Source organism: Salegentibacter holothuriorum (assembly GCF_900168045.1).
In the GTDB taxonomy this organism is placed as follows: Bacteria; Bacteroidota; Bacteroidia; order Flavobacteriales; family Flavobacteriaceae; genus Salegentibacter; species Salegentibacter holothuriorum.
In genome coordinates this window covers 346030-576715 of sequence record NZ_FUYY01000001.1, presented here as the reverse complement: position 1 = coordinate 576715, position 230686 = coordinate 346030, and the positions used below count along the sequence as shown (strand labels likewise).

The 230686-nt window shown below is 35.4% G+C and carries 209 protein-coding genes, 2 tRNA genes, 1 pseudogene and 1 riboswitch (2 of these 213 running past the window's edge); of the genes and pseudogenes, 98 read left to right on the top strand and 114 right to left on the bottom strand.

The window, feature by feature from the left end:
• The 3 genes from B5X51_RS02625 to B5X51_RS02615 all read left to right on the top strand — a co-directional run.
• On the top strand, positions 1 to 2182 hold the 3' portion of the coding sequence (locus B5X51_RS02625; protein ID WP_079719305.1) for an ATP-binding protein. It extends 32 nt beyond the left edge of the window; the window shows 2182 of its 2214 coding nt (coding positions 33-2214); its start codon lies off the left edge, out of view; its stop codon occupies positions 2180 to 2182.
• Positions 2183 to 2346: 164 nt separating this feature from the next.
• The gene (locus B5X51_RS02620; protein WP_079719304.1) at positions 2347 to 2901 is read left to right on the top strand and encodes a response regulator; all 555 of its coding nucleotides are present in this window, start codon (positions 2347 to 2349) and stop codon (positions 2899 to 2901) included.
• Positions 2891 to 3463, top strand: coding sequence for a biliverdin-producing heme oxygenase (locus tag B5X51_RS02615; RefSeq protein WP_079719303.1), 573 nt, complete (start codon positions 2891 to 2893; stop codon positions 3461 to 3463). The genes B5X51_RS02620 and B5X51_RS02615 overlap by 11 nt, the downstream gene beginning before the upstream one ends.
• Positions 3464 to 3526: 63 nt before the next feature.
• Here B5X51_RS02615 and B5X51_RS02610 read toward each other — a convergent pair whose 3' ends face one another.
• The 6 genes from B5X51_RS02610 to recF all read right to left on the bottom strand — a co-directional run bounded on the left by B5X51_RS02610 (position 3527) and on the right by recF (position 7118).
• Positions 3527 to 3910: a DUF3037 domain-containing protein gene (locus tag B5X51_RS02610; RefSeq protein ID WP_079719302.1), complete on the bottom strand. Its 384-nt coding sequence runs from the start codon at positions 3908 to 3910 to the stop codon at positions 3527 to 3529.
• A complete protein-coding gene (locus tag B5X51_RS02605; protein WP_079719301.1) occupies positions 3888 to 4679 on the bottom strand; it encodes a HipA family kinase in 792 nt (263 codons plus the stop codon). The genes B5X51_RS02610 and B5X51_RS02605 overlap by 23 nt, the downstream gene beginning before the upstream one ends.
• Positions 4680 to 4755: 76 nt before the next feature.
• Positions 4756 to 5331 carry a pseudouridine synthase gene (locus B5X51_RS02600; RefSeq protein ID WP_079719300.1) on the bottom strand — a complete coding sequence of 192 codons (576 nt, stop codon included), beginning with the start codon at positions 5329 to 5331 and terminating at the stop codon, positions 4756 to 4758.
• Positions 5331 to 5627 (bottom strand): DciA family protein, encoded by a 297-nt coding sequence (locus tag B5X51_RS02595; protein WP_079719299.1) that lies wholly within the window; start codon positions 5625 to 5627, stop codon positions 5331 to 5333. The genes B5X51_RS02600 and B5X51_RS02595 overlap by 1 nt, the downstream gene beginning before the upstream one ends.
• On the bottom strand, positions 5611 to 6042 hold the full coding sequence (locus tag B5X51_RS02590; RefSeq protein ID WP_079719298.1) for a lipocalin family protein: 432 nt from the start codon (positions 6040 to 6042) through the stop codon (positions 5611 to 5613). The genes B5X51_RS02595 and B5X51_RS02590 overlap by 17 nt, the downstream gene beginning before the upstream one ends.
• Entirely contained in the window at positions 6039 to 7118 is a 1080-nt protein-coding gene (recF, locus tag B5X51_RS02585; RefSeq protein ID WP_079719297.1) for a DNA replication/repair protein RecF, read from the bottom strand. Before recF ends, B5X51_RS02590 begins: the two co-directional genes overlap by 4 nt.
• 146 nt (positions 7119 to 7264) lie before the next feature.
• Between recF and B5X51_RS02580 the strand changes: the two genes are divergently transcribed.
• The 7 genes from B5X51_RS02580 to B5X51_RS02550 all read left to right on the top strand — a co-directional run bounded on the left by B5X51_RS02580 (position 7265) and on the right by B5X51_RS02550 (position 13495).
• Positions 7265 to 8038, top strand: a complete 774-nt coding sequence (locus tag B5X51_RS02580; RefSeq protein ID WP_079719296.1) for a tetratricopeptide repeat protein — start codon at positions 7265 to 7267, stop codon at positions 8036 to 8038.
• A gap of 3 nt (positions 8039 to 8041) precedes the next feature.
• A complete protein-coding gene (gene ribH, locus B5X51_RS02575) occupies positions 8042 to 8539 on the top strand; it encodes a 6,7-dimethyl-8-ribityllumazine synthase (protein WP_079719295.1) in 498 nt (165 codons plus the stop codon).
• Between the two features lie 109 nt (positions 8540 to 8648).
• Positions 8649 to 8942 (top strand): hypothetical protein, encoded by a 294-nt coding sequence (locus B5X51_RS02570; RefSeq protein WP_139374821.1) that lies wholly within the window; start codon positions 8649 to 8651, stop codon positions 8940 to 8942.
• A complete protein-coding gene (gene mutL, locus B5X51_RS02565) occupies positions 8943 to 10811 on the top strand; it encodes a DNA mismatch repair endonuclease MutL (RefSeq protein WP_079719293.1) in 1869 nt (622 codons plus the stop codon).
• Positions 10812 to 11555, top strand: a complete 744-nt coding sequence (locus tag B5X51_RS02560; RefSeq protein ID WP_079719292.1) for a rhomboid family intramembrane serine protease — start codon at positions 10812 to 10814, stop codon at positions 11553 to 11555.
• The gene (locus B5X51_RS02555) at positions 11555 to 12469 is read left to right on the top strand and encodes a rhomboid family intramembrane serine protease (RefSeq protein WP_079719291.1); all 915 of its coding nucleotides are present in this window, start codon (positions 11555 to 11557) and stop codon (positions 12467 to 12469) included. Before B5X51_RS02560 ends, B5X51_RS02555 begins: the two co-directional genes overlap by 1 nt.
• Entirely contained in the window at positions 12470 to 13495 is a 1026-nt protein-coding gene (locus B5X51_RS02550) for an endonuclease/exonuclease/phosphatase family protein (protein WP_079719290.1), read from the top strand.
• Here B5X51_RS02550 and B5X51_RS02545 read toward each other — a convergent pair.
• The 12 genes from B5X51_RS02545 to B5X51_RS02490 all read right to left on the bottom strand — a co-directional run bounded on the left by B5X51_RS02545 (position 13485) and on the right by B5X51_RS02490 (position 26142).
• Complete coding sequence (locus B5X51_RS02545; protein ID WP_079719289.1) at positions 13485 to 14135, bottom strand: WbqC family protein; 651 nt, start codon at positions 14133 to 14135, stop codon at positions 13485 to 13487. The genes B5X51_RS02550 and B5X51_RS02545 overlap by 11 nt on opposite strands.
• An 84-nt stretch (positions 14136 to 14219) precedes the next feature.
• Entirely contained in the window at positions 14220 to 15794 is a 1575-nt protein-coding gene (gene lepB, locus B5X51_RS02540; protein WP_079719288.1) for a signal peptidase I, read from the bottom strand.
• 105 nt (positions 15795 to 15899) lie between these two features.
• The gene (gene dapB / locus B5X51_RS02535; protein WP_079719287.1) at positions 15900 to 16616 is read right to left on the bottom strand and encodes a 4-hydroxy-tetrahydrodipicolinate reductase; all 717 of its coding nucleotides are present in this window, start codon (positions 16614 to 16616) and stop codon (positions 15900 to 15902) included.
• Positions 16617 to 16652: 36 nt separating this feature from the next.
• The gene (locus tag B5X51_RS02530) at positions 16653 to 17231 is read right to left on the bottom strand and encodes a DUF5683 domain-containing protein (RefSeq protein WP_079719286.1); all 579 of its coding nucleotides are present in this window, start codon (positions 17229 to 17231) and stop codon (positions 16653 to 16655) included.
• Positions 17221 to 18126, bottom strand: a complete 906-nt coding sequence (locus B5X51_RS02525) for a ParB/RepB/Spo0J family partition protein (RefSeq protein ID WP_079719285.1) — start codon at positions 18124 to 18126, stop codon at positions 17221 to 17223. Before B5X51_RS02525 ends, B5X51_RS02530 begins: the two co-directional genes overlap by 11 nt.
• A gap of 3 nt (positions 18127 to 18129) precedes the next feature.
• A complete protein-coding gene (locus tag B5X51_RS02520) occupies positions 18130 to 18894 on the bottom strand; it encodes a ParA family protein (RefSeq protein ID WP_079719284.1) in 765 nt (254 codons plus the stop codon).
• Between the two features lie 164 nt (positions 18895 to 19058).
• A complete protein-coding gene (locus B5X51_RS02515) occupies positions 19059 to 19940 on the bottom strand; it encodes an SDR family oxidoreductase (protein ID WP_079719283.1) in 882 nt (293 codons plus the stop codon).
• Positions 19941 to 20286: 346 nt separating this feature from the next.
• Positions 20287 to 22419 (bottom strand): methylmalonyl-CoA mutase, encoded by a 2133-nt coding sequence (gene scpA / locus B5X51_RS02510; protein ID WP_079719282.1) that lies wholly within the window; start codon positions 22417 to 22419, stop codon positions 20287 to 20289.
• A gap of 14 nt (positions 22420 to 22433) precedes the next feature.
• On the bottom strand, positions 22434 to 23816 hold the full coding sequence (locus B5X51_RS02505; RefSeq protein ID WP_079719281.1) for a methylmalonyl-CoA mutase subunit beta: 1383 nt from the start codon (positions 23814 to 23816) through the stop codon (positions 22434 to 22436).
• Positions 23817 to 23846: 30 nt separating this feature from the next.
• Positions 23847 to 24164, bottom strand: a complete 318-nt coding sequence (locus B5X51_RS02500) for an FtsB family cell division protein (RefSeq protein ID WP_079719280.1) — start codon at positions 24162 to 24164, stop codon at positions 23847 to 23849.
• Between the two features lie 79 nt (positions 24165 to 24243).
• A complete protein-coding gene (gene udk, locus B5X51_RS02495; RefSeq protein ID WP_079719279.1) occupies positions 24244 to 24852 on the bottom strand; it encodes a uridine kinase in 609 nt (202 codons plus the stop codon).
• Between the two features lie 93 nt (positions 24853 to 24945).
• Complete coding sequence (locus tag B5X51_RS02490) at positions 24946 to 26142, bottom strand: PQQ-dependent sugar dehydrogenase (RefSeq protein WP_079719278.1); 1197 nt, start codon at positions 26140 to 26142, stop codon at positions 24946 to 24948.
• 181 nt (positions 26143 to 26323) lie between these two features.
• On the opposite strand from B5X51_RS02490, the gene B5X51_RS02485 reads away from it, so the two are divergent.
• Positions 26324 to 26398 (top strand) — tRNA-Pro (locus B5X51_RS02485).
• A gap of 76 nt (positions 26399 to 26474) precedes the next feature.
• Here B5X51_RS02485 and B5X51_RS02480 read toward each other — a convergent pair.
• From B5X51_RS02480 to aroB, 6 genes are all read right to left on the bottom strand, one after another.
• The gene (locus B5X51_RS02480; protein ID WP_079719277.1) at positions 26475 to 27620 is read right to left on the bottom strand and encodes an efflux RND transporter periplasmic adaptor subunit; all 1146 of its coding nucleotides are present in this window, start codon (positions 27618 to 27620) and stop codon (positions 26475 to 26477) included.
• Positions 27621 to 27629: 9 nt separating this feature from the next.
• The gene (locus B5X51_RS02475) at positions 27630 to 31973 is read right to left on the bottom strand and encodes a CusA/CzcA family heavy metal efflux RND transporter (RefSeq protein ID WP_079719276.1); all 4344 of its coding nucleotides are present in this window, start codon (positions 31971 to 31973) and stop codon (positions 27630 to 27632) included.
• Between the two features lie 107 nt (positions 31974 to 32080).
• Positions 32081 to 33466 carry a sensor histidine kinase gene (locus B5X51_RS02470; RefSeq protein ID WP_079719275.1) on the bottom strand — a complete coding sequence of 462 codons (1386 nt, stop codon included), beginning with the start codon at positions 33464 to 33466 and terminating at the stop codon, positions 32081 to 32083.
• Complete coding sequence (locus B5X51_RS02465; protein ID WP_079719274.1) at positions 33463 to 34131, bottom strand: response regulator transcription factor; 669 nt, start codon at positions 34129 to 34131, stop codon at positions 33463 to 33465. Before B5X51_RS02465 ends, B5X51_RS02470 begins: the two co-directional genes overlap by 4 nt.
• Positions 34132 to 34414: 283 nt before the next feature.
• Positions 34415 to 34708: a hypothetical protein gene (locus B5X51_RS02460; RefSeq protein WP_079719273.1), complete on the bottom strand. Its 294-nt coding sequence runs from the start codon at positions 34706 to 34708 to the stop codon at positions 34415 to 34417.
• A gap of 60 nt (positions 34709 to 34768) precedes the next feature.
• Positions 34769 to 35836: a 3-dehydroquinate synthase gene (gene aroB / locus B5X51_RS02455; protein WP_079719272.1), complete on the bottom strand. Its 1068-nt coding sequence runs from the start codon at positions 35834 to 35836 to the stop codon at positions 34769 to 34771.
• A 108-nt stretch (positions 35837 to 35944) separates the two neighbouring features.
• Between aroB and B5X51_RS02450 the strand changes: the two genes are divergently transcribed.
• Entirely contained in the window at positions 35945 to 37147 is a 1203-nt protein-coding gene (locus B5X51_RS02450; RefSeq protein ID WP_079719271.1) for a proline dehydrogenase family protein, read from the top strand.
• 265 nt (positions 37148 to 37412) lie between these two features.
• On the opposite strand, the gene B5X51_RS02445 is transcribed toward B5X51_RS02450, so the two are convergent.
• The 4 genes from B5X51_RS02445 to gcvT all read right to left on the bottom strand — a co-directional run bounded on the left by B5X51_RS02445 (position 37413) and on the right by gcvT (position 40510).
• A complete protein-coding gene (locus B5X51_RS02445) occupies positions 37413 to 38132 on the bottom strand; it encodes a YebC/PmpR family DNA-binding transcriptional regulator (protein ID WP_079719270.1) in 720 nt (239 codons plus the stop codon).
• 97 nt (positions 38133 to 38229) lie between these two features.
• Entirely contained in the window at positions 38230 to 38520 is a 291-nt protein-coding gene (locus B5X51_RS02440) for a 4a-hydroxytetrahydrobiopterin dehydratase (protein ID WP_079719269.1), read from the bottom strand.
• 88 nt (positions 38521 to 38608) lie between these two features.
• Positions 38609 to 39424, bottom strand: coding sequence for a sugar nucleotide-binding protein (locus B5X51_RS02435; protein WP_079719268.1), 816 nt, complete (start codon positions 39422 to 39424; stop codon positions 38609 to 38611).
• A 3-nt stretch (positions 39425 to 39427) separates the two neighbouring features.
• Positions 39428 to 40510 (bottom strand): glycine cleavage system aminomethyltransferase GcvT, encoded by a 1083-nt coding sequence (gcvT, locus tag B5X51_RS02430; RefSeq protein ID WP_079719267.1) that lies wholly within the window; start codon positions 40508 to 40510, stop codon positions 39428 to 39430.
• Between the two features lie 402 nt (positions 40511 to 40912).
• Here gcvT and B5X51_RS02425 point away from each other — a divergent pair, with 402 nt between their 5' ends.
• A complete protein-coding gene (locus B5X51_RS02425) occupies positions 40913 to 42436 on the top strand; it encodes an NAD(P)H-hydrate dehydratase (protein ID WP_079719266.1) in 1524 nt (507 codons plus the stop codon).
• Between the two features lie 246 nt (positions 42437 to 42682).
• The gene (gene hutH / locus B5X51_RS02420; protein WP_079719265.1) at positions 42683 to 44191 is read left to right on the top strand and encodes a histidine ammonia-lyase; all 1509 of its coding nucleotides are present in this window, start codon (positions 42683 to 42685) and stop codon (positions 44189 to 44191) included.
• On the opposite strand, the gene B5X51_RS02415 is transcribed toward hutH, so the two are convergent.
• The gene (locus B5X51_RS02415; RefSeq protein ID WP_079719264.1) at positions 44188 to 44562 is read right to left on the bottom strand and encodes a hypothetical protein; all 375 of its coding nucleotides are present in this window, start codon (positions 44560 to 44562) and stop codon (positions 44188 to 44190) included. The genes hutH and B5X51_RS02415 overlap by 4 nt on opposite strands.
• Positions 44563 to 44679: 117 nt before the next feature.
• On the bottom strand, positions 44680 to 47241 hold the full coding sequence (locus tag B5X51_RS02410; RefSeq protein WP_079719263.1) for an ATP-dependent Clp protease ATP-binding subunit: 2562 nt from the start codon (positions 47239 to 47241) through the stop codon (positions 44680 to 44682).
• A gap of 250 nt (positions 47242 to 47491) precedes the next feature.
• Between B5X51_RS02410 and gyrA the strand changes: the two genes are divergently transcribed.
• From gyrA to B5X51_RS02365, 9 genes are all read left to right on the top strand, one after another.
• On the top strand, positions 47492 to 50023 hold the full coding sequence (gene gyrA, locus B5X51_RS02405) for a DNA gyrase subunit A (RefSeq protein ID WP_079719262.1): 2532 nt from the start codon (positions 47492 to 47494) through the stop codon (positions 50021 to 50023).
• Positions 50024 to 50045: 22 nt separating this feature from the next.
• The gene (locus B5X51_RS02400; protein ID WP_079719261.1) at positions 50046 to 51287 is read left to right on the top strand and encodes a tetratricopeptide repeat protein; all 1242 of its coding nucleotides are present in this window, start codon (positions 50046 to 50048) and stop codon (positions 51285 to 51287) included.
• 479 nt (positions 51288 to 51766) lie between these two features.
• Complete coding sequence (locus B5X51_RS02395) at positions 51767 to 53800, top strand: PAS domain S-box protein (RefSeq protein ID WP_079719260.1); 2034 nt, start codon at positions 51767 to 51769, stop codon at positions 53798 to 53800.
• Positions 53787 to 54206, top strand: coding sequence for a response regulator (locus B5X51_RS02390; protein WP_079719259.1), 420 nt, complete (start codon positions 53787 to 53789; stop codon positions 54204 to 54206). Before B5X51_RS02395 ends, B5X51_RS02390 begins: the two co-directional genes overlap by 14 nt.
• Before the next feature lie 313 nt (positions 54207 to 54519).
• On the top strand, positions 54520 to 55569 hold the full coding sequence (locus B5X51_RS02385) for a M16 family metallopeptidase (protein WP_079719258.1): 1050 nt from the start codon (positions 54520 to 54522) through the stop codon (positions 55567 to 55569).
• 450 nt (positions 55570 to 56019) lie between these two features.
• Positions 56020 to 56229, top strand: a complete 210-nt coding sequence (locus B5X51_RS02380; RefSeq protein WP_079719257.1) for a hypothetical protein — start codon at positions 56020 to 56022, stop codon at positions 56227 to 56229.
• 187 nt (positions 56230 to 56416) lie between these two features.
• Positions 56417 to 57148, top strand: a complete 732-nt coding sequence (locus tag B5X51_RS02375; RefSeq protein ID WP_079719256.1) for a helix-turn-helix domain-containing protein — start codon at positions 56417 to 56419, stop codon at positions 57146 to 57148.
• Between the two features lie 125 nt (positions 57149 to 57273).
• Complete coding sequence (locus B5X51_RS02370) at positions 57274 to 57975, top strand: transglutaminase-like domain-containing protein (protein ID WP_079719255.1); 702 nt, start codon at positions 57274 to 57276, stop codon at positions 57973 to 57975.
• Positions 57976 to 58069: 94 nt separating this feature from the next.
• Complete coding sequence (locus tag B5X51_RS02365; RefSeq protein ID WP_079719254.1) at positions 58070 to 58516, top strand: hypothetical protein; 447 nt, start codon at positions 58070 to 58072, stop codon at positions 58514 to 58516.
• Between the two features lie 310 nt (positions 58517 to 58826).
• Here B5X51_RS02365 and B5X51_RS02360 read toward each other — a convergent pair whose 3' ends face one another.
• From B5X51_RS02360 to B5X51_RS02345, 4 genes are all read right to left on the bottom strand, one after another.
• On the bottom strand, positions 58827 to 59444 hold the full coding sequence (locus B5X51_RS02360; RefSeq protein ID WP_079719253.1) for a nucleoside deaminase: 618 nt from the start codon (positions 59442 to 59444) through the stop codon (positions 58827 to 58829).
• A gap of 74 nt (positions 59445 to 59518) precedes the next feature.
• Complete coding sequence (locus tag B5X51_RS02355) at positions 59519 to 60940, bottom strand: amidohydrolase family protein (RefSeq protein ID WP_079719252.1); 1422 nt, start codon at positions 60938 to 60940, stop codon at positions 59519 to 59521.
• A 7-nt stretch (positions 60941 to 60947) separates the two neighbouring features.
• Complete coding sequence (locus B5X51_RS02350) at positions 60948 to 61640, bottom strand: ankyrin repeat domain-containing protein (RefSeq protein WP_245828689.1); 693 nt, start codon at positions 61638 to 61640, stop codon at positions 60948 to 60950.
• Positions 61641 to 62303: 663 nt separating this feature from the next.
• Positions 62304 to 62672 carry a helix-turn-helix domain-containing protein gene (locus B5X51_RS02345; RefSeq protein ID WP_079719251.1) on the bottom strand — a complete coding sequence of 123 codons (369 nt, stop codon included), beginning with the start codon at positions 62670 to 62672 and terminating at the stop codon, positions 62304 to 62306.
• 49 nt (positions 62673 to 62721) lie between these two features.
• On the opposite strand from B5X51_RS02345, the pseudogene B5X51_RS02340 reads away from it, so the two are divergent.
• The 4 genes and pseudogenes from B5X51_RS02340 to tnpC form a co-directional block, all read left to right on the top strand.
• Positions 62722 to 62959 (top strand): annotated as a pseudogene (locus B5X51_RS02340) (transposase); the annotation flags it as partial.
• Positions 62960 to 63054: 95 nt separating this feature from the next.
• Entirely contained in the window at positions 63055 to 63333 is a 279-nt protein-coding gene (gene tnpA / locus B5X51_RS02335; RefSeq protein WP_079719250.1) for an IS66 family insertion sequence element accessory protein TnpA, read from the top strand.
• Positions 63333 to 63674 (top strand): IS66 family insertion sequence element accessory protein TnpB, encoded by a 342-nt coding sequence (gene tnpB, locus B5X51_RS02330; protein WP_079719249.1) that lies wholly within the window; start codon positions 63333 to 63335, stop codon positions 63672 to 63674. The genes tnpA and tnpB overlap by 1 nt, the downstream gene beginning before the upstream one ends.
• Positions 63675 to 63749: 75 nt before the next feature.
• Positions 63750 to 65300 carry an IS66 family transposase gene (tnpC, locus tag B5X51_RS02325; protein WP_079719248.1) on the top strand — a complete coding sequence of 517 codons (1551 nt, stop codon included), beginning with the start codon at positions 63750 to 63752 and terminating at the stop codon, positions 65298 to 65300.
• A gap of 125 nt (positions 65301 to 65425) precedes the next feature.
• Here the strand turns inward: tnpC and B5X51_RS02320 are convergent, their stop codons facing one another.
• Together B5X51_RS02320 and B5X51_RS02315 are read right to left on the bottom strand one after the other, a co-directional pair.
• Entirely contained in the window at positions 65426 to 65782 is a 357-nt protein-coding gene (locus B5X51_RS02320) for a helix-turn-helix domain-containing protein (protein WP_079719247.1), read from the bottom strand.
• Between the two features lie 4 nt (positions 65783 to 65786).
• A complete protein-coding gene (locus B5X51_RS02315; protein WP_079719246.1) occupies positions 65787 to 66080 on the bottom strand; it encodes a type II toxin-antitoxin system HigB family toxin in 294 nt (97 codons plus the stop codon).
• A 1012-nt stretch (positions 66081 to 67092) separates the two neighbouring features.
• Here B5X51_RS02315 and ltrA point away from each other — a divergent pair.
• On the top strand, positions 67093 to 68289 hold the full coding sequence (ltrA, locus tag B5X51_RS02305; protein ID WP_245828688.1) for a group II intron reverse transcriptase/maturase: 1197 nt from the start codon (positions 67093 to 67095) through the stop codon (positions 68287 to 68289).
• Here ltrA and B5X51_RS02300 read toward each other — a convergent pair.
• From B5X51_RS02300 to B5X51_RS02220, 17 genes are all read right to left on the bottom strand, one after another.
• Positions 68237 to 69052 carry a tetratricopeptide repeat protein gene (locus tag B5X51_RS02300; RefSeq protein ID WP_079719243.1) on the bottom strand — a complete coding sequence of 272 codons (816 nt, stop codon included), beginning with the start codon at positions 69050 to 69052 and terminating at the stop codon, positions 68237 to 68239. The genes ltrA and B5X51_RS02300 overlap by 53 nt on opposite strands.
• Positions 69053 to 69401: 349 nt before the next feature.
• The gene (locus tag B5X51_RS02295) at positions 69402 to 69836 is read right to left on the bottom strand and encodes a hypothetical protein (RefSeq protein ID WP_079719242.1); all 435 of its coding nucleotides are present in this window, start codon (positions 69834 to 69836) and stop codon (positions 69402 to 69404) included.
• 348 nt (positions 69837 to 70184) lie between these two features.
• The gene (locus B5X51_RS02290; protein WP_139374820.1) at positions 70185 to 70607 is read right to left on the bottom strand and encodes a hypothetical protein; all 423 of its coding nucleotides are present in this window, start codon (positions 70605 to 70607) and stop codon (positions 70185 to 70187) included.
• A gap of 173 nt (positions 70608 to 70780) precedes the next feature.
• On the bottom strand, positions 70781 to 71164 hold the full coding sequence (locus B5X51_RS02285; RefSeq protein WP_079719240.1) for a hypothetical protein: 384 nt from the start codon (positions 71162 to 71164) through the stop codon (positions 70781 to 70783).
• Positions 71165 to 71383: 219 nt separating this feature from the next.
• Positions 71384 to 72622 (bottom strand): serine hydrolase domain-containing protein, encoded by a 1239-nt coding sequence (locus tag B5X51_RS02280; protein WP_079719239.1) that lies wholly within the window; start codon positions 72620 to 72622, stop codon positions 71384 to 71386.
• Between the two features lie 242 nt (positions 72623 to 72864).
• Complete coding sequence (locus B5X51_RS02275; RefSeq protein ID WP_079719238.1) at positions 72865 to 74298, bottom strand: hypothetical protein; 1434 nt, start codon at positions 74296 to 74298, stop codon at positions 72865 to 72867.
• A gap of 260 nt (positions 74299 to 74558) precedes the next feature.
• Positions 74559 to 75224: a tetratricopeptide repeat protein gene (locus B5X51_RS02270; RefSeq protein WP_079719237.1), complete on the bottom strand. Its 666-nt coding sequence runs from the start codon at positions 75222 to 75224 to the stop codon at positions 74559 to 74561.
• Positions 75225 to 75331: 107 nt separating this feature from the next.
• Positions 75332 to 76459, bottom strand: coding sequence for a lipoprotein N-acyltransferase Lnb domain-containing protein (locus B5X51_RS02265; protein WP_176132714.1), 1128 nt, complete (start codon positions 76457 to 76459; stop codon positions 75332 to 75334).
• Positions 76460 to 76625: 166 nt separating this feature from the next.
• Positions 76626 to 77723, bottom strand: coding sequence for a TlpA disulfide reductase family protein (locus B5X51_RS02260; protein WP_079719235.1), 1098 nt, complete (start codon positions 77721 to 77723; stop codon positions 76626 to 76628).
• Between the two features lie 179 nt (positions 77724 to 77902).
• On the bottom strand, positions 77903 to 78904 hold the full coding sequence (locus B5X51_RS02255; protein ID WP_139374819.1) for a hypothetical protein: 1002 nt from the start codon (positions 78902 to 78904) through the stop codon (positions 77903 to 77905).
• 155 nt (positions 78905 to 79059) lie between these two features.
• Entirely contained in the window at positions 79060 to 79800 is a 741-nt protein-coding gene (locus B5X51_RS02250) for an RDD family protein (protein ID WP_079719233.1), read from the bottom strand.
• Between the two features lie 158 nt (positions 79801 to 79958).
• Entirely contained in the window at positions 79959 to 80813 is an 855-nt protein-coding gene (locus B5X51_RS02245) for a hypothetical protein (protein ID WP_079719232.1), read from the bottom strand.
• 155 nt (positions 80814 to 80968) lie between these two features.
• Positions 80969 to 81850: a hypothetical protein gene (locus B5X51_RS02240; protein WP_079719231.1), complete on the bottom strand. Its 882-nt coding sequence runs from the start codon at positions 81848 to 81850 to the stop codon at positions 80969 to 80971.
• 232 nt (positions 81851 to 82082) lie between these two features.
• A complete protein-coding gene (locus tag B5X51_RS02235; RefSeq protein ID WP_079719230.1) occupies positions 82083 to 83735 on the bottom strand; it encodes an ATP-dependent nuclease in 1653 nt (550 codons plus the stop codon).
• A 58-nt stretch (positions 83736 to 83793) separates the two neighbouring features.
• Positions 83794 to 84972: a site-specific tyrosine recombinase/integron integrase gene (gene xerA, locus B5X51_RS02230; RefSeq protein ID WP_079719229.1), complete on the bottom strand. Its 1179-nt coding sequence runs from the start codon at positions 84970 to 84972 to the stop codon at positions 83794 to 83796.
• A gap of 74 nt (positions 84973 to 85046) precedes the next feature.
• Positions 85047 to 85472, bottom strand: coding sequence for a DUF4268 domain-containing protein (locus B5X51_RS02225; protein ID WP_079719228.1), 426 nt, complete (start codon positions 85470 to 85472; stop codon positions 85047 to 85049).
• Positions 85473 to 85594: 122 nt separating this feature from the next.
• The gene (locus B5X51_RS02220) at positions 85595 to 86263 is read right to left on the bottom strand and encodes a ZIP family metal transporter (RefSeq protein WP_079719227.1); all 669 of its coding nucleotides are present in this window, start codon (positions 86261 to 86263) and stop codon (positions 85595 to 85597) included.
• Positions 86264 to 86390: 127 nt separating this feature from the next.
• On the opposite strand from B5X51_RS02220, the gene B5X51_RS02215 reads away from it, so the two are divergent.
• Complete coding sequence (locus B5X51_RS02215; protein WP_079719226.1) at positions 86391 to 87548, top strand: THUMP domain-containing class I SAM-dependent RNA methyltransferase; 1158 nt, start codon at positions 86391 to 86393, stop codon at positions 87546 to 87548.
• Between the two features lie 393 nt (positions 87549 to 87941).
• On the opposite strand, the gene B5X51_RS02210 is transcribed toward B5X51_RS02215, so the two are convergent.
• From B5X51_RS02210 to rlmD, 3 genes are read right to left on the bottom strand one after another with little or no spacing between them, the layout of a single operon-like run.
• Positions 87942 to 88646 (bottom strand): DUF6048 family protein, encoded by a 705-nt coding sequence (locus tag B5X51_RS02210; protein WP_079719225.1) that lies wholly within the window; start codon positions 88644 to 88646, stop codon positions 87942 to 87944.
• Positions 88612 to 89136: a DUF6452 family protein gene (locus B5X51_RS02205; RefSeq protein ID WP_079719224.1), complete on the bottom strand. Its 525-nt coding sequence runs from the start codon at positions 89134 to 89136 to the stop codon at positions 88612 to 88614. Before B5X51_RS02205 ends, B5X51_RS02210 begins: the two co-directional genes overlap by 35 nt.
• Entirely contained in the window at positions 89137 to 90546 is a 1410-nt protein-coding gene (gene rlmD / locus B5X51_RS02200; protein ID WP_079719664.1) for a 23S rRNA (uracil(1939)-C(5))-methyltransferase RlmD, read from the bottom strand.
• Positions 90547 to 90725: 179 nt separating this feature from the next.
• On the opposite strand from rlmD, the gene rocD reads away from it, so the two are divergent.
• On the top strand, positions 90726 to 92006 hold the full coding sequence (rocD, locus tag B5X51_RS02195) for an ornithine--oxo-acid transaminase (RefSeq protein ID WP_079719223.1): 1281 nt from the start codon (positions 90726 to 90728) through the stop codon (positions 92004 to 92006).
• Positions 92007 to 92348: 342 nt separating this feature from the next.
• Here rocD and B5X51_RS02185 read toward each other — a convergent pair whose 3' ends face one another.
• Genes B5X51_RS02185 through B5X51_RS02175 form a run of 3 tightly spaced genes read right to left on the bottom strand, consistent with a single transcriptional unit; the run spans position 92349 to position 94730 of the window.
• Positions 92349 to 92681 (bottom strand): CCC motif membrane protein, encoded by a 333-nt coding sequence (locus B5X51_RS02185; protein ID WP_079719221.1) that lies wholly within the window; start codon positions 92679 to 92681, stop codon positions 92349 to 92351.
• 10 nt (positions 92682 to 92691) lie between these two features.
• Positions 92692 to 92985, bottom strand: coding sequence for a DUF2752 domain-containing protein (locus B5X51_RS02180; RefSeq protein ID WP_079719220.1), 294 nt, complete (start codon positions 92983 to 92985; stop codon positions 92692 to 92694).
• A gap of 2 nt (positions 92986 to 92987) precedes the next feature.
• Complete coding sequence (locus B5X51_RS02175; protein WP_079719219.1) at positions 92988 to 94730, bottom strand: T9SS type A sorting domain-containing protein; 1743 nt, start codon at positions 94728 to 94730, stop codon at positions 92988 to 92990.
• Positions 94731 to 94806: 76 nt separating this feature from the next.
• Here B5X51_RS02175 and B5X51_RS02170 point away from each other — a divergent pair, with 76 nt between their 5' ends.
• Positions 94807 to 95004: a hypothetical protein gene (locus tag B5X51_RS02170; protein WP_079719218.1), complete on the top strand. Its 198-nt coding sequence runs from the start codon at positions 94807 to 94809 to the stop codon at positions 95002 to 95004.
• Positions 95004 to 95549: a Smr/MutS family protein gene (locus B5X51_RS02165; RefSeq protein WP_079719217.1), complete on the top strand. Its 546-nt coding sequence runs from the start codon at positions 95004 to 95006 to the stop codon at positions 95547 to 95549. The genes B5X51_RS02170 and B5X51_RS02165 overlap by 1 nt, the downstream gene beginning before the upstream one ends.
• Here B5X51_RS02165 and B5X51_RS02160 read toward each other — a convergent pair.
• A complete protein-coding gene (locus tag B5X51_RS02160; RefSeq protein ID WP_139374818.1) occupies positions 95546 to 96610 on the bottom strand; it encodes a hypothetical protein in 1065 nt (354 codons plus the stop codon). The two genes, B5X51_RS02165 and B5X51_RS02160, sit on opposite strands and share 4 nt — an antisense overlap.
• A gap of 99 nt (positions 96611 to 96709) precedes the next feature.
• Here B5X51_RS02160 and B5X51_RS02155 point away from each other — a divergent pair, with 99 nt between their 5' ends.
• From B5X51_RS02155 to mtaB, 3 genes are all read left to right on the top strand, one after another.
• Positions 96710 to 97858: a cysteine desulfurase family protein gene (locus B5X51_RS02155; RefSeq protein WP_079719215.1), complete on the top strand. Its 1149-nt coding sequence runs from the start codon at positions 96710 to 96712 to the stop codon at positions 97856 to 97858.
• Between the two features lie 90 nt (positions 97859 to 97948).
• Positions 97949 to 98398 (top strand): OsmC family protein, encoded by a 450-nt coding sequence (locus B5X51_RS02150; protein WP_079719214.1) that lies wholly within the window; start codon positions 97949 to 97951, stop codon positions 98396 to 98398.
• A gap of 492 nt (positions 98399 to 98890) precedes the next feature.
• Entirely contained in the window at positions 98891 to 100222 is a 1332-nt protein-coding gene (mtaB, locus tag B5X51_RS02145; RefSeq protein WP_079719213.1) for a tRNA (N(6)-L-threonylcarbamoyladenosine(37)-C(2))-methylthiotransferase MtaB, read from the top strand.
• Here mtaB and B5X51_RS02140 read toward each other — a convergent pair.
• Positions 100219 to 100521 carry a GNAT family N-acetyltransferase gene (locus tag B5X51_RS02140; protein WP_079719212.1) on the bottom strand — a complete coding sequence of 101 codons (303 nt, stop codon included), beginning with the start codon at positions 100519 to 100521 and terminating at the stop codon, positions 100219 to 100221. The two genes, mtaB and B5X51_RS02140, sit on opposite strands and share 4 nt — an antisense overlap.
• Before the next feature lie 278 nt (positions 100522 to 100799).
• On the opposite strand from B5X51_RS02140, the gene B5X51_RS02135 reads away from it, so the two are divergent.
• From B5X51_RS02135 to cls, 3 genes are read left to right on the top strand one after another with little or no spacing between them, the layout of a single operon-like run.
• Positions 100800 to 101489: an alpha/beta fold hydrolase gene (locus B5X51_RS02135; protein WP_079719211.1), complete on the top strand. Its 690-nt coding sequence runs from the start codon at positions 100800 to 100802 to the stop codon at positions 101487 to 101489.
• Positions 101490 to 101505: 16 nt separating this feature from the next.
• Entirely contained in the window at positions 101506 to 102456 is a 951-nt protein-coding gene (locus B5X51_RS02130) for a lytic transglycosylase domain-containing protein (RefSeq protein ID WP_079719210.1), read from the top strand.
• A 4-nt stretch (positions 102457 to 102460) separates the two neighbouring features.
• Entirely contained in the window at positions 102461 to 103930 is a 1470-nt protein-coding gene (gene cls, locus B5X51_RS02125; protein ID WP_079719209.1) for a cardiolipin synthase, read from the top strand.
• 27 nt (positions 103931 to 103957) lie between these two features.
• Here cls and B5X51_RS02120 read toward each other — a convergent pair whose 3' ends face one another.
• Both B5X51_RS02120 and B5X51_RS02115 read right to left on the bottom strand, forming a co-directional pair.
• Positions 103958 to 104671, bottom strand: coding sequence for a TlpA family protein disulfide reductase (locus B5X51_RS02120; protein ID WP_079719208.1), 714 nt, complete (start codon positions 104669 to 104671; stop codon positions 103958 to 103960).
• 235 nt (positions 104672 to 104906) lie between these two features.
• Positions 104907 to 105422 (bottom strand): hypothetical protein, encoded by a 516-nt coding sequence (locus B5X51_RS02115; protein WP_079719207.1) that lies wholly within the window; start codon positions 105420 to 105422, stop codon positions 104907 to 104909.
• 153 nt (positions 105423 to 105575) lie between these two features.
• Between B5X51_RS02115 and rpmH the strand changes: the two genes are divergently transcribed.
• The 3 genes from rpmH to B5X51_RS02100 all read left to right on the top strand — a co-directional run bounded on the left by rpmH (position 105576) and on the right by B5X51_RS02100 (position 109482).
• Complete coding sequence (gene rpmH / locus B5X51_RS02110; protein ID WP_075327124.1) at positions 105576 to 105734, top strand: 50S ribosomal protein L34; 159 nt, start codon at positions 105576 to 105578, stop codon at positions 105732 to 105734.
• Between the two features lie 109 nt (positions 105735 to 105843).
• A complete protein-coding gene (carB, locus tag B5X51_RS02105) occupies positions 105844 to 108696 on the top strand; it encodes a carbamoyl-phosphate synthase large subunit (protein ID WP_079719206.1) in 2853 nt (950 codons plus the stop codon).
• Positions 108697 to 109089: 393 nt separating this feature from the next.
• Positions 109090 to 109482, top strand: coding sequence for a DUF423 domain-containing protein (locus B5X51_RS02100; protein ID WP_079719205.1), 393 nt, complete (start codon positions 109090 to 109092; stop codon positions 109480 to 109482).
• Here B5X51_RS02100 and B5X51_RS02095 read toward each other — a convergent pair.
• The 5 genes from B5X51_RS02095 to B5X51_RS02075 form a co-directional block, all read right to left on the bottom strand.
• The gene (locus B5X51_RS02095) at positions 109477 to 110451 is read right to left on the bottom strand and encodes a bile acid:sodium symporter family protein (RefSeq protein WP_079719204.1); all 975 of its coding nucleotides are present in this window, start codon (positions 110449 to 110451) and stop codon (positions 109477 to 109479) included. The genes B5X51_RS02100 and B5X51_RS02095 overlap by 6 nt on opposite strands.
• Before the next feature lie 8 nt (positions 110452 to 110459).
• A complete protein-coding gene (locus tag B5X51_RS02090; RefSeq protein WP_079719203.1) occupies positions 110460 to 111002 on the bottom strand; it encodes an acyl-CoA thioesterase in 543 nt (180 codons plus the stop codon).
• Positions 111003 to 111005: 3 nt separating this feature from the next.
• On the bottom strand, positions 111006 to 111374 hold the full coding sequence (locus B5X51_RS02085; protein WP_079719202.1) for a 6-phosphogluconate dehydrogenase: 369 nt from the start codon (positions 111372 to 111374) through the stop codon (positions 111006 to 111008).
• 212 nt (positions 111375 to 111586) lie between these two features.
• Positions 111587 to 112987, bottom strand: coding sequence for a DNA recombination protein RmuC (gene rmuC / locus B5X51_RS02080; protein ID WP_079719201.1), 1401 nt, complete (start codon positions 112985 to 112987; stop codon positions 111587 to 111589).
• Positions 112988 to 113212: 225 nt separating this feature from the next.
• Positions 113213 to 114079 (bottom strand): endo alpha-1,4 polygalactosaminidase, encoded by an 867-nt coding sequence (locus B5X51_RS02075; protein WP_176132713.1) that lies wholly within the window; start codon positions 114077 to 114079, stop codon positions 113213 to 113215.
• 315 nt (positions 114080 to 114394) lie between these two features.
• On the opposite strand from B5X51_RS02075, the gene pelF reads away from it, so the two are divergent.
• The 5 genes from pelF to B5X51_RS02045 are packed head-to-tail and all read left to right on the top strand — an operon-like array spanning position 114395 to position 124322.
• Positions 114395 to 115918 (top strand): GT4 family glycosyltransferase PelF, encoded by a 1524-nt coding sequence (gene pelF / locus B5X51_RS02065; RefSeq protein ID WP_079719198.1) that lies wholly within the window; start codon positions 114395 to 114397, stop codon positions 115916 to 115918.
• A 2-nt stretch (positions 115919 to 115920) separates the two neighbouring features.
• Positions 115921 to 117534, top strand: a complete 1614-nt coding sequence (gene pelG, locus B5X51_RS02060; RefSeq protein ID WP_079719197.1) for an exopolysaccharide Pel transporter PelG — start codon at positions 115921 to 115923, stop codon at positions 117532 to 117534.
• Between the two features lie 7 nt (positions 117535 to 117541).
• Positions 117542 to 118333, top strand: a complete 792-nt coding sequence (locus B5X51_RS02055; RefSeq protein WP_176132712.1) for an endo alpha-1,4 polygalactosaminidase — start codon at positions 117542 to 117544, stop codon at positions 118331 to 118333.
• Positions 118334 to 118341: 8 nt separating this feature from the next.
• Positions 118342 to 120333: a hypothetical protein gene (locus tag B5X51_RS02050; RefSeq protein WP_079719195.1), complete on the top strand. Its 1992-nt coding sequence runs from the start codon at positions 118342 to 118344 to the stop codon at positions 120331 to 120333.
• The gene (locus tag B5X51_RS02045) at positions 120333 to 124322 is read left to right on the top strand and encodes a DUF2194 domain-containing protein (RefSeq protein ID WP_079719194.1); all 3990 of its coding nucleotides are present in this window, start codon (positions 120333 to 120335) and stop codon (positions 124320 to 124322) included. The genes B5X51_RS02050 and B5X51_RS02045 overlap by 1 nt, the downstream gene beginning before the upstream one ends.
• Here the strand turns inward: B5X51_RS02045 and B5X51_RS02040 are convergent.
• From B5X51_RS02040 to B5X51_RS02030, 3 genes are all read right to left on the bottom strand, one after another.
• Positions 124319 to 125113, bottom strand: a complete 795-nt coding sequence (locus B5X51_RS02040) for an ABC transporter ATP-binding protein (protein WP_176132711.1) — start codon at positions 125111 to 125113, stop codon at positions 124319 to 124321. The genes B5X51_RS02045 and B5X51_RS02040 overlap by 4 nt on opposite strands.
• 2 nt (positions 125114 to 125115) lie before the next feature.
• On the bottom strand, positions 125116 to 126147 hold the full coding sequence (locus B5X51_RS02035; protein ID WP_079719192.1) for a FecCD family ABC transporter permease: 1032 nt from the start codon (positions 126145 to 126147) through the stop codon (positions 125116 to 125118).
• 217 nt (positions 126148 to 126364) lie between these two features.
• Complete coding sequence (locus B5X51_RS02030; protein WP_079719191.1) at positions 126365 to 127519, bottom strand: ABC transporter substrate-binding protein; 1155 nt, start codon at positions 127517 to 127519, stop codon at positions 126365 to 126367.
• A 258-nt stretch (positions 127520 to 127777) separates the two neighbouring features.
• Positions 127778 to 128079, top strand: a riboswitch (cobalamin riboswitch).
• A gap of 33 nt (positions 128080 to 128112) precedes the next feature.
• Here B5X51_RS02030 and B5X51_RS02025 point away from each other — a divergent pair.
• Together B5X51_RS02025 and B5X51_RS02020 are read left to right on the top strand one after the other, a co-directional pair.
• Positions 128113 to 129954 (top strand): TonB-dependent receptor plug domain-containing protein, encoded by a 1842-nt coding sequence (locus B5X51_RS02025; RefSeq protein WP_079719190.1) that lies wholly within the window; start codon positions 128113 to 128115, stop codon positions 129952 to 129954.
• A gap of 3 nt (positions 129955 to 129957) precedes the next feature.
• A complete protein-coding gene (locus tag B5X51_RS02020; RefSeq protein ID WP_139374817.1) occupies positions 129958 to 131001 on the top strand; it encodes a YncE family protein in 1044 nt (347 codons plus the stop codon).
• A gap of 87 nt (positions 131002 to 131088) precedes the next feature.
• On the opposite strand, the gene B5X51_RS02015 is transcribed toward B5X51_RS02020, so the two are convergent.
• Positions 131089 to 132561 (bottom strand): S41 family peptidase, encoded by a 1473-nt coding sequence (locus B5X51_RS02015; protein WP_079719188.1) that lies wholly within the window; start codon positions 132559 to 132561, stop codon positions 131089 to 131091.
• Positions 132562 to 132683: 122 nt separating this feature from the next.
• On the opposite strand from B5X51_RS02015, the gene B5X51_RS02010 reads away from it, so the two are divergent.
• Genes B5X51_RS02010 through B5X51_RS01995 form a run of 4 tightly spaced genes read left to right on the top strand, consistent with a single transcriptional unit; the run spans position 132684 to position 134731 of the window.
• On the top strand, positions 132684 to 133199 hold the full coding sequence (locus B5X51_RS02010) for an RNA polymerase sigma factor (protein WP_079719187.1): 516 nt from the start codon (positions 132684 to 132686) through the stop codon (positions 133197 to 133199).
• Complete coding sequence (locus tag B5X51_RS02005; RefSeq protein ID WP_139374816.1) at positions 133180 to 133632, top strand: hypothetical protein; 453 nt, start codon at positions 133180 to 133182, stop codon at positions 133630 to 133632. The genes B5X51_RS02010 and B5X51_RS02005 overlap by 20 nt, the downstream gene beginning before the upstream one ends.
• Positions 133633 to 133635: 3 nt before the next feature.
• Complete coding sequence (locus B5X51_RS02000) at positions 133636 to 134163, top strand: DUF4252 domain-containing protein (protein WP_079719185.1); 528 nt, start codon at positions 133636 to 133638, stop codon at positions 134161 to 134163.
• A gap of 22 nt (positions 134164 to 134185) precedes the next feature.
• On the top strand, positions 134186 to 134731 hold the full coding sequence (locus B5X51_RS01995) for a DUF4252 domain-containing protein (RefSeq protein WP_079719184.1): 546 nt from the start codon (positions 134186 to 134188) through the stop codon (positions 134729 to 134731).
• A gap of 141 nt (positions 134732 to 134872) precedes the next feature.
• On the opposite strand, the gene purB is transcribed toward B5X51_RS01995, so the two are convergent.
• Together purB and B5X51_RS01985 are read right to left on the bottom strand one after the other, a co-directional pair.
• Positions 134873 to 136210 carry an adenylosuccinate lyase gene (gene purB / locus B5X51_RS01990; RefSeq protein WP_079719183.1) on the bottom strand — a complete coding sequence of 446 codons (1338 nt, stop codon included), beginning with the start codon at positions 136208 to 136210 and terminating at the stop codon, positions 134873 to 134875.
• Positions 136211 to 136406: 196 nt separating this feature from the next.
• Complete coding sequence (locus B5X51_RS01985) at positions 136407 to 137090, bottom strand: SIR2 family NAD-dependent protein deacylase (protein WP_079719182.1); 684 nt, start codon at positions 137088 to 137090, stop codon at positions 136407 to 136409.
• 206 nt (positions 137091 to 137296) lie between these two features.
• On the opposite strand from B5X51_RS01985, the gene B5X51_RS01980 reads away from it, so the two are divergent.
• The 4 genes from B5X51_RS01980 (at position 137297) to B5X51_RS01965 (ending at position 141803) form a co-directional block, all read left to right on the top strand.
• Complete coding sequence (locus tag B5X51_RS01980; RefSeq protein ID WP_139374815.1) at positions 137297 to 138136, top strand: CHRD domain-containing protein; 840 nt, start codon at positions 137297 to 137299, stop codon at positions 138134 to 138136.
• 306 nt (positions 138137 to 138442) lie between these two features.
• Positions 138443 to 140401 carry a CHRD domain-containing protein gene (locus B5X51_RS15880; RefSeq protein ID WP_176132710.1) on the top strand — a complete coding sequence of 653 codons (1959 nt, stop codon included), beginning with the start codon at positions 138443 to 138445 and terminating at the stop codon, positions 140399 to 140401.
• Between the two features lie 177 nt (positions 140402 to 140578).
• Entirely contained in the window at positions 140579 to 141238 is a 660-nt protein-coding gene (locus B5X51_RS01970; RefSeq protein ID WP_079719180.1) for a TrmH family RNA methyltransferase, read from the top strand.
• 22 nt (positions 141239 to 141260) lie between these two features.
• Complete coding sequence (locus B5X51_RS01965) at positions 141261 to 141803, top strand: SRPBCC family protein (protein WP_079719179.1); 543 nt, start codon at positions 141261 to 141263, stop codon at positions 141801 to 141803.
• Here the strand turns inward: B5X51_RS01965 and B5X51_RS01960 are convergent.
• From B5X51_RS01960 to rlmH, 4 genes are all read right to left on the bottom strand, one after another.
• Positions 141800 to 142555, bottom strand: a complete 756-nt coding sequence (locus B5X51_RS01960; protein ID WP_079719178.1) for a carboxypeptidase-like regulatory domain-containing protein — start codon at positions 142553 to 142555, stop codon at positions 141800 to 141802. The genes B5X51_RS01965 and B5X51_RS01960 overlap by 4 nt on opposite strands.
• A gap of 76 nt (positions 142556 to 142631) precedes the next feature.
• Positions 142632 to 144425, bottom strand: a complete 1794-nt coding sequence (locus tag B5X51_RS01955) for a DEAD/DEAH box helicase (RefSeq protein ID WP_079719177.1) — start codon at positions 144423 to 144425, stop codon at positions 142632 to 142634.
• Between the two features lie 63 nt (positions 144426 to 144488).
• Positions 144489 to 145061: a non-canonical purine NTP diphosphatase gene (locus B5X51_RS01950; protein ID WP_079719176.1), complete on the bottom strand. Its 573-nt coding sequence runs from the start codon at positions 145059 to 145061 to the stop codon at positions 144489 to 144491.
• 10 nt (positions 145062 to 145071) lie between these two features.
• Positions 145072 to 145545, bottom strand: coding sequence for a 23S rRNA (pseudouridine(1915)-N(3))-methyltransferase RlmH (rlmH, locus tag B5X51_RS01945; protein ID WP_079719175.1), 474 nt, complete (start codon positions 145543 to 145545; stop codon positions 145072 to 145074).
• Positions 145546 to 145596: 51 nt separating this feature from the next.
• On the opposite strand from rlmH, the gene nadC reads away from it, so the two are divergent.
• The 5 genes from nadC to priA all read left to right on the top strand — a co-directional run bounded on the left by nadC (position 145597) and on the right by priA (position 151133).
• Positions 145597 to 146454: a carboxylating nicotinate-nucleotide diphosphorylase gene (gene nadC / locus B5X51_RS01940; protein ID WP_079719174.1), complete on the top strand. Its 858-nt coding sequence runs from the start codon at positions 145597 to 145599 to the stop codon at positions 146452 to 146454.
• 4 nt (positions 146455 to 146458) lie between these two features.
• A complete protein-coding gene (locus tag B5X51_RS01935) occupies positions 146459 to 147379 on the top strand; it encodes a YihY/virulence factor BrkB family protein (protein WP_079719173.1) in 921 nt (306 codons plus the stop codon).
• 25 nt (positions 147380 to 147404) lie between these two features.
• Positions 147405 to 147968, top strand: a complete 564-nt coding sequence (locus tag B5X51_RS01930) for a chalcone isomerase family protein (RefSeq protein WP_079719172.1) — start codon at positions 147405 to 147407, stop codon at positions 147966 to 147968.
• Between the two features lie 11 nt (positions 147969 to 147979).
• Positions 147980 to 148417 (top strand): DUF2147 domain-containing protein, encoded by a 438-nt coding sequence (locus tag B5X51_RS01925; protein ID WP_079719171.1) that lies wholly within the window; start codon positions 147980 to 147982, stop codon positions 148415 to 148417.
• Between the two features lie 262 nt (positions 148418 to 148679).
• Positions 148680 to 151133: a replication restart helicase PriA gene (gene priA, locus B5X51_RS01920; protein WP_079719170.1), complete on the top strand. Its 2454-nt coding sequence runs from the start codon at positions 148680 to 148682 to the stop codon at positions 151131 to 151133.
• A gap of 123 nt (positions 151134 to 151256) precedes the next feature.
• Here priA and B5X51_RS01915 read toward each other — a convergent pair whose 3' ends face one another.
• The gene (locus B5X51_RS01915) at positions 151257 to 151970 is read right to left on the bottom strand and encodes a LytR/AlgR family response regulator transcription factor (RefSeq protein ID WP_079719169.1); all 714 of its coding nucleotides are present in this window, start codon (positions 151968 to 151970) and stop codon (positions 151257 to 151259) included.
• 257 nt (positions 151971 to 152227) lie between these two features.
• On the opposite strand from B5X51_RS01915, the gene rpsF reads away from it, so the two are divergent.
• The 4 genes from rpsF (at position 152228) to B5X51_RS01895 (ending at position 153962) form a co-directional block, all read left to right on the top strand.
• Positions 152228 to 152569, top strand: a complete 342-nt coding sequence (gene rpsF, locus B5X51_RS01910) for a 30S ribosomal protein S6 (RefSeq protein WP_079719168.1) — start codon at positions 152228 to 152230, stop codon at positions 152567 to 152569.
• A gap of 2 nt (positions 152570 to 152571) precedes the next feature.
• On the top strand, positions 152572 to 152871 hold the full coding sequence (gene rpsR, locus B5X51_RS01905) for a 30S ribosomal protein S18 (protein ID WP_075327082.1): 300 nt from the start codon (positions 152572 to 152574) through the stop codon (positions 152869 to 152871).
• A gap of 12 nt (positions 152872 to 152883) precedes the next feature.
• Entirely contained in the window at positions 152884 to 153333 is a 450-nt protein-coding gene (rplI, locus tag B5X51_RS01900) for a 50S ribosomal protein L9 (RefSeq protein ID WP_079719167.1), read from the top strand.
• A gap of 152 nt (positions 153334 to 153485) precedes the next feature.
• A complete protein-coding gene (locus B5X51_RS01895) occupies positions 153486 to 153962 on the top strand; it encodes a DUF6495 family protein (RefSeq protein ID WP_079719166.1) in 477 nt (158 codons plus the stop codon).
• A 276-nt stretch (positions 153963 to 154238) separates the two neighbouring features.
• Here the strand turns inward: B5X51_RS01895 and B5X51_RS01890 are convergent, their stop codons facing one another.
• Positions 154239 to 155486, bottom strand: a complete 1248-nt coding sequence (locus B5X51_RS01890) for an ABC transporter permease (protein ID WP_079719663.1) — start codon at positions 155484 to 155486, stop codon at positions 154239 to 154241.
• 170 nt (positions 155487 to 155656) lie between these two features.
• On the opposite strand from B5X51_RS01890, the gene hisS reads away from it, so the two are divergent.
• On the top strand, positions 155657 to 157027 hold the full coding sequence (gene hisS / locus B5X51_RS01885; RefSeq protein WP_079719165.1) for a histidine--tRNA ligase: 1371 nt from the start codon (positions 155657 to 155659) through the stop codon (positions 157025 to 157027).
• A gap of 215 nt (positions 157028 to 157242) precedes the next feature.
• Here hisS and B5X51_RS01880 read toward each other — a convergent pair whose 3' ends face one another.
• The 3 genes from B5X51_RS01880 to B5X51_RS01870 all read right to left on the bottom strand — a co-directional run bounded on the left by B5X51_RS01880 (position 157243) and on the right by B5X51_RS01870 (position 159438).
• Complete coding sequence (locus tag B5X51_RS01880; RefSeq protein ID WP_079719164.1) at positions 157243 to 158193, bottom strand: aldo/keto reductase; 951 nt, start codon at positions 158191 to 158193, stop codon at positions 157243 to 157245.
• Between the two features lie 142 nt (positions 158194 to 158335).
• Positions 158336 to 158530, bottom strand: coding sequence for a hypothetical protein (locus B5X51_RS01875; RefSeq protein WP_079719163.1), 195 nt, complete (start codon positions 158528 to 158530; stop codon positions 158336 to 158338).
• Positions 158531 to 158778: 248 nt separating this feature from the next.
• A complete protein-coding gene (locus tag B5X51_RS01870) occupies positions 158779 to 159438 on the bottom strand; it encodes a haloacid dehalogenase type II (protein WP_079719162.1) in 660 nt (219 codons plus the stop codon).
• A gap of 12 nt (positions 159439 to 159450) precedes the next feature.
• Here B5X51_RS01870 and B5X51_RS15875 point away from each other — a divergent pair, with 12 nt between their 5' ends.
• Entirely contained in the window at positions 159451 to 159606 is a 156-nt protein-coding gene (locus B5X51_RS15875; protein ID WP_176132709.1) for a hypothetical protein, read from the top strand.
• A gap of 98 nt (positions 159607 to 159704) precedes the next feature.
• Here B5X51_RS15875 and nadB read toward each other — a convergent pair whose 3' ends face one another.
• Both nadB and nadA read right to left on the bottom strand, forming a co-directional pair.
• A complete protein-coding gene (gene nadB / locus B5X51_RS01865) occupies positions 159705 to 161288 on the bottom strand; it encodes an L-aspartate oxidase (RefSeq protein WP_079719161.1) in 1584 nt (527 codons plus the stop codon).
• A gap of 5 nt (positions 161289 to 161293) precedes the next feature.
• The gene (nadA, locus tag B5X51_RS01860) at positions 161294 to 162220 is read right to left on the bottom strand and encodes a quinolinate synthase NadA (RefSeq protein WP_079719160.1); all 927 of its coding nucleotides are present in this window, start codon (positions 162218 to 162220) and stop codon (positions 161294 to 161296) included.
• A 710-nt stretch (positions 162221 to 162930) separates the two neighbouring features.
• On the opposite strand from nadA, the gene B5X51_RS01855 reads away from it, so the two are divergent.
• Positions 162931 to 169605, top strand: a complete 6675-nt coding sequence (locus tag B5X51_RS01855) for a malectin domain-containing carbohydrate-binding protein (protein WP_079719159.1) — start codon at positions 162931 to 162933, stop codon at positions 169603 to 169605.
• A 49-nt stretch (positions 169606 to 169654) separates the two neighbouring features.
• Here the strand turns inward: B5X51_RS01855 and B5X51_RS01850 are convergent.
• Positions 169655 to 169728 (bottom strand) — tRNA-Met (locus B5X51_RS01850).
• A gap of 182 nt (positions 169729 to 169910) precedes the next feature.
• Here B5X51_RS01850 and B5X51_RS01845 point away from each other — a divergent pair.
• Together B5X51_RS01845 and B5X51_RS01840 are read left to right on the top strand one after the other, a co-directional pair.
• Positions 169911 to 170300 (top strand): START-like domain-containing protein, encoded by a 390-nt coding sequence (locus B5X51_RS01845; protein ID WP_079719158.1) that lies wholly within the window; start codon positions 169911 to 169913, stop codon positions 170298 to 170300.
• Between the two features lie 51 nt (positions 170301 to 170351).
• Positions 170352 to 171197 carry an aminotransferase class IV gene (locus tag B5X51_RS01840; protein ID WP_079719157.1) on the top strand — a complete coding sequence of 282 codons (846 nt, stop codon included), beginning with the start codon at positions 170352 to 170354 and terminating at the stop codon, positions 171195 to 171197.
• On the opposite strand, the gene B5X51_RS01835 is transcribed toward B5X51_RS01840, so the two are convergent.
• The 5 genes from B5X51_RS01835 to B5X51_RS01815 all read right to left on the bottom strand — a co-directional run bounded on the left by B5X51_RS01835 (position 171194) and on the right by B5X51_RS01815 (position 175725).
• Positions 171194 to 171754 (bottom strand): YqgE/AlgH family protein, encoded by a 561-nt coding sequence (locus B5X51_RS01835; RefSeq protein ID WP_079719156.1) that lies wholly within the window; start codon positions 171752 to 171754, stop codon positions 171194 to 171196. The two genes, B5X51_RS01840 and B5X51_RS01835, sit on opposite strands and share 4 nt — an antisense overlap.
• 122 nt (positions 171755 to 171876) lie before the next feature.
• Positions 171877 to 172149 carry an HU family DNA-binding protein gene (locus B5X51_RS01830; protein ID WP_057483012.1) on the bottom strand — a complete coding sequence of 91 codons (273 nt, stop codon included), beginning with the start codon at positions 172147 to 172149 and terminating at the stop codon, positions 171877 to 171879.
• Between the two features lie 185 nt (positions 172150 to 172334).
• A complete protein-coding gene (fmt, locus tag B5X51_RS01825) occupies positions 172335 to 173282 on the bottom strand; it encodes a methionyl-tRNA formyltransferase (protein WP_079719155.1) in 948 nt (315 codons plus the stop codon).
• Positions 173282 to 175183, bottom strand: a complete 1902-nt coding sequence (locus B5X51_RS01820) for a RecQ family ATP-dependent DNA helicase (protein ID WP_079719154.1) — start codon at positions 175181 to 175183, stop codon at positions 173282 to 173284. The genes fmt and B5X51_RS01820 overlap by 1 nt, the downstream gene beginning before the upstream one ends.
• A 5-nt stretch (positions 175184 to 175188) precedes the next feature.
• Positions 175189 to 175725 (bottom strand): AAA family ATPase, encoded by a 537-nt coding sequence (locus B5X51_RS01815; protein ID WP_079719153.1) that lies wholly within the window; start codon positions 175723 to 175725, stop codon positions 175189 to 175191.
• A gap of 84 nt (positions 175726 to 175809) precedes the next feature.
• Between B5X51_RS01815 and B5X51_RS01810 the strand changes: the two genes are divergently transcribed.
• From B5X51_RS01810 to murA, 3 genes are all read left to right on the top strand, one after another.
• Positions 175810 to 176103, top strand: a complete 294-nt coding sequence (locus B5X51_RS01810; RefSeq protein ID WP_079719152.1) for a DUF493 family protein — start codon at positions 175810 to 175812, stop codon at positions 176101 to 176103.
• A gap of 248 nt (positions 176104 to 176351) precedes the next feature.
• Complete coding sequence (locus B5X51_RS01805; protein ID WP_079719151.1) at positions 176352 to 176999, top strand: DUF4290 domain-containing protein; 648 nt, start codon at positions 176352 to 176354, stop codon at positions 176997 to 176999.
• 17 nt (positions 177000 to 177016) lie between these two features.
• Positions 177017 to 178330, top strand: a complete 1314-nt coding sequence (gene murA / locus B5X51_RS01800) for a UDP-N-acetylglucosamine 1-carboxyvinyltransferase (protein WP_079719150.1) — start codon at positions 177017 to 177019, stop codon at positions 178328 to 178330.
• Between the two features lie 211 nt (positions 178331 to 178541).
• On the opposite strand, the gene B5X51_RS01795 is transcribed toward murA, so the two are convergent.
• On the bottom strand, positions 178542 to 180002 hold the full coding sequence (locus B5X51_RS01795; RefSeq protein ID WP_079719662.1) for a nicotinate-nucleotide adenylyltransferase: 1461 nt from the start codon (positions 180000 to 180002) through the stop codon (positions 178542 to 178544).
• A gap of 106 nt (positions 180003 to 180108) precedes the next feature.
• On the opposite strand from B5X51_RS01795, the gene B5X51_RS01790 reads away from it, so the two are divergent.
• Both B5X51_RS01790 and B5X51_RS01785 read left to right on the top strand, forming a co-directional pair.
• Entirely contained in the window at positions 180109 to 180870 is a 762-nt protein-coding gene (locus B5X51_RS01790; protein WP_079719149.1) for an MBL fold metallo-hydrolase, read from the top strand.
• 1 nt (position 180871) lies between these two features.
• Positions 180872 to 181369: a hypothetical protein gene (locus B5X51_RS01785; RefSeq protein ID WP_079719148.1), complete on the top strand. Its 498-nt coding sequence runs from the start codon at positions 180872 to 180874 to the stop codon at positions 181367 to 181369.
• On the opposite strand, the gene B5X51_RS01780 is transcribed toward B5X51_RS01785, so the two are convergent.
• The 9 genes from B5X51_RS01780 to B5X51_RS01740 form a co-directional block, all read right to left on the bottom strand.
• Positions 181366 to 182025: an alpha/beta hydrolase gene (locus B5X51_RS01780; RefSeq protein ID WP_079719147.1), complete on the bottom strand. Its 660-nt coding sequence runs from the start codon at positions 182023 to 182025 to the stop codon at positions 181366 to 181368. The genes B5X51_RS01785 and B5X51_RS01780 overlap by 4 nt on opposite strands.
• Positions 182026 to 182352 carry a DUF4870 domain-containing protein gene (locus tag B5X51_RS01775; RefSeq protein ID WP_079719146.1) on the bottom strand — a complete coding sequence of 109 codons (327 nt, stop codon included), beginning with the start codon at positions 182350 to 182352 and terminating at the stop codon, positions 182026 to 182028. It abuts the gene before it with no gap.
• Positions 182353 to 182396: 44 nt separating this feature from the next.
• Positions 182397 to 183647: a dihydroorotase gene (locus B5X51_RS01770; RefSeq protein WP_079719145.1), complete on the bottom strand. Its 1251-nt coding sequence runs from the start codon at positions 183645 to 183647 to the stop codon at positions 182397 to 182399.
• Between the two features lie 88 nt (positions 183648 to 183735).
• The gene (locus B5X51_RS01765; protein ID WP_079719144.1) at positions 183736 to 185658 is read right to left on the bottom strand and encodes a vWA domain-containing protein; all 1923 of its coding nucleotides are present in this window, start codon (positions 185656 to 185658) and stop codon (positions 183736 to 183738) included.
• Between the two features lie 43 nt (positions 185659 to 185701).
• Complete coding sequence (locus tag B5X51_RS01760) at positions 185702 to 186904, bottom strand: GAF domain-containing sensor histidine kinase (protein WP_079719143.1); 1203 nt, start codon at positions 186902 to 186904, stop codon at positions 185702 to 185704.
• A gap of 125 nt (positions 186905 to 187029) precedes the next feature.
• Positions 187030 to 188241 (bottom strand): sensor histidine kinase, encoded by a 1212-nt coding sequence (locus tag B5X51_RS01755; RefSeq protein ID WP_079719142.1) that lies wholly within the window; start codon positions 188239 to 188241, stop codon positions 187030 to 187032.
• A gap of 61 nt (positions 188242 to 188302) precedes the next feature.
• On the bottom strand, positions 188303 to 189067 hold the full coding sequence (locus B5X51_RS01750) for a TIGR02757 family protein (protein WP_079719141.1): 765 nt from the start codon (positions 189065 to 189067) through the stop codon (positions 188303 to 188305).
• A gap of 5 nt (positions 189068 to 189072) precedes the next feature.
• Positions 189073 to 189747 carry an ABC transporter ATP-binding protein gene (locus B5X51_RS01745; protein WP_079719140.1) on the bottom strand — a complete coding sequence of 225 codons (675 nt, stop codon included), beginning with the start codon at positions 189745 to 189747 and terminating at the stop codon, positions 189073 to 189075.
• 144 nt (positions 189748 to 189891) lie between these two features.
• Positions 189892 to 192330, bottom strand: coding sequence for a DUF5916 domain-containing protein (locus B5X51_RS01740; RefSeq protein ID WP_079719139.1), 2439 nt, complete (start codon positions 192328 to 192330; stop codon positions 189892 to 189894).
• A gap of 133 nt (positions 192331 to 192463) precedes the next feature.
• Here B5X51_RS01740 and msrA point away from each other — a divergent pair, with 133 nt between their 5' ends.
• From msrA to B5X51_RS01715, 5 genes are all read left to right on the top strand, one after another.
• Positions 192464 to 193006, top strand: a complete 543-nt coding sequence (gene msrA, locus B5X51_RS01735; RefSeq protein WP_079719138.1) for a peptide-methionine (S)-S-oxide reductase MsrA — start codon at positions 192464 to 192466, stop codon at positions 193004 to 193006.
• Positions 193007 to 193011: 5 nt separating this feature from the next.
• On the top strand, positions 193012 to 193608 hold the full coding sequence (gene folE, locus B5X51_RS01730; RefSeq protein WP_079719137.1) for a GTP cyclohydrolase I FolE: 597 nt from the start codon (positions 193012 to 193014) through the stop codon (positions 193606 to 193608).
• 45 nt (positions 193609 to 193653) lie between these two features.
• Positions 193654 to 193962 carry a hypothetical protein gene (locus B5X51_RS01725; protein ID WP_079719136.1) on the top strand — a complete coding sequence of 103 codons (309 nt, stop codon included), beginning with the start codon at positions 193654 to 193656 and terminating at the stop codon, positions 193960 to 193962.
• 201 nt (positions 193963 to 194163) lie between these two features.
• The gene (locus B5X51_RS01720; protein ID WP_079719135.1) at positions 194164 to 195057 is read left to right on the top strand and encodes a YihY/virulence factor BrkB family protein; all 894 of its coding nucleotides are present in this window, start codon (positions 194164 to 194166) and stop codon (positions 195055 to 195057) included.
• 137 nt (positions 195058 to 195194) lie between these two features.
• A complete protein-coding gene (locus tag B5X51_RS01715; protein WP_079719134.1) occupies positions 195195 to 195434 on the top strand; it encodes a hypothetical protein in 240 nt (79 codons plus the stop codon).
• Between the two features lie 151 nt (positions 195435 to 195585).
• Here the strand turns inward: B5X51_RS01715 and B5X51_RS01710 are convergent, their stop codons facing one another.
• The 8 genes from B5X51_RS01710 to B5X51_RS01675 form a co-directional block, all read right to left on the bottom strand.
• Positions 195586 to 197910, bottom strand: coding sequence for a TonB-dependent receptor (locus B5X51_RS01710; RefSeq protein WP_079719133.1), 2325 nt, complete (start codon positions 197908 to 197910; stop codon positions 195586 to 195588).
• A 47-nt stretch (positions 197911 to 197957) separates the two neighbouring features.
• On the bottom strand, positions 197958 to 198275 hold the full coding sequence (locus B5X51_RS01705) for a hypothetical protein (protein ID WP_139374814.1): 318 nt from the start codon (positions 198273 to 198275) through the stop codon (positions 197958 to 197960).
• Between the two features lie 3 nt (positions 198276 to 198278).
• Complete coding sequence (locus B5X51_RS16005; RefSeq protein ID WP_079719131.1) at positions 198279 to 198584, bottom strand: DUF6787 family protein; 306 nt, start codon at positions 198582 to 198584, stop codon at positions 198279 to 198281.
• Positions 198585 to 198628: 44 nt separating this feature from the next.
• Complete coding sequence (locus B5X51_RS01695; RefSeq protein WP_079719130.1) at positions 198629 to 199048, bottom strand: DUF6146 family protein; 420 nt, start codon at positions 199046 to 199048, stop codon at positions 198629 to 198631.
• 190 nt (positions 199049 to 199238) lie between these two features.
• Positions 199239 to 199859: a DUF937 domain-containing protein gene (locus B5X51_RS01690; protein ID WP_079719129.1), complete on the bottom strand. Its 621-nt coding sequence runs from the start codon at positions 199857 to 199859 to the stop codon at positions 199239 to 199241.
• A 69-nt stretch (positions 199860 to 199928) separates the two neighbouring features.
• Positions 199929 to 200882, bottom strand: coding sequence for a D-2-hydroxyacid dehydrogenase (locus tag B5X51_RS01685; RefSeq protein ID WP_079719661.1), 954 nt, complete (start codon positions 200880 to 200882; stop codon positions 199929 to 199931).
• A 148-nt stretch (positions 200883 to 201030) separates the two neighbouring features.
• Positions 201031 to 202110: a 3-phosphoserine/phosphohydroxythreonine transaminase gene (gene serC, locus B5X51_RS01680; protein ID WP_079719128.1), complete on the bottom strand. Its 1080-nt coding sequence runs from the start codon at positions 202108 to 202110 to the stop codon at positions 201031 to 201033.
• Positions 202111 to 202186: 76 nt separating this feature from the next.
• On the bottom strand, positions 202187 to 203236 hold the full coding sequence (locus B5X51_RS01675) for an acyl-CoA reductase (protein ID WP_176132723.1): 1050 nt from the start codon (positions 203234 to 203236) through the stop codon (positions 202187 to 202189).
• A 135-nt stretch (positions 203237 to 203371) separates the two neighbouring features.
• Between B5X51_RS01675 and B5X51_RS01670 the strand changes: the two genes are divergently transcribed.
• The 7 genes from B5X51_RS01670 (at position 203372) to mscL (ending at position 214517) form a co-directional block, all read left to right on the top strand.
• Positions 203372 to 203725: a 4Fe-4S dicluster domain-containing protein gene (locus B5X51_RS01670; protein ID WP_079719126.1), complete on the top strand. Its 354-nt coding sequence runs from the start codon at positions 203372 to 203374 to the stop codon at positions 203723 to 203725.
• A gap of 356 nt (positions 203726 to 204081) precedes the next feature.
• A complete protein-coding gene (locus tag B5X51_RS01665; RefSeq protein WP_079719125.1) occupies positions 204082 to 208419 on the top strand; it encodes a PAS domain-containing sensor histidine kinase in 4338 nt (1445 codons plus the stop codon).
• 101 nt (positions 208420 to 208520) lie between these two features.
• Entirely contained in the window at positions 208521 to 208949 is a 429-nt protein-coding gene (locus B5X51_RS01660; RefSeq protein WP_079719124.1) for a response regulator, read from the top strand.
• Positions 208950 to 209071: 122 nt separating this feature from the next.
• On the top strand, positions 209072 to 210934 hold the full coding sequence (locus B5X51_RS01655; RefSeq protein ID WP_079719123.1) for a DNA topoisomerase IV subunit B: 1863 nt from the start codon (positions 209072 to 209074) through the stop codon (positions 210932 to 210934).
• Complete coding sequence (locus B5X51_RS01650) at positions 210931 to 211413, top strand: hypothetical protein (RefSeq protein ID WP_079719122.1); 483 nt, start codon at positions 210931 to 210933, stop codon at positions 211411 to 211413. The genes B5X51_RS01655 and B5X51_RS01650 overlap by 4 nt, the downstream gene beginning before the upstream one ends.
• A complete protein-coding gene (locus B5X51_RS01645; RefSeq protein WP_079719121.1) occupies positions 211413 to 214061 on the top strand; it encodes a DNA gyrase/topoisomerase IV subunit A in 2649 nt (882 codons plus the stop codon). Before B5X51_RS01650 ends, B5X51_RS01645 begins: the two co-directional genes overlap by 1 nt.
• Positions 214062 to 214517 (top strand): large-conductance mechanosensitive channel protein MscL, encoded by a 456-nt coding sequence (gene mscL, locus B5X51_RS01640; RefSeq protein ID WP_079719120.1) that lies wholly within the window; start codon positions 214062 to 214064, stop codon positions 214515 to 214517. It begins immediately after the preceding gene.
• Position 214518: 1 nt separating this feature from the next.
• On the opposite strand, the gene B5X51_RS01635 is transcribed toward mscL, so the two are convergent.
• Positions 214519 to 214893, bottom strand: a complete 375-nt coding sequence (locus B5X51_RS01635) for a DNA topoisomerase IV (protein ID WP_079719660.1) — start codon at positions 214891 to 214893, stop codon at positions 214519 to 214521.
• A gap of 49 nt (positions 214894 to 214942) precedes the next feature.
• Positions 214943 to 215353 (bottom strand): helix-turn-helix domain-containing protein, encoded by a 411-nt coding sequence (locus B5X51_RS01630; protein WP_079719119.1) that lies wholly within the window; start codon positions 215351 to 215353, stop codon positions 214943 to 214945.
• 248 nt (positions 215354 to 215601) lie between these two features.
• Here B5X51_RS01630 and B5X51_RS01625 point away from each other — a divergent pair, with 248 nt between their 5' ends.
• From B5X51_RS01625 to B5X51_RS01600, 6 genes are all read left to right on the top strand, one after another.
• The gene (locus tag B5X51_RS01625) at positions 215602 to 216795 is read left to right on the top strand and encodes a M14 family metallopeptidase (RefSeq protein WP_245828687.1); all 1194 of its coding nucleotides are present in this window, start codon (positions 215602 to 215604) and stop codon (positions 216793 to 216795) included.
• Between the two features lie 75 nt (positions 216796 to 216870).
• On the top strand, positions 216871 to 217350 hold the full coding sequence (locus tag B5X51_RS01620; protein WP_037314044.1) for an Lrp/AsnC family transcriptional regulator: 480 nt from the start codon (positions 216871 to 216873) through the stop codon (positions 217348 to 217350).
• Between the two features lie 94 nt (positions 217351 to 217444).
• Entirely contained in the window at positions 217445 to 220018 is a 2574-nt protein-coding gene (locus tag B5X51_RS01615) for a phosphoenolpyruvate carboxylase (RefSeq protein WP_079719117.1), read from the top strand.
• A gap of 1 nt (position 220019) precedes the next feature.
• Positions 220020 to 220544: a DinB family protein gene (locus B5X51_RS01610; protein ID WP_079719116.1), complete on the top strand. Its 525-nt coding sequence runs from the start codon at positions 220020 to 220022 to the stop codon at positions 220542 to 220544.
• Entirely contained in the window at positions 220541 to 221551 is a 1011-nt protein-coding gene (locus tag B5X51_RS01605) for a YihY/virulence factor BrkB family protein (protein WP_079719115.1), read from the top strand. Before B5X51_RS01610 ends, B5X51_RS01605 begins: the two co-directional genes overlap by 4 nt.
• A 131-nt stretch (positions 221552 to 221682) precedes the next feature.
• Entirely contained in the window at positions 221683 to 222231 is a 549-nt protein-coding gene (locus tag B5X51_RS01600) for a type 1 glutamine amidotransferase domain-containing protein (protein WP_079719659.1), read from the top strand.
• Between the two features lie 81 nt (positions 222232 to 222312).
• Here the strand turns inward: B5X51_RS01600 and B5X51_RS01595 are convergent, their stop codons facing one another.
• Complete coding sequence (locus tag B5X51_RS01595; protein WP_079719114.1) at positions 222313 to 223599, bottom strand: dipeptidase; 1287 nt, start codon at positions 223597 to 223599, stop codon at positions 222313 to 222315.
• Between the two features lie 170 nt (positions 223600 to 223769).
• On the opposite strand from B5X51_RS01595, the gene B5X51_RS01590 reads away from it, so the two are divergent.
• From B5X51_RS01590 to B5X51_RS01580, 3 genes are read left to right on the top strand one after another with little or no spacing between them, the layout of a single operon-like run.
• On the top strand, positions 223770 to 225221 hold the full coding sequence (locus tag B5X51_RS01590) for a RimK family protein (protein ID WP_079719113.1): 1452 nt from the start codon (positions 223770 to 223772) through the stop codon (positions 225219 to 225221).
• A 3-nt stretch (positions 225222 to 225224) separates the two neighbouring features.
• On the top strand, positions 225225 to 226445 hold the full coding sequence (locus B5X51_RS01585; protein WP_079719112.1) for a carboxylate-amine ligase: 1221 nt from the start codon (positions 225225 to 225227) through the stop codon (positions 226443 to 226445).
• On the top strand, positions 226442 to 227140 hold the full coding sequence (locus B5X51_RS01580; RefSeq protein WP_079719111.1) for an N-formylglutamate amidohydrolase: 699 nt from the start codon (positions 226442 to 226444) through the stop codon (positions 227138 to 227140). Before B5X51_RS01585 ends, B5X51_RS01580 begins: the two co-directional genes overlap by 4 nt.
• Before the next feature lie 158 nt (positions 227141 to 227298).
• On the opposite strand, the gene B5X51_RS01575 is transcribed toward B5X51_RS01580, so the two are convergent.
• Positions 227299 to 227712: an OsmC family protein gene (locus tag B5X51_RS01575; RefSeq protein ID WP_079719110.1), complete on the bottom strand. Its 414-nt coding sequence runs from the start codon at positions 227710 to 227712 to the stop codon at positions 227299 to 227301.
• Positions 227713 to 228054: 342 nt separating this feature from the next.
• Positions 228055 to 228486 (bottom strand): FKBP-type peptidyl-prolyl cis-trans isomerase, encoded by a 432-nt coding sequence (locus tag B5X51_RS01570; RefSeq protein WP_079719109.1) that lies wholly within the window; start codon positions 228484 to 228486, stop codon positions 228055 to 228057.
• A gap of 285 nt (positions 228487 to 228771) precedes the next feature.
• Between B5X51_RS01570 and B5X51_RS01565 the strand changes: the two genes are divergently transcribed.
• Together B5X51_RS01565 and B5X51_RS01560 are read left to right on the top strand one after the other, a co-directional pair.
• Positions 228772 to 230238 (top strand): Gfo/Idh/MocA family protein, encoded by a 1467-nt coding sequence (locus B5X51_RS01565; protein ID WP_079719108.1) that lies wholly within the window; start codon positions 228772 to 228774, stop codon positions 230236 to 230238.
• Between the two features lie 120 nt (positions 230239 to 230358).
• On the top strand, positions 230359 to 230686 hold the 5' portion of the coding sequence (locus B5X51_RS01560; protein WP_079719107.1) for a 3D domain-containing protein. It continues 128 nt past the right edge of the window; only the first 328 of its 456 coding nucleotides appear in the window; the start codon lies at positions 230359 to 230361; its stop codon lies off the right edge, out of view.

Genomic DNA, 230686 nt, shown 5'->3' with positions numbered 1-230686 from the left:
GGTAGATGTTCAAAATTGTGATAAAGAACCCATACATTTAATTGGAAAAGCCCAGGCTCACGGGGTTATTGTGGCTGTAAATCCTCAAACTTTTGTAGTAACTCAGGCTAGTGAAAATACGGCAAAGTTCTTTGGAGTATCTCATGAAGATTTTTTAGGTATTTCCCTGGAAAAATTAATAGGGCGACTTCCAATTGAAAGACTGGAAACCTCTATTTCTGGAAATTTGGATTTTACGGCGGAAGAGTTGGAAATAAATGATAAGAATTTTGTTATGTTGCCTCATCTATCGGGAGATAACCTTATTCTGGATTTTGAAATTCTTGGTGAATCCTGGAATCCCTTTTACTTTCAGGAACACTTAACAAATATTATTAATGGCCTGGATGGAATAGAGAATATTTCGGTGCTATGCGATAAAGCCGCAAAACTAATGAGAAGTATTTTCGGCTACGATCGCGTGATGGTGTACCGATTTGATGAAGAATGGAATGGGGAAGTAGTAGCAGAGGAAAAAAACGAAGATTTAGAAAGTTGGTTAGATTTGCGCTACCCGGCAAGTGATATTCCAGCACAATCACGAAAACTATTTTTAGAGCATAAGGTAAGGATCATCTCAGATGTTAATTATGAACCTGTTCCTATTTTACCAGAGTTATCGCCTGTTTCACAGAAGCCTCTAGATCTTTCAAGGTCTACATTAAGAGGAGTTTCTCCCATTCATATTGAATATTTACAAAATATGAAGGTAGGTGCTTCCTTAACAGCGGCTATCATTGTAAACGGAAACTTGTGGGGTTTGATAGCTTGTCATCATTACTCGGCTAAATTTATCAATTATTCTCAACGTGAAACCTGTAAGTTTTTAGTGCAGGTTTTTTCTAATTGTGTTTCTTCAATACAAACCGGAATTTTTAATCAAAAAATTAAAGAAAATTCTGAGTTAAGGGAGAGACTTTTAGAAGATTTACAGCTAGAGAACTCTTTAATTGAAGGCCTTACCAGTATTTCAATTCCTTTTACTTCATTAATTGAAAGTGGGGGAGGTGCAGTGATTTTAGATGAAAATATTAAATTTTTTGGAAATACACCTAAGGAAACCGAGGTGATGGACTTATGCGGTTTTTTGAACAAAAAAGAGGATCCCCTTTTTTATACTAAGAATCTAAAAACTCTATATCCAAAAGCTATAAATTACAAAAATGTAGCTTCAGGAATTTTAAGTTTTAAATTGGGAAAAGCTGATAATAACTTTATTATTTGGTTTAGGCCAGAGGTTGCTGAAACTGTAAGTTGGGGAGGCAACCCTAATAATAAAGTTTCTTATAACGAGGAGAAGCAGCGCTTAAGCCCCAGGAAGTCTTTTGAGAAATGGACAGAAAAATTAGACGGCATCTCCGATAATTGGAAAGAATATGAAATTGAAACGGCAAAAGTTTTTGGTGAAAATATAAATCAGTTTCTTCTTGCAAAGCAAAAGGAAGAAATTGGCAGGTTAAACCAGAAGCTACAGGAAGCCAATAAAGACCTTGAACTTTTTAGCTACGGAATTTCTCATGATCTTCGTGGTCCGTTACGCGGAATAAATGGATTCGCGCAGATACTGAAAGAGGATTTTAGTAACGATTTACCGGCCGAAGCTATAGAAACTATAAATACTGTTTTAAGCACAGCTAATAAGATGGAAGGTATAATAGACGATATTCTTTCTTTTTCAAAAATCACGGGTGGAGATCTTCAAAAGAAAAGATTCGATACTAATAAATTATTGGATGAACTTTTGTCGAGTTTTAGTATTACTGCTAATTTCCCGGAGACAGAAGTACATATAAAGAAAAATTTACCGGAAACTTATGGGGATAGACGAATGATTTGGCAGCTATGGAGCAACGTTTTGGAGAATGCATTAAAGTATTCTGAACAAACAAAAGATCCACGGGTTGAAATTGGAGCTATTACTCAAAAAAACAGGGATGTTTTCTACATAAAAGATAACGGGATTGGTATAGCTAAAAATGATCAGGATAAAATTTTTAACGTATTTTCCAGGGCTTCAAAAAGTCAATTTAAGGGCACCGGTGTAGGTTTAGCTATAGTAGCCAGAATTTCAGCAAAGCATAGTGGGAAAATCTGGGTAGAAAGTGAGCCTGGAGAAGGCAGTACATTTTACTTTTATTTTTAGCCCAAATTTAAATGCTTCAAGCTTGCCTTGAAATTCCAGTTTTTTACCATTTGACGCCTCGTAAGCTTGCTGCTAGCTAGTTTACTTTTAAAAACAATCTCTAATTTTTGAAACCCTGGTTTTTTGCATTAACTAGTTTAGTATTTTTGTATAAATTTTAAAGAATGATTACCACTCCGTTGCGTATTATATTGGTTGAGGATGAAGAAACCGATGCAGTTTTAATTAAAAGACGAATTACTAAGATTGTAGAAACAGTTGAGGTGAAAGTAGTAAAAGATCTTCCCGGTTTTGAAAACTTGTTTACCAATTTCTTGCCAGATGTAGTCATTTCAGATTATAACCTTCCCAGTGGTACAGGTCTTGATATTATGGAATTGGTGAAATCTATAGATGAAAGTATTCCACTTATTTTTATTACAGGAGCTTTGGATGACGACGAACTTGCTGCAAATACCATTCTTTCTGGAGCTTCAGGGTTTATTCTCAAAAAACATATGAGTAATCTTCATGAAAAATTGGAGCCACTTTTAAAACAAGTGGTGTATAATATGGTGCAACATGAAGAATTGAGAGAGCAAATAAGAAAGAATAAGATAGCAGTGCATCAAATTTATAGCCATCTGGATAGCATGAAGGCTGATGATATTGAGCAGCGTGAGAATATTAAAAAAATAAGAAATAACCTGGATAAATTCAATATAGAAGATGCTGAATAACCTTAGGAATTCCACAAAACAACTTCACGAAGAACTTGAAAAAGAAAATCTTGCTAGCCAAATTATTTCTCACGAAATAAGCCTGGAAGACTACAAACTTTTATTGCTTCAAAACTATATCTCTTATAAAATTACCGAAGCTGAAATTTTAAAATATATCCCTGCCTATAAATCTAATAAAAGCGAAAAGCTAGCACAAGATCTTGACGATTTAGAGGTAGATAAATCAGTTTTTGAGGAATTTCATGGGAAATTTCAGATAAATTCTTATGAAGAAGCTCTTGGAACTGCATACGTGGTTTTAGGCTCTGCTCTTGGCGGAATGTATATTTCTAAAGAACTTCCTAACTGCCCTGCATTAAAGGGAATTCCTAAACCACATTTTTTTAGTGGGGAACGGGATGGGGTGAAGTCCTGGAATAGTTTTGTAAAAGAATTAAAAGCAGAAAATTTTACTGAAATTCAGATAAACCAGGCCTCAAAAAAAGCCATGGAAACTTTTGAGTTTTTCGGATTGGTTTTTAAAGAAGCTTCGTTAAATACGAATTGTAATTTCAACTAAATTATCTTTCCTTTTTATGTCTCTTGCGTTTTCTAGGTTTATATTTAAAAATCAGACTATCTTTCACAAAACAAGTTCGTTAAAAAGTCGATTTAAAGTTATATCAAGATCGTTTGTCATTCCCGGATGTGGGCGCGAAGTTTGAATTATGGAACTCCGCACCGCAGTGAGCCATCTAAAACGAGAAGGCAAATCTAATTGTGCAATTGGGCCTCCATTTTTATTTCCTTCGCATATTTTCTTAAAAGAATCTAGATTTGAGCATATTTCGTCTTTGTCCAGATCTTTGCAAAAAATTCCCAGTCGCTCTTCATCAACTCGAAAAACTGCTTTTAGGAACTTTCCTTTCTTACTAAACAAAATAATGCCAACGTTTAAGAATTCTTCTCGTTCAACTTTAGGTACAAGCCTAATTACAGCATATTCATATAAGTGTTTTTCTTGCATTTTCTGCCTCTTTTATAAAAATTTCTGAATGACTTAACCGTGTGGTTAAAAATTGACTATAAACTTCTTTAATTTCTTCCTCTGTTTCATCGGTATCTTCCCATTGCAACCATTCCGAGGGAATTAGCGATACAATTTCTTTTATTTTTTCGGGAGTAATTAGTTTTTTTGCATATTCATTGGCTTCCTTCATTCTACTGGCCCGCGGCAGTAATACGTGGTCCTTAATAAAAGTAAATGGAGTTTTGGCTTTTTCTTCCACATTAGTCCAGGAGTGGTGAAAATAAAAAGATGCCCCATGGTCTATAAGCCATAATTCTTTATGCCACATAAGCATATTGGTATTTCTATAGGTGCGGTCTACATTGGTTATAAATGCATCAAGCCACACTATTTTTGAAGCCTCAAATTCATCAACTTCGGTAACCACAGGGTCAAAATTAATGGCTCCAGAAAGAAAATGTAGCGCAAGATTTAAGCCTTTACTGGCCTGTAATAAATCTTGAATTTCCTCATCTCCCTCTGTTCTTCCAAAAGCTTCATCTAAATTGGCATAAACGAGTTCAGGTACTTTAAAGCCCAATGCACGGGCAATTTCGCTTCCAAGTAGCTCGGCAATAAGAGCTTTTACGCCGTGGCCTGCGCCTTTAAATTTAAGTACATATTTAAAATCGTCATCGGCTTCAGTTAGGGCAGGTAAGGAGCCGCCTTCTCTTAGCGGAGTAATATACCTGGTAACAGTAACTGTTCTTAATTCTGCGTTTTGCATAGCTTTGTATGAGGCTCCAAAGTTAAGTTTTATAGGCCTAATATGAAATATATGAGGGAGGATTTGGAAATTGTTATTAATAAGAAAACGCGGGTAGTTCAATAACTTCCCCCGCATTCATATTGTTTAAATGCTCATTCCCAATCCTTATGCGCACCAATCTTAAAGTTGGAAACCCAATTGCGGCAGTCATTTTTTTGACCTGTCTAAACTTACCTTCAACCAATGTTACTGAAATCCAACTGGTAGGACCGTGACGTTCATCTCGAATTTTCTTAGCTCTTTCGGGGAATACCGGTCTTTCTTCTAAAATAAATGCTTCACAAGGCAGGGTTTTATAGCTTTTACCGTTAATGCTTATCTCTACGCCAAGTTGTATTTTTTCAATTGCTTCATGGGTGATTTTCCCATCTAGCTGAACATAATATTCCTTCTCAATTTTATTCCCGTTAACTTCGGCACTCGCTTTTCCATCGGTAGTGAGAAATAGCAAACCTTCAGAATCCTGATCAAGGCGACCCACAGACATGGTTTCCTCCGGAAAATCACCTAATTCTCCCAGAAGCTTCTTTTTTTTTCTTGGCCGTTCGTTGGTGATAAACTGACTTAAATAGCCGTAAGGTTTGTAAATTTTAAAATAGCGATGCTGCATTAACGTAAAACCAATTTTTTTATCAGATCTTTTCCTAATTCCCTGTTGAGCATAGTTATTATTTTTCCTTTACCATAACTAAGCTCTTCCCGCAGTACAGAAGAACTTAACTGGACAAAAAGCGTTTCGTTTTGCAATTTAATGGCAGTGGTATACTTTTCAATAGCCGGCCCCATTTCCCGATACCAAACATCTTTAACGCTTACTTTATCCAGGCCTCCCTGGAGTTTATTATGATCAACAAACTCTTTTAAAACTTCGCTTAAACTTTGATTTTCACTATTTCTCTTCTTCATTATCTAATAGGGAGGTAAATTTGGTGTAATAATATATTTTTCCGTCTCGGTTTAAGACGCTAAACTTATCTTCTTCAGCAGAAATTACAGTTTCTTTCCACTCGTCAAAAGGAGTTTTATAATAAAGCCGCAAACTATCATTTTCTATTCGCGCTGAAACTGTTTCTTTATTATCACTTGTTTTGAAACTTCCATCAAATTGTGGCTTTACTTTTTTACGAAATCCTTCCTGGCCATCAAACTCCATATAATCTACCGTTGCGTTTATCTTATAGCTGATTACTGAATCTTCAGAGACCTCCACGCGATCAATTTCCCAATAACCGGTAAGATGTTGAAGCTGTTCTTCAGGATTATTTTGCTGGCATCCTAAAAGTACGATTCCGAATAAGAAAAAAAGAATTTTTTTATTCACAATTTAAAAAGTTTATAAGATTGATTACTGCTTTTCACCACCGCTTCAGTACGGTCTGCGTGCGTGTCACTAATAAAAATTTGACCCAATTGATCTGTGGCCACCAAAGCTACAATATGTGCCACACGTTGCTCGTCTAATTTGTCAAAAATATCATCGAGTAGTAAAATTGGATTTACTTTGCTTATAGCTTTTATAAAATCGAATTGCGCTAATTTTAAGGCAACCAAAAAAGACTTTTGTTGTCCCTGGGAACCAAATTTCTTAATAGGATGGCCTTCTATTTCAAAACTTAGATCGTCTTTATGTGTTCCTACGCTCGTATACTGCAAAGCCATATCTTTTTGAAGATTTGCTTCAAGTAAGGAGGCTAAAGAATTGTCAAACAACTGGCTTTTATAGCTAATATCCACCTGTTCTTCGTTTTTGGTAATATCGGCATAGCGCTTATTGAAAATAGGAATGAATTCTTTTAAAAAAGCTTTTCGTTTTTCAAAGATATATTGACCCAGGTCACTAAGTTGTAGATTATAAACTTCTAAAGTATCACGATCAAAACTATGGTTCGCGGCAAAATATTTCAGTAAAGAATTACGCTGTGCATTTAGCTTTCCATATTGAATAAGTTTATTAAGATAAATGTTATCACTTTGCGAGATCACTCCGTCCATAAACTTACGCCGGGTTTCGCTTCCTTCAATAATAAGGTCACGATCTGCGGGAGAAATTATTACCGTAGGTATAAAGCCTATATGTTCACTAAATTTTTCATAGGGCTTATTATTTCTTTTTATCACTTTTTTTTGTCCGCGTTTAGCGCTAACTAGTATCTGTTCCTCTTTTTGTAGTTTTTCAAATTGCCCTTCTACAACAAAGAAATCGGCCTCATGATTAATATTTTGGCTGGTGATTGGGTTAAAATAACTTTTTCCAAAAGCCAGGTGATAAATACTGTCTAAAACGTTGGTTTTACCAACGCCATTATTGCCTACAAAACAATTTATTTTCGTGTCAAACTCGAAAGAAGCTGAATTAAGGTTTTTGTAATTAACTAAAGAAAGGTTTTTTAAAAACATAAAATGCTGTTATTCAGCTTTTTGATATTTATATAATAGAATTCTGAAAGTAAAGCGAATGACCCGAAAATATTAAAAAAATACAAATAATTTCCCTTTTAATTTTGAATAAAAATCATATTTTTGCCACGCATTAAACAGTTTTTATGGCAACTTACAAGAAAAAGGGATATAAACCTTCTAATAAAGAAGAACAGCAGAAACAGGTAGAAGAAGAATCTACAACTGCTGAAGTATTTAATACGCTAGACGAAGGGGCTGGCAGGACCGAAACCTGGGTAGCAGAAAATCAAAAGTATATCTATATTATTGTGGGAGTAGCAATTGTAGCCGTTTTAGGTTACCTTGGTTACGAACGCTTTGTAAGTGAGCCAAAACAGGAAGAAGCAGCTAATGAAATGGCACAGGCGCAAAACTATTTTGCATCTGCTCTAAACGCTTCTGGAGCTGAACGTGATTCACTTTTTACTATGGCTTTAAATGGCGGTGAAGGGAAATATGGCTTTGTTGACATTATAGATAACTACGGTAGTACAGATGCAGCGAATCTTGCAACCTATAATGCCGGTTTTGCTTATTTAAATACCGGGAACTACCAGGAAGCTATAAATTATCTTGAAGATTTTAATAGTGATGATGAAGTTCTGCCAGCTTTAGCTACCGGAGGAATTGGCGATGCTTTTATGCAATTAGAGCAGCCGGAAGAAGCTTTGGGATATTACGAAAAAGCGGCTTCTATGAGATCTAACGAGTTTACAACACCAAAATTCTTACTAAAAGCAGCAATTACCGCCTTAGAGCTAGGGCAGGCCTCTGATGCTGAAGAACACCTACAGCAGATAAAGGATGAGTATCCCGAAACTCCTGAAGCTGAGCAAGTACCAGTTTATATGGGACAGGCTCGTGCTGCAAAACAATAATTTATGGCAACAGAAGGAAATAACCTTTCAGATTACGATAAAGACAAACTTCCCGATGCGAGTGATTTTCGCATCGGGATTGTTGTTTCTGAATGGAACGATAAGATAACAGAAGGACTTTATGACGGTGCTTACAATGCACTTATAGAAAATAATGTAACCCCTAAAAAAATTGTACGTTGGAATGTTCCCGGCAGTTTTGAGCTTATTTATGGTTGCAAAAAAATGCAGGAAACTTTTGACATGCTTGATGCTATTATTGCAATTGGTAGTGTGATAGAAGGGGAAACAAAACATTTTGACTTTGTTTGCCAGGGTGTTACCCAGGGAATTAAAGACCTTAATATACAAACCGATACCCCAATAATCTTTTGTGTGTTAACAGATCAAAATATGCAGCAGGCAATAGATAGAAGTGGAGGGAAGCATGGTAACAAAGGTACTGAAGCTGCCATTGCGGCTATTAAAATGGCAAAACTACGCCAGGACGCTAAATATTAAGCCACAGGCTTTATCGGCATTATTCTTGTTGATTTCTTTTTAAGCTTGTTGTTTCGGTTTTTTGAAGCAATTTGAGTAAATTTGAACTACCACAGAAAATCAGCATATTTTGAAGATCAAAATTTATAAGCCAAGAAAAAATGCCCGGTACAACTACACCCCACGTTATTATAAGGGGAAGGATACGGGTAATATTTATAGTTTTGATTCAAAATTCAGTAAATATAAAGAAACTACAAATGCCATAGATTTTGGCTCCCAATGGGCTGAAGTACGTAAATCCAGTAGAACACGCGGTAACCGTGAAATCAATAAGCGATTGCTAATCATTATAATGGTGCTTGTTTTTATTTTTCTATGGATAATAGACTTCGATCTGTCCATCTTTTCCAATAATCCTTAAATGACAGATATAATTCAACTTTTACCAGACCATGTGGCGAATCAAATTGCTGCCGGGGAAGTGGTGCAAAGGCCGGCTTCGGTGGTAAAGGAACTCGTTGAAAATGCTATTGATGCAGGTTCGGGAAATATTCAGGTTGTAATTAAAGATGCGGGAAAAACATTAATACAGGTGGTTGATGATGGTAAGGGAATGAGCCTTACCGATGCCAGGATGTGTTTTGAACGCCACGCTACTTCAAAAATTAAAACAGCTGAAGATCTTTTTAGTTTGCAAACCAAAGGCTTTAGGGGAGAAGCATTGGCTTCTATTGCTGCTATTGCCCACGTAGAGTTAAAGACAAAACCTGAGGATGATGAAGTTGGGACTCAAATAAAGGTTGAAGGTAGTAAAGTTACCAATCAGGATGTTTGTGTATGTCCAAAAGGAACTTCGGTAAGTGTAAAAAACCTTTTTTATAATATTCCTGCAAGAAGAAATTTTTTAAAATCTGATGCGGTAGAAACCAGGCATATTATAGATGAATTCCAAAGAGTAGCTTTGGCGCATCCGCAAATTGGTTTTTCTTTATTTCATAATGGAAGTGAACTTTTTCAACTTCCAGAAACCAATCACAGACAGCGAATTACCAATATTTTTGGCGGAAAAACCAACGAAAAACTGGTTCCGGTAACCGAAGAGACCGAGATTGTTGAAATTTCGGGATTTGTAGGTAAACCTGAGTTTGCTAAAAAATCTCGTGGAGAACAATTCTTTTTTGTAAATAATCGGTTTATAAAAAGCCCTTACTTAAATCACGCTGTTGTAGCTGCTTTTGAAGGTTTGTTGAAAGATAAATCTTACCCTAGTTATTTTCTTTTCTTAAATGTTGATCCTAAAAGTATAGATATTAATATTCATCCTACAAAAACTGAAATTAAGTTTGATGATGAACACGCACTTTATGCGATTTTAAGAAGCGCTATAAAACATAGTTTAGGTCAGTTTAATGTAGCTCCGGTCTTAGATTTTGATCGTGATGCAAACCTGGACACGCCTTATGATTATAAAAATAGATCTGCAGAAGTACCGCAGGTAGAAGTAGATCGAAATTTTAATCCATTTCAAGAAGAAAATGCCAGAACCCATAAAACTGGTTCAAGCTCCTTTTCTTCCAACTTTAGGAAAGAACGTGGAGAAAGTTGGGAAAGCTTATATACAGGATTACAAACCGAAGATACCCCGAAACCGGATTCAGATTTTAGGGAAATAGAATTTGAAAGTGAAGAAGTAACAGGGAATTTATTTCAGCCTTCTCAAGATACAGAAGAGAAATCTACCTTTCAGCTTCATAAAAAATATATTGTAAGTACACTTAAAAGCGGAATTTTAGTAATAGATCAACACCGGGCACACACCAGGATTCTATATGAAGAGATGCTTAAAAATATTACAGTTTCAGCCGCAGTAAGTCAGCAATTATTATTTCCGCTTAACCTTCAATTTAATACACACGAAGTAGAAATAATAAAACAATTACAGGACTCACTGGAACAAACAGGATTTGTATTTTCAGAAATAAAAACTGATTCCGTAGAAATTGTTGGAATTCCTACTTTAATTTCAGAAAGTGAAGTAGAGATCTTATTGGAACAACTTATTGCCGATTTTGAGAACGACGTGCCGGATAATGGTTTTTCTCAAACCGATTTACTGGCAAAGTCGCTTGCAAAAGGGATGGCGGTAAAATCTGGAACACTTTTAAACAATACCGAGCAGCAACATATCGTTAACAGGTTGTTTGCTTGTAAAGAACCAGGGTTAAGCCCGTCTAACAGGTCGGTTTTCGTTACTTTAACGGTAGACGAGCTGGATAAAAAATTTATGTAAATGGGAAGAATTACCGAAACTGTAAAAGTACTCTTAATCATCAACATTATTTTCTTTGTTGGAAGCCAGTTTCTGGGCGATTATGCATATCAATTATTTGCGCTCTGGTTCTTTGAGAATGAAAATTTTATGGCCTGGCAAATTATTACGCATATGTTTATGCATGGCAGTTTGATGCATATTATTTTTAATATGTATGCCTTGTGGGCTTTTGGTGGGCCAATAGAACAGATGTTGGGACAAAAACGATTTGTTTTCTTTTATTTTTCGGCAGGACTTGGAGCGGCATTTTTACACACACTGGTGAATTATATAGAATTCAAAACCGGGTATAATGCTTTGTTAGATGCGGGAATGAGTATGGGGAGTATAGAGCAGCTGCTTAACACTGGAGAATACTCTACCGCAATTCTGGATTCTGTACCTAAGGAAACTTTACAAAGCCTGTATCAAAGTGTAAATACGCCGGCCGTTGGAGCTTCTGGAGCTATTTATGGTATTTTGGTAGCTTTTGGGATGATGTTCCCTAATGTTGAACTATTCTTATTATTTGTGCCGGTGCCTATTAAAGCAAAATACTTTATTCCTGTACTTATTTTAATCGATTTGTTTTCAGGATTCACAGGATATTCGTTATTTGGTGGTGGTGTAGCACATTTTGCCCACGTTGGAGGCGCTTTATTTGGATTTATAATGATGTGGTACTGGAAGAAAAACCAGTTTAACCAAAACCGCTGGGATTAATGAAAGGATCTGATAAAATAAGATATAAACTGCAAACCGCTACGGTAGTTGAAAAGCTAATCGCTATAAACGTATTGGTTTTCTTCCTGTTTTTTTTGTTTAAAACCATCGCTTTTTTATTTCAATTACCCTCAGATTTTTTATTGGAATGGTTTGTTTTCCCTAAGGAACCGGGGGAGTTTATCTTTAAACCCTGGTCTATAATTACCTATTCCTTTTTACACGGTGGGATTTGGCATATCCTTTCTAATATGTTGATCTTATATTTTTCCGGCATTTATTTTCTTAATTATTTTTCACCTAAACGCTTGCTTAATTATTTCTTTTTAGGAGTGATTATGGGAGCCTTGGTTTATATGTTGAGTTATAATTTATTTCCTGCGTTTCAAGCTATGGGACGTTCTTATTTAATAGGAGCATCGGCAGGTGTGATGGCGGTTTTAGTGGGGATAGCCACTTATATCCCAAATATGCGGGTTAAACTGCTTTTAATAGGAAGTATTAAATTCTGGTATATTGCTGCTTTTTTAGTGGTATTGGATATCATCCAGATTCCAATGAGCAATGCGGGTGGGCATTTGGCACACCTTGGTGGTGCTGCATTGGGTTATGTGTATACAAAACAGTTGCAAAAAGGCAATGATATTGGTTCCTGGTTTGAGAAAATAATGGATAGTTTCGTGTCTTTATTTAAAGCTAGTGAACGCAAAGCCAAGATGAAAACGGTATACCGAAAAAACACGAATAAAAAATCAGCTACCAAACAATACAAAACTGCTTCTTCCCGAAAATTGAATAAGGATGAAAAACAGAAGCAAATTGATGCTATTTTAGATAAAATAAGCAAAAGCGGCTATGATAGCTTAAGTAAAAGTGAAAAGGATTTTTTATTTAAAGCCGGTAAAGAAGATTAAATGAAAAAGCTCGGGCTCCTGGATAAGTTTATTTTTATCTTTAATTCTTTAGCTGGTACTGCTTTATTGCTTTCTTATCTTTTGGCTTTTATTCCTCCAAAATCTTTTCCCTTACTTTCTGTTTTAAGCCTTGGCGTTCCTGTTTTAATTCTTGTAAACCTTGGTTTTATGGTTTACTGGATTATTAGGTTAAAAAGACAATTCTTACTGTCTTTTATTGTGCTGCTTATTGGATATAATTATGTGTCCAGTCTTTATCAGTTTAGTTCCAATACCCAATCTTCAGAAGAAGAATTAAGTATAATGAGCTACAATGTGCGACTTTTTAATAATTATGGTTGGACTAGTAAAAAAGATATTCCTGAAAAGATCACAGATTTTATAAAGGAAAAAGACCCCGACATCTTACTTACCCAGGAGCATACGGTAGACGAAACCAATTTAAAGGAGATCTATCCGTATCATTTTGTACACAGAAAAGGCCGGAATTCTGAATTTGGTTCGGCAATTTTTTCGAAATATCCCATTGTAGCGCAAAACTCCCTTGATTTTCCTCATAATGGGAATAATAATGCTATTTATACTGATGTGGTGGTAAAAGAAGATACATTGCGCATCTATAATGTTCACTTTCAGTCTTTAAATGTTAAGCCTGAAATTGATGATCTGCGAAAAGAAGATTCTAAAAAGTTACTGGGTAGAATTGGGTACGGCTTTGGGCTTCAGCAAGAACAAGCCGAAATAATGATGAAAAAGGTGAATGAGTCTAAGCTTAAAACCATTATTTCCGGTGATTTTAACAATACTGCCTTTTCTTATATTTATGAAATGATAACTGATGAAGGAAGATTTAAAGATGCTTTTTTGGAATCTGGGGAAGGTTTTGGACAAACCTTTAAACTGAGCTATTTCCCGTTGCGCATAGACTTTATGTTAATTGACACCAACATTCAAATTAACGCATACCAGCGCTTTAAAAATGAATTCTCAGATCACTATCCTATTATAACCCGTATTAAAATTTAAGCTCTTGTGCTTCAAGAAAATTTAAGCTGTTTGGGCCTTCGTTAAAAATGAGGTCTAAGATGCTAAGATTTGGCAAAAAACCATGTTTATCCTGAAATACCTGCGTGTAGTCTTCAAGCTCAAAATTAAACTTTGCTTTTGCATTAATTAAAGGTCTTAAGTCCTTTTTATCTTTAGGATGAAGAATATATTCTGAAGTTTTATGGATATTAAGATCTAACTGAAGTGCTTCGGTCACAAACGCTAAACAGGCATAATTGAAGTCTAACAGATAATCAAATTTCTTATGATAAAGCGGATAAATTTCATCTTCGTAAAATTCGAAAAATGGAGAAGTTTGATAAGATGCTTTTAAGGCACGCCAATGTTGCTTTTGCCATTCAAAGTCATTTTCAATTTGCACTTCTTTATAGCGCTGATGCTTTCCGGCTTCTTTAGGTTCACCCGTTAAAACTGAACGATGTTTTATTGGAATATTGAGCAATAACTTCCCGTTAGAGTCATAGATATACATCCGGTTTCTATAGGTTTGCTTCTGGTAATTGTCTTCATTTTCAAAATAGACTTTATCTGCTTTTACCAGCGTAACAAATTGAGAAACCGGCCCAAAGTAGGCCGGATGTATTAGTATTTCTTTCATCTAATTATAATTCTATTCCAATTTCGGAACTTAACATTAGCGCCAATTTTCATTGTTATACGCGCTAGGTCTTGCTTGCTTAATTTAAGCGTTTTCCCTGCGTTTTTTAAAATAATTGAAGGCAATAATAATAACTACCAGAATAAGGAAGTATGGTAAATAGGAGGTAGGGGGCGCATCACCTTTTACAGTAGTGAAAACACGATCCCACCTAATTTTATTAAAGAATCCCTGGGCGTTGGCATCCCAGCTCATCCAAACAAAAACAGGTTTTCCTACCACATGATTTTCCGGTACAAATCCCCAGGTTCGGCTGTCTTCACTATTATGACGGTTATCACCCATCATCCAATAATAATTCTGTTTAAAAGTATAGGAATTTGTGGGTTGGCCGTTTAATAAAACCTGAGTTCCGTTTAGACTTAATGTATTATTTATGCCCATTTCGCTACCTTCATAAGTTTCTATAACACGCTTATAGAATGGCATCGATTCAGCTGTAAGATCTACTTTAACACCTTCCTTTGGGATATAAATTGGTCCCATATGATCGTTGTTCCAACTAAGTTTTCCATCGTTGGGAAAAATACTTCGGTCTTTGGATCCTAAAGAATCAGAATATCTTTGGATGCTGGTAACGTTTGGATGATTTTTAATTCTGTTGTAAGCCGCTTCGGTTAAAGCATTTATATAAAATTGATTGGTGTTAGGATTGTGATAATAACCATCGGTAATATCATATTCTTCATATAAATACCTGGGATTAAAACCCTGTCCATTGGTTGTTCCATAATAAGTGTACTGCGGCTTGGCACGGCCGGGAAGTTGAAGTGGTTCATTATTAATAAATACCTTTCCTTCGCTTACCTGTAGCGAATCTCCCGGAAGTCCAACTGCACGTTTTACATAGTTAGATTTCTTATCTATTGGTTTGTAATAATATTTACCATCACCATATTGCTGAAAAGCGTTTACCGTATCTACGGGCCAGTTAAAAACTACAATATCATTGCGTTCAATTTCCTCAAAACCCGGTAATCTCAAATAAGGGATTTGTGGTTCGGTTAAGTAAGATTTTACGCCTAAAACAGGAATAGTATCATGCACCATAGGGAAAGCTACCGCGGTTCTTGGTAGCCTTGCTCCGTAATGAAATTTACTAACAAATAAAAAATCTCCAACTAATAAGGTTTTTTCCAAGGAAGAAGTTGGGATGGTAAAGGGTTGCATCACATAGGTATGCACAATTGTAGCTGCAATTACTGCAAAGAGTATAGAGCTTATCCATTCTCCGGCGGCCGTTCTAGGTTTTAGGCTTCGGTCTTCAATATACTTTACGTTGGTTGCGTAGTTTATGTAATAAATATAAAAGCCGAGTGTAAAAATAGCTAAAAGTGTATCGGTAGTACTGTGGCGACCATAACTTCTAATGGTTTCAACCCAAATTACCGGGAACATGATTAGGTTTACAATAGGAATAAAAAGAAGGATTACCCACCACCATGGCCGGTTTATAATCTTCATTAGTATAACTGCATTATAAACGGGAATTGCGGCTTCCCAGGCTTGTCTTCCGGCTTTTTTATAAAGTTTCCAGGTGCCAGCAAAGTGAACAACCTGAACTAGCAGAAAAAACAGAAACCATTGTGTGAACGTCATAATTTTTATTCTTTGCTTATTAGTAACAATACTTAGAAATTGTTACTTACCTCGGGATTAATATTTTCGTAAACTTAATGTCTTGTAATGAGTTCACTTTCCATTTTACTTAATTTGATCTGAAAGTACGTCTTTCATACTGAAAATACCTTTCTTCTCCTTGATCCATTCAGCGGCCACTACAGCACCAAGTGCAAAACCTTCTCTTGATTTGGCGGTATGCATAATTTCTATGGTATCTATTTGAGATTTGTAAGAAACGCTGTGAGTGCCGGGAACATTTTCAATTCTTTTTGCTTTAATGGGAATTTCATCTGCTTCGGCGTGATCCAGTTGCCAGTTATTCTTTTGGTCGTTTTCAGTAATAATTTGCTGAGCAAGGCTTATGGCAGTGCCACTTGGCGCGTCTTGTTTTTGCGTATGATGAATTTCTTCAATTTCTACTGCATAATCTTTCATGCCATTCATGATTTTTGCCAGCTTTCTATTTAGCTCAAAGAAAAGGTTAACACCTACACTAAAATTTGAAGCATAGATAAAGGCAGCGTCTTCTTTTTTACAGATTTCTACGGCTTTTTCATAATCATCTAGCCATCCTGTGGTGCCGCAAACCACCGGAATATTATTTTTGAAACAAGTAGTGATGTTTTTAAAAGCTGCTTTAGGAATACTAAAATCTATAGCAACATCTATATCCATTTTGTCTATCTCGAAAGTGTCAATGTCTTCTTCCAGCTTCAAAACAATTTCGTGTCCACGGTTTATTGCTATTTCCTCAATGGTCTTACCCATTTTTCCGTATCCTAATAGTGCTATTCTCATTTCTATTTTTTAAAGCTATTTGTTATCTATTTTAATCTAAAACCTATAATTCAGTGAGACTCCATATTTAGACTTTCCGGTAAAATTATCAAATTCCATATTAGGTTTTAGGCTTAAGTCTTCACTAACATTAAATTGTTGTAAGTGGGCATCTACATTGGCATCTATAATGTTTAAAACATAGAATCCTGCGATTACCAATATCGATATTTCTTTATTTCTACGGTAAAACTCCTGCGCTCTAATGAGAGCGTCTGTACTAATTCTATCTCCAAATTCATCTTCTTTTCCAGCCAACCTATCTTTGTAGGCATCTCTATACCTATTCCATTCTTTATCGTTGTTGATATAGAAATAAACTCCGGTACCAATTCCTGCATAAACGAGCGGGATTTTCCAGTACCTTCCATTATAGGCCTGACCCAAACCGGGCAGTATAGCTGAATAAAAAGCAGCTTTGGCCGGTGCCAGTGCATTATAAGGCTTGTAATCTTTTTCTTTTGTAATAGTATCAAGTACTTCAGGGTTTTCAATCCTTAAAGAATCTTCCTGAGCTGTAAGTTTGAAAACAAACAACAGAAAAAAGAGAAATGATAAAACCCGATTAGTCTTCACCCTGAATAAGTTTTTTTAGTCGAATAAAATCTTCTTCGGAAGAAAATGGAATACTGAGTTTTCCGCTTCCTTTTTTAGTGACTTTAACATCTACCTTTGTTCCCAGGTATTCTGAAAATTCTTTGATTCCCTTTTTATAAGAAGTAGGAACTGAAGCTGATTTTTTAGTGGTTTTTGAAGCTTTTGTGCCTTCATTTACTTCGCGTACCAATTGCTCGGTTTCTCTTACCGATAATGATTTTTGAAGTATTTTCTCGTAAATCTCCAGTTGTTTTTGCGGGTCGCTAACATTTATAAGCGCACGGCCATGTCCCATACTCATAAATCCATCTCGCATTCCCGTTTGAATAATAGGATCCAGTTTTAGAAGTCGTAAATAATTGGCTATAGTAGAACGGTTTTTACCAATGCGTTCACTTAATTGTTCCTGGGTAAGGTTTATCTCGTCTATTAAACGCTGGTAGGAAAGCGAAATCTCAATTGGATCTAGATCCTGGCGCTGAATATTTTCAACCAAAGCCATTTCTAAAGATTCCTGGTCGTTAGCAATCCTTATATATGCAGGAATTGTTTTTAAACCCACCAATTTTGAAGCGCGATAACGGCGTTCTCCCGAAACCAACTGATATTTATCGAAATCCAGTTTTCTTACTGTAATTGGTTGAATTACACCTAGTTCTTTAATAGAAGAGGCTAGCTCTTTAAGGCTGTCTTCATTAAAACTGGTTCTTGGCTGAAATGGATTTACTTCTACAGAATCTAAATCTAATTCTACAATATGCCCAACCAATTTATCGGCATTTTTATCTTCTGCAGATTGTATATCGTTTTGTGGATCTTTCAATAGAGCCGAGAGTCCACGTCCTAAAGCTTGTTTTTTGGTCGCCTTCGCCATCTTCTACGAGTTTTTCTTTATAATTTCATGTGCCAGGCTCAAATAATTGCTGGCTCCTTTACTGCCCGCGTCATAGTTAATAATACTTTCACCATAACTTGGGGCTTCACTTAAACGTACATTTCTTTGAATGATTGTATCAAAAACCATTTCACCAAAATGCTTCTGTACTTCTTCTACAACCTGGTTAGATAATCTTAAACGGGAATCGTACATAGTGAGTAACAAACCTTCAATATCTAGTTTGTTATTATGAATTTTCTGAACGCTTTTAATAGTATTCAATAATTTCCCTAAACCTTCCAGCGCAAAATATTCACACTGTATTGGGATAACCACAGAATCTGAAGCGGTCAAAGCATTTAATGTTAATAAACCCAGGGAAGGGGCACAGTCAATTAGAATAAAATCGTAAAGCTCTTTTAGCGGAGTAATCGCTTTTTTAAGCATAGACTCCCTTGCATCTTGATCTACCAACTCAATTTCTATAGCTACAAGATCTATATGTGCAGGAATAATATCAAGATTTGGAGAGCTTGTTTTTTGAATACAATCTGCAGGTGCAATAGATTGTTCAAAAAGTTGGTAAGTACCTAACTCAACCTCCTCCACGTCAATTCCGAGTCCGGAAGTGGCGTTTGCCTGTGGGTCTGCATCTATTAACAATACTTTCTTTTCAAGTACTCCAAGCGAAGCGGCCAGGTTTACCGAGGTAGTGGTTTTGCCCACTCCTCCCTTTTGGTTTGCAATAGCAATGATTTTACCCATTAAGTCTTTATGATTTTTGAAGGGTAAAAATACAATTTATTACAGGTTTATAAAATCATTTTGTTAACAGCTTATACATAAAAAACCGATTGTTGCCATATATGCTTAACAATCGGTTTTAATTTAAAAATGTTACTAGCAAAGAATTTAAGTTCTGCCCCTTTTTAACTTCCTTTTTTCGATTTAATCATGGCCTCTAATTGATCCCACATTTCCTCGGGAATTGCTTCCAGTAAATTGAATTGCCCGGCACCTTTAAGCCATTCTCCACCATCTATGGTAATTACTTCGCCATTCACATAAGCTGAAAAATCTGAAACCAAATAAGCGGCAAGATTTGCTAATTCCTGGTGTTCACCAACACGTTTTAGTGGAACTTTTTTGGCAAGATCAAATTTATCTTTTAAATCTCCCGGCAATAATCTATCCCAGGCACCTTTGGTAGGGAAGGGGCCGGGTGCAATTGCATTGAACCTAATACCGTATTTGGCCCATTCTACCGCTAAAGAACGCGTCATAGCTAAAACTCCGGCTTTGGCAGTAGCACTTGGCACTACATAAGCAGAACCTGTCCATGCGTAAGTGGTTACAATATTAAGTACTGTTTTATCTTTTTGTTTTGTGTCTATCCAATGTTTTCCAAGCGCCATTGTACAGTTTTTACTTCCTTTAAGCACAATATCAATAATAGTATCAAAAGCGTTTGTGCTTAATCTTTCAGTTGGAGAAATAAAGTTTCCTGCAGCATTGTTTAATAATACATCCACGCTTCCAAATTCTTTTAGAACTTCATCACGCATGTTTTCTACCTGTTCGTAATGTCTAACATCGCATTGAACCGCAAAACATTTACCTCCGGTTTCATTTTCAAGTTCTTTGGCGGTGTTTTGAAGTTTTTCCAGGTTTCTGGAAGTGATAGCTACATTAGCTCCAAGTTCCATAAAGTATTTGGTCATTGCTTTCCCTAGGCCACTTCCTCCGCCGGTTACGATAATGGTTTTGCCTTTTAAAGCATCGTCCCGAAGCATTTTTTTAGTAAAATCCATAATTTTTTTAGTTATCGGTTTTCAGTAATCTGTTGTCAGTTGTGGTTTTGTACCTGTTTAAATTAGGCTAGCGTATTTTTAGAAATTCGCCAGGTTTCCTTCGTTATTAGTGGTTATTTATTTCGTTAAGTCTAAGTCATGGCAATTGCTTTTACTCGATAATCGAGATTTAATGCTCCGAGGCTTGCCTCGAAATCAAATTATATTTTTCAATATTAATGCTTCGTGAGCTTGCTCCGAAGTAGTTTACTTAAAAATTTAACCACCACGTAAGATACATTATAAAATATTCAATTAAACTAAAGCTTTTGAAAAGCTTACTGCAAACTGCCGTTGCTCAGTTGTTTTACTCTTCTATTAAAATTCCCAAAAGTTGAATAGCAGCATCACTTATTTTTGTTCCCGGTCCAAAAACGGCAACAGCGCCGGCATCAAATAAATATTGATAATCTTGCGACGGAATTACCCCGCCCACAATTACCATAATATCCTCTCTTCCTAATTTCTTTAATTCTTCCAGAACCTGCGGAACCAGAGTTTTGTGTCCTGCTGCTAAAGAGGAAACTCCAAGAATATGTACATCGTTTTCTACAGCTTGTTTTGCTGCTTCTTTGGGCGTTTGAAAAAGTGGTCCAATATCTACATCAAAACCAAGATCGGCATAACCGGTGGCTACTACTTTGGCGCCACGATCGTGACCATCCTGACCCATTTTTGCGATCATAATTCGGGGTCTTCTTCCGTCTTGTTCTGCAAATTTATCGGCCAGTTTCCTGGCTTTTTTAAACGAAGTGTTTTCTTTCATTTCTTTAGAATATACACCGCTAAAGGTTTGTACTTTAGCTTTATGCCTGCCGTAAACTTCTTCCAGTGCATCGCTAATTTCACCTAAAGTTGCGCGATGTCTTGCGGCCTCAACGGCTAAACTAAGCAAATTCCCGTTTTCTTTTTCGGCACAATCTGTAAGATCTTTTAAGGCTTTTTGTACTTTTTCGGTATTTCTTTCGGCTTTTATTTCCTCCAGGCGTTCTACCTGTTGTTTTCTTACGGTCTGGTTATCTACTTCTAAAGTAACCAGCTCATCTTCTTTTTCTAGTCGGTATTTGTTGGTGCCTACAATAATATCGGTTTCACTATCTATCCTGGCCTGTTTTTTAGCTGCCGCTTCTTCAATGCGCATTTTTGGAATTCCTTCTTCAATAGCTTTAGTCATTCCGCCTAATTCTTCAACTTCTTCTATGAGTTTCCAGGCTTTTTCAGCAATTTCGTCGGTAAGTTTTTCTACATAATAACTACCGGCCCACGGATCTACCGTTTTGGTGATCTTTGTTTCCTGTTGAAGGTGCAACTGTGTGTTTCTCGCTATTCTTGCTGAAAAATCTGTAGGTAGCGCAATGGCTTCATCTAAAGCATTGGTATGTAAACTTTGAGTTCCACCAAAGGCTGCCGCTGCTGCTTCGATACAGGTTCTAGCTACATTATTAAAAGGATCCTGTTCGGTTAAACTCCATCCACTGGTTTGCGAATGTGTTCTAAGGGAAAGTGATTTTGCATTTTTTGGGTTGAATTGCTTTACGAGTTTTGCCCATAGCATTCTTGCAGCTCTCATTTTAGCAATTTCCATAAAATGGTTCATTCCAATTCCCCAGAAAAATGAAAGTCGCGGTGCAAAACTATCTATATCCATCCCGGCTTCCAGGCCTTTTCTAATGTATTCCAATCCGTCAGCTAAGGTGTATGCAAGTTCAATATCACAGGTAGCACCGGCTTCCTGCATATGATATCCCGAAATACTTATGCTGTTGAATTTCGGCATTTTTTGCGAAGAATATTCAAAAATATCTGAAATGATCTTCATTGAAGGAGTAGGAGGGTAGATATATGTATTCCTCACCATAAACTCCTTTAAAATATCATTTTGAATCGTACCCGAGAGTTGTTCGGGTTTTACGCCTTGTTCTTCGGCTGCTACAATATAAAAGGCTAAAATTGGTAAAACCGCACCATTCATTGTCATAGAAACCGACATTTTATCAAGCGGAATTTGATCAAAAAGGATCTTCATATCTTCAACCGAATCTATGGCTACACCGGCTTTTCCAACATCGCCAAATACACGTTCGTGATCGCTGTCGTACCCACGGTGGGTAGGAAGATCAAAAGCTACTGAAAGTCCTTTTTGACCTGCAGCGAGGTTTCTTCGGTAAAAGGCATTGCTTTCTTCGGCGGTAGAAAATCCTGCATATTGACGAATTGTCCAGGGGCGGCTAACATACATCGTGCTATAGGGTCCGCGTAAATATGGAGGTATTCCGGCAGCGAAATTTAAATGTTTTAAATCTTTAATATCTTCTTTTGAATAAGAAGGCTGTAAATTTATCTCTTCCGGGGTTTTATAGATGTTATTTTCACCTTTTTTTTGCCGTTTTCCAAGTGCTGGAGCTGTAAGTTTTATATGTTGAAGATCTTTTCTTTGCATTGCTCTTTTTTTAATTAATCGGCCTTCTCCTGGTTAATTCTTTCCTGCTCAATTTGCTCACTTAAACGTCTTTCCAGGATAGGTTCAATTAAAGTTTTACGCGGATTTTGCTTTAAAAATGGATACAATTCCAGTTCATCTTTCATTCTGTCCTGTGGATTTTGGAATTTATTGGTACCAATTAATATCAATTCTCCATTATCAAATTGCTCCTGTTCTTTTTTAGCGCTTTCTTTAATTTTTCGTTGAATTACTCCTTCCTTTAATTGCTTTAAAAAACCATCGCCTCTTTCAATCTCTTTAAAAATATCTAAAGCCATTTCCGCAAATTGTTTGGTGAGGCTTTCAATATAATAAGCACCTTCGGCAGCATTAGCAACCTTGTCCAGGTAAGCCTCGTGTTTCATCACCAATAATTGGTTACGGGCAATCCTGTCTCCAAATTCGTTGTTTTTATGATAGATTGTATCATAAGGCATATTGTAAACGGTATCTGAGCCGCCTAAAACTGCGCTCATACTTTCAGTTGTGGTTCTAAGAAGATTTACATTAAAATCGTAAAGTGTTTTATTTCTTTTAGTGGGTTGCGCGAGGATATGGCAGGTTTCTGAAAGATTATATTCTGAAGCTAAAGTAGCGTAAAGCCACCTTAGGGCTTTAATTTTAGCAATTTCGAAGAAATAGTTTGGCCCGGATGCGATTAAAAATTGCGGTTGAAAATTCTCGAAATTCGGGTTTTTCTGAAAAAGGTTCAGGTATTCGTTAACGTGCGCCAGGGCATAAGCCAACTGCTGCGGAATATTAGCACCGGCGTTTTGATATAAGCTGGTATCTACACTTATTACTGATTTGAAATTTTCGGAATTGGAAAAAATACTTTCAAGGATTTCGTGATCTTTTTGAAGGTTTTGAAACCAGTTTCCGGAACGGGCAAGGTTTCCTATAATATCAAATTGAAGAAAAATCTGATGTTCTTTTCCTTTTAAAAATGCCCGCAAACGTTTGAAATAATCTTCAGAAAAAAAGCTGAAACATAAGTAAATAATAGTTTTTTCCAGTTCTATACCTTTAAGTAAACTTTCAATAGAGATATCTTCATTTGGGATTATAAACCAAAGGCTTTCGGTTCCTTTTTTTAGGATTTCATTAGCGCGTTTGTTGCTTTTTTCAGCAGAAACCACATATAATCTTTCGCAGATGTTCCAGTTTTTTGGCGAAGGTGTTTTTATGCTGTCTTGAATATCTTCAGCATTATAAAAGGGTTTTATATTAATTCCATCAAGGGATTTATACACGAGTTTCTCGTTATAATCGGCTCCCTTTAGATCAAATTGTATTTTTTGTTTCCATTCTTTTGCAGAAACTTCGTCAAATTCCTGAAATAATGAGTTTTTCATTGTGTGATTTTTCTGAAAATTAATACCCGATTATTCCTTAATAGTATCATATTCAATTATGAATATTTCTTCATCGGGACGTTTCATATAATATTGTTGACGCGCAAATTTTTCCATTTCTACTGAATCCTGAAGCTGCTCAATAGTAGCTTTATCTTTAGAAATTTCATTTTTATAATACTGCCGGTTTTCTTCAAGTTCGTCTATCTCCTGATTGAGTTCATTATGAATTAACCAGGAATTACTATCAAGAAAAAGCATCCAACCACCAAAAATAAGTATCAGCAAAACATATTTATTGCTGATAACCTTAAACCATTTTTTGTTTCTTAATTCTTTTAAATTCAAATCTTCTAACTTCAGTAACTAATTAAGACTATTTGGTAAGTTTTAATGCTTTACCGGCTATTGGAATAAAGATACAAAATTAGGCCAAGCGATCCTTGATTATGGTCTGTACAATATCAACAGCTACGGTATTATACCTGTTGGTAGGAATTATAAGATCGGCAAATTCTTTGGTAGGTTCTATAAACTGCTGGTGCATTGGTTTAAGCGTGGTTTGATAACGCCATAAAACTTCATCTAAATCGCGTCCACGTTCAGAAATATCTCTTTTAAGTCGGCGGATTAAACGCTCATCACTATCAGCATGCACAAAGATCTTGATATCAAACATCTCCCTAATATCTGGATGTGCAAAAATCAAGATACCTTCTACAATAACCACTTTCCTGGGTTGAGTTTCCAGTGTTTCTTTAGTACGGTTGTGCTCTGTGAAGGAATAAACAGGCTGCTGAATAGTGTTACCTGCTTTAAGTTCTTTTAAATGTTCTACCAGGAGATCAAAATCTATAGATTTTGGATGGTCAAAATTGGTTTTAACCCGTTCTTCTTTAGCTAAATGACTTAGATCTTTATAGTAGGAATCTTGAGAAATAACATCTACCTCCTCATTCTTTAATTCGTCTATAATTTGTCTTACCACCGTAGTTTTTCCACTTCCGGTTCCACCTGTAATTCCTATAATGAGCATCTAAAAAAATTTGGGGCAAATTTAAACATTTGCCCCAAATTAGAAATAAATATGATGTTTTAATTCTTAAGACTTGATCTTAGGAATTATAAATTATTCTGTTTCTTCAAGCGGTAACACTTTAACTATTCCTGTTCCTTCTGCCGCTACATAAATAAATCCATCCGGGCCTTGTTGAACATCTCTCATTCTTCCTAGACCTTCAAGTAATTTCTCTCTCTTGGTCACTTCGCCACTTTCCATAGCTAAATGTTCCAGGTATTGAAATTTTAGCGACCCCACTAATAGGTTTCCTTTTAGCTCAGGATATTTATCTGAAGTCACTTTTTCAAATCCACTAGGAGCAATAGAAGGAACCCAGTAGGTAAGAGGGTTCTGAAACTCCGGTCCGGTTCGTTCTTCGGTAATCGTGGTGCCATCATAATTTTCACCGTAGGTTACTACCGGCCAACCGTAATTTTTTCCGGCTTTGACGATGTTTATCTCATCACCACCTTTTGGGCCGTGCTCGTTTACCCATACTTCACCGGTTTCTTCGTTGAAAATCATTCCCTGCGGATTTCTGTGTCCGTAAGAATAAATAGCTTCTTTCGCGTTTTCCTCTCCAACAAAAGGATTGTCTGAAGGTACGCTTCCGTCTAAATTAAGTCGGTATACCTTCCCGCCGTCTCTTGTAATATCCTGCGGATTCACATCTCTATTTCCTCTATCTCCAATAGTAAAAAATAAATGACCTTCGCCGTCAAAAACAATTCGTGATCCAAAATGTTGACCTTTTGTTGAGTTGGGTTTTCCTTTATAAAGATCTTCACGATTGGTTAATTCATTATTTTCCAGTTTAGCGCGCATTAAGGCAGTATTTCCACCTTCGCCTTCGCCCTCATCAGATGAGTAGGTAATATAAACCCAGTTGTTGTTTTCAAAATCGGGGTGAAGGGCAATATCCAATAAGCCACCCTGTCCCTGGTTATAGATCTTTGGAGCACCAGAGATCGCTACTTTTTCTCCATTTTTAAAATGATAAATGTCTCCACCTTTTTCAGTAACGAGTATGCTGGCATCAGGTAAGAAATCAAAACCCCAAGGGATACTCATATCTCCAATCACTACCTCGTGTTCATATTCTCTATCTGGAGAAACTGCTTCCGGCTGTTTTTCGGGTACCGGGTTGCTATCTTGATCGCTGGTTTCAGTCTTTTCTTGAACTTCAGCTTTTTCATCTGATTTCTGATTTTCTCCACAAGCGGAAAAAGTAAAAATCAGGCTTAATAATAATAGAATTCGCTTCATAATGTATTTTTTGTGTTTGGCTTAGCCTGTATTATTGGCAAGTTTTCAACTAAGATATAAAAAATCTAAAGTTTTTCTTGTAGAGTGATAAGTTTTCTTATATTTGCACCCGCTTTGCAGGACAATAATGACTGCAGGTTGAAATTTTGAAGTTGAAACGATAGCAATTGCTATTGAATTTCGGGGTGTAGCGTAGCCCGGTTATCGCGCCTGCTTTGGGAGCAGGAGGCCGCAGGTTCGAATCCTGCCACCCCGACGAAATAAAAAGCCTTTCATTTAAAAATGAAAGGCTTTTTTTATGCACTAGATTTTCTTCACTATTTAGAATTCAATTACTCAGTAATTAAATTAAAGGCTCCTTTAGTTAAAAACTGAGTATCCTGATTAAAATCAGCGCTGTTTTTAATGATTGTAAACCCATTAAAAGTATCTTCCGGTAGAACTTCCCGACGTTTAAAAATATAGTTACTATCAGTTTTTGTGTCTAATACTAATACATAACTAGTATTATCCAGGGAAACGATGCTTTCTGCAGGGAGGGCTTTTGCTTTTCTTTTTTCGGTAATGATCTCGGCTTCTACAAACATCCCGGTGGCAAAACTGTTCTTTTTCTGCTCGTCCTTAAAATGTCCATGTACTTTCACTGTTCTTTTTTGTTCATTTATAGAAGTTCCTACCAGGTGTACTTTCCCTTCAATAGTATCGGTATTGGCTTCAGGAATAATAAATTTGATATCCTGTCCTTTTTTCAGTTTCATTATATCTTTTTCAAAGACGTTCAACTCAATATGCATATGGTTACGATCTATGATTTGCATCAGCTCATCGGCGGCAGAAACGTACATTCCATTATTGATCTTCATTTCGGTAATACTACCTGTAATAGGGGCATAAATACGTATTGTTGAAGTTATATTTCCATTTTCAACCGCCTCAGGACTTAAATTGAGCATTTGCAATTTTTTACGAAGTGCCCGGTATTTTGACAGGTTACGTTTGTATTCGCTTTCGGCTTTGAGAAAATTTCTTTCAGAAGTGATTTTTTCTTCAAGAAGTGTTTTCTGTCTTTGGTATTCAGATTTTAAATAATTCATTTGCTCCATTGCATCCAGGTAATCCTGCTGCATTTGCACATAATCTGGGTTTTCCAGGCTTACCAAAAATTGACCTTTCTTAACTTCGTCGCCTATTAGCAAAGGAGTTTTTCTCACGTATCCGTCGGCAAAAGAACTAACCATTGCTTTATTTTCTGGCGGCACGTCTATCATTCCGGTTGTTTCAATGCTTACCGGGAAGCTGTTTTCTTCCATTTTCCCTAATTCCATATCGTTGCCTTCAAATTGCGGAAAGCTTAATTGTATTTCACCATCGCTGGAATTAGTAGCCGATTCCTCACTATTTTCTTTCTCTGAATCTCCGCAAGAAGACATAAAAAGCACGGCAAAAAGTATAAATATGTATTTCAAAATATTGGTCATGAGATCAGCTTATAAGGTTAAGTAATTTATCTGAAGTACGGTTTGGTTATACGCATTCAGGTTTTCGTAATATAAAAGAATGATATTATAGGAGTTTTCAAGACTTTGTATATATTCAAAAAAATCTATCTCCCCATTCTTATAGCTTAAATTTGCTGTTTTAATAATTTCTTCAGAAAGGCCTTTTCCTTCATTTTCATAATAGGAAAGCGCTTGCTGATGCTTATCTAGTTGTTGAAGAAGTTGCTTGTATTCTGAATTCAATCTTACTTCATAATCTGTAGTTTCCTGCTCGGCCGCCTGTCTCGCGATATTTGCGGCTTTTATTTTTGAAGAATTCCCGAAGAATAACAGTGGTATATGAACCCCAACCTGATAGCCTTTTAAGGGAGTATCTATAACATCATTATTAAATTGAAAGTAACTCAAACTGATATCGGGTAGCATTTTTTGTTTTTCCAGTCCAGCCTGGGCCTTAAAATAATCATCGCGGTTTTTGTAGAATTCCAAACCGGGATTACCTTGAATTCCTAAGCTTTTAATCGTTAACTTTTCTATTGGAACCTTTTTAATAATAATTTTCTGTTCAGTATTTATTAATGGTTTCAGTTTTTCATAAGAAATACCAAGCTCATTCTGCGCCTGTTTTAATTCAGTTTCCAGCTGCTTTTGTTTGGAACGTGCGGTAATTTTTTCCAGGTAATTAGTTTCGCCCAGTTCAAACCTTCTTTTAGCGGCATAAGCAAATTTTTGATATAAACTATCCAGATCTTCATAAACAGTAATCCTGGCTTTTTCATACTGAATTTGATAATATACTTGAGCTACTTTCTGTTCCAGGTTCAATTTCTTAAGCCTAAAAGTGCTTTGCTCTTGTCTAAAGCCCGTTTTGTAGACTTTTTTTCGCGCAAAGTATACTGTGGGAAAATTAAAAAACTGACTTACTCCTAAAACATCAAGAGATTGGTCGCCTGCACGGTTACTTTCGTCTTTTCCAAAATAGCCTTCTGTTTTGTCAAAAGTAAAGGCGCTTCCAATAAGTGCATCGGCTTCATCAACCCTAAGAGCAGAGGCCTGGAGTCCAAAATTATTTTCAAATGCTATTTTCTTTAATTCCTCTACATCCTCAATGGCAGTATGTTTAGTTTCCTGAGAAAAACCTGAAAAACTAACCAATAATAAAAGGATAGTTAAAGGCTTAACACGAAGTTGTTCTTTAGTCTTTCCCTTATTCTTTTTCTCTTTATTGAAGATGGAATATATTACCGGTAAGACGATTAATGTAAGCAGGGTAGAGGTGATCAATCCGCCAATTACAACTGTGGCAAGCGGCCGCTGTACTTCGGCACCGGCACCGGTTGATACTGCCATTGGTAAAAAGCCCAGAGCTGCGGCAGATGCCGTTAACAATACGGCACGTAATCTATCCTGGGCTCCATTTATAATGAGGCTGTCGTTATTTTCCATTCCTTTATCCCGTAATTCTTTAAAATGTTCAATAAGCACTATTCCGTTTAATACTGCAATACCAAACAGGGCGATAAACCCAACTCCTGCCGAGATACTAAATGGCATTCCGCGTATCCACAATAATAGAATTCCTCCTACTGCAGCTAAAGGAATAGCCGAAAATATCATTAGGGCTTCTCTAAAAGTTCCAAAAGCAAAATACAACAGTATGAAAATAAGTACCAGTGCGATTGGAACGGCAATTTTTAGGCGTGAGGTGGCGCTTTGCAAATTCTCAAATTGCCCGCCATAGGTAATGCTATATCCCGGAGGTAAGCTAATATTTGTATCTACAATTTGCTTGATCTTATTTACAACGGTTTGTAAATCGCTATCTCTCACATTCACTCCCACAACAATACGTCTTTGTGTATTATCTCTGGAAATTTTGGCCGCTGCTTTTTGATAAGTAATGTCTGCCAGTTCGCTAAGTGGCACTTTTTCTCCTGAAGGCGTATCTACATAAAGATTTTTTAAATTCGAAATATCCTGGCGCCTGTCTTTTTGAAATCTTAGAACCATATCGAAACGTTTTTCACCTTCAAATACACTTCCCATAGTCGCTCCTGAAAAGCCCATGGTGATAATTTTATTCAGTTCTGCTATATTAAGACCATAGCGAGCTATCTTTTCACGTTTATAGTTTACATTCATTTGTGGAAGACCTACAATTTTTTCAACTACAATATCTGAAGCTCCTTCAACGTCTGTGATAAGATTTTTGATCTTTTGTGCCTTGGTATTTAATATTTCCAGGTTTTCCCCAAAGATCTTAACGGCAATATCTGCACGTACCCCGGTAATCAATTCATTAAAACGCATTTCTATGGGTTGGGTAAATTCTATTTCCATTCCCGGGATTATAGCTAATGCTTCTTTAAACCTATCTGCAAGCTCATCTTTTGAATCAGCTGAAACCCATTCACTCTTTGGTTTTAGTGAAACAATCACATCGCTTTCTTCCATAGACATCGGGTCGGTAGGTACTTCTGCAGCGCCAATACGGCTTACTACCTGGTCTACTTCAGGAAAGCTGTCCAGTAGTATTTTTTCGATCCTGGTGGTGGTTTCAATCGTTTTACTCAGGGAAGTACCGGTTTTTAGGACAGGTTGAATTACAAAATCACCTTCATCTAATTGCGGAATGAATTCGCCACCCATCCTACTAAAAATAAAGCCTGAAAAAATAAGTAGAATGACCGCCAGGCCAAGTACTAGTTTTTTGTTGCCCAAGGCCCAGTTTATAGATGGTTTATAAATTCGGTTTAAAAATTTGATAAGCCTAACAGATATGTTTTTTTCTGAAGGTTCTTTTGATTTTAGAAATAATGCCGAAGCTACAGGCACATAAGTAAGGCAGAGAATCATAGCTCCAATTAGTGCAAAACTAAAAGTTAGTGCCATGGGCTGAAACATTTTCCCTTCTACACCGCTAAGGGATAGGATAGGTATAAATACAATAAGGATGATCAATTGCCCAAATATGGCTGAATTCATCATTTGCGAAGAGCTATTAAAGCTAATCCTATCCCTCAGGTTTAATGATTCCTGTTTATTTAGGTCTTTATAATCATTTTGCTTTTGGGTCATTTTAAAGGCGGTAAATTCTACGATAATTACCGCGCCGTCTATTATAATTCCAAAATCTATGGCTCCCAAACTCATTAAATTGGCATCAACCCCAAAGATGTACATTAGTGAAAGAGCAAAGAGCAGACACAAAGGAATAACAGAAGCCACTACTAGTCCAGACCGGAGATTTCCGAGCAATAAAACCACTACAAAAATAACGATGAGGCAGCCTAAAATAAGATTCTCTGCAATGGTAAAAGTGGTTCTTCCTATAAGCTCGCTACGATCTAAAAAAGGTTTGATCACCACACCTTCAGGAAGTGTTTCTGAGATATTGGCTACACGATCTTTTACTGCTTTAATAACTTTATTAGAATTTGCACCCTTCAACATCATCACTTGTCCAAGAACGGTTTCGCCTTTTCCATTAGCGGTAATGGCGCCAAAACGAGTGGCCTGTCCAAAACCAACTTCGGCCACATCCCCAATATAAACCGGGGTTGCATTTTTATTTGTAACCACGATATTTCTGATATCATCGAGAGAAGTAACCCGGCCCTGGCCACGAATAAAATAAGCCTGATTTACCTTTTCAATATACCCACCGCCGGCTACGCTATTATTATTCTGAAGTGCAGTGAATAGTTGTGAAATGCTAATATCCATCGCATTCAGCTTTTTCGTGTTAATCGCGACTTCATATTCCTTTACATAACCGCCCCAGGCATTAATTTCTACAACACCATTAATCCCAGATAATTGCCTTTTTACGATCCAGTCTTGAATAGTTCTAAGGTCTTCAGCCGAATAGCGATCTTCGTATCCTGGTTTAGCATCTAAAGTATACTGGTAAATTTCACCTAAACCGGTAGTAATTGGGCCCATTTCAGGTTTTCCGAATCCGTCTGGTATTTTTTCGGAAGCCGATTTTATTTTCTCTGCGATAAGCTGCCTGGGTAAATAGGTACCAAGGTTTTCTTCGAACACAATGGTAACTACAGACAATCCAAATTTAGATACCGATCTAATTTCCTTAACTCCTGGCAAATTGGCCATCTCTAATTCTACAGGGTAAGTTATGTATTGCTCCATATCCTGTGTAGAAAGATTCCTTGAAGTGGTGATTACCTGTACCTGGTTGTTGGTAACATCTGGAACTGCACCCACTGGAATCTGGGATAGGGAATACAATCCAAAACCAATGATAAAGACCGTAAAAAGAAGAATGATTAATTTATGAGAAATACTAAATTTTATAATACGGTCCAGCATAATTTCTAATGTATTTTTTTAAAGCTAATCTGATCTCTCAGTACTGTGGTGCTTTAATGATGTTGCAAAGCTAGTTTGATCGTTCTAAGTCTTTTCTCAAGCCTTCCTTAAGATTGGCTTAAGAATATGATGTTTACAGTAGTACCGTAGCCAAAATTACTTTCCATCTCTATTTTAGCTCCTATGGCATCTGCGCATTTTTTAGCTATGGAAAGGCCTAGTCCATTACCTGCCATTTTTTTGTGATTAAGCGGATCAGACCGGAAAAAGCTATCGTAAATTCTGTTTAGATCTTCTTCTTTGATTCCAATTCCTTCATCTGTGATCTTACAGATAATTTTATCCTTAAGCGTTTTGATCCCAATATTTATGTTTGAATTAGCATTGGAGTATTTAATAGCGTTACCTAAAACATTGTCTATAATTATTTTACTGTAATAGTATAGTCCGTAGGCTTTATCTGAATAAGTGAAATCGGTGTTTATCTTTAAATTCTTCTCCTTTATAATATCCTTAAATTTGGAAATCGATTCATCAATAAGTTTAGGCAGGGAAGTCCATTCGTCGTGCTTTATGTGGTGGTTTGAATTATCTAAACGGGCCAGGAGCAGCAGTTGCTCTAAGGTGGAAGTCATTCGGTCTATTTCGTTTAAACTGTACCTTATTTTTTCTTCATATTCCGCCTGGTTTCTAGGTCTTCTTATTAATACTTCCAGGGTACCCCTAAGTGTAGCAAGCGGAGTTCTTAGTTCGTGTGAGGCATCAGAGGTGAACTGCTTTTCTCTCTCTATTGCATTTTCTATACGTTCCAGGAGGGCATTAAAATTAGTTGAAAGTTCATGAATTTCGTCCTGATTTTGTGGAGTGCTTACCCGTTCGTTGAGGTTGTTCCTGGTAATTCTTGTAATGGTATTACTAATTTCCCTAACAGGCTTAATACTTCTTCCAGCTAAAAAACGCGAAACAAAATATACGCCAATCAAAACAATAAAATAAGAGACTAATAATACATTTCTTAGCTTTGAAATCACTGAAAGAGCAGACTCATAAGACATAGCCGCCAGCATGTATCCTTTTATTTTTCCTTTCCTCTCAATTGGTAATTGAATCTGCCGAATGTTTTTTTGGTTCAACTTTGTATTAAAATGTCCCTCAAATTCTATAGGTTTAAATGAAAGTTTATCCAGCTTCAGGTTTGGTGATTTATCCATTAGATTACCTTGTTTATCCATCAACTGAATAAATACAGGATTAACTTCGCTTTCCCGATGCTCCCGTTCTTCCCATTCTGCTTTATTGGCAAAATAAATTCGTTCTCCGTTAATCACTATTTCTCCCGTATGTTTAGTTGCTTCATAGGAAAGATCGCTGTCAAGATTTTCTAATACAGTATTTTTTACGGTAAAAAAGATAGCACCAAATACCAGGGCCATTAGAGTTGCCGTGGCTACAATGTAATGGTAAGTGATTCTGTTTTTAAAGTTCAGGTTCATGATTCTTTTGCAATATATCCCACTCCGCGAACTGTTTGTATATAATTTTCATCTTTAGCTAATGCCAGTTTTCTTCTTAAAGCATTAATATACACGTCAATGACTCCGGTATTATATTCAAACTGAATATCCCAAACACTTTCTATAATTCGGGTTCGTCTGCACACTTTACCTTTATTCCGCATTAGATATTCGAGCAGCCCAAATTCTTTTTGTGTTAGATGAATTTCTTCTGCACTTTTATGTACCTCGTGTGTTTCAGTATTTAAAGTAATATTGCCTAAAGTAAACAGCGAATGCTCTCCCGATTTTGGCCTAAGTTGTACCTTGATACGCTCTAAAAGTTCTTCAAAATGAAAAGGTTTTTTAATATAATCGTTTGCCCCAGATTGCAAACCAAAAACAGTTTCATCAAGAGTATCTTTTGCGGTGAGAAAAATGATAGGTGTTTCCTGAAATTCTTTTCTGAATTGCCTGCATATTTCAATACCGCTCAAACCCGGCAACATCCAATCTAGAAGTAATAAATCATACTCGCCAGATAAAGCTAGATGAAGGCCTTGTTTTCCTTCCTCGGCAAGATCTACAGCATAAGATTCTTCCTCCAATCCTTGTTTAAGAAATGATGCAATACCCGCTTCGTCTTCTACAATTAGTATTCTCATTATTCAAATGTTCATTAAACTTGTTTAAGTGTAAATTAAAAGCTTCTTAAGATTTGCTTAAAAGTGTTTATCTTTTCTAAAAACGGCATATAAAGAAAGGCTGACTGCTAAATAATATTTTAGCTGACAGTTCTACTAAATTAAGCATTTTAAGGAGGTTTCTTGAGGCTTGAATAGGTTCTTTTTTCACCCTTTTTTAAATAAAAAAAGGGATCTCTCGTAAAGAAAGATCCCTTCTAAATTTAAATGGGAAGCTTTAAGGTTACAATAAAATAATAAACTATTATTTATCTTCCTCTTCGTCTTCCTTTTCTGGAATTTCAACAATGGGTTCGTTGTAATCTGAATCATCATAATCGTCTTCATCAAACTTGGCCATCGTATTTTCCAGGCGTGTACTTACTTTTACCAGGTAAATAGAATCTTCGGTTTTTACTTCAACCGCTTCAATAGTTTCATTTTTTGCATTTTTAAATGAAATTATATGGTCGTCGTCATAGCCATCTGGATACTTTTCCACTAAAAGGCCAAGTATTTCTGGAGTTAGTTTTTTGTAGTCAACAATAATTCTTTTCATAAATAAGTGTTTATGAGGATGTAGTTAGTATGTTTAAAAATAATGTTTTTAAATTATATATCAAGCTTTTTGATAATATTCGAAAGCATTCCAAATTAGCTCGTTAGGCACTTTACAATCTATCACTGTGTTTCCAATATCTTTTAGAAGAACAAAATTTATATTTCCGTGAGAATTCTTTTTGTCGTATTTCATTAAATCTATAATTTGTTGAATATCTTCTTTCGAAAATTCTACCCTATCATAAATATCCAGAATTTTAATTGTGATCTCTTTTAATTTATCTTCAGGAAACTCCTGAAGTTCTTTGGAGAGATAAGTTGCCAGGATCATTCCAATGGCAATTGCTTCCCCGTGAAGTAAAGTAGTTTTTTCTGGATGGGTTAAAAAATATGATTCTATAGCGTGACCAAGGGTGTGACCATAGTTTAATGTTTTTCGTAATCCGTTTTCGTCCGGATCTTCGATAACAACTTTAGATTTTATTTCTACTGATTCTTTAATAATCTCATCCAGGTCATCTAAAGTTAGCCCACTTAAATTAGTAACTTTATTCCAGTAGTTTTCGTTACTAATTAATGCGTGTTTCAAAATTTCGGCCAGCCCGCTTCGCATTTCTGCTTGTGGTAGGGTACTTAGAAATGCAGGGTCTATAATCACCATTTCTGCGTGATTAATAACCCCAATTTGGTTTTTAAGGTTTCCAAGATCAACACCTGTTTTTCCGCCTACAGAAGCGTCTACCATAGCGAGTAAACTTGTAGGAACATTTACATAGCGTATACCCCGTTTAAAGGTTGAAGCTACAAAGCCACCAAGATCGGTTACCACACCGCCACCTAGATTAATGATAAGGCTCTTACGATCTGCATCCAACTCAGAAAGGGCATTCCATATTCCTGTGCAGGTTTCCAGGTTTTTATTTATTTCTCCCGATTCAATTTCCAGAATCTCAATATTTCCCGGAGATTCTAATTTTTGAGAAAAAACAGCCAGGCAATCGCGGTGCGTATTATTATCTACTAAAAGAAATATTTTAGAAGGATTTCCTTCTTTTAAAAAAGTATTTAACTTAAGAAAGCCGTCTTCCTGGAAGTAAACCGGCCCTTTAACTGCACTATGGGACATAGTTTTTTGATGTTTTTAGCATTTGTAATATGGCTTCGAAAATAAGCAGAAATATTCATAATAAAATCAAACTTCAATAATTATATTTGCTGCCATTAAGATACGCCCATGATCAATAGAAAAATCTTTAACGATACAAAAACAGCTTTTAAATTGAAATCTGATTTAGAGCTGGATCGTGCTATATTTTTGTTTAGCATGATGAATAAGAAGACATTGGTGGATGCAGGTTCCTGGTTAACCAAGTTCTCACTAAAACTTCACTTACCAGTAGAAGGCATAATCAAAAAAACTATCTTTGAGCAATTTTGTGGAGGTATTACCGAAGAAGATTGTAAACCGCTTACCAAAGAAATGTATTCTAAAAAATTGCATAGTATTCTTGATTATTCTGTTGAAGGCAAGGAGACTGAGGAGCAATTTGATGCAGCCCTGGCAAAGAAAATGAAACTAATTAAATTTGCTGCTGAAAGTGAAGAGTTACCTTTTTCGTTATTTAAGCCTACCGGTATTGGAAGATTTGCTATCTGGGAGAAAATTACCGAACGCGTTAATTTAAGTGATGACGAAAAGGAAGAATGGGAGCGAGTTAAGGAAAGAGTAGATGCGCTTTGTAATTGTGCTTACGAAAACGATGTAAGGCTTTATGCTGATGCTGAAGAAAGTTGGATGCAACTTGCGGCAGATGAATTGATGGAAGACATGATGAAGACATATAATAAGGATAAGATCCTTATTTATAATACATTCCAGTGCTACCGTTGGGATAGGTTAGAATATGTGAAAAATCTACATGAAAAGGCTAAAAAAGAAGGCTTTAAAATAGGAGCAAAAATTGTGCGTGGTGCTTATATGGAAAAAGAAAATGCACGTGCTAAAAAATATGATTATACATCACCTATTTGTGAAAACAAAGAGGCTACCGATGTTAATTTTAATAGTGTTATGTCTTATTGTTTAGCTAATCTTGGAGATATTCACCTATTTATAGGAACCCATAACGAGGTTAGTAATTATTTGGCATTACAAAGTATGGAAGACAAAGGCCTGCCTTCTAATGACGACCGTATTTGGTTTAGCCAGTTATATGGAATGAGTGATCATATTAGTTTTAATCTTGCAAAAAAAGGGTATAACTCTGCAAAACTATTGCCATTTGGCCCTGTAAGAGAAGTAGTGCCTTATTTATTGAGAAGAGCTCAGGAAAACACTTCTGTAAAAGGGCAAACCGGGCGAGAACTTTCACTTCTACAAGAAGAAAAGAAACGTAGAAAAGGACAGCCTACAAAACACGATAGGGGAGAGCATTAAAAACTAAAAAAGATGTTTAGAAGTTTTAATTATTATGCACATCACCCTGAACTGGTTTCAGGGTCTAACATATTTTAATTATCCACATATTAGATTTTGAAATAAATTCAGAATGACGGTTTTAGAAATTTATTGTCACCGCCAAAGGGTGTAATACCCCGACGCTTGCTTCAGAATTAAAAATTTGTTTCAACGAATGCCTCGTGGGCTTGCCCCGAGGTAGTTTACTTCCAAACAGCTTTTTTATATCTATTGGTTGAAGTGATTAATCTTCGGTTTCTTCCATGGTGTGATATACATTTTGTACATCATCGTCTTCTTCCAGTTTTTCTAATAATTTTTCTACATCTGCAGCTTCTTCTGAAGAAAGCGGTTTTGTTACCTGCGGAATTCTTTCAAATCCTGATGAAAGTATTTCAATCTCCCTATTTTCTAATTCTTTTTGAATGGCTCCAAAATACTCAAAGGGTGCGTAAATGTGTATGCCATCTTCATCTTCAAAAACTTCTTCGGCACCAAAATCTATAAACTCAAGTTCCAGTTCTTCCACATCCAGTCCTTCCGCATTTAATCGGAAGTTACAGGTATGGTCAAACATAAATTCAACCGATCCTGAAGTTCCCAGGTTGCCGTCACATTTATTAAAATGCGACCTCACATTGGCTACAGTACGGTTATTATTATCGGTTGCGGTTTCCACCAGAACGGCGATTCCGTGGGGTGCATAACCTTCAAAAAGCACAATTTTATAATCGCCCTGATTTTTATCGCTCGCCCTTTTAATGGCTCGTTCAATATTATCTTTGGGCATATTAACGCTTTTCGCGTTTTGGATAACTGCTCTTAATTTAGCGTTGGTATCTGGATCTGGACCCCCTTCTTTAACGGCCATCACAATATCTTTTCCAATGCGGGTAAAGGCTTTGGCCATTGCAGACCAACGTTTCATCTTACGCGCCTTTCTAAATTCAAATGCTCTTCCCATTTATTCTGAATAAAAAATTGAGACAAAAATAGAAAAAAGCTTCCAATTCAATTTAAAAATTGGAAGCTTTAAATTTTAAAGTTCTTTTTTCCTGAATTTAGGCCGATGCTTCTACTATTTCTTCAATAGCTTTTGCCAGTTTAAAATCTTTGTCGGTAACTCCATCGGCATCGTGAGTTGACAGGGAAATTTCCAATTCGTTATACACATTTCCCCAGTTAGGATGGTGTTGTTGGGCTTCAGCTTCAAAAGCTATACGCGTCATTACCGTAAAGGCATCTTTAAAGTTTGCAAATTGAAAAGAAGTATGAATTGCATTGTTTTTATAGATCCAGCCCTCCAGGTTTTTCAGTTTTTTATTGATTTCGTCTTCGCTAAGCTTATTCATAAGAACTGTTTTTGTGATTAGTCCTTTAAATTTAAGCAACTAAAGCCTGAAATCTTAATCTAATTTACTTTTAGTACAAGATTAACAACTATTGCTTTACAGAAGCCTTTGCAACCTGGTGTACCGAGATCTGTAAATTTTTAGGGAGTATATTTTCTTTTGGTAAAACGGCTAAAAACCTGTCGAAATTAGAATCGTAGATATTTTTAAATACTAAATTCTTATAGCCTAATACTTCACAAACCTCTTCTATAAAGTCTTTTTGATGTACAAGGTCTGTGCTGCCAAGATGAAAAACTCCTTGTTTTTTTCTATTGATAATATAATGTATTTGCTGGGTTAGTTTTTCAATTTCAGTCACATTAATAACCACATTTGGAAAAACCTCTATAGCTTCATCAAGATCAATAAGCGTTTTAATTTGTTTCAATCTTGGAGAATTATGGCCAAAAACCATTGGTAAACGTAAAATATTATATTTATGATTTGGCAGTCTTAATAAAGCATTTTCAATCTTTATCTTAAATCTTCCATAAATGCTTTGGGATAAGGTTTTATCATATTCGTAAGAAGGGAAATTGGTAAAGGCATCAAATACGTTGGCCGAGGAGATAAATAGCAGCTTACAGTTATGATTAAGGATGTAGTTTATGATTTCAAAATGGGCGATAATTTGCGCATCAAAATTTCCACGAACAGCAGAAATTATTACCGTAGGTTTTACATTTTGAAGCAGTATTTCAATATTTTCAGTTTCAATATCATATTGGTGAAACTGATGATTTTCTTCAAAAACTGCGTTTGAAGTATGGTAGGTTCCGTGGGTATCAAAAAAGGAGCATAGCTCTTTATATAAGGCATTACCTATAAAGCCGCTTGCTCCTAAAATTAAAATTCGTTCCAAAAATTATCCTTTATAAAAGGGCAATTTCACCTGTATGGCCGGAATAGATTTCTTTCTAACTTTTATAAAAATCTTGTTGCCAAATTTAGCAACTTCAGTTGGTACATAACCTAAACCAATTCCTTTTTCCATAGAGGGAGACATTGTCCCAGATGTTACTTCGCCAATAACCTTGCCATCTTCGTCTTCAATTTCGTAGCCCTGGCGCGGGATTCCACGTTCTTCCAATTCAAACGCAATTAGCTTACGCTTAGGACCTTCTTCTTTTTCCTTTTTTAAAGCTTCAGAATTAATAAAGTCTTTGGTGAATTTAGTAACCCAGCCCAATTTTGCTTCAATTGGGGAAGTAGTTTCATCTATATCATTGCCATAAAGACAAAAGCCCATCTCTAATCTTAGGGTGTCACGCGCTGCAAGCCCAATTGGTTTTATACCAAAATTTTTTCCAGCTTCCATTACACGATCCCAAATTTGCTCGGCATCTTCGTTTTTGAAATAAATTTCAAATCCGCCGCTGCCGGTATAACCCGTAGCTGAAATAATTACCTTGTCAATTCCGGCAAACTCAGCAACTTCAAAAGTGTAGAACTTCATATTAGAAAGATCTATATTGGTTAAAGTTTGCATAGCTTCTGCCGCTTTTGGTCCCTGGATAGCCAATAGGGAATATTCATCAGAAATATCGCGCATTGTCGCATCCATGGTGTTGTGTTGCGCAATCCAATTCCAGTCTTTATCTATATTAGAAGCGTTAACTACCAGTAAATACTTTTCAGAATTAATTCTGTAAATAATTAAGTCGTCTACAATCCCACCGGTTTCATTGGGCATCACTGTGTATTGTGCTTTCCCATCTACCATTTTTGAAGCATCGTTAGTAGTAATTTTTTGAATTAGCTCTAATGCGTGCTCCCCGGTGATGAGGAATTCTCCCATATGGGAAACATCAAAAACTCCTAATTTTTCCCGAACATTATGATGTTCAATATTAACACCTTCATAAGAAACGGGCATATTGTAACCAGCAAAAGGTACCATTTTGGCATTAAGTTCTTTATGTCTGGCGGCTAGGGCAACTTCTTTCATTTTGTTTAAAATTTGCGCAAATTTATTGATTTCGGCTTGAATATAATATTAAAATGAGGTTTTTATAAAGAATGAGGAAATACTGTGTTTTAGAGGTGAAGGCATAGCGAGTATCTATATTATAAAGCCTTTCTTATAGTTGAACAAAACTTGTTTTAGGTTTATTGCTGAATTCAAAGATTTCTATAGGATACTATTTAGATATTATTTGCAGTTAGCCCTAAAATTTAAGTTTAGATTAAACCCATAAACAGAAGCTTTCAAGCTTTAATTTGTAATTTTATGGAAGTAAACTACCTCTAAGAAAACCCACGAGGCATTTATAAAAATAATAGTTTGGGCTAGAGGCAAGCCTCGGATCATTAAACCTCGATTATCGAGTAAATTTCAAGCAAACCAATTATGAAAATATTATCTGCAAAGCAACTAAAAGAAGCCGATGAAATAACAATGGAAACCGAAGGGATTTCAAGCACGCGATTAATGGAGCGTGCCGCAAGCCTGGTTTTTAACGAGATTCACGAAAGGCTGGAAGGTGCAGATATCAATATCAAAATTTTCTGCGGAATTGGAAATAATGGTGGCGACGGACTGGTAGTGGCCCGTTTACTTCATAAATACGGTTATAAAGTTGAAGTTTACGTAGTGAATTATAGTGACAAACGCTCTGATGATTTTTTGGTGAATTATGATAGGTATAAAAAGGAAAGCAATAGCTGGCCTGAGTTGGTAAAAAGAAAGGAGGATTTCCCTGAAATTTCCCCGGGTGATTTTGTGGTAGACGCTATTTTTGGAATTGGTTTAAACCGCCCTGCCGAAGGTTGGCTTGCAGAATTACTGAGACATATTAACCAGTCTGGGGCTTTTTGTTTGGCTGTAGATATGCCTTCCGGCTTATTTCCGGATAAAGTTCCAACAGAAGATGCTGCAGTGATCAAAGCAAATTATACGCTAACATTCCAAACTCCAAAAATTGTTTTTTACCTGCCGGAAACAATGGGTTTTGCCGGGGAAGTGCAAATTTTAGATATTGGCCTGGATCGTAGCTTTTTAAAAGATGTAAAGCCTCTTGCGCAATTAATTGGAAAACGCGAAGCCAGGCAACTTTATAAGCCTCGAAATAAAAATACCCACAAAGGAGACTATGGGCATTGTCTTGTGGTAGGTGGCAGTTTTGGTAAAATAGGGAGCATTTCACTTTCGGCCAGAGCAAGCTTAAGAGCCGGAGCAGGCTTGTGCAGTATTTTTTCACCTAGTTGCGGTTATACTATTTTGCAAACCACGCTGCCGGAAGCGATGGTAATTACCGATGAAGATGCTAACGAACTTACAAATATAGAAACCGATCTGGACCCAGATGTAATATGTTTTGGAATGGGAGCAGGGAGATCGGCCAATACGGTGAAAGCTTTTAAAACTTTGTTGGAGCAAACCAAAAGCTCTATGCTTATTGACGCTGACGGTTTAAATATGCTTTCTGAAAATAAAGAATTGCTAGCATTACTTCCTAAAAACTCGGTTTTAACGCCTCATCCAAAAGAACTTAAACGCTTAATAGGTGGGTGGGAAGATGATTTTGATAAGATGAAAAAGATCGAAACTTTTACAAAAAAGTATAAAGTGATTCTGGTTTTAAAAGGGGCTCATAGCTTTGTTTTTAGCGGAAAGCATATTTATATCAATAACTCCGGAAATCCGGGTATGGCTACCGCTGGAAGTGGCGATGTACTGTCGGGAATTATCGCGGGCTTAATGTCACAAAAATATGAGCCATTGGTGGCGGCTATTTTAGGCGTTTATTTACACGGGCTTTCAGGGGATATTTGTGCTGAAAAGCTTGGTTGTGAAGCTATGCTTTCCGGCGATATTAGCGATGAGCTGGGAGCGGCTTTTTTGGCTTTAATGAAAGATGAGAAAAGGGGATAGGCTATTTTTAGAATTGTTTAAGCCTTATTTTTGATAAATTCTTAAATATTATGCTTTAAATTTGGATTGCATTAGTTTAAATATGAATTTTGACGAAGAAATTGAGAGAATTCTAAGGAACTAAAATTTCTTTATTCTTATTTCCTTTTAAATGAAAAGCAATTATAAAAAAACGGAGTTAGACTTCCTATTATTTTGATTGCAATAGATTAAGATTAAAACCTTCGTTACTAAAAATTATACTTTATGCAATCTCATCATTATATCAGTTCAGCTATTTTAGATTTGGAAACTATTGAAGATATTTTGGTGAATAGAAAAAAGTTAGCGCTTAGTGAGGAAGCTGAATCTAATATCCAGAAATCCAGAAAATACTTAAATAAAAAAATCACTGAAAGCGATGTCCCGGTTTATGGTATAAACACCGGTTTTGGAGCTTTATGTAATGTAAAGATAAGTCCGGGTAAATTAACCGAACTTCAGGAGAATTTGGTTAAATCTCATGCTTGTGGTACGGGTGATAAAGTGAATAAAGAGATTGTGAGGTTAATGCTTTTGCTTAAAATTCAATCTTTAAGCTACGGGAATTCAGGTATAGCATTGGAAACTGTGTTGAGGTTAATAGATTTTTATAATCTTGATATTTTACCGGTAGTTTACGAACAGGGTTCGCTGGGTGCTTCTGGAGATCTTGCTCCTTTAGCGCATTTAGCTTTGCCTTTAATTGGTGAAGGGGAAGTTTACTTTGAAGATAGGATTATAAGTGGAGAAGATTTATTGAGAATTCAGAATTGGGAAGCTTTAAAACTGCAGTCTAAAGAAGGTTTAGCTTTGCTTAACGGTACGCAGTTTATGAGTGCGCACGGGGTTTACGCTTTGCTTAAATCGTTTAAATTATCTTACCTGGCCGATCTTATTGGATCAGTCTCTATAGACGCTTTTGATTGTAATTTATCACCTTTTGATGAATTGGTTCATTTAGCGAGACCACATAGGGGGCAGGTGAAAACGGCTGAACGTATTCGTAGGTTTTTAGCAGATAGCCAAATAGCTAAAAGTGAAAAAGATAATGTACAGGATCCTTATAGTTTTAGGTGTATTCCACAGGTTCATGGGGCGAGTAAAGACACTTTAAGTTTTGTAAGAAAAACAATTAAAACCGAAATCAATTCGGTTACCGATAATCCCAATATTTTTATTGAAGAGGATAAGATTATTTCCGGCGGGAATTTTCACGGCCAGCCATTGGCGTTAGCACTGGATTATTTGGCTATAGCAATGGCAGAGCTTGCTAATATTTCAGAAAGGAGAACTTATCAATTAGTTTCAGGTCTGCGTGGATTACCGGCATTTTTAGTAGAAAATCCGGGGTTGAATAGTGGGTTTATGATTCCGCAGTACACGGCTGCAAGTATTGTAAGCCAGAATAAACAACTTGCCGTTCCTGCCTCGGTAGATTCTATAGTTTCTTCTAATGGGCAGGAAGATCATGTAAGTATGGGTGCAAACGGTGCTACAAAACTTCTAAAAGTAGTGGAGAATTTAAATAGTGTTTTGGCTATAGAACTTTTTAATGCTTCGCAAGCGATGCACTTTAGAGAACCTGCAAAAACCTCAGGGATGTTAAGTGATGTTTTAGCTGAATTTAGAGCCGTAGTACCAATATTGCATACCGATGTTACGATGGCGCCCCATATACAAGCTTCAAAACTATTTCTTAATAATTTTACATTTACCGAAAATATATTCGATTAGATCCTGAATTGAATCCAGTTAATCGCTTCATCTAAGTTATCGAATACCTCAAATGAACCGGAATCTTTGTAGAATTGACGTTCTACGTTATGCGCGTTCAACTTAATCAGCTCGTTTTCGCTTACTACGGCAATAGCTTTTAAATTTTCTGCGAGGGCAGCCTCCCTATAAACAAGAGGATCTACGGCATAAGAGTTTTTTCGTAAAGAAATGTATCCATAAGGTCTGTTCTCAAAAAGCTCGTTAGCAATCCTTAATAATTCTGAGTTTTTGTTTGCATTGAAAAGTACGCCTTCGTTTAATTCGGCGATTAGAATGTTTTGGAAAATGTGCACCTGCCCAAATTCCAATTCCATTGTTTCTGTAGTCATTAATGTAGGGATTAATTCGTTGCAAATTTAATATATTTCAGCAACTTTAATAAAAAAAGGCTATTTGAAATTAAATCCTCAAATAGCCTCTTATAAAATTAAAAACCCTTTAAAAATCTAAGATTTCGTTTCTTCAATTTTTTTATCAATCTTTATGGTTAATTCGTTTTTCTCTTCATCAAGATCCATAAAAATTTTATCACCTTCTTTTAATTTTGCAGTAATAATTTCTTCGGCCAGGGCGTCTTCAATATATTTTTGAATAGCTCTATTTAAAGGCCTTGCGCCATATTGCTTATCAAACCCTTTTTCAGCGATAAAATCTTTTGCCTTATCACTTAAAGTCAGGCTGTAACCAAGGCTTCCAATCCTACTGAATAATTTAACTAATTCAATATCAATAATTTTGTGAATGTCTTCCCGCTCAAGACTGTTGAAGATTACTACATCATCAATTCTATTTAGAAATTCTGGCGCAAATGCTTTTTTAAGTGCGTTTTCGATCACGCCTCTGGCATTTTCATCGGCTTGAGAACGTTGTGAAGAGGTTCCAAATCCAACTCCCTGTCCAAAATCTTTTAATTTCCTTGCTCCAATATTGGAGGTCATGATAATAATAGTATTTCTAAAATCTATTTTTCTCCCCAGGCTATCGGTTAAATACCCGTCATCCAACACCTGAAGCAGCATATTAAATACATCGGGGTGTGCTTTTTCAACCTCGTCAAGCAGGATTACAGCATAAGGCTTTCTACGAACCTTTTCAGTTAGTTGCCCACCTTCCTCGTAACCTACGTATCCGGGAGGTGCTCCAATTAATCTTGATATAGCGAACTTCTCCATATATTCACTCATATCTATTCGAATAAGTGAATCGTCATTGTCAAATAATTCTCTCGCTAAAACTTTTGCTAACTGTGTTTTACCCACACCGGTTTGGCCTAAAAATATAAACGAGCCAATTGGTTTGTTAGGATCTTTAAGCCCTGCACGGTTTCTTTGAATGGCTTTTACCACTTTGCCAACCGCATCATCCTGGCCAATCACTTTTCCTTTTATTTTTTTAGGAAGTTCAACCAATTTATTGCTTTCAGTTTGGGCAATTCGGTTTACAGGAACCCCGGTCATCATAGAAACCACATCTGCAACGCTATCTTCGTCTACGGTTTCTTTATGCTTCTTGGATTCCTCTTCCCATTTTTCTTGTGCTATCTGAAGTTCTTTTTCAAGATTTTTCTCGTCGTCTCTAAGTTTTGCAGCTTCTTCGTATTTCTGCTTTTTAACAACCGAGTTTTTATTTATTCGTACTTCTTCCAGTTTACGCTCCAGGTCCAGAATTTGTTTCGGAACATCTATATTGGTAATATGCACACGAGATCCTGCTTCATCTAAAGCATCTATAGCTTTATCTGGTAAAAACCTATCGGTTAGATATCTGTTGGTTAATTTAACGCAGGCCTCTATCGCTTCATCGGTATAAGAAACGTTGTGGTGCTCTTCGTATTTATCTTTTATGTTATTAAGGATCTCTATAGTTTCCTCTACCGTAGTAGGCTCAACAATAACCTTTTGGAATCTTCTTTCCAGAGCGCCATCTTTTTCAATATATTGGCGGTATTCATCTAAAGTGGTGGCACCAATACATTGAATTTCACCCCTGGCTAATGCAGGTTTAAACATATTGCTCGCATCAAGACTTCCTGTAGCACCGCCGGCACCAACAATGGTGTGAATTTCATCTATAAAAAGAATAATATCATCATTCTTTTCTAGCTCATTCATTACGGCTTTCATACGTTCTTCAAACTGGCCTCGATACTTAGTTCCTGCCACTAAACTGGCTAGGTCTAAAGTGACTACGCGTTTATCAAAGAGTATTCTTGAAACTTTACGCTGTACAATTCTAAGGGCTAAACCTTCAGCTATAGCCGATTTACCAACGCCAGGTTCACCAATTAATAACGGATTGTTTTTCTTTCTCCTACTTAGAATCTGCGAAACTCTTTCAATCTCTTTTTCACGACCAACTACAGGATCGAGCTTATCGTTTTCGGCCATGGCGGTTAGATCCCTTCCAAAATTATCTAAAACAGGTGTTTTAGATTTTTTAGAAGTTTTTCCTGGTCCACTGCCACTTCCGCTAAACGGATTGTCTTTTGTGGCGTCATCTGTACCGCTATCATCATCAGAAAATGACTCTGCCGTTGGGCTATCCTGGAAATCATTTTCATCGCTTGCAGTCATATATTTAAACTGATCTTTAACCCCATCGTAATCTACCTTAAGTTTATTAAGCAGTTTGGTGGTAGGGTCGTTTTCGTTTCTCAAAATGCAAAGCAGTAAATGAGCTGTGTTAATATTGGAACTTTGAAAAAGCTTGGCTTCTAAAAAGGTTGTTTTTAAGGCTCTTTCGGCCTGGCGAGTAAGGTGTAAATTCCTTTTCTCGTTAGAAATCACGGTAGATTCTGGATTGGCTGGACTAAGTATTTCTACTTTACGTCTTAAATGACTTAAATCTATATCTAATGCATTTAAGATATCTATAGCCTTGCCATCTCCGTCTCTAAGCAAACCAAGCATAAGATGTTCAGTACCAATAAAATCGTGGCCTAAACGTAATGCTTCTTCTTTGCTGTACGCGATTACATCTTTTACTCTTGGTGAAAAATTATCATCCATCTTTATCTTCCTTTCTCTCTATGATTTATTCAGTACTAAACTTTCAAAAATTGTACCTAATCCTATGATATTAGCTAATTGACAAAATTACTTTCAATAATCAAAGGGTAAAATAAGGAACTTATTAACGATAGCACACTAATTTTTTGTTAATAAAATCTGGTTAAACAATACGCCAAATAGGGCTTCGGCTTCTATAAAATACGTAAATTGGCACGTTAGATTTTAGAACTAAAATAAACTTTACAATATGGCTGAAGGAGAAAAGCTTATTCCTATAAATATTGAAGATGAAATGAAATCGGCTTACATTGATTATTCAATGTCGGTCATTGTGTCACGTGCTTTACCAGATGTTCGTGACGGCTTAAAGCCGGTGCATCGCCGGGTTTTATATGGAATGTATGAACTTGGGGTACTTTCCAACCGTTCGTATAAAAAATCTGCCAGGATTGTTGGGGAAGTATTAGGTAAGTTTCACCCGCACGGAGATTCTTCGGTTTATGATACCATGGTTAGAATGGCCCAGCATTGGAGTATGAGGTACATGCTTGTTGATGGCCAGGGTAACTTTGGATCTGTAGATGGTGATAGTCCGGCAGCGATGCGTTATACCGAGGCCAGGATGCGTAAAATTAGTGAAGATATGCTTGCTGATATCGACAAGGAGACGGTAGATACTCAGCTAAACTTTGATGATTCCTTAAATGAGCCCGTAGTGCTTCCAACACGTATTCCCAACCTTCTTGTAAATGGTGCCAGTGGTATCGCGGTAGGTATGGCAACTAACATGGCTCCCCATAATATTTCTGAAGTAATTGATGGCACTGTTGCTTATATAGATAATCACGATATCGAGATTGAAGAGCTTATGGAGCATATTAAAGCTCCCGATTTTCCAACCGGAGGAATAATTTACGGTTACGATGGAGTTCGAGAAGCTTTTAAAACAGGAAGAGGCCGTATTGTTATGCGTGCTAAATCATCCTTAGAAGAGATCAACGGAAAAGAGTTTCTCGTGGTTACCGAAATCCCTTACCAGGTGAACAAGGCAGATATGATCAAGAAAACTGCAGATCTTGTTAACGAAAAGAAAATTGAAGGGATTAGTCTTATTAGAGATGAATCTGATAGAAATGGAATGCGTATCGTTTATCAATTGAAACGAGATGCAATTCCGAATATCGTTTTAAATACCCTTTATAAACATACAGCTTTACAAACTTCTTTTAGTGTAAATAATATTGCGCTGGTAAAAGGAAGACCAGAGATGCTTAATTTAAAGGATATCATTTATCATTTTATTGAGCACAGGCACGAAGTTGTAGTAAGGAGAACAGAATATGAGCTTAAAAAGGCTGAAGATCGCGCTCATATCCTGGAAGGTTTAATTATCGCTTCAGATAATATAGATGAAGTTATTGCATTAATTCGTTCTTCAAGTAATGCAGAAGAAGCCCGAAACAAGTTAATAGAACGTTTTGAGCTTACTGAAATTCAGGCAAAGGCCATTGTAGAAATGCGATTACGCCAGCTTACAGGACTTGAGCAGGACAAACTGCGTGCTGAGTATGACGAGATAATGGCAACTATAGAAGATCTTAAAGATATCCTTGCAAGAAAGGAACGAAGAATGCAGGTTATTAAGGATGAACTTCTTGAGATTAAAGAGAAATACGGAGACGAAAGACGTTCTACCATTGAATATTCGGGTGGTGATTTAAGTATAGAAGATATGATTCCAGATGAGCAAGTGGTAATTACCATATCTCACGCTGGTTATATTAAAAGGACTTCACTAAACGAATACAAAACCCAAAATAGAGGAGGAGTTGGTCAAAAAGGTTCCAATACAAGAAATGAAGATTTCCTTGAATACCTTTTTGCGGGAACCAACCATCAGTATATGTTGTTCTTTACTCAAAAAGGGAAATGTTTCTGGATGCGGGTTTACGAAATTCCGGAAGGTAGTAAAGCTTCTAAAGGTAGAGCCATCCAAAACCTTATTAATATAGATCCAGATGATCGCGTAAAAGCATTTATATGTACACAAGATCTTAAAGATGAAGAGTACATTAATAAACATTATGTGATTATGGCCACCAAAAAAGGCCAGGTGAAGAAAACTTCTTTAGAGCAATATTCAAGACCCAGAACTAATGGTATAAATGCTATTACTATTAAGGAAGATGATGAATTACTTGAAGCAAAGTTAACCAACGGTGATAGCCAGGTTATGCTTGCGGTAAGAAGTGGTAAAGCCATTAGGTTTGAAGAAGGAAAAACCAGGCCAATGGGAAGAAACGCTTCAGGTGTAAGAGGGATTACCCTTGCCGATGATAAAGACGAAGTGGTAGGAATGATTTCGGTTGAAGATTTTAATTCTGATATTTTAGTAGTCTCTGAAAATGGATACGGAAAAAGATCAAGTCTTGAAGACTATAGAATCACAAACCGTGGCGGAAAAGGAGTTAAAACAATATCTATTACCGAAAAAACCGGAAGTCTTGTCGCGATTAAAAATGTATCAGATGAGGAAGATATTATGATTATCAACAAATCTGGAATTGTAATAAGAATGGAAGTTTCTAACCTTAGAGTTATGGGGCGTGCAACTCAAGGGGTTAGATTAATTAATCTTAAAGGGAATGATGCCATTGCAGCAGTAGCAAAAGTAATGCATGATGAAGATGATGTAGAGCTCATGGATGCCCCGGAAAAGGTTGAAGATGCTGAGGAAAACCCTAATGGCACAACTATTGTAGACGATAGTGAAGAATAACTAAAATAAAAACCAAAACAAGATGAAAACTAATATTTTTACTGTAGCCTTGTCATTATTATCGATGGCTGCCGTCGCACAAAAAAGTGAAATTAGAGATGCGGGAGATGCCGTAGAAGATGGCAAATACGCAGAAGCTAAAACTCAATTACAAACCGCTGAATCTATGCTTTCTGAAGCTAATGAAAAGTGGACAGAGAGATTCTATCTTTATAAAGGTCAGGCATATCTGGGAAGTGGAGAAAATGCTTCTCTTGAAGACCTGGAAGTCGCTGCTGAAGCTTTTAAGAAAGCCCAAGATTTAGGTAACGAAGATGAAGCTGTGCAGGGATTTGATCAGGTTAGAAATGCATTAGTACAAAGTGCTATTAATGATCAAAACACAGAAGATTATAAAGGCGCATCAGACAAGCTTTACTATAGCTATCAATTAAATAAGCAAGATACACTTTATTTGTATTATGCTGCCGCTAACTCTTTAAATGCACAGGACTATACTACAGCATTAGAATATTATAAAGATCTAAAGGAATTAGGTTTTGATGGTTCTGGTGTAGAATATCTTGCCACCAATGTAGAAACTGGTGAAGAAGAGATAATGAGTACTAAAGAGCAGAGAGAAATAATGCTTAAGACGGGAGAGTATGAAAATCCAGAGGATCGTAAAATTCCTTCTAAGAAAGGAGAGATTGCTAAAAACATTGCTTTAATCTATATCCAGGAAGGTGAAGACAAGAAAGCGATTGATGCGATTAAAGATGCTAAAGATGAAAACCCTGACAATGTAGCATTATTGCAAGCTGAAGCTGATGTTTATTACCGAATGGGTGATAAAGAGAAGTATAATGAGTTGATGCAGGAAATGGTGAAGAAAAACCCTAACGACCCAAATATATATTACAACCTTGGTGTAACTGCAGCTGAATTAGGAGATAATGAAAAAGCTATTGAGTATTATAAGAAAGCCCTTGAAATTGATCCAGAGATGACCAATGCAAGAATGAATATAGTTGTTGCTATCCTCGCAAAAGAGCGTGGTATTATTGATGAAATGAATGGGCTTGGAATGAGTAAGGAAGATAACAAGCGTTATGAAGAACTTGAAGCAGAACGTGAGGAGATTTACAAACAAGCTGTTCCATATCTTGAAAAAGTAATTGAGGCAGATCCAGAAAACGTAAATGTGATAAGAACAGCTATTAATATCTACAACCAATTGGGTGAAGAAGATAAGGCTGCAACACTTAAAGCTAGATTGGAGTAATAAAACTCTAAATAAAATATCTATAAACCACCGGTTCTCCGGTGGTTTTTTTATGCCTTAGTATATATCATTTTTACGCTGTATTAAGCTAGTATTGCTGAAGATTGTTTTTTATTGCCCATAAACCTTGTTGAAAGATAATTTATAGGATAATCGATATTTAACTATTTTGAAGTTTGGGCTAGAAGTAGTTTATTGTTTTTTCAATTTTGAAGCATTAATAAGCTAAAGTCATTCTTTTAATGTGAAGCGTAATAGAATTATTACAGATGATTTTTAGAAGAACAAGTCTATTTAATTAAATTTTAAAAAAGTGGTTAAGCTATTAGATTGATGGCTAAATTGTTATAGTAGAGAAAATCTAAATTGATTATTAAAAAACACTTAAGGTTTATTTATTCTGTTAATAATTAGAAACTGTTTATTTTTAGAACTTATTTTATATTAATATATTATTGCCTCCAAATCCTACAATCTCTATGAGTACAAATATTTTATTTAATTGCGATCCCCAACGTGTTAAAGAAGTAAGCCGATATAATTTATCTACAAATATTAATGAAGAAGATTTAAACTTTCTTAGTTCTATGGCGGCTGAAATTTGTAAAACCAAAAGTGCCCTGGTTTCACTAATAGCCCAAGATACCCAATGGATTAAAGCCTCTCATGGGATGGAGTTGGAGGTACGAGAGTTCCCAAGGGAATTTACTTTTTGTAATCATACAATTGCAAACTTAAATGGAGTAACTATTGTTGAAGATGCCAGAGAGGATGAACGATTTAAGAACAACTCTTTCGTAAAAGGTGAGAATCCCGTAATTTTTTATTCTGGAGTTCCTCTTATTAACGAGAAGGGGTTTGCCGTGGGAACTTTGTGTGCTGTAGATAGCAAACCTGGCAAATTATCAAGTTTACAACAGGAAAGGCTTAAAAAGCTTTCTGAGCAAGTAATGAAATCTTTAGAATTAAAGCGTAAAACAGTAGAGTTGGAGCGATTAAATGATAATTTAATCCAGGAGCGGAAGAAATACCAGTACGTCACCGAAGGCACAGAGACTGCAACTTTTGAATGGAGCATTAAAAAAGATAAACTGGTGTTTAACAATGTATGGCAAAAACTTTCGGGATACGAGCAAGCTTACTTTAAAGGTAAGGGAATAGAATACTGGGAAAGCCTTGTACATCCAGAAGATATAGGAATGGTGCAGCAAAGACTTAAAGATCACTTTAATGGTGATGAAAAGATATTTAGTTGTGAATTCCGATTTAAGCATCAAACCGGCAAATGGATATGGATTTCCAGTCAGGGAAAAGTTTTTACCTGGGGGAGAAAGAATAAGCCCATCAAGATGTATGGCTTACATCAAGATGTTACCATAAAAAAAGAAAAAGAATTTGAAACCTTATATCGCCAAAATTTATTAGATGCATTATATCAACTTTCTCCACTTGGGATTGCTTTAAACGATTATGAAACCGGTAAATTTTTAGAGGTTAATTCAAAATTAGTAGCGCCTACCGGGTATAGTAAAAAAGAGTTTATAAATTTGAGTTATTGGGATCTTACTCCAGAAGAATATGCAAATTCTGAGGCAGAACAAATAAAGCAATTGGACAAAGTTGGATTTTATGGTCCTTATGAAAAAGAATATATTAAAAGTGATGGAACCAGATATCCAGTTTTGTTAAAGGGTGTGCTAACTTATGATGCAACTGGAAAAAAAAGAATTTGGAGCTTCGTAGAAGATATTTCTGAAAGAAAACAAGAAGAAAAGGTAAAGGAGGAAAGACTTGGACGTATTCAAAAGCTTCTTAATATTACGGAAAATCAAAATGAAAGACTTAAAAATTTCGCCCATATTGTTTCACATAATTTAAGATCGCACTCCAGTGGTATTTCTTTATTGTTAGAATTTCTTCTGGATTCACATAAGTCGCTTAATGAAGATGAATCTTTTAAACATTTAAAAAATGCTTCTAGAAATTTAGACACAACTATACAGGATTTAAATGAAATTGTAGAGGTTAATATATCTGGCCAACAAAATTTTCAGTTGGTGAATTTAAAAACCACAGTTTCAAGAATGATTGAGAGTGTTTATGCACAATTGGAGTCAGAAAATGTATGCATTCAAGCAAATATTCCCGAAGATCTTGAGATTTATGGTTTAAGATCTTACATTGAGAGTATTGTTATTAATTTTATCACCAATGGGATTAAATATAAATCGGCAAATAGGGAAAGCTATATTCATATAGAGGCTAAGAAAGACCATATTGCTCAAACAATTAATATTACTTTTGAAGATAATGGCTTAGGAATAGATTTGAATTTGCATGGAGATCGTCTTTTTAAAATGTACAAAACCTTTCATGATCACAAAGATGCACGCGGAATTGGCTTATTTCTTACCAAAAATCAAGTTGAAACTATGGATGGTAAGATTGAAGTGGAAAGTAAAGTAGATGTAGGAACAAAATTTACAGTAAAATTACCTTATGAAAAAAATTAATTTAGCTTGCCTAATTGAGGATGATCCAATTCATATTTTCCTTTCCAAAAAGTATCTGGAAATGACCGGGAGAATTGAAAATATTATGATTTGCCAGAACGGTAAAGAAGCCTACGACAAGCTTAAGGCTATCTTTACAGCTGGAGAAATTCTCCCCGAACTAATTCTTTTAGATTTAAATATGCCTATTTGGGACGGTTGGCAATTTTTAGAAAAATTTAAAGGAATTCCACTTGAATCTAAAATCACTATTTATATTCTTACCAGTAGTATAAGCGAGGTAGATAGAGAGAAAGCCAGGCATTTTAATAATGTGAATAATTACGTGGTTAAGCCTATAAAATTAGAAACTTTGGTAGAATTACTGGATGAAATGGATAAAGAAATAGCAAATAATCAGGACTAACCTAATATTAATAATTTGGGCTCAAATATCTTAGGGTTTGCTTAGCTAAATTTTTATCATAATTGCTTTGAGATTAGGGGTGAGGTTTACTCGATAATCGAGATTTAAATACTCTCAAAGCTGCCCTATATCTATTTTTTTCTCATTTAATGCCTCATGGTCTTATTACGAGGTAATTTATTCGATAATCGAGATTTAATGCCTCGAGGTTTGACTCATCAGTAAAGAAATATAGAGTTCTAAAATGTGTTTCTTCCAAATAATTTTAGGGCTTGGTACAGAGAAGTTTTACTTATAAATAAGAAAGCTGAATATGGGGAAAACCGCCTCAGTTAAAAGTTATATCAATTTTTATGAAGAATTAATCTCTGGAGAGAGCTCAACAAGAGATTTTGAAACGATGTTAAAGATGACACATCTTTCTTTCACCAGTCCTAATAAAGATGAAGCTGCTTTTTCAGTTTTCAAAGACAGAAGGGTTTCAGCATATAAAAACAATGAACTTAATCCATATAGCTATTTCCGTAAAAAAATAGCTGTCAAAATGACTGATAATCATCTTAGGGCTACTCCGGTAGAATCAAAACAAGTTAAGGAGGAATTAGATTTGGATAAAGCTTACGATTTTTATAAAAAACGTTTTGCTTCTGCCAAAGGTTTTACCTTTTTTATTGTTGGAAATTTTGAGCTGGATGCTATAAAACCTTATGTAGAAACCTATCTTGCTAGCTTACCGTCAGGGAATATAAAGCAAAAAAGCAAAGACATTAAATTGCGTTATACCCAGGGAAATAACGAAACATTTTATAAGGGCCAGGAAGATAAGGCAGAAGTACATCTTAGATATACTGGTGAATTTGATTTCTCTATTAGAAAAAAAGATTTACTAAGTGCATTGTCTCACGTGATAAGGCTTAGACTATATGAAGAATTAAGAGAGAATAGGGGAGGCGTTTACGGTGTTAGAGTCCCTTCATATGCCAGTGAAATACCTTATAACTGGTATCGGCATAGTATAGATTTTACAACATCTCCAGATGATGTAGAAGAACTTATTAAAGCGGTACACGCAGAATTAGATAAGATTAAAAAAGAAGGAGTAACTGAAACAGATTTGCATAAGGTTAAAGAAGCCTTGCGCTTAAGTGGAAAAGAAGGTTTAGATTACAATAGTTACTGGTCTATGAAACTTAAAGAAGCTTATAGGTATGACCTTGATCCTTCTAGCATCCCGGATTTTAATGCTTTTGCAGACGAATTAAATTCAGATGAACTTCAGGAACTTGCAAAGGAATATTTAACAGAAGCTAATTATTCTCAATTCATTTTATTACCTGAAAAATACCAGGAAGCAACTGATTAACTTTAAAATCGGTTTGTATTAGCCAAAGGCTATCGGGTAACCGGTAGCCTTTTTGGATTTTGAGAGATTATTTTTATATGGTTTATCTGTCAAAATATGAGTGGGGCATATTTATTGATGTTCTATTATTTTGAACAATTTATATAATTCTTATATTTAGCGTTTAGAAGTATAAATTAAGAGTAGGTTTTAAAGTTTATTTTCCTTATTTTGTCCAACTGGAAATTTATGAGATTAGATCAAGGCTCAAAAACCTGGAAAGTCTGGAATTTTTAAAAATCAAAAACTTTAATTAAGAGAATTTCAACTTATGATATTCTTTAACAATAATTTGGAGAGATTAAATAATAAAAAAACAATTACACTCCTTATTTTTTTGATTTGTCTTGTTAATCTAGACAAATAGAGAAATATTTAGAGAAAACACTATAGTATATTTAAACATTAATTATGGGAAGACCTTCCACGAAACCTAAAGATTTAAGAGATGGATATTATATTGAAGTCCGTAATAAAAACCAACGAACCGGAATAAAAATTCGAAGGGATACTAAAGAGCAATTACTACTGGCAATCGAGGAATATAGAGAGAGCAAAGAAGTTATTGTTTTAGGTAAATCTGAAAACGGAAAAATGAAAGATATTCCAGGTCTCGAATAGAAGCTATAAAATAATCTTCTAATTTTTTAATTCCTCTGGGTCAACCCAGAGGAATCTTATTTTTATATAGAAGCATGATATACTTGATCTTAGCCCTGCGTTGAGTCTGTATTATTACCCAAAGACCTTTTATTTTTTTACCATATTCTGTGTAAAAACACTGCAGATTTAACCAAACACGAATAGCATGTTTCACTTTGATAGAAATTTTGGGCTATTTATTGGGAAACTCCCTGATAATAATTTTCATAAACATTATGCTATGCAAATAAGTGTTTCAGGAAATTCAAACATGAGTCTTTTAATAAAAAATGGAACAGAAATTTCTGGTAATGCATTTTTTTTAAACTCTAAAGTAGCGCACAGATTAAAGAGTGAAAACAACCAACTAACAATTCTTATTAATCCATTGAACTCCACTGGTCACCAATTCTATTTAACTAACCAAAAATTAGACTTTGTAAAACTAGAAAATAGCCTATCGAAAGAATTAATAGCTATACTACTAAAATTTGAATCTTCTAAAGTGACATTTGAAAGCCTATGCACTGTGGTTTCAAACATTTTATATAATTATAAATGTGCTTGTGAATCAGAACGTCATTTTAAAGATAATAGGATACTTACGGCTTTAAAGTATATGGACGATAACTTTGAAAGAGTTTTGAGTTTAGAAGAAGTTTCTGAAAAATGCTTTTTATCGGCCACCCGTTTCTTGCATTTATTCAAAGAAAAAACGAATTTGAGTTTTAGAAGATACCAATTGTGGAATAAAGTAATAAAATCATTACCCTATTTAATGCAGCATTCGGTAACCGAAACAGCTTATACCTTTGGCTTTTCTGATAGTTCACATTATACACGCACTTTTAAAGAAACATTTGGTGAAACACCTAAATTTCTATTTCCAAAACAATAGCCGGTTTATACAATTTTAAGTTTGAGTTGATTCGCAGCTTTGTACAATAATTAAAACAAAGAATGCGCATTATTCGCTATGGCATATTAGTAACATAGTGCGATAATTCACCAAACTAGAACACTATGGACAATTACCTAAAGGCAACGGAAATTTTAAATTACAACCACAGTTCTATTCAATTGTTAATCAAAGACGAAGAGTGGCTGAAGTTGGATGTTATTGAAAGAGTTCAATCTATATATAATTTTGTTAGGGATGAAATTAAATTTGGATATAATATATCTGACAGTATATCTGCAACAAAAATCTTAGAAGATGGTTATGGACAATGTAATACAAAAGCCACATTATTAATGGCTCTTTTAAGGGCTGTAGAGATTCCAAACAGAATTCATGGATTTACAATTGATAAGGCATTGCAAAAAGGTGCCATTAGTGGAATTTGGTATACAATTTCTCCTAAAAATATTTTGCATAGTTGGGTAGAAGTATTTGTAAATGATAGTTGGTATTTTCTTGAAGGTGTAATTCTTGACAAGGAATATTTAAAGAAATTACAAGAAAGAAATAAGGATTGTAAAACTACTTTTTGTGGTTATGGAGCGTATACAGATAAGTTTGAAGATCCACCAATCGAATGGAATTTGAATCACACTTTTATACAAGAAAAGGGAATAAATCAAGATTTTGGAATTTTTGAAACACCAGATGATTTTTATGCAAAACATCAACAAAAACTTGGAATTTTGAAAAACTTCGTATATCAAAAAATCGCACGACATAGTATAAATAAGAATGTACAAAGAATAAGAGAGGGTAAATAGTTATATTCTATAGCTAGTTCAAGTATTTTGTCAAAAAGCTCTTCGGTTTTTTATTAAATTAGGCGCTTATTTAAAATTATTCGAAGAAATATTTATGAAAAATTTATTGATTGGTATTGTTTTAATATTCTTGATTTCCTGTAAAAAAGATGAGAAGCAAATTGAAAACGTATCAGAAATATCACCTATTGTAGGCACCTGGAAACTAGTATATGGTGAGACCCGGGAAGAAGATTCTGTAACAGTAAAAGATCTTTCTAATTCTGAATTTATAAAGATTATTAACGAAACGCATTTCGCCTTTGTGAATCAAAGTAAGTTGGATAATGAAAGCTTTTATTCAGGAGCTGGGACTTATACTTTGGATGGTAATAAATACGTAGAACAATTAGATTATATCAAGTTTTCGGATATTCGTGGACATTCTTTTCCGTTTACCGTAGAATTTAGAGGTGATTCTTTAATTCAATTTGGTTTGGAAGAAATTAAAGATGCTAATATTAAAAGACATATTGTTGAGAAATATATTAGAATTGAATAAGGTAAATTATGATATATAGGATTTCAATGGGAGTAAGTAGCGGTAAGCAATTTGTTTTTTTTGAATCTGCTTAACATTCCTGGGCTAACTAGATTATAAGAGTTGATATATTTTACTGAAATTTGGAATAATATTGGTCTTTTTGAGAATAGATAGACCTTTTATTCTACTCCAATTTTCTAACCAATGAAAAGTTCGCTTTTCGATTTTATGCCAAAAAATAGACAACTTAAAAAGATCTAATAATAATCTGAAGAGGGATTTTTTCAATATGTTTTATTGAAAAAATCCCTTCCTGATTATTTATATTTCAATCTTGATAATAGCTTTTATGCATTTGTTTAATCTCCATTAACATTTCGCCTTTTGTAGGTCCTTTTATAATTGCATTTTTCACTATTTCTTCAGCAGGAATAAATTCAATAGGTGCAGAATCTACACCAAATTCATTTAACCATTTACCCAATTGTTTGGCTGAACTCAAATAATAAAGTCCACCTATCTGCGCCCAGGCATGAGCTCCAGCGCACATTGGACAATGCTCGCCAGTTGTGTACATTTTAGTTTGTTGCCGCTCTTCAAGACTTAAATTTTCTATGGCCCATTCGGCGAGTTCAATTTCTGGATGAGCCAATACATTTTTTTCATTGATTCGGTTTCTGGCTTCTGCTATAATATCATTTTCGGCATTAACAAGAATAGAACCAAATGGTTGATCACCAGCTTCCAAAGCTTCTTCTGCCAGATCCAAACTATATTTTAAAAACTTCAAATCGGTTGGTGTAAATATTGTATCTGAATCTGCACTGCTATGGGACATTAAACTTTGGTTTTGCTGATGCTTCGTTGGCTTCTGGTCAACTTCAGATTGGCTAAATACAATACCACTTGTTAATATTAGTCCTAAAGTGAATGAGAATATTTTCATAGATTTTTTATTTAGAATCAAACATCAAGAGTTCATTTTTTTTCCTTGCATCATAAATGCACAAAGGCTTTTGTTTAATTATAAAGATGTTTTACATCTTGGAGCATTTTGTCTAGTTGACTTTTATTATAAACCTTGTTTTTTTTTATTAACTGGTCAATATCTTTTGTGGCTGTAATATCCTTTATAGGATTGCTGTTTAAGATCAATAAATCAGCTATTTTACCTTCGGATACACTACCGTATTTATCTGAAAGCCCAAAATATTTAGGCCCGTTGATAACTGAAGTTTGTAGAGCTTCCAATGGTGTTAGTCCTGCTTCTTGATAAATTTCCAGTTCTTCGTGTAAGGCAAAGCCAGGGTAAATATAAGAGTTTAAAAAACCAGCATCTGTACCTGCGATAATGGGCATACCAGATTTTTTAATTAAGGGAATTAAACTTATAAGTTTTTGGTATTTTTGATGTCTTGCTTCTATAGCTTCTGGTGATGCATTTTTCACCCTGTTTACTCGCCATTGATACGTTTCTATAATTCCCGGGCCAATATATTGTAACTCTTTATCATCACTATGGTTATCCTCATCCCAATATGAGATTATTCTATTACCAATTAAAGTGGGTACGATGGCCGTACCGTTTTGAGCCAGTTCTTTATACCTATTCAAGGCCGTTGTTTCATTAAAACTTTGGGTTATTTGAGTATTTGCAGTGCTATAATCTATCTCACCATTTTTATATTTTTCAATAGCTTCTAATTCTTTTGCTGCACCTGCCTTTAACATATATCCCATATGCTCTATAGTGGTAAGTCCGGCTTTTGATACTTCATTAATTGATAGTGCAAAAGGGATGTGTCCCGATGTTTTATAACCCCTTTCGGTTGCTTTTTCAACACTTTTTAAAAACAGTTCGGGGGACAAGGTATTGTCAGTTATTTTTACAAAATCTACTTGAAGTTTATCTAAGGAATCTAAAGCTTTGCTCAATTCTTCTTCATTTTCGATTTCTAAATCACCTGGCCATATAGAATTTTTTCCTTCAAGTTTTGGTCCCGCAGTAAAGATTGTTGGCCCGGCAAGTTCTCCATTGTCAATTTGTTTTCTCCATTTTAAGACCGATTGACTTAAATCTGCGGCACAATCCCTTATGGTGGTGACACCATTTGCCAAGTAGAGTGGCAACATATTTTTATTTTCACTTACCAGGGTGTCCGCTCCAAAATGGATATGCATATCCCATAAACCGGGAATTACATATTTATCTTTAGCATTAACTATTTGAGTTCCCTTCCAATTTATGGACTGGTCCAGAGCTGCTATTCTTGCAATGGTGTCAGCTATAATACCTATGTTCTGACTTTTTAGAACTTCGCCTGTAGTAGTATTAACGATATTAGCATCTTTGATAAGAATATCAAATGCTCTGGTTTCTTTTTCCTGTTGGCAGGAAGTGATAAGCAAACTACCGATTAGAAATAAATAAATTGTTTTCATAGTTATATTATATTTTTAATTTGGCGCCGGCTTTTTCTAAAATAACCACAATTTCCTTATATCCGTTTTTTTTGGCGTGCTGAAAAGGAGTGATACCATTCTTGTCTGGAATGTTAACATCACACCCAGCATCTACCAATAGTTGAACAATGAAGGTATGTGTTTTGCCACCGTTACCAAGAACAATAGCTTCCATTAAAGCAGTCCAGGTAAGGTTATTTATATGATCTATGGGGTAATCATCTATTTTTAATAATTCCTGCACAACTTCTATATGACCTCTTTCGCATGCAGGGATAAGCGCAGTGCCACCATAGCGATTCAACAGCATATGATCAACTTTACCAGTAGTGAGACAGGCTTTAAGAATTTCGAGGTAACCTTTAGCTCCAGCGTGAAGAAATGGGCTTTCCAAACGATCATCTTGTGCATTTACATCGGCACCAGCATTTATTAGTAGTTTAGATGATTCTATATTGTTTTCATAAGTTGCCACCATTAAGGCTGTTCTTTTATGAGCGTCTCTGGTATTTATATCAATGCCTTTTTTTAAGAAGTTTTGGAGCTTTCCAGTGTCATTAGTTTTAGCGGCTTTAATGAATTCCATTTCCATTTTATTATTGGTATTTATTGGTTTTTGAGCAAATACATTTAAAAGTCCCAATACGATGAAACAGAAAACAACACAAATATTTTTCATACACCACATATAATTTTTTAGTTGTTCAATTTAAGCACAAATATGACATTGCTGAGCTTAAAAAGCATTGATATAGGTCAACGTTTTGGAATTTGAGTTTTCTAAATATAAATTACAATCCTAAATAGGTCTCTATGTGTATTTTATATTCTTCGTATCTCGAGACTTTAAATTTCAAAAAGACAGTATCTAAACAAGATGAACATTGATATACAATACCAATATTTCTTGGTTTATATCTAGTAAGAAAACTAAAATTAGGGGGTGAGGTTAAAATTAAATTTGTTTTGTCCCCACAATGTAGACAATGAGTTCTAAAAGCTTTATCTGCTATTTTTTTAATAGAATTGTGGTTTAAAATCATAATTATAACATTTTTGCCAACGGTTCAACAACAGTTGGTGTCAAGGTTTTGATTTTAGCTACTCAATTACCAATTGCTTGTTAACCGACTTGAACTAAACCTAAAGGTAACTTCAGAAGATCGCTAAATCACTATTCACTACCTTTGAGTATGTCTAATTATAATATTTAAAGTTATGAATAAAAAGTAGTACCCTCATTGACAAAGCTTGTAATTCTTTACCTGAGTTTGATCAGCTGTACCGTAAATTAAAGCGTTCCGTAGAGCTCGCCGGTAAAAGTCAAAGTACCCTTTGTTTTTTACTTTGACAGCTGATAATTATTCACAAGAACGGAAGCGGAAATATGTAAAATCTGTTCTAATTCTCTAATCATATCTACCGTCAATCTTTTCTTTTTATTTAAAATTTCTGAAACTCTGCTTTTTCCTCCAATTACTCCAACTAAATCTTTTTGTTTAAGATTCATCTCTTCCATTCTTATTTTAATTGCTTCTATAGGATCTGGAGTTTCTATTGGATAATGTTGATTTTCGTAATTATCGATTAAGAGTGATAAAATTTCGGCCTCGTCTCCTTTTTTTGAATTTGAGTCAGCATCAAAAATCACTTCTAATCTCTCTAAAGCTTGTTCGTAATCTTTCTCTGTCTTTATAGGCTTTATTTTCATAGTCTTTTGTTTTAAATCGTGTCAGCATTTATTTTATCATATTCGGCGTGAGTTCCCCCTGGAGATAAGAAAGATCATCTATACCACGAACCTTATCGAGAACCTCAATGGAAAAATCAGAAAGTACACTAAAAATAAACTATCTTTCCCTATCGATGAGGCAGTGATGAAATCTGTATATTTAGCTACAAGGGGAAGCCACGAAGAAGTGGTCGATGCCTATTAGGAACTGGGGCATTATCTTAAATCAGTTCCTTACGATCTATGAAAAAAGGGTCAGACTTTAAAAAAGTCCAACCCCTTTTATTTGTATCCACCCCACCAACTGCATCTTGATTAGCTGACTTTCTACCGATAGCTTTGCTCTAAAATAATATTTATTATGAGCAAACAGGAAGAAATGTACACTTTAGTTAATGAATATCGTAATAGCGGCCTTTCGGCAAAAGCTTTCAGTAAAGAAAAGGGGATTAGTCCTTCCACCTTTTGTTACTGGATCCGTAAGAAGAAAGATGAAGATCAGCCCGGGGGATTTGTAGAAGTTACCAAGGGATTAAACTCGTCATCGGGTGAGCTGGAACTTATTTATCCCAACGGGGTCAAACTCCAGATGAATGCTGCGGACCTGGGGCTTATTGCCCGGTTAGTTAAGTTGTATTAATGTTCTCCTTAGGTTCTTCTCATAATTATCACTTTTATCGTAAGCCTTGTGATATGAGAAAATCATTTAATGGCCTGAGCGGATTGGTGAAAAATGAGCTAAACCGAGAGCCTACCAGCGGTGATGTGTTCGTTTTTCTTAACCGGAACCGGACCCATCTCAAGCTGCTCCACTGGGAACGGGGCGGCTTTGTTTTATACTACAAACGCCTGGAGCGCGGAAGCTTCACCCCGCCTGTAATTAAAGAAGATCAGACCAATTTTACCTGGCCGCAATTGGTGCTGATGATAGAGGGTATTACGGTTGAAAAAAGTGTTCAGAAACTGCGCTATTCTCACTAGAAAATAATCGTGTTTTATCAGTAAAAACAGGGGTTCACGGTAGGTTTAATAGGTTAGTTTTTGTATTTTTACCCCATGCAAGAACCCTTAGAAAACCTTACTAAAGATCAGCTTTTGGCCCTGCTGAAGAAGGAGACGAAAAAGAGGGAGAAAGCTGAAAAAAGTGTTTCTAAAAGGGAACAAGAAGTTGAAAAAGCACAGCATAAGATTGCTGACCTGAAATTCCAGGTAGAATATTACAAACGTCTGGCCTTTGGCCAAAAAAGAGAACGCTTCGAAGGGGATAAAAACCAGATGAGCCTTCCCTTTGAGATGGAACCCCAAAAGGCAGCAGCACAAGAATCCGGGTTAAAAGAAAAGCTCAGTGACCAGCGTCGCAAAAAAACTTCCAACCACAAAGGAAGAATGGCCCTTCCGGAGCATCTTGAGGTAAAAGAGATCGAGATCTATCCTAAGGAAGATCTTACCGATATGGTTTGTATCGGCAAAGAAGTGACCGATGAACTGGAATACGAGCCTGCTAAATACTATATCAAACGCTACATCCGCTATAAGTATGCTCCTAAAAGTAAAGAAGGAGTCATCATCGGGGAACTTCCCGAGCGGGTGATTGAAAAAGGAATCCCAGGAGCCGGACTCCTGGCTTCAATTTTAGTCGATAAGTACCAGGATCACCTTCCACTTTACCGGCAGCTCCAACGCTTTAAACGAGCAGAGATCCCTATAGCATCTTCCACCCTGGAAGGCTGGACCAGGCAAAGCCTTAAAATCATCGATATCCTTTATCAGCACCTGCTGGAGGATATTCGCTCCAAAGGTTATCTCCAAAGTGATGAGACACCCATAAAGGTGATGGATCCCGCTAAAAAAGGAAAAACACATCAAGGCTATTATTGGGTACACCATTGTCCCATAGATGGCACCGTACTCTTTGATTATCAGCCCGGGCGTAGCCGTGAGGCTGCCGATCATGTATTGGCCGGGTTTAAAGGCTACCTTCAAAGTGATGGATATGCCGCGTATGATAAAATCGGTAAACGTGAGGGGGTTACCCACCTGAACTGCTGGGCCCACGCCAGAAGAGAATTTGATAAGGCAAAGGATAATGATAGGGAGCGCGCTGAAAAAGCCTTGAGCTTTATCCAGAAACTCTACGCGGTGGAAGCCCAGGCACGAGAGCAAAACTTAAGCCCGGAGCATCGCAAATCCCTGCGCCTGGAAAAAGCATTGCCTGTTATCAATGAATTTGGAAAATGGATGTTCGATCAGATGAAACATCAACTGATCCTTCCCAAGAGTCCTATCGGAAAAGCCTTCAAGTATTCCATGGATCGTTGGGATCAGCTTAGCGCCTATCTTTTTGATGGTATTCTGGAGATCGATAATAATTTAGTGGAAAATGCCATCAGGCCATTGGCCCTGGGTAGAAAGAATTACCTGTTTGCGGGTTCTCATTCAGCAGCAGAAAGAGCCGCAGGAATCTATTCCTTCTTTGCCATCTGCAAAAAGCACGAGGTAAACCCATATGAGTGGCTCAAATATACCCTGGAGAATATCATGGCCATCAACCATAAGGACATCCGGAATCTCTACCCACAGAACTACAAGAAATTACAGCAAATTTAGATCAAGCTTACCAGAAGGTAGCCAGGTAAATAAAATTATACTAAGTTAGAAGATGTGGTTGGTGGGCCGCATACTTTTATTTTAAATTTACACACTTTGCGGGATAGTGTCATTTTTTGTTCGGATTAATAATCTTGGATCAAAACTTCAGTGGGAATATGTAATGTTGTATTCAACTTTCTTACCATTTCTAAAGTCAGTTTTCTTTTCTTGTTTAAAATTTCGCTAACTCTACTTTTAAACCCAAAAACTTCCGCTAAGTCTTTTTGTTTCATTCCCATTTGTTCCATTCTGAATTTAATAGCTTCTATTGGATCTGGCATTCCAATTGGAAAATGTTCATTTTCATAATTGTCAACGAGAATAATTAAAATTTCTAGTTCGTCACCTTCTTCTGTACCTCTTTTTGCATCAAAAATATCGTCAAGTCTTTGAAGAGCATTTTGATAATCTTCTTCGTTTCTAATTGGTTTTATATTCATTTTTTTAAATATTATTAGCGTCTATTTTATCATATTCCGCGTGAGTTCCAATAAATTTTATATAGCAAACTTGATATTCAAAGTTGAATTTTACAATTAATCTATAGTTGTTTCCTTTAATATTGAATACAAATCTATTGTCTTGTAAAATACTTGCGCTGGGATAGGCTTTTTTTAAATCATTTATATTTTCCCATTCTGTTTTTTCTGTTTCTCGATACCAGGCTTTTAATTGTTGTTCACTATCAGCGTGTTTTGTCCAAAAATCACGTAAGGTTCGTTTTGCAATAATTCTCACATTAAATTATTTTAAAACAAAGATAATTAAAATTACCAAATCGGGAACTTTTTTCTTGATAAAATATTGGAGCTAACGGTCTCCGGTTAAGGCAAGTGGCGTGGAGTAGGGACACGTTCTTGTCGGCTTGAACTCTTGTTTCTTGGTTTCTAAAATTACACTTTTTCGGTAAAACCCGCTATTTGCTATAACCGATGTGTGTGCCCAGCATGGGCATCTTTTTTTTACAGAAAGGTAAAAGATTAATCTAAAGGGTGCAAGTCCCTTATGGACAGGGGTGACGCCTTGAACCATTAGTAAGCCGCAAGGTTGCCAACCGTGAGGTTGGGACTGAAGGAAGCGGGACTACAAACCCTGGTACTGACGAACAGGAACCGGATATGAGGCTAGAAGGTTGGATGAGCAAGCACATCATTGTAACGTCCGAAACACTTTTAGTGAATACCGAAGTAGTAGATCCGGCAGGAATCAGGGGAAAGAAGATGTTCTTACCTGGGGAGGTCTCCATAGCCACGGGATGGTTTGGTGGAGAAGTCAGCGTAGGTAAGTGTGTCACGAACAAAGTGTGAAAATACTTTGGTGCTGTTTAAATGATGAGGGTAGGCCCCTCGGAGTCGATGTTCAGGCGTGGGCTTCAAACTGCCTTTATGTTGCTGGACTTAAAAGGTCTGGTGAGAAGCGATAAAGGAAAAGGCATCCATATAGATGTCAAGTATGTAATAGAGAGACGAACGAAAGTAAACTATTGAAGAAGCGTCGAAAGCTGATTAGATGGTGTTGAAACCAAGGTCTTGACCTTACCTTGGGATAAAAATGGAAGGGGAACCTGACTACTGCTTCCGTGGCATCCGGCGTAAAGATAGCGTGAATCTATTATAGGCATTTAAACGGAACGTGAGAACGTGTCGTCTCGATGTTAAGGGAAACCCTCAAGTGGAAGACCCACAAGAGCAAAAGTACCGATGCGAGGCACGCGGGCGGAACATCTCGTAGTAGTGTTGAAACCTCTGTAATGGAGGCGGAGCGAAGGGGGTGTATTATTCAGTTTTATCACAAAGAAAACTATGGTTACACTATAGGAGGTACCGAAATGATTAAAACAAAACCATTTAGTATTTCGAAGTTTGTCGTACAAAAAGCCTATGAGCGAGTAAAACAAAACCGCGGTAGTGCTGGAGTGGACGGCTTGAGCTTGGAAGATTTCGAAGAGGATCGCAGGAATCATCTATACCGATTATGGAATAGGATGAGTTCCGGCAGTTATATGCCTTCCCCAGTATTACAGGTAGAAATACCAAAGAAAGGAGGAGGTGCACGGCCGCTAGGAATACCCACCATAACTGATCGTATCGCTCAAATGGTAGTCACACTGAATCTGGAGCCAAATATTGATCGTACATTTCATAAGGATTCTTATGGATATCGACCCAATAAAAGCGCAATAGAAGCAGTAGGGGTAACCAGGAAAAGATGCTGGAAGTATGATTGGGTCTTGGATCTCGACATCAAGGGGTTCTTCGACAATATTCCTCACAATCTGCTTATGAAAGCAGTGCGGAAACACACCAATTGTAAATGGGTATTGCTTTACATTGAAAGGTGGCTTAAAACACCAGTAAAGAAATCCGATGGAACTCTTGCAGAAAGAACAAAAGGGACGCCTCAGGGGTCTGTAATTAGTCCGCTGCTTGCCAACCTCTTTTTACATTACTGTATGGACGAATGGTTACGGATAAAATATCCGGACTGTCCATTCGAGAGATATGCCGATGATGGGGTGGTACACTGCAAAACAGAAGCACAGGCGCGGGAATTAAAGGAGAAACTGGAAGAGCGATTGAAAGCCTGCGGGCTAGAACTTCATCCGGAGAAAACAAAGATTGTTTACTGCGGAAAGGAAAGTCGAAACAAGTTCTATCCAGTTATTGCATTCGATTTTCTAGGGTATACGTTTAGAAGACGAAAGGCCAAAACAAAGCGAGGGGATTATTTTACCAGCTTTCAACCGGCCATAAGCAATAAGTCCAAAGTGGCGATACGCGATAAAATGCGTTCATGGAGGTTACACAGAAGAGGGGGCAGTGATTTGAAAAGACTAGCTTCTATAATTAATCCCGTCCTTAGTGCTATAACCGATGTTGGGCTGCGTTTTAGTTCTATCTCATCTGATACGGATATCTTTCATAAATTGCATTATCTTCATTTATAGTGTATCCATTTCTACCATTTTTCTCCGCTAATTTATCATAAATTTTTGCTTCTTCTGGCTTTCCTAATTTTCTTAGACAGACTGCTTTATAAACCTGTACATCTGAAAATTGAGGATATAATTCTAAAGCTAAATCGAAAATTTTTATTGCTTCTTCGTACTTTCTTAGTTCATACTTACTTATTCCAAAGTAGAATAGATCTAATGGGTGCAGCCATTCTTTTCCATTCTCTTTTAATTGATATTGATAATCTTCTTGGAATATTTTTTCTGCTTTTTCGAACTCATTTAATTGTAGGTGAGAAAGTCCTATATAGAAATCATATGTATGATCCATTACGTAACCATATCCGAACCTCTTTTTGTAATCTTCAAAATCTTTTATTGCATCTTTATATGTTTTAGCGAAAATACATTTTGTAAAAGCTCTATAATCTTGCCACTTTTTTCGATCATATTTAACTGCATTGTCAATATAATCTATACCAATCTCGTATTTTCCTTGTTTAATTAATGGCATAGCTTTTTGTTGCCATAAATATGCTATAGTAGAATCTTTTTCTAACCCTTTGTCAATTTCATCTTGCCATTCCTGTGAATAAACTTGATATTTCCAAGCACCATTTTTCAGATATTTGTCAATAATTTCTTCTTGTTTTTCATTATCAATTCTTTTAGTAGAAGTTTCTACGGATTTGTCATTTCTATTACAAGAAAATCCTATTATGAGTATTGAAATCAGTGTTATTATCTTCTTTACCATATTTATGTGAATGCTGCCCAACGGTTACGGTTATCGCAAGTTGCGGGAGTAAGGACGCAAACTTGTCGGATTAGTTCTTTTCTTTCCTGGTTTCTAAAATTACACTTTTTCGATTAAACCCGTTATTTGCGATGAACCAATGTTGGCAACTGGAGCGATATTACTGAACTTTGTTTTGAAATCGCATTCAATCTAAACGAAACTTGTTATAAAATTTGTTTTATATACTCCTACTTTTTTAGAGTTCTTTTTTCTATTTTATGTTAACAGAGGAATAATAAGGAGTAAATTTTTGGTTTAATCCAAATTTCCAATTTTTCATAATTTCTTCCATTAATTAAAATTACAATTATCCAATTTTCCTAAACTTAAAAGCACAACCTTCTGGGCAAACTGGCTCTATAGGTTTTAAAATTAAGTGACCGTTTTTATCAAAAGTATATGAATCAGTACTTTGAAAAGATATTTCAGGATTGATGCATGTAATAGTAATTTCTATAATATTTAATTCGGACTCATTTTCAAGTAGATAAATACTTTCAACCACTTCGTTACAATTAGTTGGATTTATTTCAGATTCATAAGTGAAATCTTCGTTAAAAGTAATTTTGTAGCCATTCTCAACCTGCTCCCAAGCATTTGGTGATCCATCAGTATTATTTGCGGTTCTCTCTATTAGTTGCCAAGTCCCATTAATAGAGTTATCAGTTGGATTATCTTGTTCGCTTTTGCTACATGAAGCTAAGGTTATTATAATGCTAAATATTAAACCTATATTTTTCATAATATTTCCATTTTAGATTTGATAAATTTCGAATTTTCTCTATTTATAAATTTAGATTTTTTCCTCTTTTATATAAGATCCATCAAGATTGATTTGGTTGCTTGAGAATTTATTAAAAATTAGGTTTTTATGATTTTCCGCCTAGTCAAAATATTCTTTTAAAATTGAATCATCAATCGTTCTTGTTGCCAACGTCTCGTATAAAAACAGTGCGAGCTGGCCAGCTTGATTGTCCGCAGGACGATCAGGCGCAGCAAGCGAGCACGAACTTTTGAATCGAAACAGGTTTAAGCATTGTTTTTATATATTGTTACCTGCTGGCTTTTTCTAACCCTCAATTTTTCTTTCCTAACCGCAAGGAAGTCCGCTTTTTTGTAAAAGTTCCATTAGATGGTCAGCATTGTATAACCTTCCCAAAGAATGACTGAAATTGTCAGCTTGATTTTCTTTCAAAAAACTGGCTGTAATACCTTCTTCTTTATGAGACTTAAATACGATTATAATATTACCATTATTATTTTTTAAAATTACTTCACATAACCGATCAGCGCCGTGCAGTCTTTTTCCTTTAATCAGTTCTCTGTTACTGAGATTTTTTAAGTAGCTCTCAATCTCCTTAACCTCTGAACTAGCCTCTAAAGCGTTGTTTTCTTTATTCATTTCTACAGTGGAAATTTCCAGTTCTGAAAAAGGGTATTCAATTACCTCCTCTTGTTCTCCAAAATTGCAAGATGTTATGATCAGCATTAAGAGTAATAGATATCGTTTCATTTATTTAGGTTAGGTGTTTTATTTTTTCAGCTTGCAGGTAACGTCTCGTATAAAAACTGTGCGAGCTGGTGAGCTTGATTGTCCGCAGGACACTCAGTTAAGCAAGTGGACACGGACTTTCGATTCAAGACAGGTTTGAGCATTGTTTTTATATATTGTTGTGCAAAGGTTTTTTACTTGGTTTTTATATAATACACTTCTTTTAATTGTCCGTCATAAATTCCCAAATGTCCGCTGTGACCAGATTGATACAGTCCGATAATTTCAATCTCTTTCCCGTTCATATATTCCCAGATGGTATCCAGATCCGATGCGGGTTTAAATGAATCAATCCAAATTTTGTGTGAATCAAAGGAAATCCCTTTGTTCTCCAAGTCAAGGTGTAATTCCCCCACCAGTCTCACAGTATCATTATCAAAATCAGTTGGATTCTCTTTCAACTCGGAAATGGTAATAGGATTATGTTTTTGCAGTAATTCCGAGTTTCCGAACTCAGTCTGGTTCGAACTGCAAGAAACTATAAGCCCAATTAAAAGTAGAAATCTATATTTATACATCTTTTTTTAACTTTTGCACAACGGTCTCGTATATGAAACGTAGCGTGTAAATAGACGCTGACCTTTCCGTTTATACACAAGCCGAATTTTTATGTTTTGTTTTTATCTTTTATATTTTAAAAGCCAAATTTAAAAATTTGGCGACTTTGCAAATGCACACAAACCTCTCATAAAGCCTATATTAGCTATGTTTTATATACATTGTTGGCAACTGGCTTTTCAGTTTAATTTGTTGCCATAGATGTTCAGTTTACTCCAAATTTCTTTAAATTGGGGAATGACATTGTCGTCAAAATCCGAGTCCGTGTTCAAGATTAGAATTCGTCCAAGTCCTGTTTCGGGATTGAAAAACATTCCCGCAACAACTCCTGGATCGCCACCACTATGTCCAATGGTTTTAAAATCATCTTCCATAAACCCTTTTGAAAAATCCAAGAATATTCCAAAATTAGCATTTGTCCCTTCTGGCATTTGGCTTTCGGATAGTTGGTTTTCAAACAACTTTTTGTAGCTTTCTTTACTTAAAAGTGTTCCTTTTCCAGCATATCCTTTTATAAATTCAGTTAGAAGTTTACTCAAATCACTACTCGTTGTTAAAAGTCCACCATCTGGATAAGAAAGTATAGAGTAATCTGCCAATACACTTTCGTAGTTGCCATATAATTTTGAAATCTTTGTAGAATCCACAGTCTTAATCGACCAACCAGAATTTCCCATTTCTAATGGGTTCAAAATATTTTCCTGTGTAAATTGGTCGTAAGGTGTTTTTGTTGCAGATTCTATTACTAAAGCACAAAGAGTAGCTCCAAGGTTTGAGTAACTGAACTTATCGCCGGGTTTTTCTTTAGAGAAGTTATCTGGAATATATAATTTTCCTTTATTTGTCAATAAACTTTCAAGAAAATTCGCAAGCGATGTTTTGGAATCTGGTGGTTTCATATATCCAAAAACACTTACACTTTTAGGATGGTCTTTTTTCTTGAGAATGTATGTATTTTCCCAAAAATTATCTGAATCCATTATTGTCGATGTATGAGTGGATAAATGTCTAATTGTGATAGGAATATTTGGATGTGATGGATTTACGACTTGAAAAGGCAGATACTTGTTTATTGGGTCATCAAGTTCGAGTTTCCCCATTTCTTGTGCCTTGAATAGCGAAAGTCCAATTAAGGTTTTTGAAATTGAAGCAATATTTTGAATCGTATGTTCTGTGAGTTCTTTTTGGGTTTCAACATTCGAATATCCAAATCCTTTATTGTACAGTATTCCTTTTTCAGTGACAATCGATGCTGAAAATCCTACAATATTTTTTTTGTCCTTGATTTTTTCTAATTCTGTAGTTAAAGAATCCTTTATAGCTGAATTTTCTTTCGTTGGGCTTGTTTTAGAATTTTCTTTTTGTTTGCACGAAAGAGCTAATGCAAAAATTAAAATCAAAGTTATGTAGTTTTTCATTTAGTTCGGTTTTTTTCAGCTTGTTGCCAACGGTTTTGTATATGGCTCGTAGCGTGTAAATTAGCTATTATTTTCGGATTACATACAAGCCAGATTTTTAAATTTTAATATTTATCTTTTTTACTGGAAATCGTCAAATTTAAAAATTTGGCGACTTCGCAAATATGCCTTAACTTCGTTTAGGCAACTAATTAGCTATGAGCTATATACGTTGTTACCTGCAGTGCTTTCATCGGTCATTACTATACTTTGGCTTTTAAAAAGAAATCATCTAATGCTTCCTTTAATTTTTTGTTTTGCATCGACAAAGCTTTATTTCTAATGTCATTTGGTTCAAAATACGATACTTTATATTTTGAAGCTGATTTAGATATATATTCTAGTTTTTCTAGAGCTTCATCTGTAAAACCACCAGTTGACCAAAATTCAAATTCAATATTTTTCTTATTCCAAGTTTCTTGTTTTTCAATCCATTTTTTAAATGCTGGAACTTTTTCGCCTAACCATTTATCTATAGTTTCAAGGTTTATCATTGACCGCTTTGCTTTGCATTCCGCTATAACAATCCTATCATTATAAATAGCTAAAACGTCCATTTCGTGGCGAGAATCATTTTCATAAATTTCACGACCTAAATCAATACTACTGTTACTATCTAGTGAATGAATATGTCCAACAACAAATTCGAAAAGTGCTCCTCTAATATTATTAGCTAAACCTTCATTATATTTTTTTAATTCTTTTATTAAATCTAGATATTTTTCAGGTGAAGATTTTAAACTAGCTCCAGCATTATTCAAAACACTAATTAATTCTTTAAGAGTTTCGGCATATTTTTGTCCAAATAGTTCTTTGATAAAGCCTACAGCAATTCCGTGATATTTTAAAGCAATTAATGCTTCTTTGCTTAAGTCATCTACTATTAGAAAAGGAATTATCCTTGAAGCATTATTAAAGCTTTGAATATGCTTTATTTTTTCAATAAAGAATGATACATCTTTTTCATTAATTGAAGTTCCAATTAAAATATCAGCTAATACAAATCCAGGTTTACTTCCCTGCATTAATCCAGTAATATTTGAAACACCTTTGAAAGCCCACCTGAATTTTCCGAATTCAGCATATTTTTCAGCCGTGTTGTATGAAATAAGACCTATATTTTTATTTAAAGTACCAAAGTCAGTAAGAATATTTTCTTTGATAGCCTCTATTGTTTTATAGGTTAACGAATTGAAGTTGGTTCTTTTTAGTTTAGGGGAAATGTAGTAGTACTCACTATTATAATTCAGGATATCAGATTTTATGAATTTTTGAATTATCTTTTTGAAAGGTAAATGTCCTTTTAATGCTATAATTGGATAGTTGGTATAGCATTCTAAATATTTTTGATTAATAATTCCTCCGTGAAGTTCTAAAGCATTTAAAGTGTACCAATATTTTTTTCCATTTTCGAACATTGCTTTATTCAAAGAATCAAACAAAAGCCCATCATCAATGTGTTTTTCTAAATAACACAAAGATAAATTACTAACAAAATACCCTTTGATTTTTAGTATTTTTTTATTTCTGGCAACTCTTTGACTAGCTGTGTTATAATTAATGTTTTCTGCCTTTTCTATAAAGCTTGATAATTCATTAGACATCAAAGGTCCTTTTTTATTTAATAACTTTTCCATTGATGTCATATCACACTATATATAAATAAACTCTTTAGAGTTTAGTGCCTAGTTAATTTTTTTCGAGTTAGCTCAATGTTTGCGTTGTTTTTTTATAAAAAGTTCATTAAAAAGCTGTCATATCAAAATTTGAAACTGTTTTTTGTGCATTGCAGGTAACGGTTACGGTTATCGCAAGTTGCGGGAGTAGGGACGTGGACTTGTCGGATTAACCAATTTCTTTCCTGGTTTCTAAAATTACACTTTTTCCACTAAACCCGTTATTTGCGATGAACCGATGTTGTGCACAGTTTAGTTATTTGGCCATCTACTTTGTCAATGTAAGCAGCATAATCTCCTAGTTCATTATTTTTGCGTAGATATTCTATTGCTTTTAGATCTTTGTTAATTTCATCGCAATCTTCGAGTTCTACATTTACCATTATTCTATTTAATCTAACAGTAAGTTTTTCTACATTATCACAATTCTGCTTAGTCAGACTATAATCCATAATTTCTAATGCTCTTGCATAATCCATTTGATTATAATAGGTTAAACCAAGATTTGTTGCAGCCATAATACTTGAAGAATCGGAAAATTTTAAGGATCGGTTGAAATATATTATTGCAGTATTATATATACCTCGGTTATAATATGTTAATCCAATATTGTTTAAAATAATAGGATTATTTGGTGCTTCTAATAAAGCTTTCTTCAGCACAATTTCTGCTTCTTGATATTTTTCCTTTAAACCTAAATCGACACCCTTAGAATTAAATACATGTGCCTTACTACCTTCTTTGAATCCATATTTAGTATCTTCCTTTGATGTAATTATATTATTTCCAACTTTTTTATAGTTCTCACCAGAAATATTATCCTTCTTGTTTGAAAACTCACAACTTATAAGGAAAGGAATTAAGAATATTAAGATTTTATATTTCATCTAAAAATTTGCTTCTAAATTGTGCACAACGGTTACGGTTATCGCAAGTTGCGGGAGTAGGGACGCGGACTTGTCGGATTAACTATTTTCTTTCCTGGTTTCTAAATTTACACTTTTTCGACTAAACCCGTTATTTGCGATGAACCGATGTTGTAGCCAGTTTTAATGTGCCTAACATTCATTATAGTTAGAATTAAAAGTACTGGAATTATTCCTACGTCAAATGATTGATAATTAGTAATCCAAATTAAAATACTTATGACGAGAAACGTAATCAATATATAAGCTATAAACTTCTTTAATTGCTCATTATTTTTAATTGGAATATAAAGTAGGTATAATGGATTTGCCCATAAAATGTTCAAATTATTCTTTACTTCTGGATGTTCTGAAAATATCCACATTAGTAGTAATATTAATCCAATAGTACCTATACATAAACTAAAAATTGTTTCAAATGGCTTATAGAACTTGAAAAGATAAATTATTAGTAAAATTGAAAATATTACAATTGGTGAAGTCCATTTATACAATTCACTTCCTTCTTTAGATTTCACGTTGTTCAAAGATTTTCTTGATTTTTCTAGCTTATGACCATTTATTGTAGAATTATTAATTTCTTGTTCTAAATACTTGGGAAGAAACATACTTTGAAATTTATTGCTTTTTTCATCTAATGATTTTCCTAACATCAAATTGGTTCCGAACCGAATCCACGGTTTTGTTATCAGATGAGAATTTATTAAATCTCTGTTGCTTTTTTCTAAGTTCGCTTTGGGAAATTTCACTCCATTTTCTATCAATAGATCACGAATTTCAGTAGAACAATTTTTTTCTATAAAAGAGTATGTGTAATATCTGTTTTCAGGTCTGTAAAGGAAGTTTAGTTTTTCTATTAATTCATTTTTTTGTTGCTTTTGAAGCTTTAATTTTTGTTCTGATACTTTTCTATTCTCATTTGAATAAATTTTGATGAAATTGTCGGTTTCTTGAATGCCTAATTGATATTTTAACCGACCAGTAACAAATTTTAAAGTAAAGTTTGGTGTATCAAAGTCAAACATTCCAAAATTGTATACAATATCTTTATCGTTATCTACAATTCTAATTGCTGAATGTCCAAAAATGGAATAAACTTCTTCGCCAGGAGAACAAGTCAAAATACTAATTTCAGGAGCATTTTGTGAAAAGCAAAATTGAGTTATTAAAAATATAAATATGATTATTTTCCTCAAATTTTCTCGTTTTAAAATTGGCTACAACGGTCTCGGTTATCGCCAGTTGGCGGAGTAGGGGACGCGGATTTGTCGGCTTAATATTAGTTTGTTGGTCAAGATAATTATTTTCTTTCTAACGGTTCCGCTTATTGGCGATTAACCGTTGTTGGCGACTGGCGTTTAGTTATTTTGCCATCAATTCCTCTAATTTTAAAGTAAGATCTTTAAAACTATTGTTATTGTTTGAAGCATTTAAGTAACGATCTATTATTCTACCCTCTTTATCAATTAAAATATAAGCAGGAATTGGTTGTATATCATATTTTTCGCTTAGCGAACCTTCTTTTCTAATATTTTCCATTCCAATATAAACGTGATTCCAGTTCTGTGTCTCATGTTTAATCACGCTCTTTTTCCACTGTTCTTTATTTTGATCAAATGAAACGCCTAATATTTCGAAATCCTTGTCTTTAAATTTTTTGGAAAGAACTTTTAATTCTGGAAGTTGTTTTACACAAGGTATGCACCAACCAGCCCAAAAGTCAATAAGTAAATATTTGCCGCTAAATTTTTCCATACTCAAATTATTCCCTTTTAAATCAGTCAAATTGAAATCTGGAGCCTTATCACTACTTACAATTTTCGCGCTATTTAATAGTTCTTTGATTTGTTGGCCATACACTGAATTTCTATTTTTTTCTGACATCTTATTAAAATATTGTCTAAGAACATCTTGATCTAACTGCCTCATATAAAAACTTACATAGTATGGATTTAGAACGGAAGAAGGATTTCTTGAAGCATAATTCAATTCCAAATTTTTAATTTCTTCAAATTTTTGCATTATAACATCTCTTTCTGCGTTTGCTTTCGAGAGACTGTCAGCTTGAGAAACGAATTTTAAAGATTTTTTATTAATATTTTCAAATTCTAATTGCGTAGGAGAATTAACTACTTTCAAATTTTTGAAATTATCCTCTCGTAATGTGAGTTTCACAGTTTTTGGCTCTAGGAAGAAATATCCTAAATTTGGATCTTCCATACTATTATCTTCAGTATTCCCAATTATAAAAACACGTTGCGTTCCTTTAATTTTTCCATATGCAGTAAACTTACCATCTTGAATTTTTAAAGTATCTCTAACGTATTCACCTTCTTGGTTTATATATTGAAGAAATATACTATCAGTCTTAGTCCCTTCAAAATCACCATTAATTTTGAATTCCTGAGAGTTACTAAGAAATGTAATTGATAAAAAAATAAAAATTAGACTCGTTCTCATATGATGATTTTTAAGTGAATATTAATTTTAAGCTTGTCGCCAACGGTCCCGGTTATCGCCAGTTGGCGGAGTAAGGGACGCGGATTTGTCGGCTTAGTATTGGTTTGTTGGTCAAGTTAATTATTTTCTTTCTAACGCTACCGTCTATTGGCGATGAACCGTTGTTGTGCATAGTTTTGTTAATGCTCTTTGTAATTTAAGTCTTGTAACCGAATTTTTATTTCCTTATCAATTTTAGCTTTTGTAGTATAAAAGGCTAGAACATTTAAAGATTTTGGAAGTGGTTGCTTTATAAAATTATCAAAATCAATATTGGTTTTATAAATTCTTAAATTTTCAAGACATTTTAGATTTATTAGACCAGATAATCTTATAAAAGATTTGCAGTTTATCAATTTGAAGTCTTTCAAATATTCGAAAGGTCTATTAAAATGAAGTTCCTTTAATTTAATTTGGTCTTCAATTAATAAACTTTTGAGTTTTTTAAACTTCGAAATATTTTCAAAACTACTTAATCCTCTTACTCTTATGATTTCTAATTCTTCAATATTATTTTCTTCTATCTCCTTCAAGTTTTCTCGTCCACCTAATATGATTTTTAAGGTTTTTAAGTTTGTCAGAGAATTAATGAAATCTAACTTAACCTTAGAAATAGAGTTCAAGCTTAAATAGGTTAGATTACTTAAGTATTTTACTTTGTCAATATTCTTAGTGTGACCTGAAATAATTAAAAACTTTAACCTTTTATAATCTTGTAAATATTCTAGATTAAACGCTTTTGTTTTAGTATCTCCAATAATTAGGTCGGTTAAATTTTTAAAGTTTTTAGAATCTAGTATTTCTGTTTCTTCAAGTTCATAAATACCCAAACTTAAACTTTCGAGGTTTTTTAGATTTGAAACTTGATTGAGATTTTTGACTTTTATTATGCAATCAATATATAGTGATTTTACGTTCGGTATATTTTTAAGTATATCACAATCAAAAGTTTTTGAATAATGACCATAAAATCGAATGCTGAAGTTTTTATCATATTTCGAACATAATTTATTGAGAGTGCTGAGTAGCTTCCTAGAATAAACTTCATCGGAAAACTGAATAAAGACGTGATTACCTTCTTTTAATTGACTTTCAATTAATTTATGATCAATATTTTTCGGATTATCTATTCTTCTCTGCATTTTCATCAAAATTATGCACAACGGTCCCGGCTATCGCAAGTTGCGGGAGTAAGGACGCGGATTTGTCGGATTAGTTGTTTTAATAATTGATCTCTAAAATAGCGATTTTCAGTAAACTGCCCGTTATTTGCGATGAGCCGTTGTTGGCACCTGTATTAATAGTTGAAACTTGTTATTTCCCAATTACCATCTTTTGGTTTAATCAGTTCTACTTGAACGTTCATTTCTTTTTTTTCTCCAATAACCTTTATGTCATAGGTTGCTATTCCTTCACCATTTTTTATACTAACATTTCCAGTCGGCATCCAACCGTAATCTATAATTTCTCCAACTGTTTGATTTATTTCTTTGTTATTTTCTATCTCCGAAATAGCTAATTTATAAGCATTTGAAGTTTTTAAACTTGAAGCTACAAATGAGAGAATAAATACAAAGAATATTATTCCTAAACCTATAATAGATATTATTCTAGGAAGTTTTTTAGACTTGTTTGGATTTTTATAAACTAAAGTTTTAGCAATTTGATCTCCAAGTCTCTGTTTGTTCTTATTAAATACAATAACTATAAATTCTAATGGCCAGATTATTAGAGTTATATTTCTAATAAAGAGATTTACTAAAGAAGGAGATTCATTTGAGGAATTTTCTTTTCTAACTGTAATACCCATTATCCATTTACCGAAACTAGTTCCGTTAATTGAATCTTTTCCAAAATAAAATATTATGCCAATTGGAATACTTAATATTAATAGAAGAGTTGGAAAACCACCTTCTTTTTCTATAAAATCTGGTCCTAAAATCAGGAAAATAATACTTACTAAAAGAAATGTAATCAGATAATAATCAATTAAAAGAGCTACTAATCTTCTTTTTCGGCTTGCTAAATTTATTTGCATTCTTGGTTATTAATATTGGTGCCAACGGTTACGGTTATCGCAAGTTGCGGGAGTAGAAACGCGGACTTGTCGGCTTAGTAATAATTTAGTTCTTGGTTTCTAAAATTACACTTTTTCTGTAATACCCGTTATTTGCGATGAACCGATGTTGGCTGCAGTTAAATATTATCAATTCCAATTTTAAAAGCATTATCTATTTCATCTTTAAACGGTGTAATGAAATTATATGCGATATGAAAATCATCTAATTTGCTTTCAAATTCACCTTTGTAAAGGGTAATTCCTCTTAGTGTAAGTAAATACTCTTTAAAACTATTATCAGGATTAGTACTGTAATCTTCAACTCCTAAAACCTCAAAATTTCTATTTTTGAATTCACCATATTGCAATCCTCCACCAACTCCCTTTATATCAGGATTATTTACTATTGATCTAAGAATCTTTAACGGTATTAGCTTTTTATCACTTTTAAACATCTTTTCCGCCTCTATTTTCCCAGAACCGGAAAAATCAATTGAACCTTCATCTATCAATATTTCAATAATTTCGGGAGTATAAGGTGAATTAGATAAGTCTAAGTAATATTTAAAAACTTTAATTTTATTTTGTTTAGGGCAATATCCGCCTAAAATTAATTCACAAACACCACCTTTTTGAAGAACTTTAGTTAGATCGGCAGTAGTCTTCTTATAAATTTTGAATACTAGATTTGCTATTTTATCCATTGAGATATCAGACCAAGTTGGAGCATACTGAAGGTTTTGTAAAATTTCATTAATCGATTCTTTTATTAAATAAGCGTTCACTGCACTGCCAATAACAGCAAGACCTATTGTATGATCATAATCTAAAGTCTTTGTTTTTTTATTAGAATCCGTAGGAGAATAAATTTTTACAGGAACTGAGAATATTTTAATTCCAAAATCAATATGACCTTGGTTTCCAAATGATATTCTGGAATCCGATGCAAATGATATTTTCTTATTTTTCTTTTGTGCAATTACTAGAGTCATAGTTTTTTAATTGCTGCCAACGGTTACGGTTATCGCAAGTTGCGGGAGTAGGCACGCGGACTTGTCGGCTTAACCTATTTCTTTCTTGGTTTCTAAAATTACACTTTTTCCACAATACCCGTTATTTGCGATGAACCGATGTTGGCAAATGACTTCTATCTCAAATAATCTTTTTGAAAACTATCTGAATAATACCCAGCTTCTCTTTCTAAAAAATTTGCATAATAGTATTTTGAACGATTCATCTCTATAATGTATGATAGTTGTAATGGTATATAACGAAAATCATAATGGATATATTTATTTATTTCACTGAATAGATTTCCTTTAGAATTAATTTTATTTAGTGGTTTATCTAAAAAGGCTTCAAATTGAGAGAAATCATTACTTTGATAAAGATGTATTATTTCATGAGATAAAGTGCCAAAATTATCTTTATTAGGTTCATATAAAACTATATTTCCTGGAAGTGCAATTCCTACTGAATTTGTTTCAACAAATCTATTTGTGTCACTCGAAAATATAAATTCACCTGTTTTTATAGTTTTTTCTAACTCAAATCTTGTTTGAGAAGCAATACCGATTGTATACACAAACGCAATTGGCATAACTTTATATCTAACTTTGAATTGATTTTCTAAATCAAATTCAATTCTGCTAAAACCTATATTAATATGCCATTTTTTCCAAAAATCTCTATTTAAAGCCGCATTTTCTTTTATAGAAATACCACCTGCATTTATTAATTTAGCAACCCAAAAAAATCTCCAATCTTCTTCTCTTTGAGCAAATCTTATAATTCTTTTACTTTCAAACGTGATATAACCACCTAAAGCTCCTTGTGAAGACCCTTTAATTAAAATTTCACCAATTTTTTGATCAGCCTTTTTATTTATTAATGCACCGATAGCTCCAATTACAGCACCAATACTTATGTTATAGAAAAATTCTTTTGAATCGGATGTTTTGTTTGCTTGAGAATAACTTATTTGGTTAAAAAATAAAATTAATAGAATTAGGAGGTATTTAAATTTCATTAAAAAAATCTCATTTGAAGTTTTTTGCCAACGTCTCCGTATATGAAACGTAGCGTATAAATAAACGCTAACTTTTCGGATTATACACGAGCCGAATTTTTAAATTTTTCTTTTTATCTTTATTTTACTAAAAGCCAAATTTAAAAATTTGGCGGCATAGCAAATAAGCAAAAACCTCTCGGGAAGCCAATAATAGCTATGTTTTATATACATTGTTGGCAACTGGCTTTTCTCAATATGCTAATTCCCAAACTCTTTCTAATGATTGAAATATTATTGGCATTTCCCCTTCGAATTGTTCTTGTGTAATATTTTCTCCGACAAATTTAGCCAATTGTCTTTTCCTTTTTCCTGTAAAGGATTTATTACCTGCTGGATTTACTGCGTCCAATTCAGCCTGCGTCTTTCTCCAATTTCCATAAACTTCGTCAGGTTGATTTGGATAATATTGTTCTAAATCACGATTAGGTATTTGAAAAAATTGATTGTTTGCGTTTAATTTCGGATTTCTTTGAAGAAAATCATTTACTCCTCCTTGTGTTTGTTCGCTTGGTAAATCAATCAAAATTATTTGTTTGTCACTATAAATACTTGAATTTAAAGGTGTAAATGCTTTTTCTATTGCATTTATTGTTCTTTCTGCTTGGTCAATATCTCCGTTTGCTTTAATTATCTGAATTTTTGGTCTGTTGGAATAAAATCTTCTAATTACTCGTGTTAAAAATTCAAATTCACTTAATCCTTCGACGATAAGGAAATTTCTTGGTAATAATAAGTCAGAAGGACTGCCTCCTAAAAGTTCAAACACTATATATGGTTTTGTGAAATCATCTGCGGATTCCATTTCAGTTTCCCCTTCGTTTTTCTCGGCTTTAAAAATTTTTTGATTAGGATAATTGTCTGCAACAAAAACAGATGAATGCGTATTTATAAATACTTGGTCTGTCGATTCTGAAAGTTCATATAATACGTTCTTTAAGTTTCTTTGAGCTGTTGGATGTAGATGTAATTCAGCTTCATCAATGAAGAATAAAAAGGACTTTCCTTGGTCTTCATTTTCTTTTCTAAATTCTGCATAGGTTTGGATAATTGCAAGCATTAAAGCTCTTTGCATTCCATCTCCTTTTTCTTCTGCGGTTGTTTCTATTCCATCATCAATGGTGGTTTCGAAGTTTTTTAATAAGTCATCAAATACTGGTGCAGTAACCTCAAAGTTTACCTTTGAAGTATCTGGGAATTGTTTTTGAAGATTGACTTTTACTTTTCCACCGACTAAATCAAATTGAGTCTTAATTTCCGAATCTTCTCCCTCAAATAATTCAGTAAATTTTTGTTGAAAGTCTTGATATTGCTCGTTCGATTCGAGAATTGCAGATAAAACACCAGAAAGCATAATTCCAATTGGTGTGGTTTTGGTATATTTTGCAACAGAATCATAATACTGTTTTGTATTTATATACTCAAACTTTGGTAAAAAATCGTTTAACGCTGGGTCAAAACCTGTTCCTGGATTTACTTCTTCTCCATTAACGAAAACTTTACGTTTTTTTACATTTTCACTTGAACGAGAAATAGTTACAGTATCGGATTCTCCTAATACATTCAAGATTTTAGTTTTATTGGCTTCATTTCGCATTTTTTCTGCGCCATCTTGCGCACCCGAAAATTCTATTTCTACCAAAATTTCTAAATCCGATTGTCTTTTAAATTTTAAATCGTTAGAAAGTCCACCTCGACCAACTCCATTAAAGAAAAATTCAATTGCTTCAAAAAAGTTAGTCTTTCCGCAATTGTTTTGTCCAACAACGATATTAAAATTATCCGTTGTAAATTCAGTGGATTTAATTGACCTGAAATTCTCAATTTTTATTTTGGATATTTTCATTCGTTCGGTTTTTTTTCAGCTTGTTGCCAACATGTTATATCCGGGGCAATATACCTATTTAATCAGAAATATTTCGGGATAAACGCATGTTTTCATCCTTTTTATCAGAATTTGATAATGCTTTTAAACTAACATCTAACGGACTCGTAATCTTCATCAACTCCTTTTGAGTCACATGAGTATAGATCATTGTAGTTTCTGGTTTCGAGTGGCCTAATAAACTCTGTATATGCCTTAGGTCTATGCCGTTTTCTAACATATGGGTGGCGTAAGAATGGCGCAGTGTATGAGGCGTTACTTTCTTTTTAATATTAGCCAGCTTACAAGCATGATGCAAAGCCGCTCTTATACTAGACGAACTATAAGGACCGCCCTGCGGACTCTCTATAAAATAGTTTTGCGGCCGGTAGGTGCCCAAATAATTTAGAAGCAATGGAATAAAACTTTCTGCCATAATCACTACCCGGTCTTTTCGGCCTTTCCCTGAACGTATCGAAATTTGTCTGCGGTCTATGTCCATATCTTTTTGCTTCAAACTAATGGCTTCTCCAACCCTAAGGCCAGAGGAATACAATAAAGCAAAAATTGCCCGGTGTTTTAAATTTCGCGTGGCTCTTAAAAGGTCTATCACTTCTTCTTTGGAAAGTACTACCGGCAAATATTTGCTTTTTCGTGGACTCTTAATTTGTTCAGCTTCTAATTCTGGAAAGCGATGTAAAGTAGCAAAATGTTTTAATGCGCTTACACATTGGCGGTGTGTGCTAACTGCGTAATTCTTTCCGGCAATTTCTTTTTCAATAAAAAGTTCAATGCTACGGTTGGTTATAGCATCTAAGTTTTCTTTTTGAAATTCTATAAATCGCTGTACAAAAGTAGTATAGGTTTTTAAGGTGCTTTTGCTAAAACGATGGCCTATTAAATAGTTTTTAAACTCCTGTAAAATTTCAATTTGATGCTGGTTTAAATCTGAATTTTGTATTTGAGAGCTTTCTAGCGCCCCTGTCTTAAGATTTTGTAATGCCGAATAATCTATAATAGCTCCTATTTTTCTTAAAATATGATAAATACGCTTTTTATTGTTGTAGGAATATGGCAAATAGAAACAAGAATAGGTACGAGACCAGCGCATTCCCTCCATATTTTTAATGAATTCATTGAGTTCAAAATCAAATTTATAAGTGATTCCAATCTGTAATTCTTCACGGTGGTGAAACGGAAAAAGCCTAATAGTTCTCATAAGTCTATTTTAAACAAATAAGAGACTAAATTAGTTGGGTGAAAACCCTAAAAATATTACCTACTAGAAAAAACTTAGCTAAAAAGGTCTTTATGCTCCACAAAGTAAGCTTCCATTTGTTCCATAGCATCATTGAGAAATTTCATGACTTCAGGCCATTGATTGCGATTATGGATGCTTACATTATCTAGCTGAACATAAACTCGTGAAATGATTTTTCCTTCCGGAAGTTCATATTCTTCCTCGTAAATGGCTTCAGGTAAATATTCAGAAGCCAGGATATTTTTTAAGGAAAGCAGTTTTTCAAAATAATAAGCGCGAATCAGGGGATCTTCATCTAAAACATCTATAGAAACCTGGGCGAATTTGCGGTTAAAAGTAAATTTTAACTGAAGCTCCTTTATTCCGGTATCATAAAGCATCCATTTTCTGCGGAAAACGATACCGAAGCTGGTCCAGAACTGTTGTCTTAATTTCTTGCTTTCAGCTTTGCTAAACATATTATACCAATTTAATTTTGTACAGCCGCACAGAAACCGAAGTTGCTTTTTTGTTCTATGAGCAAGGAAATAGAGCGGAAAATGAACGAGTTTGAATGCGGCATTACATTGTTAATTTGGTATTAAATAAAATAAGCCAGTAAAATGCCACCAACAATTACCGCCAGTTTAGAAATATTGAATTTATGGTTCTTTGAGGCTTCAAAAAGAATAGTGGTAGAAACGTGGAGAAAAATACCAATCACTAAGGCATTGATGTAAATTGAAATCTCCTGCAGTAAACTGAATTGCGATTTAAAAAAGCTTCCCAATGGCGTCATTAAAGCAAAGATTGTTAGAAACAAACCGACTTTAATTCTACTCAAATTAGAATGAATTAGAAAAACCGAGAGTATAGTAGCCACCGGAATTTTATGAATTACTACTCCGTGTAAAATATGATCGCCTTCATCCATAGGGAAACCTTCCAGGAAAGCATGTATACTTAAACTTACCAGTAGTAAGAGGGGAAATTTATCCATTCCTTCTTGTTGATGCAAATGCCCGTGTTCCACTCCTTTTGAAACAAATTCCAGGATAATTTGTAATAATAAGCCCAACATAATAAAAATGCCCACCTCGTTAGTGCCGTTTAAATAAACTTCGGGTAACAATTCAAAGATCGTAACCGCCAAAAGATAAGCACCACTAAAACTAAGCAGTAATTTAAACCCGGTAGAGGAGGAGGGTTTTAAAAAAGTAGCAATAAGATAGCCGGCAAATACAGAAAGAAGGGGTAAAATATAGATCATTATTTACTTGAGAAATATTATTAGAAAACCTAAGTCGTAAAAGCTTTTAGAATATTTCAGCATCTAAACCCGGCAATACCTTTATTCAGCAAAATTACCCTATTTTTGTGGACTGTAAAAAACCGATATGGAAAATAATTTTAAAATGATCGCTAAGACCATGTATGGTTTTGAGCCAGTTTTGGCTAAAGAACTCACGGCACTTGGCGCGATGGATGTAAAAGAAGGAACCAGGAATGTAAGTTTTGTGGGCGATACCGGCTTTATGTATAAAGCTAATCTTTGCTTAAGAACCGCTATTAAGATCCTGAAACCTTACCAGAGTTTTAAAATATTTTCTGAAGAAGATCTTTACAAACAAATCTACGATCTTCCCTGGGAGAATTTTATGGATGTTAACGATACCCTGGCCATTGATGCCACGGTACATTCTGAAACATTCACCCATTCCCAATATATTTCCCTTAAAACCAAAGATGCGATTGTGGACCGGTTTCGGGATAAATTTGATAAGAGACCGAATGTAGATCTCGATTTTCCTACATTGAGAATTAATATTCATATAGAAAAGAATTTCTGTAATGTTTCTTTTGATTCCTCTGGGCAATCTTTACACAAGCGTGGTTATAAAACCGCGACCAATATTGCGCCTATAAACGAGGTTTTAGCTGCAGGAATGTTGCTGCTTTCCGGCTGGGACGGGCAGTGTGATTTTATGGATCCTATGTGCGGAAGTGGTACTATTTTAGTTGAAGCCGCGATGATTGCCTGTAATATCCCTCCCAATTTAAACCGAAAGGAATTCGCTTTTGAACGTTGGAAAGATTGGGATGAAGATTTATTTGAAAAAATAGAAGCTTCTGTGCTGAAGAAAATGCGGGAATTTCACTTTAAGATGAAAGGTTACGACACGTCGCCATCTGCAGTGCATAAAGCCATAGATAATATTGAAAATGCTAATCTATCTGAATTTATTAAAGTAGAAAGACAGGATTTCTTTGCTTCTGAAAAAGAAGGAGAACGGCATTTACACATGTTATTTAATCCGCCTTATGGAGAACGCCTGGAAATTGATATGCCAAAATTCTATAAAGAGATAGGAGATACGCTGAAGCAGGCTTATCCCGGGACTGATGCCTGGTTTATAACTTCTAACCTTGAAGCTTTAAAACACGTTGGCCTAAGACCTTCCCGAAAGATAAAACTCTACAATGGTGCTTTAGAATCTAAATTGGTAAAATACCAGATCTACCAGGGCTCAAAAAAGGCGAAGTTCCAGGATTAGAATTCGGGAATCGGGATTTGTTGATTCGTTGCTATGATGAGGAGATTGCTTCAGCTGCGAAAAAGCAGCTTCGCAATGCCGGCTGGTCTGCTTGCGTCATCCGAGCGGCACCTTAGCACGGCAACCTCCCTCCGTCTTTGCGAGGAGCACAGCGACGCTGCAATCTATGGTTGGTTTGCGATTTGTCGTCGATTCGGGTTTTATTCCTTAGTTGTTTGATAAGAAAGATTGCTTCAGTCGTACCTCTTTCGCAATGACCTTGCCTCAAGAGGATTCGCCATTGGTGGAACAATACGATGGGAGGAGCATTGCGGCGTGGCAATCTGTGGTTAGTTTTCGATTTGTCGATTCAAGTTTGTAAAACCTGTAATTGCAGTTTAATTTTTAATTCCCCTATTTCTTATAAAAAGGAATCAGGTAACTAAGCGTGTATCCATAACCTACACCAATATTACTATCATCATAGGTTCGGTTGAAACCGGGAATAGCCAGGTTGTCAAAATTATCTGGAGCAGATTGGAATAACCTGCGCTTAAGCTGAACATTAACCGACAGGTATAAATTATTCAGTAATTCAACTTTTATTCCGGCTACTAATTCAACCCAACTGGCCGTTAAGCCCGAATATTCAATATTATCTGTCCTAATATCAGGTTCAAAGAAAGGGTTAGTGGTATAGATTTGATATTCTTCAATTTCCTGGGTAAAAGTGGCAAAACCATAACGGGCACCTACAAAAATAAGATTCTGCATTCCCGTCCAGTTTTCATAGGCATTATAATCGGCGCCCAGTTTTATATAGCTTCCGCGAGAAGTAATGCTTATATTATCTTCTTTATAACCCATACTCTCATTACCAAGTTCTGCAGCCGCATAATAATTTTTATAAACCCTATAATCTCCCAGGATCTCAAACCCAGAATAATCATCCTCAAAAGCGGTTCTTGCCAGTTTACTAAGATCTGTGCCTACCCGTAAACCAAATTTCTCACGCGCAGCCAAACTATCCTGTTCTGTGGTTTCCTGGCTTAATAGAGGAGTAGCCAAAAACAGAAAAGCAAGACTAAAAAAATATGCTAATATGTGCTTGTGTTTCATCTTCAATATTTGGTTCTTCAATAATATAAGAATCAATCCATTGGTCGTCTTCACCGCCTTCAATGGTTAACTTTAAACTGTTATATATTACTTTATAGGCACAGGCACGGTTTACGTATATCTCTTCACTACCGTAAGTAAAGGTTAAATTGTCGGTATTTGGAGTGAATTCCTGGTCTTCTTCTTCACTATCTGAATCGAAAATAGTGAAAGTGTAGGAAGTGGCATTTTGATTGGTCCTTAGTGGAATCGCAATACTATCCTGATTTATTCGTTGATATAATGTTTTAGTTGAATCGCTTACCGTAGACCTAATACTTAAATTGGTTGGCCGGGCCGGGTTATCTCGTTCTTCGGCATCATAGAATCGCACAACCAGCATAGGTGTGGTTTGCGTGGCCTCAGGGCAAATATCGTCCCTCTGGCAGCCTAAAAAAAGCATAAAAAGCCCGCTGATAAAAAAGAGGTTTTTAAGATATTTTGTATTCATCTATTTTCTTTCTAAACAAACAACATTTTCTACGTGGTGCGTTTGCGGAAACATATCTACCGGTTGCACTTTGGTTACTTTATAATATTCGTCTAACATAGAGAGATCGCGAGCCTGGGTAGCCGAGTTGCAACTCACGTAAACAATACGTTGTGGCAATATACCAATTATTTGAGCAATTACATCTTTATGCATCCCATCACGAGGGGGATCGGTAATTATAATATCCGGCTGACCGTGAGTAGTGATAAATGATTCAGAAAAAACCTTTTTCATATCGCCTACAAAAAACTCGGCGTTTTCAACCTGGTTGCGTTCAGCATTCTCTTTAGCGTCTATAATAGCTTCGGGAACAACTTCAACTCCAATCACTTTTTTTGCTTTTTTGGCAACAAATTGGGCGATGGTTCCTGTTCCTGTGTATAGATCGTAAACAATTTCGTCTCCTTTAAGATCGGCGAAATCTCTTGTTATTTTATATAATTCGTAAGCCTGGGCAGAGTTGGTTTGGTAAAAAGACTTGGCGTTTATTTTAAACTGAAGTCCTTCCATTTGCTCAAAAATATGATCGCGGCCTTTATAGCAAATTACATCCTGGTCATAAAGGGTGTCATTTCCTTTTTCGTTGATCACGTATTGTAGTGAAGTTATCTCAGGAAACATTTCTGCTACAGCATTTAATAATAATTCCCGCTTTTCTGTGTCTTCATGAAAAAACTGGATTAAAACCATGAGTTCTCCGGTAGAGGAAGTCCTAATCATTAGGGTTCTTAATAAACCTTCCTGTTTTCGGGCATTAAAAAAGCTAAGGTCGTTATCTGTAGCGAATTCTTTTACAAAATTCCTTATGGCATTGCTGGGATCTTCCTGCAGGTGACATTTTTTGATGTCTAGAATTTTGTCCCACATTCCGGGAATATGAAATCCAAGGGCATTTTTATCATCAAAGTCTTCCCCACTGTTTATTTCATCCAGGGTTAGCCAGCGGCTATCACTAAATGAGAACTCCATTTTATTGCGGTAAAAATAGATTTCCTTACTGCCTAAGATTGGGGTAACTTCAGGTAATTCAACTTTTCCTACCCGAATAAGATTATTTAAAACTTCATTCTGTTTGTATTCCAGTTGATACTCGTAACCCATGTTTTGCCATTTGCAACCTCCGCAGGTTCCAAAATGCTGGCAAACAGGCTCTACACGCTTATCTGAATATTGATGAAAATTTATGGCAGTTCCCTGGTAGTAAGATTTTCTCTTTTTCGTGGTTTTAATATCGGCAATATCACCGGGCACAACATTATCTATAAAGATTACACGACCATCTGGAGACTTGCCAATTCCTTTGCCTTTTCCGCCGGCATCAGTTACCTCAACAGCGTCAAATACCTTGTTTTTATTCCTTCTTCCCATAGCGCAAAAATAGGATAATTGTGAAGATTTATTCCCCGAGTTGCTTAAAATTTCGGCAAACATTTAGTAATTTGCGAAATCTTGAATTTTGGATGATTTCTCTCCCTTGCTACTTAGATTTTTAAAGATTTAGGAGCAAAAGAAGGAATTTTGAAAATTAACAGTTAAAAATTAAATGAATGCCATTAGCAGAAATTAAATCCTCAGAAGAAGCTATTAACCTGGAAGATAAACATGGAGCACATAACTACCATCCACTTCCCGCTGTATTAAGTAAAGGGGAAGGAGTTCATGTTTGGGATGTAGAAGGAAAGAAATATTACGATTTCCTTTCTGCTTATTCCGCGGTAAACCAGGGTCATTGTCATCCTAAAATTGTAAATGCTATGTATGAGCAAGCCTCAAAATTAGCACTTACCTCAAGGGCTTTCCATAACGACGTTCTTGGTGCTTATGAAAAATATGCCACAGATTATTTTAAGTTCGATAAACTTTTGCCAATGAACACAGGGGCAGAAGCTGTGGAAACCGCTATAAAGATTGCAAGAAAATGGGCTTACGAAAAGAAAGGAGTTAAAGAGAAAGATGCTCAAATTATTGTTTGTGAAAATAACTTCCACGGAAGAACAACCACAATAATCTCGTTCTCTAACGATGAAGGTGCTCGTAAGAACTTTGGTCCTTATACGCCAGGATTTATAAAAGTAGCTTATGACGATCCTGAAGCTCTAGAAAAAGCAATTACAGAAAACGACAATATAGCCGGCTTTTTAGTAGAACCTATTCAGGGTGAAGCAGGGGTTTATACACCTGCTAACGATTATATGAAAAAGGCTAAAGAAATTTGTAATAAGCATAACGTGCTTTTTATGGCCGATGAGATCCAGACAGGGATAGCCAGAACCGGTTCTTTACTGGCCGTTTGTGGAAATTGTACTTGCGAAGGCCACTGTGAGCGCCAGGAGACTTATACCAGACCAGATATTCTGATCTTAGGAAAAGCACTTTCTGGAGGAAATTATCCTGTTTCTGCGGTATTGGCAGATGATGAGGTAATGAATGTAATTCAACCCGGGCAACACGGTTCTACCTTTGGAGGGAATCCTGTAGCCGCTGCAACAGCAGTAGCTGCATTAGATGTGGTAAAAGATGAAAAGCTAGCCCTAAATGCTCGTAAACTCGGAAATCTTTTTAGAAGATTGATGGACGACTTTATCAAAGATTCTAATATTGTAGAATTGGTAAGAGGTCGCGGATTGTTAAATGCAATTGTTATTAATGATTCTGAAGATAGCTCTACAGCCTGGGATATTTGTATGGCTTTAAAAGAAAACGGACTTTTAGCAAAACCAACCCACGGTAATATTATTCGTTTTGCGCCACCATTGGTGATGAACGAAGAACAGCTTAGAGATTGTGTAGATATTATTACTTCTACTTTAAAGCAATTTGAGAAGTAATTTTCTCGAAAATACATAAGGAAAGAGACTGTCTGAAAAGTCTATTCTCGTCAAGCTGAACTTGTTTCAGCTTCTAACATGTTTTTAATTACCAACACGATAGATCTTGAAATAAATTCAAGATGACGGTTTTAAAACCTTTTCGGACAACCTCTTTTGTTTTGAAAAAACAGGTTATTTGAAAGCTCCTAATTTCGTCAAGCTTAACCTGGCCGTCCTTTAAGGCGGGCTTGTTTCGGCTTCTAATACTAATTAACGAATTAGATTCTGAAATAAATTCAGGATGACCATAAAAAAACCGGCTAAAAAGGCCGGCTTTTTTCATATTATAAGAGAAACGGTTTATTGATTTTGTTGCATTTCTCTCATCATTTCCTCCTGCAGCTCATAGATTCCTTCAACGCCGCCATACATAATAATCATTACAATAGAGATGATTAAGCTAATGGCGCTTAGTACAAGTCCTATAATGGCAAGAATTTTCCCGGTTTTTACATTTTGGTAACCGGTGTACAATTCAGGTTGGGCGTTATAGATCTCTGTGGCTCGCTTTGCCATTACCAGGGCAATGATCCCGAAGATAATTCCGAGTACACCATAACAACAGCATCCGATAATAGATAGGATCCCGAAAATTAGAATTAAAGTTGAATTGGGTAGTTGTTGTCTTTCCATAAAGTTTGGTTTATTGGGTTAGTTGTATATAAGCATTCATTTTTATTAAATAGCTAATGAGCATTACCGAACCGCTAAAAATAATTAGGGCGATTTTTATCTGAAAATCATACCTGAATTTTACAAATAGGTTTATAATCAGAAAAGCGAGTAATATTAAAATAGGATAGATTCCCGGAAACATATAAAAAGCCTGACTGAATTCTGCTTTAAAAACCAGTAATAACGCACGTTGCCCACCGCAACCAAAACAATCTACCCCGGTAAGGCTCTTGTTAAGACATGGCAACATAAATTCTTCCATAACTAATTTTTGATGCTAATTTTACTGGTGAATTCAAGGTTTTTAGAAGAAATAATTTTAACAATATAAATCGCATCCTGTAATCCCGAAGTAGGTAAATTATGTTTGGTACTTCCAATCGCTATTGTTTTATTATATATCATTTGTCCGTTAAGATCGAATAACAATACTTGTTTTATATCGGTTTGCAGCACTTCTATTTCCAATTGCGTTTTTAAGTTATTTTGAACAATTACAGCTTCCGGAAGTGAAATATCTATCTCTTCAGGTTCCTCGGTTAGAAGATTGTCATCCTTTTCCTGCATAAAACTAATAAAAAAACGTGAACTATAATTTCCTTCTTCTAATTCTATTGAAAAATCATTTTTATTTAATTGATGGTAAGTTTCTAATTCGGCGTCAAAAAGGAAGATATTTTCAATCTCGAAATCTCTGAAATCATCCAGACTAAAAGTTAATTTTGATACTTCAACTAAATTAATAAATAACGGTATTTTATCATTTTTTCTATAAGGCCTAACTTGAATATTGTAAATAGCCTCAGCTATATTCCAGCCTGCATCATTTTCCAGTAGTCCGTAAATTTTAGCATCCATAGCCCAATCTTCTTCGGTGGAAGAATCTTCCCGAAAAGCCAACAATAATGGTCGCGTATATAAATCGTTGAAACCTATATTGAGCTTTAATAGCGGAACCTCACTTTTTTGCTGATTTTTAAATTCTGAAGTTTGTGTGTTTTCTTTCTGAAACCTTCTTTGAGAATTTTTAAAATGAATGTAACCGTCACTTCTTCCCGTAAGCATAAAAGCCTGTCCAATAGGACTGTATTCCCGGGCTATTTGTGCACCGGTTGCTCCCGAATTCCCTGTTTCCTCGCCACCGCCATTATAGGTCTTAAAAACGGCAGGAGCGTAAGCATTGGCACCCGGCGAGTAAGAACCATAGCCGCCTTCGTAATCTTTTAAATAATGAGAATTCCCATTACCCCTGGAATCCCAGAAATATGCGATTCCAGTACTTGCAGGATTCTCCATTAAAAAGCTTTGTAAATGAAGCGCAGAAGGATAAGGGTTGCCTACTAAAACACTTTTGTTATTTTTAATAAGCACCTTTATTTCTCCGTCATTCGGCAAACCTCTAAAATCGTATCGCTGCTTGTTTCCGGGATTGTTTTCTATTCCATTTATTAGTGTGAGATCGCTGCCATTCACACCTTTCATAGTAAAACCTTCCCCGGGATTTACATTAAAATTTACACCTACATGTTGCCAATCATCATATTGGCTACCGGAAAATTTGTAAATCCAGCGCCTGGAAATTTTTAATGGATTAGCATTGCCTTCTAAATCGTTTGTAACTAGAGCAGATTTACTTCTGGTTTGTGTTTTTGGCTGGAAAATGACTGCTCCAAATTGATTGGCGCTTATATTATCTGTAACCGGCAGCGCCCAGTAGTTATAATCAAAAGCATTGGAGGTGCCTTCCTGGAAAACGGAGAGCCAACCATTACCCGAATTTCTATTTGTACTCTTTTCATCCTGCAATAATTGTGATTCCTTTCGTAGATATATGCTGGCTTCGGTATCAGGAGAATTATTCTTTATTAATTCTATGTTATCTTCCACATACAAAAACCTATCGCTAAGATAAATATAGGAATCTCCGGTTATAGAAGGCGAAATATGAAGTTGCGCATTTCCGCAGTAAAAAGAGAAAATAAAAGCTAAGAAGTAAATTTGCCTCATAATTCCTGTAACTTTGCTGAAAATACAAGAACCGCTATTTTTAACAGCTTTAAAATAAGGGATAACAGGTAAAAAAATGAACAATTCTCAAGTAATAAATACAATTTTGATTACGCTTGGCGGCGGACTTTTAATCTATGCCATTGCAGCTGAAGGCGCTCATGCTTATTTTAAGATTATTGGCTTAATTACTATTATGTTGGGACTTTATCGCGCAACAAATCTTTGGGTAGAGACAAAAGATGATCACAAGGAAGACGAAAATAAAGAATAATGGAGCTGAAAAAGGGAGATAAAGTTGCGGTTTTAGATGATGTGTTGGAAGGCTACGTAATAAGAGCCGAAGCCGGTACTGTGTATATTGAAACTACCGATGGTTTTGAAATGGAATTTACCCAGGAAGAGTTAGTTAAAATAGAAACGCCTATTGAAGCTTTATCTGATGATGTGGATTTTGAAAAGGTTCTGGCTGAAAAAAAACTTCCTCCAAAACCAAAGTCACAGCGAATAAAACCGAAAGAGAGAAACCTGCCGCCAATGGAGGTGGACCTGCATATAGAAAAACTAACCAGGTCTTCCCGCGGCATGAGTAATTATGATATACTTAACCTGCAAATGGAAACCGCTAAAAGACAATTGGAGTTTGCTATGAGCAAACGTATTCAAAAAATTGTTTTTATTCACGGGGTAGGTGAGGGTGTTCTAAAAGCAGAACTCGATTTTTTTCTGGGTCGCTACGACAACCTAAAATTCTATGACGCCGATTACCAAAAATACGGTCTCGGCGCTACCGAAGTCTATATCTTTCAGAATACTTAGTTGGTCGTAGTTTCTTCTGTTTCTTCTTCATTTTCGTCCTCTGAATCCTCTAATTCTTGTTGGCGGTTAGTTAGCTGTTTAAAAGGAATGCCATTTGCACTAAACCTCCCCAGGTTATAAGTGTCAAAACGAATATCTTCCCCGCTACCATCCTGGCGTATCAGGTTAAATTCTTTGATTACTATAATAGACCTATAATCTCTGGAGATAGAATGATCTAGTTGCAGCTCATGTTCAAAATTTGGTAAAGAGACCTCTTCATTTAAGTAATTTCCCAATCCATCTACTTCAGCAGTTAACTCAGGACTAAGAAATCCATCATTATTTTCTTCAATGGCTCTTTGAATATCTTCCTCGTCAACTTCGTGCCGGGTTAAAACACCATCATCATCATCATCAGGGTCAAGATAATTCGGAATACCATCTTCATCGGTATCTAAATAGCCATCCTCAGTGATGGGGTCTCCAGGATCTGCTTTAGTTTCGCTTTTGGTTTCCACATTATCATTATCATCATCAATATCTAAGTAATCAGGGATGCCATCGCTATCGGTATCCAGGTGATTTCCACCATCGGGATCAAAACCTTCCTCGGCATTGGGTATACCATCCCCATCTGCATCTGCATCCTCATTTAAACCAAGATCATTAAAATTAGTCGTAATTAACACCTTTCCGCCGGCAGAAACATATTCCTCCAAAACCCTTGGGGAACCGGGTGGTACTCCCTGGCAAAAATATTCTCTTCCGTTTATTTCTGAATCATAAATCCTGTAAACTAACCTATTGTTTTCTCCACTAAGATTAATCACTATTGAATCATTTACATCAAGCGTTAAAATTGTTTGGGCAAGCGTATCGTTTAATCTGTTATCCTTTAATTCCAAAGACATCGATTCGTAAACATCTTGATTGTTTACGGCCCAAAGCACTTTTTTACCGTCAATTTCACAGAGAGTTAGATCACTGTCTTCTAAATCAAAACTGGTTACAGTGATGTCGCCATCGTCACAGGAATAAAGCGCAAAGGAGATTAAAAGTACCGCAAAAATCTTTTTCATAGGTATGAGAATATATTCAAACTGAAACAAAAATAGCGGAATTAAGAATTCTTAAGGCAGGTTCTTTTAAATAATTTTATTTCGTTTAATTTTGCAGCGATGAAAAATGTATACCTAGATTCTGCCGCAACCACGCAAATGCGTGACGAAGTAATAGATAAAATGACCTCTGTAATGAAGGAAGTATATGGAAACCCTTCTTCTACACATTCTTTTGGCCGGTCTGCAAAATCTTTAATTGAGCAGGCGCGTAAAACCGTAGCCGGATATTTAAATGTAAAAGCATCAGAAATAATTTTCACTTCCGGTGGTACTGAAGCCGATAATCTTGCTTTAAATTCTGCAGTACGTGATCTTGGCGTAAAGCGAATTATTACTTCAAAAATAGAGCACCATGCTGTTTTGTATACCGTAGAACAGCTTCAGGATTGTTTTGATGTTGAGGTAGCTTATGTTGATTTAGATTCCTGCGGAAATGTAAAAGAGGCTCATTTAGAAGAATTACTGAAAACTTCAGATAAAAAAACGCTGGTAAGCCTGATGCACGTAAACAACGAGATTGGGAATAAACTGGATATTAAAAAAGTAGGAGCACTTTGTAAAGAATACGCTGCGATTTTTCATTCAGATTGCGTGCAGTCGGTAGGGCATTATGATTTGGATTTTAGTGAAATTCCGGTAGATTTTACCGCGGTTAGTGCTCACAAATTTCACGGCCCAAAAGGCGTGGGATTTGCTTTTATTAGAAAAAACAGTGGATTAAGACCACTTATTTTTGGAGGAGAACAAGAGCGTGGCCATCGTGCCGGTACAGAAGGGGTGCATAATATTGTAGGCCTGGAAGAAGCTTTAAAACTGTCTTTAGATAATTTAGCCGAAGAAAAAGCCTATATAAGTGATCTAAAAACTCATTTTATTTCAAAATTAAAAGCTGAAATTCCCGGGGTGAAATTCAATGGAGATTGTTCCGATCTTGAAAAAAGCACCTATACGCTGGTAAATGTATGTTTGCCGGTGCCCGAAGATAAAGCGCTAATGCTTTTATTTCAATTAGACCTTAAAGGCATTGCCTGTTCTAAAGGAAGTGCCTGCCAAAGTGGAAGCGATAAAGGTTCTCATGTGTTAAATGCATTTTTAGAAGAAGAAGACTTAAAAAAACCTTCGGTGCGTTTTTCATTTTCACGATTTAATACCAAAGAAGAATTGGATTATGTGGTGGGTACTCTTAAGGAGTTTATTGAATCTTAAGAGGGCCAATTTCAGTTTTTTCAAGCTGATCTAAGTCATATTTTATAGACTTTAATCATCGTTACTTTGTATAAGCAAAAATATAAAGTAATGGCAAATAAACACGAATACCAGGTAGACTTAACCTGGAAAGAAGGTCGAAAGGGAGAAGTTTGTTCTCCTGAGTTAAGCGATACCATTCAAACTGCAACCCCACCAGATTTCCCGCAAGGAATTCCTAATATTTGGTCTCCGGAACATTTTCTGGTTGCTGCGGTAGAAAGCTGTTTGATGACTACATTTTTAGCTATTGCTGAAAATTCTAAACTGGATTTTATCAGTTTTAAATCTAAGGCAATAGGGAAATTGGATAAGGTTGAAGGAAAGTTTCAAATGACAGAAATTATACTGAAACCTGTTCTTGAGATTTCAGACGAAAATAATGCTGAAAGAGCAAAACGCATCATAGAAAAGAGCGAAAAAGCCTGCTTGATCTCCAATTCGATAAAAACCAAAATTATTTTAGAACCTGAGATTGTAATTGCTTCTGTAGGAGTATAGTGGTTTTATCGTCATTGCGATCCCGATGATAATCGGGAGAAGCACCATGTCATCCTGAACTTGTTTCAGGATCTAGTTATTTTGATTTGACGTTGTTGAAATACGATAATCAACCTCAGATTGCCACGTGGGCTATCGCCTCCTCCAATGACGTTCTTCTGCTAGGTCATTGCGAGCAAGGAACGCGCGCGGCAATCTTTTATTAAAAGTGTTTGTTCACCACGTCATCCTGAACTTTTATCAGGATCTAGTTATTTTGATTTGACGTTGTTGAAATACGATATTCAACCTCAGATTGCCACGTCGGCTATTTGCTCCTCGCAACGACTTAACCATAAACCGAAACCGATAACCGTAACAGATAACTCAAAACTGAGAACTGAGAACTGAGAACTGACAATCGAAATCAAAACAATGTTTTCCTAAAACAATAATTGTTGGTATCTTTGCAGCCCTAAAAATCGTTTAACTTCTACAGAAACAGGCAGGTGTATGAATACTAAGAAGGTCGCATTTTATACCTTGGGTTGTAAACTCAATTTTTCAGAAACTTCTACTATTGCGAGGTCTTTTAAAGATGAAGGTTTTGAGCGTGTAGAATTTTCTGAAACAGCTGATATTTACGTGATTAATACCTGCTCGGTTACTGAAAATGCCGATAAACGATTTAAAACCATTGTAAAACAAGCGCAAAAGGTTAATGAGGATGCGTTTGTGATTGCCGTAGGTTGCTATGCGCAACTGAAACCGGAAGAACTTGCTGATGTAGATGGAGTAGATTTAGTGCTTGGAGCGACTGAAAAATTTAAAATTACCGATTATCTTAACGATCTTTCTAAAAACGAAATGGGTGAAGTTCACTCTTGCGAAATTGATGAAGCCGATTTTTATGTAGGTGCTTATTCTATAGGAGATAGAACCCGGGCATTTTTGAAAGTTCAGGATGGTTGCGATTATAAATGTACGTATTGTACCATTCCTTTGGCTCGTGGAATTTCCCGAAGTGATAAACTGGAAAATGTTTTGACCAATGCTGCTGAAATTTCGGCAAAAGGTATTAAGGAAATTGTGCTTACCGGAGTAAATATTGGGGATTATGGAAAAGGAGAATTCGGTAATAAAAAACACGAACATACTTTTCTTGATCTTGTAAAAGCTTTAGATGAGGTTGATGGGATAGAACGTTTAAGAATCTCTTCTATTGAACCGAATTTATTGAAAAACGAAACTATAGATTTTGTAGCCGGGAGTAATACGTTTGTACCCCATTTTCATATTCCATTACAAAGTGGAAGTGACGCCTTGCTTAAATTGATGAAGCGTCGATATATGAGTGCGCTTTATACCGATAGAGTAACGCAAATTAAGCGAGTGATGCCCAATGCTTGTATTGGTGTTGATGTTATTGTTGGTTTTCCCGGCGAAACCGAAGAACGATTCCTGGAAACCTATAATTACTTAAATGATTTAGATATTTCTTACCTGCACGTTTTTACGTATTCTGAGCGGGATAATACCCCGGCAGCAGAAATGGAAGCTGTGGTTCCCAATAAAGTAAGAAAAAAGCGAAGTAAAATGCTGCGTGGTCTTTCAGCTAAAAAGAGAAGGGCATTTTACGAAAGTCAGTTAGGAAATACCTGTACCGTGCTTTTTGAAGGCGAGAATAAAGAAGGATATATTCACGGATTTACCGAGAACTATGTCAAGGTAAAAGCACCATGGGATCCGGCACTGGTAAACACACTTCATCAAATAGAATTAACTTCCATTGATGAAGATGGTATGCTTAGGTTTGAGTTTGTTTCAGAAAAAGTAGTGGTTTAAATATTTATTCCTACCGGTAACAGGTCTTTATACTTTCTTCTGTTTTTTCGCATAAATTTCGCGATATCCGGGCTGGTGGGCATTACACGAGTGTTACGCTCTTTTATTTCCTCTAAAACCTTTTCAATAAAAATGTCCATATATCCCTGTTCCTTTAGGGCATCGGGCATAAAGACTTTGGTAAGGAAAATTTTTCGTTCTTGTTGTGAGTATTCTATTGTGGCAAGCTGGCTATTTATGGTAGCTTCAAATTGTCTTAAGAACTCATTATCGGTAATTATAATTTCTTCAGCATTCATCGTTTCTCTTTTTTCTGTTATAGACCTTTAAGACAGCATATTTTATCGTAAATAATGATAACAATCGGCTAGTAAAATTTTCTTTTGGTGGTTATTGTAAAGGTAGTGAAATAAAGCCTTTAAAGTAGAGTTATTAATAGTAATCGTTAAAATTATAGGCTTTGAAAATTTGTATATTATTTTTAATCTTTCCATTGTGAAAGCCAAATAAATAGCAGTAATTTTGATAAGTAAATTTAAGGCTTTAGGCCAATTTTAAGTGTTATATACTTGTTAAAATGACTAAAGAAGAGGAGTTGATTCATGTTTATTTTATGCCGGGAATGGCCGCAAATTCATCTATTTTTGAATTTATAAAACTTCCGGAGAATCGGTTTAAAATGCATTTTTTAGAATGGATTATTCCCAAAAAAGATGAAAGTCTAAAAGCTTATGCCTTGCGTATGAATAAATACGTTAAACACGAAAATGCAGTCTTGGTTGGTGTATCTTTTGGCGGGATTATTGTGCAGGAAATGGCAAAGAGTCTTGATCCAAAAAGGCTTATCATTATTTCCAGTGTAAAATGTAGAGAAGAATTGCCAAGGCGTATGCGTTATGCGGCAAGTACAGGTTTATTTAAGCTTATACCTACCAGTTTGTTAGATTATGTAGATCATTTTGAAAAAATTGCAGTTGGAGATTTTATAAAAAAACGGGCAAAGCTCTACAGGCAATATCTTTCGGTTAGAAATCAACGTTATTTAGACTGGGCTATTGAAAATATGGTTTTGTGGGATTGCGATAAAGCCCGAAAGGATATAATTCACATTCATGGAGATAAAGATCAAATTTTTCCCGTGAAATATATTTCAGATTATATTAAAGTGAAAAACGGTACGCATATAATGATTTTAAATCGCTACCGTTGGTTTAATAAATACCTGCCTCAGTTAATTGTTTCAGGAAAAATAAAAGAAGAAAATTAAAAATAAATTAATTGCTATGAAAATATTAAAATCTGCTTTAGTTTTAGTGGGGTTAGGTACTGTTTTATTGGTAAGTATACAGGCCACCCAACAGTTTCCCGATACTAATGATGAAGAAGTATCTGAAACGCCTAAAAAAGACCGGCCGGTAAAAGATTATAACATCTATGCCCTGCCAATGCCTGAAAATATAAATTTTGCCGGAGAAAATGTGCCTATAGAAGATCCGGATATATATGAGAGAATGGATAGGGAGTTGTTGGTAAACACCTACTGGCAATCTAATGCACTGCTTTTAATTAAACGCGCAAATAAATATTTCCCTATCATTGAACCTATTTTAGAGGAAGAAGGGGTTCCTAATGATTTTAAATACCTGGCTGTAATAGAAAGTGGCTTAACCCAGGCGGTTTCCCCAGCTGGTGCTAAGGGTTTTTGGCAAATTATGGAAGGTACAGGTAAGGATTACGGACTTGAAATAAACGGAAATGTAGACGAGCGTTACCATATTGAGAAATCTACCCGTGTGGCAGCCGATTATCTTAAAAAATCTAAAGAAAAGTTTGGGAGCTGGACAATGGCAGCCGCGGCCTACAATGCCGGGAATAGAGGAGTGGAAAGACAGTTGGAACGCCAAAAAGTAGATGATTATTACGAATTATTGCTAAATACCGAAACCGGGCGATATATGTTTAGAATTTTGGCTTTAAAAGAAATCTTAAGCCACCCCGAAAAATATGGGTTTAATTTTGAGGACAAACACCTTTATAAAAACATACCAACTAAAACTGTTAAGGTTGATACGGTGGTAAATGATTTTGCTGATTTCGCTAAACACTTTAATATCAATTACAAAATCTTAAAGATCCATAATCCCTGGCTTAGGGAAGCGCATTTAAATAATGCCTCACGAAGAGAATATGAAATTAAGATTCCAGAAGAGAATACATATACTGCCGTTAAATAATTAAATGAATTACTTCCTGGATAATATTTGGTGGATCTTATTATCTGCTAATTTTCTAATCGTTTTTATAACGGCGGGCTATGAATTGATGCATTTTAGGGAGCCGGTAAAAAGTATCTCTCTAATTTTCGCACTGTTCGTTTTGCCGGTAATAGGTCTTTTGGTTTATTATTTTTTTGCTCAGGAATTTAGAAAAAGTAAGTTATTTAACCGAAAAAAACTTTATGATAAAAATATCATTCAGCATTGGGAAGAAAAGTTAATACTTAATGAACAGGAACTTATTGATAGGTATCATGGGCGGGGAACTATTGAGCAAAAAATTAAACTGGTTAGTTTACTCCAGAATAATCAAAAAAAGCCGGTTACTTTTAAAAATAAAGCCAATGTCCTTATAAACGGGGAAAATAAGTTTTCAGCCTTATTTGATGACATTAAAAAGGCAAAGCATCATATTCATATTGAATATTATATTTTTAACAGCGGTAGAATAGGAAACCGACTAATCTTATTGCTGTGCGAGAAGGCTGAAGAAGGGGTGAAGGTGCGTGTAAGTTATGATTATGTAGCTAGCAGGTTATCGTCTAAAGCGGTAAAGAAAATGAAATCTTATGGGATTGAAATTTACCCATTTATGCCCGTTTGGTTTCCAAATCTAACGCGTAAATTAAACTATCGTAACCATAGAAAAATGGCTATTATAGACGGTAATGTGGGCTTTGTTGGCGGAATTAATATTTGCGATGAATACGTGAATTTTGAAGAAAACCCAAAGGAAAAACTATTTTGGAGGGATACACATCTTAGAATTGAAGGTCACGCGGTAAAATCTTTACAAGCTCAATTTCTACTTAATTTTAACTTTATTAGCGGAAAAGTATTAAAAGTTGAAGACGAGTTTTTTCCAAAAATTGGAATACCAGACAGGACAGCGGTTCAGATTGCTGCCAGTGGCCCTGATACCGATTGGCAGAACATTATGGAAGCTATTCTAACCGCAATAAATACCGCCGATAAGTATATTTATATAACCACACCTTATTTCATCCCGAATAATCAAATTCTTACCGCCTTATGTATGGCGAGTAGAATAGGAGTGGAGGTGAAAATAATTATTCCGGAAAAAGGAGATTCGGTGATTGCGCGTTATGCTACCAATTCTTATATCGAACAATTACTCGAGTCTGGTGTTCAGGTTTTTCATTATCATAAAGGTATGGTTCACGCCAAAACTATGGTTGTAGATGGTGTATTAACCAGTATTGGATCCTGTAATCTTGATAATCGAAGTTTTGATATAAATTTTGAAATCAATGCTTTTTTATATGACGAAGAGATAGCTAAAGAGATGACTAAGGTTTATGAGGTTGATCTTGGAGAAACTACTGAGCTAATATTGGTAGATTGGATGCAGCGCCCCTCAATTGAAAAAGTACGGGAAGCACTTGCAAGGCTTTGGGCCCCTCTACTTTAGTAATTTCTGTAATTCTCCTGAATATTATTATTGTGGAGAGATTATAGAAGAATTTATGGGTGCTGTTTGTTTTGAATTTCCAATTAGATTATTGGTAATTGCTGACTGGATAGCATCATAATTAAGTTGGAAAGACGCCTCTTTTGATAAATTATAGGGGTGAAACACACTTCTCTTTATATTCATTATCTGTTTATTACCTGCAATTAAATAACAGGTAGGTAGGCCCAGAGAATGTTTTAGATTTTTAACTACATAAGAATGTTGATTAGTAGTTTCATCTATATAGAAAACTTTAATGTGAGTATTAAACTTTTTGGAGAGTTCTTTAACCGTTTCTTTTTTGTCCCAAAATAATATTACAAAATCTATTTTATCCTGATACTTCTTAGCAAGTTCGTTAAGTGCCGGTACTTCTCCTTTACCAGGAATACACCACGAAGCATAAGTTAAGAGGTAAACCGGTTTTTGAAAATTATATAGCGCAACTTCTTTACCGTTAAGATTTCGAAATTTAAAGTTATCTATATAAGTTCCTTTCAATTTAGTTTCTACCAGTGTGTCGAACAAGCTTCTGGCTTTTTCAAATTCTCGATATCTATAAGATGCTTTAGCCTCTTTATTGTACTTAGGTAAGTGCATAACAAGGGCATCAGAGAAAAAAAGCTTATCACTTTTCGCTGTTTGGGCTTCAATATTGAACCCTAGAATTATAAGAAGCAGGAGTAAAAATCTCTTCATGCACTTTGTTCTGTTTAATTCAAACAAAGATACTTAGGAAGCAGGCGGAATTGAAATATTATCGCTAAAGGGCCAATATTTAGGCTAAAAGTTTTTGAATTATCAATGAAATCAGAAATTAACTAAAATTATAATAAAAATAGAGAGCCAAAATGTAAGTCCACGAGGTATAAATTGGAGAATGTTTTTTTAATTTGAGAGCCAAAACCTTTAGGAATTAAACACTTTAGAGGAATTAAATCTTCTTCAATTGTTGTTTCATCATCTTCATCTGGTCTTTAAGCATCCCATGTTTATCAAGCTTTTTAGCTTCAGCAAGCAAATTGGTAGCTTCTCTTTTTCGCCGTTTGGTCATAGCTATTCCAGCAAGGTTAAGTTTAGCCATCGCTAAATCCTGATCCATAGCTAAACCTAATTTGATAGCACGTTTAAAGAATTTTTCGGCCTGGGTAATATTAGTTTGAGAAACCATTAGCCCATGTAGGTACCAATAATAACCTTGCTGCTTTTGCGTAAGGGCAGCTTCTGGATTTTTTATTCTATCCAGCCATTTTTTTGCGCCAGGGAAATCCTGCTTTCTTAGCCTTAAAAAAGCAAGCAATATCATCTCGTTTTTAAAATACAGGAATATAAAAATTGCGGAAAGTAGTATGAACATAATGCCATTACCAATATTTCCTTCTACAAACTGCCAAATGGCAAGGCCTAATATAGCTCCTGCTAAAACTAACTTGATATTCTTATTAAACATAAATGTATTTATTTTGAAAGCGGCAAAGGTAGGAAAAACAATTAAAAATAATTTAAATTACCTCTTGTAATAGTTAAAAAGCTTTGTATATTTGCACGCAGTTTTACAGAGAGCTATAAAAACGATTATTCAGAAGATTTAAAGATATTTAAAATGAAAAGAACGTTTCAACCATCTAAGAGAAAGAGAAAGAACAAGCACGGTTTTCGAGAAAGAATGGCTAGTGCAAACGGAAGGAAAGTCCTCGCCAGAAGAAGGGCTAAAGGAAGAAAGAAAATATCAGTATCTTCTGAAAACAGACATAAGCACTAATGAGAATTAGGTTTTAAATATTTAAAGGTGTTACTTTTTTTAGTAACGCCTTTTTTTATATCCAAGCGCTTCCTTATTTTTAAGTTTAATATGCTACAATTTACAAAAAATGCCTAAAAACAACAACCTTAAAAGTATTCTGATTATTGGCTCAGGGCCTATTATTATTGGTCAGGCCTGTGAATTTGATTATGCCGGAACCCAATCTTTACGTTCATTACGAGAAGATGGTATAGAAACTATCCTGCTTAATTCCAATCCTGCAACGATAATGACAGATCCGTCAATGGCAGATCATGTTTATCTTAAACCTCTAACTACTAAATCTATTGTTGAGATCCTTAAAAAGCATCCAAATATAGATGCTGTTTTGCCTACCATGGGTGGACAAACAGCACTAAATCTATGTATTGAAGCCGATGAAAAAGGAATTTGGGAAGATTTTGGAATCAAATTAATTGGTGTAGATATTGACGCGATCAATATTACAGAAGATCGCGATAAGTTTAAACAGCTTATGGGAAGAATTGGAATTCCCGTAGCCCCGGCTAAAACTGTTACATCTTACCTTCAGGGAAAAGAGGTTGCACAAGAATTTGGTTTTCCTTTAGTGATTCGTGCATCTTTTACATTAGGTGGAAGTGGAGCTTCTTTTGTACACGGGCCCGAAGAATTTGATGAAATGCTGACTTATGGCCTGGAAGCATCCCCAATTCACGAGGTGTTAATAGATAAAGCGCTTTTAGGATGGAAAGAGTATGAGCTGGAATTGCTAAGGGATAAGAACGATAATGTGGTAATTATTTGTTCTATAGAAAATATGGATCCTATGGGAATCCATACCGGGGATTCAATTACGGTAGCACCGGCTATGACATTAAGCGATACCACATACCAACGTATGCGTGATATGGCTATAAAAATGATGCGTAGTATTGGAGATTTTGCCGGTGGATGTAATGTGCAGTTTGCCGTAAGTCCAGATGAAAAAGAAGATATTATTGCGATAGAGATTAATCCAAGGGTTTCAAGATCTTCAGCTTTAGCATCTAAAGCTACCGGATATCCAATTGCAAAAATTGCTACAAAACTTGCCATAGGTTATAATTTAGATGAACTTGAAAACCAGATTACTAAATCTACTTCAGCTTTATTTGAGCCAACCTTAGATTATGTGATCGTTAAAATTCCACGTTGGAATTTCGATAAATTTGAAGGAGCAGATCGCACTTTAGGCCTGCAAATGAAATCTGTAGGAGAGGTGATGGGAATAGGGCGTTCTTTCCAGGAAGCACTTCATAAAGCCACACAATCTCTTGAAATTAAAAGAAACGGACTTGGAGCTGACGGGAAAAGCTACACCAAGTATGATGAAATTATAGAAAAGCTTACCTATGCCAGCTGGGATCGTGTATTTGTTATCTATGATGCTATTAAGGCGGGAATTCCGTTAAGCCGTATACACGAGATCACTAAAATAGATATGTGGTTCTTGCGCCAATATGAAGAACTTTACGCTTTAGATGTAGAGATCTCCAAATTTGATAAAGAATCACTACCAAAAGATCTTTTGCTGGAAGCAAAACAAAAAGGTTTTGCCGATAGGCAAATAGCACATATGCTGGATTGTTTAGAAAGCGAAGTGTATAATAAACGGGTGGATTTAGGAATAAACCGGGTTTACAAACTTGTAGATACCTGTGCGGCTGAATTTAAAGCTAAAACTCCATATTATTACTCAACTTTTGAAGCCGAAATTGAAACTCCAGATGGCAAACGTTATGTAGACAACGAAAGCAAGGTGAGCGAGAAGAAAAAGATTGTGGTACTAGGTTCCGGTCCAAACAGGATAGGCCAGGGTATCGAATTTGATTATAGTTGTGTTCACGGTGTTTTAGCCGCTTCAGAATGCGGTTACGAAACTATAATGATTAACTGTAATCCTGAAACGGTTTCTACCGATTTTGATGTGGCCGACAAGCTTTATTTTGAACCTGTTTTCTGGGAACATATTTATGATATAATTCGTCACGAAAATCCCGAAGGAGTAATTGTTCAGCTAGGAGGTCAAACTGCTTTAAAACTTGCAGAAAAACTAGATCGATACGGAATTAAAATTATGGGTACCAGTTATGAAGCTCTAGATCTTGCAGAAGATAGAGGAAGTTTCTCTAAACTGCTTCAGGAGAATAATATTCCTTACCCTGAGTTTGGTACTGCCGAAACTGCAGATGAAGCCCTGGCACTTGCCGATGAGCTTGATTTTCCAATCCTGGTAAGACCTTCTTATGTATTGGGAGGACAGGGAATGAAAATTGTGATTAATAAAGATGAACTGGAAGAAACAGTTGTAGATTTACTTCGAAAAATTCCGAATAATAAGTTATTACTGGATCATTATTTGGATGGCGCCATAGAAGCTGAAGCTGATGCGATTTGCGATGGGGAAGATGTTCACATTATAGGAATAATGGAGCATATTGAACCTTGTGGAATCCACTCTGGAGATTCTAATGCGCTGCTACCTCCATTTAATCTTGGAGACCTGGTAATGGAGCAAATCAAAGACCACACCCGTAAAATCGCTTTAGCGCTTAATACAGTTGGCTTAATCAATATTCAGTTTGCTATTAAGGATGATATGGTTTATATCATTGAAGCTAACCCAAGGGCATCCAGAACGGTACCATTTATTGCGAAAGCCTATAAAGAACCGTATGTTAACTATGCTACTAAAGTAATGCTTGGTGAAAAGAAAGTTAAAGATTTCAACTTTAATCCGCAGTTAGAGGGATATGCGATAAAACAACCGGTATTTTCTTTCAATAAGTTCCATAAAGTGAATAAACAACTTGGACCTGAAATGAAAAGTACAGGAGAAAGCATTCTCTTTATTGATAGTCTTAAAGACGATGCTTTTTATGACATTTACAGCAGAAGAAAAATGTATTTGAGTAAATAAGATTTAGACGAGGTTATCTCAAATTAAATCATTTCCGTCATTACGAACAAAGTGAAGTAATCTGTGAATTATATTAATACTTTCAGCAGATTGCTTCGTCCCTCGCAATGACTATTATCGATTTTTTGAGATGACCTCGTTTACTTTTTGATTTAAATTAGCTGTAAAGATTTGGCTGTTTTGAAAGAAACTTTTGTCAAGCTGAACCGGTTTCAGCTTCTAGGATGTTCAATAACTTAGATTCTGAAATAAATTCAGAATGACGTTTTTTACTATCTTTTTATTCAGCTTCTAAATATAGAATCCTGCAAGGTTTTCAAAACCTTGTAGGTTTTTCTATTTTAATAAAATACCTATGAGTTTAAAAGAAACCTCGTAGGAAATTGAAAACTTATGAAAGAATTGGTACTTATAATTGGTGGAATCTACGGTACACTTGCCGTTGTATTTGGGGCTTTTGGGGCACATGCTTTAAAAAAACGTTTTTCTGAAGATCAGTTAAAAAGCTTTGAAACTGGAGTGAAATACCAAATGTACCACGCGATTATGCTTATAATTTCCGGAATTGTATTTCCTTTTATCGGAGTTTCCCAGCAGCTTGTTGCCTGGTTTTTTATAATTGGAATATGCTTGTTTTCCTTTAGTATTTATGGTTTGACTCTAAGTGCTTCAGCAGGAAAGAAAATAAAAATTCTTGGGCCAATCACTCCGCTTGGTGGTCTTTTACTTATTCTGGGCTGGATATTTTTTACAATCAATATCGCTGAGATCGCACTTTACCTATAAAGTTTCTTCTAAAGTTTCAGCACGCAATACCTGTTTTCTGTATTTTTCCGCATAAAATGCTATCAGTATTAATTGCAGCGAATGATAGATCATAATGGGTAAAAGTAAAAGCCCCGTGTTTGCCGAATTTCCGAAGATCACTTTTACCATTACAGAGCCATGAACCAGTGATTTTTTAGTACCGCAAAACTGTGTGGTAATCTTGTTTTTTAAATTAAAACCTAAGACTTTGCAAAGCAAACCTAGCCCAAAATAAACTACAAAGAACAGTAAAACAACTATTCCTGTTAGTTTTAATAAATCCTGAGTTTCTACGCTGCTAAATATATTGGAGGAGAATGAGTTACTAAAACTGGAGTAAACAATTAGTATAATGGTAGTTTTGTCTAGCAGGCCTAGTTTTTTATTGTGTTTTCTGGCAAAATCACCAAGGAATTTTTGCAGCATTAATCCCAGAATTAAAGGAATAATTATCTGAGAGCATAGTTTTATAAGTACGTCTAAAAATTCAAAATCGGCGCTTCCGCTAAGAAAAAAGCTCAACCAAATTGGCGTTACAAAAATTCCAATTAATCCCGAAAGACTGGCGTTAAAGATAGCAGTTGGTAGGTTACCTTTAGCCAAAGAAACCATAACTATTGAAGAGGAGACGGTAGAAGGCAGGGTTCCCAGAAAAAATAAGGCGATCCAGAGATCTGATCCTGTTCCTTTTTCAAAAAGCGGTAAAAACAGGAGTGTTAATAAGGGAAATACCACAAATGTGGCCAATTGAATTACAATATGAACCTTGTAATTCAAAAGGCCTAATTTAAATTCTGCCGGAGACAATTTTAATCCGTAGAAAAAGAAGATAAAACCAATCCCAATATCGGTGATGGTTTTAAGCGGAAAAAGTACAATTCCTTCAGGAAATAAATAAGCGATAATTATCGCTAAAAAGATTACCGCTATAAACCCGTTAAATTTCAATGGCTGTTTTACTTTTCTATTTTCACCTTATAATTCTCTAATAAATGCACATATTCTTCCGAAGAGAAATCGGTTTCATGAAATTCTTTTTTTCGGTTTATAGTCATTTTGTTACGTTTTATGCTTTTTGCAAAACGCCTAATATCGTCGTCATTGGTTAGACGCAGCCCGGGAACCGAAAGTGATTTTCCATTTTCATCTTTGGCAACCATGGTGAAATAAGAAGAGTTACAATGTTTTATTGCTCCGGTTCTAATATTTTCGGCTTCTACCCGAATTCCAATAACCATAGAACTATTACCTACATAATTTACCGAGGCTTTCATAGTTACCAGTTCACCGATTTCTATGGGTTTTAGGAAGTCTACGGTATCTACACTGGCAGTCACGCAATAGGCTCCAGAATGCTTAGATGCGCAAGCAAAGGCAATGCGGTCCATAAGTGAGAGCACGTAACCTCCGTGAATTTTTCCGTTAAAGTTTGAATGAGAAGGCAGCATTAGTTCTGACATGTCTACCTGTGAATCTTTTACTTTTTTAAAATGGGTCATAGTTTATCTATCTCTAAAATGTGGGGATTGCGCTTCTTCTACTTCGGTTATAAAATATTTGGTATCACCCCAAAAGAAAAAGGTTGCGTAGCGTTCTTTGTATTTAAGTCTTACGTAATTGCCTTCGTTTTCCTGTAGGGCTTCAATAGCTTCCCGGTTATTATCTAAAACCGAAAATTGAAAGATTTGTGCACCACTAATTCCCTGGCTAATTTCACCCTCCCAGGTTTTAGAAATAACCCCTTTTTTGCTAAATTTTATAAGTTCACCACTTCTTGTACCCTCGCTATAAGGCACAAAATAGATAAAGGCAAACCAGGCGATAAAAAGGAGTACGATTACTCCTAAAATCCCAAGAAGTGTTTTTTTCATATATTTTTATGTTTTTCTACTTTAGAATTAATAGTTAAAAATAGCATTTTCTTTAGTCGAGAATTTAGATTTAAATATGCTGTGAGTGTTCACGGTCTACAATAATAAAATTTCCGCTCAAACCTGCCACATAAAAATACCTTTATTTAATTTTGTTCGATAATCGAGATTTAAATGCCACAAGACTTACTTCGAAAGCAAAAATGATTTTCCTATTTGTTGGGCTCTTCAATTTCATCCTCTTCTATGGCCGATAGCATTTTATGATCTATTTGTTTGCTGGCTTTAGCACCAAGTTTTTTGAGTTTTTCTACCCTACGTAATAGATTTCCTTTACCTGTGAGTTTCTTCATCGCGGTATCGTAAGAGTTCTGAACGGTTCCCATTTGCCTTCCAATTTTTGTTAGTTCCTCCGTAAGAGCTGTAAACGAATCATATAAAGCGCCGGCTTGTGTTGCGATGGCGATGGCGTTTTGTTTTTGTTTTTCGTTTTGCCACATACTGTCTATGGTTTTTAAAACGGCAAGCAGGGTAGTAGGGGTGACTAGAATAATATTTTTGTCAAAAGCCTCGGAATACAACCCTGGATATTCGTTAGAAGCCACTGCAAAAGCAGCTTCTATAGGGATAAAGAGCAAAACAAAATCTGGACTCTCCATCTGGTATAACTGATGGTAATTTTTATTGCTCAGCTCGGTTATACGGCTTTTAATGGCAGTAAGGTGGTTTTTTAAATGTTGTCTCCTGTCGGTTTCCTCGGTTTCATTGCTATAGCGTTCGTAGGCATTAAGCGAAACCTTAGAATCTACAATCATTTTCTTATCACCAGGCAGGTTAATCACTACATCGGGCAACACCCGTTTCCCATAGGCATTGGTAAAACTCTGTTGAACGCTGTATTCACTGCCTTTTTGGAGTCCGCTGCGTTCCAGGACACGTTCTAAGATCATCTCGCCCCAATTTCCCTGGGTTTTGGTGTCGCCTTTAAGTGCTTTGGTGAGATTGGTGGCCTCCTTACTCATTTGCTCGTTAAGCTCTTTTAAACCAATAATTTGTTGTCGCAGCATAGCGTGGCGATCTATACTTTCTTTATTCCCTTCTTCGATACGTTTCTCAAAATGAATAATTTTCTCTTGTAAAGGATTTAAAATATTCTGAATATTCTCTTTATTCTGAAGGGTAAATTTTTCTGACTTTTGGTCCAGGATTTTATTGGCCAGGTTTTCAAATTCTTTTTCAAATTTCTGCTGAAGTTGCTCAACTTCGGCTTTTTGTTCTTTATTTCTATGCTCTAGATTTTGAAATTCAGCGTTTCTTTTGGTGAGTTCGGTACTTAAAAAATCTTTTTCCCGGCGTATTTCTTCCCGCTCTTTTTCTAGTTTTTCGGTTTGAATTTGTGCGTTATTCTTTAAGTCTAATACTTCAGATTTATAACTGCTTAAATTATTGTTTAATTGTGTTTTAAGATCTTCTACCTGGAGCGATAGTTGATTGTTTTTTTCCTGTGAAATAGCCTCTTTATTTTTACTTTTTAAGCCTGAGATTAGTTTTCCGAAGTAAATTCCGAGCAGAAGCGCGAGAAAAATAAAAGCAAAAAGTAAATAATCGTTCATTGAGAAATAGGAGTTTTCTCAAAGATACTTATTTGCCCGAATTGTTCTAAAATTCCGGGCTTAGTTTGTTAGCTAATTTAATCCCGCGAGAGGATTTAATTCCCCGGGGTTCTTGATTTATTGGCACCGCCAAAGGGTGTAATACCCCAACGCTTGCTTCGAAATTAAAAATTTGTTTCCAACGAATGCCTCGTGGGCTTGCCCCGAGGTAGTTTACTTGGAAAATTAGTCTTTCGCTTCAAAATATTGAAAAGCGTCTATAATATCCAGATAAACACCATCAAAACCAGCATTTACTATTTTATTTAGGTAAGAATTTTTATTTCTATAAATGAGTTCTTTCCAATCACGGTTCCAATATTTTACTTTAAAATTGCCACTCCAATGTGGGTTTTCCTCTACCAGCCAGTTTGGTGATTTCTTGTTCCAGCTGTCCTGCCAGTAATACCTGTATTCTTCAGCTTCGCCTATAGACATATATGCTATAACCAATCTTTCTCCACCGTTCTGCTTCTTTTTTAATTTCTGGATTTCTTCCGCAGTAAATGTTTCTTTATGGAAAAATAGATCTAGAATAATCAGGTCGTAATTAGTGAAAGCAATTTCAGCAATAAGATCTTCTTTACTCAAATAATCGGCATAATTGAGTAGGTATAGAAAGTTTTTAGCTTTAGAAATGTGATTTATATCGGCTTCATTTTCATTAAAAATAGGATGATTAGGAATTATATCCAATTCCCTGCGTATAGCTGTAAAAGAAATAAAGTCTTTTACTTTATTAAGATTATAAGAATGGGATATTTTTGCTGGGGTGTCACAATAATCTGTTACCAGAACTTCTTTACCATGGTTTTTTGCAATTGCCAGGTGTTTTTGCAAATAAATATTATCTGGGCCAGGAGTAGGTTTATTGAATTCGGGGTAACCATAAAAGAGATCTTCCTGTCCTACAGCGTCTATGGCTTTTAGGTAATCTAAAGCGGGGAGCTTAGCATTATTAAGAATAAGTTCAATGCCATTTTGGGGAATTACCAGAAAATTTGCATTTTCGGCTTTTGCCTTTTCACTAATCTCAATAACCAAATTCCGCATTTGCTGGCGGTAATTTATTATGTTACTTGAATCCTGAGCTGTGTTTTCCTGGCATAAAAAGAGTAGACAACACAGAATAAAGAGCGGAATACGGACTGAATTCATTTATATTTTGCAATTTCGTACAAAGGTATATGAAATTGTAAAACATAAAATTATTGATTTTATATTTTTTGCAAACAAAAGAATGTATTTTTTACGAAATTGGGATTTTAGTGAAAATATTATAATGGGTGAATTACATTTTATAATTTCTGAATTATATGTTGACAAATCACTGATTTTTAATATATTTTTGAACGAAAAGCGAATTTAATGCCGAAGCCATCTGTAATGCTTATTTTAGAAGGTACCTACCCTTTTAACGGTGGTGGAGTTTCTACCTGGGCGCATCATTTATGTAATAAGGTTAGTGATATAGATTTTAAGCTGTATTCTATAAATGCTTCTTTTGAAAAGGAATCAAAGTATAAACTTAGTGATAACATAAGTGAAGTTATACAGGTGCCACTCTGGACACCAGATGAGCCTTATGATTATATAAGTTATGGGGAAGAATATTATAAAACTGTAGCTAAAAAAGAGTGGACTACAGATGAAGTGGTGGCCCAAAAATTTATCCCTTTGTTTAAAGGTTTGCTGGAGTTTATTTATAGTGAAGACCAGAACATAGAAGACCTGGATATAATTTTTCATCAATTATGGTTTTATTTCGAAGATTATGATTTTAAAGAAACCATTAGGAGTAAGCATGTTTGGACTACTTATAGAGATACTCTCTCAAAATTTATTATAGGGGAACGTAACCCCGATGCTTCTTTAATAGATATCACAATTGGGTTACGATGGATTTATAGATTTCTAATTCCACTTGCCATAGTAAATATTCCCAGGGTAGATATTGCGCATTTAACGCTTAGTGGTTTCCCGCTTATTCCTGCTCTTATTGCCAATTATAAATATGGCACAAAAATAATGTTAACAGAGCATGGGGTGTTTATTAGAGAAAGACTTCTAGCCATTAATAAATCTGAATATCCATACTTTCTTAAAAGTTTACTGATTCGTTTCTCTGAGGCTATTGCCCGTTTAGCTTACTATAAGGCAGATGTTATTATCTCGGTAACTACGTTTAATCAAAAATGGGAGAAATGGTATGGAGCAGACCCTAAAAAATTTAAGATTATATACAATGGCATAGACCCCGAGATTTTTAAGCCCGGAGTCAAACCAGCGCATTTAAAGGATATTCCAACCGTAGTTGCCCTGGCAAGAGTATTTGAATTGAAAGATATTTTAACGATGATAAGGTCTTGTGCAGTGGTAAAAAAGACCATTCCTAATGTTCAGTATATGGTATATGGAGATGACCAGGCCGTACCAGAGTATACCGAAGAATGTCTGGCGCTTGTTCAAGAATTAAACCTGCAAAACAATTTCAAGTTTATGGGAGCCAGAAATAATCCTCAGGAAATCTTTTTAGAGGGAGATATTTCTATTTTAACATCCATTTCTGAAGGTTTCCCGTATACTGTTATAGAGTCTATGGGGTGTGGAATTCCGGTGGTATCTACCGATGTTGGCGGAGTTAAAGAAGCACTTGATGAAAGCTGCGGATTTACCTGTAAGCCAAAAGATGCCGAGGAAATTGGAGGCTGCGTAACTAAATTGCTTTTAGACGAAAATTTGCGAAGAACAATGGGTGAAAATGCAAGGGAAAAAGTTCTAAATAACTTCACCTTAAATAAATTTATTGGGGAATATGAAGATGTATACCGTGAAATGACGGAATCAGAAGGTACTAAAACTAAATTGGCAAAGATTAAAGATTTTTCCTAAGAATGAATAAAGATCAAATTAAAGCTATTGCTAAACTTGTAGTTTCTGTTAAAGAACGTAACGGTAAACCCGTAAATGTTTATGTAGTTGCTGCCACCATAGAATCTTTTGGAATTAGGGATGTAGATGTAAAAAAAGATTATGGATTTGAAGATATTTTCCAGCTATCAAAATATATTTACAAAGCTTATGGTGCGATAACCCTTGCAAATCTTAAAAATAATAACCAGCGTATTGCTGAGGCTAAAACCTTTAAGAGGTTAGCATTAACCGAATATATTACGACAAAAAACACCAAACGATTTATTGCCGATTATAGTTCTGGACTAATCCATTTGTTTCCGGTTTTTTTGCAAGTTGTTTCTATTATAGTCTTTGGTTTTTCCCTCTGGACCTATTCCAAATTTAATAACCTCCAATCTACAGCGGTAGTGTTAGGAGTGATTTTTGGTTTTATTTTAAGTGCAGGTTTTGTTCAGGTTTTAGGAAAGCAGGTTTCTTATTATTGGTATAATAAGGATTACCATATGGCAAGTTATTCTACCAAAAAAATTATTACAAACGGAACAATTACTATTATAGGCTTTTTTGTCTTTTCGCTTTTAGTGAATTTGGTAGTTCCACTTTATAGCTTCCTTTTTGTATTAATTACATTTTTATATGCTTTATTTATCGGGTTCTTGCTTCTTGTGTTAGCACCGCTATATGCTTTAAAGCAAAGATGGATGTTATCTTTTAGTGTTTTTATAGGTACTGCATTAGCACTTTTATTACATTGGTATACACCACTTCATCCTTATTTTGTGCATTGGATTGGTATTCTTACAGCCTCTTTAATCTCTGTGGGGTTTATTTATTTCTTTTTTCAATATAAACTTAAAGAACAAAAAGCCGAAAAAAAGAAACCTAAGGTAATGCTCTCCTTGTATAGAAATTTTAATTATTTTCTTTATGGTACATTTCTTTTTGCTTTTGTTTTTTTGGATAGGCTTGTAGCCTGGTCTTCTACCTTAAACCGTGATATCCCATATATTATTTATTATGAAAAAGATTATGAAATAGGTATGGATCTCGCAATTCTAATTTTCTTTCTTTTAGGGGGCGTAATGGAATATGCCATTCATTCTTACATAAGACATATGGATTTTCATCAGCTAGAAACTAAGTACTCACAGTTTCAAACTTTTAATGATAAAATGAAGAAAATGTACTTTAAGCATTTGCGTTTATTTGCCTTTAGTGCTTTGGGGGTTGCAGTTTTTCTATACTTGTTGATTACACAGCCCTGGGGATATTCTTCAGGTTTTGATGAAAGTCTTAGTGCTTTAAGTCTTAGAGTTTGTATTTTGGGAAGTGTAGGCTATCTATTTCTAAGCCTTGGTATGCTTAACGTTTTATATCTTTATACATTAGGGCAGCATAGAAAGCCCCTGCTTACTATTGTTATTGCCTTTCTAATAAATCTTATAATAGGAATTCTGCTAAGCCGATGGGTTTCTTATGAATATAGCGTAATTGGCATGTTGGTAGGTTCCCTGGTCTTTATGCTACTCACTACAAGGGAAACATACAGTTTCTTTAAAAATCTGGACTATTATTACTATGCATCTTATTAAAATTTTCATGATTACAGGCGCAATTCTTCTCCAAACTGCTCAGGCGGTGGCTCAACAACTTACCAAAGAAAAGCAGGTACTTTTTACCTATGGTGATTTTTATCCAAAAGATGTGTTTGGCTATGAAATAGTAGTCCTAGAGAGTGCTCATTTTGATAGTGATGATATACGGGTTTTAAAACAGCAAAATAATACGGTTTTAGGTTATATAAGTCTAGGTGAGGTTAATGAATCTGCAGCTCATTTTCCGCAAATAAAGAATTATTCACTGGGAAAAAATGAAATCTGGAATAGTCATATTCTAGATATTGAAAATGAAGAAACCAGGGAATCTCTTATGAATATCTTTAATTTTAATATGAAAAAAGGACTTGATGGAATGTTCCTGGATAATATAGATAACTATACCATATTTGGCCCAACACCTGGAAAAAAACAAGCACTTTTAGACTTTTTGAAAACAGTGAAAATAGTTTTTCCAGATATTTATCTAATGCAAAATGCAGGTGTTTCAATAATTGAAGATACCCATCCCTATATAAATTCTGTTGCCAAAGAAAGTGTTGTAACCAACTATGATTTTAAGACAAATAAGTATCAGTTACGTGAAGCCGAAACATTTTTAAGGCTTCTAAACGAACTTAAAAATGCTTATAAAGATTATAAAATCCCCGTAATTTTAATTGAATATGCTGATACTGAAAAATTAAAAAAAGCTATTGATTATAGATTGCAGGAAAATAACTGGCCATATTTTATTGGGAAAGTAGATTTACAAAGCATTCCTGATAAAAACTGAAATTAATTATGTTTTTAGAGCCCTACCTACTTACCGGACCCTTAAGAATTATTATGTTTTTTGTATTAATTCTATTAATACATAGAATTATTTCTGCCCGGGTCTCTGCGCAAACAGCACTAAACTTCTTAATTCCTACCATAACCTTAATTCTTTCTGCTGTGCTCTTAGGAGGCTTTATATTGGTGCTCACCAATACATTTGATCTCTTTGTAATAATTTGTATTGTAATTGGGCTTATAGCCTTGACCTTTATGAACCTTAATTATAAGAGACCAATAAAGGATCAATTACAAAGAATCTATACACGTACTATTTTATATGCGGTAATAAAACTTGAAAAACGAAAAAGTTTTCTGGATAGAGATAATATTATTAAGCCTAAGTATAAAAACAGGGGAGAAGGCTTGTCTCAATTTCATAAAAACTGGCAATTGGCTATTGGCTTTTTATTACCTGTAGTAACTTATATTTCCAGGAGTTCAATGTTTAATGAAGATGTGTTTACCCTTTCTTATGATTGGTTCAATAAGTTAAACCTGGTAAACGGTTTATCTTTTAAAACCTGGTTTTTTCATCCCGGCGAAATGATGGGAGATTATTTAATTATAAATCTCTATGCGAAATTAACGCATATCACAAATGCACAGGCTTTACAATCTTTTGGACTTTTAGAATCTGCTTTACTTTCTCTAATTATCTATTGGGTAGTTTATAAAATTTCCCGGAAACACGCTCCAGGAATACTGGCCGGTTTAAGTTTTGCTTTGCTATACGGGTTTTTACCCATAAATATAGATTTACTTGCTGAACATAAATCGGTTTTTACGGCTTTAATTATTGCTGTGCCTACTATGTTTTTTGGTATTTATCCGCAAAGTTTTCGCTTTAATAGAAAGCTGATATTTGGGTGGTTTGTTGTTCTTTTTACCACTATTTTAATTCTAGACTTGTTTGTAGGGCTCTTAATTGTCCCAATTTTTCTGTTTATTTTGTTCTTTTTTAAATTCAAGAATAATCTTAAACAGGTATTTCAGGTTATTCTGGCATATCTTTCTTCTTTGAGCCTTATTGCGATTATTTATGGAGTAGCTGCCATTATAAAAGACCAGGATATTGGTGCTTTTGTTATTTCCAATCTCTTTTCTTTTGATGCGTACACCTATAATCCTAGCTTGGTAGTTCCATTTAAAGAACTTATCTATTATTACCAGGTTACAGGTATTGTATTTTTATTAATCACAATTTTTAAATATATAAGAAAACCGCATAAATGGCTTGCGAGCCTTATTTTTTTAATTTTTATTAATGTGTTATTTGGACTTTATCATATAGATGAAGTCTTGTTGGACCTGGATCTTTTAAGTCAGCTACTTTGTGTATTTATTCCAATTTTCTTCGGGATTATACTAAACATCATAGTAAATCTTATCTCCATTTTTAAAACACAAAGCCAATTAATTACCATCGTAGAAGTTGTAAGTGGAGCTGCGGTAATTCTAGGAATAGCAATCTTTACATTTCCTTCATCTGCTACTTTAAATTTTGAAGCTAATAAAACAGAAAATAATGTTTTTGAAGCCTATTCAAAGATACAATCTGAAAACCTACCTTATTCTTATGCCGTGGTAAATTCTTTGCCCTATTTTAGTTTTAGTAACAACAATCACTATTATTATAATTACGATTACTTCAACGAAACCTATATACAACGGGATAGAAAATTCAATAGATATAAAAATAATGAAGATTATCTTCAGAATAATCCTGATATAATTTTGCCTGAAACCATGTTCGTCTTTATTTATAAAAATTTAAGGGAGAACAATAGGGGGAGGAAAGGGGAATTTAAAACACAACAATTGTTAACACAAGAAAGAATAGATCTTCTAGAAGCCAAAGGTAGAGCGGTAAAGGTTTATTATAAAACGAATCTTTTAGAGGTTTACCAGATAGCAAATAGACCGCGCGCCAGCAATATTAATGAACTACTATTTTGATGAAAATAAAATTACCAATCAATTTATTAAAATATACCGCTTTCTGCTTGCTTCTGTGTTTTACGGGTTGTAAAGATGATGTTGAAGATCCCAATGTCGCAGAAAGCCAGCCTAAAGTGGTCTACGATAAAATGAGCAATAAGCCTATGGTGGCCTATATAATGCAACCTGGGAATGATTTGAGTGCAAAAAACAGCAAACATATTAGAAAGACCCTTAACTATGCTAAAATACCTTTTGGAGAAATAAAAAGTGATGAATTTAATGAAAACCCCGACGTACCGGGTTCGGTTAAGGTAATAGTTGTTTATAATCTTGCGCCGTTAAACCGAAAGGCAATGGATTTTCTCATAAATTTTGTTGCTAAGGGTGGTCACATCTTTATTCCTTCGGTTGGAATAGATAAAAACTTTGGATTTTTAGCTGGAGTAAAAGATGATGCAGATTTACAAATAAATACTACAGCCCAGGGATTTCTATTTAAAACAGACTTTATCCCTGGATTTAAAGGAAAGGATTATAAAAGCCTTACCACGCATTATGGTTTGAAACAACATAATTTTAGGGAAGATGTAGAGATTTTAGCAACTTCTATTTCAGAAGAAGATTACCCACTCATTATTAAAAATAAAATTAGAAAAGGTTCAGTCATTACTTTTAATACCGAACAATTTTCCCAAAAGCAAGAGCGTGGATTATTCTTTGCCGCAATTTTAGAAGGTTTGGAAGGAGTGCCTTATCCTATAGCGAATGCTTCCAGTATTATGTTAGATGATTTTCCTGCACCACTTTATAACGCAAAAATGGAGCCTATCCAATCAGAAATGGATATAAGTCAGGCAGATTTTTATTCTCAAGTCTGGTGGAAAGATATGTTAAAACTGGCAAAGGAAGAAGATATTGCTTACTCAGCTTATGTGTGTTTTGACTATTCTAATCATACCTCACCACCTTTTAACTTCAGGGAATGGGAAAGATCAATTTTAAACGGAGCTAATGGAGCCGATAAATTGATGATTAGTATAAAAAACTCTAATCATGAAATTGAGTTACACGGTTATAATCACGTTTCGCTTACCCAGGCCGATTGGCCTAATAAAAGTTATATGGGACTAAGTTTGCAAGCGGTTAAAAAACGTTGGGCTGCAAGAGGTTATGGTAGGTTGCCAGTATCATACGTGCCGCCTTCAAATATTATAGATAGTACCGGTTTTGTTGCTTTAGAAGAGAATATACCCAGTATTGTTTATAATGCCAGTATCTATCTGGGAGATTTTGAGGAAGGCGGGGACCGGGAATTTGATCCTGAACCTTATAATTACCACTTTTTTAATTTCCCCAGAATTAGTAGTGGTTATGCTATGACGTCTACCAGAGAGTTTAACCAACAATCCCTATATCTTTATACCGGTATTTGGACGCATTTTATCCACCCAGATGATATTTATCAAATTCCCGGGGAAGAACCTCTAGAAAGTGCGGGAGACTACGCCTTGCGTAATATAAATAGTTATGGTTGGAGAGTTTCAGAAGATGGATCTCCAGGTTTATTTCCAAGATTTTGGGATTATATAAAAAATGTAAAAGAAACTTTTCCTTTAATTCGGTTTTTAAAGGTTTCAGAAGCTGCAAAAATCACCCAAAACTGGCGGGAAACTTCTTACGAATTCTCAGAAACAGAGAAGACTGTTCAGGTAGCGGCACAGACTGAAAATTCAGTTGAAAATGAAAATTTCTGGTTTGCTTATGTTTCTGAAAAAAATAGTATGAAAATGGAAGCTTATCTTAAAAGCAATAAGCTGAAATATACCAAAACTTCCCTTTTTGAAGGTTTCCTCTACAATATTCAGACTCTAGAAAAACAACTAAGCTTACCTAAATTTGAAAATGTATCTTCTCGAAATTTACTAGGTTCATTACCACAGGACTATAGTGCTTATCTTTTAGTGAAACCCTCTGAAAACTTTGAGGATAATGATGCTGAAAAGAATATTAATGAATTAAAGTCTGAAATTGTAAAAAGTGATGATTACAATAAAGAAAACTGGCTAAGCTTATTTAAGTATTTGGGCTGGGAAAATCGTCAGGACGAAATATGGCCACTGCTAGAACAAAAATACTCCAAAAATAACTCTTCGGTATATGTAAAACTTTCTTCAGAATTTACCACACAAAGTGATTACCCAAATTTGGAAACCAGGAAGCGATGGATGTTGAGGCAGATAGACTTAAATCCAGAAAATATTAAACTTAGAAGGGACTTTATTGGATACTTTGGAAGTAATACCGAGGTTCAATTAACTCGTGATGAATTATTAGGCTTAATAGAAAATACTAGCTCTGGAGCAGATAGGTTTAGTTATTTATCGCTTTTAAATGAAAAATATCCTGAAGCGGCTTTGCATTTAGTGAAGAATGTTGAGCCTTGCCGGGAAGATTTTAAATTTGCTGCTTATACTGTTTCCTGGATCCTTGCTGATGCAAAAGATTATAAGCAGGCTATTTTGTGGTCAAATTGTAGTGAAGAAATTAGCGAAAAAGTAGTTGATGATTGGCGATTACAATCTGGCAATTATGAAATTTTTAAAGAAAAGAATTTTCCACTTTATATAGAATATCTAATTGCTGATAACGATAAAAAAGCAGCCCGTGAATTACTTGAAATCAAAGCCTGTAGCAAAGATCTTAAACCTCTGGCTGCAACAATAGCCTATACCTATGCCAACCAGGGAAGTTTTAGAAAAGCTTTAGAGTGGTCTGCCTGCGAACCAAATTTTCCATTGGTTGAAAGAATGCAATGGTTTTATGCGCTAAAAAATTATGAAGAAGTAGAGCGGTTATACGCTAATTATTCTAAAAAAAACAATCCAGGGGAAAACGAGATTATTCAGGTTTTTATGACCGAATATTATATGGGTCGGAGCAATATTAAAACTGCATGGGAAATAGCTTCTAAATTATCACTATCGCGCAATAAAGATAGATTAAGAAGACAACTTAACAAGGATGTACTTTATTTGAGTTCTCAAGAAAAGAGACTTTTGCTAAGCGACTATTCTTCACTTTTTTACCCGGAAGTGGCTGCGCAAATAAAGCATAACCTAAGAATTACAGAAGGAGATTTTGTGAGGGTAGAAAGTAATATTATTAGCGATAGGTTAGATCCTACTTCTTTTGGTACCGAAGCTGTTTATGGCATTCGCGATAAAAAGTTACATCAGCATCAATTTGGGCTTAGCTATTATAGTGCCTATGCTATACCACTTCAGGAAAGTTTTGTAAATAATATAGATGAGCAGCTACCGGGCTTTATTTATAGATTTAAATCTCGTGAGAGGCTGCAAAAGTTTAATTACGGATTTGGTACCCGGCTGGAATTTAATAATGCGGGAAAAGCTTATTTCCATTTACAAGCTTCAGCATCTATTTCTATAGATAGCTTGTATAGTTCAGCCCAACTTTCCAGAAAACCGGCTGTTACAGGCCCCGCTTACGCTTTAGATATTTACCAAACACAATTGAATATTTACGAAGAACTTCAGTTTAAGAAAAAATTTCGTGCTATTCTCTATTTGGAGGGGAATCATTATAGTGATGATGTTCAGGATATACAGGCCTTAACCAGTATTTCTATGGACATAGATCTTAACGATAAATCTAAGTTTAAACCTTATACTGAAGTTTCAGGAATGCTGGGGAATTCAAATAGAACAGGAGGATACCCTTACTGGACTTTAGATGAAAGATTATATGGCGGAATGGGGCTAGCATACGAATATTTAGATAAAAATAATTTTTGGAAGCTAAATCTGGATGCCGGGTATTTTCTAGATACTTTTTCTGATGAATTTCAGCGATACCGGGGAAATATGATCTGGCCAATTTCAAAATATCTTCATTTTAATGCCCAGGCGGAATTTTATACCCTGAAAGACTTTTATTCCAACAACTTTACATTTGGTTTAAAATATTTTCTAAAAGATAACTAAGGATTTATTTTAAAAGAAGCTGAAGCTTTATCAAAAATGATTAGACCTTCAGGAAAAACCGTAGAGAAAGCGCCAGATTCCAGGAGTTCTTTAGGTGAACCTGTAGTCACTTTTTTGTGTTGCATTAGAATAATCTTATCGCAAAGCTGAATGGCAAGATTGATTTCATGGGAGGCAAAAACAATGGCTTTATTAGTTTTTCTGGTCAGTTTTTTTAGCAATTTAAGCACATAAGCTTTATGGTATAGATCTAAATGCGTGGTAGGTTCATCTAAGATAACCAGGGGCGTGTTTTGCGCAATAGCACGAGCTATTAATACTTTTTGTAATTGCCCGTCGCTTAACTCGTAACATTTTTTGTTTTGCAAGTCTTCAATACCAACATTTTGCAGCGATTTTTTAATTTGGCGTAGATCATTTTTACTTAAGCGGCCAATCCAGTTGGTATAGGGTTGCCTGCCAAGGGCTACTAATTCAAAAACGCTTAAATTTTTAGAAATTGGTTGTTCGGTAAGCACCAGGCTAACTAAAGAAGCTAATTTTAAGGAATCAATTTGCTGAATTTTTTGATTCTTAACCAAAACTTGTCCCTTCAACGAATCCTGAACTCCACTTAATGTGCGTAAAAATGTAGATTTACCAACGCCATTAACACCTATAACCGCAACGAGTTCCCCTTCGTTTACTTCAATATCAATAGCTTCAGCGATAATAGTTTTTTCTGCCTTGCTATTATAACCAATATCCAGGTTAGTGGTTTTAAGGATGCTATGTTGTTCGTTTTGCTTCAATTTCAGAATAAAAATTTTCGTTTACGCACTAAAAGCCAAATTACTACCGGTGCTCCAATTAACGAAGTTATGGCATTTATGGGTAAGGTATATTCCTGCCCCGGTAATTGAGCTGCAATATCACAAATTAGCATTAATGCAGATCCTCCTAAAATAACCGCCGGAACCAAAATTCGGTGATTATTTACCGGAATTACCTGCCTTATTAAATGCGGAACCGCTAAACCAACAAAAGCAATAGGGCCGGCAAAAGCGGTAATACTCCCAGCCAGTAAACTGGTAGCAATAATAATTATAAGTCGGTTTCTTTGAATACTTACCCCCAGGCTTTTTGCATATTGTTCGCCAAGGAGCAGGGTGTCCAGATTCTTTATACAGGACATAGCGAGAACTAAACCTACCAACCAAAACACAGCCAAAATACCAACTTCGTTCCAGGAAAGATCTCCCAAACTTCCAAAAGACCAGAATATATATTGTTGTAATTGCGCTGCAGGACTAAAGTAGGAAAGTACACTTACCACTGCGGCAGTTAAACTGGCAAACATCAAGCCTATAATTAAAATAGCCATGGTATCCCTAAGTTTTATTGAAGCTAACATTACAGCAATGAGAACCAATAAACTTCCTAAACTGGAAGCAACAACAAGACTCCATTTTGATAGTAATATTCCCGCAAAAGCGCCTCCAAAAATCGAGGCTCCCATAATTACAATGGCTACACCTAAACTTGCTCCACTACTCAAGCCCAAAACATAAGGTCCTGCAAGCGGATTTCGAAATAAGGTTTGCATTAACAGTCCGCTAATTGCTAATCCAGAGCCCGTTATTATTGCCGTTATTGCTTTTGGTAGGCGATATTCTACAATTATATATCGCCAGGTTTCTTTAGAAACTTCAAGGTTAAAAATAGAGGCGATTACATCTTTAAGAGGAATATTTACCGATCCTAAACTTATATTTAAGAAACCAAGCACTATTACTCCTATAAAAAGGAGTAAAAGCGGGAGGATATATTTTTGAGACTGTAACAAGGCCGGTTATTTATTTCGCTGTAAATATCTGAAATAAAATGAGGAGATAAAATTAAAGAAGAATGATAATGATTTATTGGCACCGCCAAAGGGTGTAATACCCCGACGCTTGCTTCGAAATTAAAAATTTGTTTCCAACGAATGCCTCGTGGGCTTGCCCCGAGGTAGTTTACTTAGCGAGCAATAAAAACTGTTTTTAAACCTCAATATACAGTAATTACTCTTCCAGAGCCTTAAAAAATGTAGTTTCGTAATTTGGAAGTACATCTGGATGAAAAATAGAAACCAGGTCTTTAAGCACTAAATCTGGGCGCTGTGGGCCAAGTTCAAAATAAATAACACCACCGGTCTCGCCTTTTGTTAAACTAACGCTATATACATTTTTTTTCTGTACTACTTCAAATTGCTGGTAATGTGGAGATTCTTCTAGGAGTTGTGAATAGGAAGTGAACTGTCCCGCACTTATCCAGAACTCGGCGTCCTGGGCCTTTTCAAGAACACTTTCAAAAGACAGTGCCATACTGCCATTTCCCTGGGTGTTGGTGTATACATAACTGGCATTGGCGTCTTTAATAAATTGTGCATGCCACGAATTTCCATATGGTAAATACCACTGGTCTTTATACATTGCACCACTTAAAACCTTTGGTGTCTCTTTTGAAGATTTCGCTAACTTTTTAGCTTCAATATAAGCGTTTTCAATCGACTTGAACTTCACTTCGGCTTGATCTAATTTGTCATAAAAAGCACCAAAGAACTTGATCCATTCTGCTTTTCCAAGTGGTGTTTTTTCTGTCCAATCGCCATTGTACATCACCGGAATTCCCATCTTCTGAATAGTTTCCAGGGTTTTATTATTAGAATCTATGGCAAAACCAATAACTACATCGGGCTCAAGATCTAAAAGTATTTCTGTATTGATATTTTCATTTTTACCCAGTTCTTTAATTTTTCCTGAATTGATCAATTTCCTGGTATTCTTAGAAGAAATATAATCGAGTCCGGGAAAACCAATTAGGCTGCTTTCTTCATCTAAAGCTTCTAATGCCGGAATATGTGTAGTAGAAGTGACAACCATTTTTTCTACTGGAATTTGCACTTTTTGATCGTACTCCAAATCTTTGGGAATTTCAGCATTTTCTTTAAAAAGAAGATAGGTGAAAGGCTTTTTCGCATTAGGCCAGGGAGATTTTAGTTCTATAAGGTAGAAATCATCAAAAGTTTTGATACTAAAACTATTAGCATGACTTAATTCAAGCTCTTTTTCAAGATTTTTTGAATCAGTTTTTTGCTCATTTTGATTGTTCTTACAAGCTGTGAATAGAATGAATAGGATAAAAAAACTAAGGGCTTTTGTAAGCTTTATTTTCATCTTTATTAGGTTAAATGAAATTAACTAAATTTTATTGGCACCGCCAAAGGGTGTAATACCCCGAGGCTTGCCTCGAAATTAAAAATTTGTTTCCAACGAATGCCTCGTGGGCTTGCCCGAGGTAGTTTACTTTCCCGCATTTTATAAGACTGAAATAGGTTTAATTGGATCAAAATATTTCAAAGTTTCTTACAAATAGGAATTTTCAAAAGTAATATTATTTAGAATTTAATAGCCTCAACTCAGATAAATGTTTAATTTCGCGTTGAAATTTTTGGTTCGGATGTGAATTGTATCACGCCGATTAAAAGGGAATCAGGAAAAAAGTACGAAGTTAGAAGTACAAAATACGAAGCAAGAATATTTTATTCGTATTTCAAACTTCTTCCTTCTAACTTTTGTTAAGCCTGAGCTGTTCCCGCAACTGTAAGCTAAGTTCTGATTTTAGATCAGAATGCTTGTTGTTATCACTTCAAAAACCACTGCGCCAATAGCTATCGGCATGGGAAGGTAAACAACAAGACGCGAGCCAGGAGACCTGCCAGAATATAACCAATTAATTCTTAGACTTTCGGGATAAAAGTCAGGGGCAGATGAAAAAAAGACAGTTTTATATTTTATTTCTTGGCTTGCTTTGTGGCTTGCCTGTATTGGCTCAAAACGATACTATAAACGTTTTGGATGAGGTGTTCCTTACCGATACCAAATTGAAAGATTTTTCTACGGGCCAGCAGGTTACTGTTTTAAACGATTCAATTTTAAAGAAAAACGGGGCACTGCTTACTTCAGCCTTAAATTTTAATACCAATATCTATTTTAAAGAAAATGGCCTGGGAATGGTTTCTTCACCATCTTTTCGTGGGACAACTGCAGCTCAAACCGCGGTTTTATGGAATGGTATTAATATTAATTCTCAATTTAATGGTCAAACCGATTTTAATACGTTAAACGCCGGCGGATTTGATAATATTAGTGTTCGTGGTGGAGGTGGAAGCGTAGTTTACGGCACCGGAGCCATTGGTGGGACTGTTCATTTAAATACTAATCTTAATTTTAGCGGAAAAACAAAACAGGATGTTTTTTTGCAATATGGGAGTTTTAACACTTTGGATGCCCGTTATAAAATCAAAACTTCAACCACAAAATGGAGCTTAAGTGCCGCCCTTGCCAGAAATTCTTCAGATAATGATTATGAATGGCCAATGGAAGAAAGGAAGAACGAGAATGGAAGCTTCTATAACATTAATCTGAATATTGGGATGGCATATAGGTTTAATGAGGAAAACACCTTAAAATTTTATAGTGAAGTCTTTGAAGGCGAACGGCATTTTTCATTGATTAGACCTTCTGAAACCAGAACAAAATATAGCAATTTAAACACGAGAAATTTGCTGGAATGGGTTAGTGAATTTGGAAGTTTTATCTCGATAGCCAGGTTAGCCTATCTAGATGAAAATTATAGATATTATGCAAATATATCTTCTAGGAATTATACGTATGGAGCAGCAAAGACTACTATTGGGAAGTATGATTTAAAGTACGCTACCTCAAATAAGATACAGTTTAATGCTGTATTAACCAATACCTATACCGATGGAACCGGGTCGGGAATTACTGATAATACCAGAAATATTTTTTCTTCTGCATTATTGTTGAAACACATGCCATTTAAGAAACTACAGTACGAACTTGGCTTGAGAAAAGAAGTTACTAATAACTATGAGAGTCCGTTGTTGTTTTCGGCAGGGTTAAATTATGATTTAAACAATTTTTATAGTTTCAAAATAAATGCTTCCAGAAACTTTAGAATACCTACCTATAATGACCTCTATTGGGCTGGAGCCGGCAACCCCAACCTTAATCCCGAAACATCTAACCAGGTAGAACTTGGAAATCATTTAAAATATAAAAATTTAAAATTTAGCCTTACCGGATATTATAATCAAATTGATGATATGATACACTGGCTGCCCTCCGAAAATGGCGTTTGGCGTCCATTTAATGAGGAAAAAGTGGAAACCTATGGTTTTGAAGTACTTGCTAAGTGGCAGGAACAAATTTTAAAAAATCATTTTATAGGTGCTTCAGCAACCTATGCTTACACCGTTTCAGAAGATATGAGTTCTGGCTACCAGCTTATTTATGTACCCTTTCATAAAACTACGGCGGCATTTACCTATTCTTTTAAAAATTTAAGCCTGGATTATCAGCTTTTATATAATGGAGAAGCCTTTACCAGATCAGACAATAATTCCCGTTATAATATGGATGCTTATACCGTTTCAAATTTGGGAATAGGCTATGATTTTGGAAAAAAACATAGCTATAAAATTGGGGCAAGAGTACTCAATATTTTTGATGAAGCATACCAAAGTGTAGAAAACCGGTGGATGCCCGGTAGAAATTTTAATATATACCTAAACCTAAATTTTTAAATAATGAAGAGAATTAGTAAACTATTGTCTATGGCCTTAATAGGAGGGCTTTTATTAAATTCCTGTAGTAGTGATGATGATATTGTTGATCCTGATGGACCACAAGCAGAAGGAGATTATACCAATGGTTTTTTTGTACTGAATGAGGGAAGCCAGGCTGCGGGAACCTTAACTTACATTAGCGAAGATTTACAAACCATAGAACATAACATTTATCAGAACTTAAATGAAAATGATGATCTTGGGTCCTTTGCGCAATCTATCTTTTTTGAGGAAAATCTTGCATATATAATTTCAAACGGATCTAATCTTATTACTATTGTAGATCGTTATACCCTGGAACTTGTTGGTAAAGTTGATAGTGGGCTAGAGGTACCGATGTATGGTGTAGTAAAAAATGGTAAAGCTTATGTAACCAACCAGGCTTCTTTTAGTACTACCACCGATGATTATATTGCCGTTATTGATTTAGAAACTTTGGAAGTTGAAGAAAATATTGCATTGAATAATGTTGGAGGAAAAATAATTGAAGAAGACGGATTGCTTTATGTTCAGAATTCTCTTTATCGATTAGGAAAAGATATTAGTATTATAAATCCTGCAAATAATACAATTGAAAAAACCTTTATAACTAATGAAGGCCTGGCAGATTTTGATATTGAAGACGGTTTAATATATGCTTTGAGTAAATCGAAATTAGAGAAGATTGATTTGATAACAGGTGAAGTTATCTCTTCTATAGAACTGAAGGAAGAGAAGGCTAACAAAATGGAAATTGAAAATGATAAAATATACTATACTATAAACGAAGGTGTTTATGTTATTGGAAAAGGAGATGAAACCGAGGCTGAAGAGCCATTATTTGAGTATGAATCACGTTCAGGATCTATAAGAATGTATGGTTTTAACGTTGAAAATGAAAGAATTTTTATTGCTGATGGTAATTTTGGCTCAAACAGTTTTATTGAAATTTATAGCTTAGACGGAGAACTTATCAAAAATATAGAAGTCGGAGTAGGCCCTAATGGCTTCTACTTTAACGATTAACTGTCGTTTTTCTGTTAATTGCTCATCATAAAAAAGCCCCGTTTTTTAGTTGAAACGGGGCTTTTTGTATTCTATAAAGTCTTGAAATTATTTCTTTAATTCCACAGCTTTCTGTCTTATTTCTACAGGAATTTCGTCTACATACATTCTCTGGTAATCAATATTAGTCTCTTCACTTTCTCCAATCTTGGTAAATTGGGAGTCATAAGAAACGGCTGGAATCATCATTTTATTGCCGGTAATATCGGCAAGAGCTGCAGCAAGCATAGGCTCTTCAGGAGATCCTAACTCTATAAGGTTGGTAAAGCCCTCGCTAACCGCAATATCAGGTATTAACCCCATTTCGTAATAAGCGTCTTCATTTACATTTTTAGACTCATATATTAAGGGTTGGATAACATAGGTGTGATTAGGGTTTCTATTTTGCCGGTTAAAGTTTGGAGAATCATATAACGGTGCTGCCGCCTGGAATTTACCAACTGTGGTATCACCAACATGCACCATATTTATATAAGGTGAAAGTCCATTCATCACTAATTCACTGGCCGAAGCGGTAGAACTGGTTCCAATAATATGAACTTCATTCAAGTTTAGGCTGTTAATAGCCTCGTCTGTTCTTATTTTATCGTTAAAGCGGTCTACCAGTTCTTCCTGGGTAAATTCACTCTGTAAAAGATCGTTCCATCTTTGTTTAGAAAAAATCTCCCCTTCAAATTGTCCGGTAATCATACTGGAAAGATCTACTGCAGTTTCTACATTTCCACCGCCGTTATAACGAAGGTCAAGTACAAGTGCTTGTGCACCTTCAGCTTTTAATTTTCCAAAAGCAGCATTTAACTCAGAGTCAAAATCGGCGGTAAATGAGTTGTACATTACGTAACCTACCTTTGTGCCATTTACATCAAGGGTTTTTGCCAGTAAAACCGGGTTTTCGGTAATTTCTCTGCGAGTTAATGCAATAGTTTCACCGGTTTCACTAATTACATTCTCATTTACTTCAGCTAAAGAAATTTCATAACCATCTCTGGCTAAAAGCGATTGATAATTACTTCTGGTCATGTCTTCACCATCAATTTGTGTAAAAAGCATACCTCTTTTTACTTCGGCTTCATCAGCCGGGCTATCCGGTATTACATAGCGTACGTATCCAAAAACTCCATTTGCATCATAAGCCACAAGTCCGTAATCCATACCGGTGGTGGTTCTAATACCACTTTGGCTGTTTTCCAGGACAGTATAATCGTCCAGAATAAAACTAAATCGATCTTTTGGCGCGGGAACTTTTAATCCTTCATTAAAAAGATCTTCTGGCGAGTCAAAACTGGCGAGCCATTCATCTTTATCGGCTTCAGAATCAAAATAATTTTCATCAAGCTCGGGAACATCGGCCTCGTATACATAGAAAATACTCATGGCATTGTATAGATAATTCTCGATTTCCAGATTAGGGCCTTTTTCACCTATTACTACAGGAAAGCGTTCATCATCATTGTCTTTAGAGCAAGAGCTTAAAATTATAAGCGATAAGCCTAAAAATAAAATTAGTTTATTAAACTTCATAAATGTTAAGTTTGTTTTAGATTGCTAAAAATACCCACAAATAATTAAAATCGAAATCCTATTGTAACAATTATTGCCGCTAATCGTTTAAATGGTAAGAAGGTTATTAAAACCAAGCATACATGAAACAACAAGCTTTCCTGGAGCGAATTAACCCGGTAAAAGATAAAATGTACCGGCTTGCATTAAGACTGCTTGTTTCAAAAGAAGCGGCAGAAGATGCTACTCAGGATGTGATTCTAAAATTGTGGAATCAACAGGATAAGTTCAAGGATTATACCAATCTTGAAGCTTTTGCCATGACAGTGACAAAAAATTACTGTTTGGATGAATTAAAAGCGAAAAAGAACAATAATTTAAGAATTGTTCATCAAAATTATGAAAATAAGTCGATTTCCCCACAAAGAGGATTAGAGCTTAAAGATGAAATGAACTGGATACAGGAGATTGTAACCGATTTACCAAAACAACAAAGAATTGTCTTTCAGCTTAGAGATATAGAGCAACTGGATTTTGAAGAGATAGAGGAAGTAACAAAAATGAAAAGTACTGCGGTAAGGGTAGCCTTATCAAGGGCGAGAAAAAAAATAAGAGAGCGCTTAACAAACAAGCATGATTATGGAATTACAAAAAATTAAAGATTTACTGGTTAAATATGAGGCTGGGGAGACTTCTTTGGCTCAGGAGAACCAACTTCGGGATTATTTCAAAACAAATGAAGTTCCCGAAAACTTGAAGCCTTATCAACTTATTTTTGATTTCTCTGAAATCGAGAATAAGAAAAGCTACGAAAGAGAAATTCAGTTGCCTTCTAATAAGCAGGATAATAAATATCTCTGGACGGCTATTGCAGCTAGTGTGATCTTAGTAGTTGGACTTTTCTTTTTTCAAAATAAACCTTTGGAAATGAGTGATAGTGATCTTGGTACGGTTCAGGATAAGGAAGAGGCTTTACAAAAAAGTATGGAGGCTTTAAAAATGGTTTCTGAAATAATGAATGAAGGGAAAGAAGATCTTATATATCTAAAAGAATTTAATTACACCAAAAATAAATTTATAAAAACTAAATAACCTATGAGAAAAATAGCACTAATAGTTATTATTGGCTTGTTGCCTATAATAACCCAGGCCCAGTCCTTTGCCAAGTATGAAAACATGAAAGATGTAGATGCTATGGTAATGACCAGTAAAATGTTTAAGATGCTTGCAAAAGTAGATTTAAGTGATGATAACCCTGAAGCCCGGGAGTATTTAAAACTTATAGAAAATCTGGATGAAATTAAAATGTTTACCAGTACTACTGCTTCGGTTAGGAGTGAGATGCAAAAGGATGTAGAGTCCTATTTAAACGCTAATAATTTAGACCAATTAATGCGGGTTAAAGAAGATGGTAAAAACATTCGCTTTTATTCAAAAAGTGGAAAAAGAGATAATTATGTTAGCGAGCTCTTTATGTTTATGGAAGGTGAAAAAGAAGGAGAACCAATTTCGGTAATCTTGAGCATTACGGGAGAAATAGACCTTTCACAGCTATCTCGTTTAACATCAGATCTTAAAATACCTGGTGCCGAGGAGCTTAAAAATGTAGAAAATAAATCTTAGAATAACTTTTAAATCAATAACAATGAAAACCATAAAAATAGTAAGTCTGGCATTGGGTATTACAGCTTTTGTTTCTTGCGCAAGTGAGCCAAGTTTACAGGAATATTATGTAGAGAATCAACAGGATAATAAATTTATAGCGGTAGACGTGCCTACCAGTATGTTTACAAATGCCGAACAGCTTGATGAAACCCAAAAAGAAACTCTGGAAACTGTGAAGAAAATAAATGTCCTGGCTTTAGCTGTAAAGGATAATAAGGAAGAGTATGAAGCTGAGAAGGTGAAATTAGCCGATATTTTAAAGAATGAAAAATATCAGCTTTTAATGAAATATGGCTCAAATAATCGTAAAGCTGAAGTTTATTTTACCGGAGAAGAAGATGCGATAGATGAAATTATTGTGTACGGCTATGATGACACGAAAGGTGTTGGTGTAGCACGTGTTTTAGGGGAAGATATGAATCCGCAGAAGTTAATGGAGTTCATGAAATCCTTAAACAAGGGTGATATAGATGTAGCAGGTTTGCAAGGAATTACCGGTATGTTTAAAACCGAAATTGCAGAATAATTATTAGAGTATTAATTGAAGAGGTTGCTTGAGAAAATTTCACGTCACCCTGAACTTGTTTCAGGGTCTAATTTCAATAATCTTAGAATCTGAAACAAGTTCAGATTGACGATATTCTCTTTCAAACAACCTCTTTTTAGCTTATATCCCCGTATAATTTTGCGGGGTTATTTTTTTGAGTTCTTCTTTAACCGTTTCAGAAACTTCTAAGGTTTCAATAAAATCGGCGATGCTCTTTTTATTAATTTTTTCGTTGGTTCTGGTAAGGCCTTTAAGGGTTTCATACGGATTTTTAAATCCTTCGCGACGCAAAATTGTTTGAATCGCTTCAGCTACTACTGCCCAATTTGCTTCAAGATCGGCATTTAGCTTTTCTTCATTCAACAGTAATTTATCAAGTCCTTTAAGGGTGCTTTTAAAAGCAATACTAGTGTGCCCCATAGGTACTCCAATATTCCTTAATACCGTACTATCGGTAAGATCTCGTTGTAATCTACTAATTGGAAGCTTAGCCGATAAATGTTCAAAAATAGCATTTGCAATACCTAAATTACCTTCGCTATTTTCAAAATCTATAGGATTTACTTTATGTGGCATCGCAGAAGAACCAATTTCGCCTTCTTTAATTTTCTGCTTAAAATAATCCATAGAAACATAAGTCCAAATATCACGATCCAGATCTATTAGAATATTATTAATTCTCTTTAAAGCATCAAATAGAGCTGCCATATGGTCATAATGCTCAATTTGAGTTGTTGGAAATGAATGGTGTAAGCCTAACTTATCCTGCACAAAATTAGTCCCAAATTCTTTCCAATCGGTAATTGGGTAGGCTACTTTATGTGCATTAAAATTACCGGTAGCACCACCGAATTTAGCGGCATGAGGTACTTTATTTAAAAGATCTAGTTGAGATTCCAGGCGAGTTATAAAAACCTCTATTTCTTTTCCCAATCGGGTAGGGGAAGCGGGCTGTCCGTGAGTTCTTGCCAATAAAGGAACATTAGCCCAGTCTTGAGAAAGTTGTGTTAACTTAGCTATTATTTCTTCAATTTCAGGAAGATATTGAGCTTCTATTGCATCTTTTAAACTTAATGGAACCGCAGTATTGTTAATATCCTGGGATGTAAGTCCAAAATGGATAAACTCCTTGGATTTTTCCAGGCCTAATTCATCAAATTTATTTTTTAGCAAATACTCTACTGCTTTAACGTCGTGATTGGTAGTTTTTTCAATCTCTTTTACCGCCTGAGCATCTATAGTAGTGAAATTTTCATAAATGGCTCTTAAGTCGGGAAATACCGAATGGTCAATATCTTTTAATTGAGGTAGAGGTAACTCGCAGAGCGCAATAAAATATTCAACTTCAACTTTTACTCTATACTTTATTAAAGCTTCTTCACTAAAATAAGTTGAAAGTTGTTTTGTTTTGGAGTGATATCTTCCATCTATAGGAGAAATGGCTGTTAGCGGTGTCATTGATATATATTAAAAATTAAAAGCCATAAAGATACTGCTTCCAGCCAATCTTTAAAACTGCAGCAGCATTTCTTTTTATCTAATTCTTTCTAAATAATTATACCTTAATTAAGATTAAATGCTTTTAAGCTTGGCTTCAGAATAAAATGACATTGATTATAAATACAAAATGCAACACGAATTTGCTGTTAGGAGTTTAAGTAGAAGTTAAATCCTTTACAAGTTCAGGAACACCTACTGAAGCTTTTTCAGCAATAATATGGAGATTTCCTTTTTCTGAAATATTGGGATGGGGATCTATAAAAAAAATAGGTATCCCATTTGGCGCAAAATCTACCAGACCAGCTGCAGGATAAACCTGCATAGATGTTCCTATAATAATAAGCATTTCTGCTTCACTTACAATCCCCATTGCTTTTTCAAACATAGGAACAGCTTCACCAAACCATACCACATGAGGTCTAAGTTGATAGTTAAATTCACAGAAGTCCCCCACATTAATATCCTGTTTCCAATCTAATACCAGGTTTTCATTAAAGGTACTTCTGGCTTTTAAAAGTTCGCCGTGTAAATGGGTAACTTTAGTACTACCGGCTCTTTCGTGAAGATCGTCTATATTTTGGGTAATTATTTCTACATCAAATTGTTTTCCCAGTTTGGCTAAAGCTTTATGAGCTTCATTGGGTTCTACCGTTAGTAACTGGCGACGTCTTTGGTTGTAGAAATTTAAAACTCTTTCTTGATCTTTTTCCCAGCCAACAGGGGAAGCAATTTCCATAACATCATGCCCTTCCCATAGTCCATCGGCATCTCTAAATGTTTTTATACCGCTCTCAGCACTAATACCCGCACCGGTTAACACTACTATTTTCTTTTGCATGCAGCGAATAATTTTTTGAGATTCTAAGTTAATGTTAATCTCAGATAATTAAAAACGTTAAATGATTTTTAGATTCTTCTCATTTTCAAATAGGTAGTTTTCTTATCCTGTTAAAGTCTTTGAAACACTTATTATATAACGCAACCATTTGCTGTTATTGGCATCTAGAAAGAGAATAAATTAATAACTTAAAAATTAGATTAAAAATGAAAAAATTAGCATTTGCTTTAATGATGGTCGCAGGTTTCGCAAGTTGTGATAGTGACGATGATGCAGTAGACATTCCTTTTGAAGGAGAAACACAAGAATACACCTTAAACACGATTGGAGATTCTGGCGTTAGCGGAACTGTTACTTTTAACGAAAACGAAGACGGATCTGCTACCGTAGAATTCGATTTAGAAGGTACAGAAGACGGAAGTGTACATCCAGCACATATTCATATGAATTCTGCTGTTGAAACCGGTAAAATTGTAGTTACTTTCAATCCAATTACCGATGGAGAAAGTATTACCGAGGTTTCTGAATTAGATGGTGAGGCTATTACTTACGAAGAATTAGTTGCTTACAATGGTTATATCAATGTACATTTAAGCGAAGATGATTTACCAACCCTTGTGGCGCAAACCGATATCGGTGGAAATGCACTTACCGGAGAGTCTGTAAGCTACGATCTTAATGAAATGGACATCGCTGGAGTAAGTGGTGTAGCTGTATTTGAAGAACGTGAGAATGGTGAAACTTTAGCTACTTTAGACCTTGAAGGGACGGTAGATGGAAATGAGCACCCAGCTCATATTCATGTAGGATCTGTAGCAGATGCTCCTGGAGCTATCGCTATAACCTTTACTCCTGTAAACGGAGCTACAGGTATGAGCATGACCAACATCGCTATGACCGATGGTACTGAGGATGAAGAAGGTGAGGCTATTACTTATGAAGACTTACTAACTTATAACGGATACATTAATGTACACGCCAGTGCAGATGATCTTGAAACCCTTGCTGCACAAGGGAATATGGGAGCTAATGCTTCTGAAGAATAAAATCTCTCTAATGCTTATTAGATTAAAAAGCCCGGCATTTTGCCGGGCTTTTATTTTTTAAACGTTTTCTTGCCTGGATTTTACTCTTCAAACTTCTTTAAAATTTAAAAATAAACGTTGTTATAGTCTGAGACTGCAGAATTATTTTCTGATTATTTATTTAACAAATTTTATGGGTCTTTTTTAAAAACCTTAACATCCGTTAAAAGTAACTCCGCCGTATCTATAAGTAGATTGTGTAATAGTAACACCATATAAATGCTGTTACCTGAGCACCTAATTTACTAATAACTAAATTTTTAGATGATGAAAAAATTTTTACTTGCTATTTTTATAGCGCTTCCATTTATGTTTATGAGCTGCAGCAGTGATGATGATGCAGTAGATCCTGATGATGATTTTGAAGGAGAAACAAAATCTTTTGAACTTTTTTCTGTTGCTGATCCTTCTATTTCTGGAACAGCTACATTTATGGAAAATGAAGATAACAGTACTACTGTTGAAATTGCATTAGATGGAACTCCAGATGGCGGAATGCATCCCGCGCATATTCATTACAACACAGCTGCTGAAGGTGGGGAGATAGCCGTCTCTTTTGAACCTATAGATGGATCTACCGGGATGAGCACTACAACTTTTTCCACTTTAAATGATGGAACAGGTATTACCTACGAAGAAGCTATTAATTTTGATGGGTATATCAATGTGCATTTAAGTGCAGAAGATTTAGGCACTTTGGTTGCCCAGGGTGATATCGGCGAAAATGAACTTACCGCAGAGTCTAAAAATTACATGCTTGGAGAAAAAGCTGTAGACGGAATCTCTGGAAATATAATGTTTCAGAAAAGAGTAAACGGTGAAGCTCTAGCCATCATTATGTTAGATGGAACTCCTGATGACGGAATGCACCCGGCACATATTCATATGGGATCTGCAGCCGAAGGTCCTGGAGCAATAGCCTTTACATTTAATTCTGTAAATGGAACTACCGGAATGAGTAAAACAAACATTGCTGCATTGAATGATGATACCGAGTTTGGTTACGATGATGTATTAGCTTATGACGGTTATGTTAATGTGCACCTAAGTGCAGAAGATTTACCAACGCTGGTAGCACAAGGCGATATTGGCGCAAATGAACTAACAGGTGAAAGTAAAACTTACCAGCTAGATGAGAAAGCCGTAGATGGGATAAGTGGCTCTGTAGTTTTTGAAGAAAGAATGAGTGGTGAAGCTCTAGCCACTATTATGTTAGATGGAACTCCAGATGGTGGAATGCACCCTGCGCATATTCATATGGGATCTGCAGCCGAAGGTCCTGGAGATATTGCCTTTACATTTAATCCTGTAAATGGAACTACCGGAATGAGCATGACACATGTAGGCATGCTTAATGATGATACCGTGTTTGGTTACGAAGATGTGTTAGCTTTTGATGGTTATGTGAATGTACACCTAAGTGCGGAAGATTTACCAACGCTGGTAGCCCAAGGCGATATTGGCGCAAATGAACTAACAGGTGAAAGTAAAACTTACCAGCTAGATGAGAAAGCCGTAGACGGGATAAGTGGTTCTGTAGTTTTTGAAGAGAGGATGAGTGGAGAAGCTTTAGCCACTATTATGTTAGATGGAACTCCAAATGATGGAATGCATCCTGCGCATATTCATATGGGGTCTGCAGCCGAAGGTCCTGGAGCAATAGCCTTTACATTTAACCCTGTTAATGGAACTACCGGAATGAGCATGACACATGTAGGTATGCTTAATGATGATACCGAGTTTGGTTACGAAGATGTGTTAGCTTTTGATGGTTATGTTAATGTACACCTAAGTGCAGAAGATTTACCAACGCTGGTAGCACAAGGCGATATTGGTGCAAATGAACTAACAGGTGAAAGTAAAACTTACCAGCTAGATGAGAAAGCCGTAGACGGGATAAGTGGTTCTGTAGTTTTTGAAGAAAGAATGAGTGGTGAAACCCTGGTTACCATTATGCTAGATGGAACCCCTGATGGTGGAATGCATCCTGCGCATATTCACGTAGGATCTGTTGCAGACGCTCCAGGAGCTATTGCAGTTACTTTAAATTTAGTTAATGGAACTACAGGAATGAGTATGACGAATGTGGCAAAATTTGATGGCGAAGATGGAGAAACAATAGATTATAACGGACTTCTGGAATATGACGGCTATCTAAATGTGCACTTAAGTGCAGAGGATTTAGAAACGCTTGTTGCCCAGGGCAATGTTGGTTCTAATTCTTAGAACACTCATTTTTTAATTATAATATAAAACCCGGTCTCGATAAGGCCGGGTTTTACTTTTATCTGCATAATAATCTGCAGATACAAACTATAGGTCTCTAAGTTATCCAGGAGATAATTTTTAAAATATTCCTTTTTAAAATGCTCAACTTAGTGTTGGGTTTTTTAATTTTGATCTATGCAAAAAAACAAGCTTCTGGCTCATCTTGAAACTTTTCTTACACCAAGGCGCATCGAGTTATTTAATAAAGTAATTGCGCAGCGAACCAATCATTTTACCGTGGCAACGCAAGACGTTTATCAGCTTCATAATACCAGTGCGGTTATTAGGAGCTGTGAGGTATTCGGACTTCAAAATATTCACGTGATAGAAGAACGTAAACCTAAAAGAATAGACAGGGAAATAGCAATGGGCGCCCAAAAATGGGTAGATGTTAATCGTTATGCTAATTCAAAAGAATGTATTGGAGAATTGAGAGCTAAAGGTTATCAAATTGTGGCAACTACACCGCATGGAGAAAGTACAAAACTAGAGGATTTTAATGTGGAAAAACCTTCTGCTATTTTCTTCGGAACAGAAAAAGATGGTTTAAGTGAAGAAATCCTGAATGAAGCTGATTGTAGGATTAAAATACCAATGGTGGGTTTTACTGAAAGTCTCAATATTTCAGTTTCAGCAGCTATAGTTTTACAACACATTACTTCCACATTAAAAAACAGCAAAATTAACTGGGAACTATCTAATAAGGAAAAGGAAAGCCTGAAATATGAATGGCTAAAAAAATGTATTAAAAACTCTGATTCAATAATAGCACGATACAATTCAGAAAATGCTTAATTTAGTTGAATAATTTTAACGAATGACCCTCTTTTTCTACCTACTTATTGCGTTTATTACATTTATTGCTTTTCTACACGCCTGGGCAAAGAAAAGATATGATATTAGCCGAACTATGGTTATTAATACTCCTCGCGATGTAGTTTTTAGCTACGTAAGACAATTGAGGAAACATCCACTTTGGGTACCCTGGTTTTCAAAATATCCTAATACCATTTTAAAGCAAAAAGGAGAAGATGGCAAACCTGGAGCGGCTATTTATTGGAAAGGAGATAATAAGGGAATAGGGGAAGGCACTCAAAAAATTATAAAGGTTAAACATCCCAGGGTTTTTGAAACCAGGGTACTTTTTGTAAAACCGGTAAAGGTAAGTATGCTCACATATTTTGCAGTAAAGGAGCTGGAACCTGGTAAGTCTAAAGTAGTTTGGGGAATTAGAGGAAATTTGCCTTTTCCACTTTCGGTAATTAGTCTTTTTTATAGTCCTAATAAGCTAATGGGGCAGGATATTGAAAAAGGGTTGATTAACTTAAAAACCAAAATGGAGAAAAAAGTAAAGTTTTAATCTCGCTGCAAAACTTTATATTCTTCGTAACATCCACTTAAGGCATCCAAAATTTGTAGATCGTTGGCAGATCTCAAGAAATCTTTGGAGTAACTGCATCTTTGTAGAATTTCGTTAAGTTCTACTTCATTTAATGGAAGTAATGCAATTAATGTTTCTCTATCAAACTTATTTCTAAGCAGGTTTCTAATCTCGTCATCTTCTTTCATTTGCCTCAATTTCCGCATTTGCTTCGGTTTTTTTCCGAAGATATTATGCATTAAATCGGCAGGATTAAAAATGGCTCCCAGAGTTCGGGAAATCGCACTCGCAGAATTATCTCCACCTTCGTAACCTGCATTTAAGCCAGATATACTGTAGCGATTATTTTCATAAATGGGAATGTTTCTGGCGTCAATCTCTAAATATCCAGTAAGGGTAACTGGTTTAAGAACCACTTCTTCTAAAGCAATTCCTAACTCCGTCATTTTTACTTTTACACTTCCATATTTAAGCCAGTCGTTAGTAACTCTAACTTTTATAGATCTAAAACCAAGGTAAGAGAAATATAGCGTATCGTTAACGGTAGCCTGCAATTTAAAACTTCCGTCTTCTTCACTAACAGCACCTTTCACCTGGTTGAGGTTCACAATGTGTACTTTCTCAATAGGTTTATCATCAGCAGCGTTCATCACGGTTCCTGAAATAACATCTTGTGAGAATGCCTGAAAAGCTAAAAAAAGGAATAAAAAAGTAAAAAGGAATTTTCTCATAACAATTGGCGCCTAAATTATAAAATACTTATAAAAAACAATGCCATAATTGATAATTTAGGCGCCAGATGTAAATTTAATTTTTATTGCGTCTTCTTTTAATAGAACTCTCTACGTTTTTGCTTCGGTTACCGGATTTTTTTCCTCTTCCCGAACCACCTTTAAAATCGTCTGAGCGTCTGCGACCACCACCTTTAAAATCTGGTTTGCCGCCGCCTTTGTTGAATTTTCCACCTTTACGGCCGCCACCCCCACCGCCGCCGCGTTTTCCACGTCCGCCGGTATCTGTAGTTTCTTCAACATTAATAAATCTGCCTTGATGTTTAAAGTCCTTAAAAGTACTTAAAACCGTCTCCGTATTTTTAGCATCGGTATTAAAGAAAGAGAAGCTATCCTTAACATCAACTTTATAAACATCGTCACGACCCAGATCTAGAGTTGCTTTAAGAAAATCTTTAAGGCTCATCCAATCAAAATCGTCTTTTGCGCCTACATTGATAAAGTAGCGTGTTGAATCTCCAGAACCACCACCATCTGCAGGAGCAGAGGGAGAGTTAATTCCTTCAGAATTCTTATAATAATTAAAGAAGCGAGTGAATTCTACAGAAAAGAACTTTTTAATAAGCTCTTCTTTAGTAAAATCTTCCAATACTTCATTAATTGCAGGCAAATACGAATCTATGTCGTGATTTATTTTTGTCTCCTTAATATCGTTTGCCAAGTGAAACAGCTGTACGCGGCAAATTTCCATTCCATCAGGAATATCTTTTTGCTCAAATTTTTGCTGAATAATACGCTCAATACTTTTTATTTTACGCATTTCACTTTTAGTCACAATAACCATTGAAACACCACTCTTTCCAGCACGACCGGTACGGCCACTTCGGTGAGTATAGGTTTCAATTTCATCGGGTAGCTGGTAGTTGATTACGTGTGTAATATCATCTACGTCAATTCCACGAGCAGCAACATCTGTAGCTACTAGCATTTGAATTTGCTTGCTTCTAAAGCTTTTCATCACCAAATCTCTTTGGTTCTGACTAAGATCACCGTGCAATGCCGCAGCGCTGTACCCGTCTTCAATAAGCTTTTCGGCTACTTTTTGAGTATCTCTCTTTGTTCTACAAAAAATTACAGAAAAAATATCTGGATTGGCATCTGCCAGTCTTTTTAAAGCTTCGTAACGTTGTCTTGAATTAACAAGATAATATTCGTGAGAAACATTAGAAGTTCCCTGGTTTTTGGATCCTACCGTAATTTCAATAGGAGTACGCATAAATTTCTTAGCGATAGTTGCAACTTCTTTAGGCATAGTTGCAGAAAATAACCAGGTATGCTTTTCTTTTGGGGTATGAGAGAGTATTGCTTTAATGTCTTCGAAGAAGCCCATATTTAGCATCTCATCTGCTTCATCTAAAACACAATATTCTATTTTAGAAATGTCTACCAGGTTACGATTAATCATATCCTGCATACGCCCCGGGGTAGCTACAATAATTTGTGCTCCTCTTTCAATTTGTCTTGCCTGGTCTGTAATACTGGCGCCACCATAGATAGCAACAGGAGTAAGACCTTTTTCAAACTTTGAGTAATTTTTTAATTCGTTGGTAATTTGTAGGCAAAGTTCACGGGTTGGTGAAAGAATTAATGCCTGAGTATGTTTTTTACTAACGTTTATTTTCTGGATAAGCGGGAATCCAAAAGCAGCTGTCTTTCCTGTACCGGTTTGGGCTAATGCCACCATATCGGTATCTTCATTTAGTAAAACAGGAATCGCTTTTTCCTGTATTTCACTTGGGTCTGTAAAACCCATATCTTCGACTGCTTTAAGAATAGAAGGGTTTAAACCTAATTGTTCAAATTTGTTCATATAAAAAATTAAATAAGCGGCAAAGGTACGGCTTAGATAGCAATATACACCTATCTACTCCCTTTATTTTGAAAGATAGGCTATTAGCTCCTTAAAGGCAATCCCCCGGTGGCTAATTTCTGATTTTTCGCTTAAGCGCATTTCAGCAAATGTTTTTTTGAAACCCTCGGGTGCAAAAATTGGATCGTAACCAAATCCCTGGTCGCCACGTTTTTCCTCTATTATTTTTCCTTTGCAAATTCCGGTAAAGAGATTTTGATTATCGTTTAAATTTAATGCGATGGCCGTCTTGAATTGTGCATTTCTATTTTCTTTGCCTTCTAAATTCTTGAGTAGTTTATTCACATTGTCGCTGTCATTTTTAGCCTCTCCGGCATAGCGGGCCGAGAAAACACCGGGTTCTCCATTTAATGCCTCTACCTCAAGACCAGTATCATCTGCAAAACAATCATAGCCATAACGATGTCTAACATATTCTGCTTTTAAAATAGCATTTCCTTCTATAGTATCTGCGGTTTCAGGAATATCTTCACTGCAGCCTATATCGTCTAAGGATAAAAGTTTAATGTAATGTGGTAAAAGAGCCTTTATTTCTACTAGTTTATTTTTATTGTGTGTGGCGAATACAAGTTCCATAAGTTATGTTTTATCGGTGATGATAGGGTTCGTTTTTTAAGATGGTAAAAGCACGATAAAGTTGTTCGGTAAAAAAAAGCCTCACCATTTGGTGAGAAAAGGTCATTTGTGAAAGTGCAACTTTAGCATCTGCTCTGTGATAAATTGCTTCAGAAAATCCATAAGGCCCGCCAATTACAAAAATAAGTTGCTTTAGCCCACTGTTTAATCGCTTTTGAATATATTCAGAAAATAATTCTGAAGAAAACTCTTTTCCGTTTTCATCTAAAAGCACCAAAAAGTCTGAATTCTGAATTTTAGCCAAAATTAATTCACCTTCCTTCTCTTTTTGCTGTTTTTCATCCAGGTTTTTTGTCTTTTTAAGATCCGGAATAATATCAATTTCAAATTTATTATAAAATTGAAGACGTTTTTTATAGATCTCAATAAGTTGCTTCAGCTCCCGATTATCGGTCTTTCCTATACAGAGTAATTTTATCGTCATTCGGTAGATTTTAAGCAGACTTTGCTACATTTACAAAAATAAGTATTGAAAATGATCTCAAAAGTAGAATTTGAAAAAGAAATAGATTTTATTATAGAAAACGCTATTAGGGAAGACGTTGGAGATGGGGATTATAGCTCTTTAGCTTGTATACCTGCTGAAGCTAAAGGTAAAGCGAAATTATTAGTGAAAGATAAAGGGATTATTGCCGGAGTTGATTTTGCCCTGAAAGTTTTTGAAAAAGTAGATCCAAAATTAAAAGTTGAAGTTTTAATTAAGGATGGAGAAACTATAGAACGTGGTAATGTAGCTTTTTATGTTGAAGGAAGTTCGCAATCTATATTAAAAGCTGAAAGGCTAGTTTTGAATGCGATGCAAAGGATGAGCGCTATCGCTACAAAAACCAATACTTTCGTTCAAAAATTAGAAGGTACAAATACCAAAATATTAGATACCAGAAAAACAACTCCCGGTATTAGAGCTTTGGAAAAATGGGCGGTAAAAATAGGAGGAGGAGAAAATCACAGGTTTGCACTATATGATATGATTATGCTAAAAGACAACCATATTGATTTTGCCGGTGGAATTACAAAAGCTATAAATAAAACCAAAGCTTATCTTAAAGAAAATCAACTTGATCTTAAAATTATTGTAGAAGCAAGAAATTTAAAGGAAATTGAAGAAATTCTAAAGAGCGTTGGTGTTTATCGTATTTTAATAGATAACTTTAATTACGAAGATACAAGACAGGCGGTAAAACTTATAAATGGTAGTTGCTTAACAGAATCTAGCGGAGGAATTACCCTTGATACCGCTCGAAAATATGCAGAGTGTGGTGTAGATTATATTTCCAGTGGTGCATTAACCCATTCGGTTTATAATTTAGATCTCAGTTTAAAAGCAATATAAATGTATGGCTCCCAAAAAAGCCCTTCTATCTAAAATAGAACAATTTTCAAGTTGGTGGGAAAATAAAACCAAAGGGATAATTTTGCCCGGCTTTGATGGTTTATCGCTTTACGATCTTTGGGAAATATATTCCAGTGGAATTATAAAAGGAACTTTCTCTACCAGAGCAAGTGCTATTGCTTTTAGTTTTTTTATGGCCCTCTTTCCATTTTTGCTGTTTATGCTTAATCTTATTCCTTACATTAATTTTATAGACGATTTTCAGCTGCAATTTCTGGTGTTTATGGATTCTTTGTTACCTCCAAATACCTCAGAATTTTTTAATGATATTTTTCTGGATATAGCCAATACTCCGCGGGGTGGACTACTTTCAATTGCGTTTATTGTTTCTATTTTTTTAATGACCAATGGGATAAATGCAATCTTTACCGGTTTTGAATTTTCCTATCACACCAATGCCAATAGATCAATTTTAAGGCAATATATGGTAGCTGTAGGGGTTTCGCTTATTATGGCTTTACTTTTATTGCTCACCGTAATATTGGCGGTTTATTTAACCTATGCAATAAGTGATTTTAATGACTTAGGAATAGGCTTCAGTGAGCTTAGTGCCGCCTTTGTTAAATATTTGGTCTTTGTTTTACTCATTTATTCGGCAGTAGCTACTTTATATTATTTTGGAACCAAAGAAGCACGCCAGGCTCGATTCTTTTCTATAGGCGCTTTTTTTACTACTTTTTTAATTTTAATATTCACTTACCTTTTTGGGTTGTATATAGAAAATTTTTCTACCTATAACGAACTTTATGGCTCGATTGGTGCATTGTTAATATTAATGGTGTATATCTGGTTAAATTCTAATATATTGCTATTAGGCTTTGAATTAAATGCATCTTTAATAAAAATGAAGAAAAAAATTAAATAACTTAACAACCTAAAACCACATAAACATGAAAACAATATTCTTTTTATTTGTTGCCGTTTTCGGCTTAAACTCAATTTCAGCACAAACAGAAATAGGTGACGCCACATTACCCAATACTTTGCAATTTGATTCTGAGACACTAGTACTTAATGGAGCGGGAGTAAGAGAAAAATTCTGGATGGATATGTATGCCGGCGGACTCTATCTTAAAACCAAATCTGGGAATGCAACAGAAATAATGAGTAAAGATGAAGCCATGGCACTCAAATTGCACATAGTTTCCAAAATGATTACCAGTGAACGAATGATGGATGCGGTAAATGAAGGTTTTGAAAATGCAACCGGTGGAAAGACAGCACCGATTTCTGCCGAGATCAAAAAATTTATCAGCTTTTTTGAAGATGAAATCAATAAAGGGGATATTTTTGACCTTGTTTATCTGCCTGAAAGAGGTTCGGTAATCTATAAAAATGGAAAAGAAAGTGGTACTATTCAAGGGTTGGAGTTTAAGAAGGCTCTGTTTGGAATATGGCTTTCTAATGAACCGGCTGATAAAGACCTAAAAAAGGGAATGTTGGGTAATCAATAAATTTTGAGATAATGAGAATAAAATTTAACCTACTTAATCTATTATTTTTTGGATCTATCCTGATATCTTCAGGACTGCAGGCCCAGGAAGTTTTTGGGAAATGGAAAGTAGTTAATGATGCCGGTCGTGTAAATTCTATTGTAGAGATTTATGAAAAAGATGATGCCGTTCATGGTAAAGTAATAAGAATTACCAAAGAAGAGCATCGTGATCGTAAATGCACCGAGTGCCCGGGGAAACTTAAAAATCAGCCTATAGAAGGCCTAAACGTTATTCGTGATTTTAAAAAAGAAGGTGACGAATATGTAGATGGTACTTTAATTGACCCAAAATCTGGAAAAGAATATAAAGGGAAAATTTGGGTAAATGAGGAACACCCCGATAAGCTTAACGTTCGTGGATATATCGCTTTTTTCTATAAGACTAAAGTTTGGGAACGCGCCGAATAAATTTTCTAAGAAATTAAATACTGTAAAAGCCATTCTTTTTTAAGGATGGTTTTTATTTTTGAATAAACTTACGCACCAATAAGATTTATAGTGCTTAAGCTTAAATTATAATATTTATTTTTTCAACTTTATGCCATGTGGTTTTTTCTGGAGTATTTTACTCCGGAATCAAAATTTTAATATTCCGGGGCCTGCCTCGCTTTCAAAAAAAATCCATTTAATGCCTCCTGGGCTTTCCGCGAGGTAATTTACTTTAGTAGATATGTCGTATTTTATAGATGTTATTTTACCATTGCCGCTGCAAAAGCGTTTTACATATGCAATTTCTAAAGCAGAAGCTAATTTTTTAAAAAAGGGAATGCGTGTAGCTGTACCATTTGGTAAATCTAAAGTTTACACCGCCATTACCGCTGCAATTCATCAAAATCCACCACAGGTTTATGAGGCTAAACCTATAAATCAGATTTTAGATAAAACTTCTTTAATTACTGAGCATCAATTAAAATTTTGGGCCTGGATCGCGTCTTATTATATGTGCGCTGAAGGGGAGGTTTTAAAGGCGGCCTTGCCTGGTGCTTTTTTATTGGAAAGCGAAAGTATTGTGCAACTCACCAAAGATGCGAATATTGAAGAAGCCGAATTAGAAGATGAAGAATACCTGGTAATAGAAGCTTTACAACGGCAATCTTCAATAAAGATCCAGGAGGTTATGAAAATTCTAGATAAAAAAAATGTATTACCTGTTATTAATCAACTTGTGCAAAAAGGATTGGTGGTGCTTAATCAGGAGATTTATGAACAGTATAAACCCAAAAAAATACGCTATGTTAGATTAAATGCTGAATATGATGATGAAACTAAAATGCATCAGCTTCTTGATGAATTGGAAAAAGCACCAAAACAGAAAGAAGCTTTATTGAGTTTTTTCAGTATTAAAGCACAGCATAAGAAACCTTTAAAGGTAAAAGACTTAAGTGATAAATCTGGCGTTTCAGCCGCAATTATTAAAAGCCTTATCAAAAAAGAAATTCTCGAGGAGTTTTACGAAAAAACTGATAGGGTTACTTTCTCAGGGGAATCTTTTCAAACCGGGATTCAGTTAAGTGAAATTCAAAATCAAGCTTTTTTAGAAATAGAAGCCGGATTACAAGAACAAAATGTTTGTCTATTTCATGGAATTACTTCCTCAGGAAAAACAGAGATTTATATAAAACTGATAGAAAAGGTTATTGAAAATGGCCAGCAGGCACTTTATGTTTTGCCAGAAATTGCTTTAACCACTCAGTTAATAGAAAGACTTCGAGCCTATTTTGGCGATAAAGTTTTAGTTTATCACAGCAAATATTCGGTAAACGAAAGGGTGGAGGTGTACCAACATATTTTAGAAAATTCAGAAAAAGCGCGTATAGTAATAGGAGCGAGATCTTCAATATTTTTGCCTTTTGCTAATTTAGGATTGGTTGTAGTAGATGAAGAGCACGAAACTTCGTTTAAGCAATTTGATCCCGCACCGCGCTATCACGCCCGGGATGCTGCGGTAGTTTTGGCGAATTTATTCAAAGCAAAAACCATATTGGGATCGGCAACACCTTCATTAGAGTCTTATTTTAATGCTCAACATCATAAATATGCTTTTGTAGAATTAAATCGCAGATATGGTGATGTTCTGGAGCCCGAAATTGAAATTGTAGATATAAAAACCAAATATAAGAAGAAGGAGATGAAAGGGCATTTTTCTGATAGAATGCTCGCTGAAATTAAAGAGACGCTGGATGTTGGAGAGCAGGTAATCTTGTTTCAAAATCGAAGAGGATTTTCTCCGGTCCTGGAATGCAATACTTGCGGGCATTCTCCTCAATGCCCTAATTGTGACGTAAGTTTAACTTATCACAGCCATAATAACCAGTTACGTTGTCATTATTGTGGTTATCATATAGCAATGCAAAAAAAATGTATGGCCTGTGATAGTCCTGAAATCACCACTAAAGGTTTCGGAACTGAACAAATTGAAACCGAGTTGAAAGCTATTTTCCCTGATTATAAAACGGCGAGAATGGATCAGGATACTACTCGGGGGAAATATGCTTACGAAAAATTGATCAATGCTTTTGAGCAACAGGAAATAGATATTTTAATAGGTACGCAAATGCTAACTAAAGGGCTTGATTTTAGGAAAGTAAACCTGGTGGGAATAATGAATGCCGATAATTTGTTGAATTTCCCCGATTTTAGAGCCCACGAACGCAGTTTTCAACTGATGCTCCAGGTAGCGGGTAGAGCAGGGAGAACAAAGAAGCGTGGTAAAGTTTTGATTCAGAGCTATAACCCGCATCATCAAATAATACAGCAAGTTTCTATGGGAGATTATGGGGGGATGTATAAGGATCAATTAGAAGAACGCTACAATTATAAGTATCCGCCATTTTACCGATTGATTAGAATAACATTAAAATGCCGGGATTTCTCTAAAACAAATGATGGTGCCGAGTGGTTAGCTAAAGGGATGAAAAACGTTTTTAAGGAAAATGTTTTGGGGCCGGAGTTTCCTCCCGTTTCGCGAATTAGAAATGAATATTATAAGAATATTTTACTTAAAATTCCGCAGCAGCAGTCTTTAGGGAAAACAAAACAAGTGTTACAGCGAATTATGGAAAGCTTTAGAGCTATTGGAGCTTTTAGAAGCGTAAAAGTGGTAATTAATGTAGATCCTATATAAAAATTAGACTGGCTTTTTTTGAATGTTATCCCGAACTTGTTTTAGGATCTATTTTGGTAACAAGTTAAAACCTGAAAATAGTTCAGGTTGATGATAAGGTAATTGCGTGGGAAGTAAATTATTTTACTGAATAGCACTTAGAGCTTCAACTAGATTGGTTTTCTTATGGCGACTAAGCGGTAATTTTTGCTTATCAATCTCAATGTTCTTAGAATTGTAACGCTCAATTTTATCTAGGTTTACTATATATGATTTATGTGTTCTAAGAAATTTATCGTTAGGTAATTGTTCTTCAAAAGATTTCATGGTAGCGAGCACCACAAAATTTTCTTTTTCGGTAACAAATTTCACATAATCTCCTAAAGCCTGGATGTACTTTAATTTGTTTAGAAAAACCTTTCGGTTTTTGAGGTTGCTTTTTACAAAAATATAGTCGTCATCCTCTGGAGCTGCAGCGATTTGATGCTTTAATTTATAAAGATTTATCGCTTTATTAACCGCGTTGTTAAAACGCTCTTTAGTTACTGGCTTATGAATGTAATCTACCGCATCATAATCAAAAGCCTTAAAAGCATATTGTGTTTTCCCGGTAACAAAGATAATTTGTGGTTTATTAGGAAGATCGTCTAAAAGTTCAAAACCTGTTAATACAGGCATTTCAATATCAAGAAATATTAAATCGATTTCATTATCAAGAAGACCATTTTTAGTTTCAATGGCATTGTTGTATTCTGCTACAAGTTTAAGGTTAGCATGATCTTTAATCAGCTTTACAATAGATAAACGCTGTAAGCTGGAATCGTCAACAACAAGGCATTTGAGTAAAATTTCTTCCACGGTAGTTAGGTTAAGTAGAAACAATATTAAACATAAAATATCATAATTACAAGATAAACTTTATATAAGTAGGATTAATTTAAACTTTATTCTAAACTATATAATTGATTTTTAAATCTTTTATTATCAATGTGGAAATTATTGATAGAGTAGAATACAAACCAGCCATATTAGGTAGAATTTACTTTACTTTTATGCTTTGAGAATAGAAATAAATAAGTTACTTTTGCACCCAATTTAATTTAAAGTAAATTTTTATGAACACTTATGAAACTGTTTTCATCTTGAATCCCGTTTTATCTGATGAGCAGATAAAGGAGACAGTTCAGAAATACGAAGAATTTCTTGTTTCTAAAGGGGCCGAGATGGTATCGAAAGAAGATTGGGGGCTTAGAAAATTAGCCTATCCAGTTCAACACAAAAAAAGCGGGTTTTACCACCTGTTTGAATTCAAAGCTCCAGGAGAGGCTATAGAGCCGTTGGAACTTGCTTTTAGAAGAGACGAGCGTATGATGCGTTACCTAACTGTAAAGTTAGATAAGCATGCTATTGCCTGGGCTGAGAAAAGAAGAAATAGAAGACAACAAGAAAAAGCGTAAGTATGGCTACATCTATTGAACAACAAGCAAAAGGAAAAAAAGACGGTGAGATTAGATATCTTACTCCTCTTAATATAGAGACTAGTAAAACGAAAAAGTATTGTCGTTTTAAAAGGTCTGGAATTAAGTATATCGATTATAAAGATCCAGATTGGTTAATGAGTTTCGTGAACGAGCAGGGTAAATTGTTACCTCGTCGTTTAACAGGGACTTCTTTAAAATACCAAAGAAAAGTGGCTGTTGCTGTTAAAAGAGCACGTCATCTTGCGTTAATGCCATATGTTGGTGATTTACTAAAATAAAAAGAGGCAATTATGGAATTGATACTTAGACAAGACGTAGATAATTTAGGTTTTAAAGATGATGTTGTAAACGTTAAGAACGGTTATGGCAGAAATTATCTTATTCCTCAGGGATATGCACATCTTGCAACTCCTTCAGCTAAAAAAGTTTTAGCTGAAACCCTGAAGCAAAGAGCCTATAAAGAGCAAAAACATATCGATGAAGCTAAGAAGCAAGCAGAAAAACTTAATAACGTAGAGATTAAGTTAACTGCTAAAGCTGGTGCTGGAGACAAATTATTTGGATCTATCACTAATGGTGATTTAGCTGAAGCTTTCGCTAAAGAAGGAATCCAAATCGATAAGAAATTTATTAGCATTGCAGGTGGTAATATCAAGAGATTAGGACAGTACGAAGCAACTTTACGTTTTCACCGTGAAGTAGTGACTACTTACAATTTTGATGTAGTATCTGAAGCTTAATTTATTTTATTATACAGTTAAAAGCCCGCTCCAGTAGTGGGCTTTTCTTATTTTAGTGAGACTCTAATTTATAAATAGCGAAGCTATGCAATAAATAAGTAGGTCGAACTAATCCCGACGCAGGTCGGGATCTATTTTAATTTTTTTTGAAGATGAAATATTCCAGATTAACCAAAGAACAGTTTGAAGAAATGAAGCAGGAATTTATTAATTTCCTTGCATCACAATCTATTACTGCTGATGAATGGGCGAAGATAAAAAAAGAGCAACCAAAAGCGGCAGAGCAGGAGCTTGATGTTTTTAGTGACCTTATTTGGGAAGGCGTTCTAAATAAAGTGGAATACCTGGAACATTTTTCAGCCAATCAAATTTACCTTTTTCATATTACCGAAGTCACGATTCATCTTATTGCCATTAAAATAGAGCACGAAGGAGTAGATCTAACCACAAGAAAAGGTTATGGCTGGTTACAAACTAATTTGTTAAACGAATCTGTAAATATTTATACTTCTTCTAAAGCTTTAAGTGAGGATAGAAATAAAGATATTTTTGCACTTATAAAGCAAGGTGCAAATATTACAAAAGGTGAACTTTTTAACTACTTTGAGAAAATGGTAGAAAGCAGGTAGATTTAAAATAATACCCTAATACAAACTAGACAATCATTTGGAGATAAATTGATTCGTTAGGAAAATCTACTTCGCCTCGGATTTTATTCGGCTCTAGATTTATGTGATTCGGACCCTAAAATGCCAGGAAATTCTCTGTAATTATTGCTTTGTAAACCCCTGTGATTTCCGGAGAATAAGTTGTATTATTAATTTCATAGCGTATTGAAATGTAATTGAAAAGCTCTAATTTCACTCCTCACTCCTCACTCCTCACTCCTCACTCCTCACTCCTCACTACTCATACCTAAGTGATTCTATAGGATCCTGTTTTGCTGCTTTGGCTGCAGGATAACTTCCGGCAAGAATAGCTACTAAAATTGTAATTCCTGTAGCCCAGAGAATAGCAACCCATGGTGTGGTAAAATCAAAATCGGCGGCTGCAGAAACTCCAATTCCAATTAGTATTCCAAGGATAATTCCCAAAAGTCCACCTAGTTGTCCAATAATAAGGGTTTCCATAAAAAATTGGGTAGCAATAGTTTTTCGTTTTGCACCCAGGGCTTTTCTAACACCAATTTCACGCGTTCTTTCGGTTACACTTACAAGCATAATGTTCATTAAAGCTATAGAAGAACCAAATATGGTAATGATAGAAATAATCCAGGCTGCATAATTTAGGTAGCTGGTAATAGAGAAAATTCGGTTAATAAGATCGTCACTGCGTTCCAGACCAAAATTATTTTCTTCTATAGGGTTGAGTTTTCTGATGTTTCTAAAAGTTAAAATCGCTTCATCTTGTGCACCTTCCAACAGCTCTTTATCATCAACTTTTACACTTACGGCATAGTTAATCTTTGGTTGGGTGAACATAGAACGCGCTACCTGAATAGGCATTAAAACCCTTAGATCTTGATTGTTTCCAAAAGTAGAACCCTTAGATTCCAAAATTCCAATAACCCTAAATTTGCCACCTCTAATGCTAATTATCTTATCTATAGGATCGCTTCCTTTAAAAAGTCCTTCGGGTTTCGCGAAATCAGAGCCCAGCACGACTACATTGTTGTTATTCTGAATATCAAAAATATTGAACTCCCGGCCTTTTTCCACGTTTAAACCAGAATTCTCAAGAAAGTTCTCATTTACACCAAGCACTCTTACCTCTGGATCTGTTTTTTCGTTGATATATTTTACTTCAGCACCAGAAGTTCCTGTGAAAGAAACTGCAGTTTGCGCCTGCGGATATTGATAATTTTCTTCAAATTTCCGTACTTCCCGGTAACTGATTATAGGATTGATTTTTTCGACTTCGCCGCCTCCCCGGCGTTGAGAATTGAACTCATAGCGTTGAATATTAAAAGTATTGGCACCCATAGAGGCAAAATCACTACTAATAGTGTTTTCTAAAGCCGTAACCGCACTTAAAATTCCAACTAGTGCGGTAATGCCAATTGCAATAATCAACACGGTAAGTATGGTTCTAAGTAACTGACTTTTAATGGAATTAAAAGCAATGCTTATGTTTTCTTTAAATAACCCAAACATAGAATTTTTTTTCGGTGCTATTAAGTTAGACTTCATAAGTGGAAGAATGTTACTTAAAATCTGAAATTTGTTTGGGTTCATTTAAAATTTAAGATATTTGCAGCATCGTTTCAGGCGCATTTTGGCGCTATTTTTAAACTAATAATTGGTATTTATACCCTAAAGATTTTATGGCACAGAAACCTTCTATCCCAAAAGGAACTCGAGATTTTAACCCGGCCGAAGTCGCTAAAAGAAATTTCATTTTCGATAAAATTAAAACAGAATTTAAGAAATTTGGTTTTCAGCCTATCGAGACGCCTAGTTTTGAAAATTCTGATACTCTGATGGGGAAATACGGGGAAGAAGGAGATCGATTAATTTTTAAAATTTTGAATTCGGGCGACTTTCTTAAGAAAGCAGATGCGGCGGCTTATGAAAATAGAGATAGCCTGAAAATAACTTCTTCTATTAGTGAAAAAGCCTTGCGATACGATCTTACCGTGCCTTTTGCACGTTATGTAGTGCAGCATCAAAATGAAATAGATTTCCCATTTAAGCGTTATCAGATTCAACCGGTTTGGCGAGCCGACAGGCCACAGAAAGGGCGTTTTAGAGAATTTTTTCAGTGTGATGCAGATGTAGTTGGCAGCAAAAGTCTTTGGCAGGAAGTAGAATTCGTGCAGTTATACGATGCAGTTTTTTCAGCTTTAAAATTAGAAGGTGTTACTATTAAGATCAATAACCGAAAGGTACTTTCTGGTTTTGCCGAAGTTATTGGCGAAAAAGATAAACTTATTGATTTCACAGTAGCACTGGATAAACTGGATAAGATAGGGGAAGAGGGTGTAAAGAAAGAAATGCTGCAAAAAGGAATTTCTGAAAATGCCATTGAAAAAATTCAGCCAATCTTTAGTTTAACCGGTTCTTTTACTGAGAAAATTGCAGGAATTAAAGAAATACTGGCTTCTTCTGAAACCGGAAAAGAAGGTATTAAAGAACTGGAATTTATTGAAAAAGCTATTGCTGAAATGCCATTGAAAACGGCTAAACTAGACCTGGATGTAACCCTTGCTCGCGGATTAAATTATTATACAGGTGCTATTTTTGAAGTTTCTGCTCCAGAAAATGTAAAAATGGGATCTATAGGCGGCGGCGGTAGATACGACGACTTAACCGGGATTTTCGGTTTAAAAGATATGAGCGGCGTTGGAATTTCTTTTGGCTTAGATCGTATTTATTTGGTTCTGGAAGAAATGAATCTTTTTCCTAAAGCAGTTACCCAAAATACCAAAGCACTTTTCATCAATTTTGGTGATAAAGAAGCGCTTTATGCGCTAAAAGCGGTAAATAAACTGAGAAGCGAAAATATTACTGCAGAGTTATTTCCTGATACCGCGAAAATGAAAAAACAAATGAATTACGCCAACAAACGCGAAATTCCGTTTGTAATACTTGCTGGAGAGGAAGAAATGGAAGCTGAAAAATTTACCTTAAAAAATATGAAAACAGGCGAGCAGCAAAAAGTAGATTTTGCAGAGTTAATAAAGGTTTTAGGTTAAATTTTAATTTTATAAGTAATTTGTCATTGCAAGGAATAATTGGACTTTAGAAGAATTATAAGGAGGCAATCTTTTTATGGATAAATTGGATGAGATTGCTTACACTGCCGAACAATGCGGCTTCGCGATGACGTATAGTTTGTTTTGTACGTCATTGCGAAGCTTTTTAGCTGAAGCAATCTCTACTTAAGACGGGCTTTTATTTTTTGTTAATCCTATTTACTGGCCTTATTTAAAATCTCCATGTCTTCTTTTGAAAGCGAAACCTCAATGGCTTCGGTAAAAGATTTAAGGTGAGAAGATTTAGTAGCACTGGCAATTGGCGCACTTACACCGGGTCTTTTTATTAACCACGCAAGAGCAACCCCGGCCTGAGAAATATTATGCTTTTCAGAAATTTGATCCAGGATTTTTAGAATTCTTTCTCCGCGCTGGTTTAAAAACTTCTCTGTAAACATTTTTCTGTCTTTACCTTCAAAGTCTTCTTTTTCACGATATTTTCCAGTTAGAAATCCACTGGCGAGGGAGAAATAAGGAATTACACCTAAATTATTTTTAGAACAAATCTCTTCGATTTTGCCTTCAAACTTGTCCCGCACCATTAAATTATATTCCGGTTGAAAAACTTCATAAGCCGGTAAATCTTTTTCAGCAGCTCCAGTTATGGATTCTTGCAATCTTTCCGTAGAAAAATTTGAAGCTCCAATATGCATTATTTCGCCACTGGACATAAATTTTTGATAAGCTTCCAACGCTTCTTCTACCGGGGTTTCTTCATCATCAAAATGGGTGAAATAAAGATCAATATAATCGGTTTGAAGTCTAAGCATGGAATCTTGAATCGCGCCGGTAAGGTAGTCTCTGGAATTATTCTTTGGTCCGCTGGGCTGTAAACTAGAGCCGCCTTTGGTTATAAGCGTAATTTTATCTCTTAATTTGCGCTCTTTCAGCCATTTGCCAATAATTCTTTCTGAAGTCCCGTGGGGTACGCCGTTTGCCCAGCGAGAATAAACATCGGCAGTGTCTAAAGTAGTAAAACCTAATTCAAAAAGCTCGTCCAGCATTTTGAAAGACTCTTTTTCATCCAATGTCCAGCCAAAAACATTACCGCCAAAGATAATTGGAGCAGATTTTAAACCTGACTTTCCTAATTCAACTTTTTTCATTTCTTAGCATTTTCACTAAAATTAATAATCAGATTTAAGAAAGGCGAATTCTACTTGAAGTTTTGGACATATTTAACTTTGGAAAGGAAATAATGGAAATTCAGGAGTGATGGAGTGAAAAGCTTGAGCTTGGTAAATTTATTTATTCTTCCGTAGCACTACTTTTGCTTTTCCATATACCGAAAATAGCAGCAATTGTTCCCAGGCCTAAAACTATAGCGAATATTTTTGGAGGTGCATTAAGTGTATTTTCCAGCTCAAACGTAAAGGAGCCAATAAGGACGAAACTTCCCAATAAAACCCCAAGGGTCATTAATATTTTTCCTACTATTTTCATTCGCTTCCATTTTCAAAATCCGATTATCACAGGTCTCACTAAAGTTTTTGCAATCGAATTTTTTTTAATAATCAGTTAAATAGGAAGTTTGAAATTAGTGTTTAAGAATTATTTCAAGGTTAATTTAAGGTCAATTAATTGTTAAGCGTTTCTTTCTTTTATAAACATTAAGATTAAAAAATAGTGTAAAGAAATTGACGGATTTTTCATGAGGGCTTTAGCTTATAGAATAAAATTACTTCCTGATTTTATAATTTTTCCAGAATCTCATCAATCCCATTAACTGATATGTCAGGTTTTTGAGCTAATTGATAGAAGCTTTCTCCCTGCCTTTTTATAAAACAGGTTTTAAGATTTGCGCGCTTTGCACCCAGGATATCCCAGGGGTGAGCCGCTACCATTAAAGCCTTATTCTTTTTAATTTCGAATTTATCCAGAATATATTGATAGCTTTCAGGGTGTGGCTTGTATTTTTTAATTTCTTCAACGCTATGGATACCGTCAAAAAATGAATCTATTTCAGCAAATTCCAGTTGAGATTTTAATACATCAGGTTTCCCATTACTGAAAGCGATAAGCGTGTAACCTGCGTTTTTTAATTGTTCCAATCCGGGTTTTACATCTGGGAAGGCAGGGAGTTTGGTGATTTCCGAAAGTATACTCTTTATTTCTGTATTGGTAAACGTTTTATCAAATTTCCCTGAGATCATTTTAAAAGTCGCTGCAGCAATTTCAGTAAAATTCCTGTAGTTTCCCGTAGTGGTTTCTACAAGAGAGTAATGCAGCAATTTTGGAAACCAAACCTCAAAACCCATTTCATTTTCTAAAGCAGCATTTACCTCCTCCTTTAAAGAGAATAGGTTTAAAAGGGTCTCATTCACATCAAAAATTATAATTTTTGGTTTCATAAAGCACAGATTTTGAAGAAGAAAGATAAGTTTTCTTTATATAAAAACCATAAAAAAGATGCGGTTAGAAAACCATTCTTTTTTGATTTAAATAAAATTAATTGGTTTTATTTTCCTGGAATGAAAGCAAGGTTGTGTTATGACCAATCCCATTTAAGGCAAGAATAATTTAGTTGCCGCCAGTCATCCTTTAGAAGCTTCAAAACGACTATGAATCAAAGAGACATTCCTTATCTGCTATTTCTATTGAGAGTTACTTTTCTAATTTAGGCAATACCATTTTCAAAAACCTTTATTTTTTCAAGCATATCTATATTAAAATAGCCACCTCTATTTTCTTTTCTTTCTATAGATTGATTAATTATTAAATAGGCCACATTAACCATATTTCGTAATTCACAAAGTGTTGTGTTTAACTTTGAGGTTTTATAAAGCGCTTCAATTTCCTGATATAATATTGCTAGTTGTTCTGAAGCCTTCAGTAACCGTTCATTGCTTCTCACAATTCCTACATACTCTCGCATTATGTATTGTAATTCTTCTGTTTTTTGATGTATAAAAAAGCTATTGATTTCAATAGTTCCTTTATCGTCCCAATCTGGTATATTCTTTGACGTTAATGCAGTGGGATGGGTACTCATGTAATGGTAAACATTATGCGCATACACTAAGGATTCTAATAGTGAGTTAGAGGCTAGCCTGTTAGCGCCGTGCAGTCCTGTTCTTGAACATTCGCCACAAGCAAATAAATTTCCTATAGAAGTCTTTCCGTTATTATCTACCTCAATTCCTCCACACAAATAATGAGAAGCAGGCACTATAGGAATCCAGGCCTTTTCAATATTAATATTTCTTGATGCGCATTCATTATAGATATTAGGAAAATGACTTTTAAATTTCTTACTGGTAATATGGGTGCAATCCAAATATACACAAGGCTCTCCAGTGTTTTTTAATTCATTATCTATACAACGAGCAACAATATCTCTTGAAGCCAGTTCTCCTCTCTCATCATAATCTAACATGAATCTTTGCCCTTTTTTATTCCTCAAATATGCTCCAAAACCTCTTACAGCTTCAGAAATAAGAAAAGATTGTCCCTGGTTTTTATCGTGCAAAACAGTAGGATGAAATTGAATAAATTCCATATCTGAGATGTAGGCCTTTGCCCGAAATGCCATCGCTATACCATCACCTGTGGCTATATTTGGATTTGTAGTATGGCCATATACTTTTCCAATTCCTCCGGTTGCTAATAATGTAGAACGAGCTTTTATGGTTTCAATAGTGCCGGTTTCTTGATTCAAAACATAAGCTCCGTAACATGAAATATCTTCGTGCTTGTCTGTTTTTAAATGATGCTCGGTAATTAAATCAACCGCAAAGTGATGATTCAGCACCATTACATTTTTTAGCTCGTGGACACGTTTTAATAATAAAGTCTCAATTTCGTATCCAGTGATGTCTTTATGATGAACAATTCGGTTTTCTGAATGTCCTCCTTCTTTACCTAAATTCAAAACACCTGTTTTATTCTGATCAAAACTGGCGCCCCAATTTTGTAAATCTTTAAATCTTTTTGGTCCCTCTTCAACAACCATTTTTACCACTGCATCATCACAAAGGCCATCTCCAGCAATTAAAGTGTCTGTAATATGTTTTTGAAAAGAATCTTCTTTAAAATCCAGTACTACGGCAACGCCTCCCTGAGCATATTTTGTATTGGACTCATCTTCATCTGCCTTGGTAACAATGCAGATCGTTTTATCCTTAAGTTTTGAAGCTATTTTTACCGCAAATGTTAAGCCTGCGATACCCGAACCAATAACTAAATAATCTGTTACAATCATACCTATTAAATGGAGAGTTCTAGCATTCGTTCTATTGGGATCAATGCTTTTTTTCTGGTGATTTCGGCAACTTTTATCTCTGGACTTTCAGTGAGAAGACAGTCATATAATTTTTGAAGCGTATTAACCTTCATAAAAGCACACTCACTACATGCGCAGGTATTATCTTCTTCTGCGGGTGCGGGAATTAATGTTGCTTTGGGCACTTCCTTCTTCATTTCATGTAAAATTCCTGCTTCGGTAGCCACAATAAATTTAGTATTTGGATGCTTTTTGACATAATTTATCATTCCAGCAGTAGAGCCAACATAAGTAGCTGTTTTTAGAATATGTTCCTCAGACTCTGGATGCGCAATAATTACAGCATCTGGATTTTGTTGATAAAGCTGTAAAAGCTTATCTATACAAAATGCTTCGTGCACAATACAGCTGCCATCCCATAGTAGCATTTCTCTTCCTGTTTCTTTCATAATATACTTTCCTAAATTTTTGTCAGGAGCAAAAATGATAGGCTTTTCTTTTGGTACAGAATTCACTATTTTTAAAGCATTGGAAGAAGTACAAACCAAATCGCTCATCGCTTTAATTTCTGCAGAACAATTAATATAGGTAATGACCGTATGATTAGGATGTGCTGCTATAAAATTTTTAAACCTATCTGGGGGACAGGAATCTGCTAAAGAACATCCTGCATTTAAATCTGGTAAAATCACTTTTTTTGTCGGGTTAATAATCTTTGCTGTTTCAGCCATAAAGTGTACTCCGGCAAATACAATTACATCAGCATTAGTAGTTGCAGCATTTTGAGATAATCCTAGACTATCTCCCACATAATCTGCTAACTCCTGTATTTCTGGACGCTGATAGTAATGCGCTAAAATAACCGCATTTTTTTTCGACTTAAGCTTTAAAATTTCTTGCTTTAAATTCACTTTTTTTCCGTTTATATGGAACGGAAAAGTAGGACTATGATAGTTGAAGAGAAATGACGAGAGTCATTTTTTTTGGATAAAATAATCTTTTATTATGTTCAGGTGAGTAAGCTATTAATGGGACATTTAAGATCAATATGAGAAAACCTGCTGTAATTCAGTTTGATACTATGGTTTCCTTTTCTTTTAAAATTCTTTTGAGTAAGTAATACTTCTTAATTTATCTTTTAAAACAAATTTTTATTTCCTTCTTAAAATGGTGTTGTGGAAGTTCGTTATTTTATGTGAATCGGGATTCTTTAGCATTATGTTTATCGCAGCTATTTTTCAGATGGTTGAGATAGCTTTTGATTTTTTTAGATTTGTCTCTTTGTGAGCATAGATATAATAGTATTTATGAGATTTTTCTAATCTTTTAAATTAATTAGTGATTTTTTCACTAAATTTAGTATTGTAAAATCTCCCCAGAACTTCCCTAATTTTTCTTACTGTCCCTAAACTTTGTAATAATCTAGTTGATTGATACATCGTATTATTTTTAGCCCCAAAATAATTTACTTTCTAGTAATGTAGGTTAAATAGAATTTAAAAAGATTTAAAAAACCTTTAAGTAGGTGTTTTTAAGTTTATCTCTGCCCCTTGATAGTGACCATTTAGCTTTGATGGAATAATTTATTGAAAACTATTTTTTTGACAAAAAATATAATGGGATGAAAAAGAATAACTTTATAAAGGGGTGGACTATTTTTTTATTGATAAGTATAGGTGCATTTATTTTCAGTATGAATTTATACGGACAAAGTTTCTCCCAAAGCAATCTAAATTTTAATGGTAATGGTTCAATATCCAATGGTACTTCATTGATGTTTGGGCCAGACGGGCGTTTATACGTTGCTGAATATACAGGCGCTATTAAAATTTTTACTATTCAGCGTACATCAGCAACTGATTATAAAGTAATTGCTGCTGAAACTCTTTCAGGTATATCAGTTATTCAGGATCATAATGATGACGGTAGTCTTTACAGTTCAACATTAAGAGAAACAACAGGGCTTACCGTGGGTGGTACCGCAGCAAATCCCGTGATATACGTAGCTTCCAGTGATTTCAGAATTGGTGGAGGTGGAGGAGGAGGAAGCGGAGATACTGACCTGGATACCAATTCAGGTATTATTACCCGTTTCACCTGGAATGGAAATTCATGGGATGTAGTAGATCTTGTGCGCGGACTTCCACGTTCAGAAGAAAATCATGCTACTAACGGTATGGAATTAGCTACTATAAATGGAGTCAATTATCTCATTGTAGCTCAGGGTGGGCATACAAATGCCGGTTCACCTTCGGTAAATTTTGCATATACTACAGAATATGCATTATCTGCTGCGATTTTATCAGTTAACTTAGATATGATAAATAGTTTACCGATTAAAACCGATAATGGCAGAAAATACTTATATGATCTTCCTACCCTGGATGATCCAACCCGCCCAAATAAAAATGGGATCACTAATCCAGATATCTCCGGATATGACGGAGTGGATATAAATGATCCATTTGGCGGAAATGATGGGCTGAACCAGGCTAAAATTGTACCCGGAGGACCTGTACAAATTTTTTCACCTGGGTTTAGAAATTCTTATGATCTGGTGTTGACAGAGGCTGGAGCGGTTTATATTACAGAAAACGGCTCAAATGGAGGCTGGGGAGGATTCCCGGTTAATGAAGGTGGAGGTAATGCTACAAATGATTATGACCCGAACGAACCCGGTAGCACCGTTTCTTCGGAAGGAGAAAAGGTTAATAACGAAGATCATTTGCAGCTAATCACACCGAATATCCAAAATTATTCTTTAGGATCTTTTTATGGTGGCCATCCAACTCCTATTAGAGCAAATCCATTTGGAGCGGGTCTATATACAAACCCCTCTAAAAATGGAAATACAGGTGCAGTTTTCAGAACAAAAAAATATCACCCAACAAAGAATACCGGGGAATTTACTAATGATCCCAATATTGGACTTCCCGCTGATTGGCCCCCCGTTGCTGTAGCAAATCCTGTTGAAGGGGATTGGAGAGGACCGGGTATAGCTAATCCTGACGGGCCGGTAGACGATATCATTACTATATGGGGAACTAATACAAATGGTATAGATGAATATACAGCTAGCAACTTTAGTGGAGCAATGAAAGGTAATCTTATAGCTGGTGTGAATACGGGTGAACTAAGAAGGGTAGAACTTAAACCAGATGGAAGCCTTAGTAAACTTACTCCTTCTTTTGTATCAGGATTAGGCGGAGATGCTTTGGGAGTTACCTGTAATAGCGACAGTGAAATATTCCCAGGTACTATATGGGTAGTTACCTTAAATGGAAAGCTTATAGTACTGGAGCCTCAGGATTTCGGAGAATGTAAATTACCGGGAGAACCTGGTTACGATGCAAATGCTGACTATGATTTTGATGGTTATACCAATCAGGATGAAGAAGATAACGGGACAGACCCATGTAACGGAGGATCACAGCCAAACGATTTTGATAAATCAAATAATGGATCGAATGTGTCTGATCTAAATGATCTGGATGATGACGCAGACGGTATTCTAGATGAAAGTGATGCATTTCAATTAGGGAATCCTGAGGAGTTAGGAAGTGATGCTTTTTTACTTCCTGTAACTAATGAGCTCTTTACAAGTAATACAGAATTGGGCGGGTATAAAGGGCTTGGGTTAACCGGCATAATGAACAATGGGAGTCCGAACCCCAATTGGCTGAATTGGCTCGACCGTCGTGATGACCCCAATGACCCTAATGAAAACGATATTCTTGGAGGAGCAATTGGAGCGATGACCATGCAGATGACCTCTGGAACCGCATTGGGTTCTAGTAATAATCAGGAAAAAGGATTTCAATATGGTATTCAGGTTCATGCTAATTCGGGCAAATTTACTGTAGAAGGAGGTATAGCTAATTTTAATGGACCTGTACAATTATATGGCTCTAGTTCTCCTGCAAATGGAGAACTCGGATTTTTTATTGGCGATGGAACGCAAAGTAATTATATAAAATTTGTTATTACTCCCTCTGGCCTGGTAGCTCTTCAAGAGGTGAATGATATTCCTCAAACTCCCATAACTATAAATATTCCTGTTTTAGAGCGGCCAAATAGTAGTGTATCATTCTATTTTGTAGTTAATCCTTCCAATGGAGAGATAGTTTTAAAATACTCCTTCGATGCAGGTGTTCAGGTTATATTGGGAATTATTACTGCTAAGGAACCAATTTTACAGTCTTTACAAAATGCTGAAAATGATTTAGCGGTAGGTATGATAGGTACTTCTAATACTATTGGGGTAGAGCTGGAAGGAACCTGGGACTTTCTAAATGTAACTTCTGATGGTCCAACAATATCTTCTGACCTTCCAGATATTGAAAGAACAGTAGGATTTGTCACTGAAGATATCAATCTTCTATCTTATTTTGATGATAATGATGGTGTGGAGAATCTCACCTATAGTGTTTCCGGCAATACCAATACAGCTATAGAGGCTGTAATATCTGGCAGCATGCTTAGTATTAGTTATCCTGGCTCTCCGGCGGTTTCAGGTATTACGATCCGTGCTACCGATTCTGACTTGAATTATATAGAACAGAGTTTTAGCGTAAGTGTTATAGAGCAACAGGTGGCCGATGAAGTTCTGTATCGTGTAAATGCCGGGGGACCTGGTATTACTGCGATCGATGGGAAGTTAGACTGGGAAGAAGATACTTCTACGAACAACTCAACTTACTTAACACATCCCGGACTTAATAGTACGTTTGCCAGCAGTATGATAAGTTATATTGCAGCTGTAGATCAATCCACGACCCCTGTAAGTATTTACAGTACTGAACGTTATGATAGCGGTTCTGGAGCCCCAAATATGACCTATGCTTTTCCAGTAGATAACCCGGGAAAGTATGAGATACGTTTGTATATGGGGAATAGTTATTCGGGAACTTCTGCCGCTGGACAACGAATATTTGATGTTTCTATTGAAGGCGTAGTATATCCTTCTCTAGATGATATAGATCTATCGGATATTTTTGGACATCAGATTGGAGGAGTACTTGTTAAAGAAGTTGAAGTAACAGATGGTTTGCTGGAGATCGCTTTTATACATGGAGCAATTGAAAACCCTTTGATCAACGGGATAGAGATTTTAGGAGTATCTTCAGAGGTTCCAGATACACCAATTAATGTATCAGCTATTGCAGATCAGACTAATTATGAGGGTGATGCTTTAGGTGGTAGCCTGGCAGTTGTGGCTAGTGGCGGGGATGGCAATTTAACTTATAGTATAAGCGGAGCTCCTTCTGGAGTGAGCATAGAACCTACTAATGGGCAAATAGGCGGAACAATTAATTCGGGAGCTTCAGCAAACAGTCCTTATACCGTTACTGTTACGGTAGATGATAGTGACGGTGAAACTGCTGATGCTGTAAGTCTTAGCTTTATTTGGGAGATAAATTCCGGCAGCCCTACAATATCATTAGAGCTTCCAGATATCGAAAGAACGGTAGGATTTGTCACTGAAGATATCAATCTTCTATCTTATTTTGATGATAATGATGGTGCGGAGAATCTCACCTATAGTGTTTCCGGAAATACCAATGCAGCTATAGAGGCTGTAATATCGGGCAGCATCCTTAGCATAAATTACCCTGGCTCTCCGGCGGTTTCAGATATTACAATCCGTGCTACTGATTCTGACTTCAATTATATAGAACAGAGTTTTAGCGTAAGTGTTATAGAGCAACAGGTGGCCGATGAAGTTCTGTATCGTGTAAATGCCGGGGGACCTGGTATTACTGCAATCGATGGGAAGTTAAGTTGGGAGCAGGATACCAATGCTAATAAATCTATATATCTTTCTCAGGCAGGAAATAATAATTCTTATGCTTCCGGTGGAATGACCAGCTATAATATTAAGGTAGATCAATCTACCACTCCAGTAAGTATTTACAGTACTGAACGTTATGATAGCGGTTCTGGAGCCCCAAATATGACCTATGCTTTTCCAGTAGATAACCCGGGAAAGTATGAGATACGTTTGTATATGGGGAATAGTTATTCGGGAACTTCTGCCGCTGGACAACGAATATTTGATGTTTCTATTGAAGGCGTATTATATCCTTCTCTAGATGATATAGATCTATCGGATATTTTTGGGCATCAGGTTGGAGGAGTACTTGTTAAAGAAGTTGAAGTAACAGATGGACTTTTAGAGATCGCATTTATTCACGGAACAATTGAAAACCCTTTGATCAACGGGATAGAGATTTTGGGAGTATCTTCAGAAGTTCCAGATACACCAATCAATGTATCAGGTATTGCAGATCAAACTAATTTTGAAAACGATGCTTTAGATGGTAGCCTGGCAGTTGTGGCTAGTGGCGGGGATGGCAATTTAACTTATAGTATAAGCGGAGCTCCTCCTGGAGTGAGCATAGAACCTACTAATGGTCAAATAGGAGGAACAATTAACTCGGGAGCTTCGGCAAACAGTCCTTATGCAGTTACTGTTACGGTAGATGATAGTGACGGTGAAACTGCTGACGCTGTAACTCTTAGTTTTACCTGGATAGTTGAATCAGAAATTCCTATAGAGGTTACGCCTATTGCAGATCAGACTAATTATGAGGGTGATGCTTTAGATGGTAGCCTGGCAGTTGTGGCTAGTGGCGGTGATGGTAATCTAACTTATAGTATAAGCGGAGCTCCTTCTGGAGTGAGCATAGAACCTACTAATGGGCAAATAGGCGGAACAATTAATTCGGGAGCTTCAGCAAATAGTCCTTATACCGTTACGGTTACAGTAGATGATAATGACGAGGAAACTGCTGATGCTGTAAGTCTTAGTTTTACCTGGATAGTTGAATCAGAAATTCCTATAGAGCTGACGCCTATTGCAGATCAGACCAATTATGAGGGTGATGCTTTAGATGGTAGCCTGGCAGTTGTGGCTAGTGGAGGCGATGGTAATTTAACTTATAGTATAAGCGGAGCTCCTCCCGGAGTGAACATAGAACCTACTAATGGGCAAATAGGCGGAACAATTAATTCGGGAGCTTCGGCAAACAGTCCTTATGCTGTTACTGTTACCATAGATGATAGTGACGGTGAAACTGCTGATGCTGTAAGTCTTAGTTTTAACTGGGAGATTAATTCCGGCAGCCCCACAATATCGCTAGAGCTTCCAGATATTGAAAGAACAGTAGGATTTGTCACTGAAGATATCAATCTTCTATCTTATTTTGATGATAATGATGGTGTGGAGAATCTCACCTATAGTGTTTCCGGCAATACCAATACAGCTATAGAGGCTGTAATATCTGGCAGCATGCTTAGTATTAGTTATCCTGGCTCTCCGGCGGTTTCAGGTATTACGATCCGTGCTACCGATTCTGACTTGAATTATATAGAACAGAGTTTTAGCGTAAGTGTTATAGAGCAACAGGTGGCCGATGAAGTTCTGTATCGTGTAAATGCCGGGGGACCTGGTATTACTTCGATCGATGGGAAGTTAGACTGGGAAGAAGATACTTCTACGAGCAACTCAACTTACTTAACACATCCCGGACTTAATAGTACGTTTGCCAGCAGTATGATAAGTTATATTGCAGCTGTAGATCAATCCACGACCCCTGTAAGTATTTACAGTACTGAACGTTATGATAGCGGTTCTGGAGCCCCAAATATGACCTATGCTTTTCCAGTAGATAACCCGGGAAAGTATGAGATACGTTTGTATATGGGGAATAGTTATTCGGGAACTTCTGCCGCTGGACAACGAATATTTGATGTTTCTATTGAAGGCGTAGTATATCCTTCTCTAGATGATATAGATCTATCGGATATTTTTGGGCATCAGGTTGGAGGAGTACTTGTTAAAGAAGTTGAAGTAACAGATGGACTTTTAGAGATCGCATTTATTCACGGAGCAATTGAAAACCCTTTGATCAACGGGATAGAGATTTTAGAAGTATCTTCAGAAGTTCCAGATACATCAGATAATGTATCAGCTCTTGAAGAACAGATTAATTTAGAGGAAGATAATGTGGAAGAGAATCTGTCTTTATCAGTTAGTGAGACTTCTGTAGCAATGTATCCCAACCCGGCTGCTTATGATGTATTTATTCAGATCTCTGATTTATCTGTAATAGTGGAAAAAATTTATATATATAATTTTAGTGGAGTACTTTCTAAAACATATACTTTCCCTAATAAGAAAAAATCTGGTAAGTATAATTTTGATGTATCTATGCTTCCTTCAGGAGTTTATATAGTGAAATTAAAAACGAATACTAATGAATACATGAATATGAACTTAATTGTCAGAAGATAACGAAGTGTAATAATAAAAAAATCCCTTCTGAAAAGAAGGGATTTTTTAGTAGCGAGACCGAGATTTGAACTCGGGACCTCCGGGTTATGAATCCGACGCTCTAACCAACTGAGCTACCTCGCCATAATTTATTGTAATACGCCTGTTGGCGTGACTTAACAAGCATTTACACTAATTGTGAATGCGGGTGCAAATATATAAACATTTTGTATTGCCGCAAACATTATTTTCTAAAATATTTATTTTGTTTTCTTTTTATCCTTCTAATTAATATCTATATTGCCCAAAACTAATTAAATCTAAAAATGGAAGATAAGATCAAGTACGAAATGGAATTTCCCATTCAAGCTTCTCCTTCATTGTTGTACCAGTATATATCAACCCCTTCAGGATTAAGTGAGTGGTATGCAGATAATGTAAATTCACGGGGCGAATTGTTTACTTTTATTTGGGAAGGAAGTGAAGAAAAAGCCAAATTGGTGAGCAAAAAAAGTGATGAACGTATAAAGTTTAAGTGGTTAGATGATGAAGAGTCTCCATATTTTTTTGAAATAAGAATTCAGGTAGACGAGATCACCAAAGATGTCTCTATAATGATTACTGATTTTGCCGAAGATGAAGATGAGATTGAAGAGGGGAAAATGCTTTGGGAAAATATGATTTCAGATCTTAAACAGGTACTTGGATCGGTATAATATTTCTAAGATAAACATTACCTTTGCCCCGTTCTAAAACGGGGCTTTTTTATGATAAATCTAGACGGAAACTTAGTAGCAGAGAATGAAGCATCACTTTCTATAACAAATCGTGGGTTCGCCTACGGAGATGCTGTTTTTGAAACCATTCGAGTAATTAATGGAAAAATAATGTTCTGGGAAGATCATTATTTTAGGTTAATGGCTTCTATGCGTATTATGCGAATGGAAATTCCTGCAAATTTCTCTCCTGAATTTCTCGAAGAAGAAATTTTAAATTTGGTAAAAGAAAATGCTCTGGATAGCACTGCGGCTCGTGTGAAATTTTCAGCTTACCGTAAAGAGGGCGGGTATTATAGGCCTACTACTCGGGAAATTGGATTTATAATAACTACAGAAGAACTTTCAAACGCTTTTTATTTGCTAAATGAAGAGAATTATGAAGTAGAACTCTTTAAGGACCATTATATAACTAGCGGTCTATTTTCTACTATAAAGTCTAATAATCGTGCAATTAATGTATTGGGAAGTATTTTTGCTTCAGAAAATGAGTATGATAACTGTTTTTTAATCAATGAAAAGAAAAATGTGGTTGAAGCTCTTAACGGAAATCTTTTCCTTGTAAAAGGGGACAAGATAAAAACTCCTCCACTAACTGATGGTGCTTTAAACGGAATAACCAGGAAAAAACTACTTGAAATAATTAAGACTTTACCTGATTTAACTTTAGAAGAAACTTCTATCTCTCCTTTTGAACTTCAAAAAGCAGATGAATTATTTATCACAAATGTGATTGCTGGTATTCAGCCTATTACTAAATATCGTAAAAAGAAATTTGACAATAAGTTGGCTAAAGATTTACTTTCAAAATTAAATGTAAAAGCAAGACTGGGTTAATTATAACTTGGATTTTCTGGTGCGTTGGACCATAATAGGTATTCTCCCCCTAACTGCATCATTTTATCTTTCCAAAAAGAACGATAAGGACGCTCAATGATGTCTTTGGTGTCATCATTTGTAGTTATTATCCAGGCATGCGAGTTAAGTTCTTCACTTAATTGATTAGCATCCCAACCAGAATACCCTAAAAAGAATCGTATTTCTTTTTCGCTTATTAAACCTTGATTAATGAGCTCTGTAACCACATCAAAATTTCCTCCCCAATAAATTCCATTGGCTATTTCTACACTTTGTGGAATAAGGTCCGGTATCTTATGGATAAAGTAAAGATTATCTTGTTCTACCGGGCCACCGTTGTATATTTTAAAATTAGAAGAGAGATCAGGAACTAGATCTTTTAAAGTAAAGTCTAATACTTTGTTAAGTATAAAACCAACAGAACCTGCTTCTGAATGTTCGGCTAGTAATACCACAGAACGATTAAACGCAACATCTCCAATTATTGATGGTTCTGCTACCAATAGATGGCCTTTTGTTGGTTTTATAGCGATCATTTTAGCCTTGTTTTACTCTAAGCTACCATTATTTTGAAAAAAATCAAATAAAATGCTAAAGTATTTTCATTAAAAAAAGCCTCCTGCACAGGAGGCTTGTAATTTTTTACTAATATAAATTATTAGTTAACAGCTTTTTGTAAATCTGCACCTGCCTTAAATTTAACTACATTTTTAGCAGCAATTTTAATAGTTTTTCCGGTTTGTGGGTTTCTTCCTTCACGAGCAGCTCTTTTAGAAACTGACCAAGATCCAAATCCTACTAAAGAAACGCGATCTCCTTTTTTAAGAGAACCCTCTACGTTTTCAAGAAAAGATTCTAGTGCTTTTTTTGCTGCTGCTTTAGAAATTCCAGCATTTTCAGCCATTGCGTCGATTAAATCTGTTTTGTTCATAATTTGAATTTTAAATAAATTGTTGGTTAAACATTCTGTTAAATTGCTCTACAAATTTATATGGAATTCTCGGCCGTGCAAGTAATATCAAGGGAAATGCAGAATTTTGTTAATAAGTCGGGCATTTTGTTGATAAAGAAGTCTTCATTTAGTTGATTTTCTACCGTTTCAATAACCATAAGGGCTTAGAGGAATTTTGCTTCTTTTATAAAGTCGTAACCGTTTAAAAGTGATTTCACATCCATTTTTCTTTTACCGGGAAGTTGTAATTCTTCAATTATTAAGTAACCACCCTGTACTGCTACTTTTAGCTTTTTATCTTCAATAAGAATACTGCCATTTTCCAAAGTATGATCGGTACTTTCTTTTTTACATTGGTATATCTTGACCTTCTCTTCTTTTTTACCGTTAAATAAAAAAGACCAGGCAGCTGGGTAAGGATTAAGTCCGCGAATTAGATTGTAAATTTGATCTAATGAATCGTTCCAATTAATCTTGGTATTCTCCTTATTTAGCTTTGGCGCATCTTTTAATAATTGGTCAAATGGTTGCGGAGTAGGGGTAAGATTTCCTTTTTTTATAAGCTCAAGGGTTTCTACTACCAGTCCAGAGCCTAATTCCATCAATTTGTCATGGAGCTCTCCTACGCTTTCCTCAGCAGTTATGTTTATTTCCTTCTGAAGGATCATCGCACCGGTATCAATTTTTTCATCCAGAAAAAAAGTGGAAACACCGGTTTTTGTTTCGTTATTGATAATTGCCCAGTTAATTGGCGCCGCGCCCCTATATTGTGGTAGTAGTGAAGCATGAAGATTAAAAGTGCCAAATTTTGGCAAATCCCAAACCACTTTAGGTAACATTCTAAACGCAACCACCACTTGTACCGTTGGATCTAGCCTCTTTAAATCTTCAATAAAAGCCTCATCTTTTAAATTTGTAGGCTGCAAAACTTTTAAACCTTTGCTTACTGCGAATTTTTTCACCGGACTTTCCTGTAATTTTCTTCCCCGGCCCGCGGGTTTATCGGGAGCGGTAATCACACCAACCACGTTGTACTCAGCATTTAATATGCTTTCTAAACTGGCCACAGCAAAGTCTGGTGTGCCCATAAATACTATTCTCAATGATCTCATCAATTATTTATTTTATAAATATTTCCTGTTCCCCGGGAAATTAATTCTTTGTCTAATAATAAACGTAAAACCTCTAAAACCTGATCTTCCGGGTACTTTATAGACTCGGTAAGTTCCCGGGAAGAAGCACTGGTGGTTTTTAAAATTTTTATAATTTCTATGTAAATAGCATTTTTAACCTCCCTTGTTAAGGGTGCCATTTGTTTTTGGCAAACCGAACAAATTCCGCAGTCTTCAGCTTTTTCTTCCCCAAAATAAGCTAATAGTTGTTTGCTTCGGCAAACTTTCTCGTTTTCCAAATAGCCTAAAACCGAATCTATTTTTTCTTTTTTAGATTTATTGTGTTGTTTTATATATGGCGCTAGCGGAAAAACAACCGAATCGTCCTCTCTAGGAACTAAGAATAATACAGTAGCATCTTGCTCAGCATAAACATATTCCAATATCTGAGCTTTTTCCAGTTCTTCAAGATATTTTAGTGCTGTTTTTTGATCGGTATTTGATTTTTTGCATACCGAAGCCAGATCTATATTGGTCTTATTTTCTAAAATTCCGCCATAAGTTCTTAAAAGTGCTCTTACAAAGTTTTCGTATTTCTGATTCTGGTCTAAATAAAATTGAAGTTGCTTTCCGGAAACGATAAAATGAATACTTGTTTTCTTATGAAATTCTTTGGAAAGCTTTATTATACTGCATCTGTCTAAAAGCTGAAGCACTTCGTAAGTTTTTGAAAACGGAAGTTCGTATTGTGCACAAAATTTAGAAAAACTAAAATTATGTTCGGTTTGTTCCCCTTCACCATAAGCGACCCTAAAATACGTGTTTATTTTTCTATAAACCAGTTTTACATCTTCCAGTTGCGGCAGGTTCGCGAGAAATTGATTTTTTAAAACCGGAATATCGCTTTTATTGGTTAAAATAGTTGCGATTGCTTTTTCTCCATCTCTCCCGGCACGCCCTGCTTCCTGGAAATAACTTTCCAAAGATTCAGGAAGGTTTAAATGAATAACCTGGCGCACATCGGGCTTGTCTATTCCCATTCCAAAAGCGGTTGTAGCCACCATTATTTGGTGTTTGTTTTCCAGCCAGGCACTAAGTCTTTTGGTCTTTTCTTTCGGTTGTAATCCCCCGTGAAAAGCATCAGCTTTATAGCCTTTTTTATTTAATAGATCAGCAATTTCAAGGCTTGCTTTCCTGCTCCTAACATAAATTATTGCAGGTTCGTTTTTATTATCCAGCAGTTGGTCAAGACGGTAATATTTATCTTCAGCTTTTAAGACATTGTAGGCGATATTTGCCCTGTAGAAGGAGTCTTTAAGCACTTCTATATTTTCCAGTTCCAACTCCTTTACAATATCTCTTACTACAGTCGGGGTTGCGGTGGCTGTAAGTCCAATAAATGGTACGCCGGGTTTTAGATCTTTTAGTTGAGAGATGTTTCTGTACGCAGGTCTAAAATCATGACCCCATTGCGAAATGCAGTGCGCTTCATCTACAGCAATAAGATTAACATTCATTAATTTAATACGCTCTTGCACCAGGTCTTGCTGGAGTCTTTCAGGAGATAAATAGAGAAATTTATAACTTCCGTAGATACAATTATCAAGAGCAGCATCAAGATCCCGATAAGTCATTCCGCCGGTTAAAGCCATTGCTTTTATTCCTTTTTGGTGAAGGGCGTTTACCTGATCTTCCATTAAAGCAACTAAAGGAGAGACCACAATACAAATTCCTTCTTGTATTATAGCTGGAATTTGAAAACAAAGTGATTTTCCTCCACCAGTAGGCATTAGCGCTAACACATTTTTTTGCTCTAGCAGTTTCTCTATTATAGGTTCCTGCAGCGGCCTAAAGGACGAATGCCCCCAGTATTTCCTTAATATGTGATGTGCGTCTTGCAAATAGCTTATTCAATTTGATTTAAAATGAACTGGGTCCTGTCAATAATTGAAGTTTTAGGGACTTCAATAGGGGTATAACCATACGTCTTGTAGGTTTCAAAAAGATGTTTTGAAATTAAACTTGCTTCTTTAAAAGATTCGTAACGCTCATTATCACTTTGGTAAATTTCTTCCCAGGGTGGTAAAAAGAATACTTTGTCATATGAATATTCTTTACAGGCATCTGTAAAATAAGATGAATACGCTGTTTTAAAATAATCCATATATGCCAACACATCTGGTATACCGCGATCTATAAATATAATGGAAGTGGGAATCATATCGGCTTCCCGATATTGAATTTTTCGCCCTTCCAATAATTTTTCACTAAATAGGACAGGTTGTTCCAGGAATAACTGAGCAATTCCTTGTTTTTGCGCTTCTAAGGTAACCTGCCTTGAAATTTCATGAAGGCATTCGTGCCCATGTTTTTCCAGTTGGCGGATTATAGACGATTTTCCGGTACCGGGGCCACCGGTAATTACTATTTTCTGTTTTTTCACGCTTCAAATTTCGACATTTGAAATTGATTATAAAAATGTTTGCAATCCTTGTATCTTTACAATCTAAATTTAAGTTAGAAAATTATGAGTGGAACAAAAGATCAAGAAGAGTTTTATAGCAAATTAAAAACGCAGTTACAAGATACTTCACTATGGCCAACCGAGTATCTCTATAAATTTATAGTACCAGCAAAGTCTAACCAGGTAAAAACTATTGAAGATATTTTTGATAATATGGGAGCAGTAATTACTACCAAAAAATCTAAAAAAGGAACTTATATAAGCACTTCAATTAATGTACGCATGAAAAATCCAGATGCGGTAATTGAAAAATATAAAGAAGTTGCTGCAAAGGTAGAAGGTGTAATCTCCCTTTAATCCTGGCAAAACGTGAAAGGATAATCTTTAAATTTTTCTACTGGCTTTGAAGCTCCTGTTTTTTAAGTTATTAATTTTTTATCTATCCCGATAATATTTAGTATTTTGCAGCGATTAACTTCTACAGTAAATAACCTCTAGGGGAAGCCTATGAGGCATTAAGGGAAGATTTTTTTGATTTTGAGCCTGGCCTCAAAGTATTTAAGTCTCGATTATCGAGTAAAGTATCATCTTATAAATTTCAATTTTTGACACACGCATTAGAATATAACTCTGAAAGGAGCCACTTAATTATTCCCGAATACGGAAGACATCTTCAAAAAATGGTGGAAGAAGCCGTAGAAATAGAGGATGATAAAGAACGTAACCAGGTTGCGAAATCTATCATTGCCGTAATGGGTAATATGCAACCGCATCTACGTGATGTACCAGATTTTCAGCATAAATTATGGGATCAGTTATTTATAATTAGTGATTTTAAACTTGATGTAGAGTCGCCTTTTCCAAAGCCCAGTAGAGAAATGTTGGAAGAACGACCTGAGATGTTAGGTTATCCACAAAACTTCCCAAAATATCGTTTCTACGGAAATAATATTTACCGAATGATTGATGAAGTTAAAGATTGGGATGAAGGGCCTTTAAAGGAAGGTTTGGTTTTAACCATAGCCAATCATATGAAGAAGTCTTACCTAAACTGGAATCGTGATACGGTAGAAGATAAGATTATTTTTGAACATCTTCGTGAACTTAGTGACGGGAAAATCAACCTTAAGAATGCCGACGAAGATCTTAGTGATGCTTCCAGTCTTATTAGAAATAAGAAAAAACATACCAGCAAAAGCAATCATCCTAAAAAATCTAACCGTAAAGGTGGCACTGGACGTAAGCGCTACTAAAAAATATTTTACTTTTCATGGGAACTTTCCAAATTGAAGGCGGGCAGCAACTTAGCGGAGAAATTCAGCCGCAAGGAGCCAAAAACGAAGCCCTGCAAATTCTTTGTGCCGTATTGTTAACCTCAGAAGAGGTGATTATTAATAATATACCAGATATTCTGGATGTAAATAAATTGATACAGCTTCTTGAAAATCTTGGCGTTAAAATCAAGAAACTGGGAAAAGGAAGCTATTCTTTTAAAAGTGATGATCTTGACCTGGATTATTTAAGCAGCGACCAATTTAAAAAAGACGGTAGCGGTTTACGTGGATCTATTATGATTGTGGGGCCATTATTAGGAAGATTTGGTAAAGGATTTATTCCGAAACCCGGTGGCGATAAAATTGGAAGAAGAAGGTTGGATACCCATTTTGAAGGATTTATAAAATTGGGAGCTAAATTCAGGTATAATAGGGAAGAACGTTTTTACGGTGTTGAAGCTCCTAATGGATTAAAAGGTGACTTTATGCTTTTGGAAGAAGCATCTGTTACCGGTACTGCTAATATTGTTATGGCGGCTGTACTTGCCAAGGGAACTACTACTATTTATAATGCTGCTTGCGAACCTTATTTGCAGCAACTTTGCACCATGCTTAACGCTATGGGAGCAAAAATAAGCGGTGTAGGTTCAAATCTGCTAACTATAGAAGGTGTAACTTCATTAAAGGGATGTGAGCATCGTATTCTTCCAGACATGGTTGAGATAGGATCCTGGATAGGTCTTGCTGCGATGACTAAAAGCGAAATTACTATAAAGAATGTTCGCTGGGATATGTTAGGTATTATTCCAACTACTTTTAGAAAACTGGGAATTACTATTGAGCGGAAAGGAGATGATATTTTTATTCCAGCGCATACCAACGGTTACGAGGTGCAAAGTTTTATTGATGGTTCTATAATGAATATTAGTGATGCGCCCTGGCCTGGTTTTACTCCAGATTTATTGAGTATTTTGCTGGTAGTAGCCACGCAGGCTCGCGGAAGTGTACTTATACATCAAAAAATGTTCGAAAGCCGTTTGTTTTTTGTTGATAAACTGATTGATATGGGAGCAAAGATTATTTTATGTGATCCACACCGGGCTACGGTAATTGGGCACGATTTCCAGTCGCAGTTAAAAGCAACAACAATGACTTCGCCAGATATTAGGGCAGGTATTTCTTTACTTATCGCCGCGCTTTCAGCTAAAGGAACATCTACAATCCATAATATTGAACAAATTGATAGAGGCTATGAAAAAATAGACGAGCGCCTTAAAGCCATTGGAGCTAAAATAGAGCGGGTTGCTTAAGTACAATCTTGAAGTAATATAAAAAATATTCTGAATCTTGTTTTCGTCAAGCTGAACTTGTTTCAGCTTCTAACATAATTGGAATCAAAAGTAACTTAGATCTCCGAATAAATTTCGGAGCGGGTTCTGAAATAAATTCAGGATGACATTTAAATAGAAAATCCGGATGATTAATTCATCCGGATTTTTTTATGTTTAGAAATTTAAGGTTTTAAACTTCTGTTTTTGCTTTTCTCTTATTTTCTTTATAATTGAAGAGGTTGTGCTCCTTTATCATTTTCGTAGTTTTTTCAGGTAACATATCTTCCCAGCCTTCTTTTCCTTCATTAATCATTTGAAGCACCTCTCTGGAGTATACATCAAGAATTTCGGGATTGTAGTTTTCAATATCTTCAACTCTTCCGTTATACTTAAAGAATTTATATAATTCTTTCATTCTAGGATGCACCTTGAGGTTATCGCTGGTAGTAATTTCTCCCGTTTCTGGATCTTTAAGAGGGTAGAGGTAAACCTTAAGATCTTTAAAGAATAATTTCCCGAAGGCTTCTAGTATACCACCACTTAAATGTCTGTAATACTTTTCATCAAATACATCAACAAGGTTATTTACACCCATACTCAAGCCCATACGCTGTTTTGAATATCTTGAGAAGTATTCAACTACACGATAATATTCCTGGAAATTAGAGATCATTACGGTTTGTCCCAGGGAACATAAAAGTTCCGCCCTATCCATAAAATCACGTTCATCTATTTCACCTTCGGCTCTTAGGTTAGAAAGAGTGATTTCAAAAATAACTTCGGTATTCTCTTTTTCTACCTTGCTTTCTTTTAAGAATAGTTCAAGCGAACGCTCATACATATCCATATTAACCTTGGTTACCGGTCTAAAACTTCCTCTAAAGGCCAGGATATTCTTTTTATAAAGAATTTTAGCTGGAAGTACGTTATTTCCGTCTGGAGCAAACATCACGGCATCTGTCATTCCATTTTTTACCAGTTGTAGACTCATTAGGCGGTTGTCTACACCTTCAAACCTAGGTCCGCTAAAGTTTATAGTATCAATCTCTATTTGATCTTTATCTATATGATCGTATAAATAGCGTAAAAGTTTTTTTGGATTATCATATTTATAATAGGCACCATAAATAAGGTTTACACCAAGTATACCCAAAGTATTTTGTTGATGACGCGCGTCATTTTCGTGAAATCTTACGTGTAGGCTAATCTCATTATAATCTTCCTCTGGCCTTACCTGGTATCTGATTCCTATCCAACCGTGACCTTTATATTTCTTTGCAAAATCTATAGTTGCCACAGTATTAGCATAACTAAAGAATAGTTTATTAGGATGTTTTTCGCGAGAAATTCGTTGTTCTATCAAGCCAATTTCATGAGAAAGCATCTTTTTTAGGCGTGCTTCAGTTACATATCTTCTATCATTTTCAACGCCATAAATAGCATCACTAAAATCTTTATCATAAGCGCTCATGGCCTTTGCAATAGTACCCGAAGCGCCTCCAGCTCTAAAGAAATTCCTTACAGTTTCCTGCCCGGCACCAATTTCAGAAAAAGTTCCGTAGATATTTTCATTTAGATTAATGCGAAGTGCTTTACTTTTTATAGAAGGAACATTTTCAAATTCCTTATCGCCCATTATTGTAATTGGCATAATTTTTTTTTTATGTGTGATTTCCTTTTCGTGTATACCAAAGGTACTAAAAACGATAAGGTATAGAAAAAAATTATCTTTACTTTTGCAGCAAAACATATAATTCTTGGAAGTAATTTTTTTAGGTACAGGAACCTCTCAGGGAATCCCAATAATTGGCAGTAAGCACCCGGTATGTCTTAGCGAGAACCACAAAGATAAACGTTTGCGGGTATCGGTTTTGGTAAAATGGGAAGATTATAATATTCTAATAGATTGTGGCCCAGATTTTAGGATGCAAATGCTTGCAAACCCTATAGAAAATCTTGATGCCATATTATATACTCATGAGCATAACGATCATACTGCAGGATTAGATGATATTAGGCCTTTTTTCTTTCGCCAGGGAGATATCCCGGTTTTTGCCCATAAGCGAGTATTAGATTCCTTAAGAAAACGTTTTGAGTATATTTTTACCTCCACCAATAAATATCCTGGAGCTCCCGGGGTCATTGAACATGAAATTATAAACAAGCCTTTTTATTTTAAAGATATAAAGATCATACCTATAGATTACAAGCATAATCGCTTACAGGTTTTTGGGTTTAGACTTAAGGATTTCGCTTATCTTACCGATCTTAAATCTATTAAAGAAGAAGAGGTTCAAAAGTTAGATGGAGTGAAAGTTTTAGTGGTTACCGCCTTAAGAATTGAACCACATCATTCTCATTTAAACCTGGAGGAAGCTTTAGAGTTTATAGATCGCGTGAAGCCAGAACGAGCGTATTTAACCCATATAAGTCATTTGCTTGGCTTTCATGATGAAGTGCAGCAACAACTTCCGGATAATGTATTTGTTGCCTACGATAATCTAGAAATTACTATTTAAAATGCGTAAAAACTTATTACTCTACCTTTTTATTTTTTCTCTATTGTTTACCATTTTTATTTATGTGAATGATAAAAAAATTCTTGATTCAAGGGATGCAGATATTCAAGAATTGAAAAGCGAAGTTGAAAGGCTTCAGTTTGAAAATGACTCTTTAGCGGAATTAAATGAAGATGTCGGCTATTTTTCTTTACTTGATAATGAAGATGCGATGAGCTATTTTGAATCTATGGGAGTGGAGGCTGTAAAAGTATCTGAAGCTATAGAAAATGAGCTCATGAGTCAGAATAAAGTAGATGCCGATAATTCTTATGTTCCTTTTGCCGGGATGGAAGGTGATATGCGCATAAACAAGATCAAGATCCTAAATCATAAATGGGTTATCGCTGATTTTACCGATGGGAAGTATTGGGGCGAAGTATTTTTTACCTATGAAATAGATGAAAAAGGAAAGCTGGATCTTACTGCAGAAAAATCATTTTTATATCCTGTAAATTAGATTCTTTTCTTAAGCCATTCCCGTAATTCAAAGAAATTCTGCGGGGCTACACCGTGCCCAACCGGAAATTCTGAATAGCTATTTTCAATGTTAAGCGTGTCTAAAATAGGTTTGGTTTGGCGTGCCCATTCTACAGGAATTACCTGATCTACCGAACCATGCGAACAATAAAAAGACAGGTTTGAGAAATCCTTATTTTCAAATCCCGGTTTTATAATTCCTTTATTGATATAACCGCTTAAGGCAACTATATTCTTAACTTTTTGCGGGTAGGAGAGGGCTACAGCATAGCTTAAAATACTGCCTTGGCTAAAACCTAAAAGCGTAACGTTTTTAGCATCTAAATGATAAGTTTCAATCGCTTCATCAATAAAGTTAAGGATTTTTTCACGGGATTCTTTAGCTTGCTCATCGTCACTAAATTTTCCATCCTGGTTATCCCAATGAATTGCATACCATGCATTACCATAAGGTTGCATAGCATAAGGCGCTTTTACTGAAATCACGAATAACTCATCTGGCAATTCTTCAGCAAAAGAGAAAAGGTCGTTCTCATCGCTTCCGTAACCGTGCAGCATAATAAGCATTGGCGGTTTTTCAGAAGCTATTTTTGGTTTTCTAATAAGGTGTTCTAAGGAAAGTTCTTTGGTATTCATTTATTGTATTGTACTAAACCATTTTTGAAAATATGCACCAAGAATTGGCACTTCTTTTTGTTCGCCCTGTATAGCTGTTACCAGCCCATAGATACCTAAAACGGCAATAAAAATCCAAAAAGACCAGGAAATAAGCCAGCTGTCAAATAAGCCTACTACAACGCCTAAAATGTAAAATGTCACATGGATGCCAAGCGCCTGCCTAATATGAAAGGATGCAAAAGGGTTTTTATGTTCGTTATTCATAAAATAGGCTATTATAGTACCTATAATCGTGAGATAGGCAACTATTGCTGTAGTTTTTCCTTCTTCGGCCATTGATTTCATAACTGGTTATTTATAGCGTAAAGGTATTAAATTTAACCCGGAATTTATAAACCGAAATCCCCAGCTTTGGTAATAATTCCCAAAGCTTTTCCCTTAAGTGAATAAGATTTAAAAATACTGTTTTTGGAAGTCGAAAAAATATGAGTTTCGGTAAATTCATATTTTTCATTCGGAATAAATAGCGTTAGATCTGCGGCATTTCCTTCTTTAATTTCTATATCTTCCAGGCCAAAACGTTGTTTTCCCTTAGTTAATACTTCAATAACTTCTTCCGTAGAAAAAATGGTATTTAAGGCGCCAAACGCAGATTCTAAGCCAATAGTTCCATATAATGCATGGTCAAACTCTACTTTTTTATGCTCGGTGTCAATTGGAGTGTGATCGCTGGTAAGCATATCTATAGTGCCGTCTTTTACACCTTTTATCAGTGCTTTTATATCTTCTCGGGTTCTTAACGGAGGTAAAACTTTTGCGTTTGCATCAAAATCCTGCAAAATTTCATCCGTAAAAATTAAATTATGAATGGCCACGCTGCAGCTAACATCAAGACCTTTCTTTTTTGCCTCCTTAATTAGTGCTACAGATTTTTTAGTTGAAATAGTGGGTATATGTAATTTCCCCCCGGTATATTCCAATAAATAAAGATCTCGTGTTATTTGTAATTCTTCTGCAAGATTGGGTATTCCTTTTAAGCCTAAAGAAGTGCTACTTTGCTCTTCATTTACCATTCCTTTTCCTGCAATACGGTCTTCCTGCGGGAATGACTGTACCAGCGCATCGAAATTTTGAGCATATTGAAGGGCAATCTTCAGAAGATTAGGATTTTTAATCGCTCTTTTGTAATCTCCAAAAGCTACGGCACCACCTTGTTTCATATCATAAAGTTCGGCAAGATCTATACCTTCTCCTTTAACAGTTAAGGCCCCTGTTGGGAATAGCGTAACCGGGTGGTGAGCTGCCTTAGCTTTTACCGAAGTGATTGCTCCATTATTGTCGATTATAGGGTAGGTATTTGGATTTAAAGCAATACCGGTAAAGCCACTTTTAGCGGTGGTATCCAGCCCGTTTGCAATGGTTTCGCGTTCTTCAAAACCGGGTTCCCCAAAACTTACACTACTATCAAACCAACCCCTGGAAACATGAAGATTTTCTTCATTAATCACTTTATCTGCCTTTGTAGAGATGTCTTTTGCGATCTTTTTTATAATTCCATTTTCAATTAAAACATCTAACTTTTTATTGTTGTAAACCGATTGTTTATCAATGATAGTGGTCGATTTTAAGAGTATTTTCATTTTTATAAATTTAATCCCATCGCGGGAATTTATTACAGCTGATTAATCATCTGGCTGTATAATTTTTTGTTCTAGCATCGTGCTAGATTTATTTAAAGAATTTTAAAAGCAGCATCTCTACAAATAAAAAGATCAATGCAAAAATAATAAAGCTTTTCCAAAGCTCGTTGCTTTGGCTAGCTACTTTTAGTTCTTCAAAATAAGCACCAATGTTTGTATGAATTCTTATGTTTTCTGTTTGCTTCGGAATATTATATTCCAGTTCACTTTCACTCCTGGAAGAGTTAAAACTCAAATGTCCCTTGTTTTCATTGTTGTATTCCAGAGAATAATTACCGGAAGTAATATCAAGTCCGTTAGTGTTTATTTCTGTATTGTCATCCAGCGATCGTTGTCTCGGAATAAAATCTTCGGTTTTTGAAAGAAGATGAACTACTTTATCCTGTTGCGTTTGAAGCGGAATTTTAATTTCAATATCCTTTCCCGTTTCGTAATATAGCTTAGGGTTTCTTAATGTGCCAGCCCCAATATTGTAAAAAACAGGAACTATTAAAGGGGAGTTTCTGAAATTAGAATTTTCATTATTCAATGCGGCTGAAAACAGAAAAACTCCATTTCCTTCCACTAAAAACCCTGAATTGTTCTGAAACGAAATTATGTTAATAGCATTTTGTATGCTATAATAAGTCTGCACTTTGGGATAATCAAAATTCTCGACTTTCTCCTTAAAAACACCCTGTAGTAAAGGATGACCAAAAAATAATTCAGTGATTAATGTTTCTTTGCTATGAAATTCGGTAAATAAAGGTGCATTTAAACGGTTAAGAAAATTATTGTAAGCGTTTAAATTATTATTTGCTGATGGAACAATTACCAGCGGCACCGCGTTGCTATGTATGTTTTTTAAATTAGTTTGTAAAGCCCCGGAAATTGATTCTAATTCATTGAGAATTACAATATCTGCATTGTTAAGTTTATTAAAATCAAGTTGATCTATCGTGAATATTTCAGTGTTAAATTCGGGGAAAGTAAGAATACGATTTAAAAAAGTGGCATCTGCATTTTCTGTTATAATAACCACCCTGGCCGGTTTAGGTTTATTAAAACTAAAAAATAGAGAATTGTCATATTCCAGGCCAGCATCCTCAATTCTTAGAATTCCGTTAGGGATTTCTTCAGTATTAATTTTAAATTCTGCCTCAGCACTTATATCTTCCTTAAAATTTACCGCTGTTTTTGCCAAAAGTTCTTCCCCGTTATACATAGCGATACTAAGGCTTTCAGCGTAGGGAGAAGTACTGCTAAGCAGCACTTGTAAACTAATTTCATTAGCTTCCCGATTGTTTATAAACAAAGAATCTATACTTATATTTTGAGTGCTTTCGGGAACCAGGGGAATAAAATGATGATTAGTGGTAGAATCTAGTTGTTTTTCTAAACCCAGGTTTCGCTGGAAATCGGAAATAAAAATGAGGTCTTTTTCGTTGGTAGAAGCATTAAAAAGCTGATTTGCCTTTAATAGAAGCGCATTTAAATCTAAAGGATTTTCGGTAAAATCCAGATTTTGAAGTTCTGCAGTTAATTCTTCTGCAGAAAGATTTTGAAATTCATCGTTATGGGTAAATAAGCTAATTTCTTTATTCTCCGGAAGACTTTTAATTAAATCCTGAATCGCAGTCGCAAAAAGTTCTCCATTTTGGCCTGTGGCTTGCATACTGTAAGAATTATCCAGGAATACGACTTTTTCGTTTGAAGAAGCTTCTGGATCTTCTGCAGGAAAATAGGGCTGAGCAAAAGCGAAAACCAAGAAGGCCAACATCAGCATTCTTGTAGTTAATACCAGCCATTTCTTTAAACGGGAGCTTTTTCGCGTTTGCCGAATAAGCTTTTTTAGAAATTTTACATTGGTGAAATCTTCTTTTTGAAATCGGCGGAGCTGAAACAAATGAATAGCCAAAGGGATAAGTAGTAAAAACAGGGCATAAAGAAGTTCCGGCTGCTTAAATTCCATAAAGCTTTAAAAAGTTTTTCAAATATAGGAAATGGAAATTAAGCTAAAGGCGTTTAATTTTGAATTTAAAAGTACTCCCTACACCTTTTTCAGAAATAACATCTATAGTGCCTTGCATTTGTTCAATATGCTTTTTTACCGTGGCAAGACCAATGCCACTACCATGATTTCCATACCTGTCTTGTGCATCTAAGGTAGTAAAGAGTTTAAAGATCTTTTCTATATTATCATTTTCTATCCCATTGCCATTATCAGTAATAGCAAAACAATAATAACTGTCTGTCTCTTTATACGTAATAGCAACTTTCCTAAGACTCTTATTATTATATTTTAAAGCATTATTTATTAAATTCATAAAAACCTGGGTAAGCGCAGCTTTATTTATATTTTTTAAGTGCCCTTTATCTGGATAGGTGATCTCTACGTTTTCTTCTAAGCTGTATAAATCTGAGATTTTTTTTAATAGGCTGGGGAGGTGTACATCTTCAAAATCTTTTTCCAAAATATGATCACTACGGTAAAATTTTAAAATTCCGTCTACATAATTACGAAGTGAATAGGATGACTCTACCAAAAAATCAAGATATTGCCTGCTTTGCTCGTCTAGCGTTTCTTTGTTTTCTTCTTTTAGTAATTCTGTTAAAGAAATAATGTTGGCTAATGGTGATTTGATATCGTGAGAAACCAGGCTCGCAAATTTTTCAAGTTCCTTATATTTTTGTTTTAATTTACGCTGAATATGCTGGAGTTTTGTTTTATGTTTTCTGCTCTCAAAAAGGTTCATACACTGATTGGCCAATGCTATTAATGACTTTTTTTGATCCTGATCTAAATTTCTAATTTTAGTATCAAATACACAGAACACTGCTATGGCGTGACCATTTTCGTTTAATAAAGGAACACCGGCATAAAAATGATATTCACAGGAGTAAAGCTCTTTGGCTTGTTCAAAGAATTCGGGCTGATCCCTGCTGTTGATAATAAAAATTTCTTCCTCTGCCCAGATGGTATGTTCGCAAAAGGAATTTTTCCGGAATATTTCGTCTTGTGGAGTGCCAAAAACAGATTTATACCAAACCTTATTTTTACCAATAATGCTGATTTTAGCTACCGGAGCCTGGCATATTTTAGCTCCTAAATATGTAAGTTGATCGTAATCTTTATCTTCTCCAGATTTGAAGATTGCATACTCGGCAAGTGCTCCCCTGCGTGCTTTTTCTTTTGAAGAAATATATTTTTGCTGCATATATTTTGCCCATTTTTGCTGGATAATCGAGATTTACCTCTTACCATGCTTACTTAAGAATTAAAATAATGCTCTTATGAATCCTTTTTTAGGTTCTCAAAGCTATTTCACCTTAAAATATAAGTCTAAGGTTTTCGGCCAATTGAAAAATTGAAAGAAGTCCCTTTACCCAATTCTGATTTCATTTTTAGGTTTCCGCCCAAATTACTTACCAGTCTTTTTACTGTTGAAAGACCTATCCCATTGCCTTTATTTCCAGAACGATCACTCTTGGCTACAATGGTAAATAGTTTAAAAATATCTTCTTCCTTCTCTTTGGGAATACCAATGCCATTGTCTTTTACGCTGAAATAATAAAAATCGGGGGTTTGAGAAAATTCTATGTCAATAAGTATTTTTGGCTTGTCGTTATATTTAAGACTATTGCCCAGGAGGTTCAAAAAAATCTGTTCTAACGCTGCCCGGTTAGAGCTAATTATAATGTTGTCTTCTGGCAGGTTAATAATGCAATCTTCAGTAATATTTAAAAGGTCTATAATCTCTTCCAATAGTTGATGTACATCAAATTCTTCATTATTTGATGCAGCAATACTATCGCTTTCATAATGATCTAGAATCCCATTAATATACCCGCTAAGTCTTAAGCCGGCTTGTTTGAGGTTTTTTAAATAAGATAAGCCTTCCTCTCCCAATTTTTTTCCGAATTTTGCTTTAAGAATATCAGCCGTAATAATCATATTTGCCAGAGGCATTTTCATATCATGGGAGACCACGCCTGCGAAATTCTTAAGCATAGAATTATGGTCATTTAATTCCTTTTTTACATTTTCCAGGTAATCATTTTTTCTCTTTAGCTCTAAGAGAATTTCTACTTGTTTGGCAAGAGACTTTAAGGCCTTTCTTTGGTCTTGATCTAATTTGTTTGGTTTGGTATCTATAACGCACAGCGTACCCAAGGCCATTTTATTAAAATCTTTTAAAGGCATTCCGGCGTAATATATAATAGGCTCTTTTTTGGCAATTACAAATGGGTTATCTTCAAAACGTTTATCCAATCTTGTATCCTCTATTTCCATTAATTCCTCTGGGTTTAAAATGGCGTGGCTACAAAAAGAAATATCACGTTTAGAGGAACATAATTCTGTGCCGTATTTAGATTTAAACCATTGTTCATGCTCACCAACCAAAGAGATTAGGGAAACCGGTGTCTTACAAATAAAAGAGGCTAATTGAGTGATGTTATCAAATTCTTCCTGGGAAGGACTGTACAAAATATTAGCATCCTGAAGCGCCTTTAGACGTTGACTTTCGTTTTCCGGAATCACTGGACTTAACATATATTAAAAATATTGAATTAATTCAAATTTAACAAATTTAACGGATATTGTTAAATGTTTACTAATATTTTTCAAAAACTCCTAGGCCAAAGAGGGCAAAATCATATTTAACGGGATCAGCAGCATCAAGTTTTCTTAGTGAAGTATCTAATTCAGATAAGGCTTTAGCGTCATTGGCTTTTCGCTTTAGTAGATTTAATTTTCGTGCTACATTACCAGAATGTACATCCAGGGGACAGCTTAATTGGGAAGCATCAAGTTTTTTCCATAATCCAAAATCTACTCCCGCCTTATCGTCTCTTACCATCCACCGTAGATACATATTAATTCTTTTGGCAGCTGAATTCTTAAAGGGATCACTCACATGTTTTTGAGTTCTGTGGGGATGCGGAATTTCAAAAAATATTTTTTTGAATTCGTGAATAGCCGGCTGGAGTGATTTTATTTCAGCATTTTCAGTGAAAACGGTTTCAATCCCGCCGTGGTTTTTATAAATGTTCTTTAATGCTGAAATAAAAAAAATAAGGTCTGTCTCGTTAAATGTACGATGTACAAAGCCAGATAGATTTTCAAGATCGCTTGCTGAGTGATTCAAAATAAAATCATGCGGACTGTGATCCAGCATTTCCATCAATCGGTTAGCATTTTTAAGAATGCTTTTTCGGTTTCCCCAGGCAATGGTAGCGGTAAGGAAGCCAGCAATTTCAATATCCTCTTTTTTGCTGAATAAATGCGGGATTTGAACAGGGTCTGAAGCTATAAACTCAGGTGTATTATATTGTTCGGCTTTGAAATCGAGAAAAGATTTAAGTTCACTTTTTTTCAAACTATTTAAATTTCCTTTTTATCAATAATTTTCCCATCCTGCATTGTAATTTTCCTATCAGCCATATCTGCAAGTTCCTCGTTATGGGTTACAATTACAAAAGTTTGTTCAAACTCATCCCGAAGTTTAAAAAATAATTGGTGAAGATTTTCGGCAGATTCTGTATCTAAATTTCCCGATGGTTCATCGGCAAAAATTACAGCGGGTTTGTTTATAAGGGCCCGGGCTACTGCTATACGCTGCTGTTCACCACCACTAAGTTCTCCGGGCTTGTGATTGGCCCTGTTTTTAAGTCCTAAAAAGCCTAAAAGCTCTTTGGCACGTTCTTCAGCTTTTTCCTTTGGGGTATTATGAATGTATGCCGGGATACAAATATTTTCTAGTGCAGTAAATTCAGGCAATAATTGATGAAACTGAAAAATAAATCCAATATTCTTATTTCTAAATTTAGATAACTCCTTTGAGGAAAGCCGGTAAATATTGGTATCGTTTATTTCAAGGGAAGATTCCTTATTTTTTTCGGGTTTATCTAAAGTTCCTAAAATTTGTAGCAAAGTGGTTTTACCAGCACCTGAAGCTCCCACTATAGAAACAATTTCACTTTTCTTTATATGAAGATCAAGACCTTTTAATACATGAAGGTCTCCGTAGTATTTATGAATATTCTTAGCTATAATCATTTATTTGCGTAATAATCAAGGTTTAAAAGCCCAAAGTTTTCCTCGAAATTAAAATAACACTCCAATAAAGTTTTTTACAATCTGTTTTGAGATAGTTTTATTTAGGGCTGGTGAAAATTAGCCAAATTAAGGAAAATCCCCAAGCTAAGAACTGAATATGTTTTTAAACTGGTTATAGTCTATATAATATACAATACGCAGACTAAGATTATGTCTTGCAGGTTTTGCAAAAAGATTATCTAAACTTTGTTGAAAATTGAGATTACTCAATTCATCTTGATTAAAAATTGAATTTCTGTATAATAAAATAGCTTCACTACCGGGTGCAAATTGCCAACGATAACTTAGATCAAGGTTCCAAATATTAAAATTAGCATCAGGATTGTAATTTTCTTCAGGATTATAATTTACTGATAACAAACTTCCACCTTTATTTAATTTCGAAAATGTACCTTCCTGAAATTGAGCTACCGACCAAAAGTGCCGAAAGCTTAAACTTAAACCCTGTCTTGTGGTAAAGTTATAATTTGCCTGCAGCGAATTTTCAAAACTTCTCATATCTCTGTTCCCAAAAATAATATCGCGAGGCTGAAGCGTGACGAAGCTGGGGCGATTAATCTCATTATCGTATTCAAAACCATAAATTACCAGGAATTTATCGCTAATCCGAATTCTGGGCTTAAAGATAAAATTGAAACTTTTGCGCGAATTCTCACCAAAAACCTGGTAAGTTGAACGAATATCTAAAGCTAATTTCTTTCTATAGTCTGAAGAGACCCACGCGTTTCCTTTAAAGTTTGGCTGGTAGGTAATAAAAGTATTCGCTCTTCGCGGTTCAAAAAAGTCTTTAAAGGCCGAATTCACTTCGGCAAAACCACCAAAGGCAAATCTTTCCCGGGTCATAGCAAATATGCTTGCGCCGCCACCGCTGGCTACATTTATATCTGGGCGGTATCTACGTTGATGATTGGCATAAACCTTTATATTATATTGATTGAAAACTCCGCTAGGCTCGAAAATTTGATAGGAAGTGTTCAAATAAAAATTATTATAATTATTGGTGAAACTAATGCCCAGGTCATTAATGTCATAGGTTTCATTGGCTAATTCGTGAGAAATGCCATACCTGAAATTGCCTTTAGTTCGATTTAATGAAAATTCAGAAGCAAAGCCGGTTTCATTTTGTCCCGGTAAGTTCACATTGCTCATTTTTGCTTCTCCGGTTACATTAAAGGAATTCGATTTATTAAAAACATCAAAAAGAAAACCGGTTACATTACCATCTCTAAAATGTCCCTCTCTTGTAACATTCGTGTTTATTAAACTAATAGAAGAGTTCTTGTTAAAACGCTGGTCCAGGACTAAAATATTATAGTTAGCCAGTGGTTCGGTCACTTTTTCGCGGTTATTACCGGTGAGGGTATCTCTAAAAATGGCTTTAGTTTCAGCTGTCACTGCATTAAAAAAACCAACCCCAAGGCCGCGCTCTGTTCTTCCCGAAACTTTTAATGCATTTATAAGATCGGTTCTTTCTGGGTTTTCAAGAATTTCTTCGTTCTCAAGCTTTTCCCGTTGTGCCGCATTAAATCCAATAGGAGTATTTCCCACACGTCTTGAATAAAAGAGATCTCCTTTTGTAAAAAGCTCAGTTCCTTCAGTAAAAAAAGCACGATTTTCTCCAAATATTTGCTCAAATGGCCCCAAATTGAGTTCTACGTCATCGTAAGCAGTTTGACCAAAATCCGGAATCAAAGTCATATCTAAGGTAAATGCCTTGCTGATCCCGTATTTAACATCCAAACCGGCATTAAAATTAGTTTCGGTTTCCCCATCAAATCTATCTACTTCAGCAGAAGTATAAGGGTAGAAACTCAATCGGGTAGGAGGGTTTATATTTTTTATTCCACTAATTAAGCCTGTTTGCTGGCTCATTTTTCCTACAGCTTTATTTACATAATTCCAGGTATAACTTTGATTTTCATGAGAAATTTGTCTTAAAAATTGAATTCCCCATACCTGTGCATTGCTTTCCGGAAATCGTAGTGCAGCATAAGGAATACGCATCTCGGCGTACCAGCCATTTTGATCTTGAGAAACCGCTGCATCCCAAACGATATTAAAACCAAAATCTTCGTTTTCCCCACTTATTTTAGCATCAGCGCGGGTTCCAGCCGCTGTTACTGCAAATCTAATTTGGTTTTCACCATCATCATAAGTATTAATATCTACCTGGAAATAATCACTTTGTTCCAAATTATCTCTTTGGGTAAATTGCTTTACAATATTTGCTGCATTTTTGTCAATTAAAGTAGCGGCTATATAAAGGGCGTTATCATCATAGACTACTTTTACAATAGTTTTATGCGTTTCGGGTATTGGATCTCCATCTCCGGGATAGTACATGACAAAATTATTCGCCACAGGCACTTTGTTCCAGGCCTGGTCGTCTAAAATTCCATCTATTGTAGGAGCTTTTTGTGTTTCTACGGCCATATAATTTTTACGCGGAAGACTATTAACTTGCGCAGAAATTTGATGCGTAAAAATGAAAAATATTGAAATAAACCAGAATTTAGAATGCATTAATTGTTGATTTGCTAGAAATGAGTTCAAATATATCATAGTTCTCAATGGAGAACAAGCTATAATTTAAAATCAAGTTAAACTCGGTATTTTTGTTTATTAATACCTTAAATTTGCTAAACAAAATTAATTTATGAATTCAGAAAATTTAGAACTTGCAACTTTAGCAGGAGGTTGCTTTTGGTGTACAGAAGCTGTTTTCCAACGTTTAAAAGGGGTAGAAGCGGTGCTTTCGGGATTTACGGGGGGAAATATAAAAAACCCTGCTTATCGGGAAATTATTACCGGGAGAACCGGCCACGCCGAGGCTATTCAAATTAGATATAATCCAGAGGTAATAAGCTTTCAGGAATTATTGTACGTTTTCTTTGCAACACATGATCCTACCACCCTTAACCGCCAACAAAATGATGTAGGCACTCAATATAGAAGTGCGGTATTTTATCATTCAGAAAACCAAAAAGAAATAGCTGAAAGTGTAATTGAAGAGCTTGAAGAAAAGGGAATTTTTGATAAGAAAATCGTTACCGAAATCACTGCGGTAAAAGATTTTTATATTGCCGAAAAAGAGCACCAGGATTTCTATAACCAGCACAGGCAGCAACCGTATTGCCAGTTTATAATAGATCCCAAAATAAAAAAACTAACCGAAGTCTTTGCAGACAAATTGAAATAAAAAAGATGGCTTACAAATTTAAAGAAGAATATAATATTGAAGTTACCGATGGGCTTCAGGAGAATTATAAAAATATCCTTGAGGGAATAGGAGAGGATGTTCAGCGCGAAGGGATAGAGAAAACACCTGAAAGAGCAGCTAAGGCTATGCAGTTTTTAACGCAGGGCTATAAAATGGATGCAGAAGCCATTTTAAAAAAAGCTATGTTCAAGGAGAGTTATGACGAAATGGTGGTGGTAAAAGACATCGAGCTGTACTCTATGTGTGAGCACCATATGTTGCCTTTCTTCGGAAAAGCTCATATAGCTTATATTCCTGATGGACATATTGTAGGTTTAAGCAAATTACCAAGGGTTGTAGATGTTTTTGCAAGAAGATTGCAAGTGCAGGAACGTTTAACCCATGATATCCTGGAATGTATAAATAAAACCATGAAACCTAAAGGAGTTGCGGTAGTGATAGAGGCCGTACATATGTGTATGATGATGCGTGGTGTACAAAAGCAAAATAGTGCTACAACCACTTCAGGCTTTAGGGGGCAGTTTGAAAAAATAGAAACCAGGAATGAATTTTTAAAACTTATTAGCTCAAATCTTAAATAGGATATTGGCACTTTATTTGCTTTAATTAGGATAAAAGCAATCAAAATGAAATTATTAAAAGATAAATTATTTATAAAAGGACTTGTTTATGATGCATTAGGTATGGTCACCATGGCAATTCCATTAGTAGGCCCTTTTCTAGATCTATTATGGGCTCCTTATGCCGCCAGGAAAATGGGTGAAATGTACCCAGGTAAAAAAGGAAAAGTAGCATCGGTACTTGTATTTATAGAAGAGATTCTTCCTGGAACCGATATTATTCCAACTTTTACCTTAATGTACTTCTATACTTTTGTTTGGGGTAAGAACAAACAAGAAAATAATAGGGTGATTGATGTTGAAATTATAGATTAGAACTTTTACAAATTATAGTTTATTACTACAAGGGGATCTCATATCGGGATCCCTTTTTTGTTTTAATTAAATTTTTAAAGCGCCTTTAACAGCTATTTTTATTTGGTTTAGAGGTATTTATGTATTTTACTAGATCATAGAGTATTTAAATACTCCCAGATTTTCCCTCAGGTAGTTTGTTTAAAAAGTAAAATGTATAAAATGTCAGAATTTGAAAACGGCAGGCCAGAAATTTCTAAACCATCAAAAATATCATTTTCCGGATGGAAGAAAATAGCATTTATAATAAAAGACAAAATTGACGAAAACAATCTGGGAATAGTTTCGGCGGGAGTAGCTTTCTATTCATTTTTGGCGATTTTTCCGGCCATAATGGCTTTGGTTTCTATCTATGGTTTAGCGGTGAGTCCGTCTCAAATTGAAGAACAATTAACACAAATTGGGTCTATGATTCCAGAGCAAGCTTTTGGTATTGTAGAAGATAGGTTACAGGAATTTATCTCTACTTCAGGAAGTACCCTGGGTTGGGGAATGGCATTGGGGATAGTCTTTAGTATTTGGAGTGCAAATAAGGGGATGAAATCTTTGTTTAGGGGTGTAAATGTAGCTTACGACACCCACAGTAAACGTGGTTTTATAAAAGAAAATGCACTGACCCTATTATTTACTTTTGGCGCCATCATACAGATAATTCTAAGTATGGGTTTAATTGTAGCCTTTCCTGCTATTGTAGGCCAATTCGGTTTACCCAAAAATATTGAAGTCCTCATTAACTGGTTACGTTGGCCCCTTTTGGCTATCATTGTTGGTTTTTTCCTTTGTGTTATTTATAAGTATGCCCCGGCCAGAACTAATCCTAAACTAAAATGGGTAATTCCCGGAGCTCTGGTTGCAACTATTCTATGGTTAGTCGCTTCCTGGGGATTTTCATTCTACGTGAGTAATTTTGGAAGTTATGGGGAGGTTTACGGCTCTATTGCGGCAGTAGTTATAATGATGCTATGGCTTTCTATTACATGTTTTACGGTTTTATTAGGTGCTCAAATTAATTCGGCTTCAGAAAGATATGCCAGGAAGCTTACTTCTTTTAGTTAAAATTTTACACTGAATTTTGTAAAGAAACTTCATACCGTTAAAACTGTGTTATTTGAAATCTCTTTAACGCTTATCCTAAGGAATTACTGCGATATTTAAATTAGTGAAAAAATGCTATCAACCAATAAACATAAATTATGAATAATCAAGTAGTTGAAAAAGGAGTAAAATGGCTTAAAAGAGCCGTTATTTTTAAAGCGGGAAAAGCAGTACTTAAGAAACCGGCAAGCGTACTTGGAGTTGGCGCATTAGCGGCAGGCGCAGGAATTGCTGCTTATAACTTTATAAAAAAAAGAAAAAAGAAGGACTTAACCCATATAGATAATATAGAAGACAATAACCCTGAAGTAGAGGGGAAAAAGAAAATAGTTATATAAAAGACAATCAAAAATAAAAAGGCCTCATAAGTTTTTGAAATTTGTGAGGCCTTTTTGGTTTAAATATAACCTGGTTTAACTTCTTAATTTAACCTTTTGGATTAAGAAACAAGCTCAGGTTGACGGTTTGGAAAATTTCTTAGACAAACTATTAAAGCAACCATCTAACCGAAACCGAAATATTTCTACCAATATTAGAAATACCGTCTGGCTTTAAACGAGAAAGGTGCGAGATATAATCTTTATTTAAAATATTATTCGCGCTTACTCCAATGCTCATTTTTGTAGAGTTCATAGCAAACTCACCTCCAAATCCTACACCTAGAAGCCCGTAGCCTCCGGTTCGGGTTTCAAAAGCACTTACATTATTTTGATCAAAAACATTTTTTAATCGTACAAATGCATATTTGCCCTGCACCTTGTTTTCAGGACTCTCAAACTCTACTCTAAAAGTATTGGTAATTGAGTTCGCTGGTATTAAAGGTAAATATTCCCCATTATTTCTCTTCCCTGTAACAGTTTCAAAACTACTTTCCAGGTGCAACCAATCTAATGGGTGCGGGTGAATGTGAAGTCCAATTTCCCCACCGTATAACTCAGCATTATTCTGTGTATATTCAAAAACAGGGTTTTCTTCAATCAATTCTCCGGTAGGTTGCAAATAAATATAATCGCTTATGGAGTTATGAAATCCGTTTACAAAAGCTTCAAAATGTTTATTTCGCCACTCTAAAGAAAGATCTACCTGAAAATTCTGTTCGTTATTCAGAGTTTGATCTCCAACTTCATATCTATTAGTTCCGTGATGGGCTCCATTAGAAGTTAATTCAGATAGGTTGGGAGCTCGAAAACCGGTAGCAAGATTTAAACGCGCGCTTAGCTTATCGGTAATTATATATTTTGCCCCTAGAGCTCCGTTTATGCTCTTATAAGACTTATCTACCGCTAAAATTTCGCCAGTTTCATGTGCGTGCTCTTCTCCCTCTTCATGTTCTCCTTCAGCGTGTTCCTCTTCGTGAGGGGCTACCGCTTCGCTATCAATATTTCTTAGATCATACCTAATTCCTCCCTGAAAATCCCACCTATCAAAATGCAAGTGGGTAGTTGCAAATACGCCAAAATCTGTTGTTGTTGCATCAGGAATTAAAAGCTCTTCACCGTAATTGGTATTGGTTTGGTGCATTCCCTGAACTCCCAAAATAGTTTCAAATCTTCCAGTTCGTGGTAAATTGTATTTCACGTTATAATTTAAGGTTTCAAGATGCATCTCTAAAGCCGGATGGTCTACACTTTCCTCTTCGTGCTCCTCTTCAGCGTGTTCTTCCTCTTCGCTGTGTTCCTCTTCATGATGATGTTCCTCAAATTCTTTTCTATTGTTATATTGATAACCAATCTTAACATCAATACTCGAATTATTGAAGTAAATTTTGTTATCTAAACTTAAAATATGATTATCTATTTCCTGATAGGGAAGAAGAGGCTCTTTATCTGTAGATTGTGCACCAATCTCTTCAGGGATTCCAATATTAGATTTATTGAAATTATACCTTAAATCGGTTTTAAACTTAGCATCCTGGTAGCCAACTCCTGTTTTAAAATCGGTTTCATTAAAACGGGTATTGGTAACTCTTTCCCCGGTTCCTGTCTCATAATCACTATGTGCAGCGTAACTTCCACGTGCAAGAAACTTTAATTTTTCTCCGGAAGTCTTAGCCATAACACTTCCCTGGTAACCTTGAGTATTACTGAAATAGTTGATATCTGCTTCAGCATTGGTTTTATTTTCTGCTGCATAGCGTTCAGGGTTTAAGTATAGTACACCACCAATAGCATCGCTTCCGTAGAGTAGGGAAGCAGGTCCTTTTATAACCTCAACGCTTTCAATACCCTTAGAGCTTATTCCAAGCCCATGTTCATCTCCATATTGTTGATTTTCCAATCTAACTCCCTGTGTATAAACCAAAACCCTGTTAGAGCTTAAACCTCTTATTACCGGTTTTCCAATTCCCACCCCGGTAGTTAAACTTTCTACTCCGGCAATTTGAGAAACTCCGTCACTTAATGTGAGAGCGCCTTTTTGATTTAAGTCTGCGACATTTTCCCGTTCTACGCGCATCACATTTTCACTCTGTAATTGGTGAAAAGGAGTAGAAACAATCACTTCTTCCATTTCTATGGCCGATTTTTCCAATGCGATATTTAAATTGGAAGTTCCTGGAAAGTCTATTTCGTTGGAATAAGTAGCGAATCCAACAGATGAAACCACCACCTTAAATTTCCCGTTAGGAATATTTTCTATACTGAAATCCCCATCAATATCAGTCATATCGCCTTTACCGAGTTCTGGGAAATAAATATTTGCGCTAAATACCGGTTCTCCGGTTGCTGCATTAGTAATGTTGCCCGAAAAAGTATTTTGGGCATATATAATAGGGCTCACTGCTAAAAATAGCAATGAGAAAAGTAAACTTTTCATATAAATTCTTTAAATAATTATACTTCTAACAAATAAAAATCGAAATGTTAGGCAGCCATTGGTGGACCGCGAAGCTCGAAAGGAAGCCTCTGATAATCACTTAAAAATTGATAAAAATCGAAAAATTGTTTTTTTACACGCTTCTCTGCGAAAGGTTCAAAATTAATGAAACTCGCAGCCAGAGCAGGATTCTTATGGAAAGAATGCAATTCGCAATCTATGCTGCTTGCATGAAAATGTTCATCGGCATAATTAAAACACAATTCATGCCCGTGCCCGCTAAAGATATGCGAAAAGCTTAAAGCCGATGGCATTAGTAACATTGCCGTTACCAGGAAAACAAATATGTGTTTAAAAAATTTCAAATTTTATTGTTGAAATAATTTAGCAAGTCCCAGTCTGCTCAACATTTTCTTTTGGAAAGCCCAAAAAAATTGAAACTGGCCGAAGATCCAGCCGAAACTTACCAGTAATACCTGATAAATCGGAAAGATCAGAAAAATTCTGACACTCCAATAGACAGCCCAGTGGGAAGTAGTTTGATAAATACCCAAGAAATTACATAGAGGTTCAGCCAATTTAGCTGATACAGATCCCGTGATAGCAAATACTACAAGAATTATAAATATTTGCCAATTAGAATCTATACCCCAACGTTCTTTTAATTTATTCATACGGCAAAAATACTAAAAGCTTTGAAGAATTAAAATAAACACTGTTAAATGCGTGTAGGTACCGAGAATTTTTGATTGTAGTGCCTACTAAAAAATACAAAGTAATTGTAAAGTAAATAATTCACTTCGTAGCCATAATCTATTGAAGGATTGTAATTTATTTCCTGAAGATAGAGATCAGGATTATATATTTGGGGCTGACTAACCCGCTGATTATATTCAGAAACTAAAAATCTGTTTTTGTTTTCCAAATATTGCTGTGAGTAATAACCTTCTGGTCTCGCAATAGAGTTTATAAATAAATTGAAACCGGGTTCAATAATAATAATTTCATACTCCAAACTATCGTTCGCAATGCGCACGGTATCCTCATTAATTTGAGAATCACCAAGATTTCTATTTCTTGTGCTTCCACAACTGTAGATGAATAAACCTAGTAATAATATATAAATGAAGTTTTTCATTATTGTTTTTTACTCACCAAGTGAGATTTTTTTAATTCAAATTTTTACTCGATAATCGAGATTTAAATACCCAGACGTTTAGTTCGGAAATTTAAAATTTTTCTATGTAATACCCTATGGGGTTTGGCTTGAGGTAATTTGCTTCTACAGGGTTTTGTGAAAATAATTAGTTCAAAAATTATACCTGATTTTATTTGCCACCTAACATTCCACCAAGTAAACTTCCGCCCTTTTTACCTTTTTTACCGCCTAAAACCATACCGGCTACGTCATCAATTACACTTCCGTCACCATCTGCATCTAACAAAGTTTCCACTAAAGATTGATCGTGAGACGCATTGGAACCCATTACAGATCCCAATAAGCCAGGTAATCCTGAGGCGTCAACATTGTCTTTTCGCTTTTGTTGGCCTAATAGTCCCATGATAATCGGTGCAGCCATTTCAATAATTTTATTTACCGAAGTTTCTTCCATATTTAAAGTCCCGGCAATGGTTTTGCTTATTCCTTTTTGTTTTGACCCCAGCACATGGCCTAAAATATCACTGCCTTCACGAGTAAGTTCTTCGGTTTCCCTGTCTTCCAGATTGTTTAAAACGTCACCATTATGTTTTTCACTCTGCAGCGCTTTATCTAAATTTTCAGCACCTTCAGGATTTTTAGTATTTCGCTTCATCGCACCAAGAATTAATGGCAAAGCCATTCCAAGGGCTGAAGTTACTTTTCCTTTATCTTCAGAAGTTTTTGAGCTGGCTTTGTTTACCAACTGTTCTCCAATTTGCGTGTTCAATAAATCTAATATAGAAGCCATATATTGTATCTTTTATGCAATGAATTTACGGCTTTTAAACAGTATTGTGCGTTAAAGCTTTATTATAATCTATTTTTTGAAGTGTAAAATTATTTGTTGTGAAAGCTCTAATCCTATGCGCTGCTGCGCCTCAAGAGTAGAAGCGCCAATATGCGGACTCAATGAAAGCTTCTCGTTCATTAAAAGCTTAATAGCTGGTCTTGGCTCTGCCTCAAAAGTGTCTAAGCCAGAAAATGCAACTTTCCCGTCTTCTATTGCATCCAAAAGCGCGACTTCATCGATTACTCCGCCGCGGGCAGCATTAATTATACCAACACCCGGTTTCATTGCATCTAGCTCTTTTTTACCAATTAATGGTTTGGTTTGTGCCGGCACGTGCAGCGTTATAAAATCTGAATGTTTTATGAGTTCTTCAACGGGTTCAGTCTTAATAGGGATTGCAATACTTTGGTGATTGTAGAATTCTAAAGTAATATTTACTTCTCCTTCCTCTTTATCGCTAGCAATAACTTTCATTCCAAGGCCTAAAGCTATTTTAGCAACTTTCCGTCCAATTCTTCCAAAGCCAATAATTCCAAGGGTTTTTCCTCTAAGTTCTATTCCTGCGGAATAAGATTTTTTTAATTCCTTAAATCTGGACTCACCTTCTAAAGGCATATTCCTATTTGCATCAAATAATTTTCTGACTCCGCTAAAAAGATGTGCAAACACTAATTCGGCAACAGAGTCTGAAGCTGCATGTGGAGTATTAATTACCTTAATTCCTTTACTTTCGGCATATTCAACGGCAATGTTATCCAAACCAACGCCTCCGCGACCTATTAATTTTAAATTTTTACAGGAATCTATAAGTGTATTATCTACCGTGGTAGCGCTACGAACCAACAAAACCGCTATATTCTTTGAGTTTATATATTCGGCTAGTTGTTCCTGGGCTACTTTAGTGCTTATTACTTCAAAACCGGCTTTTTCAAGTTGTGCTACACCGTCCTCGGCAAGTCCGTCGTTAGCGAGTATCTTAATTTTTTCAGGTTTTGAAGGGATTGTGGGTTTATTAAAAAAATCTTCAGGCTTCATTTATTTATATTTTAATCCCTGATGCGGGAATTTGATACAGGATTAAAATTATTTTCCTGTATATATAGTTTTTTTAGATCAACATTATGCTGACCTAATTTATATGTTTCTTAGATTGTTGTTCTAATTGTTGCATTGCGTTAACCAGAACTTTTACACTTGCTATATCTAATGCGTTGTACATAGAGGCACGGTAACCACCAACACTTCTGTGACCATTAAGTCCGTTGATTCCGGCATCCTTCCAAAGCTTATCAAAAGCTTCTTTTTTACTTTCATCGGTAAGGTTAAAGGTGGCATTCATTGCTGAACGGTCTTCTACTTCAGCAAAACCTTTAAATAATGTATTTCGGTCTATTTCTTTATATAGTAAGTCGGCTTTTTCAGCATTTCTTTTTTCCATAGCTTTAATACCGCCATTTTTCTTGATCCATCTTAAAGTTAACAACGAAACATATACGGCATAAACAGCCGGGGTATTAAACATGCTGTTTTTTTCTAAATGAACTTGGTAATTTAACATGGAAGGAATTTCGCGCTCAACTTTCCCCAATATATCTTCCTTAATTATCACTAGGGTAGTTCCCGCCGGCCCCATATTTTTTTGTGCACCTGCGTAAATAAGATCAAATTTTGAATAATCTAATTCCCTGGAAAATATATCACTACTCATATCACAAACTAGCGGCGCATCAACTTCAGGAAAGTTTTTTATTTGAGTTCCGAAGATAGTGTTGTTGCTGGTGCAGTGAAAGTAATCTACATCTGCTGGAATTTGGTAATCTTTAGGAATATAGTTGAAGTTCTTATCTTTAGAAGAAGCGACTTCAATCACTTCTCCAAAAAGTTTCGCTTCTTTTATCGCTTTAGAAGACCAGGTTCCGGTATTGAGATAGGCTGCTTTTTTATTTAATAAATTATAGGCAGTCATTAAAAATTGCATACTCGCTCCACCTTGTAAAAATAAGGCGGTGTAGCCTTTGTTTTTCAATCCTAAAAGTTCTAAAGGTAGACTACGGGCTTCTTCCATTACCTCCACAAAAGCAGCACTACGGTGAGAAATTTCCATAATAGACAAACCTGATCCCTGGTAGTCTAAAATGCCTTGTGCGGCTTCTTTAAAAACTTCCTGTGGTAATATACATGGGCCGGCGCTATAATTATGTTTTTTCATAGTTGGTTTATTGGTGGTTGATCACTTATATGGTTTTTAATTCGATGCTATCGAGATGCCTGATAAGAATTGTGCTTTAAATTTTCTCTAAAAATCTTAGAGTATCTACACCATCAGCATAATCCCATAATTTTGGTTGTTGGGTTTGGCCAAAATCAATATCAGCTTCCTTTCCTACAACGCATTGTAGTTTTTCTTTATTCTGCTGAAGTTTTTCCTGCAATTGTGCTTCATTTTCATACTTTTCATAAAATAAAGTAGCGATAGGAGAGCCAAAACTCTCATCTTCTTTTAAAATTAGAAAGCCATTTTCTAAAAGTTTGAACTCACTCATTAGATACACAGCTTTGTTATAATCGTAATTATTGGCATATTTAGCTGAATTCATTAAGGGGTTCCAGGGGTAAATTGATTTAAAGAAATCATCAAAATCATACTCATTAGGAACATAAAGTTTAGATACATTTCGACAACCTAAACCAAAATACCTAAAAATATCTTCGCCCAAGGCTTCCAGTTCTTCTTTACTTTCTTTACCGGTGAGAATGGCTACGGAATTCCTGTTTCTTCTAATAATGCTAGGTTTTCCTTTGAAGTAATATTCAAAATAACGTGCTGTATTGTTGCTTCCGGTAGCGATAACAGCATCAAAATCACCCAGTCTATCTTCTGTAAATGTTATTCGATTTTTGAATTCTGGAGCGATATCTATTAAAAATTCGGCAATTACCGGTAACAATTGTTTATCGTTAGAAGATTGTTTTACCAAGACTTTATGTCCTGAAATTAAAACCGAAATAAAGTCGTGAAATCCAACTAGCGGAATATTTCCCGCCATTACTATGGCTACAGTTTTTTGTTTTTCCGGGCTAAACTCATAAGATTTTAACCAGGTATCCAAATTGCTTGTAGTTAGCGCTTTGCTCCACTGCTGAAGTGAAAAAATCACATTTTCGCGTGTAAACCAACCGTTATAATGAATGGCCTGGTCTATTTTATCATTTAATTCATTAAAAAATCTTTCGCTTTGTGGTGTAATTTTTACTGAATTATTAGTCTCACCCCCAAATAGACTCAGGAATTTTCCTACTTCAACAAAATATGATTTTCTTTCTTCGATTGTCATTTCCATATTTGGTTATGATAGCCAATGGCTTTAAATTTGTATCGCGAAATTAAAACTTAAGCAGGCAAACTCCTAAAAATACCTGGGAAATACCACATAAGTTTTAAGTTAATTAATTTACAAAGAAATAAAGCTATGGCAATTGTTATAACAGATGAATGCATTAATTGCGGAGCCTGCGAGCCCGAATGCCCAAATACTGCTATTTATGAGGGTGCAGACGATTGGCGTTATGCCGATGGTACAGATTTAGAAGGAAATATAGTATTACCTAATGGAAAAGAAGCAGACGCTAATGAGGCACAAGAACCTGTTAGTGATGAGATCTATTATATTGTGCCCGATAAGTGTACAGAATGTCAAGGATTTCACGAAGAGCCACAATGTGCTGCGGTTTGTCCCGTAGATTGCTGCGTACCTGATGATGAACACGTAGAGAGTGTGGAAGAATTACTTGGGAAACAAAAATTTATGCACGAAAACGAATAATTGGTTTACTATTTAATCGAGATTAGCATATTCCGAGGCTTGCCTCGATATCCGATATTTTTCCATTTAATGCTTAGTGGGCTTGCTACGAAGTAGTTTGCTTTAAATTATTAAAAAAGATCCTGTTTTAATTAAAGCAGGATCTTTTTTAGGTTTAAGGTATATCTTATTCGTTTCAGGAAATTCCTATCTTTAGTCTAGTTTAAAAACTAACTTTTTCGTAGCAAAAATCAAAATTATTAGCTTCAACTTTGCTACTATTTTGTCAGGGAAAATTTAATAATTTCGTAGATTTTAGTATTTTAAGCAAGAATAATTTTTTATTAAAAACCTTAAGCCTCATAACCCCATTTATAATGATAAACCCTAATCAATTAGAGGAAATATTTCATTCCTTTCCAGATAGCTGCCTTTTATTGAAGCCGGTTTTGAAAGAATTTATAATACTAGAGGTAAATCTTTCTTTTGAAGAAAAAATGGGGGTAACAAAGAGTCAGCTCTTAGGAAATGACCTATTTGATTTCTTTAACAAACAAACCCTCGGGCAGGAATTTAAAACTATACTTAGAAAATCTTTAGAAAAAGCCTTAGAATCTGGCAAACCAGATCATATATTAGAACTTAGGTATAAGCTTTATGATACTAAAACCGGAATTTCCCAGTCTAAAGTTTGGGAAGTAGATAGTATTCCTATTAATAATAACGGAGATTCAAAATTAATTTTACAAAGGTTTCGTGATGTTACTGAAACAATAGGCATTAAGGAGAAAGAGCAGGCTTCGTTAAAAAGTCTCCAGAGAAATGAGAAGCTATTAAAAGAGACCCAGGAAGTTGCCCAAATTGGTAGCTGGGAATTTGATTTAGAACGTGATACCGTGTATTGGTCCAGTATGGTCAAGGAAATACATGAAGTACCCCAGAATTTTAAACCAAAATTAGATGCTGCTATAGATTTTTATAAAACTACCAGGGATCAAAATACTATAAAAAATGCGGTCTCAAAAGCCATTGAAACTGGAGAAGGTTTTGATCTAGAGTTAGAAATCACTACTGCTAGAAAAAAAGATAAATGGATAAGAGCAACTGGTAAAACTGAATTTAAAGCCGGGAAATGTGTTCGTATTTATGGGGCTACTCAAGATATTACTTCACGCAAGCTGGCTGAAACAAGACTTGAAAGTATAAATAGTAACATTCCGGGAGTTGTATTTAGGTATAAGCTTAAACCTAATGGGGAAGATGAATTGATGTATGTTAGCGAAGGATCTATAGATATTTGGGGTGTTTCATCCAGGGAGGCATTTAGAGATAATGATAAAGTTTGGGAGTTATTTCACGAAGCAGATTCGGAATTGCTTAAACAAAGCATTTCAGATTCTGCCACGAATTTAAGTGTATGGTCTCATGAGTGGCGTGTGAAGCATCCAGAAAAAGGAATTAGGTGGAATAGGAGTGTTGGTTCCCCTCATAAGTTTTCAGATGGAAGCGTAATTTGGGACTGTATAGTAATGGACGTTACCCAGGAAAAATTGGCTTATGAGGCTCTTCAACTAAATGAGTCCAGACAAAGAAACCTATTAGAATCACAAACCAATTATGTGATTAGAACAGATACTGAAGGAAGATACACTTATTACAATAAAAAATATGAAATAGATTTTCACTGGGTTATAAAAGAAGATACTTTGATTGGCAAAAGTTGTTTAACCACTGTTATAGAAAGCGATCACGAAAAGCTCGAGAAAACCGTAGTTAAATGTAAGCAAAATCCAAATAAAGTAATTCAGATAGAACTAGGAAAAGAGCGACGAGACGGAACCGTTCGAAGAACTCTTTGGGATTTTGTAGCTCTAACAGACTCTAAGGGTAAGCCTACAGAAATTCAATGTATTGGAATAGATGTTTCGGAGAAATATGAAGCTGAATTTGAACTTAATAAAACGAAAGAGAAATACCGGGGATTGATTCAAAGTATTCAGGGTATTTTTTGGGAAATGGACGCAAGAACATTTGAGTTTACCTTTGTAAGTCACCAGCTTACCGAAATGTTGGGGTATAAACCAGAAGAATGGTACAGTGATGCTTCCTTTTGGCAGGATCATATTCACCCTAAAGATAGGGATGATGCTGTTCAATTTTGTGTTGGTCAAACAAAAAAAGGGGAGAATCACAGTTTTGAATATAGGATGCTCAAAAAGGATGGGAGTTATTTGTGGTTAAGGGATGTGGTTTCAGTAATTAAAGAAAATGGAGAGGTACGCTGGTTAAGGGGAATACTCACAGATATTTCCAAAAGAAAACATGTAGAAGAGCAACTTCAACTAAGTGAACAGCGTTTTAAAGGCCTGGTTCAGGATGGTGGTGATCTTATTGCCTTGTTAGATAAAAATGGTGATTACGAATATGTTAGCCCCACTTCAACTTCGGTTTTGGGGTATACCTCAGAAGAAATTAACAATAAAAATGCTTTCGAATTTATTCACTTTGCCGATGTAGAGCGAGTTAAAAGTGATTATGAGGAAGTAATTAAACAGAAGAGAGTGGAGGTTGAACCCTTTAGAATCAGGCATAAAGACAATACCTGGATATGGTTAGAGACGACTCTTACAAATCTACTAGAAGATCCCTCTGTAAAAGGTATAGTTTCTAATGCCAGGGATGTTACCGAAAAGAAGCAATTCCGGGAGCTAGAGAACCTGGAGCGTGAGGTGCTTGAGATGAATTTCAAAAAGAGATATCACTTAAATAAGATTTTGAATTTTTATTTAACCAATCTCGAAAAGATTAATCCTAACTCTTATTTCATAATTCAAAAAGTTGAAGATAATCAATTATTTAATTGGGCTTCTGGCGGTATTCCTTCTAAATTAAATAAAGCCTTAGATGCCAGGATAATTAATGAAAATACTGAAATATGTTCGCTGGATAAAAATGGTGAATCGCTTATTTCAAAAATAGAACAAGCAGGAAATTCTAATTTAAAATCGTTAGCACTAAATAATAAAATTGATTCTTGCTGGTCTTATCCTTTAAAAGACTTAAAAGGGAAAACCATGGCTATTCTAGCTGTTTTTTATAAACATGATCCTTTACCTTACAAGAGCCAGGAAGAAAGAAAGATTGGTCGCTCTGTGGGATTGTTGCAATTAATTATAGAATTTCAACTAAACGAAATTGCTTTAAAACGTAGTAATCAGCGCTATAAATTTGTGAGTAAAGCTACAGACGATGCGATGTATGATTGGGATGTTCCTACAGATCATATAGCGTGGGGAGATGGATTTTATAAGATGTTTAAATTCCAAAAACAAAATGAAAGATTTCCTTTTGATAAATGGGTGGCATCAATTCATCCAGAAGATATAGATAGAATATCGCGTGGGTTGGAGAAAACCCTCAAAGACAAAAATACCAATAAGTGGTATGCTGAATATCGTTTTCAAACCCAGGAAGGCAATTTTCTTGATATTATTGAAAATGGTTATATAATTAGAGATGAAGCCGGAAATGCGATTAGAATGATTGGAGTGCTTCGAGACCTAACAAAATTGAAGGTCTATGAAAAAGAGCTTGAAGAAGCTAACGAGCGTTATCGCTATGTGACCAGAGCAACATCTGATGCCATTTGGGATTATAATCTAGTTAATAATAGTGTGGTTTGGGGGCCAGGTTTTGAAAAATTATTTGGGCAAACACCTAAAACCTTAGCACCAGATTTAAGTGTATGGTATAAAAACATTCATCCTGATGATCGCGAAAAAGTTAATTCAAGTTTTCAAAATGCTTTAGATGATGGTAGTGAAATATGGGAGGAAGAATATAGATATAGGAATATAAATGGGGAGTATCTAAATGTTTTTGATAGAGGTTTTGTGGTTAGGGATAAAAAAGGAAAGGCATTAAGAATGGTAGGGGCAATGCAAGACATTACCCGAAAGAAACAATATGAAAATTCCCTGGAAAAATTAAACTCAGATTTAAAAAAGCGAGCTAAAGAATTAGCGGTTTCTAATGCCGAATTAGAACAATTTGCCTATGTAGCTTCTCATGATCTTCAGGAACCATTACGTATGGTAACAAGCTTTCTTACGCAAATAGAAAAGAAATATGGAGAAGTTTTAGATGAAAAAGGACTTTTATATATAGAATTTGCGGTAGACGGGGCAAAAAGGATGCGCCAAATTATTCTGGATCTCCTGGAATTTTCCAGGGTAGGTAGAACAGAAGACAAACTGGAAACAGTAGATATTAATGATGTACTTGATGATGTAAAGCACTTATATAGAAAAAAGATTTCAGATAAAAATGTGAATATCGTAACCGAAGATCTACCGGTAATTGAAGCGCCTAAAAGCCCCATAAGACAGGTCTTTCAGAATTTGATTGGTAATTCAATTAAGTATAGTAAAGAAGGTGTGAATCCAGAAATAAAAATAAAATTCAATGAAACTGAAGATTTCTGGGATTTCTCTATTCAAGATAATGGTATTGGTATAGATAAAGCATATTTTGAACGTATTTTCGTCATCTTTCAACGCTTACATCGTCGTGAGGAATATTCCGGTACCGGAATGGGATTGGCGGTAACTAAAAAAATTATAGAAAATTTAGGTGGCAAAATATCGGTGGAGTCTAAAGAAGGAGAGGGGAGTACATTCTATTTTAGCATTGCAAAAAATATTGCAAAACTGTAATATAATTCTTACATTAATTCTTTGTATTATGAAAATTAATTAAGAATTCAGTTATATAACTATTAAAACACTTATATTATAGCTAAAATATTTTTAAAATCATGAAATCTATCCATATACTTTTAGTTGAAGATAATGAAGGCGATATACTTTTGACCTCGGAAGCACTTGAAGAGGGTAAAATTTTGAATAAACTAAGTGTGGTTAGGGATGGAAAAGAGGCTATAGATTTTCTGGAAAAAGAAGGAAAGTATGTAAAAGCAATTACTCCAGATCTAATTTTATTAGATGTAAATCTTCCAAAAATGAATGGGCACGAAGTTCTCAAATTTGTAAAACAGCATAAAGATTTTCGTCAGATTCCGGTAATTATGCTTACTACTTCCTCCTCAAAAGAAGATATTGATAGTTCTTACCAAAATTATGCAAATTGTTATATTACAAAACCTATAGAAGTAGATGGTTTTATGAAAGCCGTGAACCAAATTGAAGAATTCTGGGTGAACCTGGTAAAACTCCCTTCTAAATAACTATTTTCCAACAAAATTATAGTTAACATTAATTTTAAATCTTTGTTAATTAAAATAGTCCCGGTTTGTTTTAACTTTTTGGGCTATACCTTATATTAGCAGCACAACTCCATGAACTACTTATGAGCCAGGAAACAAAGTATACTGAAGATAATATACGGTCTTTAGACTGGAAAGAACATATTAGAATGCGTCCCGGAATGTACATTGGTAAGCTGGGAGACGGCTCCAGTGCCGATGACGGAATTTATATTCTTCTAAAAGAAGTGCTTGATAACAGTATTGATGAATTTGTAATGGGCTCTGGGAAAACCATTGAGATCTCCGTGCAAAATCAACGTGTTATAGTTCGGGATTACGGCCGTGGTATTCCACTTGGGAAAGTGGTAGATGTAGTTTCCAAAATGAATACGGGGGGGAAATATGATTCTCGTGCTTTTAAAAAATCGGTGGGACTTAATGGAGTTGGTACTAAAGCCGTAAATGCGCTTTCATCTTATTTTAGAGTAGAGTCTTCCAGAGATGGTAAATCTCATGCTGCCGAGTTTGCTCAGGGAGAATTACAGGAAGAAGAACACCTGGATGAAACTTCCCGTCGTCGCGGAACAAAAGTGACTTTTGTTCCAGATGAGGTTATTTTCAAAAATTTCAAGTTCAGAAATGAGTATATAGAAAAAATGCTTAAAAATTATGTGTATCTGAATCCCGGGTTAACTATAATGTTTAATGGCGAGAAATTTTATTCAGAAAATGGGCTTAAAGATCTTTTAAAAGATAGTATTCACGAAGATGAGCGTTTATATGAAATTATCCATATGCGCGGCGAGGATATTGAAGTTGCATTAACGCATAGTAAAGCACAATACAGTGAAGAATACCATTCCTTTGTAAACGGCCAGAATACTTCCCAGGGAGGAACACACCTTGCGGCTTTTAGGGAAGCAGTTGTAAAAACCGTACGCGAGTTCTACGGAAAAAATTACGATGCCAGCGATATTAGAAAATCTATAGTTTCGGCAATTAGTATTAAAGTAATGGAACCGGTTTTTGAAAGTCAAACAAAAACAAAACTGGGTTCTACAGATATGGGTGGTAAGATGCCCACCGTACGGACTTACATTAACGATTTTCTAAAAACACAACTGGATAATTACCTGCATAAAAACCAGGAAACTGCAGATAAACTGCAACGTAAAATACTACAGGCTGAAAAAGAACGTAAAGACCTTTCTGGAATTAGAAAACTTGCAAAAGATAGGGCTAAAAAAGCCAGTTTACACAATAAAAAATTACGCGATTGCCGAATTCATCTGGGAGACAGCAAAAAAGAGCGTTACCTGGAAACTACCTTGTTTATTACTGAGGGAGATTCGGCGAGTGGCTCTATTACTAAATCCCGTGATGTAAATACCCAGGCGGTTTTCAGCTTAAAAGGAAAACCATTAAACAGCTATGGTTTAAGTAAAAAAATTGTTTACGAAAATGAAGAATTCAACTTACTGCAAGCCGCCCTCAATATTGAAGAATCTTTAGAAGACCTTAGGTACAATAATATTGTAATTGCAACTGATGCCGATGTAGATGGAATGCACATCAGGTTGTTACTTATTACATTTTTCCTTCAGTTTTTCCCGGAATTAATCAAGGAAAACCATTTATATATTCTGCAAACACCCTTATTTAGGGTTCGTAATAAAAAAGAAACTATTTACTGTTACAGTGAAACCGAAAGAAGAAATGCGGTAGAAAAATTAACCGGAAAAGCTGAAATCACCCGATTTAAAGGTTTAGGTGAGATATCTCCAGATGAATTCCAGCATTTTATTGGAGAAGATATTCGATTAGATCCCGTAATGTTGGACAAAGAAAAGTCTATAGACGAAATGCTTAGTTTCTATATGGGAAAAAATACGCCAGACAGGCAGGAATTTATTATTGACAATCTTAAAGTTGAACTTGATCTTATTGAAGAGTTAGGCTTATGAGATTCACCAATAGAAATGAAGTAAAAATAGTTCCTTCAATTTACATTGTTTTGGTGGCGATCTTTGTCACCAATATTTTTGTAAATATAGAGCTCATGAACAGCGAAGAACCGGTAAGGTTTAGTCATTACGTGCCAAATATTGTGGTGCTTATACTTGGTTTCTATGTTCATAAAATAGGTCAGAGTTTTGACTTTGACAGTGACGGTGAAACACTTAACCTAAAGAATAATGGAGTTTTCTTTTCAAAATTTATGGAATATCGAGTAAAGAAAGCTGAATTTCCAAAAAGAAAATTAGGGAAATTTAGGTTTAGCGATTACTTTTTTTATTCCGCAGTAACAATTTACATAAGTTCGCGTAGAAGACGCGGTTACAAGAAATATACTTTTAATACTACTTTTCTCAGCAGAAAGAAGAAGCGTGGCATGATCACTTCGATGCAGAAAATAGTAGAAAATCAAAAAACTACAGCTTAATGGAAGAGAACCAGGAAGAAGCTAAAGATGAACATTTAGAACAACCAAAAGAAGAACTTATAAAAGTAACCGGGATGTATAAAGACTGGTTTCTTGATTATGCATCTTATGTTATTCTGGAACGTGCAGTGCCTGCCATGGAAGATGGTTTTAAGCCGGTACAGCGCCGTATCATGCATTCTATGAAAGATCTGGACGATGGCCGCTACAATAAAGTGGCTAATATTGTTGGGCATACCATGCAATATCACCCGCATGGTGACGCCAGTATTGGTGATGCTATGGTGCAAATTGGCCAAAAAGATATTTTAATAGATACCCAGGGAAACTGGGGAAATATTTTAACTGGAGACCGCTCTGCAGCACCAAGATATATTGAAGCTCGCTTATCTAAGTTTGCACTGGAAGTTCTTTTCAATCCAAAGTTAACCGAGTGGCAACTCTCTTACGATGGTAGAAAGAAAGAACCGGTTAATCTGCCTGTAAAATTTCCGATGTTGCTTGCGCAGGGCGCCGAGGGAATTGCGGTAGGTTTGAGTACCCGTGTGCTGCCGCATAATTTTAACGAACTTATAGATGCTTCTATAAAGCATTTGAAAGGGAAAAAATTCACGATATTCCCCGATTTTCCAACTGGTGGAATTGCTGATATATCTAATTATAACGATGGAAAGCGTGGAGGCCGTGTTAGGGTAAGGGCTAAAATTAGTCAGTACGATAAAAATACCCTGGCAATTACTGAAATCCCTTACGGAACCACAACAACAAGTCTTATAGATTCTATTCTAAAAGCGAACGATAAAGGTAAGATTAAGGTCAAGAAAATTGAGGATAATACAGCTGCTGAGGTCGAGATCCTTATTCATTTACCCAATAATATTTCTCCAGATAGAACTATAGATGCACTTTACGCATTCACCTATTGCGAAAATTCTATCGCGCCGCTAGGCTGTGTAATTATAGATAATAAGCCTATTTTCCTTGGAGTTTCAGAAATATTAAGAAGCTCTACAGATCATACACTTCATTTGCTAAAAAGGGAATTAGAGATTACGCTTGATGAACTGGAAGAGCAATGGCATTTTTCATCTTTAGAGCGAATTTTTATAGAAAAACGAATCTATCGTGAAATAGAAGAAGAAGAAACCTGGGATGGCGTGATCAACGCTATAGATGAAGGTTTAAAACCACAGATAAAACACCTGAAACGTGCCGTAACCCGTGAAGACATTACCAGGCTGACCGAAATTAGGATAAAAAGAATTTCTAAATTCGATTTAGATAAAGCACAACAGAAAATTGATGCGCTTGAAGATGAGATCGCAAAGGTGAAACATCATTTAGATCACCTGGTAGATTATGCTGTTGCCTATTTTACAAAACTTAAAAAAGATTACGGGCAGGAAAAAGATCGGAAAACTGAGCTTCGTATTTTTGATGATATTGAAGCCACTAAAGTAGTGATTAGAAATTCTAAGCTTTACGTAAATCGCAAAGAAGGCTTTATTGGAACTGCACTTAAGAAAGATGAATATGTAACCGATTGTAGTGATATTGACGATATTATTTGTTTCACAGCAGATGGGAAAATGATGGTCACCAAGGTGGATACTAAAACTTTTATTGGCAAGGATATTATTCACGTCGCAATTTTCAAGAAAAAAGATAAGCGTACCATTTATAATATGATCTACCGTGACGGAAAAGGTGGCGCATCTTACATTAAACGATTTGCGGTAACTTCGGTGACTCGCGATAGAGAATATGATTTATCTCAAGGGAAGAAAGATTCAAAAGTGCATTATTTTACAGCAAACCCTAATGGTGAAGCTGAAATAGTGACTATTTTCTTAAGACAGGTAGGCAGTATTAAAAAACTGAAATTTGATATAGATTTTGCCGATATGCTCATTAAAGGCAGAAATGTAAAAGGAAATATTGTTACCAAATATGCGGTAAAACGAGTAGAACTTAAAGAAGAAGGGGTTTCTACTTTGAAGCCCAGGAAAATCTGGTTTGATGAAACGGTAAAAAGATTGAACGTAGATGAACGTGGAGAACTTCTTGGAGAATTTAGAGGTGAAGATCGAATTTTGATCGTTACACAGGACGGAAATGTAAAAACCATAATTCCAGAACTAACCACCCGATTTGATGAAGAAATGGTGGTACTGGAAAAATGGAGGCCTAAAAAACCAATTTCAGCAATTTATTGGGAATCGGAAAAAGAGCGCTTTTATGTGAAACGTTTTTTAATTGAGAACCCAGATAGAGAAGAGAAGTTTATAAGCGAACATGAGAATTCGTATTTAGAGTTGGTTTCTACCGATTATTACCCACAAGCAGAAATTGTATTTGCTAAACAGCGTGGTAAAGATCAACGTCCTAACGAAGAAATTAACATTGAAGAGTTTATTTCAGTAAAAGGCATTAAGGCTCTTGGAAATCAGTTAACTACCGACAAGGTAAAACAAATAAACCCGCTAGATCCTTTACCGTACGAAGAAGAGGAAGAAACACCGGCTGAAGATATTGAGGTGATTGATGATGAAGCGGTTTCAGAAGAAAAAACCAAGCTAAATATTGTTGGCAAAAAGGGAGATAAGGATAATTCTCCAGAAAGTCAGGGATCATTATTTGATGAGTAGATGGGAATTATAAAAGAATTTAAAGAGTTTGCCATAAAAGGAAATATGGTAGATATGGCGGTAGGTATTATAATAGGTACCGCTTTTAATTCGGTTGTTAATACTTTGGTTAAAGAGGTGGTGATGCCACCTTTAAGCCTAATGACTAACGGCATTGACTTTGCCGATAAAAAATGGGTGTTACGCGATGCTGTGGCGGAGGGCGAAGGAATTACAGCAATTGAGGAAGTAGCGATTGGTTATGGCGCCTTAATTGAAGCTTTACTCGATTTTCTTATTATTGGTTTTACTATTTTCCTGGTTATCAAAATCATGAATCGTTTTAGGAATAAAGCCGAAAACCCTGATGACAAGCGGGAAGTGACCCCAAAAGATATTGAACTTTTGTCCAAGATGAACCACCTAATGGAAGAGCAAAACCAGTTGCTTAAAAAGAGTCTGCCAAAGGAAGATTAATTTATTTTACCCGCTCTACTGAGCCACGCTGCTTTTTATCCTGGCCTACAATTCCATATTCAAAAGTGTAACCATTTTTGTTTGTGGTTAGGATTTTCATGTGAATAGGTTTTTCTTCAGCCATGCTCTTAGGATTTAGATTTTTAATAATATACTCACAGTCGTTAATCCATCTAACCGATGAGGTATCAGATTTCCCCTGGAATTTATCAATTTCTATAGAATCGTTCCTAATAAAAGTAGAAGTGGCTAATTCGCCGTTTAAATAGGTCTTATATTCAAACGTACCTGTTTTATATTCGGCACAATTTCTTTCAGGCTCAAAACAGCCTGTAAAAATAAATAAAAGACTGGATAGTAGTAAAAGCTTCTTCATTATTGCAATTCCTTTTGGACTGCAAAATAAACCTATTTTCCCCGAATTATCAATTTTCAAAGGCTTCAAAGCTGCCGTCTTCGTAAAAAATAACAATTTTTCTAATAGGTTTACTTTTTCCCTGCTGCGGAAAAGCAAATGGCGTTTCATTTTTCTCAGGAATCTTTTGTTCTTTTGGAGGGGAAGCGGTATTCGTTTCCTGTTTTGGTTCAGCCGGAGCAATAGGTTTTGTTGAAGGGGGGAAACTCCCTTTTCCATTTAATAGCCAATATAATTCTACCTCCGGAAAAGACTTCACGATCTTCATTACAAAATCTAAACTTGGCTTATTTCTGCCAGATAGAATATGCGAAATAGAGGAGCGGCCTACTTCAATTTTATCTGCAAAACCGGCAGCAGATAGTTCATAGAATTCGAGTATTCTATGCAGCCTTTTAGAAAAATCTTCTGTGTTTACCATTGTAAATTATATAGCACACCATTGCTATTTACAAATGTAATCAAACCTATTATAGTTACCAAATTACAATTGTAATTAAATGTTTATAATTGAATAATAACTTTATATAGAAATTTGTAAAGCACTAAAATATAGTAAATTGATTATCATTTTAGTTTCGATAGGGTTTATTCCAAGGCTATAGGTTGTACTTAGGTTTTAGCGTTCACACTTGTAACTTACAAAAGTAAATTCACCTGTTTACAATTGTGAAATTTGTATTGTTTACTTTTGTAAACATGGAAGAAACAGGATTTATTACAGCGCTTTTTAAAGATTATAATTCAATTAAAATCAAGGAGCTTTTTGGGAGGTATGTACGACTGATTGATATCGAGAATTTACTGGATAATTTTGGGGAAGAATTTTCCCTAAAAGAAATTGGAGCATCGGTTTTGGGTAAACCGATTCATAGTATTCAATTTGGTAATGGGCCAATTAAAATTATGGCCTGGTCTCAAATGCACGGAAACGAGTCTACTACCACAAAAGCTGTCTTCGACCTAATTAATTATATTAGTAAGTATAGTAAAGAACCTTTAGTACAATCTATTTTAAGTAATTGCAGCATTTGTATTATCCCAATGTTGAATCCCGATGGTGCTGAAGCTTATACCAGGATTAACGCGAATAAAATAGACCTGAACAGGGACGCCCAGAATTTGAGTCAGCCTGAAAGTAGAGTCCTTAAACAGATTTTTGAAAATATTAAACCAGATTTTTGTCTTAACCTTCATGATCAACGCACTATATTTAGTGCGGGTAATACGCCAAACCCGGCTGTATTATCGTTTTTAACGCCTTCTATGGATAAAGACAGGCAAATCTTCCCGTCTCGAATTAAAAGCATGCAGCTTATCGCTAAAATAGTACAGGACCTTTCTGGGTTGTTGCCAGATAGAATAGGAAGGTATGATGACGGTTTTAATATAAATTGTACAGGAGATACCTTTCAAAGTACACAAACACCGACGATTCTTTTTGAAGCAGGTCATTTTCCGCAAGATTATGAGCGTGAAGAAACCAGGAAATACGTGTTTTTAGCTCTAATATCGGTTTTAAAAGCTATAAGTGAAGGAAACTTTGAGGAAATAGACCATAATAAGTACCAGGAAATCCCTGAAAATAAAAAATTGTTCTATGATATTATTTTGAGGGAAGCTAATTCAGAAAATGGAATAGTGGATGTTGCTATTCAATATAAAGAGTTGCTGAAAGAAGGGGAATTGGTTTTTATTCCAGAAATTGAAAAAATTGCTTATAAAATAGAAGAATATGCACACAAAGAAATTCATTGTGAAAAGAAAAAAATTGCGATTAACAACAAATACAAACTTATCGAAAACGTTATAGTTAATAAAATAGTCTTAAATGGGGTAGAATTACCCCTTAAATGTGGATAATTCTCAAAAACCTTAGTAATAATTCAAGGATTTTGTATTAATTTTGAATTTCATATAAACAAAGAAGTTTAAAAAATGGCCAAGTTTAAATTAGACGAAACAGATCACCAGATTCTCGATATGTTAATTGAGAATACTAGGACCCCTTTTACCGATATAGCGAAGAAGCTATTAATATCGGCAGGAACCGTACATGTAAGGGTTAAAAAAATGGAAGAAGCAGGAATTATTAAAGGTTCTTCTTTAACCCTGGATTATAAAAAATTAGGATATGCGTTTATTGCATACGTGGGCGTATTCCTAAAGAATACTTCACAAACTAAATTTGTGTTGGAGCGTATTAACGAAATTCCTTTTGTTACTGTTGCCCATGTTACTACAGGTAAATTCAATGTATTCTGTAAAATTAGAGCACGTAACACCCAACACGCTAAGGAAGTAATCTTTCAATTAGACGATATTGAAGGTGTTTACCGTACAGAAACCATGATTTCTTTAGAAGAGAGCTTAAACGATAAAAAGCGTTTGATGCACTCTATCTTTCAAGACATGTAAGTAACCCTAAACTTATTATAAAACCCTTTAGGCTTACTTGTTTAAAGGGTTTTTTTATAACATCAATTTTAATCTTAATCAACTAAAATTTATTATGCACAGAGAACCAAAACTAGAACGTTTTAATGAGAGCGTACTTTCAAAATATCAGGTTTATAACAGTATATTTTTAACGTTGCCCTTTGACGATATTAGTAAAACAGGATCCCTGCTGCCTCTTTTTCAGGATTTATGTGAAGCGGGCTTTAAGGAGAATAAAAATCCTTCAGAAATTATTGAAAGTTTTTTTAGTAAGTATCAGGATGATCCTTCAGAGAAAGACCAAATTAGTCTATTGTTTAGGTTTATTCAATATATAGAAAGACAGGTAGTGCTTTTTGATGCTATTGAAGATGCCTCTTTTCCTATAGTAAACAATATGGACGGTCGCGGGACTCTTAGAAATGTAAAGGAGGAAGCTGAAGCTAAAGATAAAACACCAGAATTACGGGAATATCTTAAACGTTTTAATGTAAGACCAACCTTAACTGCTCACCCTACGCAGTTCTATCCAGGAGCCGTTTTAGGAATTATTACTGATCTAGATAAAGCCATTCAAAAAAATGATCTTAGCCTTATCAAAAAATTATTGGCGCAGCTAGGGAAGACTCCTTTTTTCAAAAAAGAAAAACCAACTCCTTACGATGAAGCCGTAAGTCTAATATGGTATTTTGAGAATGTATTTTACCAGAGTGTGAGCAAGATCTATAACTATATCCAACAAAATATATTTGAGGGTGAAGATATTGGAAACCAGGTGATTAATTTAGGATTCTGGCCGGGTGGAGACCGGGACGGGAATCCTTTTGTGACCACAGAGATCACTTTAAAAGTAGCACAGAGATTAAGAAGTACTATTTTATTGAATTATTACCGAGATCTGAGAGCGCTTAAAAGAAGAGTGACCTTTAATGAAGTAGATACGATTATTTCTGAAATGGAAACTCCGCTTTATCAAAGTGCAATTTCCAAAACCGGAAAAATTAAGATGTCACTTGAAGACTTTAAGTCTAAGTTATATAAAATCAAGGATATAGTAGAAACAAAGCATCAAGGACTATTTGTTGAAGAAATTAACGATTTAATCAATAAAGTAAATATTTTTGGATATCATTTCGCTACGCTAGATATTCGTCAGGATTCCGGAAAACACGCTGAAGTACTTAAGGAAATCCTTAAAAAACAACCTGAATTATTGCCTGAAAATTATGCTTCTCTTTCTAATGAAGAACAAATAGAGACCCTAACAAAAGCTAAAGGTAATATAGATCCTGAAATCTTTGAAGATGGTATTGCTAAAGCTACGCTATCGTCTATTTATGCTATGCAGGAGATTCAAAAGAAAAATGGCGAGAATGGTGCGAATAGGTATATAATTAGCCATAGTGAAGTACCTCAAAGTATTTTAGAACCATTTGCTTTCTTAAAACTTTGTGGATGGGACAAACCAACGGTAGATATTATCCCGCTTTTTGAAACGGTTCCCGATTTAAAGGCTTCACCAGATGTGATGGAGACTTTATACCAAAACCCTGTTTATAGAGAGCATTTAGAAAGAAGGGGAAATAAGCAAACCATTATGTTAGGATTTAGTGATGGCACTAAAGATGGTGGATATTTAATGGCTAACTGGAGTATTTATCAAGCTAAAGAGAAGCTTACAGAGGTTTCCAGAAAATATGATATTAAAGTAGTATTTTTTGATGGTAGAGGTGGACCACCGGCACGTGGTGGAGGTAAAACTCACCAATTCTATGCTTCTTTAGGTTCTGGTATTGAAAATGAAGAAATTCAATTAACGGTACAAGGGCAAACCATCAGTTCTAATTTTGGAACCAGGGAGTCTTGTAGATATAACCTGGAGCAATTGTTAAGTTCTGGTGTTTCTAATGAGATTTTTAGGGAAGATAAAAACCAGTTAACCGATGAGGACCGGAAAACAATGACAGATCTGGCTGGAATAAGTTATAAAACATATACTGACTTTAAACAGCACGAAAAGTTTATTCCATATTTGGAGCAAATGAGTACGCTTAAATATTACTCCAAAACCAATATTGGTAGTCGTCCATCTAAGAGAAATAAATCGGCTAAACTTAATTTAGACGATCTTAGGGCAATTCCATTTGTGGGAAGCTGGAGCCAGTTAAAGCAAAATGTCCCAGGATTTTTTGGAGTAGGAACAGCTTTAGAGAAGTTTGAAGAGGCAGGCGAATTTGAAAAAGTTAAAGCGCTTTATAACAATTCGGTTTTCTTTAAAACTTTATTGGAAAACTCTATGATGAGCCTTACTAAATCTTTCTTTGCACTTACTGCTTATATGGAGAAGGATAAGGAATTTGGAGATTTTTGGAAGATTATTTATGCCGAATATACACGTACACACGCCATGTTGTTAAAAGTAACCGGGTATAATCAACTTATGGAAAATCAACCCGCTGGAAAGGCTTCTATTGAGGCAAGAGAGCGAATTGTGTTACCTTTATTAACCATTCAGCAGCATGCACTTAGAAAAGTTCAGGAATTGCAGGAACAAGGTAAAACTGCAGAAGAAATTCTAGAGGTTTACGAAAAGATGGTAACGCGTTCCCTTTATGGAAATATAAACGCCAGTAGAAATTCAGCTTAATATGATAGCAAACAGTTTAAATTCTGATGAGTACAATGCGTACTATAACAGATATTTAAAGAAAATCCCCGGCAATTTAGAGCTGGGGATTTTACTTTTGGAAAATAAGGAAGAGTTTCTTAGCTTTCTTAATAAGATAAAACCTGAAGACCTAACTTATAGTTATGCAGAAGGTAAATGGACGGTAGCCGAAGTAATTCAGCACTTAATAGACGTAGAACGAATCTTTCAATATAGATCGCTTACGCTGGCAAGAGATCCCGGAATTAAATTACCCGGTTTTGATCACGATGCTTATGTTCCGGCAAGTTCGACCAGAAATAGAGATATAAAATCCTTTAAAAATGAGTTTAAAGCAGTAAGGGACTCTGGAATTTGTCTTTATAGAAGTTTTTCAGAAGAAATGCTTTTGTGTAAAGGATTTGTTAGTGGTAGCAGTACAAGCTGTCGTGCCTTAGGCTTTATTGCTGCCGGGCACACTAAACATCACATTGAACTCTTTAAAGAGAATTATAATATTGTATGAAGTTTTTTAAAACCTCATGGTCGCTTTTTAAACAGGCCTATATAAGCTGGATGCGCAATGAACCTTATGCGCGCAGTGCCACTATAGCTTATTACGCCTTATTTTCATTACCATCTTTGCTAATAATTGTAGTGACTATAGCCGGGTATTTCTTTGAAAAAGAAGCGGTTCAGGGAAGATTAACTTCAGAAATTAGTGGTTTTATAGGGCAGGAACCTGCAGAGGCCATAGAAAATATGATAGCCAATGCCGCTCTGGCAAGTGATTCTACCTGGGCAATTATATTTGGAATAGGAATGTTGCTTTTTGGTGCTACCGGGGTATTTTTTCAGCTTAAAATGGCCATGAATAATATTTGGAACGTTGCAGCTAAAAAAACCGATTTCCTAAGATTACTATTAGATAGGTTGATTTCATTTGGAATGGTAATGGTTATAGGCCTTTTGCTTCTATTATCTCTGGTTATTTCTGCATTAATTCGGGTTTTAAAGGACGAGATTGAACAATATGCGCCCAGTATTACCGAATTTATGGTAGAGGTTGCGAACTTTAGTATTTCATTTCTTGTGATCACTACTTTATTCGCCGCTATTTTTAAGTTACTTCCAGATATTAAATTACGTTGGAAAATCACTTATTTGGGAGCCGCAGTTACTACTATCTTATTCTTGCTGGGAGAAGCCCTTATAAGTTTTTATTTTGGCCAAAGTGAACCAGCTTCGGTTTACGGAGGTGCTTCTTCGGTAGTTCTAATTTTACTGTGGGTATATTATACCTGCCTAATTTTATTTTTTGGAGCTGAATTTACTGTACAATATGCTTTACTAAAAAATGAAAGGGTAGTACCTAATAAATATGGAGAACCTGCAATTTACCAGGAGCTGGAAAAATTACAGGAAAAACGTACCCATCTGGACGAAGAAAAGGAAATTATAGATACGCTTAGGAATAATATGGACTGGGAGAAAAACCGAGGGAAGAACAAGAAGTCTAAAGAAAAGAAATAGCCAGATTTTATAAACTTTTAAGAGAATTAATAAAGTTTAACTTTAGGCCGTATTTCTTTTATAATGTCCTTAGCACACTATTTTCTTAATGTATTTTATCTTTGAATGAACCAAAAAATGAAGATAGAATTATGGAAAAGAGGATAGCAATATTAGCCACTGACGGATTTGAAAAAAGTGAATTATTTTCTCCGAAAGAGGCTTTAGAAAATGAAGGATTTAAAGTAGATATTATAAGTCTTGAAAAAGGAAAAATTAAAGGCTGGGAAGGTACTAACTGGTCTGGAGAAATAGATGTTGATCGCACCGTAAAAGAAGTGAGTGCTAAAGAGTATAATGCTTTGGTGCTGCCGGGTGGAGTAATTAACCCAGACCAATTGAGAAGAAACGAAGATGTTCTGGTATTTGTACGAGACTTCTTTAAGCAAAGCAAGCCTGTAGGGGCTATATGCCACGCAGCCTGGACGTTAATTAATGCAGAAGTTGTAGAAGGCAGAACAATGACTTCTTTTAACTCTATTAAAAAAGACCTGGAAAATGCAGGTGCACTTTGGGTAGATAAAGAAGTAGTTGTAGATGAAGCTTTTGTGACTTCAAGAAATCCTGACGATCTTCCGGCATTTAATGCTAAGATGATTGAAGAAATTAAAGAAGGAAAACACGATTTGCAGCACGCGTAATCTCAGTTTAAGATTAAAAATTTAAAAGCCTGTCTGGTAAATTTACCAAACAGGCTTTTTTTAATATCCAAGAATTAGAATTTATGCTTTCTGAAGTTCGGCAGCTACAGCATCAACTTCATTCATAACCCTAAGTAAATTTTCTCCCCAAAGCTTAGCGATTTCCTCTTCGGTATAACCGCGCTTTACTAACTCCAGGGTAATATTTAAAGTTTCTGAGGCATCTTGCCAGCCATCAATGCCGCCACCGCCATCGAAATCTGAACTGATACCTACGTGCTCAATTCCTATTAAATTTACCATATAATCTATATGATCTACAAAATCTGAAACTCCTACAGGTTTAATTTTCTCTTTAGTTAATGCTATGGCGGCAGCATCTTTTACCTTTTGTTCCCTGGCATAATAAGCATCTCTATCGGTAGTGCTTAAATCTTTAAGAATATCTTGCCCTAGAACCTCAAATCCCATATCTCTGGCCGTTTCTTCATAAACTTTAGAACTAGTCTCTCTAAATGCTTTATTTTTTTCAGTATTAATATAATCTTTAAAGGCAACGGTTTGTACAACACCACCGTGTTCTTTAAATAGCAATAAAAGCTCATCGTCTAAATTACGACTATGGTTACATAATTTACGGGCAGAAGAGTGGGAGGCAATAAGCGGTGCTTTAGATAATTTAAACATTTCTTTGATGGCCTCCTTTGAGGGGTGTGAAACATCTATCATCATTCCTAATCGGTTCATCTCTACAATTACTTCTTTTCCTAAAGTACTAAGTCCGTTATGCAGCCATTCGTCATTCACTTCACCGGTATTAGAATCACTCAATTGACTATGTCCCTGGTGAGAAAGAGACATATACCTGGCACCTAGATTATAAAATTTTTCTACATTTTTAACGTTCACTCCTATAGGATAGCCATTTTCAACCCCAATCATGGCTACTTTTTTACCCTTAGCAATTAGATTGCGTACTTCTTGAGCATTGGTTGCTAATCCTATTTGTTCCGGGGCAAAATCGTCCACCAACTTATGGATAGCATCAAATTTACTCATCGCATTTTCATGGGCTTTTTTAAAACCTTCTTTGGTTAATTCCTCCTGCCCGGTATAAACAATAAACCAGGCTACATCCAGCCCACCAGCTTCCATTTTGGGAAGGGTTACCTGGTTCCCAAGATCCATAGTATAATTCCTATCTTCTGTGAAGTTATTGATATTTATATCGGCATGAGTATCTATGGTAATTACCTTATCATGAATTTCTTTAGCTTTTTTCAATAAAGCTTCATCATTATGCTGTTGGGCAACTGCCAGGCTGGTCGTAAATATTATTAGGGCAAGGCTAAAAAGATTTAATTTCATATATGTGTTTCAATTTAGTGAAGCGCTGAAATTACTAATAAAAATTAAAGTAATAAATTGAATAGCAACTTTTGGTGAAAATCATACTTAAATAGAAGTTTATATGGCCTAAAAAATAATTTATAAGGTATTCGTTTTTCGAGTACATTTGATAGAACTATCTATAATTAATGAACAAGTATATTATTGTTAATAAGCCTGAAGATTGGAAGTTGGCACTGGATAACATAGAGATTATTTCAGCGCAGTCTTACCTTACCAATCTCAATTTCGCTAAGATTAAAAATGCGAGAATCTTTAATTTATGTAAAGATTATTCTTATCAATCTAAGGGGTATTATGTGTCGCTTTTAGCTGAAGCCAGGGGGCATTTGGCAATTCCTACAGTAAAAAACATTGTAGATCTTAGAGAGCCTAAATTGGTTAAAATTGTTTCTGAAGAGTTTGAAGATTTAATTCAAAATAGCTTAAAAAACATCAAATCACAGGAGTTTACACTTAGTGTTTATTTTGGTCAAAATGTGGCACAAAAATACAAAGACTTGAGTGCGATGTTTCACAGGCATTTTCAGATACCTTTTTTGCGGGTAAAATTTAATTATACCACAAAATGGAATATTAAAAATATAAAAGCAATTTCTGAAGCTGAAATTCCGCAAGAGCATGTGGAAAGCATGCATCAATTTGCTGCCCAGTATTTTGCTAAAAAACGATATGATACACCGCGAGCTAATACATCTGAATTTGATCTGGCAATTTTGGTGCAACCAGATGATCCGGCACCACCAAGCAATGCAAAAGCTCTTAAGAAATTTATAGAGATAGGGGAAAAGATGAATTTCTATGTAGAAATTATTTCTCCAAAAGATCTTTCTCGTTTATCAACTTTTGATGCCTTGTTTATTCGTCAAAGTACCGAGGTAAATAATGAAGCTTATGCATTTGCGAGAAAAGCGCAACAAGAAGGCATTGCCATAATAGATTATCCTGATGCAATTCTTAAGTGTTGTAACAAGGTTTATATGGCTGAAGCATTGGAAAATGCTAATATTCCCACACCAAAAACACTTATAGTTCATAAAGAAAATATAGATAAGGTGTTAGAGATTACGGGACTTCCGGTGGTTTTAAAATCTCCAGATTCTACTTTTTCTTTCGGAGTTAAGAAAGCAAGTACAAAGGCAGAATACCAGGAGTTGGTTACTACAATGCTCAAAAAGTCAGAATTGATTATTGCCCAGGAATATTCTCCTTCTGAATACGATTGGAGAATAGGAGTCTTAGATAACAAACCTTTCTATGCCTGTAGATATTATATGGCCAAAGGCCACTGGCAGATCTACAACTGGGACGCGAAAGATAAAGGCGATCAGGATGGGAATGCCGATGGTTTACCTATAGAAAAAGTTCCAAAGCAAATATTGGAAGCCGCTTTAAAATCGGCTAAATTAATGGGGAAAGGACTATATGGCATAGACATCAAAGAAGTAGGAGGGAAACCGCTTGTTATTGAAATTAATGATAATCCAAATATCGATTTTGGGGTGGAAGACGCTTATTATGGTGAGCAAGTTTATATAGAAATTTTATCGGCTTTAAAAAACCGACTGGTTAAGAAATAATTTATGGGATATCATCTTTTTGAAGTTTTTGGAATTGAACTGGAGTACATGCTTATTGATGCTTCCAATTTTAAAGTGAATCCTATCGTAGATCAGCTTTTTATTAGTAAAAAAGGAGAAATTACTTCAGATATTGAAAACGGTGAAATTGAATGGAGTAATGAGCTGGTGGCACATGTGGTAGAGTTTAAAACCAATGGCCCAACTGATGATTTGGAACATTTAGATCTCCTTTTTGCTGAAAATATTAAAGAAGCTAATTTGTTACTAAAGGAAAAAAAGACCAGGCTTTTGCCATCTGCTGCACATCCTTTGATGCAACCCGAAGCTGAAACTAAATTATGGAAACATAGTTCTAGCAAGATTTACGCCCTTTATAACCGAATTTTTGATTGCAGAGGCCACGGCTGGAGCAATGTGCAAAGTATGCATATTAACCTTCCGTTTTTTGATGATAGCGAATTCGGAAAGTTACACGCCGCGGTGCGTTTACTTTTGCCTATAATCCCGGCTTTAAGTGCCAGTTCTCCTATTTTTGAAGGAAAAAGCACAGGTTTTAAAGATGCCCGGATGCAGGTTTATAAGACTAACCAAAAGGAAATTCCGCAAATGACTGGAAAGGTAATTCCGGAGCAGATTTTTTCTAAAGATGAATATTACGAAACTATTTTTGAACCCATAAACAAGGCCATAAAGCCTTATGATACTGACAATATTCTGGATCATCATTTTTTAAATTCCCGGGGCGCAATTGCCCGTTTTGATAGGAATGCTATAGAAATTCGGGTAATTGACGTTCAGGAATGTCCAAAAGCCGATCTGGCGATTGCTATTTTTATCATTGAATGTTTAAAGCTGCTGGTTAGTGAAGACCTGATCTCTTTAGATGATCAAAAAAAATGGCATGAGAATGAGCTTTTTGAAATTTTTGATGCGGTAATTAAAGATGCTGAAAATACTAAAATCAGTAATAAAGACTACCTAAAGATTTTCGGACTTTCACAAACGATAGCAGTGAAAGAGATTTGGCGCATTTTATTTTCAAAAGTTAAAAGAAATATTTCAGAAAAACACCGAGAAAGCATTCAGTTTTTGCTGAACAATGGAAGTCTTTCATCCCGAATTTTAAAAGCTCTAACAGAAGATTTTTCTGAAAAAAATATTAAGAAAACTTATATTGAATTAGCAGATTGCCTGCAAGAAAATAAATTCTTTAATCCGTGAAACTTATTCTAACCTGTGAGCATGCTTTTAATACTATTCCGCAGGAATATCAGGATTTATTTATTAAAGCAGGAGCCATTCTGAAGTCGCATCGTGGTTATGACACTGGTGCTTTAGATCTGTTCAAAGAATTGGACAGTTTAGCCGATATGTCATTTTTTCAAAAAACCGGGCGTTTACTGGTAGAAGTAAATAGATCTAAAAGACATCCTAATTTGTACTCTGAATTTACTAAAAACCTGTCTGAAGCTTCGAAAACTAAGCTTTTAGACGAATACTATTTTCCATATCGCAATTCGATAGAAAAGCAAATTTTAAGCTTGATAAGAAAAGGGGTGAAGGTGCTTCATTTTTCGGTGCACACTTTTACTCCAAATTTAAACGAAGAGATTAGAGATACAGATATTGGGCTACTTTATGATCCTTCAAGGAGTGGAGAAAAAGAATTCTGTATAAATTTTAAACAAAAATTAAAAGATCAAGATCCTGATTTAAAAATCAGGTTTAATTATCCATATTTGGGAAAAGCAGATGGATTTACTACTTATTTACGAAAGAGGTTTCCTGAAAATTATATGGGAATCGAATTGGAAGTCAATCAAAAATTTGTGAATAATAACCGAATGAACTCAGCCGTTAAGAAGCAAGTATTTAGGGCGTTGAAAGAGCAATATGCGTTAGGTATTAATAAGTAGGAGGTTGTCTAAAAGTTTATTCCGTCAAGCTGAATTTGTCTCAGCTTCTACCATGATTTGATTATCATTAGCTTAGATTCTCAAATAAATTCAGAATGATGAAGTGTATACGTTTAGCCAACCTCCTTTCTACCTTCTTTTACGATTTTTTCAAAAACTTATTGAATCAATTCAGATTCTAATGTTATTTCGGTATCCAGTAATTTAGAAATTGGGCAATTTTCTTTAGCATCTTTGGCTATTTTTTCAAATTGCTCTTTATCAATTCCTTTTACTTTTGCTTTTAAAATTAAATGCGACTTTTTTACCGCACCATCTTCAAAAGTGATTTCAGATTTAGTTTCTAACTCATCAGGTTCAAAACCTTCTTCAGTAAGATTAGCCGAAAGCTGCATCGTAAAACATCCCGAATGTGCAGCGCCTATAAGTTCTTCGGGGTTAGTGCCTTTGCCATCTTCAAACCTAGTTTTAAAAGAGTATTGCGTTTTATCTAGAACACCACTTTGGGTGCTAATTGTTCCTTTTCCTTCTTTAAGATTTCCTTTCCAAACTGCGGTTCCATTTCTTTTCATAATACTAATTTATTGATTTATCTCTAAGATAGGAATCATTGAAGGCAAACTAAAATTATTATCAAAACCTTAACCCAAACCTTACTCGATAATCGAGCTTTTATTATTTATGGATTATTCAGAAATTCAAAAAATTGTTTTGAAAGAAACATTTTCTAGCTTTACTCGATAATCGAGATTAAATGCTGCGAGGCTTGCCTCAAAATCAAATTATATTTTTGGGTAATAATGCTTCGAGAGCTTGCTCCAAAGTAGTTTACTTATTTTAAATTTTTCCAATTATAAAACAAAAAAAGCCCGAAACCATAAGGTTTCGGGCTTTTGTATATAAGTTATAAAAAATTACTTGATCTCTACAACTTCAAGATCAAATACCAGGTCTTTACCTGCCAGTGGGTGATTTCCATCTACCACAATAGTTTCTTCTTTTACATCTTTAACCACAAGATTCATTTCCTGACCATCAGGGCTTTTAGAAACAAGTCCCATTCCTACTTCTGGCTTAATTTCTTCCGGAAGCTGGCTCTTTTGTACTTCTTGTACAAGCTCTTCTCTTGGCTCTCCGTAAGCTTCTTCTTTAGGAATATTTATGGTTTTCTTCTCGTTCACTTCCATATCGATAAGGCCTTTCTCGAAACCAGGAATTAGCTGTCCCTGTCCCATAGTAAATTCTATAGGCTCACCTCTTTCTACGGAGCTGTCAAAAACCTGCCCGTCAGCTAGTTTACCTGTGTAATGTACCTTTACCGTGTCATTTGCTTTTACTTGACTCATAATGTTGTTTTTCAAAAATTATAATGGGCATTATTAACATATTGCCCTTTAAAGATTGCAAATGTACAGTTATTAAATCCGTCTCCAAATTGTAGCCCTTATAATCCTAAAATCTTAAAAAAACATTAACATTTTGATTAGCATATTTTTTACAATGCTAGGCTTTGAAAGACAAAGCTTTAATATTAAAATTGGAAATTCCATAATAAGTAAATACATTTATTAACTTAACTTTAATAAAAAATTTGTTTAAGTGTAACCTATTAAAATTAAAACTCCGAAAAAATGAAGAAAAAATTATCTCCGAAGACCAATTCCAGAAGAAGTTTTCTAAAAACTACCGCACTGGCTACAGCTGGAATTAGTATTATTCCCAGGCACGTAATGGGAGGCCCCGGCTTTATAGCACCCAGTGATAAACTAGTGGTTGCAGGAATTGGAGTAGGTGGAAAAGGAGAAAGTGATATTTATAGTTTTTACCAATCGGGAAGGGCCGATATTGGTTTTTTATGTGATGTAGATAAGAAAAGAGCAGCAAAATCTATAGGGCGGTTCCCTAAAGCAAATTTTTATACTGATTTTCGGGAAATGCTAGATAAAGAAGCTGGAAATATTGATGCAGTTTCTATTTCAACACCAGATCATGGCCATGCCGTGCAGGCTATGGCTGCAATGGAATTAGGGAAACCTGTTTACGTACAAAAACCTCTAACTCATGATATCTATGAAGCCAGACAATTAACGGAGGCCGCCAAAAGGTATAAAGTGGTTACCCAAATGGGGAACCAGGGTGCTTCTGGCGACGGAGTGAGAAAAGTACAGGAATGGATTGATGCAGATCTTATAGGAAAAGTGCATACTGTTTATGTTTGGACAGATCGCCCGGTTTGGCCACAGGGAATTCCCTGGCCAAAGGAGAAAAGCACTCTGGTAGCCAAAGATTTAGATTGGGATTTATGGCTAAATACCGCCCCTTATAAAAAGTACAGAGAAGGTTTAGTACCGTTTAACTGGCGTGGCTGGTGGGATTATGGTACCGGAGCATTAGGCGATATGGGATGTCATTTAATTGAAGTACCTTATCGAGTGTTAGGTCTTGGCCATCCAAAAGATGTTCAGTGCAGTGTGGGAAGTGTATACGTAGATGAATTTAAAAGAGGTTATTTCCCAGAAAGTTGTCCGCCGTCAAGTCACGCGATAATGACTTTTCCTAAAACTGAAAAAACGAGTGAAGACCTAACTATTCATTGGATGGACGGTGGAATTAAACCAAAGCGACCTGAAGAACTTGGTCCAAATGAAACTTTTGGCGATGGTGGCAACGGTGTTTTATTCATTGGCGATAAAGGAAAAATGATGTGTGGTACTTATGGTAGAAATCCACGTTTATTACCAACTTCAAAAACCGATGAAGTTAATATAGCCCAAACATACGAGCGCGTTCCCGGAGGAGAAGAAGGGCATTATGCGCAATGGGTAGAAGGAGCAATTGCAGGTTATGGAAAAAAGAAAATGAGTTCTCCGTTTGAAATTGCAGGGCCATTAACTGAAACGCTTTTGATCGCTAACCTGGCCATTAGAGGTTATGATGTAAGGAATGAGAAAAAACGCGCCAATGGAGATAGTTATTTTGAATATCCGGGACGGGATATAAAAATGCTATGGGATTCAGAAAATATGCGGGTTACCAATTTTGATGAAGCTAATCAATTTGTGCGCAGAGAATACCGGGATGGTTGGAAGCTGAGCTAAAATGATAAAATCAAGAACCTCGGAGCAAGCCCACGAGGTATGAATTGAAAAAAAACTTTTAAAAATTCGAGGCAAGCCTCGGGGTTTTAAACCCTCTGGAGGGATTAAAAAATATAAGTTATGAAAGTTGGAGTAATTGTATGTCTGGTAATTTTTTACTTCAGCTTTTCAGCTTGTAAGCTCAATAATGAAAACCCCAAAGAATCTGCTACAGTTTGGGATACCTTAGAAGTAACAGCTTCAGCCTATAATTCTGTTAGTTGGCAAACAGGTGCTGGCGGTGCTAATATAACTGCCTGGGGAGATACCTTAAAACCCGGCCTAAAAGCCATTGCAGTTTCAAGGGATTTAATTAAAAAAGGGCTGGATCATAACACTCCAGTTAAAATAGAAGGTTTTGACAGCATTTTTTTGGTGAAAGATAAAATGCATTATCGTTGGAAGAATA

What these genes read in the sequence shown, in the direction of transcription:
- rlmD (WP_079719664.1), bottom strand. Translation starts at nt 90,546, where the DNA reads ATGGGAAGAAGGAATAAAAACAAGGTATTTGACGCTGTTGAGGTAACT.
- B5X51_RS02470 (WP_079719275.1), bottom strand. Translation starts at nt 33,466, where the DNA reads ATGAACCTGAACTTTAAAAACAGAATCACTTACCATTACATTGTAGCC.
- B5X51_RS01565 (WP_079719108.1), top strand. Translation starts at nt 228,772, where the DNA reads ATGAAGAAAAAATTATCTCCGAAGACCAATTCCAGAAGAAGTTTTCTA.
- B5X51_RS02005 (WP_139374816.1), top strand. Translation starts at nt 133,180, where the DNA reads ATGGAATTACAAAAAATTAAAGATTTACTGGTTAAATATGAGGCTGGG.
- B5X51_RS02345 (WP_079719251.1), bottom strand. Translation starts at nt 62,672, where the DNA reads ATGAAAATAAAGCCTATAAAGACAGAGAAAGATTACGAACAAGCTTTA.
- B5X51_RS02560 (WP_079719292.1), top strand. Translation starts at nt 10,812, where the DNA reads ATGGGAAGAATTACCGAAACTGTAAAAGTACTCTTAATCATCAACATT.
- B5X51_RS02290 (WP_139374820.1), bottom strand. Translation starts at nt 70,607, where the DNA reads ATGAAACGATATCTATTACTCTTAATGCTGATCATAACATCTTGCAAT.
- B5X51_RS01955 (WP_079719177.1), bottom strand. Translation starts at nt 144,425, where the DNA reads ATGAACAAATTTGAACAATTAGGTTTAAACCCTTCTATTCTTAAAGCA.
- B5X51_RS02250 (WP_079719233.1), bottom strand. Translation starts at nt 79,800, where the DNA reads ATGCAAATAAATTTAGCAAGCCGAAAAAGAAGATTAGTAGCTCTTTTA.
- B5X51_RS02375 (WP_079719256.1), top strand. Translation starts at nt 56,417, where the DNA reads ATGTTTCACTTTGATAGAAATTTTGGGCTATTTATTGGGAAACTCCCT.
- B5X51_RS01620 (WP_037314044.1), top strand. Translation starts at nt 216,871, where the DNA reads ATGGCCAAGTTTAAATTAGACGAAACAGATCACCAGATTCTCGATATG.
- B5X51_RS01675 (WP_176132723.1), bottom strand. Translation starts at nt 203,236, where the DNA reads ATGACAATCGAAGAAAGAAAATCATATTTTGTTGAAGTAGGAAAATTC.
- nadB (WP_079719161.1), bottom strand. Translation starts at nt 161,288, where the DNA reads ATGATTGTAACAGATTATTTAGTTATTGGTTCGGGTATCGCAGGCTTA.
- B5X51_RS01980 (WP_139374815.1), top strand. Translation starts at nt 137,297, where the DNA reads ATGAAAAAATTAGCATTTGCTTTAATGATGGTCGCAGGTTTCGCAAGT.
- msrA (WP_079719138.1), top strand. Translation starts at nt 192,464, where the DNA reads ATGAATTCAGAAAATTTAGAACTTGCAACTTTAGCAGGAGGTTGCTTT.
- B5X51_RS02480 (WP_079719277.1), bottom strand. Translation starts at nt 27,620, where the DNA reads ATGACCAATATTTTGAAATACATATTTATACTTTTTGCCGTGCTTTTT.
- B5X51_RS02090 (WP_079719203.1), bottom strand. Translation starts at nt 111,002, where the DNA reads ATGACCCATTTTAAAAAAGTAAAAGATTCACAGGTAGACATGTCAGAA.
- B5X51_RS02225 (WP_079719228.1), bottom strand. Translation starts at nt 85,472, where the DNA reads ATGTTTAGCAAAGCTGAAAGCAAGAAATTAAGACAACAGTTCTGGACC.
- B5X51_RS02505 (WP_079719281.1), bottom strand. Translation starts at nt 23,816, where the DNA reads ATGAAAAACTCATTATTTCAGGAATTTGACGAAGTTTCTGCAAAAGAA.
- B5X51_RS02130 (WP_079719210.1), top strand. Translation starts at nt 101,506, where the DNA reads ATGAAAATATTAAAATCTGCTTTAGTTTTAGTGGGGTTAGGTACTGTT.
- B5X51_RS01670 (WP_079719126.1), top strand. Translation starts at nt 203,372, where the DNA reads ATGGCAATTGTTATAACAGATGAATGCATTAATTGCGGAGCCTGCGAG.
- rpsF (WP_079719168.1), top strand. Translation starts at nt 152,228, where the DNA reads ATGAACACTTATGAAACTGTTTTCATCTTGAATCCCGTTTTATCTGAT.
- dapB (WP_079719287.1), bottom strand. Translation starts at nt 16,616, where the DNA reads ATGAGAATAGCACTATTAGGATACGGAAAAATGGGTAAGACCATTGAG.
- B5X51_RS02120 (WP_079719208.1), bottom strand. Translation starts at nt 104,671, where the DNA reads ATGAAGAGATTTTTACTCCTGCTTCTTATAATTCTAGGGTTCAATATT.
- B5X51_RS01610 (WP_079719116.1), top strand. Translation starts at nt 220,020, where the DNA reads ATGATAGCAAACAGTTTAAATTCTGATGAGTACAATGCGTACTATAAC.
- B5X51_RS02550 (WP_079719290.1), top strand. Translation starts at nt 12,470, where the DNA reads ATGAAAAAGCTCGGGCTCCTGGATAAGTTTATTTTTATCTTTAATTCT.
- B5X51_RS02555 (WP_079719291.1), top strand. Translation starts at nt 11,555, where the DNA reads ATGAAAGGATCTGATAAAATAAGATATAAACTGCAAACCGCTACGGTA.
- B5X51_RS02525 (WP_079719285.1), bottom strand. Translation starts at nt 18,126, where the DNA reads ATGGCGAAGGCGACCAAAAAACAAGCTTTAGGACGTGGACTCTCGGCT.
- B5X51_RS01740 (WP_079719139.1), bottom strand. Translation starts at nt 192,330, where the DNA reads ATGCATTCTAAATTCTGGTTTATTTCAATATTTTTCATTTTTACGCAT.
- B5X51_RS15880 (WP_176132710.1), top strand. Translation starts at nt 138,443, where the DNA reads ATGAAAAAATTTTTACTTGCTATTTTTATAGCGCTTCCATTTATGTTT.
- B5X51_RS02490 (WP_079719278.1), bottom strand. Translation starts at nt 26,142, where the DNA reads ATGAAGCGAATTCTATTATTATTAAGCCTGATTTTTACTTTTTCCGCT.
- B5X51_RS02425 (WP_079719266.1), top strand. Translation starts at nt 40,913, where the DNA reads ATGAAAATATTATCTGCAAAGCAACTAAAAGAAGCCGATGAAATAACA.
- B5X51_RS01655 (WP_079719123.1), top strand. Translation starts at nt 209,072, where the DNA reads ATGAGCCAGGAAACAAAGTATACTGAAGATAATATACGGTCTTTAGAC.
- B5X51_RS01690 (WP_079719129.1), bottom strand. Translation starts at nt 199,859, where the DNA reads ATGGCTTCTATATTAGATTTATTGAACACGCAAATTGGAGAACAGTTG.
- scpA (WP_079719282.1), bottom strand. Translation starts at nt 22,419, where the DNA reads ATGCAAAGAAAAGATCTTCAACATATAAAACTTACAGCTCCAGCACTT.
- B5X51_RS01845 (WP_079719158.1), top strand. Translation starts at nt 169,911, where the DNA reads ATGGAAGATAAGATCAAGTACGAAATGGAATTTCCCATTCAAGCTTCT.
- B5X51_RS02370 (WP_079719255.1), top strand. Translation starts at nt 57,274, where the DNA reads ATGGACAATTACCTAAAGGCAACGGAAATTTTAAATTACAACCACAGT.
- B5X51_RS02175 (WP_079719219.1), bottom strand. Translation starts at nt 94,730, where the DNA reads ATGAGGCAAATTTACTTCTTAGCTTTTATTTTCTCTTTTTACTGCGGA.
- xerA (WP_079719229.1), bottom strand. Translation starts at nt 84,972, where the DNA reads ATGAGAACTATTAGGCTTTTTCCGTTTCACCACCGTGAAGAATTACAG.
- B5X51_RS01595 (WP_079719114.1), bottom strand. Translation starts at nt 223,599, where the DNA reads ATGAAATTAAATCTTTTTAGCCTTGCCCTAATAATATTTACGACCAGC.
- purB (WP_079719183.1), bottom strand. Translation starts at nt 136,210, where the DNA reads ATGACACCGCTAACAGCCATTTCTCCTATAGATGGAAGATATCACTCC.
- tnpA (WP_079719250.1), top strand. Translation starts at nt 63,055, where the DNA reads ATGAGCAAACAGGAAGAAATGTACACTTTAGTTAATGAATATCGTAAT.
- B5X51_RS02150 (WP_079719214.1), top strand. Translation starts at nt 97,949, where the DNA reads ATGGCAAATAAACACGAATACCAGGTAGACTTAACCTGGAAAGAAGGT.
- cls (WP_079719209.1), top strand. Translation starts at nt 102,461, where the DNA reads ATGAATTACTTCCTGGATAATATTTGGTGGATCTTATTATCTGCTAAT.
- B5X51_RS02600 (WP_079719300.1), bottom strand. Translation starts at nt 5,331, where the DNA reads ATGCAGCATCGCTATTTTAAAATTTACAAACCTTACGGCTATTTAAGT.
- B5X51_RS02440 (WP_079719269.1), bottom strand. Translation starts at nt 38,520, where the DNA reads ATGAATAAGCTTAGCGAAGACGAAATCAATAAAAAACTGAAAAACCTG.
- gcvT (WP_079719267.1), bottom strand. Translation starts at nt 40,510, where the DNA reads ATGAAAGAAGTTGCCCTAGCCGCCAGACATAAAGAACTTAATGCCAAA.
- B5X51_RS02360 (WP_079719253.1), bottom strand. Translation starts at nt 59,444, where the DNA reads ATGAAAATATTCTCATTCACTTTAGGACTAATATTAACAAGTGGTATT.
- B5X51_RS01660 (WP_079719124.1), top strand. Translation starts at nt 208,521, where the DNA reads ATGAAATCTATCCATATACTTTTAGTTGAAGATAATGAAGGCGATATA.
- aroB (WP_079719272.1), bottom strand. Translation starts at nt 35,836, where the DNA reads ATGTCCCATAGTGCAGTTAAAGGGCCGGTTTACTTCCAGGAAGACGGC.
- B5X51_RS01830 (WP_057483012.1), bottom strand. Translation starts at nt 172,149, where the DNA reads ATGAACAAAACAGATTTAATCGACGCAATGGCTGAAAATGCTGGAATT.
- B5X51_RS01970 (WP_079719180.1), top strand. Translation starts at nt 140,579, where the DNA reads ATGCAAAAAAACAAGCTTCTGGCTCATCTTGAAACTTTTCTTACACCA.
- B5X51_RS01995 (WP_079719184.1), top strand. Translation starts at nt 134,186, where the DNA reads ATGAAAACCATAAAAATAGTAAGTCTGGCATTGGGTATTACAGCTTTT.
- B5X51_RS02020 (WP_139374817.1), top strand. Translation starts at nt 129,958, where the DNA reads ATGAAGAGAATTAGTAAACTATTGTCTATGGCCTTAATAGGAGGGCTT.
- B5X51_RS02210 (WP_079719225.1), bottom strand. Translation starts at nt 88,646, where the DNA reads ATGAAACACAAGCACATATTAGCATATTTTTTTAGTCTTGCTTTTCTG.
- ribH (WP_079719295.1), top strand. Translation starts at nt 8,042, where the DNA reads ATGGCAACAGAAGGAAATAACCTTTCAGATTACGATAAAGACAAACTT.
- B5X51_RS02380 (WP_079719257.1), top strand. Translation starts at nt 56,020, where the DNA reads ATGGGAAGACCTTCCACGAAACCTAAAGATTTAAGAGATGGATATTAT.
- B5X51_RS02030 (WP_079719191.1), bottom strand. Translation starts at nt 127,519, where the DNA reads ATGAAAATAAAGCTTACAAAAGCCCTTAGTTTTTTTATCCTATTCATT.
- B5X51_RS02165 (WP_079719217.1), top strand. Translation starts at nt 95,004, where the DNA reads ATGGAGCTGAAAAAGGGAGATAAAGTTGCGGTTTTAGATGATGTGTTG.
- B5X51_RS01635 (WP_079719660.1), bottom strand. Translation starts at nt 214,893, where the DNA reads ATGAAGAAGCTTTTACTACTATCCAGTCTTTTATTTATTTTTACAGGC.
- B5X51_RS02205 (WP_079719224.1), bottom strand. Translation starts at nt 89,136, where the DNA reads ATGAATACAAAATATCTTAAAAACCTCTTTTTTATCAGCGGGCTTTTT.
- B5X51_RS02185 (WP_079719221.1), bottom strand. Translation starts at nt 92,681, where the DNA reads ATGGAAAGACAACAACTACCCAATTCAACTTTAATTCTAATTTTCGGG.
- B5X51_RS02580 (WP_079719296.1), top strand. Translation starts at nt 7,265, where the DNA reads ATGGCAACTTACAAGAAAAAGGGATATAAACCTTCTAATAAAGAAGAA.
- B5X51_RS02295 (WP_079719242.1), bottom strand. Translation starts at nt 69,836, where the DNA reads ATGAAAAATATAGGTTTAATATTTAGCATTATAATAACCTTAGCTTCA.
- B5X51_RS01855 (WP_079719159.1), top strand. Translation starts at nt 162,931, where the DNA reads ATGAAAAAGAATAACTTTATAAAGGGGTGGACTATTTTTTTATTGATA.
- B5X51_RS02170 (WP_079719218.1), top strand. Translation starts at nt 94,807, where the DNA reads ATGAACAATTCTCAAGTAATAAATACAATTTTGATTACGCTTGGCGGC.
- B5X51_RS02025 (WP_079719190.1), top strand. Translation starts at nt 128,113, where the DNA reads ATGAAAAAAAGACAGTTTTATATTTTATTTCTTGGCTTGCTTTGTGGC.
- B5X51_RS01925 (WP_079719171.1), top strand. Translation starts at nt 147,980, where the DNA reads ATGAGAATAAAATTTAACCTACTTAATCTATTATTTTTTGGATCTATC.
- B5X51_RS01630 (WP_079719119.1), bottom strand. Translation starts at nt 215,353, where the DNA reads ATGGTAAACACAGAAGATTTTTCTAAAAGGCTGCATAGAATACTCGAA.
- B5X51_RS02605 (WP_079719301.1), bottom strand. Translation starts at nt 4,679, where the DNA reads ATGCAAAACGCAGAATTAAGAACAGTTACTGTTACCAGGTATATTACT.
- B5X51_RS02320 (WP_079719247.1), bottom strand. Translation starts at nt 65,782, where the DNA reads ATGAATATAAAACCAATTAGAAACGAAGAAGATTATCAAAATGCTCTT.
- B5X51_RS01570 (WP_079719109.1), bottom strand. Translation starts at nt 228,486, where the DNA reads ATGAGTCAAGTAAAAGCAAATGACACGGTAAAGGTACATTACACAGGT.
- B5X51_RS02010 (WP_079719187.1), top strand. Translation starts at nt 132,684, where the DNA reads ATGAAACAACAAGCTTTCCTGGAGCGAATTAACCCGGTAAAAGATAAA.
- B5X51_RS02100 (WP_079719205.1), top strand. Translation starts at nt 109,090, where the DNA reads ATGAAAGAATTGGTACTTATAATTGGTGGAATCTACGGTACACTTGCC.
- mtaB (WP_079719213.1), top strand. Translation starts at nt 98,891, where the DNA reads ATGAATACTAAGAAGGTCGCATTTTATACCTTGGGTTGTAAACTCAAT.
- B5X51_RS02515 (WP_079719283.1), bottom strand. Translation starts at nt 19,940, where the DNA reads ATGGATTTTACTAAAAAAATGCTTCGGGACGATGCTTTAAAAGGCAAA.
- B5X51_RS01770 (WP_079719145.1), bottom strand. Translation starts at nt 183,647, where the DNA reads ATGAAAATACTCTTAAAATCGACCACTATCATTGATAAACAATCGGTT.
- B5X51_RS02475 (WP_079719276.1), bottom strand. Translation starts at nt 31,973, where the DNA reads ATGCTGGACCGTATTATAAAATTTAGTATTTCTCATAAATTAATCATT.
- B5X51_RS01760 (WP_079719143.1), bottom strand. Translation starts at nt 186,904, where the DNA reads ATGCAGCAAAAATATATTTCTTCAAAAGAAAAAGCACGCAGGGGAGCA.
- B5X51_RS01695 (WP_079719130.1), bottom strand. Translation starts at nt 199,048, where the DNA reads ATGAAAAACTTCATTTATATATTATTACTAGGTTTATTCATCTACAGT.
- B5X51_RS02390 (WP_079719259.1), top strand. Translation starts at nt 53,787, where the DNA reads ATGAAAAAAATTAATTTAGCTTGCCTAATTGAGGATGATCCAATTCAT.
- B5X51_RS02410 (WP_079719263.1), bottom strand. Translation starts at nt 47,241, where the DNA reads ATGGATGATAATTTTTCACCAAGAGTAAAAGATGTAATCGCGTACAGC.
- B5X51_RS01585 (WP_079719112.1), top strand. Translation starts at nt 225,225, where the DNA reads ATGGGATATCATCTTTTTGAAGTTTTTGGAATTGAACTGGAGTACATG.
- rpsR (WP_075327082.1), top strand. Translation starts at nt 152,572, where the DNA reads ATGGCTACATCTATTGAACAACAAGCAAAAGGAAAAAAAGACGGTGAG.
- rpmH (WP_075327124.1), top strand. Translation starts at nt 105,576, where the DNA reads ATGAAAAGAACGTTTCAACCATCTAAGAGAAAGAGAAAGAACAAGCAC.
- B5X51_RS02285 (WP_079719240.1), bottom strand. Translation starts at nt 71,164, where the DNA reads ATGTATAAATATAGATTTCTACTTTTAATTGGGCTTATAGTTTCTTGC.
- B5X51_RS01615 (WP_079719117.1), top strand. Translation starts at nt 217,445, where the DNA reads ATGCACAGAGAACCAAAACTAGAACGTTTTAATGAGAGCGTACTTTCA.
- B5X51_RS01785 (WP_079719148.1), top strand. Translation starts at nt 180,872, where the DNA reads ATGCGTAAAAACTTATTACTCTACCTTTTTATTTTTTCTCTATTGTTT.
- B5X51_RS02135 (WP_079719211.1), top strand. Translation starts at nt 100,800, where the DNA reads ATGACTAAAGAAGAGGAGTTGATTCATGTTTATTTTATGCCGGGAATG.
- B5X51_RS02445 (WP_079719270.1), bottom strand. Translation starts at nt 38,132, where the DNA reads ATGGGAAGAGCATTTGAATTTAGAAAGGCGCGTAAGATGAAACGTTGG.
- B5X51_RS01715 (WP_079719134.1), top strand. Translation starts at nt 195,195, where the DNA reads ATGAATAATCAAGTAGTTGAAAAAGGAGTAAAATGGCTTAAAAGAGCC.
- B5X51_RS02240 (WP_079719231.1), bottom strand. Translation starts at nt 81,850, where the DNA reads ATGAAATTTAAATACCTCCTAATTCTATTAATTTTATTTTTTAACCAA.
- B5X51_RS02155 (WP_079719215.1), top strand. Translation starts at nt 96,710, where the DNA reads ATGAAAAATGTATACCTAGATTCTGCCGCAACCACGCAAATGCGTGAC.
- B5X51_RS01870 (WP_079719162.1), bottom strand. Translation starts at nt 159,438, where the DNA reads ATGAAACCAAAAATTATAATTTTTGATGTGAATGAGACCCTTTTAAAC.
- hisS (WP_079719165.1), top strand. Translation starts at nt 155,657, where the DNA reads ATGGCACAGAAACCTTCTATCCCAAAAGGAACTCGAGATTTTAACCCG.
- mscL (WP_079719120.1), top strand. Translation starts at nt 214,062, where the DNA reads ATGGGAATTATAAAAGAATTTAAAGAGTTTGCCATAAAAGGAAATATG.
- pelF (WP_079719198.1), top strand. Translation starts at nt 114,395, where the DNA reads ATGCCGAAGCCATCTGTAATGCTTATTTTAGAAGGTACCTACCCTTTT.
- B5X51_RS02160 (WP_139374818.1), bottom strand. Translation starts at nt 96,610, where the DNA reads ATGAAAAAGATTTTTGCGGTACTTTTAATCTCCTTTGCGCTTTATTCC.
- B5X51_RS02460 (WP_079719273.1), bottom strand. Translation starts at nt 34,708, where the DNA reads ATGAAAAGAATTATTGTTGACTACAAAAAACTAACTCCAGAAATACTT.
- B5X51_RS02220 (WP_079719227.1), bottom strand. Translation starts at nt 86,263, where the DNA reads ATGATCTATATTTTACCCCTTCTTTCTGTATTTGCCGGCTATCTTATT.
- B5X51_RS02465 (WP_079719274.1), bottom strand. Translation starts at nt 34,131, where the DNA reads ATGAGAATACTAATTGTAGAAGACGAAGCGGGTATTGCATCATTTCTT.
- B5X51_RS01710 (WP_079719133.1), bottom strand. Translation starts at nt 197,910, where the DNA reads ATGAAAAGTTTACTTTTCTCATTGCTATTTTTAGCAGTGAGCCCTATT.
- B5X51_RS02610 (WP_079719302.1), bottom strand. Translation starts at nt 3,910, where the DNA reads ATGCAAGAAAAACACTTATATGAATATGCTGTAATTAGGCTTGTACCT.
- B5X51_RS02415 (WP_079719264.1), bottom strand. Translation starts at nt 44,562, where the DNA reads ATGACTACAGAAACAATGGAATTGGAATTTGGGCAGGTGCACATTTTC.
- folE (WP_079719137.1), top strand. Translation starts at nt 193,012, where the DNA reads ATGGCTTACAAATTTAAAGAAGAATATAATATTGAAGTTACCGATGGG.
- B5X51_RS01650 (WP_079719122.1), top strand. Translation starts at nt 210,931, where the DNA reads ATGAGATTCACCAATAGAAATGAAGTAAAAATAGTTCCTTCAATTTAC.
- ltrA (WP_245828688.1), top strand. Translation starts at nt 67,093, where the DNA reads ATGGAGGCGGAGCGAAGGGGGTGTATTATTCAGTTTTATCACAAAGAA.
- B5X51_RS01960 (WP_079719178.1), bottom strand. Translation starts at nt 142,555, where the DNA reads ATGAGAAAATTCCTTTTTACTTTTTTATTCCTTTTTTTAGCTTTTCAG.
- B5X51_RS01835 (WP_079719156.1), bottom strand. Translation starts at nt 171,754, where the DNA reads ATGATCGCTATAAAACCAACAAAAGGCCATCTATTGGTAGCAGAACCA.
- B5X51_RS01665 (WP_079719125.1), top strand. Translation starts at nt 204,082, where the DNA reads ATGATAAACCCTAATCAATTAGAGGAAATATTTCATTCCTTTCCAGAT.
- nadC (WP_079719174.1), top strand. Translation starts at nt 145,597, where the DNA reads ATGATCTCAAAAGTAGAATTTGAAAAAGAAATAGATTTTATTATAGAA.
- B5X51_RS01745 (WP_079719140.1), bottom strand. Translation starts at nt 189,747, where the DNA reads ATGATTATAGCTAAGAATATTCATAAATACTACGGAGACCTTCATGTA.
- B5X51_RS01965 (WP_079719179.1), top strand. Translation starts at nt 141,261, where the DNA reads ATGACCCTCTTTTTCTACCTACTTATTGCGTTTATTACATTTATTGCT.
- B5X51_RS01895 (WP_079719166.1), top strand. Translation starts at nt 153,486, where the DNA reads ATGAAATATTCCAGATTAACCAAAGAACAGTTTGAAGAAATGAAGCAG.
- B5X51_RS02050 (WP_079719195.1), top strand. Translation starts at nt 118,342, where the DNA reads ATGTTTTTAGAGCCCTACCTACTTACCGGACCCTTAAGAATTATTATG.
- rmuC (WP_079719201.1), bottom strand. Translation starts at nt 112,987, where the DNA reads ATGAACGATTATTTACTTTTTGCTTTTATTTTTCTCGCGCTTCTGCTC.
- rlmH (WP_079719175.1), bottom strand. Translation starts at nt 145,545, where the DNA reads ATGACGATAAAATTACTCTGTATAGGAAAGACCGATAATCGGGAGCTG.
- B5X51_RS02300 (WP_079719243.1), bottom strand. Translation starts at nt 69,052, where the DNA reads ATGGTAAAGAAGATAATAACACTGATTTCAATACTCATAATAGGATTT.
- B5X51_RS01725 (WP_079719136.1), top strand. Translation starts at nt 193,654, where the DNA reads ATGAAATTATTAAAAGATAAATTATTTATAAAAGGACTTGTTTATGAT.
- B5X51_RS02545 (WP_079719289.1), bottom strand. Translation starts at nt 14,135, where the DNA reads ATGAAAGAAATACTAATACATCCGGCCTACTTTGGGCCGGTTTCTCAA.
- udk (WP_079719279.1), bottom strand. Translation starts at nt 24,852, where the DNA reads ATGCTCATTATAGGAATTACAGGTGGAACCGGAAGTGGAAAAACTACG.
- B5X51_RS01645 (WP_079719121.1), top strand. Translation starts at nt 211,413, where the DNA reads ATGGAAGAGAACCAGGAAGAAGCTAAAGATGAACATTTAGAACAACCA.
- B5X51_RS02245 (WP_079719232.1), bottom strand. Translation starts at nt 80,813, where the DNA reads ATGACTCTAGTAATTGCACAAAAGAAAAATAAGAAAATATCATTTGCA.
- B5X51_RS02215 (WP_079719226.1), top strand. Translation starts at nt 86,391, where the DNA reads ATGGAAAATAATTTTAAAATGATCGCTAAGACCATGTATGGTTTTGAG.
- B5X51_RS01755 (WP_079719142.1), bottom strand. Translation starts at nt 188,241, where the DNA reads ATGTTAAGTCCAGTGATTCCGGAAAACGAAAGTCAACGTCTAAAGGCG.
- B5X51_RS01575 (WP_079719110.1), bottom strand. Translation starts at nt 227,712, where the DNA reads ATGAAAAGAAATGGAACCGCAGTTTGGAAAGGAAATCTTAAAGAAGGA.
- B5X51_RS01875 (WP_079719163.1), bottom strand. Translation starts at nt 158,530, where the DNA reads ATGAAAATAGTAGGAAAAATATTAATGACCCTTGGGGTTTTATTGGGA.
- B5X51_RS02235 (WP_079719230.1), bottom strand. Translation starts at nt 83,735, where the DNA reads ATGAAAATATCCAAAATAAAAATTGAGAATTTCAGGTCAATTAAATCC.
- B5X51_RS16005 (WP_079719131.1), bottom strand. Translation starts at nt 198,584, where the DNA reads ATGAATAAATTAAAAGAACGTTGGGGTATAGATTCTAATTGGCAAATA.
- carB (WP_079719206.1), top strand. Translation starts at nt 105,844, where the DNA reads ATGCCTAAAAACAACAACCTTAAAAGTATTCTGATTATTGGCTCAGGG.
- fmt (WP_079719155.1), bottom strand. Translation starts at nt 173,282, where the DNA reads ATGAGATCATTGAGAATAGTATTTATGGGCACACCAGACTTTGCTGTG.
- B5X51_RS02270 (WP_079719237.1), bottom strand. Translation starts at nt 75,224, where the DNA reads ATGAAATATAAAATCTTAATATTCTTAATTCCTTTCCTTATAAGTTGT.
- B5X51_RS02450 (WP_079719271.1), top strand. Translation starts at nt 35,945, where the DNA reads ATGATCAATAGAAAAATCTTTAACGATACAAAAACAGCTTTTAAATTG.
- B5X51_RS01810 (WP_079719152.1), top strand. Translation starts at nt 175,810, where the DNA reads ATGAGTGGAACAAAAGATCAAGAAGAGTTTTATAGCAAATTAAAAACG.
- rplI (WP_079719167.1), top strand. Translation starts at nt 152,884, where the DNA reads ATGGAATTGATACTTAGACAAGACGTAGATAATTTAGGTTTTAAAGAT.
- B5X51_RS01780 (WP_079719147.1), bottom strand. Translation starts at nt 182,025, where the DNA reads ATGAATACCAAAGAACTTTCCTTAGAACACCTTATTAGAAAACCAAAA.
- B5X51_RS01930 (WP_079719172.1), top strand. Translation starts at nt 147,405, where the DNA reads ATGAAAACAATATTCTTTTTATTTGTTGCCGTTTTCGGCTTAAACTCA.
- B5X51_RS02015 (WP_079719188.1), bottom strand. Translation starts at nt 132,561, where the DNA reads ATGAAGTTTAATAAACTAATTTTATTTTTAGGCTTATCGCTTATAATT.
- tnpB (WP_079719249.1), top strand. Translation starts at nt 63,333, where the DNA reads ATGTTCTCCTTAGGTTCTTCTCATAATTATCACTTTTATCGTAAGCCT.
- B5X51_RS02115 (WP_079719207.1), bottom strand. Translation starts at nt 105,422, where the DNA reads ATGTTTAATAAGAATATCAAGTTAGTTTTAGCAGGAGCTATATTAGGC.
- B5X51_RS01840 (WP_079719157.1), top strand. Translation starts at nt 170,352, where the DNA reads ATGATAAATCTAGACGGAAACTTAGTAGCAGAGAATGAAGCATCACTT.
- B5X51_RS02055 (WP_176132712.1), top strand. Translation starts at nt 117,542, where the DNA reads ATGATTACAGGCGCAATTCTTCTCCAAACTGCTCAGGCGGTGGCTCAA.
- B5X51_RS02400 (WP_079719261.1), top strand. Translation starts at nt 50,046, where the DNA reads ATGAAAACTAATATTTTTACTGTAGCCTTGTCATTATTATCGATGGCT.
- hutH (WP_079719265.1), top strand. Translation starts at nt 42,683, where the DNA reads ATGCAATCTCATCATTATATCAGTTCAGCTATTTTAGATTTGGAAACT.
- gyrA (WP_079719262.1), top strand. Translation starts at nt 47,492, where the DNA reads ATGGCTGAAGGAGAAAAGCTTATTCCTATAAATATTGAAGATGAAATG.
- B5X51_RS02280 (WP_079719239.1), bottom strand. Translation starts at nt 72,622, where the DNA reads ATGAAAAACTACATAACTTTGATTTTAATTTTTGCATTAGCTCTTTCG.
- B5X51_RS02365 (WP_079719254.1), top strand. Translation starts at nt 58,070, where the DNA reads ATGAAAAATTTATTGATTGGTATTGTTTTAATATTCTTGATTTCCTGT.
- B5X51_RS01950 (WP_079719176.1), bottom strand. Translation starts at nt 145,061, where the DNA reads ATGGAACTTGTATTCGCCACACACAATAAAAATAAACTAGTAGAAATA.
- B5X51_RS01590 (WP_079719113.1), top strand. Translation starts at nt 223,770, where the DNA reads ATGAACAAGTATATTATTGTTAATAAGCCTGAAGATTGGAAGTTGGCA.
- B5X51_RS01935 (WP_079719173.1), top strand. Translation starts at nt 146,459, where the DNA reads ATGGCTCCCAAAAAAGCCCTTCTATCTAAAATAGAACAATTTTCAAGT.
- B5X51_RS02140 (WP_079719212.1), bottom strand. Translation starts at nt 100,521, where the DNA reads ATGAATGCTGAAGAAATTATAATTACCGATAATGAGTTCTTAAGACAA.
- B5X51_RS02045 (WP_079719194.1), top strand. Translation starts at nt 120,333, where the DNA reads ATGAAAATAAAATTACCAATCAATTTATTAAAATATACCGCTTTCTGC.
- B5X51_RS02085 (WP_079719202.1), bottom strand. Translation starts at nt 111,374, where the DNA reads ATGAAAAAAACACTTCTTGGGATTTTAGGAGTAATCGTACTCCTTTTT.
- B5X51_RS02350 (WP_245828689.1), bottom strand. Translation starts at nt 61,640, where the DNA reads ATGAAAAATATTTGTGTTGTTTTCTGTTTCATCGTATTGGGACTTTTA.
- B5X51_RS02595 (WP_079719299.1), bottom strand. Translation starts at nt 5,627, where the DNA reads ATGAAGAAGAGAAATAGTGAAAATCAAAGTTTAAGCGAAGTTTTAAAA.
- B5X51_RS02620 (WP_079719304.1), top strand. Translation starts at nt 2,347, where the DNA reads ATGATTACCACTCCGTTGCGTATTATATTGGTTGAGGATGAAGAAACC.
- B5X51_RS02180 (WP_079719220.1), bottom strand. Translation starts at nt 92,985, where the DNA reads ATGGAAGAATTTATGTTGCCATGTCTTAACAAGAGCCTTACCGGGGTA.
- tnpC (WP_079719248.1), top strand. Translation starts at nt 63,750, where the DNA reads ATGCAAGAACCCTTAGAAAACCTTACTAAAGATCAGCTTTTGGCCCTG.
- B5X51_RS01765 (WP_079719144.1), bottom strand. Translation starts at nt 185,658, where the DNA reads ATGGAATTTAAGCAGCCGGAACTTCTTTATGCCCTGTTTTTACTACTT.
- B5X51_RS02260 (WP_079719235.1), bottom strand. Translation starts at nt 77,723, where the DNA reads ATGAGAACGAGTCTAATTTTTATTTTTTTATCAATTACATTTCTTAGT.
- B5X51_RS02385 (WP_079719258.1), top strand. Translation starts at nt 54,520, where the DNA reads ATGGGGAAAACCGCCTCAGTTAAAAGTTATATCAATTTTTATGAAGAA.
- B5X51_RS02615 (WP_079719303.1), top strand. Translation starts at nt 2,891, where the DNA reads ATGCTGAATAACCTTAGGAATTCCACAAAACAACTTCACGAAGAACTT.
- B5X51_RS02520 (WP_079719284.1), bottom strand. Translation starts at nt 18,894, where the DNA reads ATGGGTAAAATCATTGCTATTGCAAACCAAAAGGGAGGAGTGGGCAAA.
- B5X51_RS01720 (WP_079719135.1), top strand. Translation starts at nt 194,164, where the DNA reads ATGTCAGAATTTGAAAACGGCAGGCCAGAAATTTCTAAACCATCAAAA.
- B5X51_RS02255 (WP_139374819.1), bottom strand. Translation starts at nt 78,904, where the DNA reads ATGCAGAGAAGAATAGATAATCCGAAAAATATTGATCATAAATTAATT.
- B5X51_RS01775 (WP_079719146.1), bottom strand. Translation starts at nt 182,352, where the DNA reads ATGAAATCAATGGCCGAAGAAGGAAAAACTACAGCAATAGTTGCCTAT.
- murA (WP_079719150.1), top strand. Translation starts at nt 177,017, where the DNA reads ATGGGAACTTTCCAAATTGAAGGCGGGCAGCAACTTAGCGGAGAAATT.
- B5X51_RS02395 (WP_079719260.1), top strand. Translation starts at nt 51,767, where the DNA reads ATGAGTACAAATATTTTATTTAATTGCGATCCCCAACGTGTTAAAGAA.
- B5X51_RS02275 (WP_079719238.1), bottom strand. Translation starts at nt 74,298, where the DNA reads ATGGAAAAGTTATTAAATAAAAAAGGACCTTTGATGTCTAATGAATTA.
- mutL (WP_079719293.1), top strand. Translation starts at nt 8,943, where the DNA reads ATGACAGATATAATTCAACTTTTACCAGACCATGTGGCGAATCAAATT.
- B5X51_RS02075 (WP_176132713.1), bottom strand. Translation starts at nt 114,079, where the DNA reads ATGCGGAATTTGGTTATTGAGATTAGTGAAAAGGCAAAAGCCGAAAAT.
- lepB (WP_079719288.1), bottom strand. Translation starts at nt 15,794, where the DNA reads ATGACGTTCACACAATGGTTTCTGTTTTTTCTGCTAGTTCAGGTTGTT.
- recF (WP_079719297.1), bottom strand. Translation starts at nt 7,118, where the DNA reads ATGTTTTTAAAAAACCTTTCTTTAGTTAATTACAAAAACCTTAATTCA.
- priA (WP_079719170.1), top strand. Translation starts at nt 148,680, where the DNA reads ATGTCGTATTTTATAGATGTTATTTTACCATTGCCGCTGCAAAAGCGT.
- serC (WP_079719128.1), bottom strand. Translation starts at nt 202,110, where the DNA reads ATGAAAAAACATAATTATAGCGCCGGCCCATGTATATTACCACAGGAA.
- B5X51_RS01880 (WP_079719164.1), bottom strand. Translation starts at nt 158,193, where the DNA reads ATGAAAAAAGTTGAATTAGGAAAGTCAGGTTTAAAATCTGCTCCAATT.
- B5X51_RS01600 (WP_079719659.1), top strand. Translation starts at nt 221,683, where the DNA reads ATGGAAAAGAGGATAGCAATATTAGCCACTGACGGATTTGAAAAAAGT.
- pelG (WP_079719197.1), top strand. Translation starts at nt 115,921, where the DNA reads ATGAATAAAGATCAAATTAAAGCTATTGCTAAACTTGTAGTTTCTGTT.
- B5X51_RS01795 (WP_079719662.1), bottom strand. Translation starts at nt 180,002, where the DNA reads ATGCCAATTACAATAATGGGCGATAAGGAATTTGAAAATGTTCCTTCT.
- B5X51_RS01605 (WP_079719115.1), top strand. Translation starts at nt 220,541, where the DNA reads ATGAAGTTTTTTAAAACCTCATGGTCGCTTTTTAAACAGGCCTATATA.
- B5X51_RS02000 (WP_079719185.1), top strand. Translation starts at nt 133,636, where the DNA reads ATGAGAAAAATAGCACTAATAGTTATTATTGGCTTGTTGCCTATAATA.
- B5X51_RS02355 (WP_079719252.1), bottom strand. Translation starts at nt 60,940, where the DNA reads ATGAAAACAATTTATTTATTTCTAATCGGTAGTTTGCTTATCACTTCC.
- B5X51_RS01985 (WP_079719182.1), bottom strand. Translation starts at nt 137,090, where the DNA reads ATGCAAAAGAAAATAGTAGTGTTAACCGGTGCGGGTATTAGTGCTGAG.
- B5X51_RS01890 (WP_079719663.1), bottom strand. Translation starts at nt 155,486, where the DNA reads ATGTTTGGGTTATTTAAAGAAAACATAAGCATTGCTTTTAATTCCATT.
- rocD (WP_079719223.1), top strand. Translation starts at nt 90,726, where the DNA reads ATGCCATTAGCAGAAATTAAATCCTCAGAAGAAGCTATTAACCTGGAA.